The following is a 225112-nucleotide window of genomic DNA, read 5'->3' as shown; positions in this document are numbered from 1 at the left end:
GCGCCTGCTCGGCAAGCACGATTTCACCACCTTTCGCGACACCGAGTGCCAGGCCAAATCGCCCGAGAAGACGCTCGACCAGCTCGACGTGCTGCGCGACGGCCGCGAGATCACGATTCTAACCTCGGCGCGCTCCTTCCTGCACAGCCAGGTGCGCTCGATGGTGGGTTCGCTGGTCTGGGTCGGCGAGGGGCGCTGGACTGCCGACGATCTCTCTGCCGCCCTCGCAGCCCGCAACCGAGCCGCCTGCGGCGTCGTCGCTCCGCCGGAGGGACTGTACTTGATGAAGGTGGATTATTAGCGCCTGATGCGGCCACAGGCGTCGTGGCCGGGCTTGTCCCGGCCATCCACGTGCGTCAACATGCAACCATGCATGGCGGATGGGTCTACATCCTGGCGAGCGCGCCGAATGGCATTCTGTATGTCGGTGTGACCAGCGACCTCATTCGTCGCATCTACGAGCATCGAAATGGACTCGTGCCTGGCTTCACCAAGAAGTACGGCGTCAAGCTGCTCGTTTATTTCGAGCGCTATGACGACATTCAAACCGCAATCCAGCGCGAGCACAACATCAAGCATTGGTCGCGGACGTGGAAGGTCAGGCTGATCTTGAAGGATAATCCGGAATGGCAGGATCTCTACGACACGATTGTCCAGTGAGGTGACCCAAGCTCTCACCACATCGTCATGGCCGGGCCTGTCCCGGCCATCCACGTTCTTTCTTGTCAGCGGGCGGCAAAGAACGTGGATGCCCGGGACAAGCCCGGGCATGACGGCGGTGGGTTGGGCAGCGATGAGCGCCTCACCCAAAATACCGCGTCAGGATCCCGCGATGCACCTTCGTGAGCTTCTCCAGATCCGTCACCGGCACGCGCTCGTCGACCTGGTGCATGGTCTGCCCCACCAGGCCGAACTCGATCACGGGGCAATAGCTGGAGATGAAGCGCGCATCCGAGGTCCCACCGCTCGTCGACAGCTCCGGCTTGCGCCCAGTCACCTCCTCGATCGCGGACACCGCAAGATCGGTGAAGGCACCCGGCTTGGTCACGAACACGTTGGAGTTGGACGGCTCCCAGACGATGCGGGCGCGGATGCGGTTGCCGCAGGCATTTGCCAGGCGCTGTTCGACCAGCTCGCGCAGGGATGCCTGGGTGTGGTTGTCGTTGTAGCGGATGTTGAATTTTGCGCGGGCCTGGCCGGGAATGACGTTGTAGGCGCTGTTGCCGACGTCGACCGAGGTGAATTCGAGATTGGAGGCTTGGAACTGCGCGCTGCCGTGGTCGAGCGGCTCGTCGGAGATCGCCACGATCAGCCGCGAAATGTCAGGCACAGGATTTGATGCGCGGTGCGGATAGGCGACATGGCCCTGCACGCCGTCGACATAGAGCGTGCCGGATTGCGAGCCGCGCCGGCCGACCTTGATGGTGTCGCCGAGCGTCTCGACATTGGAGGGCTCGCCCAGCACGCAATGATCGAATTTTTCGCCACGCTCGGCGACCCATTTCAGCAGCTTGATCGTGCCGTTGATGGAGACGTCTTCCTCGTCGCCCGTGATCAGGAACGAGATCGACCCCTTGCCGTCGCTGCGTGGCTTGCCGGCGTTGGCAGCGAGATGCTCCAGCACGGCAGCAACCGAGCAGGCGATGCCGCCCTTCATGTCGACGGCGCCGCGGCCGTGCAGGACACCGTCCTTCACCTCGCCGGAGAATGCGCCGACGCTCCAGGCACTCTCGTCACCCGGCGGCACCACGTCGGTGTGGCCGGCAAAGGTGATGTGCGGACCTTCCGTGCCGATCCGCGCGTAGAGATTTTCGACGTCGGCGGTGCCCGGCTCGCTGAAGGTTACGCGGTGGCAGGTGAATCCGGCCGCGTTGAGGGTCTTTTCGAGCACCCCCAGTGCGCCGGCATCGGCCGGGGTTACCGAGGGACAGCGGATGAGATCGCGGGCAATGGAGAGAGCGTCGGTCATGCGCGCCGGATCAATCCCGCAGCAGCTCGTTGATGCTGGTCTTGGACCGCGTGCGTTCGTCGACGCGCTTGACGATCACGGCGCAAGCGGTGCTCGGGCCGATCTGGCCGTTCTTCATTGGCTTGCCGGGCAGCGCGCCGGGCACCACGACGGAATACTCCGGCACTTCGCCCATGAAGATCTCGCCGGTCTCGCGGTCGACGATCTTGGTCGAGGCGCCCAGGAACACGCCCATCGCCAGCACTGCGCCCTTGCGCACGATCACGCCCTCGGCGACCTCCGAACGCGCGCCGATGAAGCAATCGTCCTCGATGATGACGGGCTCGGCCTGCAGCGGCTCGAGCACGCCGCCGATGCCGGCGCCGCCCGAAATGTGCACGCGCTTGCCGATCTGCGCGCAGGAGCCGACGGTGGCCCAGGTGTCGACCATGGTGCTCTCATCGACGTAAGCGCCGAGATTGACGAAGGACGGCATCAAGACGACGTTCTTGGCAATGAAGGCCGAGCGGCGGACGATGGCGCCCGGCACCGCGCGAAAACCGGCATCGCGAAAGCGGTTCTCGCCCCAGCCCTCGAACTTCGAGGGCACCTTGTCCCACCAGGTCGCCTTGCCGGGGCCGCCGGGAATGACGCCCATGTCGCTGAGGCGGAAGGACAGCAGCACGGCCTTCTTCAGCCATTGATTGACCTTCCACTTGCCGTCACTCCCGCGCTCGGCAACGCGCGCCTCGCCCTTGTCCAGGATCTCCAGCGACTGGTCCACGGCCTCGCGCACCTCGCCCTTGGTCGTGGTCGAGATGCCGTCGCGCCCCGCGAAGGCGCTGTTGATGGTGGATTCGAGGGCTGCAAGCGACATCGGAATTTCCTCTAGGGGCGGGAATTTTGATGGATTGGGGCGCTTTTTCGGGATTTGGAAAGGTCAAGTCAAGCGCGCATTCGCCTCTGCTGGGCTTGTTCCGGGCATCCTCCACCGTCATCCCGGGGCGATGTGAAACATCGAACCCGGAATCTCGAGATTTTCGGGTTCGCCCTTCGGGCGCCCGGAATGACGATGCATGGTTGACCGGCTATGGCCTCACCGCAGTGCCGCCAAGAAGCCCGTCAGATCGTCCGTGACGTGGTCGACATGGGCGGCGTCGCGGCCCTCCAGTTCCCAGTCCTCGCGCACCACCTCTTTCGTCCCATCCGGTACCACCAGCACCGTGGTCATGCCGAGCTGGTGCGGGACGGTGAGGTTGCGGGCGAGGTCCTCGAACATGGCGGCGCGGGTCGGATCGACCGCATGCTGGCTGAGGAATTTCTGGTAGGTCTGCGGCGCCGGCTTGGGCTCGAATTCGGCGGCGATGATGTCGAACACGCCGTCGAAATGCGAGGCGAAGCCGAGCCGCGCCAGCACCGCGTCGACATGGCTGACCGAGCCGTTGGTGAGGATCAGCTTGCGGCCCGGCAGCTTTGCGATGGCAGTGCCGAGCGCCGGGTTCGGCTCCAGCGGCGAGTGGTCGATCTTGTGGACATAGGCGAGATAGTCGTCGGCGGAGACGCCGTGCAGGGTCATCATGCCGCGCATCGTGGTGCCGAAGCGCCGGTAGTAGTCCTTCTGCATCGCCCGCGCTTCCTCCGGGCCGACGTTCAGCCAGTTGCAGACGAACTCCCCGATCCGCGCATCGACCTGCTGCCACAGATTGACGTGATGCGGATAGAGCGTGTTGTCGAGGTCGAACACCCAGGTGTCGACATGCGCGAAGGTGCGGGGTGGGGTCATCACAGCTCTCTCACTCACGGCATTGCAAAGCGCAGCGTCTTGCCGCCGCTCGACATGTCCACGGCGCCAAAGCCCGTCGGCGCAAATCCGCGCGCGCCGCAATCGGTCTGCTCGCTCGTCTCGAACTTGGTTTCGCGCGTGCAGAGCTGCCTGTCGCCGCCCCAGTTCAGCGGGCGGTCCTTCAGCTTGACGACGCGGTTGTCGGCGTCGACCGCTTCCGCGAAGCTGAAGATCTGCTTCGGCTGGCCGGTCACATCGGGGTGCAGGCAGGTCTTGGGATCGATGCGATACCAGCCGCGGCTCGTCACGGACTTGCCATCGTCGGTCGCGATCGCGGCCATCACCTTGTGCGGCGTGTCGTTGCACCAGGTGAGGCCGGTCGAAGAGGGTGTCTGCACGGCGTCGACCATGGTCTTGAACAAGTTCGGCGAGGCCACGATGTCCGACGGCAATCCGCGGCTCTTCAGGAACGCGGCCAGCGCGGCTTGCGTCTTCGGCCCGTCGACGCCATCGATCGGCGCCGCGTCGTAGCCTGCGATCACCAGCAGCCGCTGGATGCCGGCAAGGCGCGCCTGCTCGTCGTCATATTCGGAGTCCTCGGCGAGATAGGCAACGAGGTTGCCATCCGCTCCTTGCGTCGGCGTCACTTGCGTGAAGGCGGCCTGGGTCTGGCCGCTGCGGCATTGCCGCGCTGCGGCGATGACGAAATTGTCCTGCGCCACGCACAGCATGTCGCTGCCGCTTTGCGGGAGCGGGGAAGCGCCGTAGACGCCGAGCGCGCGGGCATTGAGCAGGATCCGGTCGGCCGTCAGCGTGCCCTGCACCACCACGCGGCAGGTGGCGGGATCGATCCTGAACCAGCCGCGCGTCGCGGTCGCCGCCTTGTCGTCGATGCCGATCGCGGCCTCCACGACATAGGACATGCGGTTGCAGATCTTGAGGTCGGCAAAGGCCGGCGCGGAGGAGAAGAGGAACGAGACGATCGCTGCCGGCAGCGTCATCAGGAAGCGCGCGAGAGGCGAGCGGCTGGCTCGTCGCTCTCTCCATTCGTCATGGCCGGGCTTGACCCGGCCATCCAGGGCTTGTTTCCGCAAAGAAAGAACGTGGATGCCCGGGACATCTGAGTGAAGACGCGCTTCGCGCTTTTGCCCGGGCATGAAGCCCTCGTTTCTTCGCCGCTCGTCTCTCACTTGTGGATCAGCGTGCCCGTGCCCTGGTTGGTGAAGAGCTCGAGCAGCACCGCGTGTGGCATCTTGCCGTCGATGATGACGACGCCCTGCACGCCCTGCTCCAGCGCGTAGATGCAGGTCTCGACCTTCGGGATCATGCCTCCCGAAATGGTGCCGTCGGCGATCAGTTTCCGCGCATCCTTGACCGAGAGCTGCGGGATCAGCTTCTTCGACTTGTCCAGCACGCCGGGCACGTCGGTGAGCAGCAGGAGGCGCTTGGCCTTCAGCGCGCCCGCGACGGCACCGGCAAAAGTGTCCGCGTTGACGTTGAAGGTATGGCCGTCCTTCGAGGTCGCGAGCGGCGCCAGCACCGGGATCAGCTCGTAGCCGATCAGCTGGTTCAGGAGTGTGAGATCCACCTTCTCGGGCTCGCCGACGAAGCCGAGATCGATCACCTTCTCGATATGCGAATCCGGATCGACCATGGTACGCGTCGCCTTCGACGCGGTGACCATGTTGCCGTCCTTGCCTGACAGCCCGACGGCCTTGCCGCCGGCTTCGTTGATGTAGCCGACGATCTGCTTGTTGACGGAGCCGGCCAGCACCATCTCGACGATCTCGATCGTCGCAGCATCGGTGATGCGCAGGCCGGCGGCGAATTCCGAGGTGATGCCGAGCCGCTTGAGCATGGTCGCGATCTGCGGCCCGCCGCCATGCACCACCACCGGATTGATCGCGGTCTGCTCGAGCAGCACGATGTCGCGGGCAAAGTTCTTCGCGGTCTCCTCGTCGCCCATGGCATGGCCGCCATATTTGATGACGATGGTTTCCTCGTCATACTGCTGCATGTGCGGCAGCGCTTCGGACAGGATGCGGGCCTGGTCGAGCGGAGAGATGTCGGTCATGTCGCGGTCTCGCTGGCGGGTCGGTTGGGCCGCGTTCTATCCGATTGGCGGGCAAGGCGCAAAGTGTGGTGTTCTTTCTTACCCTCCCCGCTTGCGGGCAGGGCTATCGCATATGACTTTTCGGACGGGCCTGAGCAAGCGCCTCGTCCTTCGAGACGACCGCTTTGCGGTCTCCTCAGGATGAGGCTCCGCTCAAGCGGTGTCCTTTGAAACTGCTGCTGCACACTCCGCCCCATCCTGAGGGCCCGCCGGAGGCGGGCGTCTCGAAGGATGGCCGCAGGCGAGTTTCCCGCCACGTTTCCTCATATGCGATTGCCCTCCAGGGGCAAGATGAAGCGTTACTTCCGCGCCACCACCGCGGCCACACTCACCGCCAGCCAGCTCGCAATCATCACCATTCCACCGGTCGGCGCCGCATACGGAAACAGCGAGTGACCGGCATATTGCCGCAAGGTGAGATCGCCCGCGAACAGCGCGGCGCCGATCACGAAGCCGAAGGCCGCCAGCAGTCCAATTCCGCCGTGCAGAAGGCCGCGCGTGAGCAATGCGACAGTCGCAAGTATGGCAGTTGCATGAAACAGCAGCATCGCGCTTGCCGATGCCAGCCGGCTTGCATCGGCACCATGGGCGGAGGCGGCGGCCAGCGCGACGCCGGCCGCGCCCATCAAGCCGGCAAGCCCAAGCAGCAGGCGGTACATAGGCATCACGAGGCCCGCTCTTCCAGGAGCTTCGCCATCGCGGCGCGCAGGCTCTCCATGCCGGTCGAGCTGCGTGACGACGTCGCGAGCACGGTCGGAAACGCGGCCGGATGCTTGGCCACCGCGGCCTCGGTCTCGGCGATGCGCGCTTGCAGCTCGGCCGCCTTCACCTGGTCGGCCTTGGTCAGCACGATCTGGTAGCTGACGGCGGAACGGTCGAGCGTCTTGAGCACTTCGAGGTCGACGTCCTTGAGGCCGTGCCGCGCGTCGATCAGCACGTAGACGCGCGCCAGCGAGGCGCGGCCGAGCAGGAATTTGTGGATCAGCTCGGTCCAGGACGCGACCTGGCTCTTCGGCGCCTTGGCATAGCCGTAGCCGGGCATGTCGACGAGGCGCAGGTCGCTTTTCCCGGGCACCTCGAAGAAGATCAGCTCCTGGGTGCGGCCCGGCGTATGCGAGGTGCGCGCCAGGCCGTTGCGCCCCGTCAGCGCGTTGATCAGGCTGGACTTGCCGACATTGGAGCGGCCGGCAAAGGCGATCTCCAGCCCCGCCATCGGCGGCAGCGTGGCGATCGAGGGCGAGGCCCAGATGAACTGCCAGTCGCGGGCAAACAGCTTTCGCCCGGCTTCGATCAGCTTGTCGTCTGACTTGTCTGTCATATGAAAGTCTATCCTCGCGTCATGGCCGGGCTTGTCCCGGCCATCCACGTCCGTCCGCATGGCACCCTCCAAAACGTGGATGCCCGGGACAAGCCCGGGCATGACGATGTGGAGGCCATTTGCGCCCGCATGACCGGGAACGCTCGCGTGAAGCTACGTCGCCTTCCGCGCGAACGTCGCCTTGAGATTGTCGAACAGCTCCACCTTCACGCCGTTGCGGCGCATGATGTAGCTCTGCTGGATCACCGAGAGCAGATTGTTCCAGGCCCAGTAGATCACGAGGCCCGCCGGGAAGCCCGCCAACATGAAGGTGAAGATCAGCGGCATCCAGTTGAAGATGAGCTGCTGCGTCGGATCCGGCGGCGTCGGGTTCAGCTTCATCTGGAACCACATCGTGATGCCCATGATGATCGGCCAGATGCCCAGCGCGAGGTAATGGCCGAACACCGGGATCGTGGTCGGATCGAACGGGATCAGCCCGAACAGGTTGAACAAATTGGTCGGATCCGGCGCGGAGAGGTCCTTGATCCAGCCGTAGAAAGGCGCGTGCCGCATCTCGATGGTGACGAACAGCACCTTGTAGAGCGAGAAGAACACGGGGATCTGGATCAGCACGGGAAGACAGCCGGCGACCGGATTGATCTTCTCCTTGCGGTAGATCTCCATCATCTCCTGCTGCTGCTTCACCTTGTCGTCGGGATAGCGCTCCTTCAGCGCCAGAAGCTGCGGCTGGATCGACTTCATCTTCGCCATCGAGGCGTAGGACTTGTTCGCCAGCGGGAAGAACAGCAGCTTCACGATCACGGTCACGAGCAGGATCGAGATGCCGAAATTGCCGAAGAAACGGAAGAAGAAGTCGAGGCCGAGGAACATCGGCTTGGTGAGGAAGTAGAACCAGCCCCAGTCGATCAACAGGTCGAAATGGTTGAGGCCGAGCTCCTTGTTGTAGCCGCCGAGGCCGGCGAACGGGAACACGCCGACGACGCCGGCTTCCTTGGCGCCGGCGAACAGCCGCGCGTTCGCGGTCGCGGTGCCGCCGATCGCGACGGTGACGGGATCGAGCAGATAGTCGGTCTGGTAGGTGTGGACGTTGCCGACCGGGTTCGACGAGAAGCGCGCCTGAAGCTGGGCATTGGTATCCGGCAGCAGCGCCGAGGCCCAGTACTTGTCGGTGATGCCGAGCCAGCCATTGGTGGTCTTGAAGTTCACCGCCTTGGCTTCGTCGATCTTCTTGTAGGCATATTCCTGCAAGCCGTGGTCGCCGAGATAGCCGATCAGGCCTTCATGCAGGATGTAGTAGCCCGAGACCTGCGGCGCGCCGTGGCGCGAGATCAGCGCGAACGGATAGAGCGTGACCGGCGCATTGCCGACATTGCTCACCTCGTCCTTGATGGTGAAGAGATAATGGTCGTCGATCGCAATGGTGCGGCGGAAGGTGAGGCCCTCGCCATTGTCCCATTTCAGCACCACCGGCGTCGACGGGGTCAGGCTGCCGCTGCCGTCCTGCTGCCAGACGGTCTGGGCATCGGGCATCTTCGCCGTTACGCCCGTCGCCGCCACCCAGCCGAATTCGGCGTAGTAGGGCTCCGCCGTGCCCGAGGGCGAATAGAGGATGATCGGCGGCGACTTCGGATCGACCGTTTCGCGGAATTGCACCAGCGCGATGTCGTCGATGCGGCCGCCCTTCAGCGAGATGCTGCCGGCGATCCGCGGCGTCTCGATCTTCACGCGCGGGCTGGCTGCGATTGCGGCATCGCGGGCGACGACCGGCTGGCCCTGCTGGCTCGCGCCCGGCGTTGCCGGCTGGGTCGCGGTGCCCGGCTGAGGCGCGGCACCGGGTGTCGCGGAGGCGGCCGGCTGCGGCGTGGTCTTCTGGAGATCGGTCTGCGCCTGCTGCTGGGCGCGCTGCTTCTCCATCTGCGGCATGTTGTAGAAATACTGCCAGGCGATCAGCACCAGGCCGGACAGAATGACGGCGAGGATGGTATTGCGATTATCGGTCATCTCGAATGTCTCGTCATCAATCCGGTTTGCGGCTGGCAGCGGGAGCGGGGCCGGGCCTCTGGCCGCGCGCTTTGGCCGTATGCCGCGCGGGCTTCGTGAACGCTATGCGCAGATCGTCGAGCATGCTGGCGAAGTCGCGCGAGAGCGCGTCCCTTCGTCCGACCAGCACATAATCATGATGAGGCTGCATCGACACCGGATCGAGCCGCTTCACCAATTCGCGAAGCCGGCGCCGGATGCGATTGCGCTCGGGGGCGTTGCCGTTCTTTTTGGTGACGGTGAAGCCGATCCGGATCGGGCCGAAATCATCGCGGCGACGGCTTTGCAGGACGAACGCGGGACTATTCACCCGCGCGCCATTGGCAACGGCGAGGAAATCCGCCCGCTGCCTCAGCCGATCCATGATGAAATCCCAAAAAGGGGGTCCGGCTCAGGCGCTCAGACGCTTGCGGCCGCGGGCGCGGCGGGCGGCGAGGACCTTGCGGCCGCCGGCAGTGGCGAGGCGGGCGCGGAAGCCGTGACGGCGCTTGCGCACCAGTTTGCTGGGTTGATAAGTCCGCTTCACGGGTTTTTCTCCGCTGACCGGGCAATTTGCCTGTAGAATTGATGGTAAAGTCCGGAAGATGCGGCCCAAAATGGGCCTTTTCCGGCCCCAAGAGAGCCGCTCCCGGTGTCGCACCGGGTCATCGCGGACAATTTGCGCGGCTTATAAGCGAGCGCCTTCTTTTCGTCAACGCCGCACAAGCGCGCGATTCCGGTGAATATCGCTGTTTGTGCGGGGTTTTTAACCCTTGAGGTGGCGACTCGCGATATCAGCGCTTACATCCCACCCTGGCAGATTAGCGATCCGTAATTTGACCGGTCTCCGGGCGGGCCGCATCCTCCATCAGCCAAGGCCAACAGGGGCGAATTTCGTGGTAGCCACAGATCGCCAGCCGATCCAGGATATGGATCAGCCGGACCAGCCGGCGATGCGGCCCCGCGGGTCGCGCGGGCTCGGGCTGTCTGGCAAGCTGCTGCTGCTTACCATTCCTCTGGTGATGATCGCAGCCGTGCTGCTCTACGTGCCCGCCATCGCCAACTTCTGGGTCAACCGGCTGAACGACCGCGTTGCGGCGGCCAACACGGCGGCGCTGGTGCTGGATGCCGCGCCGCTCGGCATGGTTCCCGATTCGTTGTCGCGCCAGATCCTGAAAAGCATCAATGCCCGCGCCGTCGCCATCAAGATGGGCCAGCAGCGCCGGCTGCTCGCCAGCGACAACATCCCGTCCGCCATCGAGCATGACATCGACCTGCGCGACATGACGGCCTGGGAGGCGATCACCGGCTCGTTCCGGATGATGCTGGAGACCGGCAACCAGGCCATCCGCATCGTCGGTCCCGGGGTCGGCAATGCCCAGTTCATCGAGATCGTCACCGACGAGCTGCCGCTGCGGCAGCAGATGTACCGCTTCTCCCGGAACCTCGTGGTGGTCGCGCTGATCATCGCGGTGCTGACCGCGGGCCTCGTCTATCTCGCCCTCCATTATCTCTTCGTGCGGCCGATGCGGCGGCTGACCGCGAGCCTGGTCGGCTTCCATGAGAATCCCGAGAGTTCGGCCGGGATCATCGTGCCGAGCCAGCGCAGCGATGAGATCGGGGTGGCCGAGCGCGAATTGTCGGACATGCAGCGCGACCTGATGTCGATGCTGCATCAGAAGAGCCGGCTCGCCGCCCTCGGCCTCGCTGTCTCCAAGATCAATCACGATCTGCGCAATCTGCTCGCCTCGGCCCAGCTCTTGTCGGACCAGCTCGCCAGCGTGCCGGATCCGCGGGTGCAGCGCTTTGCGCCCAAGCTCGTGCGTTCGCTCGAGCGCGCCATCGCCTTCTGCCAGTCGACATTGTCCTACGGCCGCGCCCAGGAGGCCGCGCCCGACCGCCGCATGATCCTGATCGAGCCGGTCGTGATGGAGGTGCGCGAGACCGCAGGGCTCGCCAACGATGCCTCGATCGCCTGGGTTGCCGCGGTCGAGCGCGGGCTTGCGGTCGATGCCGATCCCGACCAGCTGTTCCGCGTCTTGCTCAACCTCGTCCGCAACGCCGCCCAGGCGCTCGAAAGCCACGCGTCGGGTGAGGGCCGGGTGCAGCAGATCCGGATCACCGGAAAGCGTGAAGGCTCCGTCGCCATTATCGAGGTCTCCGACACCGGCCCCGGCGTTCCCCAGAAGACCCGGGAGCACCTGTTCGAGGCCTTCCAGACCTCCGGCCGCCCCGGCGGCAGCGGCCTTGGCCTCGCCATCGCCGCCGAGCTGGTCCGCGCCCATGGCGGCGACATCCACCTGGTCGAAGGCACCATCGGCGCCACCTTCCGGATCGTCATCCCCGATCGCCCCGTGGAACTGCTCTCCATCCGCAACGAACGGGCCAGGGCGTAGTCGGCCGGCGGCCGAGTGAACGAGCGGGGCGATCTCCATTCCTTCCGTCATTCCGGGACGACCCGAAGGGTCGGGCCCGGAATCCATAACCCCCGTTGGTGGTTATGGATTCCGGGCTCGCGACTTCGTCGCGCCCGGAATGACGATCAGAGGTGCGGAAATGCCCCAAAATACCGTCGAGGCAGATCTTGCCAATCGGGACAAGAGCGGTTAGTCAGAGCGCTCTTTCGCACCCCTCCCGGTCCTCCGGGAGCTGCGTCGCGGGTCATGCCCGCTAACGCTGTTTGCGAAAATGCGCCCGTAGCTCAGCTGGATAGAGCATCAGACTACGAATCTGAGGGTCGGACGTTCGAATCGTTCCGGGCGCGCCATTCTTCGACGCAGGTCAGGCAAGGCAGCATCTGGTCGCCAGACCGGGCCGAGACCGGATGGCCACGCCGTGTGAGGAGCTGGATGAGGATATCGCAGGCGTTCAAGTTCGAGGCGGCGCATCGGCTGCCAAACGTGCCCGAGACTCACCGGTGCAGCCGGCTGCATGGTCATTCCTATCGGGTCGAGGTCCAGCTGGATGGTCCGGTGGATCCGCACACCGGCTTCGTTGCGGACTTCTTCGATATCGAAAAATGCTTCGCCGACATCATGGGCACGCTGGACCACCAATGCCTGAACGAGGTCGAAGGACTCGAGAATCCAACCGCCGAGAACATCTCGGTCTGGATCTGGGATCGATTGCGGCCGAGCCTTCGGCAGCTATCGGCGATCCGGGTCTATGAGACGGCAGACTGCTGGGCCGAATATCAGGGGCGGTGACGACAGCTCTGCGCTGACCCGGCCCGGGCCTCACCGTCGCTCCATGAGCTGCAGCCGGTCATCGTGGAAATCGCGTCCATGGGCGCGGATGGACTGGCCGGCGCAGAGTGCGTGCTGCGGCTTCTTAGCGAGATAAGAACAATCCTCTTGCTAGCGATAAAGCCCTCAGGTGCCGACGCGCCCATCTTCGAGGCGGCCTCTGCGTCGCCGCTCACGAGAACACCGTCGGTTCTTCAGGCTGGGCTGTCATAGACGCCCCTGCGCAAAGCTACGCTCTGCGTTCAGATTCATGCGCCGCGCTCCTGTTATCTCCCTTCGCCGCTTCCAGCCGCGTCGCCTGCCCGCGCGATCTGCCAGGCGGAGGTTGCCTGCGACGCCCGTGGTGGCAGCAGTTTTCATTCCGTCAAATGCTTGGTTGCCCGTACTCCGTTTGGCTTGATGAGAGACTGTGTCCTTGTGGCGAGGCCGCCTTGGCCAGCCATTTATTTGACCTAGGTCAATGCGAGCGGCCTGGTTAGTGTCATACTCAACCATAGATTTATCAATCGAGGAGAGGGCTAATGCGCGTTGTATTGTTCAGCCTCGCAATTGTCGCAGCATCCAATGTTGTAGGACCCGTATCCGCTGCTGAGAATCTCAAAGGTACCTATCATGTCGTTGGGACTCAGGTCTGCCTCGTCGCCCCGGGTGGCTTCAAGCAGGACGCTAACGGCAATCTCACGATTCCTATCGGTGAGACGACCCTCAGCCAACTCACCACCGAAGGCCGCGTCATCTACCGTGGTGACGGGACGGGCGAGGCGAAGCAGACGTTCGTGACCATTGTTCCGCCACCCAATCCTCACGGAACGGCAGTGAGTGCGGGGACTATCTCCTATTCCTTCACCTATACGCGCGAGGGCGATCACGCCTATCGCATGAATATCAAGCCTGGCACATTCAAAGGAGTGCTGAATGCCGGGCCGAATGCGGGCCAACAATTCTCCATCGAGGGGGATAGTCGACTTTTCCGGGTTTCCGATGACGGTAAGCGGATTGGATCCGCAATAGACAAGCCATTCCTGCAAAAAATCAGATATTCGGGATGGGCTGAACCTGTCTCGCGCGTTTGCACTGCGATCAACAACCAGTCGATGATCAACGCAACCGTCGTGACGGAATAAAAGCGTGTAGCCAAACGATGGACTAGAAGTCCTCTCGGCTGAAGTCCGCGCATGCTCTTTCGGCTTGCGCCGACGCGCCACTTGCATGGCCGGCACGCTCATGTTCACCAAATTGGCTGGGAGGCCTCATCGCAAAGCTGGGAGGCCTCATCGCAAAGAGGGCTCGAGTGTCTTTCGAGTTGGGACTCCATTGCGGACTTGGCAGGATCCGGCAATACGGGACCGCTCGGCGGTCCCGTATCTCGTCCGACTAGTCCGTGAGCCCGCAAGCCTGCCGGATCGCGATCTGAACCGGCGAAGGCGGCAACACCGGATCGAACTCGCCCTTCGGCAGCAGCGGAGGCTGTGCCATGAAGCGCGGCCGTTTCCCGCGATGTGGTTGCGCGGCATGAACCAGGAACGGATGGCACAGATAGACGCTGCCTGCCGTGCCGGTCGCCAGTTCAACCTCGCAAGCCGCCGTCGAGGCGTAGTTCTCGGCAGAGAGCTGCCGCAGCGTCGCGCCTGCGTCGCCATGGGGCAGCAGCTCCCGCGCGATGGCAGCATGCGAGCCTTTCCGGATCCTCGTGGGTGCATCGTCCGGGCCAACATCCGAGAACAGGAAGAGCATCAGCAATGCGCGTCCGCTGCTCTTCACATTGGCACGCCACTCCATGAAATCCGGATCGGTGGTGCCAAAGCTCATGTCCACGTGCCAGCCATCATCACCAGGGGATTCCGCTGAGGGGAAGCGGATCGGAAAGGTCCCGAGGCCCCTGGGCGCAAGCCAGCGCCCTTCGCCCACGAGTTGATCGTAGGCTCTGTGCAGGGGCGGCGCATTCGCGGCTTCAATGAATGGGGGCGAAGCCTTGGAGCCCACCCGGACAACGGGTTGAGTCCAGTTTTCGGGTTGGTCCGGCGACAGGCCAATATCCGCCCACAGCTCGTCCCTGCATTGCTTTGCAAGCCGGGTGCTGAAGGCATCCTCGATCTTGACGAAACCGTGGTCGATGAAGTTCTGGACCTGACGGGGCGTCAGGCCAACCTGCTCGGTCTTGGGCATTGCACATTCTCCGCTCGGCTACCGCATCAAGCGCAGCCGGTTTGATCTGATCGGCGCAGATGCGCCGGAACGACTTTCTGCCGTTCAGATCAGCGGGAAGAATGTGGACATGAACATCATGGTGGGAACGTATACCGTCGCGGACCGTCGAATCAAGATGCGCTGGTCGCCCGTTGGAATTGCCCTCGAGCTCGGGCAGCCTCTCGCTGTGCAATGAGGCTGCCGCAAGCTCATGCGCGCGTCACGGGCAAGGGTGGCGCAGACCGTCGCGGCCCAGATAGGTTCCCGAGCCGGGATCGTAGGATCGAAAGCGCTGCGCACAGTAGGAGGCGGCATTGGATTGAGCCTGGCTGTTGGCGATTGCGCCGCCGATGATCGCGCCCGCTGCGAGGCCGCCGAGTACGGCTGCGCCGGTGCCGTAATGGTGCCTGTGGCCGTAACCATGCCCATGTCCGTACCTATGTCCGTACCCATGCCGGTACTGCACCTGCTGCACGCCTGAGTCGGGACCGGGATTGCCGATCGGCAGCGGCGCCGCGAGCGCCGGCGAAGCAGCCGCCGAGAGCATCGCTCCAGCGGCCGCGAGGACGGCGAAAGTTCTACACATTGTCATGTCGCGCTCCATGTTGTTGAGGATGCCGGAGCAACGGCGGGTTGCCCGCTCCGTTCCTTCAGCGCGGGGCAAAATGGTTGGTCTTAAGGATGCAGGCGGAACAATATGGAGCTCAGCCCTTCACCGCAGGCCCTGTTCATCGATCAGAATGCGGTGGATCTCGATGCGTTCCGGCAGCTCGATCAGGAATTCCGCATCGCGCGCGAGATGATGGACCTTGGTCGGCTCGCCCTTGGTGAAAGCCGTCATGGCCTCGATGTCCGGCCAATAGGAGATGGTCGTGAACCAGGTCTCCTCAGCACGGTCCTCGCGACGCAACTGCTGCACGCCGAGTGCGGTCTTCAACAGCGGCGGAATGCCCTCAGCCTGCAGATAGGCTTGGTAGGCGTCAGCGAGGTCGCGGCGGGTCCTGCCGCGCCAGATGCGGGCGATGGTCGGTTTGGTCGCCATGGTGGATTCCCTTGCGGCAACGACAAATGATCTTGCGTACGAGATCGGCAATCCTTCTCTCCAGCATGAACGCGATGTTCGCATTCTGGTTGCATGCGCATCTATGTCATGTTTTCCGTCGGTCGCGCCGGGAACTTGGTGCCGGTCGCCTCGATGTGCCGTAGCGTCTCCGTGTTCGGCGGCGGATCGGTGACACCGCCGCGGCACGATTCGCTGGTCATTGATCTGAAACAATGATGGCGCTCGGGCCAAATGCTAGGGCGAGTCGCAGTTCACGGCGCAAGGCTCCCCAGGCCAGTACAAGACAATCTCCGCGCGTGATGGAATCAGAGGGCTCGATGGGACGACTACTGAATATTGTGACGCCGCTGCATACGGCGACCAAGCGCGACTACATGGCCCGCATGAACGACGACAAGATCGCCTGCTCGCTGAAAGCGCGGGAATACGAGGCCGATTATTGGGATGGCGACCGCCGCTTCGGCTATGGCGGCTATCGCTTCATCGAGGGGCGCTGGGCGCCGGTCGCCAAGGCGCTGATCGAGACCTATGGCCTGAAGGATGGGTCCAGCGTGCTCGACGTCGGCTGCGGCAAGGGCTTTCTGCTCTACGAGATGCAGAAGATCCTGCCCGGCTTGAAGGTCGTCGGCTTCGACATCTCCAAGCACGGTCTCGCACATGCGCACGAGCAGGTGAAGCCGTACCTCTTCAACTATCGCGCCCAGGACGTCTATCCCTATGGCGACGACAGTTTCGATCTCGTCATCTCGCTCGGCACCTTGCACAATCTCAGGCTGTATGAGCTCGAGGCGGCGGTCAAGGAGATCGAGCGGGTCGGGAAGAACAAGTACCTCATGGTCGAGGGCTACCGGAACGTCGCCGAAATGCACAACCTCGAATGCTGGGCGCTGACGGCGGAGTCCATCCTGCATACGTCGGAATGGATCTGGCTGTACGGCAAGCTCGGCTACACCGGCGATTACGAATTCATCTATTTCGAGTGACCGGGCGCTGCTGATGGATATCAAGACTGCCAAGGCGGCAATCCTCGTCGAATCCGGCAAGCCGCTGGTCGTCGACGAGTTCACCCTGCCTGATACGCTCGAGCACGGCCAGGTGCTTGCGCATGTGCACACCTCGAGCATCTGCGGCGCGCAGATCAACGAGATCGACGCCGTCAAGGGCGTCGACAAGTTCCTGCCGCATCTGTTGGGGCACGAGGCGCTGGCAACCATCGTCGAAACCGGCCCCGGCGTCGTCTCCTGCAAACAGGGCGACACCGTCGTCATGCACTGGCGGCCGGGCAAGGGCATCCAGTCCAATACGCCGGTCTATTCCTGGCGCGGCAAGCGGCTCAATGCGGGCTGGGTCACCACCTTCAATGAATATGCCGTGGTCTCGGAGAATCGCGTCACGCCCGTTCCCGCCTCGATCGATCGCACCAGCGCGCCGCTGCTCGGCTGCGCGGTGACGACCGCGCTCGGCGTCGTCAACAACGATGCGCAGATCGCCATCGGCGAAGCTGTCGTGGTGTTCGGCGTCGGCGGCGTCGGATTGAACATCGTGCAATTTGCCGCGATGGTCGGCGCCTGGCCGGTCATTGCGATCGACCGCCTCGACAACAAGCTGGCGATGGCGAGGGATTTCGGCGCCACCCACGCCATCAACTCCGAGGCGGTGAAGGATGTGGCCGCCGAGGTTCGCTCCATCACGGGGGCCGACGGACCCGACAAGGTCGTCGAGACCACCGGCGTCAAGAACTTGATCGAGCTCGCCTACGAGATCACGGCGAAGAAAGGCCGCTGCATCCTCGTCGGCGTACCCCGCGAGAAGGCCGAGATCTATACGCTTCCGCTGCACTTCGAGAAGGTGCTGAAGGGCTCGGAGGGCGGGCAATGCCAGCCCGCGCGCGATATCCCGCGTCTGGTTCGCCTGAGCGACGCCGGCAAGGTGAGCTACCGCGGCATCGTGACTGACGAGTTCGCGCTCGATGACATCAACGACGCGCTGGACTTGATGCGCAGCGGCACATCGGGACGGATCCTTCTGAACATCAGCTGAGCGCTGCGTCCAGGTCGCAAGTTTCGTCCCGGACGGGATGAATCGTGATCGAATCGGTGCGATCCGGGGTGAGGGGGTTGCGGCCTCGCCGCTTGCCGCGGCCCTCGCGCAATCCGATCTCCTGCCAAGCACCAAGGCGCCGCTGCCGCCGGCATGGCCGAGCCGCGTGCCGCGATGACTTCGCGCCGCGCGCCGTAACCGCCGGTTAACCATGGATATTTACGGTGCAGCAAGCCTCTGAGCTATGACTGTCAGTTGATTTCGAGTCCAACCCCATGGCGTTCGGTAGCCGCGCATCTCCGCGAAGCATCGCCCCGACGGAGCAAGCGGCTTCGTGGGAAGCGCCGCGGGCTGCGAAGGTGAGGCCTGACGGTACCGGGTCGGCCCCGATCAAGGGATCGCTGACCGTCTTCGGTACACTCTCCTTTCTGCGAGAGAACGGCCGGCGTATTCTGACGCTGGCCGCGGCGCTGTTCGCCCTCGGCATCGTCGTCCTGGTGGTTCTTCCGGTCCGCTACGCCGCGACGGCCCTGGTCGTGCTCGATCCCCGCGAGCTGCGCGTGACCTCGGATCAGGAGGTGCTGCCGGGCATCGGCCAGGATGCCGCAGCGCTCCAGAGCCAGATCGAGATCGCAAAATCCGACGGTTTTCTCCGCCCCCTGATCGAGCAGCTCAAGATCGCGGACGACGAGGACATCGCCGGCGGTCATACCGACATGACGCGCCTGCTCGAAAGATTCCGCAAGCGCCTCGAAATCACCCGGCGCGGGCTCACCTACGTCATTGCGATCTCCTTCACCTCGAACCGGCCCGAACGGGCCGCTTACTACGCCAATGCGATCGCCGAGGCATTCGTTGCCAGCCAAGGCCGCGTGCGCACCGAGGCAACCGACGAGGCCGCCGACTGGCTCAAGGACCGGCTGAAGACGCTGAACGAACGCCTGCGCACGTCGGAAGATGCCGTCGCCGCCTTCCGGCTCGAGCACAACATCGTCAATGCGGGCAAGGAATCCACCACGCAGCAATTGCGGGTGACCGATTTGTCCCAACAGGTCTCCGCCGCCCGCGCGCGCACCGAGGAGGCCAAGGCGCGCTACGAGCAGGTGCAACGCGACCTCAAGGCCAATGTCGAAGGGCCGGTGAAGCAGGATCTGCTGAGCATGCTGCGCGCGCAGCGCTCGGCCTTGAATGACCAGATCGCGCAGAAGAAGGCGGTGTATGGCGATCGCCATCCCGACCTCGCGATCTCCTACAGCCAGCTCGCCGACATCAACCGGCAGATCGAGATCGAGCGGAAGAAGAACATCGACACGGCCAAATCCGAATATGAGGCCCAGCGCGAGCAGCAGAACGCGCTGGAGAAGCAGCTCAAGGCGGTCGAGACGAAGATACTGGTCGATGGCCAGGCATTGGTGAAGCTGCAGGAGCTGCAGCGCGACGCCGACGCCAACAGGAACATCTACGAGCAGTTCCTGTCGCGGTTCAAGACCACCAACGAGCAGCGTCAGCTGCAGGCATCCCAGACCAAGGTCGCCTCGATCGCCATTCCGCCGGTCCGCTCGACGCGTCCGCCGCTCGCCTTGCTGCTTGCGGCGCTGGCGATCGGCTCGCTGTTGACGTCAACAGGCGCCGTTGCGGTGATGACGAGCGTGTCCGCCGACGAGCCCGCGTCCGTTCAGGCGCCAGCATCTGTGGACGCGGAGGAGGCCCCTAGCCGGCAAGTCCCGCCGCCGCCCGCCGCCGTGCCTCGGCCCGAGCCGATGCCCAGCCTTGTCGTCTGGGCCCGTATCCCCGAGCTGGCGTCCGGAGCCGGGGCCAGCACCGTCTGGCAAAAGCCCGTCACCACTTCGGCCGAGCTCGATGTCGGCCCCCATCTGCGGCCGCTGCTCGAACGCATCGACCGTGTGCCGGTGCGCGGCTGCAAGGTCGCGCTGGTGTTGTCGGTCGGCAAGAGCGCCGGCGGCAACACGGTTGCACGCTCCCTCAATCGCGCTGCCGTGAATCGGGGCATGATGAGCGTGCTGATCCGGCTCCAGCCGGAATTCGCAAGTCACCAGCCGCCGGTGACGGAATGGCACGACGGTTCGACCACGGCGGGCCTTCAATCGATCGAGGAGCTGCTGAGCGCCGGCCGAAAGCCCGATGCGAGGCCCGAGGACGACATTCGTTCGGAGTTCGACCTGATCATCGTCCACGCCGGCAATCTCGCCTTGCAGCCCGACGCCATCGCCCTGGCCTCGCATGCGGACCTGATCGTCCTGGTGGCGCGCGCCGGCGAGCTCGGTTCGGCCGCGATGCGCAGGGTGACCGCGGCGCTGTCAAAACATGCGGCGGTGCCGACCGGCCTCGTCGTCAATCATGTGCCCGCCGGTTCAGTGGCGCCTCAGCCCGAGGGCGGCGCATTGGGTCTTGCGGTTTGACGACGACGACGCAGCGGCGGTGATGCTGCTGTCGCTCTGATGAGCAGGACCTGCTGCACGACATCCGCAACCTGCCTTACCCGATCCGGGCCGGCGATCCCGCCGATCGATGTGGGGCTCGCCTGCGAGCGGCCCAACGCGGAGCCGCCCGGCATTGGCTTGGCGATCATCGCATTGTCATGCTCCGGTCATCTTGGCTGCATCGTCCGTTGCTTTTTTCCCGGCGCGCCAGAGCCTCTTCGGTTCCGATGACATCGGAACGGAGCTCTGGATTGTTGCTTGACGCGTTCTCTTGACGCGAGCCGGACGTCACGTCGCTCGAGAACGCTCTGGGGAGAGCTGACATGCAACTGATCGAGACGATTTCGGCCGGCCGCCGGCTGGTCCTCAAGGGCATCGCGGCAGCAGCCGTGGCGCCGCTTGCGGCACCGGCGATGGCGGCTGAAAGCCTTCCGGCGCAGCCGACCGGTTCGGCGGTCGCTGTCGCCACCGACAAGGCCTATTGGGCGGCTGTGAAGGGGCTCTATGCCGTCACGCCTGATGTCGTCAATCTCGAGAACGGCTATTGGGGCATCATGGCCGAGCCCGTGAGGCGCGAGTTCATCCGCCAGTCCGACATGGTCAACTATCAGAACACCTATTACGCGCGGCTGCGCGCGGGTACGGATTTCGAGGCCGTCCGCGCCAAGGTGGCGGAGGCGGTCGGCGCGGCGCCCGAGGAAATCGCGCTCACCCGCGGCGCGACCGAAGCGCTTCAGCTCCTCATCGGCGGCTACAACAGGCTGAAGCCCGGCGACGGCGTGCTCTATGCCGACCTCGACTACGATTCGATGCAGTATGCGATGAACGCGCTGAAGGCGCGCCGCGGCGTCGACGTGGTCAAGTTCGATGTGCCGGAGCCCGCCACCCGCCAGGCGGTGCTCGACGCCTATGCCCGCGCCATCGAGGCGAACCCGAGGACGAGACTTCTCCTCCTGACCCATGTCGGCCACCGCACCGGCTTCGTCATGCCGGTCGCCGAGATCGCCCGCATGGCGAAGGCCAAGGGCATCGACGTCATCGTCGACGCCGCCCATTCCTGGGGACAGATCGACTTCCGGGTGAGCGAGCTCGAGGCCGATTTCGTCGGGTTCAATCTGCACAAGTGGATTGGCGCGCCGGTCGGCGTGGGCTTCCTCTACATCAGGAAGGACCGCCTCGCGGCCATCGATCGCGACATGGGCGACGAGGATTTTCCGGAGAGCGACATCCGCTCGCGGGTGCATACCGGCACGGTCAATTTCGCCACGGTGCTGACGGTGCCCACGGCCGTGGCGCTGCATCAGCAGATCGGCGCGGCGGCCAAGCAGGCCCGCCTGCGCTATTTGCGCGACTACTGGGTGAGCCGCGTCCGCGGATTCAAGGACATCGAGATTCTGACGCCCGACGAAGTCGGCTCATATGGCGCGATCACGTCCTTCCGCCTCGCCGGCAAGACCAGCAGGGCCGACAACGACGCGACGGTGGCGAAGCTCAGGGACGGCCACAAGATCCTGACGGTGCGCCGGGCCGGCATTGCCAAGGGCCAGTGCATCCGCGTGACGCCCGCCCTCTACACTGACGAGGCCGACCTCGACCGTCTCGTCGAGGCGCTGGCGGTCATAACGGGGACGAAGAGGGGGTGAAGGCTGGCAAACCAAATTTGAGAGCAGTCTCGTGCGGCCATTCGAGACGCCCGCTTAGGCGGGCTCCTCAGGAAACCGCAAAGCGCCTCAGATCAAGCCTTGCCACATGAGCTGTTGCTCTGATGCAAGCTGGCGACGTCGGTACGGCCCTGGCTCTCCGTGACCTGGATCAACGTGATTGCACCGGGGGTGACGATTCCCATCTGCGGTTGGGCGGAGAGGTAGGTGGTGCTGCCGGCACGCAGATCGAGGCTCACCTTCTCACTTCCTTGCCCGAACAGGTTGCTGCTCAGCGGAAGATTGTTGACTGCAACCTCGTGGCGGCCCGGAGGCAGCTCGCAGGCGACGAACCCCGCGGCCTGGCTGCCGCCAATGACGCGTCCATCGACCGCATAGCTTGGCTGGACTGCGAAGCCCAGGGCGGATGAGCGATAGACCACCAGCCGTGCGGTGTTTGCATTGACGTTATCTGTCAGAGCCGCGCTGCCCATCGGCCCTGATGCACACCCCGCAAGCAAGAAAGCCGCAACGAAGATCCCCAGACGCAAGCCCATCCCAACCCCCTGATTCAGTCCAACAGTCCCCAAGGGATCATTGGCGGGGGTGGTGCACGAAGTCAATCGCGACTTCTGGTCGTGCCGCGCCGGTCCATGTCACCGCCACCCCAACGCCGGCGCCACGTGCGTCAGGATCGCCTCGATCGCATGCGCGCAATAGGCGACGCCAAGCTGGTTCGGGATCGTCAGCAGCAAGGTATCGGCCTCGGCGATGGCCTCGTCCTGGCGGAGTTGCTCGATCAGCACATCCGGCTCGGCGGCATAGGAGCGGCCGAAGATGGCCCGGGTCTGCGGATCGATGAAGCCGATCTGGTCTTCGCCGCCGCGCTCTCCGCCGAAATAGGCGCGGTCGCGATCGTTCATCAGTGCGAAGATACTGCGGCTGACGGACACGCGCGGCTCGCGGCTGTGGCCCGCCTCCTTCCATGCCGCGCGAAAGCTTCGGATCTGCGCGGCCTGTTGCACATGGAAGGCTTCGCCGGTCTCGTCGCTCTTCAGCGTCGAGCTCTGTAGGTTCATGCCGAGCTTCGCCGCCCACACCGCGGTCGCGTTGGAGCCGGCGCCCCACCAGATGCGTTCGCGCAGGCCCTGCGCATGCGGCTCGAGACGCAACAGCCCCGGCGGGTTCGGAAACATCGGCTGCGGATTGGGCTCGGCAAAACCGTCGCCGCGGAGCAGGTCGAGAAAGACCTCCGCATGGCGCCGGCCCATGTCGGCATCGCTCTGGCCTTCGGCCGGCTGATAGCCGAAATAGCGCCAGCCGTCGATCACCTGCTCCGGCGAGCCGCGGCTGATGCCGAGCTGGAGCCGGCCGCCGGCGATGAGATCGGCGCTGCCTGCGTCCTCCACCATGTAGAGCGGGTTCTCGTAGCGCATGTCGATCACGGCCGTGCCGATCTCGATCCTGCTGGTCCTGGCGCCGACGGCCGCAAGCAGCGGGAAGGGCGAGGCCAGCTGCCGCGCAAAGTGATGGACGCGGAAATAGGCGCCGTCTGCGCCGAGCTGTTCCGCCGCAACGGCAAGCTCGATCGATTGCAGCAGCGTATCGCCGGCGGAGCGGGTCTGCGATTGCGGCGAGGGCGTCCAGTGCCCGAAGGAGAGGAATCCGATCTTTTTCATGGGCGTCATTTAATGACGCACGGGACGGCGTCAACCATCTGCACGGATGCCGGTGCTCTGCGGTTAGGACATTGCGAAATGTTCGGCGCGCTCCACGAGGAGATCCAGGAAGGTTCGCGCGCGTGGCGACATCCACTGCGTCTCCGGATAGACCGCGTGCAGCGGCAGCGCGGCGATCGTGTAGTCGGGCAGCACATGCTCGAGCTCGCCGCTGCGAAGGCCGTCCGCGGCATTCCAGTCGGGCAGGACCGCGATGCCGAGATGATGCATCGTCGCCTCCTGCATCGCGTCGGCATCGTCGACATGAATGGGTCCGTTGATGGACGCGACGTGACGGCCATGCTCGGATTCGAAGGCCCATTGATGCGCCGGCGACATCCTGGAATAGACGATGCACTGGTGCGAGCCGAGATCGTCGGGCGTCCGCGGCATCGGGCGGCCGTGCAGATAGGTGGGCGTCGCAACCAGGTAGCGCTGCACGGTGCCGAGCCGGCGGGCGACCAGCGTGCTCGCCTCCAGGTTACCGATCCTCAGGGCAATTTCGATGCCTTCCTCCACCAGATTGACGAACCGCTCGCTGAAGCGGATGTCGACCCGAACCTCCGGATAGTGACGCACATATTCGGCGATGACGGGCATCATGTAGCGCCGTCCGAACGACGACGGCACGCCGATCCGCAGCGTGCCTGTCGGGCGGGGCGCCGCCTGCTCGACGCTCGACCGTGCCATGTCGAAACTGTCGAGGATCTGCCGCGCGAGATCGTAGATCCGGTGCGCCTCGGCCGTCGGCTTGAGCGTGCGCGTCGTACGCGAGAACAGCTGTGTGCCGAACTCGCTCTCCAGCAGCGCGATGCGCTTGCTGATCGCGGGCTGGCCAATGCCGAGCTCCTTGGCCGCCGCCGAGAAGCTGCCGCCTTCGAGGGTGCGAACGAAAGCGCGCAGGCAATCGATCCGGTCCATAATTCATTCCAATCCGGAATAAATGATATCCCATATATTCCGTAGTGCGCAACATGTCGGGCCGCTAGGCTCCCTCAAAACAAGCAATCGGGAGGGAGTCACATGGCACGCCATATCGGAATTGTCGGCGCCGGCATCGCCGGCCTGCATCTCGCGCTCTACCTGCAAAAGCATGGCGTGGACGCCACTGTCATCACCGACCGGCCGCCCGAGGACTACCGCAACATCCGGCTGCTCAACACCGTCGCGCATCACCACGTCACGATCGCCCGCGAGGACTATCTCGGCGTCAATCACTGGATCGATCCGAAGGATCACTATTATTACCACGACCACGTCTTCAATTTCCCGCAGCCGCTGAGATTTCGCGGCGATTTCTCCAAACCAAGCCGCGCCGTCGATTATCGGATCTATCTTCCTGCCCTGATGCAGGATTTCAACAAGCGCGGCGGCAGGATCGAGTATCGCCGGATCGAGGAGCGCGACATCCGTCCGCTGGTCTCGCGCTTCGATCTGCTGGTCGTCTCCACCGGCAAGGGGCCGCTCGGCCAGCTCTTCACCTACCGTCCGGAGCACACGCCTTATTCGCAGCCGCAGCGGCGGCTGTGCGTCGGCCTCTACACCGGCGTGCGGCAGCCCGACCCCATGAACGTCACGCTTTCGGTCTCTCCCGGGCATGGCGAGATGATCGTGATCCCGACCATTACGTTCGGCGGGATTGCCAATGCGTTGCTGATGGAGAACGTCCCGGGTGGCGACATGGAGGAGCTGGCGACGCTCAGCTACGACGACAACCCGAAACACTTCCTGAAGGTATTGCTGGGCAAGCTGGAGAAGCATCACCCGACCACTTACGACCGCATCGATACCGCGCGCTTCGACCTCGCGCAGCCGCAGGATCTGCTGCAAGGCGGCGTGGTCCCGACCGTGCGCAGCACGGTGGTCGAATTCGACGACGGCAAATGCGCGATCGCGCTCGGCGACGTCCATGCGATCGTGGATCCCATGATGGGGCAGGGCGCCAATGTCGCCTCCTATGCGGCCTTCGTGCTCGGCGAGGAGATCGTCAACGCCGATGCGCTCGATTCGCGCCTCTGCGAGAAGATCGATCTGAAGCGGCAGGACCGCGTGCTGGCGGCCTCGCGCTGGACCAATGTGATGCTGCAGCCGCCGACGGAAGCGCTGGGCATGCTGATCGGTGCGATGAGCCAGACCCCCGCGCTGGCGAACGAGTTCACGGAGAATTTCAACTATCCGGACCGGCAGTGGGACCGCATCTCCACGCCGCAGCGCATCCAGGCCTGGATCGAACGCATGTCGGCGCCGCCTGAGCCCGTCAGGGCGATTGCGTGAAGTCGATGCGAAGCGGAGACTGAGATGTCGCGCGTCAATCCCGCCTCGTTCCGCGAGGCCGCGTCGCGCTTTGCGACCGGTGTCGCCGTGCTGACCGCGTTGGACGAGCACGGTTGTGTCTGTGGCATGACGGCGAACAGTTTCGTCACCGTCAGCCTTTCTCCACCAACCGTGCTGGTTTCCGTCATGCCCGGCCGTATGCTTCGGGCGATATCGGCGACGGGACGTTACTGCGTCAACGTCCTGCCGGATCACGGCCGGGATCTGTCGCGGCATTTTGCGAGCCAGCCGAACACCGGCGTGGCGCCGCATTACGACATCGTTGACGGCCTGCCGCGCCTGTCCGGCTGCATGGCCTGGTTCGCCTGCGAGGTCACACGGCACGTCGAGGTCAGCGACCACACGCTGATCATCGCTGAAGTCTCGGGCTGCGACCATCGTGACTCCACGCCGCTGGTGTTCTTTTCGAGTCGGTATCATCTCGGGCCGGGCGTGCCGGTTGATCGGTGACGGAGCCGTGACGTCTCAGGCGTCCTCTCCTCACCATCTGGGGCGTTCTCCGTCCTGAGAGCGGCATCGCCGGGGGCTTGATCTAGATCAAGCGTCACGCGCTTTGTGGCACCTAGCGTCAAGGTTGTGTGCAGAGGAGGGAAGGCAATGCGGATATCCCGTCGCCAGGCGACCATTGGCGGTCTAAGTCTCTTTGCAGGCTCATCATTCGGTACATTGGCCCGTGCAGAGTTCGGCGACATCTTGCGCGACTTCGGTGAAGGAGTGGAAGAGTTTGCCGTGGCCCAGGATGCCTACATCTACGGCTATCCGCTGGTGACCATGGAATATACGCGAAGAGTCATCACGAATGTCGCGAGCCCGGTGGGCAATCGCGCGCCGATGGGCCAGTTCATCAAGTTGCGCCAATATCCCGACGCTTCGTTCCGCGATGTGACCGCGCCCAATGCGGACACCCTCTACACGACGGCATTCATCGACGTCGAGAAGGAGCCGTGGGTCCTCAGTATCCCCGACATGAAGGACCGCTATTTTCTGTTTCCGATGCTGGACGGCTGGACCGACGTGTTTCAGGCGCCCGGAAAGCGAACCACGGGGACCGGCGCGCAGACCTACGCCATCACCGGGCCGGGCTGGAAGGGGGCGCTTCCCTCGGGCGTCAAGGAGTACAAGTCGCCGACCAGCCTCGTGTGGATACTCGGACGGATCTACTGCACGGGAACGCCGGAAGATTACGCTGCGGTCCATGCTGTCCAGGACCAGTGCAAGCTGGTCCCGTTGAGCAGCTACGGCAGGCCCTATACGCCGCCAGCCGGCGAGGTCGATCGATCCATCGACATGAAGACCGCCGTGCGCGATCAGGTGAATGGCTTGGATACCATCGCCTATTTCACACTCCTGGCGCGGCTCATGAAGGCGAATCCGCCGGCCGCGGCGGATGCCCCCGCGCTCGCCAGGTTTGCACGGATTGGCCTCGTCGCCGGACAGGAGTTCGATCCGAGCAGATTGCGCAATGCGGACTTCGCAAAACGTGTCCCGCAAATCGCCTTCGATCGCATCATGCTTCAGTTCAAGGTCAACAAGGAGATCAAGGATATCAACGGGTGGGGTTACACGACCAAAACCGGGATCTACGGGACCGACTATTTCATGCGGGCATTCGTCACGGCCGTCGGTCTCGGCGCGAACCGGCCGCAAGATGCCGTCTATCCCAGTTCGCAGAAAGATGGCGAAGGCAAAGCCTATGACGGAGCCGCCAAGTACGTCCTGCGCTTTGCAAATGGACAATTGCCGCCTGCGCGCGGCTTCTGGTCGCTGACGATGTATGACAGCAACTACTTCTTCGTGGCCAACCCGATCAACCGCTATTCGATCAGCGCCCGGCAGAATCTGAAATCGAACCCGGACGGCTCCATCGACATCTATATCCAGAAGGACTCGCCGGGAGCAGACAAGGAATCCAACTGGCTCCCGGCTCCATCCGGCAAATTCCAGCTGATGATGCGCTTGTACTGGCCGAATGAGAAGAGCCCCTCGATCATCAACGGCACGTGGAAGCCGCCACCGGTGAAGAAACTGGCTGCGGTCGTACAGCGCTAAAGTGGAATGGCTTTAGGTTGAATCGATTGCCGCGGCTCCTTCACCTCTCCCGCTTGCGGGAGAGGTCGGCGCGAAGCGCCGGGAGAGGGCTTTCTCCTCTTGGGGATTGTCCCGTTGGGGATACACCCTCTCCCCGACCCTCTCCCGCGCGCGGGAGAGGAGTGCACCTCCGTCGTTGCAGCGATCAAGCCTCATCTCATCACGCTCTAGACGGCGACGCCACGAGATTGCGATTGGTCTCCTGAGATCCGATCGAGGGGATCAATTGCTTGTCCAGCGTCTGGTACGCTCGTGCCCCCTTGCCGGCTCGCACCGGTGAACTGGCCATGTCGGGCATGAAGGCAGAACGGACACAGCCTGCGTCGCGGACCAGTCGATTGAAGCCCTGGCCCATCCGGCTTTGCATTGAGGCCCGGCCGCGTGGACCAGGCCGTGACACTTCAGGCGTAGGCCACCCAGCCGCGGAAGGCGAAGCCGGTGTAGAACAGCGTTGGATCCGAGAAGCCGGCCTCGCGCAAAACCGCTTCGTCCTGCGCGGGCGCGAGAATCTGAAGATGGTTGGTGACGGCGTCCCGTGCGGCCGCGGCCTGCTCCGGCTCGACGCCGGATGCGGCCAGGAATGCCGAGTACCGCGACAGCCACCGCGGGCGTTCCTCGTCGCCGTCAGGAGCGCTCAGATGGGCGACCACGAAGGGCGCGCGCGGCTTGAGGCGGCGGCGGACTTCGGCGGCGATGCGACGCCGTTCCGCGACGTCGACGAAGTGCAGGGTCAACAGGCAGGTGGCGCCATCGAACGGTCCTGCCGGGGCATCGTCGATATAGCCCTGATGAAGGTGTGCGCGCGACGCGAGCGACCCCAGCGTCTGGCCGGCGAGCGCCAGCATCGCCTCGGAGGGATCGACCCCGTCGAAGCTCCAGGCGGGATGCGCTTGCGCAAAGGCCTTTAGCTCCAGGCCGCCGCCGGCGCCGAGGACGAGCACCCGCGCATCGCTGGGGACGCGTTCGGCAAGCAAAATCGCCGCCATGGACTGCATGGCATCATAGCCCGGCACGAAGCGCCGCGGCCCCTCCGTGTATCTCGCCACGAACTGCGGATCGGAGAATGCGGCTTGAATGTCGGTCATGATGTTGTCCTGCGAATGGAGCCATTCACGCGCGATGCGCGCTCATGTCGTGGATCTTTCGAGACCCGAGCCGCTTGCGCAGGTCCTCGCCGAGCATCGCCAGCGTCACCTCGCCGAGGCGCGACAGCAGCAGCGCCTCCGCATCGTGGAAGGCCTGGTCGAGCGCGGCGTTGACCGCCTGCTCGACGAGGCAACCAGGCGCCTCCGTCCGGTTGCCCATGGCCAGCAGCGACGGGCTGCCGAGTGCAAAATAGACATCGCGCAGCGTCACCTTCGAAAGATCGCAAGCAAGCCGCCAGCCGCCGCCATGCCCCTTCTCGGAGCGGACATAACCGAGCTCGCGCAGGCCCGCCATGATGCGCCGGATCACCACCGGGTTGGTGTCCATCGCCTTCGCCAGGGTCTCGGAGGTGAACGGCCCAGGCTGCTGCGCCATGTGCAGCAGGACGTGGAGCACGCCGGATAGTCGGGAGTCGCGTTTCATGTAACTTTGTATGTTACATATATGGGCGAAGGTCAAGCGACCTGGGCACGTCGATCGTGCCATGGCGCCTCAGTCCGAAGTTATACGGTGAATTTGTGCCCCGAGCAGCCACCCCGAACAAATCTTCGAGGAAACCATGTCAGGGCTCAGATTTGCAGGGCGCGGACTCCCAAACCGGCGCCGCATCCAATGCGCGCAGCCGGGAACGGCCGAACCCTCGCCACTACTTTCCGTAATGATAGCGAGCGACTCCATCCTCTGGATATTTCGCAAGGAAAGCGCACAATTCGACTTCCGCGCATGCCGCGCCGTGCGATAGCGCTGTATAGACCAGTTCCCACCTGCGGCAATATTCCAGCTCCTCGGCGTCAGCTACAGTCCGTTCGCATCGCAATTCGTAGATTATAACTTCATCGGCAAAGCCCTTCGGCTTGATGCGATCGACGCTGCGGAAGCAAAACTGGGATTCTGCGCGCCGCTTCACCGCCGAGCTGACCAGGATCGAAGTTCCGTAGCTCTTGTTAAGCCTCTCGAGGCGCGACGCCAAATTAACAGTCGATCCAAATGCCGTGTAGTTCATGCGATCCTGGGAGCCCACATTCCCCACGACGGCATCACCCGTATGCAATCCGATTCGAGTTCGATAGGCAGGCCATCCGTCCCGCTCAAACTCCGCATTCAGCCGCGCGTTCGCACGTTGAAAGGCGAGCGCGGCGGCGCATGCATTTGCAGCGTGGTTGGGATCATCGCCCGGCGCGTTCCACATGGCCATTATGGCGTCGCCGATGAACTTGTCGACGGTGCCGAAGTGGCTCATGATCTCGTGCGACACGGCGGCGAAATAGCGCGACGTATACTGCATGACCTGAGTCGGATCGGCCCTTTCCGTGATCTCGGTAAAGCTCACGACGTCGGAAAACAGCAGGGTGACTTCCCTTCGCATGCCACCGAGTTGGAGTGGCGTCCCTGTCTCGATCAGCCGTTCAACCAGCCGCCGCGGCACGAAGCGTGAGAATGCCTCTGTCATGGTACGCATCGTCGAAACCGAACGGCCGAGTTCGTCGATCTCGCGGATCAGCGAGCGCACCCGCGGCGCACTGGAGGGCTCGAATTTCTGGATCCGATCGGTTTCGGCGGCCAGATCCCGCAGCGACTTGGAAAGCATCGAGCCTATGAAGAACACGATGGGAACCATCACCGCCACGAACGCGCCCGCAGTCATGAACAGCCGCCTGCGTTCGGATAGGATGCTCGCAAAGAACTCGTCGACCGGCGCCAGCACGGCAATATGAAGACTTGCCGGGCCTGCATTCGGAATTGGCTGGAACGCCGCTGCATAGCGCCGGCCCGCGGGATCGCTAAAGAACTGCTGCGAATTGGAATCGGCGCGCCAAGCCCTGATCGCCCGGAGCACGCCGGCCATATCCGTTTCGCGAAGGCGAGGAATGGTCTCCGAAGCCTCGCGTCTCAGCAGTTCCGACATTTGCGGATGGGCCAGGATACGATCCTCGTCGTCGAACAGAAAGGCGGCAGCCGATGGCGTCAATTGTTCGCGCTTCAACAGCTCTTGCGCGACGTCGAGCAGCAGATCGCCCGCGATCACCCCGCCTCTTCCCTGTTCCAGCAGCAGCCGTACGGTGTAGCCCTGCTTCCCGGTTGCATAGAAAACATAGGGCCCGGTTAGCATGCTGCCGTCGCGACGCTCTGCGTCCTTGTACCAAGGCCGCTCGCGCGGGTCGTAGTCAGGAGGCCCCGGCAATTCCAGCACGGTCTCGAGCCCCTCGTTCAGAAATCTCCGCTGCGATCTAGTGCTAGCTGGATCCGATCTGGAGATAACAACAAGTCGAAAGGCGGCCGCGGCGGGTGCTTCCAGCCGCGCGCGTGCCTCTACCCCGACGGTGTTGATCGCGTCCATCTCTATGAAGGACCCGTCGTTGTAACCGATATAGAGATTGAAGAGCTGGCCGTTGCTCTTGAGCATGGCTGCGAGCAATGCGTTGAGCTGAGGGTTGTCCTCAATATCGGCTGAAGCGACCGACGGCAAAGCCCTCAGCGTGGCAAGATTCTCCCGTACTAGCCTCAACTGCGAACCAATGCGATCCGCGGACAATTCGGACACTTTGCCGATGAACTTGCTGGCGGCCGAGTCCGTGGCGGCGGTGATCCGCGCAAAGCTCAGATATACAAGCGTCAGACCGATGGCGAGAACGACAACCACGAACAGCGAAATGATGGAGGCCTTGAATCCGACCTGAATGTTGCCGTTCTTCGAAGATGCCATCGGGTCTCCCTGAGAGGACGATGCGACCGGGCCACTGATTGAGGTTCAGGATCCTGGCGGCTCGTTCAGTACTTCCGCGCAATGGGCCTCGCCGACGCAGGCTCGGGCGGTGCAGCTGAAATCAGAAACGAGAGCCAGGTATTCCAGCCCTCGGGTCGGTTCTGCGCCGCAAACTCCTTGTAACCCTTCAGATTGATGTAGCCTTGCATGTTGCCGACCGGAAACAGGAAGCCGATTTGCGGGCCGACACCTGCCACACGAGACCGGAAGCCGCCCAATGAAGGCGGCGCGCCGAAATCGTCGGTAAGCTGCTGCAGATAATAGCCGGCGACGCCAATCTGCAATTGCTTGGTGAAGAAGTGAGACGCGCCCCAGTCGAAATGGTAGTCGATCCCATTCTGATACTGGGTGGACGTGTTCTTGAAGTTGTAGGTCGCTCCTGCGACCGCTGAGAATTCATTCCCGGTTTGCGGATTGAAGTAGGTGTACCCCGCCCCGAAATCGATCGCGCCATGGCCGAGGCCGAGGTTGGCAAGCCGGTTCGGATCGTAGTCGCCGACGGGGATGGCTCCTGTTCCGTAAACCATGAGATTGTGCACGCCCATATTCCATTTGAGCGCGATCTGCGGGATCAGATCAGCGTAGGATGTGAGCTCCTGGGTCCGGTTCAGGGCGAGCGTGTTGCCGAAGGGGCCCGTCAACGAAAGCGCAGCGGAAGCCTCACTTCGCCCGGCAACGCCGAGCAGAGTTGCGGACAGCTGGCCGCCGAGGACCGGAGTTGCAAAGACATAGGTTGGGCCAAACAGTCCGAGGTCGCCTGTCCCGGCGATGCCCACATCGACTCGACCGCCGCGCGGAAACGCGGCGCCCGCCCCCGAACTGACGTTCGTATGGTAGTAGATTGTCGCCCACGACCATCCGGGCACACTCGGTGTCGCGGCGAGACTGCCGAAAAAGCCCGGAATCCAGAAGCTGACGCCGCTTTCATCTGCGAATGAGGGCTCCGGTCGCGCCAGCAGAGCCGCACCCAGGCCAAACATCGACAGGGTGATGCTCGCGAGCCGTCGATTGCGTTTCATGCCTTCTTCCATCGAAGGATGGTTGTCGTTGCCGAAATCTACTTGTCGGGCTGGGCTTCCGGAAACTTCCACTTTCCGTTCAAGATCTCCGCCCGCGGCCTGTAAAGCCGGACCATATAGTTCCAGCCCTTCATGATGGGCAGGCAATTGGGAATCTTTCCGTCACAACCGCCGAATTGCACGGATACTGAATTGTCTTCGTTCTTTCGTGCCGTGATGTTGTTGAGCGAATAGGCGTTGTACTGGTTGGGCTCGAAATAGCCTTCCGCGTTGTACAGGCTTATCGACCAGAACCCGTCCACCGGCACGTCCTTCACGTTCAGCCTGTAGACGGTCGTGCCATCGTTACGGGCCGGGACGACGTTGAGGTAGAGCGCCTCCTTTGGAGGATTTGCCCCCCAGCCAAGGGCAGCGCCGATCACGAAGCGGAGCGGATCAACCTCCGCCTTGCGTCCATACATCCGGCTCGTATCGGGAAGTGTGGTTCCCAGCGCCAGCAATGCATCACGCACCTTCTTCTGGCTTGCTTGGTCCCAGTCGGGAATCTCGAACTTCCCGGCCTGCTTTTGGGACACCTTGATCGCGTCCTGCAGCGCGTGCACCTCCTTGAGGTCCTGAGGATCGGCCGGATCGACGAGCGTTCGAACGGCGGCCAAAGCATAGCGTGTGCCAACATCCTTTCGTGTAAGCGTGATGGAGCCGGGCTTGTAGAACACACCAAAGGTGTACTGGTCTTCGTCGATTACCTGTAGCGACATGAAGCGCTTGCCAGCGTTCGGCAGCGTTATCGTGACGGGCCCGGCATCGAGGTCGAACACGGCGGCCGAATAGAGCGTGTCTCGGTTGAGACGGATGATAGTCTGCTTGTCCAGCGGGGCGGGCGAACGGGTATGGTCGAATTTTCCAAAACCACCGTTCTTCACGACGCCCCCGAAATACAGATCCGATTCCGCGCGGGCAAAGTTCTCGGGCGTTACCAGAGCGGGCTTATGTTCTGCGGGGAATCCGCTTTGCGCCATACCAAACTGCATTGACGTGATCATTACTGCAAAAACAGAAACACGGCCGATGTTCATGCCAATCTCCCTACGCTCAGACGACGCGCTGCAACGGGGGCTGCTTCCATTGGCCGTTCAAGGCCTCTGCCTTGGGCCAGTATATGCGAAGCGTCGTCCAGAATGGTCCCTTGGGGCAAGGCAGCCAGTTCGACTCGCGATCCGGTCCGGGCGCTTCATTCTGAATGTGGAGTGTGTAACCGCCATCGGGATCGCGCTTGAGGCTATCGAGCATCGTCGAATTGATCAGATAACGGTTGATCTTGTTGGCGTAGAGCAGGCTCGACGGCAGCTCGTACATCGTGAGGGACCAGAAGGCATTGGCTGGCGGCAATTGTCCTGACTTGAAGCGAAGCACGTAGTGGTTTGCACCATTGAGCACGCCGCCGTCTGCATCCCGAAAATAGGCCGGGTACATCGCCTCGTCCTTGGTATTGCCGTAGATGCCCAGCACGGCGGATGCCATCCGGGTCATGTAGTCGTTCTTCAGCATTGCCCGCGTCCCGAATCCGTCCGCCGCAGTGCGCTTGCCGGTATCAACCTCCTTCGCCTTGAACTCGGCAAACGCCTTCCAGGCGTCTGCCATTCCGTCCGTCACGGCTTTGCGCATTTCGGGCGACAGGCTGCCTGGATCGAACTTCTTTCCGGCCCCGATGTTCAGCCTCGCAAAGCGAGCCATTAGAGATTTTTCGGATGGATGCGTCGGACAGAACTGCAGGAGGAAATTCAACAGAACGAAGAACGCGGGCGAGTTCTTTTGCTCGTCTTGCGCGAGTGGTGCTGGAAAATGGGTTGCGGACATAGGGGGCGGAGCCGGTTGCCCCAGGAAGCTGGATAGCGTCTGGACCTTGTAGCCAGCCTGAACTCGTTTGACACCATCGAGGTCGGCCGGGTCGAACAGCTGTGTCCGGTAAAGCACCAGATTGAGCTCGGTCTCGGAACGGATGATCGCCTTGATGCCTTTCGGCTTCTCGCCTCTCCATCGTGGGCCGGCCAGCAGGAAATTTCCGGGATCATTGCCCGTGGCGCGGCTCCCTACATAGGCGAAGTTGAACGTGTAGAGATCGATGAACTGCAGTGAATAATACCGCCTCTTCTCAACGGCGGGCACTGTCAGCACCAGTGGCTCGGCACGCAGGTCTGCGCCGAGCTGAGAGTATGGGGTATCGGAATTGGGTGTCTGGATCGCCTTGTCGTCCGGGGTAAAGACACGCGCTACGTTGTTGATTGCATTCCATGGCGCCTTGAACTCGGGATCGTCGCGATCGACGAAGTACGAGCTCATGATGCGATAGTTTTCCAGCATCGGTACGCCGTAGATTGTCGCTTCCCTAGCGATAACTCGCGCTTCGCTCGGTGCAAGCGATGTGGCCGCGGCGGCATTCGTGTTGGCGCCGACGGATATGGCCGCCGTCCCGAGTACAAAGTCGCGACGAGTTAAATGAGTTGTCATCACTCGAACCCCCCTCTTTCCGAGCTGCAGGCGCGCTTGAGTTTAACGATCTCAGAATGCAAGATTGTCCGAAATCGGACAAAGGGTGAGCGCTTATGCAAAAAATATCTAAGGTTGAGTCCGAAAAGATCGCAAGCTCGTCGGGCTGGCTCGTCCGGGTACCAAGCAAGTTCAGGGCAGACGTGCTGGATCATTCGGTATTGATTCAATTGAAAAAGGGAGAGGCGCTGTTTCACGTAGGCGATCCGCCCGGTGGAATTTACGGGCTCGTGGCTGGCACCATTAGCGTTAGTCTGGCGCCCCTCGATCACGCACCGCGCTTGATGCTGCTCGGTATACCTGGCCACTGGACGGGAGAGGCTTGTTTTCTAACAAGGAAGCCACGACGAGGAGAGGTGAGAGCTGCCCTTGATACGACGCTGTTGCACGTGCCGCTCGATGCGCTGGACCGAATGGCGGCGAAAGATCCCACGGTCTCGCACCACATCGCGCAAATCTTGATGATGAGCGTCGAAACTTTGCTGGAGGTCGTGCATGACTTGCAGAAGCCCCAGGCGGATCGTCGCATCGCCTCCGTCTTGCAGCGGACGATAAGAATTGGTGAAGCCCCTCTGCCCTTGACTCAAAGCGAGCTGGGCATCATGGCCAATGCATCACGCAAGCAGGTGAATGCCGCATTGAAGCAATTCAAGGAGGCTGGCTGGCTCACGCACACCTATCGCGCGATTATCGTGAATGACGTCAATGCGCTTCGCCGATATGCCGACGCGGAGAGGAATGATTGAGCTTCGCGGCTTGCGGCTGACTTCCGCACTGCCTTGGAAACCCGAGGTCTATCAGCACAGTGAACCCGGATAGGAAGGCACTTTGAGCGCGGTGCAGGCAAAGCAAAGCCTGCTGCGGTTATTTCGCAGATGTTGCTGGGCTGCCAGGTCAGCAGGCGATCGGAAACGCCATCTCCTGCTGACCGTGCCGCGCCGGCGGATCGATGAGGCTCGTGCGCGAGGAGATTGTGACGTCTTTCGGGCGGGCTCGCTAAAGAAGCGCCTTCGGCAACAACATGTGGATGCCCTTGTTGCCGTCGACAAGTTGCGTGACACGCAGATTGCCGGCGAGCGAACACAGCATGTAGGCCTCGTTGCGTGTGCGGTTGGTCCGGGCGCAGACATGCTTGACCATTTCCCGAACAGCCTGCTTGGCGGCGTCGTCGAGGTCCTCATCGAGGCCGATCGACATGAGGTGCGTGGCGCTCTCTGCAAAGGGCCACTTGATATCCATGTCCTTGCGTACGGTCAGACGGAAGGTTCCGGTGACGCCGGTCTCGAGCGCGGTAATGCAGACTTCGCCGTCGCCCTGCACGCCGTGGCCGTCGCCGGCGAAGAACAACGCTCCCTCGTTGAACACCGGGAGATACAACGTCGTGCCGGCCCGAAGCTCCTTGTTGTCCATGTTGCCGCCGAACGCGCGCGGAACGGGCGACCCGCAGCGGCCCCAGTTTGGTGGCGGCGCCGTTGCAATGATGCCGAAGAACGGGTCGAGCGGGATTTCCGTGCCCCATGGCATGATGCAGACCTCGCGCTTGCGGTCGATCACCGGGTGGATCGTCTCGTAGTCGGTGAACTCGTCCGGCAGCGTTCCAAGCAGCGGCAGGATCGAGACGAAACCCCAGTCCTGGCGAACTTTCACGTTGAGGATGTCGACCTGGAGCGTGTCGCCGACATTGGCGCCCCGTACGTGGACAGGTCCGGTAATGAAGTGAGGCCCTGGCCCGGGCTGCATGGTCTCGAGGGCAAGCCGATAGTCTTCCGGAACCAGCGAGAGGTCGTCTGGAAGCGTCTCCTTCCCTCCCGCCGGGAAGCTATGCAGCGTCACGCTGTCGCCGGAGTTGATTTCCAGCACAGGTGGTGTGTTGCAGTCCAGATACCCCCAAACCATGTTTTCGGGCGTGCTGGGTATTTCGTGGCGGCGCTGCATTGGACAACTCCAGGCGTAGCGTTTCAGGACACTCTTTTGTTCAAGGTCGGCGCCGGATCGCCACGGTGCGACCGGCAAAATCGCCCTTGGATGTTCTAGGCGGCGGCGATCCTTCGGCTATACTTGACCTCAGGCCCAGCGCGGCGCACGGCGGTTAAGCGCCGTGCAAATGGCGGGCCGATGGAGAGATCGATGAGGCGATCCCGGTTTACCGAGAATGAGATCATTCATCTCCTCGCCGAGGCGAGTTCCGGGGTGCCGATTGCAGAAATATGCAAGGCTGCCGGCATTACCGAGCGCACCTTCTATCGCTGGCGCCGCAGCCTCGGCGGGCTCGACGTCCACGCGGTTCAACAGATGAACGAGTTGAAATCGGAGAATCTGCGCTTGCGTGGGCTCGTGAGAAACCTCTTCGAGTTGCTGCGCAACACGGACACCGAAAAGAGACAGAGCGTGACGGCAGTCGCGCCGCAGCAAGGCACCCGCGCCAGCCGGATTGCGGCCGAGAAGTGCGGCGGCGCGCTGACTGGCCGCTTCTCCTCGGTGCGTGTCAATCCGTAACGCGCACGGCAGCGCGGCCTAGCGTACACGACAGCTTGCAGGCGAAGCGGTGCTTGACGAGTTCCCGTGCTGCCTCTGCAAAATCTTTGTGCAGCGATAATGTCAAAAATGACGAAATCGACGACAGCCGGATGTCCATTTCGGCAGCGCGATTGCGCAACGGGCAATAAAACAGCATTGGCAGGTCAGCCGCTTTCTCTCCGTGTCAATCGCGCGACATATTCGAACGGCGGTTTAAATCGCGCGCAAAATGCGTCGCTTATTTCGGCTTGATGAGCGGAGGTCGACACCTAGTCTTTGGGGCTGCCTGTCAGCAGTTCTGGAGAAATTCGTGCCATGACCGAAAATGCTCGTCCTCCGGCCACGCCGAGTGGTCGTGTGCTCAGCCGCCGCAGTTTCCTTGCAGCCTCATCCGCGCTTGCTGCCGGTGTCGGCGCCACACCGCTGCTCGGATCCCGCGTCGCGTCCGCGGCCACGCTCAAGACCGTTCGCTTCAGCGAGGCCGTGCACAATCTGGGTTACATCAATCTCTACGTTGGCATGCATGCCGGCATCTTCAAGAAGAACGGTCTCGACATGAAGGTGAGCGCCGCCGGCGGTGACACCCAGACTTTCGCGGCCGTGCTTGGCGGTTCCGCAGATTTCGCGATCGGCGATGCGACGATGGCGCAGATCTCGCGCGAGAACGGCGGCCCCGGCGTCGTCGTGGGGACGGTCGTGCAGCGCGCGCACTATTTCGGCGTCTCCAAGACGCTCAAGCCGATCACCGATCCGAAGGAGTTCAAGGGTCTCAAGATCGTCACCTCGCCGGAGCCCAACACCAATTTCAGCGTCACGAAGCGGATGCTGGAAAAAGCCGGCCTGAAACTGGGAACGGACGCGACGATCGTCCCGGTCAATCCCGGCACCGAGATCGCGGCGATGCTGGCGGGGCAGGCGGACATGGCGGTCGCGTATCAGCCGAGCGTCGCCGCCGCCGAGGCGCAAGGCGCAAAAGTCGTGTTCGACTTTTCGAACTATGTCGGGCCGTTCTGCAACACTGGAATCATGGTGCTGCCCTCGACCATCCAGAAGGATCCCGAGATGGTGCAGGCGCTCGTGACCTCCTTCGAGGAAGCGTCGCGCAAGACCTACGCCGATCCCGCCTTTGCCAAAGAGGTCGCACGGAAGGAATTCCCTGATCTACCCGGTGAGGTCGTCGACAAGGCGATCGACGCCGAGCTCAAATACCTCATTCCGGCGCAGTCCGTCATCACCAAGCCGGACCAGTGGAAGAACCTGATGGACATGCAGATCTACCTCGGCAACGCCAAGGGATCGATCCCGTTCGAGCAGATCATCGATAATTCCTTTGCCGACAAGGCGATTGCCAGCCTGAAATGATTGTTGGGGCCGCCAAGGACACGAGGCATGGCGGGGGCGAGGCCGTCAACGGCGCTGCCCTCCCGCTGGTGGTCGAGCACGTCGCCAAGGGCTACGACCTCGACGGTCGGATCGTGCCCGTCATCGCCGACCTCAGTCTCACCCTGCGCAAGGGAGAGATCGTCAGCATCGTCGGACCGTCCGGCTGCGGCAAGACCACGCTGCTCAATACGTTGTGTGGTCTGCTGGCACCGGATGCTGGCCGCATCCGTTGGCATGGCCGGCAAGTGTCCGGTCAGCCGCAGAACGTCGGTTACATGCTGCAAAAGGACTTGCTGCTGCCGTGGCGGACTGCGCTCGGCAACACCATGCTCGGCCTGGAGATTCGCGGCGTGGCCGCCGCGGAAGCGGAAGACCGCAGCCGGGCCATGCTCGATCAGCTTGGACTGCACGGGTTCGCAGATCATTACCCCTCGACGCTGTCTGGCGGCATGCGGCAGCGCGTGGCGCTGGCCCGGACCCTTGTCAACGACCCGGACGTGCTGCTGCTCGACGAGCCATTCGCCGCACTCGACTTCCAGACCAAGCTGTTGATCGAGAACGATATGGTGGACCTGGTGCGAAAGGGCGGCCGCTCGATGCTGCTCATCACCCATGATGTCGAGGAAGCGGTTTCGCTGGCGGATCGCGTCGTCGTGCTGACGCGGCGGCCGACCCGGGTGAAGGCAACCTACCACATCGAGTTCGGTGTTGCCCGATCCGACGTGATCTCGCTGCGCGAGCGACCGGACTTCAGCCAGTATGTTCGGCGCATCTGGGCCGATCTCGACGTCGCGATCCAATGACGACAGGTATCGAGACCAGCATGGCTGATGCGTCGAAGCCCATCGGAAGCGTATCCTCGCCGTTGGGCCGCGCAAGGTGGAAGAGACTGCGCAGCAGCATCGCAGTGCTGGCGACCCAGGTGCTCGTCCTGACCGCTCTCCTCGTCTTTTGGGAGTACGCAACGCCGAAGGGCAGCCCTGCGGCTTTCATGTTCGGATCGCCGTCGGCGATCGCCGGCTTTCTGGTGCAGATGGCGAAGGACGGGAGCCTGTGGCGCGATGCGGCAATCACAGGCATGGAGACATTGCTCGGGTTCTTCATGGGCAATCTGGTCGGCACCTTGATCGGCCTCTCGCTCTGGTATTCGCGATTCGTCTCCCGCGTCGTCCAGCCGTTCGTCATCGCGCTCGGATCGATTCCCATCATCGCGCTCGCACCCATCGTGATCATCTGGTTCGGCACCGGATTGATCTCGAAGGTCGCAATGTCGACCCTGTCGGTGGTGATCGTCGCGCTGGTGACGTCTTACAAGGGAGCGATCGGCGTCGATGGCGACCAGATCAACCTCATGCGAACGCTGGGCGCTTCGAAGTTTCAGATCTTCCGGAAGCTCGTGGTTCCGGCATCGCTCACCGACATCTTCGCGGGACTGAAGCTCACGGTCGGCTTCGCGCTGATCGGCGCTATCGTCGGCGAGTTCATGTCGTCGTCGGAAGGGTTGGGACACGCCATCTTCAAGGCCGGGTCGCTTTACATCATTCCCAAGGTCTTCGCGGCGCTCGTCGTGACGATCGTGCTGGCGCTCGTCCTGACGTACCTCGTCGGCAAGATAGAACGGCTGCTGATCCCGTGGCGGCGGCAGGCCTGACTTCAAGCCAGCATCACATCCGGAAAGGCTCACGGAGAGACCATGTCCAAGCGCATCAGCAAGGCCGGCAACATCAAATACGCGCTATCCGGCGACGACAAGTTCATCGCGAGCGTGGAACCCGGCGAGACGTTCGTGGTCGAATGCGCCATCAACGCCAATGACGGCACCATCCGCCATCTCGGACAGCAATTGACCGAGGCTGACGTGACGATGCCCTTCGTGAACGGCGCCACCGGTCCGATCGAGGTGCGCGGAGCAAAGCCAGGCGACATGTTGCGCCTCGACGTCGTGGACATGCAGCTCGACAAGCTCGGCTTCACCGCGCTCTGGCCGGGGATCGGCATGTTCCCGGATTGGGTCAGGCGCAAGGAGTTCGGCATCCAGACACGCGTCGTCGAAGTCAAGGAAGGCCACGTTCACTGGAACGAGCATCTCCGCCTTCCGGTCAAACCGATGATTGGCGTGGCCGGCGTCGCGCCGGTGCACGGGGCGGTCCTCACCGTCGACAACGGCCCGCATGGCGGCAACCTGGACGTCCAGGAGATCACCACGGGCAACAGCATCTTCTTCCGCGTCAACAGGGATGGCGCGCATCTTTTCTTGGGCGATTGCCATGCCATCCAGGGCGACGGCGAATGCAACGGAATGGGCGCGATCGAGATCGCTGCCAATCTCACGGTCAAGGTCTCCCTCGCGAAGGCCCCCGCCCGACTGAACCATCCGCGCATCGAGACGGCCACCCATATCTGCACGCTGGGATGCGCGCGCCCGCTGGAGGACGCGATGCGCATCGCGTTCGAGGAGATGGTCTACTGGATGGAGGACGACTGGAAGATTCCGGCTGCGGAGGGATACATGCTGCTCGGTCAGATTGCGGAAGCCCGGTGCACGCAGGTGGTCAATCCGAAGTACACCTACATTTGCAAGGTCGAAAGAAGCCTGCTCGAGCGGTACTTCGGCTGAGCGGTCATCAGCCGCTGTGCGCACCAGTGTCTGATGCTCTGAATCGGCCCCGACAACCGCCAGGGTCGACCTGGAAGACCAAAACGAATCTTGGCCTTGAATGCCGACTGCGAGCGGACATGGAGTTCGATCGTTGAGGCCCGGCCGAAGTGCGGAAATACGCCACCGGTCGCACACTGCGGTCGGCTCGAAAGGCATCCTGCGCTGCCGGCGTATCGTGTTCAGCGCGGCGGCGGGAGTGCTGCCGCCTTCGCAAGCTCGTCAGCGGGCACGGATCTGTTGGTCCGTACGAATACAATGCGGGAGATCGCTGCTATTTCTGCGTCAGGTCGGCCATCTTGACCAATGAGGATAAGTCCGGCCCCGCCATTAGCTACATTTAGAATGACTGGCTCGCCGCTCCACGTCTTGATTGGCTCCATTCCGATGATGAGAAATTCACCCATGGGTTGGTCTAGATACTGAAGCCTCAGTTGTGGACCGACTTCCGCAGCCGCAAGTTCAAAATCGAATAGCTGGGCACGCGCATAGATCGCAGCCAGAGTTACAACATCGGTTCTGAAGCCTAGCTCGACCGCCGATACAGCGACGAGCTCCACGTCTGTTTTCGTAGAACCAACGACAAAGGCCGGTCGAGCGAGAATTTCCGCAGCCAGCCCTCCGACGCCGCAGCCTTTCTTGTCCAGCGCGTTACGGAGAGCGAACGAGTCTAGAAAAGTCCCCAGCGCAATCGTTTTCCACGTTGGGACGTCGGTGGCGGATCTGACCGGCACCTGCGGCACGGCAGCCGAAGGAGCTTTCTTGAGCGTCAAATGGTTCTGCAAGACATCTCGTGCGGTGCATTGCGCCCGAGCTTCACTCGCGAGTTGGAATATGCACACCGCGCAGAGCATCGCGCAGACAAGACGGCGGCTACGCCCGCTTGTCGAACGATCATCTCGTACGCGGCAATCAACTTCCTTATGAAAAATTGCGCCCATGGCAGCCTCTCTTGTGCAAGGCGCGCGCTTATCGAGATCAGAAAATTGCTTCAGTATCGTTCCGCCAGAACAGCTTCGGCCAACAACGACTACCAAGCGTAGGACAGGCTTCGTTTGAAAACGCTATGTCGGTCACATCATGGCCCCGGGGAAGAAACAACGGATCTCGATCCGCAGCGCCTCGCCGAGCGTCCAACCGTAGAGGGGCCAGGCCACTGTGCGACCGGCGCGATTCGGCTCCCTGATCGCGGCCTCGTCCGGTACGTCCCACCATTGGCTCTTGATGCGCACGCGGTAGTGGCCCTCCTTCACCCCCAGTCGGCGTCGGATAGCGCCGTGCCGTCGGCGCCGGAACAGCATGGACCCCTGCCGCTTTCTAGGCTCTCGAACCAGCAATTGAGTTGGGGCGGCCCCGATCATGCGCGTGCGCCGCGAAGGACCATGCCAGCAGTACGATTGCCGCCCTGATAGCGGTCGTCGGAATTGTCTTCGTCACTGCAATCTCCTCAAGCAAACAAAGAGATTTGCGCCGCGACTTCCGCAATTAGAGTAATCGAACCATCGGGGGTCTGATATGAACCGCTTCACATGACGCGCCAACTCCAGACCAGCTGGGTGGCTCCTGGAATCTTCGGCTGCATCGAGACAGACCCGGCAACTGCGAACCGTTTGCTGAATCAAGCAGGCATCGGAAGGTCCGTTGGGGCACTTTAAGAAAAGCTCAACGCGAGCAATTCCAGCCCGCTAGACGCTGTGAGGCGGACCTCAAGGGGCGAGCCGCAGCTTCGCCTTAGGTCAGAAGCAGACTCAGGCAACATCAGCACACCACGCCCGCTCGCTTGGCGAGGATCCGCAAATCCAACGGCTTGGAAAGTTGGGATATCGTGCTGGCGGCAATGCGGCCGCATGCTGAACAACGATGGCGATAGGGGCTTCTATTATTTCTGCCGCAGCGCGCGGGCGAGCTGATCTTCCAGCGGCTTGCGCAGGTAGGCGATCGCCGTCCGCACGCCGTTCTGGATGAAGGCTTCAACCGGCATGCCGGGCACCAAAGCCTTGCCGTCGAGCTTGGCGAGTTCGCTCGCGTCGAGGCTGATGCGGGCGACGTAGTAAGCCGCGCCGGATTGCGGGTCTTTGGTCAGGTCTGCGGCGATCCGCGTCAGCGTGCCGTCGAGCTCGGGGGTCACGGCGGCGTCGAACGCGCTGAAGCGGAGCTTGGCGGATTGCCCGACCTTGAGCCGGTCGATCATTTGCGGATCGACCCGTGCCTCGACCACAAGCGAATCCTTCGGCACGATGAGCATCAGCTGTTCGCCCGCGGTGATCACGCCACCGACGGTGAAGACCGATTTCTGGTGGATCAGACCGTCCTGCGGCGCGCGCAGTACCACGCGATCGAGCTGGTCCATCGCGGCGATGCGGCGTTCGCCGAGATCGGCGAGCTTGGTCTCGACGTCGCGCAGTTCGGTCGCGACCTCGCGGCGCTGGTCCTGGATCAGCTGGATGATCTGCAGTTCGGTTTCGGTGATCCGGCCCTTGGCGCGCGCGATCTCGGCGATCAGCTGGCCTTCCTCGCCGGTCAGGCGGGAGGCCTCGCGCTCGAGCGCAGTGAGGCGCGCATAGGGCACCAGACGCTTTTCGTACAGCTGGCGGACGCCCTCCAGCTCGGTTTCGATCCAGCGGATCTGTTCGCGCTTCGACTCGATTTGCGCCTCCAGGCCGCGGATTTCGTCCGCGATCTGCGCCTTGCGTTCGCGCAGCTGCGATTGCTGGCCGCTGATCGCCTCGCGCCGCCGGGCGAACAGCGTGGTCTCGCCCTCGATCATCTCCGCGATCGCGGCGACGGCGCCGCGGGCGGCGATCTCGCCGGGCAGCACCACCGCGTCGCGGCCGTTCTGCTCCGACTGCAGCCGGGCACGACGCACCCCTAGCTGGTTGATCTGGTTTTCGATCAGCGCAAGGTTGGCGCGCGGCAGCGTCTCGTCGAGCCGGACCAGCACGTCGCCGGCTCGAACCTGATCGCCGTCGTTGACGTAGATTTCGGCGACCACGCCGCCGGTCGGGTGCTGAACCCTGCGGACGTTGCTGTCGACCACCACCTGCGCCGGCGCGATCACGGCGCTGGCGAGCGGCGCGGTCATCGCCCAAACGCCGGCGGTGGAAATCACGATCGCCAGCGTGCCGATTCCGAATACGGTGGCGCGCCGGATATCGCGAAACGGATCGCTGCGGCGAGCTTCGGCCGTGCGGGGTGCGGTCATATGGAGGTCCTCAACTGGCGGCGGCAGCCGGAACCGAGCGCGCATCGGGCACCGCCTGCAGCGCCGCGCCGCCCGGCGCCGGATGAGCGGCGAGCGATTTGCGCAGCACTTCGTCCTTCGGGCCGAATGCCTGCACCTGGCCGGTCGCCAGCGTCAGCACGAGATCGACCGCGGCGAGCGCCGCCGGTCGATGCGCGATGATGACGGCAATGCCGCCGCGAGCCCGGACACGCCGGATGGCGTCGGTCAGCGCGGCGTCCCCTTCGGCGTCCAGGCTGGCGTTCGGCTCGTCGAGCACCACCATGAACGGATCCTTGTAGAGCGCGCGCGCCAACGCGATCCGCTGCCGCTGGCCACCCGACAGGGTGGCGCCGGCTTCGCCGATCCGCATCTCGAACCCCTTCGGCAACTTCAGGATCATCTCGTAGGCGCCGGCGGCCTTCGCCGCTGCGATCACCGTCGTCTCGTCGATCTCCGGGTCGAAACGTGCGATGTTTTCCGCTACCGTTCCGTCGAACAATTCGACGTCCTGCGGCAGATAGCCGATCATGCCGCCACGAATTTCTGCCGGCCACTGGTCGAGGGTGGCGCCATCAAGGCGGATCTCGCCGCGTGCGATCGGCCAGATCCCGACCAGCGCCCGCGCCAGCGTCGATTTGCCGGCGGCTGACGGGCCAATGATGCCGACCGCCTGGCCGGCTTCAAGTGCGAACGAGGCGTTGTGCACGATCGCGGCGGTGCCGCCGGGGGCGGCGATCGTGACCTGCTCGACCGTGAGCCGATGGACGGCGCGTTCGGGTGCGACGTCGGGGTTCGGGGCATCGCCGTTGCGCAGAGCGGCGCGGAGCCGTTGGCCCGCCTGTCGCGCGCCGAGGAACGGACGCCAGATGGAGATCGCCAGTTCCACCGGCGCGAGCGCGCGGCTGCCCATGATCGACGCGGCGATCATCACGCCGCCGCTGGCCAGCCCCTCGATCACGAGATAGGCGCCGAGGCCGAGCAGTGCCGATTGCAGCATGAAGCGCAGCGCCTTCGACAACGCGCCGAGCGATCCGGCGATGTCCGCGTTGCGCTGCTGCGCGGCGACGAGATCGTCGTTGGCGGCGCCGATCCGGTCGATCAACCGCTGCTCCATCCCCAGCGCGGCCACGATTTCGGCGTTGCGCCGACCGGCTTCAAGCTGGACGCCGCGGATTGCGCCGGCACGCGAGGCGTCCCGGGTCGGCGCCCGCGTCAGCACCTCGGTGAGCAGCGCGATCCCGAACAGCAGCACCGCGCCCGCGACCAGCGTCCAGCCGAGATAAGGATGCAAGAGAAAGCAGCCGGCGAGATACAGCGGCATCCACGGCAAGTCGAACAAGGTCGTCGGGCCGAGCCCGGAAAGGAACGACCGGACCGAGTCCAGGTCATGGGACAATTGCAGGCCGCGATTTGCGCCGCCGCCGCGCAGCGGCCCGCGCAGGATGTTGCAGACGACCGGTTGCCACAGCGCCGCGTGCAGCGCCGATCCGATCCGGGTCAGAATGCGCTGACGCAGCAGATCGAACAGCCCTTGCATCGCATACGCCGCCGCCACCGCGATCGACAACGCGATCAAGGTCGGAATGCTGTGCGAAGGAATGACCCGGTCGTACACCTGCAGCATGTAGATCGAGCCGGTGAGCATCAGCAGATTGAGCACCGCCGAGAACAGTCCCACCGTCAGAAAGGCCGTTCTGCAGGAGGCGATCGCGGCCGACGCGAGATCGCCGGACGCGGGAGTCGACGCGGAGGACGTTGTTGCGGTCATGATACTCAATTCAAAACGACGTCGGACCGTCACGGTCGGATGCGGTCGGCGTTCGTTAGCGAGGTTCAACGTCAGGCGCATGACAAGCGCGGCGCGCGAAAACGCGGGCCGGCGGCAACGAGGCCGCGACATCCTGCGACGAAACGCCGCCTCGGTTCGGAAGTTCGGCGCGCAGGCCGGCACTCGAAACCTGGCGTGGTCGCCCCTCGCGGCGCGCTGATCGAGCTGTAGCGCGATGACTCATTGGCGATTGCTGCCGGCCGAGAGAGGTCGAGCGCGCCGCCTGTCGCAGGTCGAGTCGTTGGCTCGCACGGTCTTCGGCGCCTTTCGTGTCGCGACTTCACCGGCCCGTTAAGAAGCAGTCACCGATCTGTTGTCGTCGGCGTTCTATTAACACTCATTAACGATCCGTTAACAATCGGCCGTCTGGACCGCGCCCTTACGCATGCCGTGAGGCGGCGATCCGCGACGTCTTCTCTCAAGCGCTGGAGTGGCGATACATGTCGACGACCCCTCATGTCCTGGCGAACGGCGATTTCCTGCAGGACTGGTCCAATACCGGCCTTATCACGACCAACGATGACTGGTCGGGGGTCGCATCGATCGTCGGCTATCTCGGCAACGATGTCGTTTCGGCCGCCGGGGTGGACGCGCGTACGGCCACCGGATCGTCGTCGGGAGATGTCGACGTCGTCGCCAACCAGACCAACACCGCCATCACCAACGGCGGTGTGGCCGAATTCCAGATCGCCAACCCGACGGTGGCGCTGAACGGCTCAAACAGTGCGGATGCCCCCGGCCTCGTGATCCATCTCGACGCCACCGGCCGCAAAGATGTCCGGCTGAGCTTCAACGCACGCGACCTCGACGCCAGCACGGACGACTCCGCGCAGCAGATCAATGTGCAGTACCGGCTCGGTTCGAGCGGGGCGTGGACCAACGTTCCAAGCGGCTACGCCGCCGACGTCACCACCGGCGGTGCCGCGACCCAGGTGACGCCGTTCGATCTGCTGCTGCCTGCCGCCGTCGACGGCCGCAACGACATCCAGCTTCGCATTCTCACCACCAACGCCGTCGGCAATGACGAGTGGGTCGGTATCGACGACATCCGCGTCACCAGTTCGTCCGAATCGTCGATCGAAGCGCAGCACGTCGCCTTCGCGCCGGATTCGCTTACGGTGTCGCATGACGAGGGTAACAGCGGTCCGACCGTCTATCAGTTCACCGTCGAGCGCAGCGGCGGCACCACGGGCGACGTCGCGTTCTCGGGAACGATCGCTTCGGCGCAGACCGATGCGGCCGACTATGTCGGCGGCGAGCCGGTCAGCTTCAGCGGCAACATCGCGGCGGGAGAGATCTCCGCGGTCGTGACCGTCACCGTCGCCGGCGATACCGACAATGAGGCGAACGAGAGCTTCACGCTGACGCTGCAGAACGTTTCCAATTCGGTGGCCGTGACCACAACGATCGGCAGCGCCGCGACGGCGACCGGCACCATCGTCAACGACGAGGTCGGCATTACCAAGATCAGCGCGATTCAGGGCAGCGGAGCCAGCAGCGCCATGGTCGGCCAGACCGTGACCGTCGAAGCCATCGTGGTCGGCGACTTCCAGAACGGCGATGCCGACGCCAATCGCAATCTCAACGGCTTCTATCTCCAGGAGGAGACCACCGATTCCGACGGCAACGTGCTGACCTCCGAGGCGATATTCGTCTACGGCGGCGCCACCGACGTCCAGATCGGCGACCGGGTGCGCGTCACCGGCTCGATCAGCGAATATTTCGGCCTGACCGAGCTCACCGCCAGCAACATTTCGGTCGTCCAGGCCGGCGCGGTGGCCGACGTCGACACGATGGCGGTGCAGATCGACCTGCCGTCGATGGGCACCACGCTGAGCCAGGACGGCGACTACCAGCCCGATCTTGAAGCCTATGAAGGCATGCTGGTCACGATTCCGCAGACCCTGACCGTCACCGAGCAGTACAATCTCGACCGGTTCAACGAGATCAAGCTGGCGGCGGGCGAACGGCCCGAACAGTTCACGCAGGAGAACGCGCCCGACGCCGCCGCCTACCAGGCGTATCTGGCCGAGCTCGGTGCTCGCACCATCACCTATGACGATGGCCTCAACGTCCAGAACGCCGCGATCAACAACCTCGACGGTTTCGATCCGAACGACAACCCGTCCGCCACGCCGAACTACGGCACCGCCGATGCGGTCCGGATGGGTGACACCGTCACCGGCCTGACTGGCGTGCTCGACTATCAATGGGCCGGCAACTCCGCCTCGGGGGCGACCTGGCGGATCCGCTCGGTCGAAGATGGCGCCAACACCTTCGGAGCCGGCGACAATCCGCGCACCGATGCGCCGGAAGACGTCGGCGGCCGCCTGAAGGTGGCGAGCTTCAACGTGCTGAACTACTTCACCACGCTGGACAATGGCGGCACCACCGCGATCGGCGAAGCGCCGCGCGGCGCCGACAACGCCGCGGAGTTCGCGCGTCAGACCGAGAAGCTGGTCGCGACCATCCTCGACATGGACGTCGACGTGCTGGCGCTGACCGAGCTGGAGAACGACTTCTCCGCTGCATCGTCCGGCAACTCGATCAAGTATCTGGTCGAACAGCTCAATGCCGTGGCTGGGGCCGGTACCTATGCCTGGGTCGACCCCGGCCAGCAGTTCGTTGGCGGCGACGCCATCGCGGTCGGATTCATCTACGACACCACCGCGGTGAAGATCGCCGACGGTACGACCATCGAGATCCTCAACGACGCCGACCTGCCCGGCCTCGGCCTCGGCGGCCTGCTCGGGCAGAGCACGGTCGGCGCGGTGTTCGACGGCGAGAACACCAGCCGCAACGCGATCGCGGCGACCTTCGAGGAGCTTGCGACCGGCGAAACCTTCACGGCGATCGCCAACCATCTCAAGTCCAAGAGCGGTACCGGCTCCGGCGCCGATTCCGATCAGGGTGACGGTCAGGGCAATTGGCAGAACCAGCGCGAGCTGGCCGCCACCGCGCTGACCGCGTGGGCTGCGAGCGATCCGACCGGCTCGGGCGATCCGGACGTGATGCTGCTCGGCGACTTCAACGGCTACGCCAAGGAGCAGTCGACCGCGCTCATCGAGGGCGCGGGCTATGAGAATCTGCACGGCCGCGAGGACGACGCTTATTCCTATGTGTTCGACGGCCAGACCGGCACGCTCGACTATGCCTTCGCCAACGCCAGCCTCGGCGCGCAGGTGTCCGATGTGACCACCTGGCACATCAACGCCGACGAGGCCGACGCGCTCGACTACAACACCGACTACGGCCGCGACACCTCGATCTTCGACGGCGACTCCTCGATCCGGGTGTCCGACCACGATCCGGTGATCGTAGGCCTCGATCTCGGGGAGCAGGAGCCGACCCCGGCTTACACGCTGCAAATCCTGCATGCATCGGACTTCGAGGCGGGCCTGAACGCAGTCGATCGCGCCGGCAACTTCGCGGCGATCGTCGACTATCTCGAGGAGACCTACGAGAACTCGATCACGCTGTCGTCGGGCGACAATTTCATTCCCAGCCCGTTCTTCAGCGCCGGCAGCGACGGCTCGCTGAAGGAGGTCTACGAAACCGCGCTGGAGACCTACTACGGCCTCGCTGCCGGGACGCTGAACATCTCGCCCGGCTTCGGCACCGCCGACATGGCGATGCTGAACATCATCGGCGTGCAGGCCTCGGCGATCGGCAATCACGAATTCGACGCCGGCACCAAGGCGTTCGCCGACATCATCAAGCAGACCGCCGGCTATCCCGGCGCGCAGTTCCCGTACCTCGCGGCCAATCTGGACTTCTCGGCCGATGCCAATCTCGCCTCGGTCTACACCGGCACGATCCAGGATGCCGACGCCTACACCGGCTTCCCGCCGGAGGCCGGTATCGGCAAGAAGATCGCGCCAGCCACGGTCATCGAGGAGAACGGCGAAAAGATCGGCGTGATCGGCGCGACCACGCAGATCGTGCAGAGCATCTCCTCGACCGGCGGCGTCGAAGTGATCGGCGACAATGTCGATGACATGGCGGCGCTGGCGGCAATCCTGCAGCCGACTATCGACGGTCTGCTGGCTCAGGGCATCAACAAGATCATCCTGGTCAGCCATCTGCAGCAGCTCGCGCTTGAAAAGGCGCTGGCGCCCCTGCTGCACGGCGTCGACGTCATCGTCGCCGGCGGCTCGCACACGCTGCTGGCGGACGAGACCGACGCGCTCCGTGCCGGCGACACCGCTGCCGACACCTATCCGATCGTCACCGCGAACGCCGACGGCAAGACCACGCTGATCGTCAACACCTCCGGCGAGTACTCCTATGTCGGACGGTTGGTGGTCGATTTCGACGCTGACGGCAACGTGATCTCCACCGCCAGCACGGCGGTCAACGGCGCCTACGCCAGCACGGAAGAGGTGGTCGCCTCGCTGTACGACGGCAACACCACGGTCGACGTCGACGATGACGGCGACGTAGATGCCGACGACGCCGATCCGTTTGCCGACGGCGGCCGCGGCGATCTGGTCAACGACATCGCCCAGGCGGTGGGCGGCATCATCGACGTGCAGGACGGCAACACTTTCGGCAAGACGGACGTCTATCTCGAGGGCCGTCGCAGCGAGGCGCGCACCGAGGAGACCAACCTCGGCGACCTCTCCGCCGATGCGAACCTGTGGTACGCCCAGAAGGTCGACCCGACCGTGCTGGTTTCGATCAAGAACGGCGGCGGCATCCGCGACTCGATCGGCTACGTCTATGCGGTCGGCGGCGAAGCGGTGGAGAGCCCGCCGCTGGCGAACACCAGCGTCGGCAAGGAAGCGGGCGAGGTGTCGCAGCTCGATATCGCCAACTCGCTGCGCTTCAACAACGCGCTGTCGATGGTCACGGTGACCGCGGATCAGCTGCTCGAGGTGCTCGAGCACGCGGTGGCGGCGACCACCGCGACCGCGACGCCCGGCCAGTTCGCCCAGGTCGGCGGCATCGCGTTCTCGTTCGACAAGGATTTGCCGGCCGGCAACCGCGTGCAGTCGGCAGCGCTGATCGATGACAACGGCAATCCGGTGCTGGCGCTGGTCGCGAATGGCGAACTGGTGGTCGATCCGGAGATGGCGATCCGGGTCGTGACCTTGAGCTTCCTGCTCACCGGCGGCGACGGCTATCCGTTCGCGAGCTTCATCGCGGCCGATCCCGCCTTTGCCAACGTCGTCAACCTGTCGCCAGACCTGGTTCCGGACGCCGGGCAGGGGGCGAACTTCGCCGCCGAAGGCACCGAGCAGGATGCCTTCGCCGAATACATGGCGGCGAACTACTCCGACACGGCCTACGACGTCGCCGACACCGACCGGGCGCACGACGAGCGCATCCAGAATCTCGACTATCGTCAAGACACGGTGCTCGAAACCGAGGCGCTGGTGCTGGTCGGTGACGACGGTGACAACGAACTCACCGGCGCGCTCGGTGACGACGTCCTCAACGGCCTCGGGGGCGACGACGTCCTCGCCGGGCTCGGTGGCGACGACCAGCTCGATGGCGGCGAAGGCGATGATACCCTGTCCGGCGGCGACGGCGACGACACGCTGCTTGGCGGTGCAGGCGATGACACGCTCGACGGTGGCGCTGGCGACGACCGGCTGGCGGGCGGCGACGGTGACGACACCCTGACCGGCGGCGAAGGCGACGACGTCCTGGTCGGCGGCGAAGGCTACGACACCCTGCAAGGTGGCGACGGCAACGACGAGCTGGTGGCTGGCGCGGGCGACACTGCTGAAGCCGGTGAAGGCGACGACCTCATCATCGTCTCCACCGACGATCCCGCGCCGAGTTTGATCGACGGCGGCGCCGGCAACGACACCGTCAAGCTGATCGGCGGCGGCACGGCGGAACTGATCGCCACGCTCAATGTCGAAAACCTGCTGGTGGCCGCAGGCACTTGGTCGGTGGCCGGATCGGCATCGTACGACGACGTGACGATCCAGGGCGCCGCGACGCTGGCTTCGAGCCTCGTTGTGGACAACAACGACCACGTCGCCATCGAGGCCGGCGGCGCGCTCTCGGCGTCCGGCAACGCGATCGTCTGGCAGGGCGGTGGCGACGCGGTCATCGACAATGCCGGCGAGATCACGGGCTCGACCCGTGCGCTCACCACCACGGCGGGGGCGACCGGCTCGGTGACCCTCAACAACCAGGCCGGCGGCGTCGTCCGCGGCGCGCTGACCCCGGAACGGGCCGGTCACGCCGACGCGACCATCACCGTCAACAACGCCGGCGTGATCGAAGCGAGCGGCCGCGTCCTTGATTTCCGCACCTTCGACAACAACGGCGCGTCGGCGGTGATCAACAACCTTGCCGGGGGCGTCATCCGTCAGCACGGCAGCGATACCGACGTGATCCGCCCGGGCACCGACGGCGTCGTCAACAACTGGGGGACGATCACGACGGATCCGACCTTCGTGGGCGGAGGCGATCTGATCGACTTCCAGAGCGACACCGGCGGCAAGGTCACCAACTATGCCGGCGGCTGGATGGAAGCTTCGCGTCATGCCGTAACCGGTGACAATGCCGTCACCGTCGTCAACAGCGGCACGATGATCGGCCGCAACGGGTCCGCCGTGAACTTGGACACCGACGGGTCGCTCGCGCAGAAGGCCTTCATCACCAACCATGGGGTGATGGAAGGCCGCTCCGCCGAACTGGCCGACTCCGATGGCGACGCCATCGACGTCGACGGCTTGGTGCAGGTGCTGAACTACGGCCGAATTGCCGGCCTCGGTGCCGAGGGCTATCACGACGGCGAACCGAACGTGTCCGAAGCGATCGCGATCGGCGGCGGCGAGATCGTCAACAGCGCTACCGGCGAGATCTACGGCTACGGCCGGGCGATCCAGGTCGACAACTCCAGCAACAGCAACGCACTGGGGGCGACGACCATCGTCAATGACGGTCTGATCCAGGGCGACGGCCACGGACCGGAAGGGGTTTCGCCGGCGGACGCTGCCCGGTTCGACCTCCGCGGCAACGAGGCGATCAACCTCGTCGGCGACTACGAGGACTTCGTCGGCAACAACAGCACCGGCCGGATCGTCGGCGGCATCTCGATGGGCGGCGGCCGCGACACCCTGAACAACTCGGGGTCGATCGTTGCGACGGGCGGTTCGGCGATCGACATGGGCGCCGGTAACGACCAGGTCAACCTCTACGTCGGGGCCACGGTGACCGGCACGATCCTGCTCGGCATCGGCGACGACGTCGCGCTCTCGACATCCGCGGGCGGCTTCGTCATCGATGGTGGGGATGGCAGCGACACCATCGCCATGGACTACACTTACGGCGGCGATGACGTGTTGTTCGGCGGCGCCGGCAACGACTACATCTACGCCGGCGCCGGCAATGACCAGGTCGATGGCGGTGCCGACAACGACACGTTGTACGGCAATGACGGCGGCGACCTGATCGAGGGCGGAGCGGGTGACGACGTCATCGACGGCGGCGCCGGCACCGACACCGCGACCTTCTCCGGCGCGATTGCCGGATACGCGATGACGCTCAATGCCGACGGCTCGATCAACATCGCTGATCAGGTCGGCGCCGACGGCACCGACACGCTCAGCAACATCGAGGAACTCGGCCTCGCCGACGGTACCTGGAAGCTGCGCACCGGAACCGGCGGCAGCGATACGATCGTCGGCGGCCTCGGCAACGATCTGGTTTTCGGCGGCGCCGGCGACGACACCTTCATCGGCGGCCATGGTCTGGATCGTTACGACGGCGGCGACGGCGTCGACACCATCGACTACAGTCACATCCTGTTCGAGCTGACGATCGACCTCGACTCCGGGCTTGCCTACTATCCGGGCTATCTCGCGGGCGCCGACCATCTCGCCGGGATCGAGAACGCGGTTGGCACGGCGTTCGGCGACACGCTGATCGGCTCGGCAGGAGCCAACACCCTGAACGGTGGCCTCGGCGACGACCTGCTGATCGGCGGCGCCGGTAACGACGTGCTGCTCGGCGGCTTCGGCGACGACGTGCTCCGAGGCGGTGCCGGTGACGATACCATCGACGGCGGCTGCGGTCAGGATCTGTTGGATCTGTCCGACGCCACCGGTGCGGTCACGATCAACCTGGCGTCCGGCACCGCGACCGGCGCAGGCATCGGTACCGACCACTTCAGCGGCATCGAGGGCTTCGTGCTCGGCGCCGGTGCGGACCATCTTACAGGCGGCAACGGCGCCGATATGTTCGATGGCGGAGCCGGCAACGACGTCATTGCCGGTGGTGCCGGCAATGACACGCTGCGCGGCGGCGACGGCGACGACAGCGTCGACGGTGGCTCCGGCAACGACGTGATCGAGGGTGGCGCCGGCAAGGACACGTTGAGGGGCGGTTCGGGTGTCGACGCCATCTCCGGCGGCGACGGCGACGACACCATCGATGGCGGCTCCGAGAACGACATGCTGAATGGTGGTGCCGGCAACGACACCATCAAGGGTGGGTCGGGTGCCGACATCCTCGCGGGCGATGCCGGCAACGACATCCTGTCGGGCGGCTCGGGTGCCGACGTGTTCATGTTCGCCGCCGGCTTCGGCAAGGACACCGTCACCGACTTCGCCACCACCGGTGCCTCGGCCGACGTGCTGCAATTCTCAAGCAGCCTGTTCGCCGACTTCACCGAAGTGATGTCGCACACCACGCAGGTCGGCAACAACGTCGTCCTGACGCTCGATGCCGACAACACCGTGACGCTGGCCAATCTGCAGATGGCCTCGCTCGCGGCAGATGACTTCCGCTTCGTCTGATCCGTCGCGGACTGAACCGAACCACGGAACGCAAGAGCGTTCCGTGGTTCTTCGCAAAAGACGCCGGCGTCGATGCTGGTGAAACAAGACGATAGGACCAAACTCAAGAGACGGTTCTTGAACGTCCGCGATGGGTCTTGGTTGTGTGGAAACGGATAAGACGCCACGGTATCGCACCACATCGCGCAAATCTTGATGATGAGCGTCGAAACTTTGCTTGAAGTCGTGCATGACTTGCAGAAGCCCCAGGCAGATCGTCGCATCGCCTCCGTCTTGCAGCGGACGATAAGAATTGGTGGAGCCCCTCTGCCCTTGACTCAAATCGAGCTGGGCATCATGGCCAATGCATCACGCAAGCAAGTGAATGCCGCATTGAAGCAATTCAAGGACGCTGGCCGGCTCACACACACCTGTCGCTCGATCATAGTAAATGACGTCAATGCGCTTCGCCGATATGCCGAAGCGGAGATGAATGATTGAGCTTCGCGGCCTGCGCGTGATTTCACTCTTCGGTGCGTCAAATTTGCTGGGAGCCGCGAACTGGAGTCGCCGCCTGAGATTGCTTCATGCAGTGCACACGATGATGCATGCTGTCCGTCCTGCCAGAGCCTCGCTGCCAGCCTGCCCTTGTTGCGCGCAAACTCCGATGCGAATGTCTGAAATGATGAGTCATTGACGTCGTTTGGGCGATGCGTCCGTCATTTCCGGCGCGCCTAAAGGGTCGTTCTACTTTCACTTTCCGCGCGGCAAAGCACAGCTCGCAGAAGAGGCAATCGATCACTACGTTGCGAGTCGAGTCGCGGTATTGCGGAGTATCTCGGCGAACACGGCGGGTGATGCTCTGAATTTTGTTCATCAGATCTTTGGAGCGTTCGCGGCCGAATGGTTGCCTCTGATTTCCAGTATGGATGTTTAATGCAAAATCCGGCGAATGAGCTGCCCGCGCTCGACGCTGAGCTGACCAAACGGGTAGCGCGCGGGTTTATTGATTCGACCGAGATTGTTGCGGAGTATTTTAGGGGGTGCGGTTTCACTTCCGCGCGCGCATCCTCTACCGCAGCGGCGTTGGTCGCGGCTGTCGAAGGCGCGCGAACGATCGCTCGCCTGGAACGCACGCCGGCGATATTTCAGGGCGCTGGCGGATGTCAGTGTCCAGGGGTGGGCTGCCCCCAAAGCGTGATCCAGGTTCAGTGTTAGCGAATGGCAGCGCGGAAAGTAGCTGCGACCCTGGATCTTCTCGCCGCTGCAATTGCTGTCACCGGCCGTCGTAACGCCGACTCTCGATAGCGACGATGTCAGTCTTCATCAAAAGAGGTTGAGTTTGACCTCGATCAACACCTCCTCGTCTCATCCTCTCAGATTGGTGCCGAAAGATCGGAGGGTTTCATGCGCAAGACACTGATTTACGGCGTGACACTGGCGGCGATTGGGGCAGCCATCGCGACCGTTCCGTCGAAGACACATGCACAGCGCGGCTATGGCGGCATGATGGGCCCCGGCCAGGGTTACGGCATGATGGGAAACTACGGCCGGGGTATGATGGGTGGTTGTCCGATGATGGACGCTACGGCCGATGGCAAGACATCGACTTTCGCGGCGGGGCGTATTGCATTCCTCAAGGCGGAACTGGGCATCACCGATGCTCAAAAGACCGTATGGGATGCTTACGCAGAGACGATCAAGGGCAATCTGCAAAGCATGCAGGGCATGTGGCAGACCATGAAGACAGTGGCCGAAGCCAAGACCCCGGCTGATCGCCTTAGCGCGCAGATTGCCGCGATGGAAAGCCGGGTCGCTGCGCTCAAGGAAGTCAAGCCGGCCCTTGAGAAGCTCTACGCTGCACTGAGTGACGAACAGAAGAAGAAGGCAGATGAGGTGCTCACGGGCATGGGTTGCATGATGTGATGCGCAGAACGGTGTTGGCCTGTCCGTCTTGGTTCTTGCCGACATCGTTGGAGCAAAGGAAAACTTACCGGTCTGGCGGCTCTGCAGAAGAAGCAGGACATTTCTCCTGACCTCACGCGGAGCGCTCGGCACTGATGGTTTGTTGTCTCGATTGCGAAGGGAGTTTCCGATGAGCTATTATTTCAGCAAGACGCTGCCGGTCGGCTTTGATGAGGCCGTGCGTCGCAGTATTGAGGGCCTCAAGCAGGAGGGCTTTGGGGTCATCACCGAGATCGATCTGAAGGAGACCTTCAAGAAGAAAATCAATGTCGACTTCCGCAACTACCGCATCCTCGGCGCGTGCAATCCCGTGCTGGCCCATGAGGCACTAAAGCTGGAAGACAAAGTTGGTACAATGCTTCCTTGCAATGTTGTGGTCCAGGATGTTGGAGGCGGAAGGACCGAGGTAGCAGCAATCGATCCCGTCGCATCTATGCAGGCCATTGACAATGCAGGGCTGAAGCTGGCGGCGGATCGGGTCGGCGCCAAGCTCAAGAAGTTCATCGAGGCGCTCTGACACCCGGTGGTTCAGGTCTATTCTTTGTCGCGAGATGCCTACGACCCCTTCGGGCTCTTATCCATGGCGTGAATGGCCACGGCGTCTCGGTCGTCGCGCCCAGGCTCCGCTGCACACTTAGAGGTTTTAGCCGCAGAGACGGTGAGATTACCCGCCGAGTTAACATCCCAATGGGCTACCGGGCTTGATATCTGGCGCTCTGAAGCGGTTTGCGCTTCCGAGAGATGAGCCTCGGACAGATAAAGGTGAGTCTTCGGCAGCAGAAGAATAATTCCAAGAGCGATGAGCTTTAATCCCAGTCGCATGCTCGCCTCCACTCCTTGATAACCGATAGCAGGAGATGAAGCGTCAAAAAATTCAGGTCGGGACCCTAAGGGGATGTACGCAGGGTGCAGCCCAATTGTGCGTCCCGCGCCGACGTCGGCGAGGTCGCCTATGGGTCATAAGCCGCCTGTCCCGCTTGGGACGATTGACTTCCGCGTTGCCTCCGAAACCCGACATCTATGAGCACAATGAACCAAGATAGAAAGATTTGAGCGCGGTGCGGGCAAGGCAAGTCCTGCGGCGGTCGCAGACGTTGCTGGTCTGCCAGGTGAGCAGGCGATCAGGGACGCCGTCAGCGAGTCGAACAGGCGAGCAAACAGCTCGCGCGGGACGCGGCGTGAAGCGCGAGGCTGTCGATACGGAATAGCGGAAGGGGCTCGCCTTGTCCCACGTTCTGCGATGATGCCATCATGCGCCTGTTTTGCCCGACGGAGCAACAGTTTCGTAAAATCAGCAAAATGCGCAGCGGGTCTCGAAAAGATCGTGCTTGATCCGCAGGCCAGGGCGCGATGACGATCCAGCCCATCGTTACGCTCTAAGTCGTTGATGTTGCTGCCCCCGGCTACTGTGCATGGGGTTGTTTTCGACATTCTTGTCTTGGAGGTGCGAAGGCTGTCACGCAGAACCGGACCTGATCCGGCTCCCGTCCGCTATTTCATCACCCGCAGGCCCTTGGTCGTGAACCGCTGCGTCTTTCCGCCGGGACGCACCGGGCGCTTCGTGCCGGCGGCCTTGCCGGTGCCGGGCGGCTGGTGTGCGGGAACGAGCTGGTGCGGCTGCGAGCCGATCAGGTCGGCGCGGCCCATCTCCTTCAGCGCCTCGCGCAGCACCGGCCAGTTGTCGGGGTCGTGATAGCGCAGGAAGGCCTTGTGCAGGCGGCGCTGGCGCAGGCCCTTGATCGCCTCGACCTTGTCGCTGCCGCCGTGGCGCACGCCGCGCAACGGATTGACGCCGGTGTGGTACATCGCGGTTGCGGTCGCCATCGGCGAGGGCAGGAAGGTCTGCACCTGGTCGGCGCGATAGCGGTTCTTCTTGAGCCAGAGCGCAAGGTTCATCATGTCCTGGTCGGTCGTGCCCGGATGCGCCGCGATGAAATAGGGGATCAGGTAATATTTCTTGCCGGCCTGCTCGGCCGCGGCGTCGAACATCCGCTTGAAGCGGTCATAGGCGCCGATGCCCGGCTTCATCATCTTGTCGAGCGGGCCGCGCTCGGTATGCTCCGGGGCGATCTTCAGATAGCCGCCGACATGATGGGTGACGAGCTCCTTGATGTATTCGGGGCTCTCCACCGCGAGGTCGTAGCGCACGCCGGAGGCGACCATCACCTTCTTGATGCCCTTGGTCTCGCGCACCTTGCGATAGAGCCGGATCAGGTCGTCATGCGAGGTGTTGAGATTCGGGCAGATCTCGGGGAAGACGCAGGACGGCCGCCGGCACGCCGCCTCGACCTTCGGATCCTTGCACGCCATCCGGTACATGTTGGCGGTGGGGCCGCCGATGTCGGAGATGACGCCGGTGAAGCCCGGCGTCTTGTCGCGGATCTTCTCGATCTCGCGCAGGATCGAGCCCTCCGAGCGGTTCTGAATGATGCGGCCTTCGTGCTCGGTGATCGAGCAGAAGGTGCAGCCGCCGAAGCAGCCGCGCATGATCGTCACCGAGAATCGGATCATCTCCCAGGCGGGGATCTTCGCATCTCCGTAGGATGGATGAGGGGCGCGCGCGTAAGGAAGGTCGTAGACCGCATCCATCTCGTCGGTGGTGAGCGGGATCGGCGGCGGGTTGAGCCAGAGATCGCGATCGCCATGGCGCTGCACCAGCGGCCGGGCATTGCCGGGATTGCTCTCCCGGTGCAGCACGCGCGAGGCGCGCGCATAGGCCTCGCGGTCCTGCTCGACCTGCTCCAGCGCCGGCAGGCGGATCACGGTCGGCCCGCGTTGACGCGATGCGCCTTCGTCGGCGGAATCGAGATCGTCGGCGTGCAGCTCGGTGTAATCGGCGGGGACCTTGCGGAACAATGCGACGCCCCTGATGTCGTCGAGCTCGCGCGGCGCTTCGCCGGCGGCGAGGCGGTTGGCGACCTCGACGACGGCGCGCTCGGCATTGCCGTAGAGCAGCAAGTCCGCCTTGGCGTCGGCGAGCACCGAGCGGCGCACCTTGTCGGACCAGTAGTCGTAATGCGCGATCCGGCGCAGCGAGGCCTCGATGCCGCCGAGCACGATCAGAACGTCCTTGAACGCCTCGCGGCAGCGCTGGGCGTAGACGATGGTGCAGCGGTCCGGCCGCTTGCCGCCTTCGCCGCCGGCGGTGTAGGCGTCGTCGTGGCGCAGGCGACGGTCGGCGGTGTAGCGGTTCACCATGGAGTCCATGTTGCCGCCGGTGACGCCGAAGAACACGCGTGGCTTGCCCAGCGCCTTGAACGGCTCGGCCGAGTGCCAGTCGGGCTGCGCGATGATGCCGACCCGGAAACCCTGCGCCTCCAGCAGCCGGCCGATGATCGCCATGCCGAAGCTCGGATGGTCGACATAGGCATCCCCGGTCACCAGCACGATGTCGCAGGCGTCCCAGCCGAGCGCATTCATCTCGGCGCGGCTCATCGGGAGGAACGGCGCCGGCTTGCGCGGTTGCGCCCGGGCCATCAGCGGCTTTTCGGCGGCGATCATCTGGGTGTCCATGGCGCCTACGCATAGGACTCCGGGCGGGCGAATTCAACCGATCGGTGTGCCGCCACCGCCGATTGTGATGCCGTGCGGGACCGTGACGCGGTCCACAGGCCGATTGATCGATCCCGCGCCATCCTCGCATCGGTTTCGTGGGAGGAAAGGCGGGTTCCGTCCTCGCGACGGCGCCGATCGAATATCGGCCACAGGAACCAACTGCGCCCGCGAACATTCTGTTGAGGGTTCGGCGCGGGCCCGGCTCGCGCGCGTCCAGGTCATTCTGGCGTCCGGTGACGTCGCCTCTGGCGATGGGGGAGCTGTGAGCACGGTCATAGAGAACTTGCTGCTGCGGAAGCAGAAGCTCGTGGAACAGCTCGAACAGGCGCCGTCGGTGGAGGATCGTGACAAGATCGAGCACCAGCTCGAGCAGATCAATACCGCGCTGGACTTTCTGGACAGGCCGGGAGCGAAGGAAGAGCGTTAGACCCGCTCAATCCACCTTTAGCGCCTTAGCGTAGACGATTCCCGAATTGGTGATGTGCGTCGTCATCAGGTCTTCGAAGGCGGCGAGCTCGCCGCGCGCGAACAGATCGAGCAGCTTGCGATGCTCGTCGAAGGACGTGCGGGTGCGCACGTCGATCGGCGAGGTCAGGTTGGTGCGGAGCGCGGCGACGCGGCCGGAGACGAGCTGATAGGATTCGGCGAGGTAGTGGTTGCCGCAATGGGTAAACAGCGCCTCGTGGAATGCGGCGTCGGCGCGGCCATAGGCGATGTTGTCCTTCGCCGTGACCGCCGGCTCCATTGCCGCGATCGCTGCGCTCATTGCCGCAATCGCGCCGTCGCGATCGTAGCGGAAGGCGAGCTCGGCCGCCTTGGGCTCCAGCGCGATGCGGAAGGTGCAGAGCGCATTGATGTCCTCGGCGCTCGGCGTGAACACGAAGCTGCCGACCTGCGGCCGGATCACGACGAGGCCTTGCGCCTGCAACTGGCCCATGGCCTCGCGCACCGGCGTGCGGCTGACGCCGAAGGAACTGGCCACCATCTCCTCGGAGATGGCTGCACCGAGCGCGAACTCGCCGTCGATGATGGCCTGGCGCAGCCGCAGCATCACGCGCTGCGACAGCGATTTCGGCGTATCGAGCCTGAGCGATCGCATGGTGCTCTCAGATCACCTTTCCGGGATTGAGCAGGTGTTCGGGATCGAGCGCCGCCTTCAGCGTCCGCATCAGCGCGATCTCGGCCTCGCTCCTGGCATGACCCAGCCACTGCTTCTTCAGCGTGCCGATGCCGTGCTCGGCGGAGACGCTGCCGCCCATGTCGCGGACGAGACCGTAGATGATCGCGTCCATCGCGTCCTTCGGCTGCTGCGCGACGGAGAGGCCGGCGACCCAGGAGACGAGATGCAGATTGCCGTCGCCGATATGGCCGTAATAGACGCTCTCGCAGCCCTTGATGCCGGAAGCGAGCGCGGCCTTGCAGCGCGTGACGAACTCGTCCATCCGCGCCACCGCAAGGCCGATGTCGTAGGAGATGTGCGGGCCCAGCACCTGGCCGAACTCGGCGCAGATGTCGCGCACGCGCCAGAAGGCCTGCGTCTGCGCCAGCGACTGCGCGACAGCGGCGTCGGCGAGCAGCCCACGTTCCATCAGCTCTTCGAGCCAGTTCTGGAAGCGCGGCGCGTCTACGCTCTCGTCGGTGCCCTGCGCCTCGACCAGCACGTAAAGGCCGTGACCTGGCGCGACCGGCGGCTTTACCCCGGCGCGATTCGTGATCACGTCCCAATAGTCCGGCCACATTACCTCGAACGCCGACAACAACGGACCGAGCCCGCTGCGCGCGGCGTCGAGCAGCGCGACCACAGCGGCATAGTCCTTCAGCGCACAGAGCGCAGCCATGGTCGAGCGCGGCTTCGGAAACAGCTTCAGCACCACGCGGGTGATGATGCCCAGCGTGCCTTCCGAGCCGATGAACAGATGCTTCAGATCGTAGCCGGCATTGTTCTTCATCAGCTTGTTGAGGCTGGTGATGATGGTGCCGTCCGCCAGCACAACCTCCAGGCCAAGCACCAGCTCGCGCGTCATGCCGTAGCGGATCACGCGATTGCCGCCGGCATTGGTCGAAAGATTGCCGCCGATCGCGCAGGAGCCGCGCGAGCCGAGATCGAGCGGAAAGAAGAAGCCGGCTTCGTCGGCAGCCTTCTGGATCGTCTCCAGCGGCGTGCCCGCCTTCACCGTCATCGTCGCGGAGGCGCGATCGATCTCCTCGATGCCGGCCATGCGCTCCAGCGAGATCGCGACCCAGCCTGCTTCGGGCGAAGCGCCGCGGCACAGCCCGGTCAGTCCGCCCTGCGGCACGAAGGGCAGCCGCGCCTGCCGGCAGGTCGCAATCGCATCGGCCACGCCCTGCGCATCGAGCGGCCGGATCACCGCAAGCGGCGTCTGCGGCAGGCTCGCGCTCCAGTCGTTGCAGTTGCGGGCGGGCACCTCGCTGCCCGTCAGCATCGCGGCCGCGCCGAGCCTGTCGCGCAACGCGCCGAGCAGCTGGTCGGGTCGCCCGGCGGGGGTCACCACGTCCATGCGAGACCTCCTCGATATTTGGCGCGCTCCACGGCGCGGGGATTTGCGCCGCTCTTGTATGTAAGGTACAACACAAGAAGTAAAGCTAAAACTGGCCCCGGCAAGCGCAGAAGATCGTGGGAGATCAGCGGCTTAAGTTCGGAGCGGCAGAAGAGGGCAGTGTGATGACGGAGGCAATTCGCGGGTTCTGGGTGGCGTCGGCGACGCCGCTGGCGGCCGATGGCAGCGTGGATCACGCCCGGCTCACCGGCCATGCCAGGCAACTCTTCAGCAAGGGTGTCGACGGTGTCGTCCTGTTCGGCACCACTGGCGAAGGCACCTCGTTCAATGTCAGCGAACGCGTCGCGACCATCGAAGCCATGCTCAAGGCCGGCGTTGCGCCGGAACGCATCGCAATCGGCGGCGGCTTTCCGGCCATCACCGACAGCATCGCGCTGACGCGCGCCGTGCTCGGCCTCGGCCTGCGCCACGTGCTGCTGCTGCCGCCCTATTTCGACCGCAGCGTCACGCCCGAAGGCATCGAGGATGCCTTCGCCGCGATCATCGATGGTGTCGCCGATGATCGGCTGCGCGCCTCGCTCTATCACATCCCGCAGGTGTCGGGCGTTGCGATCCCGACAACGGTCGCCGCGAACTTGTGCAAGCGCTACGGCAAGCAGGTCGCCGGCTTGAAAGACTCCAGCGGCGACTTCAAGCAGTTCGAGGCATTCCGTGCGGCCGTGCCCGAGCTCGCCATCACCGTCGGCAACGAGCCCGACATCGCCCGCGCGATGGCCGCGGGCGGCGCCGGCACCATTTGCGGCATGGCCAACATCGTGCCGGAGCTGGTCAAGGGCATGATTGACGGCAAGGATGTCGAGGCGCGCATGCAGGCAGCGGCAGATGTCGTGGTGAAGACTCCGTCTCTGGTCGCGACGTTGAAGGCTATCCTCGCGGCGCAGACCGGCGATACAGGCTGGCTGCGCGTACGGCCCCCGCTCCGCGCGTTGTCCGACGGCACCGCCCTCAAGCGGAAGCTCGACGCGTTGATGGCGCCTGCCATCGCGTAAGCCCGCGCAAGATCGCGACGCGCCGCCGCGAATTCGCGCGCTGCGTGCCGCGCTCGGCAAGACGGCCATTTGAGATTGCCGTTCAGCGCCGATCCGTACTTAGAACCATTCAATACTAGAGCGATTCAAGTCCACTTACGGTTCCGCTCGTGCTCCGTGCCTGTTAGACGCGCCAGCTTCAATGCTGCGTCTGACCTGGAAGTGAATCGAACGTGCGTGCTTATCTGGATGGCCGCTACGCCAGCGGCCGTCGTCATCGTGCCGGCAAGAGCCGTGCCGGTCTTCTCATCGGAGCGGCTGTGCTGCTCGCCGAATGTCCCTCCAACATGACGATCGCGAAGGCGCAATCGGTGTTGCCGCCGGTGACGGTGGACGCGCCGGCGCAGCGGCCGAAACCGGCGCGGGCATCGGAGCAGTCTTCACGCCGCCCGCAAACCGCTGCGCGCCAGCGTATTCGCAACACCGCGCCCGCAGCGCCGACGCTCTCGGAGCGAGCGGCCGCGGAGGCCGCCGCACAGCAAGCCGCAAAGCTCGGCTACCGCGCGATGCCGAGCGCGACCACGCTGCGCAGCGGCGCCTCGCCGCTCGACACCTCGCAGGCCGTCAATGTGGTGCCCGAGCAGGTGCTGAAGGATCAGCTGCCGCGCAACATCGACGATGCGCTCGCCAACGTCTCGGGTATCACCCAGACCAATACGCTGGCCGGCACCCAGGACGCCGTGATCCGCCGCGGCTTTGGCGACAATCGCGACGGCTCGATCATGCGCAATGGCATGCCGCTGGTGCAGGGCCGCAGCCTCAATCCCGCCGTGGAAAGCGTCGAGGTGCTGAAGGGGCCGGCCTCGCTGCTCTACGGCATCATGGACCCCGGCGGCATCGTCAACACCATCAGCAAGCGGCCCGAGCTGTATCAGCACGGTTCGGTCACGCTGCTCGGCTCGGCCTACAATACGTCCAAGACGGGCGCCGACGGCCTGCTCGACGTCACCGGCCCGATCGGCGATCAGGGGCTTGCCTATCGCTTCATCGGCTACGGCGTCAGCGAGGATTACTGGCGCAATTTCGGCCGGCACCGCGAGATGCTGGTTGCGCCGTCACTGGCCTGGTACGGAAAGGACACGACGGTTCAGCTCAACTACGAGCACCGCGAGTTCATCTATCCGTTCGATCGCGGCACGGCGTTCATCAACGGTGCGCCGCTGGCGATCCCGAAGACGCGCCGGCTCGACGAGCCCTACAACAACATGTGGGGGACGTCCGACCTGATCCAGGCCTCGGTTGAGCACCGCATCAACCAGGACTGGAAGCTCTTTGCCGGCTACAGCTACAACACCGAGACCTTCAGCGCGAACCAGCTCCGCATCACCGGCGTCAACGCGAAGACCGGCGTCGAGACGCGCAGCAACGACGGCACGCAGGGTTCGCTGAGCAATTCGAGCTACGGGACGTCCTACATCTCGGGCGGATTCTGGCTCGGCAACATGCGCAACGAGGTGCTGTTCGGCGGCGACGGCCAGTATCGCACCATCTACCGTGACAATCTGATCCGGCAGGCGGCCCCGTCCTTCAATGTCTACAACCCCGTCTACGGCCTGATCGGGCCGGGCACGACGGTTTCGAATAGCGACAGCGCCCAGACCGACAAGCTCGGCCAGTGGTCGCTGTTCTTCCAGGACACGCTGCATCTGACCGAGCGTTTCGCGCTGGTCGGCGGGGTGCGCTACATGGACTACGATCAGCTGGCCGGACGCGGAAAGCCGTTCATCACCAACACCAACGTGTCCGCCGACGCCGTGCTGCCGCTCGGCGGCGCAATCCTCAAGCTCACCGACCAGCTTTCGCTTTATGCGAGCTACACCCAGTCGCTGAAGCCGAACTCGACCATTGCTCCGCTGAGCAATGGTGGCGGCGTCGTGCTCGGCTCGAACATCGCGCCGGAAGAAGGCACGCAGTACGAGACCGGGCTCAAGTTCGATCTCAACAAGCGCCTCTCCGGTACGCTCGCGGTTTACGACATCGAGAAGCAGAACGTACTGGTCAGCCAGCTCAACACTGCAACCGGTCTCAACGTATACACCGCGGCCGGCAAGGTCCGCTCGCGCGGCCTTGAGATCGACGTCACCGGCCGGCTCTCCGACAATTGGAGCATGATCGGAAGCTACGGTTACACCGATGCGCGTGTGACCGAGGATCCGACATATGCCGGCAAGCAGCTGCAGAACGTTGCGATGAACACGGCTTCGCTCTATCTGGTCTACGATTTTGGCACAGCGCTTCCCGGCCAGCTCAGGCTCGGCGGCGGCGCCCGCTATGTCGGCGACCGGCCTGGCGATGCGTTGAACACGTTTGTGCTGCCGTCCTATGTCGTCGCCGATGTCTTCGCGACCTATGAGACGAAGCACCAGACACTGCCGGTCATCTATCAGCTCAACGTCAAGAACCTGTTCGATACGCTCTATTACACCTCCGCCCAGAACAATTTGGGCGTCGCCATCGGCGACGCTCGCCGCGTGTCGCTGTCGGCAACAGTGAAGTTCTAGCGATGACGCTGCTGCGGGGGCACACGATCAAAGGGGTCCTGCTTCGGGTCCATTCCATCGTAGGCCTTGTGCTCGCGCTGTTGCTCGCCCTGATCGCGCTGACCGGCGCGATCATGAGTTTTGAGGACGAGATCGTCGATCATCTCAATGCCGGCATCATGCAGGTCGCGCCGCGTCAGGCGCCGATGCTGATGCCTGATGACCTGATCGCCCGGCTGAAGGCGGCGCAGGATCTCGGCAAGGTCTCGGCCGTCACGCTGTCGAGCGATCCGGCGGCGGCGGTCCATATCCGCTTCGCGCGCGACGACCAGGGCAGCCGGCCGGGCTCGCTCTATGTCGACCCCTACGACGCGCGCGTGCTGGGTTCGCCGCGTGGCGAGGCGTTCTTCGCGACCGTGCGCAGGCTGCACCGTTGGCTGCTGATCCCAGGCGACGCCAAGGGCTGGGGGCGTCCGATCACCGGCACCATTGCGCTCGGTCTGATCGTCATGCTGGCTTCGGGCCTCGTGTTGCGCTGGCCGCGCCGCGCCGGCAGCGTGAAGATGTGGCTGAAGCCGAATCTCGCGCTGAGCGGCCGCGGACTGCACCGGTCGTTGCATGCCGTGATCGGCACCTGGGTCCTGCCGGTCTATCTGGCGATGACGCTCACCGGGCTGTGGTTCTCCTTCGATTGGTACAGGGATGGAGTCACCTGGCTGCTGTCGCGTCCGCAGCTCGCTGCTGCGAAGATGCAGCCCAAGATGCCGTCAAAGCGCCCGCTCGCGGCCGAGACCGCGCAGCCGATCGGATTCGATCGGGCATGGACGACGTTCGAGCGCGAGGAGGGCGGCCGCTTCTCCAGGGCTCTGCTGACTCTGCCGGCCGGCCCGGGCACGGTGATTCGGATCCGGTCGTGGGAGAAGGGTCGGACACTCGAGACCACGCGCGACGAATTTCGTATCGAGGCGGTTACCGGGCAGCTGCTTTCCGCTGAACGCTATGCCGACAAGACGTTCGGCGAGAAGATCATCGCGGCCATTTACGACATCCATCGTGGCGCAATCCTGAGATGGCCGGGCAAGCTCGCGTTCATGATTGCCGCGGCCCTGATGCCGTTGTTCTCGGTCACGGGAATCCTGCTCTATCTGTCGCGCCGCAAGCTGCGCCGTCCGGCGCAGCCACCGCTCGGGCGGCTCGTTCCCGGCGAATGATAGCGATGCGCTAGCCGCCGCGCCACGCGCCGCCGATAGTTCATCCGCAGCCAGTGCAACCATGCCTGCCACACACAGCGGACCGGAGCGACTTGTCTGAAGTCTCCACAAATGGTTCGATTGGCGAAGTCCATGCGAAAGTTGGGGTGATCGATGGCGCGATCCGAGCAAGATGAAATCGAAGAGACGGCGCTGCCTGCGGTGCTGGTCAGACGCAGCGATCTGCCCGTGCCGCTCGCGCACCCGGCGCGGAGCTTTTTCGGCGGGCTTCCCAAGCTGCCCCCGAAATTTGATTGGCCGACGGCAGAGGTCACGGCCAATGAAAAACCGGAAACGGTTGCGCTTACATTCGTGGCTCAAATTGACCTGGCTGAAGTGCCTGGGGCCGGCTGGTCGCCGCTTCCGACGCGGGGCACCCTTTATTTCTTCTGTAGTTCTGTGTTTGTTGGCGAAGGACATCCACCTTGTCGCGTACTTTATAGCCCGACGGATGGTGGCGCGTATCCCGACCGCGCGCCACCGCCAGACCTGATGCCGCTGGCAGGCACCGACGGTGATTCCCAGGTCAGATGGCTCGACCCCAACCTCGATTTTCATTCCAAGGTCGAGTTCAAATATCCGGTCTCCTTCCGACCGTTCCGCGACTTCTACTTCCGGGAGGACGCCGTCGGAGGGGAGCTTATGGTCAAAGAATTGTGTAAGGCGCTGGGTCCGGGGGAGCCGCAGGAGAATGATCTGTTTCAATTCCGAGCTGCGTCCAAATACGAAAAGGACGAGGATTGGCCCTTTAACTGGCTCCTGATCACCTATGTGGTCCGGTCGGTATTGTCTCACGTCCAACGCGATCTGACGCGTGGATATTATGGCAAGCCGCTCACCGACGAAGCAACTGTTGAATTGAAGCGGCTACGCGGTGGTGCAATCGGGTGGCTCGAGCGCTGTCGGGCGCTCACCCCAATGGATGACGTTGATCCGGATACAAAGGCGAGCTTCAGATCCTGGTGGTTCAAGATTGTGCATGCCTACAAGAAGCTGGACGGGCAGGTGCCCACATATGCGAGTACAATCGCGGACGACCTCGGCAACGCCATCAACCATACGATCCGTTGCATGGCGACTCAGGACGTCGATATATCCGACCACGCCCCTTCCAGCTACGTCGCGAATCTGGCGCGGCAGAATCACTGGAAGACGCCAACCGTGGACGATGGCAAGCACCGCCACTTCAGAACTGCGCTTCATCAGATGCTTGGATACGGCAGCGGCCCGCAAGATGCGACCGAGGTGCACTTGGAGGACGTGCTGTTGCTTCAGATTCAGGGTGAGCTTGCTTTCTTCAATTGGCACTCCAACATCGGCGGTGTGCTTCATTTCTGGATCGGTCGGGATGCTCTTGATCAACGCGACTTCTCGCAGGTCGTCGCGACATTCGAGTGCGACTAGCCCGATCTCTGCGCGATTGTCCTGTTCTCCGATATAGCTGGCCAACTCCGCCGCAATGGTTCAAAAGCTCCTGGTTCTGTCCTCAAGGTCAATGCCATGAAGCTTCCGACCGTCACCCCTGCCGACATCCGCCGCGCGTTGCTGTTGCGCGAGGAGATCGCGTTGCTCGATCTCAGATTCGAGGCTGCCTTCGCGACCGGCCATCCGCTGTTCGCCGCCAACATGGCCGTGGATCGGATTGCAGTCGAGGCCGAGGTCAGGCTGCCGCGCAAGGATGTGGCGATCGTGCTCTATGATGGCGGTGATGGGCTGGTTGCGCCCGGCGCCGAACGTCTCGCCGCGCTCGGCTACACTAATATAGGCGCACTCGAGGGCGGGCTGACGGCCTGGCGCGCGGCGGGCTTTGAGGTTTTCGAGGACGTCAACTCCTACTCGAAGGCGTTCGGCGAACTGGTCGAGGCGCGCCGCCATACGCCTTCGCTCGGCGCCGACGAGGTGGCCAAACTCATCGCCGGCAAGGCCAACATCGCCATTCTCGACGTTCGCCGTTTCGACGAATATGCGACCATGAATATTCCGGGCTCGGTCAGCGTGCCGGGCGCGGAACTGGTGCTGCGGGCAGGGCAAGCCGCACCCGATCCCGAGACGACGATCATCGTCAACTGCGCCGGCCGCACCCGCTCGATCATCGGCACCCAGTCGCTGATCAATGCCGGCGTGCCCAACAAGGTGCGTGCGCTGCGCAACGGCACGATCGGCTGGACGCTGGCGCGGCACAATCTCGATCACGGCGCTGACAGGAGCGGAGCGATCGGGCCGTTCGAGGGCGGTCCGGCCAATGCCCGCGATGTCGCCTACCGCGCAGGTGTTCGCCATATCGGTGCGAACGAGATGTCGGCGCTTGCCGCGCAGACCCATCGTACGCTCTATCGCTTCGACGTGCGCGACGCCGAGGAATATGCGGCCGGCCATCTCCCCGGTTTCCGCCACTATCCCGGCGGCCAGCTCGTCCAGGAGACTGACATCGCCGCTCCCGTGCGCGGTGCGCGCATTCTCCTGACCGACGACAAGAGCGTTCGTGCCGACATGACGGCGTCCTGGCTGGCGCAGATGGGCTGGGAAGTCTATGTGCTCGAAGGCGGCTATGACGGTGCGCTCGAGGTCGGGCAGCCGCACGTCCTGCCGAAGCCGGATCCGGCACACCGCTACCGCCGCCCCTATGAAGGGACCGATGTGGCCGAAGCTGCGATGCAGGCCTATCTCGATTGGGAATATGGCCTCGTCGAGCAGCTCCGCCGCGACGGCACGCACGGGTTCTACGTGATTTGACGGCGAGCGAGCAGTGATCCTTGCCGCTCGCATTGATCTATCACCGTCACCCTGAGGTGGCCGCTCCTTCAGCGGACCTCGAAGGGCGACGGCCCGGCTGCATCGGGGTCGTTCATCCTTCGAGGCTCCCGGCGCGATGCCAAGCATCGCGCCACTTGCGCCTCAGGATGACGGGACGGCTGCTGTGAGCGCGGGAACGGCGGAGCTGGTGGGATGCCAAGCGCACGGGCTCCTGCCCATCTTCTCCCCGTATCCGACCCCTATTGTGCTGCACATCCTCGACGGTCTATGAGCTGCGGCAACGCTGCTACTTACGGAGATTCCATGCCAGCCCCAGGTCAAAGCCCTGAGCGAAGCGCCAAGGCGCTGCTGCTCGAGGGCGTCAATGACAGTGCCGTGGACCTGTTCAGGAGCGCGGGGTTCACCAATGTCGAGCGGCTGACCAAGGCGCTGGACGGCGAGGACCTGCGGCGCGCGCTCAAGGGCGTGTCGCTGCTCGGCATCCGCTCGCGGACCCAGATCACCGATGAGGTGCTCGGGGCGGCCGACCAGCTTCTCGCGGTCGGCTGCTTCAGCGTCGGCACCAACCAGGTCGAGCTTTTGGCGGCGCGCAAGCGCGGCATTCCCGTCTTCAACGCGCCTTTCTCCAACACGCGCAGCGTCGCCGAGCTCGTGATCGGCGAGATCGTGATGCTGCTGCGGCGGATCTTTCCGCGCTCGGTGTCGGCCCATGCGGGGGGCTGGGACAAGTCGGCGACCGGCAGCCGCGAGGTGCGCGGCCGCACGCTCGGCATTGTCGGCTACGGCAATATCGGCTCGCAGCTCTCGACCCTGGCCGAAGCCATGGGCATGCGCGTGATCTATTTCGACCGTACCGACAAGCTTCGCCACGGCAACACCGAGCCGGTCGAGAAGCTCGAAGAGCTGCTGGCGCAGAGCGACGTCGTCAGCCTGCACGTGCCGGAGACGCCGGAGACCGCGGGCATGATCGGCGAGAAGCAGCTGCGGGCGATGAAGCCGGGCTCGTTCCTGATCAACAACAGCCGCGGCACCGTGGTCGATCTCGACGCGCTTGCCGTCGCCCTGCGCGACGGTCACCTCGCCGGCGCGGCCGTCGACGTGTTTCCGGTCGAGCCGTCCTCGAATTCCGATCGCTTCAAGAGTCCCATTCAGGGCCTCGAGAACGTCATCCTCACCCCGCATATCGGCGGCTCGACCGAAGAGGCGCAGGAGCGCATCGGCGGCGAGGTCGCGCGCAAGCTGGTCGATTATTTCATCACCGGCTCGACCATGGGCGCGGTGAATTTCCCGGAAGTGCAATTGCATCTTCGCCCCTCCGGGGCGCGCTTCAGCCATGTCCATCGCAACGTGCCGGGCATGCTGCGGCGGCTGAATGAGGTCTTCCTCCAGCGCGACATCAACATCGCCGCGCAATATCTGGAGACCGCCGGTGACCTCGGCTATGTCGTGCTCGACGCCGATCTCGGCGGCCAGGACTCCGGCGAGTTGCTCCAGCAGATCCGCGCCCTCGACGGCACCATCGGCGCGCGGCTGGTGTTCGAGCACTAAAGCGTTTCAAGCGAAGTGGATAAAGAAAACGCGTCAACCAGAATCTAGAGCCATTTCCGTTCCGATCGCATCAGAACGGAAATAGCTCTAGACCACCCCACGTTCCGGTTGCAACTTGCAGCAACTGCTCCCACACTGTCGTCGAATTCGGCCCGGTCAAAAATCGCGTCGAATTTGAGCTTCAGTTGCGTGAGTGTCCGCCATGGAACGGGACGCCGTACTGATTGATCTCGCGCTTCAGGGCGGCGGTTCGCACGGCGCCTTCTCCTGGGGTGTGCTCGACCGTCTTCTGGAGGAGAAATGGCTGGAGATCGCCGCAATCTCCGGAACCTCCGCAGGCGCGATGAATGCGGCGGTTCTGGCGGACGGCTGGGCAGCCGGCGGCGCCGAGGGCGCGCGAGAGGCGCTCGACCGATACTGGCGCCGTGTCTCGAAGGCCGCGGCCTACAGCCCGCTACAACGCTCTCCGCTCGATCGCTTGATGGGGCGCTGGACCCTCGATACGTCGCCCTTCTACATCCTCACCGATTTGATGTCGCGTGTGTTGTCGCCCTACGACCTCAATCCGACCGGCTACAATCCGCTGCGCGCGGTGCTGGCCGAGAGTATCGATTTCGAACGCCTCGTGCGCTCGCCGATCCAGCTGTTCATCACCGCGACTCGGGTGCGCACCGGGCGCGGCCGTATCTTCCGCAACGCGGAGATCACGGCGGATGTGCTGCTGGCATCGGCCTGCCTGCCGACCATGTTCCGCGCGATCGAGATCGACGGCGAGCCCTATTGGGACGGCGGCTTTGCCGGCAACCCGACGATCACGCCGCTGGTGCGCGAGAGCGACGCGCATGACACCATTCTCGTCCAGATCAATCCGACCGAGCGGCTGGAGGATCCGCGGACGGCTGCGGAAATCCTCAACCGGCTCAACGAAATCTCATTCAACTCGCCGCTGATGAAGGAGCTGCGCATGATCGCGCTGCTGCGCCAGGCGGCCGATCCCGGCAGCGGCGAGGGCGCGCGCTGGGCGAAGATGCGCACACACCGGATCAAGAGCGACATGCTGGCGAAGTTCGGGGCCTCCTCGAAGCTCAACGCGGAGTGGGAGTTCGTCTCGATGCTGCGCGCCGAGGGACGCACGGCCGCGGACGTCTTCCTCGGCGAGCACGGCGCAGATATCGGCCGTCGTTCGACCGCCGATCTCGACGTCCTCCTGTCGGAGTGCTGAGGCATGGGTCTCCTCGGCCTCCTCGTCGGGCTCGGCCTGCTCGTCCTGTTCGCCTTCCGCGGCTGGAGCGTCCTGCTGCTCGCGCCGTTCGCCGCACTCATTGCCGCTTTGTTCGGCGGTGAGCCGCTGCTCGCGAACCTGACCCAGGTGTTCATGGTGAACGCGGCGGGATTTCTGGCGCAGTTCTTCCCGATCTTTCTGCTTGGCGCCGTCTTCGGCAAGTTGATGGATGACAGCGGCGCGGTGACGTCGGTCGCCGGCTTCATGGCGGAGCGCCTCGGCGAACGGCGCGTGATCCTGGCGGTCGTGCTCGCCGGCGCGCTGGTCACCTATGGCGGTGTCAGTCTGTTCGTTGCGTTCTTCGTCATTGTTCCCATGGCACGCTCGCTGTTTCGTGCCGCTTCGATTCCGCGTCGTCTGATCCCGGCCGCGATCGTGCTGGGAACGTCGACGTTCACCATGTCGGCCCTGCCTGGCACGCCGTCGATCCAGAATGCGATCCCGATGCCGTTCTTCGGCACGACGCCGTTTGCCGCGCCGGGCCTCGGCATCGTCGCCTCGCTCATCATGCTCGGCACCGGATTGTGGTGGCTGCATCGCGCTGAAGCTGCGGCGCACCGCGCTGGGGAAGGCTATGGCGACGATGCCGAGGGCGCGATCGAGCAGGCCGCTGCCGACGAGCTCGTGCGCGAGCGCGCGACGACTGCCCGCGAGTTCGATCCGGCGGAGCTACAGCACGGTCATCGCAGCGAGCGGCCATCGCCCGTGCTGAACGCCATGGCGCCGCTCGTCGTCGTCGTGACCGTCAATCTGGTGATGTCGCTGGTGGTGCTGCCGCGGCTCGATGTCAGCTATCTCGCTGAGCAACGCTTTGGTGACACGACGCTTGCAGCCGTTGCAGGCGTGTGGTCGGTCGCGGTGGCGCTGGCTGCCGCCATTGTCACGACCATCGCGCTGAACTGGGCGCGCCTGCCGGCGCTGCGCCGGACCATGGACGCCGGGGCCAATGCGTCGGTCCTGCCTGCGTTCAGCGTCGCCAGCCTCGTCGGCTTCGGCGCCGTCGTGGCCTCGCTGCCGGCGTTCGCGATCGTGCGCGACTGGGTGCTGGCGATCGAAGGGGGACCGCTGGTCTCGCTCGCCGTCGCGACCAACGTCCTGGCGGCACTGACAGGGTCGGCCTCGGGCGGCCTGACCATCGCCCTCGACGCCCTCGGCCCGACCTACGTCGAGCTTGCCGCGCGGACCGGCATCGACCTTGCGTTGATGCATCGCGTGGCGGTGATCGGTGGGGGTACCCTCGACATCCTGCCGCACAACGGCGCAGTGGTCAGCCTGCTCGCGATCTGCGGCCTGACACATCGTGACAGCTATTTCGACATCGTCATGGTGGGCATCGTGACCTCGCTCCTGGCGCTGGTGGCGGTGATCGCCCTGGGCACTGCGCTGGGCTCATTCTGACGGAAAGCCGGCGTCAGCGATTGACGGACGGGCGAAGGTTGCATTGAATGCGGCGAACTTCCGAACGCAACAGAACAAGCCGGGTGGAAACGATGCAGCGAAACAGAGCGAAGCTGTGTGCATGGCTCGTGGGCACTGCGGCCGCAATGAGCGCGAGTGGTGCGTTGGCGGTGACGCTGGCGGAGGATGCCGAGACGGTCTGCAAGGGGCTGGTCGGCGGCACCGATGCCGTGAAGATCGATGCCGCGACGTTTCAGTCGCCATCGACTCTCGCTGTTGCCGAGCGCGGCCCGACGCCGTCAGGGCGCGTCACGCCCGCCAATCCTGCCTTCTGCAAGGTGCTCGGCCATATCGATGCTGTCGACCCCCAAGCGCCGCCGATCAGATTCCAGGTCAATCTTCCCGTCGAATGGAACGGCCGTTCGCTGCAATATGGCGGCGGCGGTTTCAACGGCGTGCTGATCACCGGCCTTGCGCTGCCGCCGGCTTACCCTTTCGACAAGCCGTCGCCGCTCGCGCGCGGCTTCGTCACCTACGGCACCGATTCCGGGCACGAAGCCAAGCCGGGCGAGCCGCCGCAGTTGTTTGCGCTGAACGACGAGGCCTTCGAGAATTTCGCTCATCGTGCCTACAAGAAGGTGCGCGACGCGGCCGTCGCCCTGATGCAGCGCGCCTACGGCAGGAAGCCGGACAAGATGTACTTCATGGGCTCGTCCGAAGGTGGCCGCGAAGGCCTGACCATGGCGCAGCGCTATCCCGATGATTTCGACGGGATCTTCGCGCGGGTGCCCGTGATCAACTGGGTCGGCCTGCAGCATGCCGGAACCCGCTCGGGCCTGGTGACCATGGGTGAGGGCTGGATCAATCCGGCGCAGGTGAAGCTGGTCGGCGATGCCGTGCGGGCGGCTTGCGACAAGGCCGACGGCTCCGACGATGCGCTGGTGCAGGATCCCGTCGCCTGCAAGGCGACATTCAAGGTCGAGACGCTGCGCTGCGCGGCGGGCCAGCGCGGCGATCAGTGCCTCACCGATCGCCAGATCAAGGCGATCAACACGCTGCATGCGACCTACAAGTTCCCGTTCGCGCTCGCCAACGGCGTCGACGACTATCCAGGCTGGGGCGTCTCGGGCGAGGACACGCCGGCGATCGGGCCGACCGGTGGCTGGGTCGCGTGGTGGCTCGGCACCGCGCCGCCGGCGCAGCCGCCTGCCCGCAACAACGGCATCGCCTGGATCTACGGCGCCGGCGGCATTCAATATGTCTTCGCGCGCGATCCGAAGCTCGATGTCACCACCTACAAATTGGAGGACCACAAGGCACGGCTGCTCGAGGTGTCGAAGCTGATGGATTCGACCGATCCCGACCTCAGCCGCTTCCGGATGCGCGGCGGCCGGCTGATCATGCTCGAGCACATGGCCGACTATGCGCAGAGCCCCTATGCCGGCATCCGCTATTTCGAGAGCGTCGAACGCAAGATGGGCAAGGCCGAGACCGCGGAATTCGCGCGGCTCTACACCGCGCCCGGCGTCGACCATGTCGGCTCCGGCGCGCCGGCCAATGTCGACATGCTGAGCGTGCTGGTCGACTGGGTCGAGAAAGGCAAGGCGCCCGGCGATCTGGAGGTCACCGAGCAGAAGGTCGAGGCGCCGTCGTTCGCGGCGCTGCGCGCGCTGCCGCTGTGCCGCTGGCCGGCCTGGCCGCACTACAAGGCGGGTGCGGTGACGGAGGCGTCGAGCTTTACCTGTGCGCCGTGACGAAACGGCTCGTTTGACAATCGCCTCGTGCCCGGCTAGATGTTTCGCATGCGAAATAACGAGTCCGCGGCGAAGCATCATCGGCTGATCTACCTGCTGAGCGTCGCGCATCGCCGCTTGCAGCGCTGGATGGCGGCGCAGCCTCAGAGCACGGTGACGCCGGCGCAGGCGGGGTTGCTGTTCATCCTCGGCAAGCAGGACGGCGTCTTGATCGGCGAGGCGGGCGCGGCGCTCGATATGGGGCCGGCCGGCATTTCCGGCCTGGTCGACCGCACGGCGGCCGCAAAGTTGATCGAGCGGCGCGCCGATCGCGAGGACGGCCGCGCGTGGCGCATCTGGCTGACGCCCAAGGGGCGCACCGCGCTGGCGCAGGCGAAGACCTCGGCGGCGGAGGTCAACGCGGCGCTGACGGAAGGATTTACGGCTGCGGAGATCGACATCGTCGCGCGCTGGCTGACGAGCATTCAGGACAAGTTTCCAAGAGGAGCAGACGAATGACCGAGCACGTCCGGATCGAGAGCAACGGCGGAATTCTCACGCTGACATTGGCGCGCCCCGACAAGAAGAACGCGCTGACCGACGCGATGTACGGCAATCTGGCGGATGCAATCGAATCCGCCGAGTTCGACCCGTCCGCTCGCGTGATCCTGATTCGCGGCGAGGGCGACATGTTCACCGCCGGCAACGACGTCGGCGAATTCGCCGCGGTCGCAGCCGGCAAGTCCGAAGGCAGCCGCAACGTCGTGCGCTTCATCCAGTCGCTGGCGCGCTGCACCCGGCCGCTGGTCGCAGCCGTGCAGGGCCGTGCCGTCGGCGTCGGCACCACGATGCTGCTGCATTGCGATCTCGTCGTGCTCGCCGACAACGCGCAATTGTCGACGCCGTTCGTCAGCCTTGCGCTGGTGCCGGAGGCCGCCTCCAGCCTCTTGATGCCGGCGCGCATCGGCCATGCGCGCGCCTATGAAATGTTCGCGCTGGGCGAGACCGTGCCGGCCAAGTCGGCGCTGGAATGGGGCCTTGCCAACCGTGTGGTGCCGCTCGACAAGCTCGATGCCGAGGCGCTCGCGCTTGCGCAGCGTCTCGCCCGCCAGCCGGCCGGCGCCCTCGTCGCGACCAAGCGGCTGATGCGGAACGGAGAGGCGCTGGTCGCGCAGATGCAGGCCGAAGGCGAGCAGTTCGCGCAGCGTCTGCGCACCGCGGAGGCGCGCGAGGCGTTTACGGCGTTCGCCGAGCGCCGGCCGCCGGATTTCACGAAAGTGGCGTGAGCCGACTTCCCGACAGAGTGGCAGCTTCCGAGGTCCATATCATTTGAAATAACCTTAACGAAACTTTGGCATGTCACCGTGCAGGATGGCCGCTTGTGACGAGTAGGTCTTTTGGTCCATGTCAATTTTTAAGAAATCGGTAAGCACGCTGCTCCTGGTTCTGATGGCGCTACTGGCCGTCGGGGCGCTGACCAGCACGGCGATCCAGATGGTCGAGGCCTTCGGCCGCTACAGCGACAGCCTGGAGACCGAACGGCTCGCGAATGCCGACAAGGCGATCTTCCATGGCGTGCTGGCCTTGCGCAACAATCGCGGCGATGCCCAGAGTGCGCTGCTCGGCGAGGACGATCCGCGCGCCAAGCTCGGCGCCGTCGAGAAGGCGGAGCAGGCCGGCTACGATGCCATTGCCGCGGCGCTCCCCACCGTCGAATTTGCCCGGCGCGACGAGCTCGCAAACACGCTGAAGCAGCGCTGGAGCGAGGCCGCGCCGAAGTTCCAGCTGTTCTACGATGAGGCCAAGCTGCCGCGCGCCGAGCGCAAGGTGGAGCGCACAGCGGCCTGGTACGATGCCGTCACCAAGGTGATCGAAACCGCCAATCTGGCGTCCACCGCGGTGTCGAACCGCGCCTGGATGAACGATCCTTTCATCGCCCGTATGATCCAGGCCCGTCGCCTCGCCTGGCAGGTGCGCGATCGCTATGGCATTCAGTGCTCGACCCTGCGTCCGAACGTCAACGGCTCAAAGCCGCTCGACGAGACCCAGAAGCAGACCGTGGCCGGATGGAATGGCACGATCACTGCCGGCTGGGTCGGCATGCAGGAACTGCTGGCTGCGCCTGATGTGACGGCGGACCTCGTCAACACGGCCCGGGAGGCACGCGCCAAGACCGACGGCGTTCTCAAGCATATCGGCGATCTGACCAGGAACTTCGACGGCAGCGGCCGTCCCGCGATGCCCGCCTCGGAATGGAACGCACTGTGCCAGTCGCCCTTCGCGTCCATCGTGGCGGTCGCCAACAAGGCGCTCGACCTGTCGATCGCGCGCGCGGAGACGGTTCAGGCGAAAGCCCTGACCAATCTCATCGTGCAGTCGCTCGCGTTCCTGCTCGCGCTGGCCGTGACCCTGGCCGGCGTGTTCGTGGTACGCAATCGCCTCATGCGTCCGGTGCGCGCCATCCTCGATGCCATCGCGCGCATCGGTGGGCGCGATTATGCGACGCCGGTTCCGCAATCCCGCCATCCTGACGAGTTCGGCACCATGGCTGCGGCCCTCGAGAGCCTGCGCGAGAGCGCGGCGACCGCGGAACGGCTGGGCCGGGAACGCGAATCGCAACAGGCGCTTCAGCTCGCGCGGTCGGGCACTGTCGACGCCGCCTGCCGCAGTTTCGATGATACGGTGCAGGCGGTCATTCAGAGTGTTGTGGCCTCGACGCGGGAGCTCGACGCCACCGCAACCGGCGTACGCTCGCTGGTCTCGGACTCCAGCAGCCAGACCGCCGCGGTCTCGTCCGCCGCCGAGCAAGCCACCAACAATCTCGAGACCATCGCAGCCGCGACCGAAGAGCTCTCCGCATCCGTCGGCGAGATCTCCGCGCAGGTGCAGTCGAGCGCCCGCGAGGCCCGCGAGGCCGTGGCGCAGGCCGAGCAGACCAATGCGACGGTCGAGATCCTCGACCAGACCGCAAGCCGCATCGGCGAGGTCGTGAAGATGATCAACGCCATCGCCGGCCAGACCAATCTTCTGGCATTGAACGCCACCATCGAAGCCGCGCGCGCGGGTGAGGCCGGCCGCGGCTTCGCCGTCGTCGCGGGCGAGGTCAAGAGCCTCGCCGCCCAGACGGCGACAGCGACGGAAGAGATCTCGCGCCAGGTCGCGGAAATCCAGGGCGCCACCGGCCAGGCGGTTGCCGCGATCCGCTCGATCGGCGGCGCCATCGGCGGCATCGACGAGAAGATGACGGCGATTGCCGCCGCGGTCGAGCAGCAGCGCGCGGCGACCACGGAGATCTCGCGCAACTTCCAGCAGGCCGCTCAAGGCACCCGGGAGGTGACCGACACCATCGGCAGCGTCGCGAGGCTCAACCAGGAGACCGGCAACGCCGGCACGGTGCTGTCGGAGTCCGTCAAGAAGATGTCGGCCGACGCCGATCGTCTGCGCACCGCGGTCGAGGGCTTCTTGGGAGCCGTGAAGACCGCATAGCTTCCTCTGGTCTTTCCATCCGATGTCGCGCGGGCATTGCCGTCGGTCCGCGTGGCGGGTACATCTGTGGCGCCTCGTTCCGCGAGCGCTGAGACAGACGTAAGACATATCAGGGATGGAGAGTTCGATGCCGGTCGCGCCACAACACAAGGCCCAGCGTCCCTATCGCGGTGTGTTCCCGGTCGTGCCCACCATCTTCGACGAGCGCGGTGAGCTCGACCTCGAGGGCCAGCGCCGCTGCGTCGATTTCATGATCGACGCCGGCTCGCACGGTCTCTGCATCCTCGCCAATTTCTCCGAGCAGTTCGTGCTCACCGACGCCGAGCGCGAGACGGTGATGCATGCGGTGCTGGAACATGTTGCCGGCCGGGTTCCCGTGATCGTGACCACCACGCATTTCAGCTCGGCCGTGTGCGCGGCGCGCAGCAGGCAGGCCGAGGCGGCCGGCGCCGCCATGGTGATGGTGATGCCGCCCTATCACGGCGCGACCTTCCGGGTCCCCGAGAAGGGCATCGTCGAATTCTTCAAGGTGCTCTCGGGCGCGATCGACATTCCCATCATGATCCAGGACGCGCCTGTGGCCGGCACGCCGCTCTCGGTCGAGCTGCTGGCGCGGCTGGCGCGCGAATTCGCCAACATCCGCTATTTCAAGATCGAGGTTCCCTTCGCCGCCGCAAAGCTGCGCAGCCTGATCGAGGCGGGCGGCAGCGATATCGAAGGCCCCTGGGACGGCGAGGAGGCGATCACGCTGATGGCCGATCTCGACGCCGGCGCCACCGGCACCATGACCGGCGGCGGCTATCCCGACGGCATCCGCCAGATCATCGATCCGTATTTCGCCGGCAAGCGCGAGGAAGCGAAGGCCGCCTATGAGCGCTGGCTGCCGCTGATCAACTACGAGAACCGCCAATGCGGCCTGATCGCCTGCAAGGTCATGATGCAGGCCGGCGGCGTGATCAAGTCGGAAGCCGTGCGGCATCCGCTCCAGCCGCTGCATCCGGCAACGCGCGCGGGATTGCTGGAGCTCGCCAAGGAGCGCGACGCGCTGGCACTGCGGTGGGGGAGGTAACCTTCTCCCGCCGAAATTCGGTCTTTCCGTCGTCATTGCGAGGAGCGAAGCGACCAAGCAATCCAGACCGGTTCCGCGGAGACAATTTTTGCTGCGCTCCCAATGACGGGGCTGCCCATTCGGTTAGAGGTGTCGAATTGGCGCAATTCCGCCAGTTTCCCCGGACCCGGCGATCAAGTATCGTGCGCTGACCAACCAGACTCTGCGGAGCAGTCGAGACATCGCGCAATACCTCTTCACTATGCCGTTATCCCGAGTCAGGTTGGCGCAAACCGACAGAACAGGGAGGCAGTGCCATGACGATGAGGCCGGATCCCACCTTTCACGCATCGCCCAAGCTTGCGATGGAAGCACCTGCGGAGAACTTTGCCTACACGTTGCTGCTCAGTCCGGACTTCTCGAAGCCGGATGCTCTCGCGGTCATCGACGTCAAGCCGGGATCGCCGACCTATAGCCAAGTCGTCCACACCGTGACGATGCCCAACAAGGGCGATGAGTTTCATCACTTCGGCTGGAATGCCTGCTCCTCCGCCTTGTCGCCGCTCGCCGGACATGCCTTCGTCGAGCGGCGCTATCTCATCATTCCCGGGCTGCGCTCGTCGCGCATCTACATCATCGATACCAAGCCCGATCCGACCAAAGCCAAGATCCACAAGATCATCGAGCCAGAGGAAGTCTTCAAGAAGACCGGGTACTCGCGGCCACACACGATCCATTGCGGGCCGGACGGCATTTACGTGAGCACGCTGGGCGGCGGCGGCAAGGACGGTACCGACGGCCCTCCCGGCGTCTTCATCATGGATTGCGAGACCTTCGAGGTCCTCGGACGATGGGAGATCGACCGCGGTCCACAGACGCTGCATTATGATTTCTGGTGGAATCTGCCGCGCGACTACATGGTGACGAGCGAATGGGCGTTGCCGCCGCAATTCGAGAACGGGATCGTCCCGGAAGATCTGCTTGCGAACAAATATGGACATCGTCTCCACTTCTGGGATCTTCGCGCACGCCGCAACGTCCAGACCATCGACCTCGGCGCCAATCATCAAATGGCGCTGGAGGTACGACCGGCGCACGATCCGGTTCGCGAGTACGGCTTCGTAGGCGTCGTGGTCGACACCACGAATCTCGAAGCATCGATCTGGACCTGGTGGCGAGAAGGCGGGAAATTCCATGCGGAGAAGACGGCGACCATCCCGCCCGAGCCCGCGCCAAAGGAGAAGCTCCCGCCGCTGCTCCAGGGATTTGGCGCCGTGCCGCCGCTGGTGACCGACATCGACCTGTCGATGGATGACCGGTTTCTCTATGTCTCGTGCTGGGGCACGGGTGAAATGCGCCAGTACGACGTCAGTGATCCGCGCAAGCCGAAGCTTGCGGGCTCGGTCCACATCGGCGGTATCGCGCGCCGCACGCCTCACCCGAACGGCAAGGCATTTGCGGCGGGTCCGCAGATGGTCGAGATCAGCCGCGACGGCAGGCGCGTTTACTGGACCAACTCGCTCTATTCCACCTGGGATGACCAGTTCTATCCCGATGGGGTTCCGGGCGTGGAGGTCATGGCCAATGTCGATCGCAATGGCGGCCTCGAGCTCGACAAGGACTTTTTCGTGAGCTTCCCCGACGGATATCGTGCGCACCAGATCAGGCTCGAGGGCGGCGATTGTTCGACGGACTCCTTTTGCTATCCGTCGGTCTAGATTGGGGGCACGCGAGCCCGGCACTCGGCTGGCTGTGGCTCGCTCTCGTCGCGAGCGGTCTCTACCATGGGGTCAATCCGGGCATGGGATGGCCGCTCGCCGTTTCGGCCGGGCTCATGGACAAGAGCCCGCGCGCGCTTTTTCGCGCCTTGTGGGCCCTGTCCGCCGGGCATCTGCTCGCAACGCTTCTCGTGCTGCTGCCATTCGCGTTCCTGCTCGTGCTGGCGGAGTGGCAGCGTCCGATCCAGATCGGTGCGAGCCTTCTCGTCATCGGCTTCGGCGTCTATCGGTTGATCATTCGGCGCCATCCCCGCGCGCTGGCACGAATTCCGCCGGCGCAATTGGTGCTCTGGTCGTTTGCCGTCGCCATCGCTCACGGCGCCGCCCTGATGCTCGTGCCGATCTATCTTGGGCTCTGCCAGGCCTTCGAGCTCGATGCCGGACATGAGGCGGCGGGCGAGTTGATGAAGGCAAGTATCGGGATGGCGGTGCTCGTGGCCCTGGTGCACGTTGCCGCCATGGTCAGCGCCGGCGGATGTCTGGCTTGGCTGGTCTATCGTTATCTGGGGCTGAAGTTCGTCTCGCGAAGCTGGTTCAATCTGGATGCAGTCTGGGCGACCAGTCTCGTCCTGGTCGGCGCCGTGGCGCTCGCCTTCAATCTTGGGAGCTGAGAGTGAGGCGCTTACCGCGTCAACGCCCACTCGCCGATGATGCGGAAGCGAGCCTTCGCGTCGTCCTGCTTGAACAGTGCGAGGCGGTCGATCGCCAGCGCGCCGAGACGAAGCGACGCAAACCGGGCCCGTAACATCTCCAGTATCGGCCCGCGGCGCTCTGCATCCAGCCGGCCGGTGAGCGTCATGTGGAAGCGGAATTCCTCCATCACGTAAGGATAGCCCCAGCGGTCGAGATAGTCGCGCTGCCGCTCGGTGAGTTTTTCGGGCTTGCGCCGCGCACGATCTTCCGCGGTGAGGGCCGCGCGGATGGAGTCGAATTCATGAACGCAATCGGCGGCGAACTGCTGGAGAGCGTCGACTGGCGCGGCCGGAATGACGGCAATGAAGCCGCTGATGGTATCGACGACAGGGCGGATCACCGGAATTGTCCGCGATTGGCCGGCGAACGTCGCGCAGGCCGCCATGAGCTCGGCCTCGGTCCTGCCTGATACCAGCGTCATCGGCGCCCTCAGCGTCGCGTGAAAGCCGTATTTGCGGGGATCGGCGGTGATGTCGCGCCAGTCCGGCGCGACGCGCAACGCTTCTTGCGGAAACGAAACCTCATCGCCGGTGTAGGCGTCATAGCCGAGCAGTTCGGCGCCGAAGCAGGAGAGGGCGCTGTCGGCGCCGGCGGAAAAGTAGATCGCGTAGCGGGGGAAACCTGTCATTGCCTCAGCATAACCGGTTTAGGCCGCGACGACAGCTTCGCGCGGCGCCGTCACGGCAGTGAGCAGCCTTGTCGCGTCGGTGAGATGCACGAGCTTGCCGCCCGAGATCACTGCGATCAGCCGCGGCCGCAGCTTCACGCCGTCGTCGACGAGGAGAATGTCGGCGCGGCGTCCTTCCGCGAGCATGCCACGATCGGCAAGGCCGGTCGCGCGCGCCGGCCCGGCGGAGACCAGGTCCCAGGCCTGTGCCAGCGGCACCACGCCATCGGCGGCGAGGCGGAACGCGGCGAGCAGCTGTGCGGGATAATAATAGTCCGACGCCAGCACCGAGCAGAGCCCCTTGGCGATCATGTCGGAGGCCCTGGTCCAGCCGGTGTGGCTGCCGCCGCGCACGACGTTCGGCGCGCCATAGACGATGGCATCGCCGTGGCTCGCTGCCGCCAGCGCCGTCTCCTCGTTGACCGGAAACTCCGCGATGTCAGCGCCGAGTTCGCGAAACTCCCGGCGCATCGCCGGCGTTGCGTCATCATGCGAGAGCATCCGCACGCCCGCCGCGCGGGCAGAAGCGGCGAGGCGCGACACCGAAGCGGGCACCTTGTCCGCGCGCGAAACCACGCGCTCGACCAGCCGGTCGAATTCCTCGCTGGAAAGGCCAGTGCGCTCCACCATGCGGTTGCGCTTGCGCGGCTTGGCCAGGTCGGCGACGGTGCCGTCCATGTGGTCGTTGAAGGCGAACAGGTCGACGCGGCCCTCGGCCAGCCACTGGGCGATCTCGGCCTCGGCGTCGAGATTGTAGGTCTCGTGGCGCAGATGGAAGCGGGTGTCGGCGGCGAATTGCGGGCGCTGCCGCTCGATCGCCTCCATCAGGCCGCGCGCATTGTCGGCGCTGCGCAGGCCCGGCTCCCAGGAGCAGGTCGTGGCGTGAAAGACAGTGGTGATGCCGTTGCCGATCGCCTGGCGATCGCTGTCGGCGAGCGCGACATCGATCGGAAAATCGACGCCGGCGCGCGGCATCATCTGCCGCTCGAAGGCATCGCCATGCAGATCGACGATGCCGGGCAGCACCAGCAGGTCCCGGGCATCGATCGCCAGCCGCGCACGACCGCGAGAAGCATCGACCTGTGCAATGTCCGTTCCGGACACGAGAAGTGAGGTTTCGACGAGCTCGGCGCCGATCAGGGCGCGGCCGCCTTCGAGGAATATGTCTGTCACGCGATCGCGCTTCGTTTGCTGACCGGAGAATTGGTGAGAGAGCTCGCTCGTGCTTCGTATGTCGAAAGAAAATCTTCAATCCCGAGCTTGCGGAAATCGGGCAGCGCCGCGCGCAATTTGTCGTGATCCCAGTCCCACCAGGCGAGCTTCGCAAGGCGCCCGGCGATCTCCTCCGAGAACCGCCGCCGCACGACACGAGCCGGATTGCCCGCGACGATGGTGTAGGCCGGCACGTCCTTGGTGACGATGGCGCCGGCCGCGATCACCGCGCCGGTGCCGATGTTGCGACCCGGCAACACGATCGCGCCATGGCCGATCCAGACGTCGTGGCCGATATGGATGTGGTGCTGGCGCCGCCAGTCGAAGAACTCGGCATCGTCGCTCTCACCTTCGAAATACGCGCTGGAGCGGTAGGTGAAGTGCGCCTGCGTCGCGCGGTGCATCGGATGGTTGCCGGGATTGATGCGCGTCATCGCCGCGATCGAGCAGAACTTTCCGATGGTGGTGTAGGTGATCTGCGAATCGTTGACGACATAGGAGTAATCGCCCATCGCCACTTCATGCAGGATCGTGCGCGCGCCGACCTCGGTGTAGGCGCCGAGCCGAGTCTCATGCAGTTTGGCCGAGGGGTCGATGGTCGGCTGAACCGAAAGAGCTTTGGCGGCCATGTTGTATCCGAGGTGCGAGGGGCGGGCGTTCCTCTTCGAGCGGATTCATGACAATGTCATGACGTAGCGATGACAGGGGATGACGTGTGCAGGATCGCTGCGCTGCAACGATCGTGTCACACAAGTGTTAAGCATGGACGTTAGCGATTGGCTCCAGCTACTCTGGAGCCCTGCATGCTGGTGGTGGATGGTCTGACGTGTCGCTTCGGCGCAAAAGCCGCGGTGGACGATGCTTCGTTTCAAGTTTCTCCCGGCGGCTTCGTCGGTGTGATCGGGCGATCCGGCGCCGGCAAGTCGACATTGCTGCGGAGCATCAATCGTCTGGTGACGCCGAGCGAGGGACGCGTCCTGTTCGACGGCGTCGACGTCACCGCATTGCGCGGCAAGGATCTGCGCCAATGGCGGGCGCGGTCGGCGATGATCTTCCAGCAGTTCAATCTGGTCGGCCGACTCGATGTCCTCACCAACGTCCTGATGGGACGGCTCGCGACGATGCCGGCCTGGCGCTCGCTGTCGCAAATCTGGCCGGAGCAGGACAAGGCGCTGGCGATGTCCGCACTGGAACAGTTCGATATCGCTTCGCTCGCCGCCCAGCGCGCCGACCAGCTCTCCGGCGGTCAGCAGCAGCGCGTGGCGATCGCCCGCGCCCTGGTTCAGCAGCCCGACATCATTCTGGCCGACGAGCCGATCGCCTCGCTCGACCCGCGCAACACCAAGATCGTGATGGATGCCCTTTTGCGCATCAACAAGCATTTCGGCATCACCGTGCTCTGCAACCTGCATTCGCTCGATCTCGCCCGCAGCTATTGCGACCGCCTGATCGGCATGGCCGCAGGCCGCGTGGTGTTCGACGGCGCGCCGTCGATGCTGACAGATCGGATTGCGCGGGAGCTCTACGATCTCGAAGCCAACGAGGTCATGGGCGGCGCGCCGGCCGCCGCGCCCGAGGGTGTTCCGGCGCTCGGCAGCGCTGCCGCCGCCTGAGCGGCGGAAGCGCACGCTCAACGTTTCGCGTTAAACGAACTCCAGCTGAAGAAAAGGGGTATCATGATTACTCGTCGATTGATTCTTGCCGGTGCCGCGGCCCTGGCCTTCACCACCTCCGCCTCTGCCGAAGACTGGCGGAAGAAATATCCGGAGATCACTCTGGCGGTCGTTCCGGCGGAGAATGCCTCCGGTGTCACCGAGCGGTTTACGCCCTTCATCAACTATCTGTCGAAGGAGCTCGGCACGAAGGTCACGCTGCGCGTCGCAAACGACTATGCCGCCGTGATCGAAGGCCAGCGCGCCGGAAATATCCAAATCGGCTATTACGGCCCTGCAGCCTTTGCCCGCGCCCGGCTGACCGGTGTCAAGACCGATGCGTTCGCGATCGAGGTCAATGCTGACGGCTCAAAGGGCTACTACTCGGTCTTCTACGTGCTCGCGAAATCGCCCTACCAGAAGGTCGAGGACCTCAAGGGCAAGAACCTCGGGCTCGTCGACCCGAACTCGACGTCGGGCAACAACATGCCCCGCTTCAAGCTGAATCAGATGGGCGTCGATCCCGAGGCCTATTTCTCCAAGGTCGTCTTCACCGGCAGCCATGAAAACGCGGTGCTGGCGCTCGCGCAGGGCACAGTGGACGTCGCCGCCAACTGGTGGAACGCCGAGGATGATTCCAACCTGACCCGCATGCTCAACAAGGGCATGGTGAAGAGCGCCGACGGCACGCCGATGAAGAAGGAGGACTTCCGGGTCATCGTGAAGTCGGACATGATCATCAACTCGCCCGTCGCCTATCTCAGCGACCTTCCGGACGACATGAAGGCCGCGATCAAGAAGGCATTCCTGGATGCCGCACAGAAGGACCCCGAAGCCTTCAAGAAGCTCTCCGACGGCAAGAACAAGCCCTGGGATCCGGTCACGAACGAAGAGTACAACAAGACGATCGAGCTGATTAAGTTCGTCGACCATCTGCGCAAGAAGGCGTCCTGACCGTAAGGGACACGTCGCCCGAGCCGGGTCAATCGACCCGGCTCTTTCCATGATCGGCTGGCCTCCCACCGAATGACCATTGCGGTTTCGATCCTTCCCGAGCAGCAGCTGACTGCGCTGAATGCGGCCTATCGCAAGGCGGTCGCGCGCAAGCGGTTACGGCTGCTGCTTGGCGCTGTGCTGTTCATCGCCGCGCTGCTTGTCGCTGCGATCGGCGCCGAAGTGAACCTGCGCACCTTCTTCGCCCATTTCGGCAATTTCGTCAGCTACTTCGATCGCATTCTCACGCTCGAGACCGGCCAACGTGTCTGGACCGATCCCGGCGAGTGGTTCTGGGGCTGGCACAAATGGCTGAAGCTGCTCGGCGAAACGCTGCTGATCAGTTATGTCGGCACGCTGATTGGCGCGCTCTTCGCGGTTGCGTTGAACTTCTTCGCCGCCGAAAACACCGCGCCGGCGCGCTGGTTGCTCTTCGTGGTGCGCCGCCTGCTCGAGTTCGCCCGTACCGTGCCGAGCATCGTGTTCGCGTTGATCTTCGTCATCGCCTTCGGTCTGGGGCCGATGGCGGGCGTGCTGGCGATTGCCATCCATTCGACCGGCGCGCTCGGCAAACAGTTCTCCGAGATCGTCGAGAATGCCGACATGAGGCCGGTCGAAGGCGTGCGCTCGACCGGGGCAAGCTGGCTGTCCTGCATGCGTTTTGCCGTGCTGCCTCAGGTGATCGCGGGCTATGTCAGCTACGCGCTGCTGCGCTTCGAGATCAATGTGCGAGAAGCCTCGGTGATGGGCTTTGTCGGGGCCGGCGGCATCGGGATGGAGCTGATTGTTGCGATCCGCAAGTTCTACTATTCCGACGTCAGCGCGATCCTCCTGACCATCATCGTCACTGTCTTCCTCATCGACATCGGCACCGGCTGGCTGCGTGGCCGCCTGTTCGGCAGAGAGGCACGGACATGACCCACCATCCCGACGTCGATACGGCACAGCTTCGCGCGCGCTATCCTGATGTCTTCAGCCGGCCGGCGTCCGCGCGTCTCGCGACGCCGGCGATGATCGCCGCCGCGCTCGCACTTCTGGTGTTCGGGCTGGTCGACCTCGATTTTTCACCGTCGCGTCTCGTTGCCGGCGTCAGCCAGCTCGGCTGGATCACGATGATGATGATCCCGCCCGATCCCGGCGCATCGCTGCCGTTGTATCTCAAGGCGCTCGGCGAGACGTTGTCGATCGCGCTGCTCGGTACCACGCTCGCCGCACTGTTCGCGCTGCCGGTGAGCCTGCTTGCGGCGCGCAACATCGTGCCGTCGGGTTTCTTTCGCTTCCCGGTCCGGCGCTTCCTCGATTCGATTCGCGGCGTCGATACGCTGATCTGGGCGCTGGTGTGGATCAACGTGGTCGGGCTCGGCCCGTTTGCCGGCGTGCTGGCCATCGCGGTGTCGGATTTCGGTGCGTTCGGCAAGCTGTTCTCGGAGGCGATCGAGGGCGCCGACCAGAAGGAAGTCGAGGGCATCCGCGCCTCCGGCGGCAGTGCCCTGCACGAGATCCGCTTCGGCCTGATGCCGCAGGTGCTGCCCGTCATCGCCGGCCAGGTGCTCTACTACATCGAATCGAACACCCGCTCGGCCACCATCATCGGCATCGTCGGCGCCGGCGGCATCGGCCTCCAGCTCGCCGAGCAGATCCGCGTGCTGGAATGGCAGAAGGTGTCGTTCCTGATCCTGATGATCCTGGTTGCGGTGGCCGCGATCGATTTCATCTCGGGCAAGCTGCGGTTTGCGATCATCGGGCGCAGGGCGGTGGCCTAACTTTCTTCTCCCTTTGCGGGAGAAGGTGGCGCGAAGCGCCGGATGAGGGGTATCTGCCCGCGAACTCGCGCGCCGAGAGATACCCCTCACCCGTCTCGCCGCTATTGCGGCGAGCCACCCTCTCCCGCAAGGGGAGAGGGTGAAGCGTGGCGAAGCCTCACCCGTTCTCCACCAGAAATTCCACCCGTTCCGCCGCGAAGCGCGAGTGCTTCGTCAGCAGCGGCTTGCCCGTGAGATCGTTGTCGGTGGCATCGACCACCAGAATCGGCCGGCCCAGCGCCAGATCGAGCCGTACGGCATCGGTCGCGTCGACGATGCCGGCCGTGATTCGGGTCGCGCCGCGGCGATAGTCGCGCACGCCGTAATGCGCCAGCAGCTTCGTCATCGAGCGCGTCGCCGCGAACACGGCGCCGGCGTCCGGAAACCGCTCCGCCGACAGCCAGGTGGTGGACACGCAGATCGGCGTGCGGTCGGCGAGGCGAATCGCCTCGATCCGCACCAAGGGTGCGCCGGTCTTCAGTCCCAGCTCCCGTGCGAGCTCGCGCGTAGCGATATCGTCGGTCGCCTCGATCAGCCGTCCATGCGGTTCGCGGCCGCCCGCGCCGACGATCTCGGAAAAGCGCGTGCGCGAGCGCAGCGGATAGGCGAGCTTCTGCGCCTCGACATAGGTCCCGCTGCCGCGCTCGGCCCGCACGAGGCCACGCTCGGCAAGGGCTGCCAGCGCGCGCCGCACGGTGTGCCGGTTGACGCGATAGGTTTCGGCGATCTCCATCTCGCCCGGCAGCTTGTCGCCGGCCGCAAAGCGGCCGTCGGCGATGCCGCGCTCGATGCCGTCGGCAACGAGGCGCCATAGCGCGACGCCCGAGGAGGCTGTGTCCTGCATGCTCATGTCGCGGGAAGCCTACTCCAGAAATCACATCATTGTCACGAAACAGTCATGGCGCGTCCGTATGAAGTTGTCTATTATCATAGACAACTTCAATCCGGCAAGTTCGGTGGACCAGGTGACGCAGCACAACAACCAGCAAGCCCAGCGCAAGGCCGCGATGGCGGTGCTGGCGCACGCGGAGGCGGGCGAGATCGCCGCTCGCCTCCGCAACCTGGCCCTCCCGGCCCATCAGGACCTGCGCGCGCCCGAAAGCGGCCTCGTCATGCTGCGCGGCCGGGTCGGCGGCGACGGCGCACCGTTCAATCTCGGCGAAGCCACGGTCTCGCGCGCCGCGGTGCGGCTTGCGAGCGGTGAGGTCGGGTTCGGCTACACGCTCGGCCGTGACGGTGAGAAGGCGCGGCTGATCGCGCTGTGCGATGCGCTGATGCAGTCCCGTGATCACGGCGGCGCCGTGGAGCGGGACGTTGTCGCGCCGTTGCGCGAGCAACTGATGATCGAACGCAAGCAGGCGGCGGCTGAGACCGCTGCGACGAAGGTTGATTTCTACACCATGGTGCGCGGTGAGGGGTGAGATCATGACCACGATTGCGGAACTGCCGCCGGGTTTCGTCGACAAGGTGCTGTCGGCGCAATCGACCTTTCGCTCGGTCATGGACGCGATGGCGCGGCCGGGCTCGGTCCAGCGCATCGTGCCGATGGCGGGAGCGCCAGGGCCGATGATGCGCGGCACCGCCGCGATCGCGCTCACGCTGTTCGACCACGACACGCCGCTCTGGCTCGATACGCGGATGGCGGAGAGCTCCGACCTGGTGAAATGGCTGAAATTCCATACCGGCGCGCCGGTGGTGCAGGATTGCTCGATCGCGAGCTTCGCGCTGATCAGCGACGGCACGGCGCTTCCGCCGCTCGACCGGTTTGCGCTCGGGACGAGCGAATATCCGGATCGTTCGACGACGGTGATCATTCAGGTCGATAGCCTGGTTTCGGGGCGCGCCTTCGAGATGCGGGGCCCCGGCATCGACGGTGTCGCGTCCCTGCAGGCGTCGATCAAGCCTTTCGACCTGTTCGAGCGCCTGCGGGTCAACGAGGCGCTGTTTCCGCGCGGCATCGACGTGGTGCTGGTCGCCGATGACGCGGTGGTTGCGATCCCGCGCACCACGCGCGTCGTGAGTCAAGGAAGCTGAAGCATGTATGTCGCAGTCAAGGGCGGCGAACGCGCCATCGAGAACGCCCATCGCCTGCTCGCCAATGCGCGGCGCGGCGACCAGAACGTTCCGGAGGTCACGCTCGACCAGATCTCGGAGCAGCTCGGCCTCGCCGTCGACCGTGTCATGAGCGAGGGCTCGCTCTACGATCGCGAGCTCGCGTCGCTGGCGATCAAGCAGGCGCGCGGCGATCTGATCGAGGCGATCTTCCTGGTCCGCGCCTTCCGCGCCACCCTGCCGCGCTTCGGCGCCAGCGAGCCGGTCGACACCGGCGCCATGCGGGTGCAACGGCGGGTGTCCTCGACTTTCAAAGACATTCCCGGCGGGCAGATCCTCGGGCCGACCTTCGACTACACGCATCGCCTGCTCGACCCCTCGCTCGCCGAAGGCTTCGTTCCCGACGCGCCGGCGACGGCTGAAGCGCCCACCGCGCCAACGCCGCGCGTGACCGACATTCTCGGTCGCGACGGATTGATCGAACCCTCGCCCCGGGCCGAGGACGGCGCGCCGGTCGGCGATCTCACCCGCGAGCCGCTGAATTTTCCGGCGGATCGCGACCTGCGCCTGCAAAATCTGGCGCGTGGCGACGAAGGCTTCCTGCTGGCGATGGGCTATTCCACCCAGCGCGGCTATGGCCGCAACCATCCCTTCGCCGGCGAGATCCGCTTCGGCGAGGTCGAGGTCGAGTTCATCGCGGAAGACGCCGGCTTCGCCGTGCCGCTTGGTTCGATCGAGCTGACCGAGTGCCAGATGGTCAACCAGTTCAAGGGTTCGGCGACCGAAGCGCCGTGCTTCACCCGCGGCTATGGCCTTGCCTTCGGCCAGAGCGAGCGCAAGACCATGTCGATGGCCCTGGTCGATCGTGCGCTGCGTGCCCGCGAGCTCGGCGAGGAGGCACTCGCACCCGCGCAGGACGAGGAATTCGTGATGTCGCATTCGGACAACGTCCAGGCGACCGGTTTCGTCGAGCACCTGAAGCTGCCGCATTATGTCGACTTCCAGTCCGAGCTCGGCCTGCTGCGCAAGCTGCGGCAGGAGTTCGCGGATGCCAATGCGCCTGATGCCATGAAGGAGGCCGCGGAATGAACGCGCCCGCCTACAACTTCGCCTATCTCGACGAGCAGACCAAGCGGATGATCCGCCGCGCGATCCTGAAAGCGATCGCCATTCCCGGCTATCAGGTGCCGTTCGCCAGCCGCGAAATGCCGATGCCCTATGGCTGGGGCACTGGTGGCGTGCAGGTCACCGCCGCGATCCTCGGCCCCCAGGACGTGCTCAAGGTGATCGACCAGGGCTCCGACGATACCACCAACGCGATCTCGATCCGAAAGTTCTTCGCCAAGACCGCGGGCGTTGCGACCACGACCGCGACGGGGGAGGCGACGGTGATCCAGACCCGTCACCGCATTCCGGAGACGGCGCTGAACGAAAACCAGGTGCTGGTCTATCAGGTGCCAATCCCCGAGCCGTTGCGTTTCCTCGAGCCGCGCGAGACCGAGACGCGGCGCATGCACGCGCTCGCCGAGTACGGCCTGATGCACGTGAAGCTCTACGAGGACATCGCGCGCTTCGGCCATATCGCGACCGCCTACGCCTACCCGGTGAAGGTGAACGCGCGCTACGTGATGGATCCGTCCCCGACGCCGAAGTTCGACAATCCCAAGATGGACAATTGTCCCGCGCTGCAATTGTTCGGCGCCGGCCGCGAGAAGCGCATCTACGCGATCCCGCCCTATACCCAGGTGGTCTCGCTCGATTTCGAGGACCATCCGTTCGAGCCTTACCGCTTCAATGCACCCTGCGCGCTCTGTGGCGCGGAAGATTCCTATCTCGATGAGATCGTCACCGACGACAAGGGCGGGCGGATGTTCGTCTGCTCGGACACCGATTATTGTGAGGGCCGCCAGGCCGCCGGCCATCACGGCAGTCTCAGCGCTGCGCCCTACAGGGAAAAGGCGGGCTCACATGGTTGATCAAGGCTTGGCCAATCTCGATACGCTCGAAAACGACCAGCCGCTGCTGGTGGCGGAGTCCCTGAGCAAGTCCTTTGGTCGCATCGCCGCCTGCCGCGACGTCTTCTTCGCGCTCTATCCCGGCGAGGTGCTGGCGATCGTCGGCGAATCAGGCTCGGGCAAGTCGACGCTTCTGCAGATGCTGTCGGGCCAGCTCGCACCGAGCGCCGGCCATGTGTCCTACCGGATGCGCGACGGCGTCACGCGTGATCTCACGACGCTCGGTGAAGCCGAGCGGCGCTTCCTGTTCCGCACCGATTGGGGTTTTGTGCACCAGGACCCCGCGCAGGGCCTGCGCATGGCGGTTTCGGCCGGTGCCAATGTCGGCGAGCGGCTGATGGCCGTGGGCTGGAATCACTACGGCCGCATCCGCGAGACCGCGTCGGACTGGCTCACCCGCGTCGAGATCGACGTCGTGCGTATCGACGATGCGCCGCGTACCTATTCCGGCGGCATGCGGCAGCGTCTTCAGATCGCCCGCAACCTCGTTACCGAGCCGCGACTGGTGTTCATGGACGAGCCGACCGGCGGCCTCGACGTGTCGGTGCAGGCGCGCCTGCTCGATCTCGTGCGCAGTCTCGTTGCCGAGCTGCATCTCGCCGTCGTCATCGTCACCCACGATCTCGCGGTCGCGCGCCTGTTGTCGCATCGCGTGATGGTGATGAAGGGCGGCCGCGTCATCGAGACCGGCCTCACCGACCAGGTGCTCGACGATCCGCGTGAGCCCTATACGCAACTCCTCGTCTCCTCGATTCTCCCGCCATGAGCTTTTCGATGACCGCCATGATCGACGTTGCCGATGCCCGGAAGACCTTTACGATGCACCTGCAAGGCGGCATCGAGCTGCCGGTCGTGCGCGGCGTGACCTTCCACGTCGATCCCGGCGAATGCGTCGTGCTGTCGGGGCCATCAGGCGCCGGCAAATCGTCGATCCTGAAGATGATCTTCGGCAATTACCGCTGCGACAGCGGTCGCATCGGCATCCGCCATCGCGGCGTGCTGGTCGATCTCGCCGCCGCCGAGCCGCGGCAGGTGCTCAACGTCCGCCGCTCCACCATCGGCTATGTCAGCCAGTTCCTGAGGGCAGTGCCGCGCGTTGCCACCATCGACGTCGTCGCCGAGCCACTGATCGTGAACGGTATGGCACGTGCCGACGCGCGGGTGCGCGCCGGCGCGCTGCTGCATCGTCTCAACATCCCCGAGCGGCTCTGGCAGCTGCCGCCCGCGACCTTCTCCGGCGGCGAGCAGCAGCGCGTCAACATTGCGCGCGGCTTCATCTCGGACCTGCCGATCCTGCTGCTGGACGAGCCCACCGCCTCGCTAGATGCTGCCAATCGCGCCGTCGTGGTCGAGCTGGTCGCTGAAAAGAAGCGCCAGGGCGTCGCCATGGTCGCTATTGTCCATGACGACGAAATCCGTCATCTGATTGCGGACCGCATCGTCGACGTCGCCAGCTTTGCCGCCGCGGCCTGAAGGAAGAGGGAAATGAACGCCAAGCCGAAGGTAACGGTGATCGCCAACGCCAGGATCGTGCTGGCCGACCGGGTGATCGAGCAGGGCTGGCTCGCTTTTGCCGACGGACGCATCGTCGAGATCGGCGAGGGCAGGGCGCCGGCGGGCGCTGACGACGCAGCCGGCGATCTCATCATGCCCGGCCTGATCGAGCTCCACACCGACCATCTCGAAGCGCATTACGTGCCGCGGCCGAAGGTGTTCTGGAATCCGGTCGCGGCCGTCATTTCCTATGACGGCCAGCTCGCGACCTCGGGCATCACCACGGTTTTCGATTCGCTCCGGGTCTGGCGCGAGGACGGCGCCGAGGAAGTTGATGGCCGCGCCGGCGTGCTCGCCGCCGCGATCACCACCGCGCGCGAGGCCAGCCTGCTGCGCGCCGACCACTTCCTGCATCTGCGCTGCGAGATCCCGATGCCGAGCGTGGTCGAGGAGGCCAAGGAGCTGATCGACCGCCCCGACGTCAAGCTGATGTCGCTGATGGATCACACGCCCGGCCAGCGCCAGTTCCGCGACGAGGTCAAGCTGCGCGACTACTATCGCGGCAAGGGCGGCGGCAAGACCGATGCCGAGCTCGATGAGCTGTTCGCAAAGCGCTTCGAGTACCAGAAGCAATATGCGGCGACCAACATGCGCGAGATCGTGGCGCTGGCGCATCAGTACAAGATCCCGCTCGCGAGCCACGACGACACCACCGAGGAGAACGTCGCGGACGCCGTGCGCGATCGTGTCTCGGTGGCGGAATTCCCGACCACGCTGGAGGCCGCGCGCGGCCTGCACCAGGCTGGCATCGACATTCTCATGGGCGCGCCCAACGTTGTGCGCGGCGGCTCGCACTCCGGCAACATCGCCGCGGTCGATCTCGCCCGCGAAGGCCTGCTCGATATCCTGTCGTCGGACTACATCCCCTCGAGCCTCCTGATGGGCGCGCTGCAATTGCCGGAGCATGTGCCGGCAATCAGCCTCCCGGCGGCAGTTCGCACCGTGACGAAAGCGCCCGCCGAGGCGGTCGGCCTCACCGACCGCGGCGAGATCGCGACCGGCAAGCGCGCCGACCTGATCCGTGTGCACGTTGCCGGCAGCGTTCCCGTCGTCCGCAGCGTCTGGCGCGAAGGGAGCCGCGTCGCATGAGCGAGACCGTGACCACGGCGCAGAACGAGGCGGGTGCGATCGGCCCCGGGCGGCTTGTGCTCGTGGTCGGCCCCAGCGGCGCCGGCAAGGACACCTTGCTGCGACTTGCGCAAGCGGCCTGCGCCGACGATCCGGACATCATCTTCCCGCGCCGGGTCGTGACGCGGGAGTCCTCCGCCGACGAGGACAACATTGCGGTGAGCCAGGAAGAATTCCGCCGCGTGCGAGAGCACGGCGATTTTGCCGTGCATTGGGAGGCGCACGGGCATTCCTATGCCCTGCCGCTCGGCATAGACGACGACATCCGGGCCGGCCGAGCCGTCGTTGCCAACGTCTCGCGCACGGTGATCGCCGCGCTGCGCCGAGCCTATGTAAACGTCGTGGTCGTCGCGATCACGGCGCCGCCCGACGTGCTGGCGCAGCGGCTTGCCGCGCGGGCGCGGCACAGCGACGGCAATATCGCCGAGCGGCTGTCGCGCAGTGTTGACGACGCGTCGGCGCGGGCCGACGTCACCATCCTCAATGCCGGCAGCGCGGACTATCACGGCCGCCAGCTCGTTCGCGTGATCAGGAATGAAGGCTGGCAAGAATAGCTGCCGATGCAACGAGGAGAGAGTGGAATGTCGGTGATCGAAACGGTCGAACAGCTGGAAGCCATCTACGGCGCCACCAATGACGCCTCGACCGTGAAAGTCGCCGACCACGTCACGCCGCTCTACCGAATCTTCATCGAGAAGGCGCCGTTTGCCGCTCTCGCCACCATCGGGCCCGAAGGCATCGATTGCTCGCCACGTGGCGATCTCCCCGGCTTCGTCCGCATCCACGATCCCAAGACGCTGATGCTGCCGGACCGCCGCGGCAATAACCGGGTCGATTCCCTGCGCAACATCGTGCGCGATCCCAGGGTGTCGCTGATGTTCCTGATTCCCGGCTCCGGCAACGCCGTCCGCGCCAACGGTCGCGCCTATCTCTCGATCGATCCGGAGCTGCTGGTCTCGTTCAAGGTCGAAGGCAAGGCGCCACGCAGCGTCATGGTGATGAACGTCGAAGAGATCTACTTCCAGTGCGCTCGCGCCATCGTCCGTTCCGACCTCTGGAATCCCGACAAGCGCGTCGATCCGAAAACGCTGCCGACACCGGGCCAGATCCTCGCGGAAATGAGCGAGAACAAGGTCGGCGGCGCCGAGTACGATCGCATCTGGCCCGAGCGCGCGGCTGCGACGATGTGGTGAGTCGCTGCGCCTCGATCTGCAGCTGATCGTCATGCCCGGGCTTGTCCCGGGCATTCACGTTCTTCGCGCCACGGGTAAGGCGTGGGTGGCCGGGACAAGCCCGGCCATGACGGCGTGCGCTCAGTTAAACGCCATCCCGCCGCTGAGCGCCACGGTCTGCCCGGTCATGTATGCGTTGTCGACCAGCAGCATCACCGCTTTCGCCACCTCCTCGGCCGTGCCGAAGCGCCCGAGCGGGATGCGGCTGACGAGCTGGGGCTGGCCGCTCATCATGTCGGTCTCGATCAGCGACGGCGCCACTGCGTTGACGGTGATACCCTCCTTCACCAGCCGCGCGGCGTAACCTCGCGTGAGGCCTTCCATGCCGGCCTTGGACGCATTGTAGTGCGGGCCGATCGAGCCGGCGCCGCGCGCCGCTCCCGAGGAAATGTTGACGATGCGGCCCCATTTCCTTGACCGCATCGACGGCAACACGGCCTGCGTGCACAGGAAGGCGGATTTCAGGTTGACCAGGATGGTCCGGTCGAAATCGTCCTCGGTGAGATCGTCGATGCCGCGCGTGATGGCGATGCCGGCATTGTTGACGAGGATGTCGATCGGCCCTAGCCCGGCGGTCACGCGCTCGACCATTCCGGCCACGGCTTCGGCTTGCGAGACGTCGGCAGCGACGACGATGGCGCGGCCGCCTTGCTTGCCGATCTCGCCAGCGAGCTGCTCGGCCTGTGCGATCCGCTCTCGGCAATTGATCGCCACGGCAGCGCCTGCTTCGGCCAGCGCGCGACAGACCGCGGCGCCGATCCCGCGCGACCCGCCAGTCACGAGCGCGGTGCGCCCCTTGAGAGTCTCTGACATGAAAGCTCCGATCGATTCAATGGACGGCCGGATCGTCAGGCGGCAGCCGCTGGCATTCAACTCACAAGGTCGCTACGGGACATCAGTTCCTGCGGCGCGCCCGGGTGCGCGCCGCCTTCTTTGCTGCGGCGGAGCGGGCCTTGGCGCCCTTGGTGCGGCTCGCCTTGCGCGCAGCGGCAGAACGTGACGCCGCGGTTCGCCGGCTCGCGGCGCGCTTGCCCTGCTTCGACAGCGCACTGCGCGATGCGGTCGAGCGCGGCTCCTTTTTCAGGACGTTCTCGACCGCACGCGAGACGCGCGGGCGACGCTTGGGCGTGCGTTTACCCTGGCCGACCTCATAGGCATATTTGGCGCTGCGGCGCGTCGCCTTCTTGGTGCGCCCCTTGCGTGGCGGTGGCAGATCGACACCGGCGCGCCGTGCCTCGGAAAGGCCGATGGCGATGGCCTGCTTCGTCGAGCGCGCCCCGTGCTTGCCCTTCCTGATCCTGTCGATCTCGTCCTTGACGAACTCGCCGGCCTGCGTGCTCGGCGATTTGCCGGCGCGCTTGTCCTGCCTGGCTTTACGAATGACTTCCTGTCTTGGCATGATCGAGTTCCCCTTCTTGATTGAGAGGGATATCTGATCGCAACGCGCAAGACAGAAGATCGATCCGCTTAGTTCCTCAATGCTGCCAGCAACTCATCCGGGCGCTCGGCCATGATCATGTGGCCCGCACCGGGCACTATGACGGTCTTCGCATGCGGGATCGCAGCCGCGAGCGCCTTGCCCGCCTTCGCCGGCGTCATCATGTCCCGCTCGCCGAGAATGAGCGTCGTCGGCACCTTGATGCTCGCCGCGGCGGCGAGCGCATTCGCGTAGGCATTGCAGGCCGACAGATCCTTGAACAGCACGCCGGGTTCGCAAGCCTGAAGCACCGCCTGTGCGCCGCCATGCATCCACAGGCCCGGTGCGAGGCTGCCGCCGAGCTCGGCCTTGAATCCGAGGCCCCAGATCGAGACCATGTCGTTTGCATCCTGCGAGTTGGCTTCGGCCGCCTTCAGCAAATCGGGACCGACCGTCATGGTCGCGGCGGTGCCGATCAGGCTGAGCGCGGAGACCTTGTCCGGATGCCGCGCCGCCGTCTCCAGCGCGATCAGCGAGCCCATGGAATGGCCGATCAGATGAGCCTTCGCAGCTCCCGCCGCATCGAGCAGCGCCGCCGTCCAATCGGCCATCTCCGCGATGCTGCCGAGTGAAGGCCCGGCGGAGCGGCCGTGGCCGGGCAGGTCGGGCGCCAGCACGGCAAAACCGTGATGAGCGAACCAGCGCGTGTGCAGCGCCCAGGTGGAATGGTCGAAGCCGGCGCCGTGGATGAAGACGACTGCGGGCAGCGACTTGTCGAAGTCGCGGCCGCCGGTTGCGGCAAACACTTCAGTGCCGTTGACGGAGAGTTTCATGGCGTCAGACCTTCTGCGAGATGCGCAGCGCTTGGGCGAGATCGTCGATGATGTCGCTGGCCGTCTCGATGCCGACCGACAGCCGCACCAGCTCCTCGGCGATGCCGGCGGCCTTGAGCTGCTCGGCATCCATCTGCTGATGCGTGGTCGAAGCCGGGTGGATCACCAGCGTCTTGGCGTCGCCGACATTGGCGAGATGGCTGATCATGCGCAGCGATTCGATGAACTTGCGCCCCGCCGGTCGGCCGCCCTTGATGCCGAAGGAGACGATCGAGCCGGCACCGCGCGGCAGCAAGGTCTTTGCGAGCTGATAGTCGGGATGCGTCTCCAGCGAGGGGTGCAGCACCCAGTCGACGGCCTTGTTGGATTTCAGCGCCTCCAGCACGAGATGCGTGTTCTGCATGTGGCGGTCCATGCGCACGGGAAGCGTCTCCACGCCCTGCAGCAGCTGGAACGCATTGGTCGGCGACAGGCAGGCGCCGAAATCGCGCAGGCCCTCGGTGCGCGCGCGCATGATGAAGGCGGCGGTACCGAATTGCTCGTCGAAGACGATGCCGTGATAGCCGCCATAGGGCTCGGTCAGCACGCCGAACTTATCCGATGCGCGCCAGTCGAAGCGGCCGCCGTCGACGATGGCGCCGCCGATCGCGATGCCGTGGCCGCCGATCCATTTGGTCGCCGAATGCATGACGATGTCGGCGCCGAGCTCGATGGGGCGGCTGAGATAGGGCGTAGCGAAGGTGTTGTCGATCAGCAGCGGGATCTTGGCTTCATGCGCGATCGCCGCGACCTTGGGGATGTCGAGCACCTCGAGCCCGGGATTGCCGATGGTCTCGCCGATCACGAGCCTGGTGTTCGGCTTGATTGCCGCGCGGAATGCGTCGAGATCGCGCGGCTTGACGAAAGTGGTGGTGATGCCGAAGCGCGGCAGCGTATGCGCGAGCAGGTTGATGGTGCCGCCATAGAGCGAGTTCGACGCCACGATGTGGTCGCCGGCATTGAGCAGCGTCGCGATCGCCAGATGCAGCGCGGCCATGCCGCTGGCGGTGCAGATCGCGCCGACGCCGCCTTCCAGGGCCGCAAGCCGCTCCTCGAGCACGCCCGTGGTCGGATTGGAGATGCGGGTATAGATGTGGCCAGCGCGCTCCAGGTTGAACAGCGCCGCGGCGTGATCGGAATCCTGGAACACGTAGGACGTGGTTTGGTAGATCGGCACCGCGCGGGCGCCGGTCACGGGATCCGGATGCTGGCCCGCATGCAGGCTCAGGGTCTCGAAAGCAGGCGGTTTTGGCGCGGGCATGCGTGGCCTCGTTGCTCGGTCGACGATGGCGGCACTTGTGCCACAAAACGAAGGGCCGCGTCAGCCCATTGACAGCGCCGCCTAACCCCGGATTGCCTGCTCGATGACGCGCGCCTCCCGTAACAGAATCTCCGCAACCTCCTGCTCGCGGCGGGGACCAAGTCTGGTTCGGACGGCGGAGACCGTGATCGCAGCAGTCGGTTGTCCGTCCGGGGTCTTGATCCAGGTCGAGATCGATTTGGTGCCCTGCACGAGGCCGATCTCTCTCATATTGTAGCCCCGCCGCCGCGCTGCGGTGACCTGGCTCGTCACGGCACCCACGTCGGTCTGGTAGGCCTCGAATCGCGTCTCGTTCGCTGCGATGATCTTCCGCGCCTCCTGCGCCGGCATTGCGGCAAGGATGGCGACGCCCGCGCTGCTGACGCCGAGCGGCCGGCGCGCGCCGACCTCGATCGACAGCACCTGGATCGGATAGACGCCGATCCGGCGATCGACGCAGAGCGTGTCGTTGCCGGTGCGCACCGTCAGGAACAGCGTGTCGCCGATCTCGCTGGACGCGCGCTGCAGCGACGGATTGGCGGCGACCAGCAGGCGCGAGGGCCGCGGCCGTGCGAGCGCCAGCTCCGGCACCTGGTTGCCGATCGCGTAGCGGCCGCTCTTGCCATGCCGCTCGACGATGCCTTCCTCGATAAGCACGTGGACGATGCGATGCACGGTCGGACGGGTGAGGCCGGTCGCGCGCACCACCTCGGCCAATGGCACACCGTCTTCGCGGCCTGCGGCAAGGATGCGCAGCACCGCGAGCGCGCGCCGGATCGCCTGCGCGCCCTGTCGCGGCTCCATGGCGCCACGGGCGGATTTCGTCGAACGCCTTTTGTCCATAATATGGACAAGAACGCCACAATTCCCTCGACAGGGCAAGCGCGCATCTGGAGATTGCGCCCCAATCGGAATGCCTTTTGAGCCGTCTTGCGCGACTGTCAGGGCATTCGAAGTGAGTGAGTTGGAAACGCCGCCGGGAGGTTAACATGAGATTAATCTGGATTGCCATAGCTGCCGTCACTGCGATGCTGGCGGGGCCGGCGTCGGGCCAGCAATGGCCGGCGCGCAACGTCAAGCTGATCGTGCCCTATCCCGCCGGCGGCAATGTCGACAGCGCCGCACGCATCGTCGCCGACAAGCTCCAGGAAAAGCTCGGCCAACCCTTCGTCATCGAGAACAAGGCCGGCGCAGGCGGCATGATCGCGGGCGAGGCCTTCGCGAAGTCGGCACCCGACGGCTACACGCTGTTCGTCGGCGCCAACGGCCCGGTGCTGTTCGCGACCGAGATCAACAAGCGCGACGCCTATAACTGGAAGAAGGACTTCCTCCCGATCTCGACGATCTCGATGACGCCGCTGGTGCTCGAGGTGCATCCGTCGGTGCAGGCGACGAATTTCAAGGAGTTCATCGATCTCGCCAAGCGCGAGCCCGGCAAGCTGACCATGGCCTCGCCCGGTCCCGGCACCACCAACCATCTGCTCAGCGAGCTGATGCAGTCCAACCTCGGCCTGCAATGGGTCACCGCGCACTATCGCGGCAATGCGCCGGCGATCAACGATCTGCTCGGCGGCCAGGTGCAGTTCGCGTTCGACCAGCTCACGGTCAGCCTTCAGCACATCAAGGCCGGCCTGTTCCGCGCGCTGGCCGTGACCAGCCCGCACCGCCTGAAGTCGCTGCCTGACGTCCCGACCTTTGCCGAGCTCGGCTACAAGGATTTAGACGGCCAGACCTTTACCGGCCTGTTCGCGCCCGCCGGCACGCCGGCGCCAATCGTGGACAAGCTGCACGAGACGCTGGTCGCGATCCTGAAAGATCCCGCCGTGGTCGACAAGTTCGAGAAGCTCGGCGGCGAAGCTACGCCGATGACTCCGGAAGAATTCAAGGCCTATCTCGAACGCGAGGACGCCAAGTGGATTCCGGTGGTGCGCAAGGCCAACATCAGGGCGGATTGATCGATGCGGATCGATCCCGCCGAACTCGGCGCCGAGCGCATCTACCGGCTGATGACCGGCATCGTGGTGCCGCGTCCGATCGCCTGGGTGACGAGCCTGTCGCGGAGCGGGGTGCTCAATCTCGCTCCGTTCAGCGCCTTCACTTTCGTCTCGCAGAAGCCGCCGATGCTCGCCATCAGCGTCGGCCGCAAGGGCGCCGATTACAAGGACACCGCGCACAACATCCTCGATACCGAGGAATACGTCATCCACATCGCCGATACCCCGCTGATGTCCGCGGTGCACGACAGCTCGGTAGAGCATCCGCCTGAAATCAGCGAGGTCGAGCATCTCGGACTGGAAACGCTGCCCTGCGACCTCGTCAAGGTGCGACGGCTCGCTGCCGCGCCGGTCGCGATGGAGTGCCGCTTTCGGCAGTGCCTCGAGTTCGGCGAGGCCAAGAGCCGGCTGATCGTCGGCGAGGTCGTGATGTTTCATCTGCGCGACGGCCTCGTGAATGATGGCAAGGTCGAGACCAGGGCGCTCGACCCGATCGCGCGGATCGGCGGGCCGCGCTACGCCCGGCTCGGCGATATCGTGACGCTGAAGACCGTGTTCCAGACTCCCAAATCGACCGACTGAGCGCGCAGCCGCTCGCGCGGGCCAAGCGTCTCAAGATCATTGGAGAAAACGACAATGCGACTCCTGAGCTATCTCGTGGACGGAGAGCCGCGCTATGGTGCTGCCGTCGAAGGCGGTGTGATCGATCTGACCAGGCGGATCGGCCGCGACTTCTCCGATGTGAAGGCGTTGATCGCAGCGAATGCGCTGTCCGATGCGCAGGAAGCGGCGGCCGGGCAGAAGCCCGACTACCCGCTCGAAAAACTCGTCCTGCTGCCGCCGGTGCTGGCGCCGGAAAAGCTCTGGTGCATCGGCGTCAACTACGCCGAGCGCAACGCCGAATATAAAGACAGTTCGGATCTGCCCAAATATCCCAGCCTGTTCGTGCGCAGCATGTCCTCGATGACCGGCTCCGGCCAGGCGATCGAGAAGCCCAAGGTCTCGGACCAGCTCGACTATGAAGGCGAGCTCGTCATCGTGATCGGGCAGGGCGGCCGTCACATCCCGCGCGAACAGGCGTGGTCGCACATCTTCGGCATGACGCTGTGCAACGAGGGCACGATCCGCGACTGGCTGCGTCACGGCAAGTTCAACGTCACGCAGGGCAAGAATTTCGATCGCTCCGGCAGCATCGGACCCTGGATCGTCACCGCGGACGAGCTCGATCCGCGCGGTCCGCACGACATCATCACGCGCGTGAACGGCGAGGTGCGGCAGCAGGACACGACCGAGCGGCTGATGTTCCCGTTCGACTTCCTGATCTCCTATCTCTCCACCTTCGCGACGCTCAAGCCCGGCGACATGATCGTGACGGGCACGCCGACCGGCGCGGGTGCCCGCTTCGACCCGCCGCGCTGGCTGAAGGTCGGCGATGTCGTCGAAGTCGAGTCGAGCCGCATTGGCGTGCTGCGCAACACCGTCGCCGCGGAGAGCTGAGTCATGCTGGACACTGCCACGATCGAACGCCTTGCCGCGCGCCTGGACGAGGCCGAGCGCACCAAGGCGCTGATCCCGATGTTCTCCAAGGAATACCCTGATTTCAGCATCGAGGATGCCTACGCCGTCCAGCGCGCCTGGACCAGGCTCCAGCTCGGCCGCGGCCGCGTCATCAAGGGCCACAAGATCGGCCTGACCTCGAAAGCGATGCAGAACGCGGTCGGCATCTCCGAGCCCGATTACGGCGTGCTGTTCGCCGACATGTTCTATGCGGACGCCACGCCGATCCCGTTCGACCGCTTCCACGCGCCGCGCATCGAGGTCGAGCTCGCCTTCATGCTGAAGGCGCCGCTGCGCGGGCCCGATTGCACCATCTTCGACGTGCTCAACGCCACCGACTACGTCACGCCCGCGCTGGAAATCCTGGAGACGCGCATGCATCGCGTCGATCCGCAGACGGGCAGGACGCGAAAAGTCATGGACACGATCTCGGACAACGCGGCCAACGCCGCGCTGGTGCTCGGCGGCCGGCCGTTCCGCCCGCTGGATGCGGACCTGCGCTGGATCGGCGCGCTGTTGTTCCGCAACGGCGAGGTCGAGGAGACCGGGCTTGCCGCCGGCGTGCTCAATCATCCCGCCAACGGCATCGCCTGGCTTGCCAACCGCCTGGCGCCGCATGACGAATATCTCGCCGCCGGCGAGGTGGTGCTGGCGGGATCGTTCACGCGTCCCGTCGACATCCGCCGCGGCGACACGTTTCATGCCGACTACGGCGCGTTCGGCTCGGTCTCGTGCCAGTTCGTCTGAAGCAACAACAAGCAGGGAGCGCACCATGACTCGGCGCAAGAGCATCCACATCGGCGGCTTCAAGCACGTCAATCCGATTCCGAACGCCTGCCGCATCGGCAATCTCGTGATGTCGGGCGTCATCCTCGGCCGCGACCCCGCGACCAATACGATGCCGGAGAGTCTCGACGCCCAGTGCGCCAACATGTTCGCGCATATGAAGGCGACGGTGGAGGCCGCGGGCGGCACCACCGACGACATCATCAAGATGACGGTGTGGCTGAAGGACCGCGGCAATCGCGGCCCGGTCAATGTCGAGTGGCTCAAGATGTTTCCGGACGAGCATTCGCGCCCGGCGCGCCACGCGCTGCCGATGGACAACATGGATGGCGGCGCGCTGGTGCAGTGCGACTTCACCGCCGTGATCGACTGAGGAGCTTTGCGCATGCCGACCTATCTGCCGTTCGATCCGAACCCGCGCCGCCCGAGCAAGGCGCCGCCGCCGAAGACCGTCGACAGCCAGTTCCACGTGCTGGGGCCCATCGACAAATACCCGGAGCGCCCCGGCGCCGCCTATCGGATGCCGACCGCGACCTGGGAAGCGGCGCTGCGCATGCACAAGGCGCTCGGCATCGAGCGCGGCATCATCGTGCAGACCACGACCTATGGCGCCGACCATGCCGTCGTGCTCGACGGCCTCGCCGCGATGGGGCCGGACTATCGCGGCTGCGCCAATGCGCTGGTGTTTGCGGAGGCGAGCGACTCTTACCTCGGCAAGCTGCATGATGCCGGCGTGCGCGGCGCGCGCTTCAGCTTCCGCCAGGAGCTCGGCGCCGTGCTGTCCGATGCCGATTTCGCCCGCGCGATTGCGCGCATCCGCGAGCTCGGCTGGTACGTCAAGATCCAGCCGGAGAAGGACGGCATCATGTCCAGCGTCGCCAAGTACGAGAATCTCGACGTCCCCGTCCTGATCGACCACATGGCGCGCCCCGATCCCGAAGCCGGCAAGGCCGATCCGAACCTGCGCAAGATGCTGGCGCTGCTCGAGAAGGGCAATTTCTGGGTCATGCTCTCGCTCGGCGAAAAGACGTCGAAGGCCGGCGCTCCCTACGACGACGTGATCCCGATCGCGCGCGCCTATATCGAGGCCGCTCCCGATCGCTGCGTCTGGGCCAGCGACTGGCCGCATCCGGTCTCGGTGAAGCAGCCGCCGAACGATGCCGACCTGTTAGAGCTGATGTACCGCTACGCGCCGGATCAGACGGAGCTTGAGAATATCCTGGTGCACAATCCGGCCAAGCTGTTCGGCTTTCCGGACTAGTGGCTCTAGGCTCGCTCGGAAGACGGTGCGCTCCCTCTCCCGCGCGCGGGAGAGGGGCGGGGTGAGGGTTCTCTCCTCTTGGGGGTCTCGCCCGCGGAGACACCCTCTCCCCAACCCTCCCCCGCATGCGCAGGGCAATCGCATATGAGGAAATGCGGCGAGAAACTCGCCTGTGGCCATCCTTCGAGACGCCCGCCTCCGGCGGGCCCTCAGGATGAGGGCCGGAGTGTGCAGCAGCAGTTTCAACCGCTTTAGCGAGGCCTCATCCTGAGGAGACCGCAAAGCGGTCGTCTCGAAGGACGAGGCGCTTGCTCAGGGCCATCCGAAAAGTCATATGCGATATCCCTGCCCGCATGCGGGGGAGGGAGCGCACCTTTCGCTGCAACAATCGAGCCCGAACTCATTCTGCTTCGCGGCGGCGCCTCACGTCGCACTTACCTCGCCAGCCGGTCCCGCACCTCGGCTGCGATCTCGAACGAGTGCAGCCGGGCGGCGTGGTCGTAGATTTGCCCCGTCGTCATCAATTCGTCCGCGCCGGTTTCAGTGATCAGCGCCCTCAGCTTCTCTTCGACCACCTCAGGCGAGCCGACCGCGGAGCAGGACAGCGACTGGCCGACGCCGGCCTTCTCCGCCGGCGACCACAGCGCGTCCATGTCGTCGACCGGCGGCGGCAGCGGCCCCGGCGTGCCGCGGCGCAGGTTGATGAACTGCTGCTGCAGCGATGAGAACATCCGCTGCGCTTCCCTCTCGCTGTCGGCCGCGAACACGTTGACGCCGATCATCGCGTAGGGCTTGTCGAGCTGCGCCGAGGGCTCGAAGCGCGCGCGATATTCGCGTAGCGCCGGCATCATCATCTGCGGCGCGAAATGCGAGGCGAACGCAAAGGGCAGGCCGAGCATCGCGGCAAGCTGCGCGCCGAAGGTGCTCGATCCCAGGATCCAGAGCGGCACCTTGGTCCCCATGCCGGGCACCGCGCGGATCGTCTGGTTCGGCTGCACGTCGCCGAGCAGCGCCTGCAGCTCCAGCACGTCATGCGGAAAGTTCTCGGAGGTGGTGGCGAGGTCGCGCCGCAGCGCCCGCGCGGTGAACTGGTCGGTGCCGGGCGCCCGGCCAAGCCCGAGATCGATCCGCCCGGGATAGAGCGATTCCAGCGTGCCGAACTGCTCGGCGATGACGAGCGGCGAATGGTTCGGCAGCATGATCCCGCCGGAGCCGACGCGGATCGTCTTGGTCCCGCCCGCGACATGGCCGATCACCACTGATGTCGCCGCACTCGCGATCCCCGTCATGTTGTGATGCTCGGCGAGCCAGAACCGCTTGTAGCCCCATTTCTCCGCGTGCTGGGCGAGATCGAGCGAGTTGCGGAACGCCTGCGCGGCATCGCTGCCCTGGCGGATGGGTGCGAGGTCGAGCACGGAGAAGGGGATCATGTGAGGGCTGCCGGTGTGGAGGGCTGCGCGATCATGCGCGTCTTCGACAAAGACATGTAGTGGCAGCGTTGCAGGATGGGTAGGGCCGTCGCGAAACCCATCACGCTTCGTCACCAAGGCTGGTGGGGTCGCGGCCGCGCCACCCATCTTGCTCGCTGCGAGCTGTAAGTGCCCCGGTTCACAACACTGTTATTGCGACCTATGGCGCCCTTCGTCTGAACTGGGCGTTTTGCGCCTGGTGTTGTAGCTTGCCGAGCAACTGCACGGTTGTCAGGAGGAACTGACATGACCAGGGTCGTACTTAGCCGCCGTAACCTGCTCGCTGTTGGCGGCTCCTTTGTTGCAACCGGGGTTTTGGCAACCGGCGTTTCCGGGCTCCTGTTGCCAGCGCGCGCGGATGGCCTCGCACCGACCCAGTCGATGTCGGGCGGGGCGAACAACTACCGCAAGGGCGCGGCGGTCGTGGAGCGGATCGGCAAGGGCGGCTTCTGGATGAGCGGCACCGTCCGCCGCGCCGGTGACGGCGCTCCGCTCGCCGGGCAGCGCATCCAGATCTGGGCCCACACGGTCGAAGGGCAGGAGCACGAACCGCAGAGCCATGGCGCCACGCTCACCGACAAGGACGGCAAGTTCCGGCTCGAGATTCCGCAGATCATTCCGATCTTCGGCCAGCCGCATGGCCACCTCGCCTATGACAGCGGCGAGTTCAAGACCGTGTTCCTGCGGCCGGTGATGCGGAGCGCCAAGGAAACCAGCCTCGAGGCGCACTTCGTGCTTCAGCCGGCCTGAGCTGACTTGCAAATGAAGCGGTGGGGATCGGCCCGGACATCCCTGATCTGGGGTGCCCTTGCTCTGGCCATTGGCGTGCCGATTGCCGCTGCTGCGGCAAGCGAGCAGCTCGCATGGCGCAGCCCGGTCTACATTCTCGCCGGCTTCGCCGGGATCATCGCCCTCGGTCTCGTGCTCGTGCAGCCCCTGCTGATCGGCGGATATCTGCCGGGCCTGTCGGCCTATCGCCGACGGCGCGCCCATCACTGGATCGGCGGCACGCTTGCTGTGGCGATTGTGATTCATGTCGCCGGCCTCTGGTTCACCAGCCCGCCCGACATGATCGACGCCCTGACCTACTCATCGCCGACGCCGTTCTCCCCCTTCGGCGTGACCGCGATGTGGGCCATCTTCATCGTCGCGCTTCTGGCTCTGCTGCGCCGGCGGTTGGGGCTGCGGCTGCGAACCTGGCGCATCGTCCATATCCCCCTCGCGATCGTCATCGTCGCAGGCAGCGTGGTGCACTGCCTGCTGATCGAGGGGACGATGGAGACGATCTCGAAGGTCGCGCTGTGCGCGCTCGTCCTTGCGGCGGCTGCGAAGATCATGGCTGACCTCTGGAGACGGCGGACGTTGCGCGGCGAGAGCGTTGCGCGGCAGTAAGCCGCGCGAAGCGGATCGCGCGTCGCAGACCTCCCTGTTCGAATGGAGCCTCATTCATTGGGGGGCGCCAGCGCCGGTGTCCTCTGCTTGCCGCAGATGGCGAGGGGGCGTAACCTCGCGCAATGGCCGCCAGCGCTCCCGATCTGAAGGCGTTCCTGCTCGCCACACCGTTCTTCGGCGGTCTCCCGGAGCCGAGCCTCGACCTCCTGATTTCAATGCTGGTCGAGCGCCGCTTCGATGCCGGAGCAACCGTCGTCGCGGAGGGCGAGCCGGGACGCTCGATGTTCATCGTCAAATCCGGCCGGCTGGCGGTGAGCAAACGGGCGAATTCGGGGAGCGTCATCGCAATATCTCGATTGGAGCCAGGCGATTTCTTCGGTGAGATGACGCTGATCGAAATGCAAAACCGCTCCGCCACGGTGGTCGCGGAAAGCCCGACCGAACTGTACGAGCTGACGGCCCAAAAGCTCTACGCCTGCTACAAGGCCGATATCCACGCCTATGTGATCATCCTGCAGAACATCAACCGCGAACTCTGCCGACGGCTGCGACGGTCAGACGATCGGTTCGCGGCACTGCAGGTGGGTGGCTCAATTGATGGTGCGCAGGACGTGTAGAGCCGTTGCGAAACCACTATGTTTCGCCGCTGAGCAAGGCTCGATCGGTCTTGGAAATCACGACTTATCGTGCGCGTACTTCTCCAAGACCAGCCGATTATATTCATCTCGCACGGCTCTTCGCGAAATATGCCCTTTCCGGTCTTTGGCGATTTTCAGAAGGTCGGAATCAGCCGGTGCCCTCGACGTCCGCCTGAATCTCGCAAAGAGCCGGCTCGGAGGCGACGACGTCCTTCCAAACAGCCGGTCAAACCATTCCATGGTGTCCTCCCGGACGGACCGCAGGCTACAACATTATCACCATGAATTTGGCGGTCAAAAGGACAGGGTGACTGCATCTTTGCGCGCCACCGTAGGCGGATATCGACCGCAACGATTTTTGATCCGTCAGGCAAAACACCCGCCTCTCTCCCAAAATCACGTCAATCCCCTCTCGCAAAAATATTCCACTTTACCGAAATTCGGAATTGCGGCATATTTCCCGCCATCCCGGCCCAAGGAGAGGGGCGATCGTACGTCGTCACGAACGTGGGCCGGGGTGCGGTGGACGCGGCAGCGCCGGGCATGCGAGGTGGGACCAGGGCGAGATGAACCTCGTGAGGTCCCGACTGCGTGCGGACGGACGGCGCTCAAGTCCGGCGAAGCCGGGCCGGCTGCGTACGGCAAAACCGTGTGGTCCTGACCGTCGTTGCTACGGTCAAGCCTTGCGGAGATGGTTCGGGGCTCAACCGGGTCTCGGGGCATCGCCAATTCGCGAGGTGACGGAGGCCAGAAGGAACTCGGCTCCGGGGAGAGCAGGCATAAGCCGTCAAACCATCGCGCAGGGAAGGCCGGGTGTTTTCCGGCCCACCTGTCGTCCCGCCTGCGCATTTGCGTGTGCAAATTCTTCGCGCGGCGGATCATGGGTGCCAGCCGGCACCCGGCCTTCCCTGCGCCCTCTTCACTTGGAGAGGGTCAAGGAGGCAGCAAAACTCGGACGCTTCGCGCCGCGAGAACATTGCTCTATGTGTGAACACGGGAATGACCGAGCTTGTTCGCCTCGCCCGTGCCGCTTGAGGATCAGCGGCGGGCGGCGATCGCCGTCAGCTCCAGCTTGACGCCCGGGCCGAGATCCGCAACGCCGATGGCGGCACGCGCCGGCAGATGGTCCGCGGCGAAATAGCGCTTCCACACCTGGTTGAGCGCCGCCTTGTCGGTAAGATCAGCCACAAAGATCGTCACCTGCAGAACGCAGGAGAGATCGGAGCTGGCCCCATCAAGCAGGGTCTTCAACTGGCGCAGCACATCGTCGGCCTGGCCCGCCATATCGAGTCCCGCATCTTCAGGAACGATGCCGCCGAGATAGAGCACGCCATTATGCTCGACGATCTCGTGGAGCAGTCCTTCATAGGGTAGGGAACGTGTGATCACGATCGCATCCGTGGCTGTTGCGGGCTCGCTGCCAGGCGGAGGGCTCGCTTCAATGGGAAAAGCTGGTGCTGCCAGACAGGATTGAACTGTTGCAACAATCCCATCGAACCTTGATTTCATTAATATTTCCGGACCTGCGATCTGTCTTTGAGTGGCACCCTTGAGAGGCACCATAGCGTCCACGTTTAGCACATTCAGTACGAGCTCACCAAGGCGGAGATCGTGGGATCCCTTCCGATGGTCGCTGCGTTCGATCGCGGTGCTAACGATCCCTCTGGCGGAGAGAGTGGGACGCTCTTCCTCACGGCGCCGCTGCGGCGAAATCCGCCGGGAAAAGAATTTCTGAAAGGACCGGTCTGGATTCGTGACCGCCGGCGTGCACCACCATGCGGCAGTGCGAGCGCTTCAGTCATGAGGCAGATTCAGAACTGTGGTGTAGTTGGCGGGTATCCACGCGAAGTGCCCGTCGACTGATCGGATGTGCCCCAGGCCAGGGAAAGCGATGTGCGCCGCCGCGACCCAGCTACCGTCTTGGGCGGACTTCGCAAACGCTTTCGTTCGTTCGACCTCCGCGGACATTGGATCGCTGTCATACGTTACGGTGACGCTAGGATCGGGAAACTGGATCGGGGCGACATGAACCAGATCACCCCAGACCAGCAGCCGTTGTTCGCCGCTGACGACGGCGTACGACGTGTGACCTCGCGTGTGACCCGGGGTGGGGACAGCACGGATCCCAGGCGACAACTCCTGTCCATCCACGAACGGCCGGACGCGTCCGGAATCCATATATGGCTTCAGAGATGCTCGGTCGCCCTCGAACATGGGCCTCAGGAATTTCGGCGCCTCGTTTTCGTTCTTGGCATCGAGCCAGTAGTCGAGATCCTTCTGGTTGAGGCGAACGATTGCGTCGGCCCGAACGCTGCAATCTGCGAGGATGGTCCGTCCGGCTGTCGCGAGATCGGTAAAGAGTCCAAGACGAGCCGGATTTTTGACTGTTGTGTGTTCCGAAAGATCGCGATCGGCAGGATTAACTTGCCGAGTATGCCGTATTTCGGACCATAGCAAATGGGAAGTGGGAGCCCTGATTGGATGGTATCCACGTGAGCGCGCGGGGGCTACACCACGTCACGGCGATCATCGGTGACGTCCGTCGCTCGTCCGAATTTTATGGCAAAGTGCTCGGCTTGAAGCGCGTCAAGAAGACCGTCTGCTATGACGATCCTGGCAGCTATCATCTGTATTATGGAAATGACGCCGGCAGTCCTGGCGCGGTGATCAGCACGCTGGCCTGGAACTGCGTCACGCCTGGAATGGTCGGCGTCGGAGAAGTGGTGCAGACGGCCTTCCGCGTCCCTCCCGGGTCGCTCGAAGGCTGGTCGGAGAAGCTCAAGTCCCAGGATATTGCCTGCCGGACGGAAGTTTCGCCCTTCGGCGAGCGCATGGTCTGCACCTCCGATCCGGACGGCACGGCCATCGCGCTCGTGGAATCGGCCCATGGAACGGCCGGCGATGTTGGTGCTCTAACGCCGAGCGGCCTCCAGGGTGTCACACTCGACGTCAGGGAAGAGGATCTAACTGCTGACATCCTTGAGGATGTGTTTGGCTTCACACCGGTCGCGCGACGCGAGCGGTCGGTCCGTTTCGTCACGCACGACGGGGCCGGCGGTTCGCTCACGTTGAGGACCGTAGGCAAGTCCTCGCGGGGCAGGCTTGGCGGCGGTACCATCCGGCACGTCGCTTTCCGCGCCTTGGACGAAGCCGACCGGTCCCTGATGGTCGAGAAGCTCCGGTCTATTTACGATATCTCGGTCAGCGCGCCCATCGAGCGAACCTACCTCACCGCCGTGAGCTTCAGAGCCCCTTGCGGAGTGCTGTTCGAAATCGCAACCGATGGACCGGGCTTTGCGGTCGACGAGCCTGCCGAGAGCCTTGGTGAGCGTCTGATGCTGCCCGGCTTTCTCGAGGACCGTCGCCAGGAACTGCAGATGATCTTGCCGCCACTGGACTAGGGTGGCTCATTCGGGAGGTCCCGGCCTCCTTGGTGTGGCAGAGCAGAAAGGTCCAATTCGCCTTCCGAAGGCACAAGAAGACGGCATGATGCTCTCTTAGGTCTGACTCCTGTCGTTCACTTGGATCCAGAAGGAGCTCAGTCTTATGAATAGTGCCTCGTCGGTGGAACCCACCGTCGTTCTGGTTCACGGCGCCTGGGCGGACGCCTCGAGCTGGCGGCTCGTCATTCCGCGCCTCTTGGATCAAGGCATTGCGGTCGTAGCCGTGCAGAATCCGACGACGTCGCTTGCACAGGACGTCTCCGTCACGAAGCAGGCGCTCGCCGCGATCAAGGGACCGGTCGTCCTTGTCGGCCATAGCTGGGGCGGTGCAGTGATCACCGAGGCCGGAAACGATCCGAAGGTCAAAGCGCTGGTCTATGTCGCGGCGTTCGCCCCCAAAGCCGGCGAGTCGGTCGGTGATCAGGTCGGGGCACATGCGTCTCCGCCGGCACTGTCCAGAATCGTCGACAGCGGCGACGGCTTCCTCAAGCTGAGCGAGGAGGGTTGGATCAGCGACGTCGCCCAGGATCTTCCGGCGAAAGACGCGCGCGTCCTGTCGGTCGTCCAGGCGCCGCTGTCCAAGACGACGTTCGGTGAGAAGATCACCGCTGCTGCCTGGGGCTCGCGACCGAGCTGGTACATCGTATCCGCCGACGACCGGGCCGTGAGCGTCGAACTGCAGCGCAATCTCGCGGTGACGATGAAGGCGAAGACGACCGAACTGAAGGCAAGTCACATGTCCTTGCTGTCGATGCCTGAGGCGGTCGCGGCGGTCATCGTCGATGCGTTCAACGCCGCGAAGGCGTGAAACCTGGCCCGCCATCTGAAAACCGTCTCAGTCCACGCCTTGGCGGCGCGTGCTTGATCGATGTGACGGGCGATCGCTTCGATCGCCCGTGACAATCCTCCATCAGCCCTTGATGAACGCAAGCAGATCGGCGTTGATCGTTTCCGCCTGCGTTGTCGGCATCCCGTGCGGGAATCCCTTATAGGTCTTCAGCGCGCCGTTCCTGAGCAGCTTGGCGCTCAACGGCCCAGAGTCCTCGTAAGGGACGATTTGATCGTCCTCGCCGTGCATGACCAGCGTGGGCAGGGTGATTTTCTTCAGGTCCTCGGTGAAGTCCGTTTGAGAGAAGGCCACGATGCCGTCGTAGTGAGCCTTGGCGCTGCCCATCATGCCCTGACGCCACCAGTTCTGGATGATACCTTCGACCGCTTTCACGCCGGGCCTGTTAAAGCCATAGAACGGGCCTGCGGGCAGATCGCGGTAGAACTGCGCGCGATTGGTCGCGACCTGCTGCTGCAGGCCGTCGAAGACGTCCTTCGGCAACCCGCCCGGATTGGTCGCCGTCTTCACCATGATGGGCGGGACGGCAGAGATCAGCACGGCCTTTGCGGCGCGGCTCTCGCCATGGCGCGCCAAATAGTGAACCACCTCCCCTCCGCCGGTGGAGTGACCGACATGAATGGCATTCTTCAAGTCGAGATGCGCGGTCAGGGCGGCCAGGTCGTCGGCGTAGTGGTCCATATCGTGACCGTCGGCCACCTGTGCCGATCGGCCGTGACCGCGGCGATCGTGCGCGATCACGCGAAAGCCCTTCGCGACGAAGAACAGCATCTGCGCATCCCAATCGTCGGAGGATAGCGGCCAGCCATGGCTGAATACGATCGGTTGGCCGGAGCCCCAATCCTTGTAGAAGATCTCGACCCCATCTTTCGTCGTTATGGCAGGCATTGCTCTCTCCTGGTTCGCCGCCTCGGGCGGGTGTCTGTGGAGGATAGAGGGGGGCCCGGCGAAACTGCTTGGACGGTTTGATCACCCTTTGGACTGGCTTGCGATTCCGGAGCGGCGGCCGCCGAGGCCACTCCGTCAAATGGCCGCATCGCGCTGATCACCGCGCTGGAGTCCAAGCCACGGCAAAATCGTCCAAGCCGCGAAAAGGCGAGTTGCTCACCATGTGGGCGTTCGCAACCATTCCCGGTCGGCCCATCGCAGCTGCCGATCGCAAGGAGCCATCACGATGTCCAAGCTCGAAATGCTCACCCCTGAGAACAGCGCGATTGCATTGATCGATTATCAGCCGGCGATGTTCCAGGGCGTCCAGTCGCACGACCGCCTGGTCACGATGAACAACGTCCAGATCCTCGCCAAGGCCGCGAAGCTCTTCAAGATCCCGACCGTGCTGACCACTGTCGCAAGGGACTCCTTCTCGGGGCCGTTTATGCCCGAGGTCACCTCCCTTTTTCCCGGTCACGACATCATCGATCGGACCTCGATGAACTCCTGGCTCGATGCGAACTTCCGCAAGGCTGTGGCCGCGACCGGACGCAAGAAGTTCGTGCTGGCCGGCCTTTGGACCGAAGCGTGCGTGATTTTCCCGACGCTGGACATGATGCGCGAAGGGTTCGAGATCTACATCGCTGCCGATGCGTGCGGCGACCTGTCGCTCGAAGCGCACAATCGCGCCATGGAGCGCGCCATCCAGGCTGGCGCCGTCCCGATCACCTCGTCGCAGTACGCCTACGAACTCCAGCAGGACTGGGCGCGCAGCGAGACCTACGAAGGCATGATGGACATCCAGCGCGAGCACTCGCCGTACGGCATCCAGATTCGCTTCTCGAAGTGGGCGCTCGGCGAACACGCCTCTGAGGGCGGCACCAAGGCGGCCTGAGGCCGGTAGGCCGGGAGTGAGGCCATGAAGATATACCTGCTCTCCTTGGGCGCCGGTCTTCTGGTCGGCGTCATCTACAGCCTGCTCAACGTACGCTCCCCGGCGCCACCCCTCGTGGCGCTGGTCGGGCTTCTCGGCATCCTCGCCGGTGAGCAGATCGTGCCGGTCGCTCGTCAGCTGCTGGCCGGCAACGGTCTTGCCCGCGCCTGGCACCAAGCGAAATGCGCTCCGCACATGTTCGGCATGTTGCCGGGGCATCACAGCGACCAAGCGAAGGACGCCTCTTCGCCTGAAGGAACGGAGAAGCATTCATGAACTCGGCGCCTGATATCATCCTGCATCGCGGTCTGTTCACGACGCTCGACCGATCGAACCCCACAGCTTCGGCGGTTGCGATTGCTGACGGCCGTTTCGTTGCCGTCGGCCACGATCACGAAGTCATGAAGCTCGCAGGTCCGTCGACGAAGATCGTGGATCTCAAAGGCCGTCGCGTGCTGCCCGGATTGATCGATAATCATCTCCACATCATCCGGGGCGGTCTCAACTTCAACATGGAGCTTCGTTGGGACGGTGTGCGGTCGCTCGCTGACGCCATGGACATGCTGAAGCGGCAGGTCGCGGTTACGCCGCCGCCGCAATGGGTGCGAGTGGTCGGCGGATTTACCGAGCACCAATTCGTGGAGAAGCGCCTTCCGACGATCGACGAGCTCAACGCGGTCGCACCGGATACGCCGGTATTCCTGCTCCACCTCTACGATCGCGCGATCCTCAACGCCGCCGCGCTGCGCGCCGTCGGCTATGCCAAGGACACTCCGGAGCCGCCCGGCGGCGAGATCGTACGTGATGCGAATGGAAACCCGACTGGGCTACTGCTGGCCAAGCCGAACGCGAACATCCTCTACGCGACCCTCGCCAAGGGTCCCAAGCTGCCCTTCGACTACCAGGTCAATTCGACCCGGCATTTCATGCGAGAGCTCAACCGGCTCGGCGTGACCGGTGCGATCGATGCCGGCGGCGGCTTCCAGAACTATCCGGAGGACTATGCCGTCATCCAGAAGCTCAGCGACGAGGGCCAGCTGACGATCCGCCTTGCCTACAACCTCTTCACCCAGAAGCCCAAGGGTGAGAAGGAAGACTTCCTGAACTGGACGAGGACGTCGAAATACAAGCAGGGCAACGATTATTTCCGGCATAACGGCGCCGGTGAGATGCTGGTGTTCTCGGCAGCCGACTTCGAGGACTTCCGGGTCGCGCGCCCCGACATGCCCCCGGAAATGGAGGGCGAACTCGAAGAAGTCGTGCGTGTGCTCGTGCAGAACAAATGGCCATGGCGGCTGCACGCCACCTACGACGAGACGATCTCGCGGGCGCTCGACGTGTTCGAGCGCGTCAACCAGGACATGCCGCTCGAGGGCTTGCATTGGTTTTTCGATCATGCCGAGACGATCTCGGACCAGTCGATTGACCGGATCGCCGCGCTCGGCGGCGGCATCGCCGTGCAGCACCGGATGGCCTATCAGGGCGAATATTTTGTCGAGCGATACGGCGCTGGTGCCGCGGAGGCGACGCCGCCGGTCCGGAAGATCATCGACAAGGGCGTCAAGGTGTCGGCCGGCACCGATGCGACCCGGGTGGCGTCCTACAATCCCTGGGTTTCGCTGTCCTGGCTCGTGACCGGTCGAACCGTCGGCGGATTGCGGATTGCTCCGCAGCGCAACTGCCTGGACCGCGAGACCGCGCTGCGGATGTGGACCGAGAACGTCACCTGGTTCTCGAACGAGGAAGGCAAGAAGGGACGGATCCAGGTTGGTCAGCTCGCAGACCTAGTCGTCCCCGATCGCGACTACTTCTCCTGCAGCGAGGCCGAGATTGCCGACACGACGGCGCTGCTGACCATGGTCGGCGGCCGGATCGTGTACGGAGCCGGTGATTTCTCGAAGCTGGAGTCGATCACGCCGCCGCCGGCCATGCCGGACTGGTCGCCGGTTCGCCGCTTTGGCGGCTACGCGGCCTGGGCGGACGACGAGGCGAAGGGGAAGAACGGTCTCGCGATGCGCGCCATGCAGTCGTGTGGCTGCTCGAATTCCTGCGGCGTGCACGGGCACGACCACGCATCGGCCTATGCGAGCCGCTTGCCGGTCTCCGACCTCAGAAGCTTCTGGGGCGCCCTCGGTTGCGCCTGCTGGGCGGTTTGACGTGCCGAGCTCAGCGACTCCCAATTGGATCGCAGCGGTCCTCCGCTTGCCGCTGCTATGGCACGCCGCTCGCTTGGCGCTGGTGTCGGCCTACATTCTCGGCGGCTTCGCCAAACTGTTCGACTTCCCGGGCGCGGTCGCCGAACAGCAGCATTTCGGACTCAATCCTGCATGGCTGTGGGCCTCGGCCGCGATCGCCGTCGAACTCGGCGGCTCGCTTCTCGTGGTCGTCAACAGGCTGGTCTGGCTGGGAGCGGGCGGACTTGGAGTGCTGACTTTCGTGGCGATGCTCACGGCCAATGCGTTCTGGACCATGAGTGGTCACGAACGGTTCGTCGCCACCAACAGCTTCTTTGAACATCTGGGATTAATCGCAGGGCTGGTCCTCGTTGCGGTCGTTTCCGAGCAAACCTCTTGCCGCCCGGCGCTTGCTGGGCCATCCACCTTCGTCGAAGGAGCTTCGCGATGACATCATCGAAATCGGCTGTGTTGTGGGCGCTCGTGGCCGCCGTCGTGGCGACCGGGCCCGTCGTCGCCAAGGAGGCGGCGAGGAAAGATGCGCCGGTCGCCGTCGCCCCGCAATACGACACCACCCACGTCTATGTTGCGCCCGAGGACGTTGACAAGTTCGTCAGCAGCTTTCTCGCGACCTTCGGCGGCAAGAGCACCAAGCAGATCGTCGCCACGGTCACTCCGACGCCGAGCAGCACGACATCGCAACTGCTCCAGACACCGGTTGGCACCGTGTCTCTGTTCGGCTTCAAGACCCCAATCCCGTATCCGTTCGGTGCGGAACGCAACGGCTATCTGGTGACCGACATCGACGTTGCCATCAAGCAGGCGCGCGCCGCAGGCGCTGATGTGATCGTGTCAACCTTCCCCGACCCGATCGGACGCGACGCCGTCATCCAATGGCCGGGTGGCGTCAACCTGCAGATTTACTGGCACACCATCAAACCCGATTACGCCGCCTTCGAGCATGTCCCGGAAAACCGCGTCTACGTTTCGGCGGATCGGGCTTCCGCCTTCACGCGCAGCTTTCTTGCCTTCTCGCATGGCAAGGTGGTTTCTGACGAGGCCAAGGCGCCGGGGGTTGAGATCGGCCGGCCGGATGCGACCTTCCGCCGGATCAGGATCGAGTCCGCCTTTGGGAAGATGGCCGTTCTGGTCACCGACGGTCATCTGCCCTATCCGTATGGGCGGGAGACGACGGGCTATGAAGTCGCAGATTTGACCGCCACTCTTGCAAAGGCCAAGGCATCGGGCGCCACCGTGCTCGTCGAGCCCTACACATCGGCGGGCCGCTCCGCGGCTATCGTGATGTTCCCGGGGGGCTACATCGCCGAAGTCCATTCTCTGGCGCAGAAGAGCGCGGCGCAAGCCAGCGGCAAATGAGGTGACGTTGGTCGGGTCGCGTCGAGCCGTTTTGCGCAGCCTCCGGATCGGGCTTGCGCTTGCAAGCTTCGGTGTCGGCGCTGACTGCGTCCGCGCGGCCGAGGAGGATGTTGCATCTCCGAAGCGCCCCGCGATCCAGGCGAACCGGTGGACCGAGGACTGGTCGGTCCTCGCCGATCCGAGACTGCGCACCGAGCCGTTCGATGGTCTCAAGTACATTCCCCTGTGGGCCACGGATTCGAAGAGCTACATCTCGCTCGGCGCCACCCTGCGCGAGCGTTTCGAGATGAACGACGCGGCAGGCTTCGGTACAGGGAAGACGCCGCGCGACAGTTACCTTCTGCAACGCTTGCAGATCCATGCCGACGTCCACTTCAATGAGAACTGGCGGGCCTTCGTTCAACTCGAAGACGATCGCGCCTTCGACAAGAAGAGCATTTCTTCGGTGGATCAGGATCGCCTCGACTTGCGCCTGGCTTTCGTCGAATACGTCAATACGTTCGCAGGCGGAACTTTGAAAGCCCGTGCCGGACGCCAGGACTTCGCTTTCGACCTTCAACGCTTCGTCTCCTCGCGCGACGGTCCGAATGTCCGCCAGTCCTTCGATGCGCTGTGGGCCGACTGGGAGACCGGCGACTGGCGTTTCATTGGATTTGCGAGCCGTCCGGTCCAGTATTTCGATGTCCGCCCGTTCGACGACACCTCCAACGACCGCTTCCGCTTCAGCACGCTCAGGATCGAACGCAAGGTCTTTGGCGATGACGAACTGTCGGGCTATTATTCGTTGTATGAGCGAAGCGCCGCCAAATATCTGGATGCGTCGGGAGACGAGCAGCGTCACGTCTTCGATCTACGCTTTGCGGGCAAGAAGAGCGGGTTTGATTGGGATCTAGAGGCCATGGGGCAAGTGGGCCAGGTCGGCACCACGGACATCCGCGCCTGGGCCGTCGGCGCGCGTACAGGTTATACGATGGCAACGCTGCCCTGGCAGCCGCGCCTTGGGCTGCAGTTCGACGCCGGTTCGGGCGATCACCACGCGGGCGACGGAGCGCTCGGCACGTTCAACCCCCTGTTTCCGAACGGCTACTACTTCACGCTCGCCGGTTATGCGAGTTACGCCAACATTCTGCACCTGAAGCCCTCGATCACCGTGAGCCCGATTGAACGGCTGAAGATCATGGCCGCGATCGGGCTGCAATGGCGAGAAACCACGGCGGATGCGATCTACGTTCAGCCCAATGTACCAATCGCGGGCACCGCGGGCACAGGCAGCAACTGGAGCGGGGCCTACGGGCAACTGCGCCTCGACTACGCGTTCAACGACCACCTCACCGGTGCCCTCGAAGCGGTGCACTTCGATGTGGGTGACACGATCATTCGCGCTGGTGGACACACCAGCAACTATCTCGGCGTCCAGCTACAATATGGTTGGTGACCATGCCTCGGCAAATCCTCTTGCTCCCGCTGCTGATGAGCTTCAATGCCGGCTTCGTCGACACTGCGGGCTTCCTCGCCCTGCAGGGGTTGTTCACCGCGCACGTCACGGGAAATTTCGTGACTTTCGGCGCGGCCATGGTGCAGGGGACCTCGGGTGGACTTGCCAAGCTGCTCGCGCTTCCGGTGTTCTGCCTGGTCGTTGTCAGCACGCGAATCTTCAGCTTTTCCCTTCCCCGGATCGGCCTGCCCATATTTCGATCGATGCTGGCGCTGAAGGTGCTCCTGCTTGCGCTCGGTGGTGCGCTGGCGGTGCACTACGGCCCGTTCCCCCAAGGAGACAGCCTGCAGGCCATCTGCACGGGGATGGTACTCGTTTCTGCGATGGCGATCCAGAACGCGGCCCATCGTATCCACATGGGGACGGAGCCCCCGAGCACGCTGATGACAGGAACCACGACTCAGATCATGATCGATATCGCTGACGTCATCCGCGGAGCCCCCGCTCCCGTGCTGGACCTCGCCCGGCCCCGCCTTGCCAAGATGACTGCAAGCGTGGCCGCCTTCGCGCTGGGATGCGCCGGCGGTGCCGTGCTGTATGCCAGTCTTGGCGTCTGGTGCTTCGTTGTGCCGCCGCTGATTGCCTTGCCGGCGGTGTTCCTCGCGACCGAGCAGGCACCGAAGGTCGCGGCGTAATGACAAGAAAGGAATAGTCGATGATCAGATGCGTCCGGATTTGGACCAGCGAGGACGGCAACTCCATGTTCGAGGAGGGAATGATCGAGCTTGCGGGTGGTGAGCGCGGCGATATTCTGAGCAAGGCCGTCGCGGCGTCGAGCATCTCCTTTCGGGAAACCAGGTCGGGCGGTGCTTTTGCTCCCCATAATGCTCCGACACGACAGTTTGTCGTGACCCTTAGCGGGACCTTGCAGTTCGAGACGGCGGGCGGGGCGACTTTCGTGATTCGTCCAGGCGATGTGTTGCTGGCCGAGGATACCAGGGGAACGGGACATAGCTGGAAGCTGATGGATGATCAGCCCTGGCGCCGGGCCTATGTGATTGTCGGCCCCGAGGTTGAAGTCCCGTTCACGAAATCAGCGTGATCGTGAATGGGCGGTGTCATTCTAAATTATCGGAAAGTGTCATGACCAAAACCCAAGCAACGGATCGCCCCGATGTCGTGCTGATCGGCGCCGGCATTATGAGCGCGACGCTCGGAGTCTTTCTCAAGGAGCTTGAACCATCGCTCTCGGTCTTGATGTTCGAGACCTTGCACGATTGCGGATTGGAGAGTTCGGACGGTTGGAATAATGCCGGGACCGGACACGCGGCGAATTGCGAACTGAACTACACGCCGCAGCGCGCGGACGGTAGCGTTGATATCTCCAAGGCGCTCGAGGTCAACACCGAGTTCGATATCTCCCGCCAGCTCTGGTCATTCCTGGTCAGTAAGGGCGCGATACCGAATCCGCGGGCCTTTCTGCATCCATGTCCCCACATGAGCTTCGTCTGGGGCGATACAAACGTCGCGTTCCTTCGCGCGCGCTACGAGGAAATGTCCGCGCACCATTGCTATCATGGCATGGAATACAGTGAGGACCACGCGAATATCGCGGCCTGGGCTCCGTTGATCATGGAGGGTCGTGACACCGCTCAGCCAGTGGCGGCGACTCGGATGATTACCGGAACAGACGTCGATTACGGAGCGCTGACCAGGCTGCTCGTGCAGCATCTCGGCAAGCAGCCAGGCTTTTCGGTTCACTATAATCGCAAGGTGACGGGGTTGGAGCGCGACGGCGATGGCCGCTGGCTGGTGTCCGCCCAGAACACGAGCACGGGGAGCGTCGAGACGATCTCTGCAAAGTTCGTCTTCATCGGTGCAGGCGGCGGCGCGCTGCCGCTATTGCAAAAGTCCGGGATTCCAGAGGGCAGGGGCTTTGGCGGCTTCCCGGTGAGCGGGATCTGGCTGCGTTGCGATGTCGACGAGGTCAGCCAACGACACCACGCCAAGGTGTATGGCAAGGCCGCCTCCGGTTCTCCGCCGATGTCGGTTCCTCATCTCGATACCAGGATCATAGGTGGGAAACAATCGTTGCTGTTCGGCCCTTACGCCGGCTTCTCGACGCGCTTCTTGAAGCATGGATCCCTCGATGACTTGTTCGCCTCCTTGAGCGCCGATAACATCATTCCACTGCTGGACGTGGCACGCGACAATCTGCAATTGTCCGAATATCTCATCGGCCAGGTGATGCAGAGCGCAGACCATCAGTTTGCAACCTTGCAGCAGTTCTTCCCGAAGGCAGCCAAACAGGATTGGACAAGAGCCGTCGCGGGCCAGCGCGTGCAGACGATCAAGCCTCATATGAGCAGCGGATGGTTCAAGCATGAAGAAGGCGTACTCGAGTTCGGCACCGAAGTGGTGTCTGCCGCGGATAAGTCGATCGTGGCGTTGCTTGGCGCCTCGCCAGGCGCCTCCACCGCCGCATTCATCGCCCTCGAAGTCCTGCAACGCTGCTTTGATCGCGAACTGACCGAGGACGGTTGGCTGCCGCGTCTTCGAAGCATCATTCCGACGTTCGGGATCGACCTCACTCGCGATGCCGACGCCTGCCGTCGGACGCGGGCCGCGACGGCCGCCACGCTCAAGATCGAGAACGTCTGACGCGACAGCCGGGCCACGACAAAGCGTGCCTCCTACCAAAACTCTACCGTCACTGAAGGGAAAAATTGAATGCCTGGTTCTAGCGATCGAGACTTGCCGGTGATGACCGACGTTCCGATTGGCCTACCTGCGACAGGGACGCGCACCGAGTTCGACTCGATGGGCAGCGTCGACGTGCCGGCGTCGCGCTATTATGGCGCCCAAACCGCGAGGTCGTTGGTGCACTTCTCGATCGGAGACGATCGCATGCCCAAGGCCGTTTATCATGCCTACGGCATCGTCAAGAAAGCCTGCGCGTTGGTCAACCAGGCCGCCGGCCGCCTGCCACCATGGAAGGCCGCGGCGATCATTCGCGCGGCGGACGAGGCAATTGCGGGAAAGCTTGACGAGCATTTTCCCCTGTATGTCTGGCAGACTGGATCGGGTACCCAGTCCAACATGAACGTCAACGAGGTGCTGTCCAATCGCGCGATACAGCTTCTCGGCGGAACGTTGGGCACCCAGCAGCCCGTCGGTCCGAACGACGACGTCAACATGGGGCAGAGTTCCAACGACACGTTCCCCACCGCCATGCATATTGCGGCAATCACAGTGCTGGATGATCGCCTGCTCCCCGAACTGGATGCCCTTGCCGGCGTAATCGAGGCGAAGGCGAAGGGCTGGATGTCCATCGTCAAGGCTGGCCGCACCCACCTCGAGGACGCGACGCCGCTGACCGTCGGGCAGGAATGGTCGGGATACGCAGCTCAAATCCGAGCCTGCATCTCCGCCATTGCCGACTCCCGTGCCGGCCTCTACGAGCTCGCCGTCGGGGGAACCGCCGTCGGAACGGGATTGAATGCGCCAAAAGGGTTCAGCGTCGCGGTCGCAGCGAAAATCGCGGAGCTGACCGGAAAGCCGTTCGTCACCGCGCCGAACAAGTTCATGGCCCAGGGCTCGCTTGATGCCATGGTGCGGGCACACGCAGCGCTACGGGGCGCGGCCGTTGCATTGATGAAGATCGCGAACGACATGCGGTGGCTTGCCTCGGGCCCGCGCTGTGGGCTCGGCGAGCTGAAACTGCCACAAAACGAACCGGGCTCGTCAATCATGCCCGGCAAGGTCAATCCAACTCAATGCGAGGCAATCGTGATGATCGCGATCCAGGTTCTGGGCAACGATACCGCCGTCGCGTTGGCCGGATCGCAAGGCAATTTCGAGTTGAACGCCATGCGGCCGATCATCATCAACGCCTTTCTGCACTCGGCAACGATTCTGGCGGATGGCTGCGCAAAGTTCAGGACGTATTCGGTCGAAGGAACGGAGCTCGACGAAAAGAAGATCGCGAGCTATGTGGCCAACAGCCTCATGCTCGTGACGGCCCTGTCTCCCGTGATCGGCTACCAGAACGCGGCTCATATCGCTGAGAAGGCAGATTCAGAAGGCCTGACGTTGCGGGAAGCCGCGCTCGCGTCAGGACATGTCGATGAAAAGACGTTCGATGCGGTCGTCAATCCGCAGGCGATGGTGGGAGACGGGGTCGGCGGCGCGTAGCCGCCGAACTGACGAGCAAGATCCATGTCTGAACAATCTGATCGCCAATCTGAACGAAGGGAGGCGGACCCGCTCAGCGTGATCATTCGTGTCGCCGAGTTACTATTCGTGCACGGCGAAACCACAGAAGGGACTCGGCGTACCGTCGAGCGTCTTGGAGGGGGACTTGGAACGCGGGTGATTTTCGTCCCGCGCTGGGGAGATCTTAGGATTTTACCGGACCGATGCACGTTCGGCGCCGAGGTTGCTGCAGAGCCGTTAGGCGTCGATATGGCCAGGGTCAATGCCACCGAATTGCTCGTCGACAAGCTCTGCGATCACAAGACTTCACCGCGCGCTGCGCTCTCGGAGCTTGACGACATCGCTCGATTGCCTGCCGTTGAGCTATCGCGCTTTGTCGCAATGGCCGCCGCCGGTGCCGCAGCGTTGAGCGTGATTTTCGGTGCGACCGATTTCCTCACGGTCGGATGGACGGCGCTGAGTGCCGGCATCGGGGCGGGCGCTCGGCGTCTTTTGTCCCTTGTCAGCCGCAACCCCTTCGTGCAGCCGTTCGCCGCAGCTCTGGTCGCCGGAGCGATTGTGAGCCTTTTGAGCAGCGCACACTTGGCGATATCGCAACATCTCGTGGCGGCCTGTCCTTGCATGGTGCTGGTTCCTGGACCTCACTTTCTCAACGGCGCGATTGACCTCGTCAGGGCGCGCATTGCGCTTGGAGCGGCGCGCATCCTGTTCGCCAGCCTCGTTATCGTCGCGATCTGCGCTGGCCTCCTGATCGGCCTTTCCTTCGGCCCGACGCGTCTGGACGCGCCCGTGACGTCTGTCCAGGTTCCCTTTTTCTATGATCTCTGTGCGGCGGGTGTCGCGGTTGCCGCCTACGGGGCCTTCTTCAATATGCCATGGAGGATGCTGCCGGCGCCCATCGCGATTGGTGTCTCGGCACACGCCCTCCGCTGGCTCGTCCTTGATGCCGGTGCGAGCATGCAACTTGGGGCGCTGGCAGGCTGCACGCTCGCTGGACTCAGCAGTGCCTTGCTGTCGCGCCGTTTGCGCGTCCCTTTTGGCGCAATCGCGTTCGCAGCCGTGGTGTCGCTCATTCCGGGCATTTTCATGTTCCAGACAGCCGCTGACGCATTGTCCATCATCAGCTCCGGGCCCGGCATCCCAGGCTCGGACCTGTATGAGATCGCCAGCAACGTTGTGAAAGTATCAGTGACCCTGCTGGCCATGGCGACGGGCCTAATCGTCCCCAAGATGTTGCTCGACGGGTGGCTACTGCTTTCCAGGAACGGAGACCGTCGCCATGGAGCCCACAGCTAGCTGGGTGCCTCGACACGATCGCGGGTTGATTCAACCGATGTATTCACCCTTACCGACGTGACAAGCCATCCATACCTCCCGGGTCAAGGGCACGCACGGCTGGATCACTTGCCTCCTCCGACACCGCTCCTTGCAAACCCTCCAAAATGTGCTTGGCGCGCCGAAATGGGGGAGTCGCTTGTCCTTCGAGAAACAGGCCGAGTGTCTGGCCAAGCAGAGTGGACGCCTCTTCGATCCTCCCCCGGAGCCTCAGCATGTCGGCAAGGCATTCTGCTGCCTTGAGCTCCCAACCCAGCGCTCCCTGCTGGCGCGACATGGCAATCGCCTCACGGAAGTAGCTTTCGGCCGCTCGCGACTGACTTCCTTCCAGCGCTTGCAGCGCGGTGCCGTGTATGCGTAGCGCGTCCGGCAGCATTCCCAAGGCATCGATGGCTCTCGTCCGGTCCAACGATTCGGTCGAAGCAAGAACGGCCTCTTCCGGACGCCCGGTCGCTGCGAGCAGTTCGGCAAGCCGCCCCAGAAACGGGACGCGGGCGTTGTCGTATCGTGCATCGCTCAGATTGATGATTCCCTTCCGCAGGAGCTGCTCGGATCGCTCGAACTCCCGCCGGAGGAAGAGCAAGCGGCCTTCGAAGGCCATCGCCGAGAAGACATAGCTCTGGATATTGTTGGCCTCAGCCAATTGCCGCAGCCGGAGGATGGCGGCCTCGGCAAGATCAAGCTCTTCCATCCTGAGGTAGATTGTGCAGCACCAAACGAGCGCCTGGCAGATCGCAGTGGGGTGTCCGGTTCGTTCAGCCGCCGCCTGGGCGGCAAGAGACGTACGGCGTGCGCGATCCAAGCGACCTTCGCACCAATCGACGGACGCCATGACGCACTGGGCATTGATCGAATGATTTACGCCCCAGCGGCCAATCGTCGATGTGTCGGGATGCGTTTGAAAATAGGAGTGCGCCTGGACAGCAAGTTCAAAGGCGGCCGGATATCGGGCGCTGAAGTACAGGGCCTCGCTCTTGACGCTTTTGACCATAGCAACGGCGATCGGCTCATCGATGTCCGAAACGAGCCGATCCATCCGTTCTATTTCAGCTCGCGCAGCCTTCAGATCGCCGCGTCGATGCAGGAAGAGAGCCAAGGCAAGTCGAACCCTGAGCTCCCATTTGTGGTCTTCCAGACCGACCGCAATCTCGATCGCCCTGTTCAAGGCCTCGCGCGTGCGGCCGGTCATGCCTTCCGTGTACATCATGGCAAGACCTAGCGCGGCTTTCAGGATCATCTCATCCCGCTCGCATTCGGCGGTTGGATCGAGCCTGTCGACTGCTTTCGAGGTCCACGCAATGCATTCGGTGAGAAGTGAGTTTTCCAGCCAGACGGGCACGGCGGCTACGGCGAGGGCCACACCCGCGCTCTTTTCTCCGTCCCTTGCGAAGGCCCAATCCAGGACTCCGCGGACGTTGTCCAGCTCCTTGACCGCATCGCGGGCCATCTGCACCCGGTTCGGCCCGTCAGCGCACTTCCGCAGCATCGCCGTCACGCAAGACGCCAGGTTGACGGCAAGCATGTCGTGCTCGGATTGGTCGATCAATTTGCCGAGCGCGAAAGCCCGCACGATTTCCGGGAGTCGAAACCTTGTCCCGTTGTCGCCGACGTCGACCGAAAGCAAGGACTTGCAGACGAGATCCGCGACGATGAGCGCCGTGTCGTGGTCCCCGGGCGGAACGATCGCGACCGCGGCCTCGAGGCTGAAGCTTCCCGCAAAGATGCCAAGGCAGCGGAACACAAGCTGCTCGCGCTCGCTGAGCAATTGGTAGCTCCAGTCGATGGCCGCAGCAATTGTCCGGTGCCGCGCAGGCGTTCCGCGGCGAGCGTCTTCAAGAAGGCTGAGACGATTCTTTAGTATGCCGGCCAGACCTTTGACGCCGAACGCGCTCACGCGGGCCGCGGCGATCTCTATCGCGAGCGGATTCCCGTCCAGCCTTGTGCAGACCTGGGCGGCATCAGCGGCGGTGGTATCGTCGAGCTCGAAATCGCCGGTGACGGCGGCTGCTCGCTCGACGAACAGCTGTAACGCCGGGTAGGCCAGGGCGTCTTTGAGACCAAGATCCGCTTGCGGCGGCGGCACGGATAGGGGCGGAAGGGAGACTACCTGCTCGCCATTGATGCGGAGCGGCTCTCTGCTCGTGATCAGCACCTTCGTCCTGTCCGCTGCCAGCAATATCGTGCTGATGGCGACGGCTGCCCCCTCGATCAGGTGCTCGCAATTATCGAAAACCAAGAGCACGTTCTTGGATCGCACCGCGGAGACGACACCCGAAAGCGCGTCGTTGGAACGGACTTCGATCGGGAGAGCGGAAGCGATCACGCTCCATATGAGCGAGGGGTCCGTGATCGAGGCGAGCTCGACCAGCCATACACCATGCTCGAATTGCGGGAGCATCGTTTCCGCCAGCTGAAGCGCCAGGGCGGTCTTTCCCACGCCTGCCGAACCGATGATGCTGACGAGACGGTCGTCGGCCAGTTTCCGCCTGAGCGTCTGCACCGCTTCGTCGCGCCCGATCAAGCGGTTGAGTTGAGCCGGCAGGTTGTGATTCGCTGCCAAGGCCGAAGGCTCGCGTTGGCCGGGCTCGTCGAGCACCTTGATTGGAGCGACGAACCTGTACCCGCGGCCGGGGCTGTTGACGATGTACGGATTGGCGTTGTCGTCCTCGCCCAGAGTGCGGCGGAGCGCCGCCACCTGCACCGTAAGATTTGCCTCGATGACGACCGTGTCCGGCCAGGCGATCTCCAGAAGCTCGCGCTTGCTCACCAGCTCTCCGGCCCGTTCGACGAGCGCGATCAGGATCTCGATCGCCTTCGCGCCGAGACGGACGTCGCGGTCACCTTCGAAAAGAATCCGCTTGGACGTGGAAAGGCGAAAAGGTCCGAATAAAAACGTACGGTGTGCTCTATCGTCGCGATCGGGCATCCATCGATCAGCCGCTGGACCATGAAAGCGGCCTCATTAGCCCGGAGGGCCCGAGGTGTCCACCCACCGGCGGTAGACTCAGGGCTGGTCGTCCCCCTGCACCTGCACTGAGACCGCCTGCCGACGCGCCAGGATGGCGGTCATCGCGATGCTCTCAGCCTGGCCGGCGGACAGTTTCGCCAATTCCATGGCGGTCGCGGCCAGCAGCTCGATGGAATCGGCACGGGCGTGAAGTCGTGCGGTTTGTCGCCCCTCCACCCATCTGGGCAGCGTCTCTCTGGCCAGAACTGCATCGCGTGCGAGACCGGCTTCGAGCGTGTCGCGAAGCTTTCCAACGCGTTCGCAAGACTCGTTGGCGAGCGCGCGCAAGTCGTCGAGCTGCTTTGCGCATCGGGCTTCATCCGTCGGAGAGTAGCCCGCGAACAGACCGTTGATGCTGTTCAGGCTGGCCTGCAGATGGAGCAGATGAGGACGCAAGTCCTCGCCGAATTGGGTCAAATTGCCGCTCATGGATCTCCTGCCCTCATAATGAGCCATACTCCCTCCTGGCAGGCGCCACGACCAACAAAATTTTGCAAATTCTAACCAAGTCCCTCCGCGACGGCGAAGTGCTTCTGTGAGTCGCCGTGAGGTGATTTTTGGAATTTTTTACTGGTGAGCAGGTGCAGTAGAACCTAACCACGGCCACATCTACGTTATCCTGGGGACTGCGATGGCCGAAGAAGGCGACGGCTCATTCGAAGGTTTCTATGGCCGTCGACTTGCCGCCCATCTCGGCATGGACGGTGATTGTATCCGCAAGATCAACCGTCAAGGAAAGCTCGCGCTCGCCGTCACAAGACTGACATGCAACCGTCTATTGCGGGAGCGGACCGCCGCAATTCCCGCGGAGCAAGCATTCAGCATTCTTCATCAACTCGGTGACCTGGATCGCCATTCTTGCTGGCTCGCCGGGCGGCGGCGATATTCGGGCTCGTTCCAGGCTGGGACGGTGAGCGTCATTGACTTGCGTGACACTCCACAATGCGAGTTCAAAGGTCCGTTCGACGCCATCCAATATTACATCCCGCGGCGCGCGCTCGACGAGTTTGCCTACGAGAATGATGCGAAGCCAATTTCGACCCTGCGTTGGGATCGTGATCGGCGTGATCCCTATCTTTCCGCCCTATCCAGTGTGCTTTTGACGGCGCTGGAGGAAGAGAACGCCAACAATAGTCTGTTCATTGATCAGCTTGGCTTGAGCTTGCTGGCCCACTTTGCGCAGACATATGGCGCTTGCGCGCGCAAGGCTGGCCAGGAAAGCGGCCTTGCTCCATGGCAAGAGCGCCGCGCCAAAGAGATCATGCGCGTGCGCCTCTCGAGCAACTTGACGATCGCCGACGTCGCCGCCGAATGCAAGCTGACTCCGAGCCACTTCGCTCGCTCTTTTCGGCGCAGCACGGGGGTCGCTCCGCATGAGTACCTCTCACGGCTTCGTATCGAAGAGGCAAAGCGGCTGATGGCGGATACCAAGCTCTCCTTGGCGGACATCGCGCTCATCTGCGGGTTCGGCGACCAGAGCTATTTTACGCGAGTGTTTTCGCGCACCATCGGCACGAGCCCTGGCCTATGGCGCCGCGTTCGTTCGGCGGGATAAGGCTGGCGCGCTTCAGTGGACGTATCTCGCAAAGTACCCTGTCAGCCAAAGATGTCGGCAGGTGGAACTCGAGGCGTCCAACCGCAATCATGGTGTCAGCTCCGCATCCGCGATGGTCCTGTCCTCTGCCTCGAGGTTGAAGGCGATGTCATTTCCGATCGTCACCGTCTTCACACACGGGCGATGGTCTGGGCTTCCGATGCTGAGCTACACGCGCTTGCCGCGCAGTCGGTCGGCGATCTTGGCTCGGTGCGAATTCGGAGAACGCCGGAGCCGGCACGTTTGAGCATTGAAAACTTCAGAGAAACCCTGGTCTGTGTGGCACTCAGGATTAATGTCCCATCAGGATAGATGGTGCTGCCAGACAGGATTGAACTGTCGACCTCTCCATTACCAATGGAGTGCTCTACCACTGAGCTACGGCAGCATGTGCTGGTGAAAGAATCGGGCGCCCGAGGGGGCCTACCAAGCGGGCCGATATCTGCCACAAGCCCCCCTCCTGTGCAAGCTTGCAAGTCCCGCCAAAATGAGAAAATCGGGCCGATATCAGGGCCAGAATGCCCATTTTGGCTCGAAACTACTAGCTTTCCGTCCATTCGGGGTCCGATATCCCCGGCCAACTGGCCAGTTGCCGGGGACGCCGGGTTCGCTCCATTTCGCGTTTCGCACGATCGGATCGCGTCGGCCTCTTGAGCTGCCACACTTCGGTGGCATCCTGCTGCCGGTTGCTGTGATGGATCCGTGATGGCTGACGAGACTGACAAGAGCGCGAGGCAGGCGAGGGTGTCCCGGGACGACCGGCTGAAATCGGCGCTGCGCGAGAACCTGAAGCGGCGGAAGCTGCAGGCGCGCGAACGCGCCGCAACGACCGACCCCTCGCAGAACGAAGATGGTTCCCTAAATGAGGGGGCCGCCGGCAAGACCGGCAGTTGAAGGCGGGCGGCTAGAATTTTTGGAGTGCATGACGTGGCAATGGGGCAGGACGAACCGCAACGAACCGACCGTGATGCGCAGATGTCGCGGTTCACGCGCCCCGAGCAGACCTTTCCGGCGCTGACACCCGCCGAGATCGAACGGATCAGGCACTTCGGCGAAATTCGCACCTACGCGGATGGCGAGTTGCTGTTCGAGACCGGCAAGCCCGGCCCCGGCATGTTCGTCGTGCTGAAGGGCCATGTCGCCATCACCCAGCGCGACGGGCTCGGCCATGTCACCCCGGTGATCGACCAGGGGCCGGGGCAATTCCTGGCCGAGCTCAGCCAGCTCTCCGGCCGGCCGGCGCTGGTCGACGGCCGGGCCGAGGGCGATGTCGAGACGCTGCTGCTGCCGCCGGAGCGGCTGCGCGCGCTGCTGGTCGCCGAGGCCGAACTCGGCGAGCGCATCATGCGGGCACTGATCCTGCGCCGGGTCAATCTGATCCAGGGCGGCGCCGGCGGTCCCGTGCTGATCGGACCGTCGAACTCCGCCGGCGTGGTGCGGTTGCAGGGCTTCCTCACCCGCAACGGCCATCCGTTTCATCTGCTCGATCCCGGTCGCGATCGCGATGCGGCCGAATTGATCGCGCGGTATTTGCCGAAGCCCGAAGACTGGCCGCTGGTCGTCACCGCTGATGGCGCCGTGCTGCGCAACCCCAACGAGACCGAGCTCGCGCGCGCCATCGGCATGATCGGCGGCGCGAAGGGCGACCGCATCTACGACGTTGCGGTCGTCGGCTGTGGACCCGCAGGGCTCGCCACCGCCGTGTATGCCGCGTCCGAAGGGCTGTCGGTCGCCGTGCTCGACACCCGCGCCTTCGGCGGCCAGGCCGGCGCCAGCGCGCGCATCGAGAACTATCTGGGCTTTCCGACCGGCATCTCGGGCCAGGCCCTGACCGCGCGCGCCTTCACCCAGGCGCAGAAGTTCGGCGCCGACATCATGATTCCGGTGACGGTGAAGTCGCTCGACTGCACGCGCGAGAATGGCGCATTTTCGGTGGCGCTCGACGGCGCCGATCCCTTGCGCTCACGGGCGGTGGTGGTCGCGAGCGGTGCGCGCTATCGCCGGCCGGAGATCGAGAACCTCGACAAGTTCGAGGGACGCGGCGTCTGGTACTGGGCCTCGCCGGTCGAGGCGCGGCTCTGCGCCGGCGAGGAGGTGGCTCTCGTCGGTGCCGGCAATTCGGCAGGGCAGGCCGCCGTGTTCCTGTCGGGCCACGCCAGACGCGTGCTGATGATCATCCGCGGCGGCGGCCTGGGCGCCAGCATGTCGCGCTATCTCATCGAGCGCATCGAAGCGACGCCGAACATCGAATTGATGTTCAACACCGAGATCACCGCGCTCGAGGGCGACGAGGCCGCGCTGCTGCGGCGCATCCGCTGGAAGAGCCGGTTGTCGGACGACGAGGATTCTGCCGACATCCGCAATCTCTTCCTGTTCGTCGGCGCCGATCCCGCCACCTCCTGGCTCGACGGCTGCGGCGTGACGCTCGATCGCGGCGGCTTCGTCGTGACCGGCGCGCAGTCCGAGCAGAACCAGGGCAAGCTCGTGGCGCCGCTGGAAACCTCCGTGCCCGGCGTCTACGCCGTCGGCGACGTCCGCTCCGGCTCGGTCAAGCGCGTCGGCGGCGCCATCGGCGAGGGCGCGCAGGTCGTCGCCTCCCTGCACGGCTATCTCGGCGACGCCGCAAAACCGGCGCTTTAGGCAAGGAGAAGACAAGGAGATGGCAAGCCGAATCCGGCTTGCCATCTTGCCGCGTCCCACAGACTATCGCTCGTCGCGGGACCAACCGCGCGTAGAAAAACAAAGATTCCCAAGGGAGGACCAAATGGCTGAAATCGTCGTGCTGTACAAAACGCCCAAGGACGCTGCCGCCTTCGACAAGTACTATGCCGAGACGCACATCCCGCTCGCCAAGAAACTTCCCGGGCTGAAGAAATACGCCGTCAGCAAGGGACCGGTCGCATCTCCCGCAGGTCCTTCCGGGATCCATCTCGTCGCCATCCTCACCTTCGACAGCGTGGCCGACATTCAGGCGGCATTCGCCAGTCCGGAAGGCAAGGCGACCGGCGCCGACGTGCCGAAATTCGCCAGCGGCGGTGCCGACCTCTTGATCTTCGACACCAAGGACGTGTGAAGGATCGATTCGACTTTCGCCGGAAATGGTCGTCCTTCGTGACGGCTGCGCGAAAAAAAATCGGCCACGCGTTTGTCGATTCGCACGATGACGCATGGCCGCGCCTTTGCATGTGACGACAACGCAGGTGGCAATCCCATGAGGACCGTAATACTACTCTCAAGATCTCAATGCGGAGAATAGGAGAGATGTCATGGTCCTTGGGTTGAGTCTGCCCGCCCTTACGCTGATCCATGTCATCATCAGCCTGATCGCCATCGTCGCCGGCCTCGTCGTGATGTTCGGCCTGCTCGGCTCGAAGGCGATGCCGGCCCTCACCGCGATCTTCCTGCTGACCACGATCCTCACCAGCGCCACCGGTTTCCTGTTTCCGTTCAAGGAGCTGTTGCCCTCGCATATCATCGGCATCATCTCGCTGGTGCTGCTCGCGATCGCCTGCGTCGCGCTGTACGGCATGAAGCTCGCCGGAGTCTGGCGCCCGGTCTATATCGTGACCGCGATGATCTCGCTCTATTTCAACGTCTTCGTGCTGGTGATCCAGTCGTTCCTGAAGGTGCCGGCGCTCGCCGCCCTCGCACCGGCCGTGCCACCGGCGCCGCCGTCCGGTCCGGTGTTCGCCGTGGTGCAGGGCATCGTGCTGGTGTTCTTCGTGGTGTTGACCATCGGCGCCTGGCGCCGCTTCCGGCCGATGGCGTTTGCCTGATCACAGGATTCTCAACGTTCCCCGGTGATGCGAGCCATCGCATTCGGGATCCCGCGCAACTATCTGCGGATCGCCGGCGCGAGTTCGTTCGCGCCTCACGCAACTGATCTTCATCGAAAGAGAGCAATCCATGCCCACCATCACCACCAAAGACGGCGTCGAGATCTTCTACAAGGATTGGGGCGCGGGCCAGCCGATCGTGTTCAGCCATGGCTGGCCGCTGTCGTCGGACGACTGGGACGCGCAGATGCTGTACTTCGTCACGCGCGGCTACCGGGTCGTCGCCCATGATCGCCGCGGTCATGGCCGCTCGGCGCAGGTCGCGGACGGTCACGACATGGATCATTATGCCGACGATCTCGCCGCGCTCACCGCGCATCTCGACCTCAAGAACGCCATCCATGTCGGCCATTCCACCGGCGGCGGCGAGGTCGTGCACTACATTGCGCGCCACGGCGAGAGCCGGGTGGCGAAAGCCGCGATCCTCTCGGCCGTGCCGCCGCTGATGGTGCAGACCGCAGCCAATCCCGGCGGCCTGCCGAAGAGCGTGTTCGACGATCTCCAGAAGCAGCTCGCCGCCAGCCGCACGCAATTCTATCGCGACCTCCCCGCCGGGCCGTTCTACGGCTACAACCGCCCCGGCGCAAAACCGTCGGAAGCGGTGATCCAGAACTGGTGGCGCCAGGGCATGATGGGCGGCGCGAAAGCGCATTACGACGGCATCGTCGCGTTCTCGCAGACCGACTTCACCGAGGACCTCAAGAAGATCAACGTGCCGGTGCTGGTGATGCACGGCGACGACGACCAGATCGTGCCTTACGCCGATTCCGCGCCGCTCTCGGCCAAGCTGCTCAAGAAGGGCATCCTGAAGACCTACAAGGGTTTTCCGCACGGCATGCCGACCACGCACGCCGAAACCATCAACGCCGATCTCCTGGCGTTCTTCAGGGAGTGAGAGACCTCACTTCAATATCGCCCTGATCGCATCGAAGGTGCGCTTGACGAAAGCTTCCGGCTTCTCCCGCGCGCCCTCGCCGATCCAGCTCTCGCCGCCGACGCGCATGACGCCGGTGGCGATCATGGCGACGAGCCGCGCCTTCTGTCGGTCCGACTTGGTGCGGGCGCGCCGTGCCAGACCGTCGGCCAGCGCGCGCTCGAGCTTTTCATATTTGAGCTGGTCGCGCGCCTGGAGCGCGGGATTGTCGCGCTTGAGCCGCGACATCGCTGCGGCTTCCGCCGGATCGAGCCGTTTGACCGCCGCCGCGATCGCATTCTCCGCCGCCGTCAGCATGGATTCGTCCGCGGGCCGGGCGACGATCTCGGCGACCAGCGCGCCAGCTGCGCCCTCCTGCCAGGCGGCGACCACGTCCTCCTTCGACGCGAAATAGTGGAAGAAGCTGCGCCGCGACACGTCCGCTGCCGCCGCGATGTCGTCGATGGTGGTGGCCTCGAAGCCGCGCTCAAGGAACAAGCTCATCGCCGCGCGGGTCAACCGCTCGCGGGTCTCCTGCCGCTTGCGCTCGCGCAGGCCGGCGGCGGTCGGGGATTTTCCTTCCGCGGACAAAGACTTGACGCCTTTCCCGGCGACCTTCGAAGCCTTCAAATCATTTCACCTCTTGCAAACTTGCACTCAGTGCACATTTAGACCGGTCGCGGGCCCTTTTCCACCCCTGAAAGCCGCGGAGACATGGCATGACCGACTGGAGCACGGCAGGCATTCCCTCACTCAGCGGCAAGACCGTCGTCGTGACCGGCGCGACGGGCGGGCTCGGTTACGAGACGGCGATGGCGCTCGCGGGCGCCGGTGCCATTGTCATACTCACCGGCCGCGACGACGCAAAGGGCCTGCGGGCGATCGAAGGCATTTGCGAGCGGTTTCCCGACGCTCTGATCGCCTATGAGCATCTCGACCTCGCAAGCCTTGCCTCCGTCGCCGATTTCGCCGGGCGCTTTGCCGCCGACAACGAATGGCTCGATCTCCTCGTCAACAATGCCGGCGTGATGGCACTGCCGAAGCGGCAGCAGACGGAGGATGGTTTCGAGATGCAGCTCAGCACCAACTATCTCGGTCACTACGCCCTGACGGCGCGGCTGTTGCCGCAGCTTCGCCGTGCCAGGGCGCCTCGCATCGTCAATCTCTCGAGCCTTGCGCACCGCTCCGGTGCGATCAATTTCGACGATCTGCACAGCAAGCATTCCTATCGTCCGTGGCGCGCCTACTGCCAATCCAAGCTGGCGATGCTGATGTTTGCGCTGGAGCTGCAACGCCGCAGCGTCGCCGCCGGCTGGGGTCTGATGAGCCTTGCCGCCCATCCCGGCTATGCGCGGACCGATCTCATTGCGAACGGGCCGGGCGCCAGTACCGTCCAGTCGCGCCTCGGCCGGCTGCTCCAGCCGTTGATCAGCCAGTCCGCAGCCGAAGGCGCGCTGCCCACGCTGTTTGCGGCGACTTCTCCGGACGCCGAGCCCGGCGGCTATTACGGTCCCAACGGGTTCTACGAATTGAAGGGATCACCCGGGCCGGCGAGGATCATGCCGCAGGCGAAGGATCTCGCAGCGGCGGCCATGCTGTGGGATGCCTCGGCAACGCTGACCGGTGTATCCTTCGACGAGATCGCGGCCGCCGCATGAGCCGCGAGGCCGCTGGAGACACCCCGATGAAGGTCATCATCTTCGGCGCGACCGGCATGGTGGGGCAGGGTGTCTTGCGCGAATGCCTGGTCGACCCCGGTATCGACCGTGTGCTCGTGGTCGGCCGCAGCCCGACCGGCGTGCGCAACGCCAAGCTCACCGAGATCATCCACGACGATTTCATGGACTATTCGGCGATCGAGCCGCAGCTGACCGGCTTCGATGCCTGCTTCTTCTGCCTCGGCGTCTCCTCGATCGGCATGAGCGAGCAGAGCTACCGCCACCTCACCTATGATCTCACGCTCGCGGCTGCGACGATGCTGGCCCGGCTCAATCCGCAGATGGTCTTCACCTATGTCACCGGCGCCGGCACCGATTCGACCGAGCAGGGATCGCGGATGTGGGCGCGGATCAAGGGCAAGACCGAGAACGATCTGTTCAAGCTGCCGTTCAAGGCCGCCTACATGTTCCGGCCCGGCGCGATCCAGCCCCTGCACGGCGCTCGGTCCAAGACCGCCTGGGTGCAGGCTGTCTATGCCGTGAGCGGGCCGCTCTGGTCGGTGCTGCGCCGGATCTCGCCGCGGCTCGTGACCTCGACCGAGCAGATCGGCCGCGCCATGATTCGCGTTGTCCGGGAGGGGTATCCGCGCAGGGTGCTGGAGATGGAGGATATCAATAGCCTCTGACCTGCCGTCCGGTTAGTTTGTGCGGAAATTTCGGCGCTCGCGCGCGTTGAGCCCTGTCCCCTCCAAAGGAGAAGCGTCGGCAATGTCGCCCCAGCTCAAACTGATCGCGCTCGATGCCGACGACCTCGCCGTGATCTCGACCCATGTCCAGGACGCACGAGTCCAGACCTCCGACATCATCTGGCGGCAGGGCGAGAAGCGGCTTGTGGTCGGAATGAGCCGGCTGGACTGGGAGCAGACACTGGAGGGCGAGACCGAGCCACGCCGGCTCGTCGCCGCGCTCCGTTTCGACCGTGTGCTCGCCTGCAAGTCGCGCAATATCGATCTCGCCGCGCCGGACAACGTGCTGGACCTTGTCGGCATTGAATTTCACCCCCGGGACGGGCGCCACGAGGAGCCCGGCGGCAGCGCCCTGCTTCTGTTCGCCCAGGGCGGCGTGATCCGCCTGGACGTCGAGTGTCTGGAATGCGAGCTGACCGACCTCGGGGGCGACGCGCTGGGAACGGGCATCGAGGGGGAGGGGTGAAGTGGCCGGTATACCAGCCAAATGGGCTGAGGCCCTCGCCGGAACGGCATCTGCCGAGGGTTGACGCAGCTTCCCCGCCGCGCCATTGAGCAGGGGGCCCGGTGCGCCGATCCGCCCCCAAAATACCAGCCAGAAGCCAAGCGAAATATGCCCGTTCGCCTCGACCGCAGCAGCGCCGATTTTGACCAGCGATTCGCCGCCTTCCTTGCCGCCAAGCGCGAGGCCTCGGCCGATGTCGAGGCCGCCGCGCGCGCGATCGTCGACGACGTGGCCAAGCGTGGCGATACGGCCCTGCTCGAAGCCACGGCCAAGTTCGACCGGCTGACGCTGGATGCATCCTCCTTGCGCGTCTCCGCCGCCGAGATCGAAGACGCTGAGAAGGCCTGCGATGCCGCGACGCTGGATGCACTCAAGCTCGCGCGGGACCGCATCGAGACTTATCATCGCCGTCAGCTTCCGCAGGATGAGCGCTTCACCGACCCGCTCGGCGTCGAGCTCGGTTGGCGCTACACCGCGATCGAATCCGTCGGTCTCTACGTGCCCGGCGGCACTGCGGCCTATCCGTCCTCGGTGCTGATGAATGCAGTGCCTGCGAAAGTCGCCGGCGTTTCGCGCCTCGTGATGGTGGTGCCTTCGCCGGATGGCAAGCTCAATCCGCTGGTGCTGGCGGCCGCGCATCTCGGTGGCGTCACCGAGATCTACCGTGTCGGCGGCGCGCAGGCCGTCGCCGCGCTGGCGCACGGCACCGCGACGATCGCGCCGGTCGCAAAGATCGTCGGCCCCGGCAACGCCTACGTCGCCGCCGCAAAGCGGCTGGTGTTCGGCAAGGTCGGTATCGACATGATCGCCGGCCCGTCGGAGGTGCTGGTGATTGCCGACGATACCGGCAACGCCGACTGGATCGCCGCCGATCTGCTGGCGCAGGCCGAGCACGATGCCAGCGCGCAGTCGATCCTGATCACCGATTCTGCTCGCCTTGCTGCCGATGTCGAAAAGGCGGTCGAGGCGCAGTTGAAGACGCTGCCGCGCGCCGCGATCGCAGGCAGCTCCTGGGCCGATTTCGGCGCCATCATCCTGGTGAAGACTCTTGCCGACGCGATCCCGCTCGCGGACGCCATCGCTGCCGAGCATCTCGAGATCATGACCACAGATCCCGACGCGCTCGCCGCAAAGATCCGCAACGCCGGCGCGGTGTTCCTTGGGCCCCATACGCCCGAGGCGATCGGCGACTATGTCGGCGGCTCCAATCACGTGCTGCCGACGGCGCGCTCGGCGCGGTTTTCCTCGGGGCTCTCGGTGCACGACTTCATGAAGCGCACCTCGATCCTGAAATGCGGACCCGATCAATTGCGTGCGCTGGGTCCGGCCGCGATGACGCTGGGCAAGGCGGAGGGGCTGGACGCCCATTCGCGTTCGATTGGAATGCGCCTCAATCTGCCATGACAAAGCCGCCCGAACAGGACGACTCGGCCAATCGCATCGTCGCGGTCACGCTCGACGAGGAGTCGATCGGCCGTTCCGGGCCGGACATCGAGCATGAGCGGGCGATCGCGATCTACGATCTGATCGAGCAGAATTTGTTCGCGCCCGAGGGCGCGGAGGGGAAGGGCCCGTTCACGCTGCATATCGGCATCACCGGCAACCGGCTGATGTTCGACATCCGCCGCGAGGACGGCACGCCTGTCGTCGCGCATCTGCTGTCGCTGACGCCGTTCCGGCGGATCGTGAAGGACTATTTCATGATCTGCGACAGCTACTATCAGGCGATTCGTACCGCGACCCCCGACAAGATCGAGGCCATCGACATGGGCCGCCGCGGCATCCATGACGAGGGATCGCGCACGCTCCAGGAGCGGCTGAAGGGCAAGGTGCGGGTCGATTTCGAGACCTCGCGCCGGCTGTTCACCCTCATTACCGTCCTGCATTGGAAGGGGTAAGCGCGATGGCGGGTCCGCCACGCGCACGCGATCCACAATCGGTGCTGTTCGCCTGTGCGATGAACAGCGTCCGCTCGCCGATGGCCGAGAGCCTGTTGCTGCACATGTTTCCGCAGGGCCTCTACGTGAAGTCGGCCGGCACCAGGAAGGGCGAGCTCGATCCGTTCGCAGTCTCCGTGATGGCCGAGCTCGGCCAGGACATCTCGGCCCACAAGCCGCAGACCTTCGAGGAGCTGGAGGACTGGGAGGGGTTGAATTTCGACCTCATCATCACGCTCTCGCCCGAGGCGCATCACAAGGCGCTGGAGCTGACACGGACACTCGCGGCCGAGGTCGAATACTGGCCGACGCAGGATCCCACCACCATCGAAGGCAGCCGCGACCAGAAGCTCGCTGCCTACCGCGAAGTCTGCGATCAGCTCTTGATGCGCATCCGCCGGCGCTTCGCCAAGTCGGGCGCGGCATCAGAGTGATCTCGTGCCGGACGCAGCGCAGCGTGCAACGATGCACTGCGGAGGCGGGGGCCCATCTCATCGACAAGCGCAAGCACCTTGATCCCGCCTCAGCGTCGCAGCATTTCACGCTGCGCCGCGTCCGGGGACATGAGACCTCTCGTAACACCCGCGTCACAGAGTGCGGGCACAGGCATGTCGGCAACCTCGAATCACCAAACCTCCGGTTCCCGGTTGTGAAATCAGCCCCCTTCCGATAGGTTCCGCGCGCAATTCACCCCCTGCTTCATCCCGCAAATCACCTGATGCTCGGCCGCCCCAAATTCGTACTTGCCTCCGGTTCGCCGCGCCGCCTGTCGCTGCTCAACCAGGCCGGCATCGAGCCGGACACCCTCCGGCCGGCCGACGTCGACGAGACGCCGAAGCGGGGCGAGCTGCCGCGCGCCTGCGCCAACCGCCTCGCCCGTGCCAAGGCCGATGCGGCGCTGAAATCGGTGCAGCTCGACGACGAGCTGCGCGGCGCCTTCATCCTCGCCGCCGACACCGTGGTGGCGGTCGGTCGGCGCATCCTGCCCAAGGCCAATCTGGTCGACGAAGCCGCGCAATGCCTGCGGCTGCTGTCGGGCCGCAACCACCGCGTCTACACCGCGATCTGCCTCGTCACGCCGCGCGAGGCGTTCCGCCAGCGCCTGGTCGAGACCCGCGTGCGCTTCAAGCGTCTCTCGGAGGAGGACATCCAGGCCTATATCGGCTCCGGCGAATGGCGCGGCAAAGCCGGCGGCTACGCCGTGCAGGGCATCGCCGGCTCCTTCGTGGTGAAGATGGTGGGGTCCTACACCAACGTCGTCGGCCTGCCGCTGTACGAGACCACGACGCTGCTCGGCGGCGAAGGTTTTCCGATCCGCTTCGGCTGGCTCAACACCACGTCCGTGTGAGCGCCGATAAAAATCACGAAAACAACCCCATGCACAGTAGAATGGCCCGGCCGGGTCCGGGCGGCGGCGCATGTGCCGTTGCTCCAGGAACCCCTTTGCCGACAGGCGCTTGAACTTCCTCACCCCGTGTAAGCCGCCGCATCCCATGGACGACCAGATCGAAAAGCCCGCCGGACCGCTCAAAGCCTGCCTGATCTGCGGCAAGCCGCAGGCGCAGGCCACCCGCCCGTTCTGCTCCTCGCGCTGCCGCGACGTCGATTTGAACCGTTGGCTGAAAGGCTCCTACGTCATCCCCGGCCGCGACGACGATGTGGACGACGTCGAATAACTAAATAAAATCAATAAATTACAAGAATTGGCGATGCGCCGCGCACAAGCAATGCCGGGACGGACCCACCTTGTGCACAGCCAGGCCGAGCCTCGCGAAGCCATAGGCGAAGCGTGGGTGGACAGGCCGCCCTCGGCCCACTATAAACCGCCCGCTCGATGGGCTTTGGCCCCTCTCTTGGAGCACGCCCAGGTAGCTCAGTTGGTAGAGCATGCGACTGAAAATCGCAGTGTCGGTGGTTCGATTCCGCCCCTGGGCACCATTTCCCTGACATCCCCGAGATGCGGCCGCTGCTGAGCCACGACCCTCGTTCGCTATACGAGCCGGGCTGCCGCTGCTATGATCCTCGCCATTGGGACGGTAAACGGCAGTTTGCCACCAACTCTTCTGCGATGCCGGCCTTCTGATCGGACCTCGATCCCGCTCGCGCCTTTTCGCATTGCCTCGACAACAACGCTGAACAAATACGTCAACGGCTGCCGCGCCCCCGCTCACATTGGGAGATGTGTCATGGCTGCATCGGACTGGCGTCTCGAAGGCGAATGGATGAAGAACTGCAATTGCGCGTTTGGCTGCCCCTGCGATTTCAACGCTCTACCGACCCGCGGCTATTGCAAGGGCCTGGTCGGCATGCGGATCACGACGGGGCATTTTGAGGGCGTCAAGCTCGACGGCCTTTGTTTTGCGGTCGTGGTGGATTTCCCCGGCGCGCTGCATCAAGGCAACGGCAAGATGCAGCCCATCGTCGACGAACGCGCCACACCGGAGCAGCGACAGGCGCTGTTCAACATCCTGTCGGGCAAGTATTCGGCCGAGGGCACGCTGTTCCACATCTTCAGCCTGATCGTGACGACCATTCACGATCCGATTTTCGCGCCGTTCGAATTTTCCTTCGACAGGGATGGCCGTGTCGCAAAACTCGTCGCCGGCAACGTGCTCGAGACCGAGGTGGAGCCGATCAAGAATCCGGTGACCGGTGCGCCACATCGAATTCAAGTGGTCATGCCCGAGGGCTTCGAGCACAGGGCTGCCGAGATCGCGTCCGCCAACATTCGCTCGACCGGCGCGATCCAGTTCGAGACCCAGGGCACGCACAGCTCGCTCGCCAATGTCGTGCAGACGCCCGAGGGCGTTGCGGCGTGATACGGCGCTGACATCGGGTCCGCAGCTTCGGTGTCAGCTCGTCATTCTCCGGGAGCGCGACACGCGCGTCGCGACGGATGAAGGTCCGGCTCCCCCGATTCGTCACGGCGCCGGCGGATTAACCTATGCACGGGCGTGCGATACTGGAACATCTGCTCCACCGCGATCGCTTGATCGTCGCGATCGGGACCGCCGCCGTGGCGGCGCTTGCCTGGGCCTATCTCGCGGGCGGCGCGGGCATGGACACCGACATGATGGCCGAGATGCCGGACATGGCCCCGATGCCGTGGACGCTGCGCTCTGCCGCGCTGCTGTTCGCGATGTGGTGGGTGATGATGATCGCGATGATGGCGCCGAGCGCGGGGCCCACGGTCCTCTTGTATGCGACGATCAGGCACAAGGACGAGACTGCATCCCGCGCGGCAATCGATGCCTGGATATTCCTCGCCGGATACCTCGTGACATGGGCTGGGTTCAGCCTCGCTGCCGTCCTGGCACAATGGGCACTTGAACGCCTTGGCCTCCTGTCGATGGCGATGGCAAGCACCAGCGCGGTTCTGGGCGGCGTCATCTTGCTAGCCGCGGGGCTCTACCAGTTCACGCCGCTCAAACGCGCCTGCCTGCGGTATTGCGAGAGCCCGCTGTTGTTTCTCAGCCGGCATTGGCGACCCGGCACGCGCGGGGCATTCCGCATGGGGCTGCGCCACGGCGGCTACTGCGTCGGCTGCTGTTGGTTTCTGATGGCCTTGCTGTTTGTCGGCGGCGTGATGAACCTGGTCTGGATCATCGGCCTCATGCTCTATGTCGCCGGCGAGAAGCTGCTGCCGTTCGGCCGAAGATTGAGCTATGCGGCAGGCGGGATCCTCATCCTGTCCGGGGCGATCGTTATTGCGCGCGCGGTGTGAGGCCCGAAACTGCGGGGGACTGCTCGGATACCGCCTCCCAATATGCCGGAAAGCCGAACGACTGAGCCTTGCCCCAACCGGAACTTGACGTTGTCCTGCTTACGAATGCGATTGCCACCCTTCGGAACGCCATCAACTTGTCTCCCGGACCTCGCAAGTCTTCGCAGAAGCCGAGAGACGGCTGAAATCCGTGCGTTTCAGCCCTCGTCTACGTTCGGCTGTCCGCCGACTGCCGAAGCGCCGCGCCGCGCGGAGCTCGTTCCCGAGCCAGATCGCATCCCCCCATCCTGGCACTCCGCTTGCTCAGTCAGGAGCCAAGCCAAGGTCTCGGCAAGAGATCGTTTCAGGTTGAGGCAAGCGATGCAGAAAATGTCCCGTTCTGGTGCTGCCGGTGAACTCCGGCTCGATGCGTTGATCGCGGATCTGTGGTGGCGTGTTCGGCTCCTGAACACCGACATCCTCGAGGAGGAGGCTCGGGCCCGGGTGTCCGACGTGCACCAGCCGACATATTCGCTGCTCGCGCTCAACCTTCGCGCGCGACGCGACAACCTTGTGTCGACGATCGGCGTGCTCGAGCAGCGCGCGAAATCGATGTCGGAAGCAGCCTGAGAGCAGTCTGCGGACCGGCGGCCGCGCTCCGTCGCGGGCCGCCGGCGCGCGGGATGCAACGAGCGTCGTCGCATGGCTCGAATGCCTCCGGCGCTTGTCCGAGCATGAGTTGAATTCACGACAGGCCTGCCTGTGGTATTGATGGCCCCTGCAATCTCGCGAGGCCTCCATGCTCCCCATTCCCGCCGATATCTTCACCGAGCCCGAGGACGTCTCGCCCGACGGCCTTGCCAATCTCGGCCCGCTGCGGCGGCTCGCCGGCACCTGGCAGGCGGACAAAGGCATCGACATCAATCCGAAGGCGGAAGGGCCGGAGCGGCGAATCTTCATCGAGCGCATCCGCATGGACCCGATCGACCCGCAGGCCAACGGGCCGCAGCTGCTGTACGGTCTGCGCTATCACATCCACATCAACACGCCCGAGGAAGACATCACTTTCCACGACCAGGTCGGCTACTGGCTGTGGGAGCCCGCGACCGGGCTGATCATGCAGACGCTGGCGATCCCGCGCGGGCAGGTGCTGCTGGCCTCGGGCAAGGCCGGGCCGGATGACAGGACAATCACGGTCACGGCCAAACGCGGCGACACCGCTTACGGGATCTGCTCGACCGACTTCCTGGAACAGGCCTTCCGCACCGATGCTTACCGCTGCGACATCACCTACAACGATGACGGCAGCTGGACCTATCTGATCCAGACCGAGTTGTTCGTGCACGGCGCACCGTTCAATCATCGCGACACCAACACGCTCCAGCTCGTCGCGCCGCCAAAGCTCAATCCGCTGGCGGCGATCGTCAACGATCGCGCCAAAGAAAATGCAGCAGCTGGCGGTGGATCCGCGGCCTGAGCGCTGCCCGGAGAATTGCATGAAGCCGTATGTCGTCTGTCTGATGCACTCCAGCCTCGACGGCCGCACGCATCCCAGCCGCTGGCGTCCGAAGGGGGCAGGCACGGATTGGTTCGAGAAGATCCATGACGAGCTCGGCGGCGATGCCTGGGTGATCGGCCGCGTCACCGGGGCGGAGTTCGCCAAGGGCAAGCCCTATCCCACGACGGACGCAACGTTCCCGCGCGAGAACTGGTTCGCGCGGCGCGATGCGAAAACCTATGGCGTCGTGCTCGATGCACAGGGGAAGATCGGCTGGGGCCGCTCGGACATCGGCGGCGACCCGATCGTGGTCGTACTGACCGAGCGTGTGCCGGATTCGCATCTCGCCGGCCTTCGCGGCGAGGGCGTGTCCTACATCTTTGCCGGACGATCCGAGATTGACCTGGCGCTGACGCTGGACATCCTCGCCCGCGAGCTGGGCGTGAAGCGTCTGCTGGTGGAGGGCGGCGGCGTCGCCAACGGCGCGTTCCTGCGCGCCGGTCTCATCGACGAATTCAATCTGATCCTCAGCCCGGCAATCGACGGCGCAAAAGGCGCACCCTTCGTATTCGACTCGACAGAGGCGGACAGCGATCGGTGTGCGCCGATCACCGCGATGACGCTGGAGAGCACGCGCGAGCTCGGCGGCGGCGTCCTGCTGCTGCGATATCTGATCAAGAACGACCCTCAAGCCGCGAGCCGGTAAAGCGCGGCCATGTCCGATATATCCGAGCACATCGTCATTGTCGGCGCCGGCGCGGCCGGCCTGATGGCGGCGCGCGAGCTGGCGCGTGCCGGCCGGACGGTGACGATCCTGGAGGCACGCCAGCGCTGTGGCGGCCGCATTCATCCGCTGCCGGCTTCGGAGTTCGGCTATCCCGCCGATGGCGGCGCTGAGTTCGTTCATGGCGAGGCGCCGGTCACGCGCGCGCTGCTGTGCGAAGCCGGGCTGTCCCTTCAGGAGATCGAGGGCGAGCAGTGGAGCTTTGACGGGACGAAGCTCTCGCGCGAAGGGCGCCACGATCCCCATGATGCAGAGCTTCAAGCCACGCTACGGGGCTTGAAGGACGATCTCACGGTCGCCGACTTCCTGCGCCGGCATTTTGCCGGGGACGAGTATGCGCCGATGCGCCATTCGATCGAACGGATGGTCGAGGGTTATGATGCGGCCGACCCTGAGCGCGCGTCCACGCTGGCGCTGCGCGCGGAATGGATGGATGGCGGGCACGCTCCGCTGGCGCGCATCGATGGCGGGTACGGTGCGATGATCGACGTGCTGGCGGCCGACTGCCGCAGGCATGGCGTGACCATCCGCCTCGGTTGCGTCGTGTCGGCGATCGCGGAGGAGGGCGGCGCGGTGACCGTTCGCTGCGCCGGCGGCGATGTGCACGCCTGCGATCGCGCGATCCTCACCGTGCCGCTGCCGCTGCTGCGCGAGATCGCGCTGCCGGCGGGGGCGCGCGCGAAGCTTGCCGCTGCCGACGACATCGGCTTCGGCAATGTCATCAAGATCCTGCTGCGCTTCGCACGGCCATGGTGGCGCGAGCGCAAGGAAAATCTCGCGGACATGACTTTCCTCTTGTCCGACCAGGCGATCCCGGTGTGGTGGACGCGCTATCCGGACCAGCATCCCGTGCTCACGGGCTGGTTCGGCGGCCCGCGCACGGCGGAGCTGGAAAGCCTCGATCCGCAAGAATTGATCGATGCCGGGCTCGGCTCGCTCGCCGCCGTCTTCGGCCTGCCGCGCGATGACATCGCGCGCGAGCTCGTGGCGGCGGCTGCGATCAACTGGGTGCATGATCGCTTCGCGCGCGGTGCCTATTCGTGGGCGACGCCGCGGACGCGGGAGGCACAAGCGATCCTCGCACGTGCGGATGGGCGCGTGCTGTTTTCCGGCGAAGCACTCTATCGCGGCCGCGATATGGGCACGGTCGAGGCGGCGCTCGCGAGTGGCCTTGAGACGGCGGGGACAATCTTGCGCGGATAGCAAGTCTTGCGCGGATACAAGAAAGGCCCGCATCTCTGCGGGCCTCTTGTCTTACCAGCTCCTACCAGCGTCCGCCGCCGAAGCTGAACGACACGCCGGGACCGCCGCCGTAATAGCCGTACGGTCCGCGGCCGTAATAGCCGTGGTGCCGCGGGTAATAGCCGTAGCTTCTGTAATAGGGCCGGTGGTGGCCGTGATGCCGCCAATGATGACGGTGACCGTGCCAGCGATGGTGCCTGCGGTGCGCGCTGATGTCGGTGGACTGGCTTTCCTGCGCGGTCTGCTTGGCGCTTACGCTGCCAGCCGCGTTGGCCGCTGATCCGCCGGCAAACGCCGCAGCACCGAGGGCGATCGCGGCAATGAGATACTTCATGTCGTCACTCCAGTTGAACGTCGCGTGACAACACATGAGTGCCGGCTGCGTTCCGGCCAGTGCGGGCGTCGAAACGACGCAGCGTGCGATATGCGACGTCACGCGAGCGATCGTGCGTCGTGAGATGTATTGTCGCATCACCGGCGCTCATCGCGCCGCCGCCATCACTTCGCCGCGAATGATGCGATCGCCTCATCTGCAGTGACGATGCGCGCGAATTCGCCGTTGAGGTTCGACAGCGTCATTGCGTGGATCTGCTCGGCGGAATGCGCCTCGCCGTCGGGCCCGATGCGGTCGAACGTCCAGGTCGCATCGCGCACCAGGCACGCATCGAAGCCGAGATTTCCGGCCATCCGCGTCGTCGTCTCGACGCAATGATTTGTGGTGGCGCCGCAGATGACGAGCGTGGCGATGTTGCTTGCGCGCAGGCGCGTCTCGAGGTCCGTGCCGATGAAGGCGCTGTTGACGCGCTTGACGATCACGGGCTCTCCGTCCTGTTCGCGCGCCTCATCCTTGACTGCGTAACCGGAACGCGATGGCAGAAACGACGAGTTCGGCTTCGTGCCTTCGTGGCGGATGTGGAAGATCGGCGCGCGGTTCGCCCTGAAGGCCTTCAGCAGATCGACGATGCGCGCCACCGCATCCGGATTGTTGCGCCGCCTGCCCGCCGCCTCCCATTCGTCGAATGCCCGCTGGACGTCGATGACGATGAGGGCGGGGAGGGAGGCGGTCATGATCGGAGCTTTCGTGCGGGCCGTTGAAGCGAATATGCGAGCCGATCAGGGAAGCGCAATGCCAATCTTCCCTCGTTTCGCGACAGTTTCCGTGCCCCGGACGCAGCGCAGCGTCTCTTCGACGGCGCGCTGCAGAGCCGGCTACGCGGGCGGGAATTCTTTCTATGGATGCGGATCGGGAAAGCCGTGGCGCTCGGAGAGCGCGGCGAGGATCGCGTCCTTGTCGGCGATGAAGGCGCGGCCATGATGGCTGCCGGTCTGGTGCGGCGAAGTCGCCCCAGTCGCGAGCACGAGCAGCGGCAGCGATTGGTTCTCCTCGCCGACCAGCGCGACCACGGCTTGCCGCGGTCGTGGCCAGGGGATCCGCTCGACATCGAGCTTCTCGGCGAGCGCCGGAAACGAGGCCAGCACGCCCTCGATCAGCGCGCAATGCCAGCAATAGAATCGGCGCCCCGGGAAGTCCGGATTCTCGAAGCCGGGACGCAGCAGAAACAGGCGGTCGCGCGTCATGGGTCGCTCCGAAGCATGGCCGCCTTGCTGAGGATCAAGGCGGCACGGTCTGGCCGGCCTACTCTCGAGGCCCCAAATGGTTGGGGAATCGAGAAGGTTAAGAAAGAACGCCATGCCGGTGCCGAACAGTCAACCGCAGTCGCTCGCTGACGTGATGACACTGCCGGAGCTCTTGCGCTGGCGCGTCCATGCGACGCCGGCGGCGGAGGCCTATCGCCATTTTGACGGCGCTGCCGGACGCTGGGTCAGTCAGTCCTGGCAGGAAATCGATGCGGAATTCGAGCGCTGGCGGCGGGCGCTGGCTGCGGAGGGCTTTGCGGCCGGCGAGCGGGTCGCCATCCTGATGCCGAACGGCATTCCGCATGTCGCGATGGATCAGGCGGCGCTGTCGCGTGGGCTCGTTCCGGTGCCGATGCATGCCGTCGACAACCCCGACAGCATCGCCTACATCCTCGCCGATTCCGGTGCGCTGCTGCTGTTCGTGGATACGCTGTCGCGCTGGCAGGCGATCACCTCGACTGGCCAGCCGCTCGACCATCTCAAGCGCATCGTTTGCGCGGATGCGACGGGGCTCAGTGCTGCCGATACCCGCATCGTCGCGCTCGATCGCTGGCTTGCGGAGCCCCGCAGCGCCAGCGCGCCGCTGGTTGACGTCACGGTCGAGCCGGGCCATCTTGCCGCCATCGTCTACACTTCGGGCACGACGGGGCGGCCCAAGGGCGTTATGCTGTCGCATGGCAATATCGTCGCCAACGTGAAGGCCGTCGCGCAGCGCATCGCGGCCGTGCCGAACGATGTCTTCTTGTCCTTTCTGCCGCTCTCGCACACCTTCGAGCGTACCGGTGGCTACTATTATCCGATCGCGGCGGGGGCCTGCGTCGCCTATGCGCGCTCGGTGTCGCAGCTCGGGGAAGACCTGAAAATCGTACGGCCGACGGTGCTGGTCTCGGTGCCGCGCATCTATGAGCGCATCTACGCCCTGATCATGCAACATCGCGCGGCGGCCGGCGGCGCAGAACGCGCGCTGCTCAATCTCGCGCTTGCCGTCGGGGGCCGGCGCTTCGATGCGCGGCAGGGTCGCGGCTCGCAGGCGCTGTTCGACCGGCTCGCCTGGCCGCTCCTGAAGCGTTTCGTCGCCGACAAGGTGTTGGCCCAGTTCGGCGGACGCCTGCGCGTTGCGGTCTCCGGCGGGGCTCCGATTGCCGAGCCGGTCATCCGCCTGTTTCTCGCGCTCGGGCTCGACGTCCTTCAGGGCTACGGCATGACGGAGACCTCGCCAGTCGTTTCCGTCAATACGCCCGACGACAACGATCCGACCTCCGTCGGCCGCGTCCTGGACGGTCTAGAGGTCCGGCTCGGCGAGCTCGACGAGCTGCTCGTGCGCGGGCCGAGCGTGATGCTCGGCTACTGGCACAAGCCGGAGGAGACGCGCAGGGTCAAGCAGGCCGACGGCTGGCTGCACACAGGCGATCAGGCCCGCATCGAGAATGGGCGCATCACCATCACCGGCCGCATCAAGGACATCCTGGTCACTTCGACCGGCGAGAAGATCGCGCCGGTGGATCTGGAGACCGCGATCCTCGCCGATCCCCTGTTCGAGCAGGCACTGGTGATCGGCGAACAGCGGCCGTTCCTCGCCGCGTTGGTCGTGCTGAATGCAAAAGCCTGGGTGCAGGAGAAAGAAAGGCTCGCGGCGAGCGGCAATCAAGGCGCCGCGGCGGAGCGGGCCGCGCTGCTGGCCAGAATTGCGGCCGCCGTGAAGGCCTATCCGTCCTACGCGACGCCGCGCGCGGTATGGTGGACGCTGGATCCGTGGACCATTGCCGGCGGCCTGCTCACGCCGACGCTGAAGAACAAGCGCCCCGCGCTCGAGCGCCGCTTCGCCGCCGAGATCGAGCAGATCTACGCCAAGAAGCCGGTGGCGATAACGTCGACGTGATTTCGCCTCCGGCCGCCCTTGATCCAGCGCAACTTCGGCCGCCGCCGCCCGATGCAATGTGGCCGCGACATTCGAAATGCAATCGAGGCAGGTCATGAAGGCGTATTTCATCGGCGGTGGCATTGGATCGCTCGCGGGCGCGGCGTTCCTCGTTCGCGATGCGCAGCTGCTGGGGCGCGACATCGTGATCTACGAGGCGCAGCCGCTGGTCGGCGGCAGCCTCGACGGCGCGCAGCTCGCGAGCGGCGCCTATTCGCTGCGCGGCGGGCGCATGCTCACCACCGACCATTACGAATGCACCTGGGATCTGCTCTCGAGCATTCCCTCGCTCGAGCATCCCGGCCTCAGCGTGCGCGACGAGACGATCGCCTTCAACGAAGAGAACCCGGCGCATTCCCGCGCGCGGCTGGTCGACCGCAACCGCTTCAAGGTCGACGTTTCGCACATGGGCTTCTCCGCGCGCGACCGGATCGAGCTGCTGCGGCTCACCGAAGCTTCGGAAGAGACGCTCGGCAATAGCCGCATCACCGACTGGCTGTCGCCAGGATTCTTCGAGTCCAATTTCTGGTACATGTGGCAGACCACCTTCGCCTTCCAGCCCTGGCACAGCGCTGTCGAGCTGAAGCGCTATCTGCACCGCTTCATGAGCGAGTTTCCGCGCATCGAGACGCTCGGCGGGGTCAAGCGCACCATCTACAATCAGTATGACGCGATCGTGCGGCCGCTCGCCGACTGGCTCAAGCGCCAGGGCGTGCAGTTTGTGCGCGGCACGCGCGTCACCGACATTGCGTTCGAGGCCGACGGCGCGCGCCTGCGCGTGCGTCAGCTCACACTCGACCGCGACAGCCGCACCGCCAACGTCCGGGTCGATGACGGCGATCTCGTCTTCTTCCAGAACGGCTCGATGACGGATGCTTCGAGCCTGGGCACGATGACCGAGCCGCCGCCGCGCCTGACCAAGGCCGACAGTCAGGGCTGGGCGCTGTGGGAGACGATCGCGAAAGGACGTCCCGAATTCGGCAATCCGTCCGTGTTCAACAGCTCGATCCCCGAATCCTACTGGCTGTCCTTCACCGTCACCTGCCGCGATCCGCGGTTCTTCGACCGGATGGAGGCGTTCTCCGGCAACAGGGCCGGCACCGGCGGCCTCGTCACGTTCAAGGATTCCAACTGGCTGATGTCGGTCGTGCTCTATCACCAGCCGCATTTCACGGGCCAGCCGAAGAACGTGCAGGTGTTCTGGGGTTATGCGCTGCATCCCGACCGCATCGGCAATTTCGTGGCAAAGCCGATGTCGGATTGCGGCGGCGCCGACATCCTGAAGGAGCTCTGCGGCCACCTGAACTTCGATCCCGCCGTGTTCGAGGATGCGATCTGCATTCCCTGCCGCATGCCCTACATCACCAGCATGTTCATGCCGCGCAACGCCACCGACCGGCCGCTGCCGGTGCCCGAAAATTCCGTCAATCTCGCCTTCGTCAGCCAGTTCGTCGAGATCCCTGATGACGTCGTGTTCACCGTCGAATATTCGGTGCGTGCGGCGCAGACGGCGGTCTATCGGCTCATGAAGATCGATCGCCCGGTGCCACCGGTGACGCGGCACGACAAGTCGCTCGCCGTGATCTTCGCGACGCTGGAGAAGGCGTTCGCGTGATGGCTACTTGAATGGGTCCTGGATCGACGGCGCCGACTGGCGGATGCGGCGCACGCTGACCGGCGTACCGTCGGAGACGAACAAGAGCTCGTATTTGCGGCCCTCGTTGTCGGTCGCCGAGCAGGTGACGTCGTTCACCTTCTTGGCGGCGAAATTGCCGGTCTGGCGACAGACGCCAGTGGAGGTCTGCTCGACCGGTACCGGCAGGCCGTCGACCCTGGGGCGGTCCTTGGAGTTCAGCAGCATGCGGTCGATCGGCAGCTCGTAGGAATTGTCGTCGGCGCGCTTGCCGTTCTCGCCCGAGAACGACACGACGTGGTTCGCATCTGCGGGATCATCGACCGCGACCGCGAAATTGACCCGGCCCTTGTCGCCGTGGGCGTAGGCCACCGTCTTGCAGGCATAGGTGCGGCCCGCGACCTTGAACGTCTTGCAGTGGCCGGAGATCAGCGCCAGGAGATCGATAAAGGCGTTCTGCTGCGGCTGCGGATTGTTGACCGGAATGGGTCGGGAAGTCTCGGCAAAACAAGGACTTGCCAAGGACGTGATCAGGGCGGCGAGGACCGGTCGGCAGAGGCGCATCGTCGGGCTCGTGTGCCAGGGGGCCGTGGCGGCGGACAATGTCCGTCCAACAACCATCGAACCGTAAATTGGTTGCGATCCCGTTTGCTCCGCAATTCCCGCCTGGAATACCACTGCGTCACCCCCGACGGCGCCTTCGCCCAAATTGCCCAACCCGTCCGGTCGGCACATGGCATCAGGGCAGTGTTTTTTTCGTGGCGGAGCTAGCCTGTCGCCGCCTGCCAGCGCGCATCCCGAAGCGAGGGCCTGCGGTGCAGGCGGGCATCCAGCAAGGCGCGGGCGCGGGGCAGCTCACCGCTGCGCATGAGCGCGACGATAAAGGTGTCCTCGATCAGCTCGCGCTGGGCATGGCTGCCGCCGATGCGCGCGACCTCGCCGAGGACCGGCGCGAGCACCTGGACGCAAGTCCCGTAGTCCTCATCGGCGAAAGCCAGGAGCGCGCGGCAGATTGCCGGTACCACGGGACCGGCGGGCAGCTTGTCGTCAGCGAGCCGCTGCTCGATCGCCCCAAGGCGCGCGGCGAGCGCCTCGCGGTTTTGCGTTGCGGCCGCGAACAGCGCCATGTGGACGTCGGCAAAGGACAGGCTCGACTTCGGAAACAGCTTTTGCGCGGCGGCATCAGCCTCGCGCCACAGCGTCTTCGGAACGGCATGGCCGTAGGCCGACAGGCGCCAGAGCAGCGAGGCGCTGTCGGTGACGACGTTGAGCGGCGGCGCCTGCGTGGCGGAGGGCTGAAGCACGTCGGCATAGATCGACAGCGCCCGCGCCGCATCGCCATGCTCGAGCGCGCCGAGCGCCTGGTGCCAGCGGATATGGCTGTGCAGGATTCCGGCGCGGTCGTAAGTGGGGATCCATTCGTCGACGAGGCGGTCGGCCGCATCGATCGATCCATCCTCGAACATCGCATGCAGCACCGCGTGCGCGCCGTGGGCATTCGCCCGGCGCAGATTGAAGCCGCGCTCGGTGACGGCGCGGCCGCGCACGACGTCGCCATTCTCCGTCATCGCCCAGCCGGACATGGTGAGGAACCACCAGTCCTCACCATAGTGCTGCGCAACGCGTTCGCAGAGCTCGTGCCGCGCGCGATCGTGGTCGGCCATGCCGGAGAATGCGAACAGGCCGAACGCGCCGAGCGGCAGCGACAGCACCACGGCGTCGCGCGGCCATGCGTCGATGTGCTTCAGCGTCGATGCGATCGCCTCGGGCAGCCGGCCCTCGATCGCGAGCGCCAGCGTCTCGACATGCGAGCGCTCGCGCTCGGTGCCGCGCTTCGCCACCAGTTCGCGTGCCAGCGCCGCCTTGCTTCGCGCGAGATCGCCTTGCTGGTAGAAGGCATGCACGCGGCCGCGGGCGATATGGGCCAGCGCGAAATCCGGGTCAGTCGCAATCGCGCGTTCCAGCGTCTCCGCCGTGCCGGTCCAGCCCGCGAGCATGAGGTCGACGGCTTCGCGATAGGCGGCCGCCGCCTCATGCGAAGTGGTGGAGAGCGGCAGGCCGTAGCGGTCTTCAAGCGGCATCGTCGTCTCCCACCCTTACGCCGTCCGCGCGCGGCGGCCCTCGATCGGATAGGCCGGGTCGTTGTAGCCCGGCGTCGAGGGGTGGCCCGGCGTCACCAGCCGGTCGATCAGCGCCTCGTCCTCCGCGGTGAAACGATAGTCGAGCGCGCTGATGTAGCCGTCCCATTGCTCTTCGGTGCGGGGACCGGCGATCACCGACGAGACGAAGGCGGAGTTCAGCACCCAGGCGACCGCGAACTGGCCGGCGGTGATGCCCTTCTTCTCCGCGTGCGTCTTGATCTCCTGCGCGAGACGAAGCGATTCCGGCCGCCATTCGGTCTGCATCATGCGAGTGTCGTTGCGGCCCGCGCGTGTCTCCTTGTCGGGGGCTGCATCTGGCTTGTACTTGCCGGTGAGCACGCCGCGCGCCAGGGGACTATAGGGAACGATACCGAGACCGTAGTAGGAACAGGCCGGGAAGTGCTCGACCTCCGGCATGCGGTTCATGGCGTTGTAGTAAGGCTGGCTCACCGCGGGTCGATCGATGCCGAGCCGGTCGCAGATGTTGCAGATCTCGGCGACGCGCCAGGCGCGGTAGTTCGAAACGCCGAAATAGCGCACCTTGCCCGCGCGGATCAGGTCGCCCATTGCGCGCACCGTCTCCTCCAGCGGTGTGGCGTGATCTTCCTTGTGCAGATAGTAGATGTCGATGTGATCGGTGCCGAGCCGCGTCAGGCTTTCGTCGGCGGCCTGCAAGACCCAGCGTCGTGACAGCCCGCCGCGATTGGGGTCGCCGCCCATGGGATTTGCGAGCTTCGTGGCGAGCACCCAGGCGTGACGGTTGTTGCCGATCGCGCGCCCCACCACCTCTTCGGATGCGCCTTTCGAATAGGCGTCGGCGGTGTCGATGAAGTTGATCCCGGCATCGCGCGCCTTCGCGATGATCCGCCTTGACGCGGCTTCATCGGTCGGCCCACCGAACATCATGGTGCCCAGGCAGATCGGCGACACTTTCAGGCCGCTGCGGCCGAGTTGGCGATATTGCATGGGCGGGTCCTCAACGCTGCGATGGGGCGCAGCATAGCCATCCGGTTCAGTCATTGCGAGCGCGGCGAAGCAATCCAGTGCTGCGTCCGCGGAGAGATGCCGGGTTGTTTCGCTGCGCTCGCAATGACGCGGAGAGGGCGGTGGCAGCCTGACCGCTTCGCCTACGCCGGCCCCTTCAATATCTTGAACACGCCATTCGCCATCACGACGCAGCGATCGTCCACGCTGACTTCGGTGCTCATGAAAATCAGGGTGCGGGTCGAGCGCACCACGCGCGGGCGGGAGATCAGGATGTCGCCGATCTGGCCGGCCTCGACGAAGTGGGTGTCGAGCTGCACCGTCGCCAGATATTCCTTGCCAGAGACATAGCGGGCCGTCATGCCGCAGGTGCGGTCGGCAAAGGTCATCATCACGCCGCCCTGGACCATGCCGCGGCGGTTGTGATGCTTGTCTTCGGTCGCGAGGGCGAACTCGTAATGGCCGTCGACCTTGCGCTCCCACAAGGGACCGACGAGGTGGAGGAAACCCGTGGTCTCCAGGATGCTCCAGCCGTCTGATTTCAGCCTTGCGGCGGCCTTGGTGGTCATGTCGTCGTCCGTTCCTGTGCGGGCCTCGCGAGCGCATTTCATCGGGGCCGGACGTGGTGTAGTCAAGCATCATGAGACCGTTCGACGATGCCACACGACGGAATATCGCGGATGCCTGCGCAGCCTTCACGCGCCTGCAGGAGGATGATGCGCGGGCGGGGCTGAAGCGCGCCGCGGTGGCGGTTGCGTTGACCGCGAACGAGGGCGACGACACTGCGCTGCTGCTCACGCTGCGCGCATCGCATCTGCGCGCCCATCGCGGTCAATGGGCACTCCCGGGCGGCCGCTGCGATCCCGGCGAGACGCCGGTCGAGGCGGCGCTGCGCGAGCTCGACGAGGAGCTGGGCCTTCGCCTCACGAATGCGGATGTGCTCGGCACGCTCGACGATTATCCGACGCGTTCCGGCTATCTGATCACGCCGGTCGTGGTTTGGGCCGCCGGCAGCGCTGCGATCCGGCCGAACCCGGAGGAGGTCGCCTCCGTGCATCGCATCGCGCTGGCGACGATCGAGCGCGAGGACGCTTTCGATTTCGTCGCGATTCCCGAAAGCGCGCGCCGTGTGGTTCGTTTCCACCACCAGATGAGCCTGATCCACGCCCCGACGGCGGCGCTGATCTACCAGTTCCGCGAGGTGCTGGCGGGGCGGCAGACCCGCGTCACCGACCTGGAACAACCGGTGTTTGCTTGGAAGTGATGATGGTAAACGGCGCGTTAACGTGACGGTTACCGGATGCCTGCTAAGAGGGCAGCATGCATCGATCGATTCGAAAAAACCTGGCGCTGGTTCCACTCGCACTTGTCCTGATCTCACCCGCCGCGCGCGGCGGCGAGGCCGACGCGCTGCCGGCGGCCGTTCGCAATGCCAACGCCCAGCTGCTGTCGCAGTTCTTCGCGCAAGGTGCCTCGCCGGCCGTGCTCGAATATCGCCGCAAGCTCGCGGAATATCAGGCCGCGCGCGCCGCCTTCGATGCCGAGGCCGGCGCCTATTGGAGCCAGATCTACGAGAAGCGGAAGACGCGCAACGCCAAGCGGCGCAATCGGCAGCAGATCACGCTCGACGATTACGTCCTGGAGCATCCGCCGCTCTATACCGGGCCGAAACGCCCGGTGAATCCGGAGCCGGAGGAAACGCCGGAGCGCCCGCCCCGAAAGCCTATTCCGGTGGTCGCCGATCTGCTGCGCGCGGCGCGGGAGCTCTACCAGTTCACGCCGCAGCGCCCGTCCAGCGAGGTCGAGTTCAAGCGCGCCTATGCGCGCTATGCGCTCGCCTCGGGCCTGACGCGCGAGCAGGCGGTGCGGGTCTATTCGTTCGAGACCGGCGGCACCGGCAGCTACGATGTGCAGGCGGGCATCGAGCACGGCGGCAAGCGCGCGATCTCGACCGCGATGGGCTACAACCAGCTGCTGACCACGAACAGTGTCGAGCTGCTCGCCGAGCAGGGGCATGAACTGATTCGCGCGCTTTCCGAGAAGGTGGCGAGGACCTCGGGGCCGCCGCGCCAGGCGCTCGAGCACAAGCTCGCCGTGCTCAGGAAGATGGTGGCGCATGCGAAGTCGGTGCCCGACACCTGGTCGGAGCACGAGAAGATCGGCGGCACTCCGCAGGGTTGGGCCATGCATGCGATGGTGCTCGACGTCGACATCGGGCCGATGCTTCAGACCCACAAGCTGCTGACGTCGGTGCTGTTCGCCCGCGCCAAGGGCCATAGCCGTCCGCTCACCGCCGCCGAGCTCGAGATGATGAACCTCACCGGCGACGGCACCGGTCTCGACATGGTGACGATGCCGCAGGCGATGCGCGAGAAGGTGCCGACCTCGAACTTCTTCCAGCGCGGCGGCTACGAGCGCAATCCGGTCGCGATCCGCCACAACACGGTGGCCAAGCTGCTCGCCGTGACGGACGAGCGAATGGACTCGAACAGCAACAAGGCCGGCGCGCGGGAGCTCGCGGCGGCGTTTTAGCCCTTCATCTCACCGCATCTCCGCTGTCATGCCCCGGCTCGACCGGGGCATCCAGTACGCCGCGGCCCCTCGATTCGATCACAACGGCTTCTGGAATACTGGCTCACCCGCTTTCGCGGGTGATGACACCGAGAGTGTGGCGGGCTCTGTCGCCCCCGCCTGCTCGAGCCGTTACTGATCCGGCCCGAACTTGAACTTGCCGTCGCCCTCCAGGTAAGGGCCGCTACGCATGTAGAGCTGGCCGTTGTGGCCGATGAAGAACAGTGTGCCCTTCGGCACCTTCTTGGCGCCCTTCAGCAGTTCGCCGGCGTTGCTGGTGCCCATCTTGTAGGAAAAGGTCTTGCCGTCCTTGTCATAGGCATAGCCCATGTCGGATCTGAGCTCCCACGGCGTCGCCGCGGTCTGTGCCGATGCGGGCGCGGCAAAGGCGCCCAGCAGAGCTGCGATTGCAAATGCCTTGATTGAAAACGCCGTCATCCCATCCTCCCGCGGTCGGGACATTCCGAGTTTGAACAAATCACGAACGATCTGTCCGGGTCAATTTGCGAAAGCGCCGCAGCGCATCACGTCCTGCCCAGCAGCTTGTGATTTTCCCTCCGTCCCCTCGCGACTATGTTCCGCTTTCCGTCTAGAACGCAATTCGACAAAATTACTGGTAGGGATGATTCGGATGCGCCATGTGATCAAGCTTTGCTGGGCTGCTGCATTGTCGCTGACGGCGATGGCGCCGGCGGCCCGGGCCGATGATTACCAGCTCAGCCATAATCAGCGCATTTCGTGCAGCCGCGGCCTTGCCCCGGGCAAGCTGAACACGGCGACCTGCAAGTCCTACACCTATCTCTTCAACACCAAGACCTCCGAATATTTCCGCTGCCAGGTTTCCCTGGCGCTGACCCGCGACAACAAGGAGGTCATCAACGTCCAGACCGACGGCGGCTGCTCCAGGAAGCCGCGCATCTTCGAGACCGACGGCAAATATGATTTCGACGCGACCGAGACCGAGCCGCCGAACACCAACTCGTTCTTCGGCCCCGGCGGCTATTCGGTCTGGGCCGCCGACGTCACCGCGCAGAAAGTGCGCGGCTGCATCATCATCTCCTCCGGCCTCGGCTCCGACATCTCGAAGTGCCTGGACATGACGTTCCAGTGAGGGGTTGCCATTGACGGTGCGGTCCCTCCCCCGCTTGCGGAGGAGGGTTGGGGAGAGGGAATCTCCGCAACGGGACTCTCCCAGAGGAGAAAGCCCTCACCCGGCGCTACGCGCCGACCTCTCCCGCAAGCAAGCGGGAGAGGTGACCGAGCAAGCCGCTCCAACCATCGCACCCAATACAGCTCCGGACCACGGCTGCGCCATCTCGCCGCACCCGGGTTCCCCAAACATCGAGCCGGAACGGCCATTTGCCGCAGTCCTGTTTTGCCTTTTGGATGGGTTGACCCGCACCCTTCATCCGGCCAATTTCGCGGCCGGTTTGGGGAGTACAACAACCATGAAACGGACGATTTTCGGCGTGGCCGCGGCTCTTGCTCTGGCGGCATCGGCGCCTTGCGCGCATGCGCAATCCTTCATCAACGTGCTGACCGGCGGCACCTCTGGCGTCTATTATCCGCTTGGCGTCGCAATCGGTAAGATCTACGGCGAGAAGATTCCGAACGTGAAGACGCAGGTGCAGGCCACCAAGGCGTCGGTCGAGAATCTGATCCTGCTGCAGCAGGGACGCGGCGAGCTCGCGTTTACGCTGGGCGACTCGCTGAAAGCGGCCTGGGACGGCGAGGAGGAGGCGGGCTTCAAGTCCAAGCTCGACAAGCTCAGGACCATCGGCGCAATCTATCCGAACTACATCCAGATCGTCGCGACCGCCGACAGCGGCATCAAGACGCTGGCCGACCTCAAGGGCAAGAGCCTGTCGGTCGGCGCGCCGAAGTCCGGCACGGAGCTGAACTCGCGCGCGATCCTCGCGGCCGCCGGCATGAGCTACAAGGATCTCGGCAAGGTCGAGTATCTGCCCTTCGCCGAATCCGTCGATCTCATGAAGAACCGCCAGCTCGCCGCGACGCTGCAATCGGCCGGCCTTGGTGTCGCCTCGCTGAGGGACCTGTCGACCTCGAGCCCGATCACGGTGGTGTCGGTGCCGAAGGAGACCGTCGACAAGATCGGCCCGCCCTTCATCTCCGCGATCATTCCCGCCAACACCTATACCGGCCAGGACAAGGCCGTCCCGACGGCTGCTGTCGTGAACTACCTCGTGACCAGCTCGGCGGTGTCGGACGATCTCGCCTATCAGATGACCAAGCTGGTCTACGAGTCGCTGCCGGAACTCGTCAACGCGCACGCGGCCGGCAAGGAGATCAAGCTCGAGAACGCCGCCAATGGCAGCCCGGTTCCGCTGCACCCCGGCGCGATCCGCTATTACAAGGAAAAAGGGCTGATCAAGTAAGATCGGCTCTCGCTGTTGGACGTCATGGCCGGGCTTGTCCCGGCCATCCACGTTCTGACGCCAGGCGAGAAAGATCGTGGATGCCCGGGACAAGCCCCGGGCATGACGGTCTGGAGACGCTCTGCCAATGCTATAAGCGCTGACGGTTGGGAACGGATTGGATGCTGGAAAAGGCAGAGGGCACTGAAGCTGCCCCCATCAAGGTCGAGTTCGACAATTTCGAGCATGGCTTCCCGGAAGGCTTCGGTCCAGGCTGGTGGGGCCAGCTCGCCTACTGGATCGGCATCGCCTTTGCCACCTTCCAGCTCTATGTCGCCGCCTTCAACTATCTGCCGAGCCAGGTGGTCCGCGGCGTCCATGTCGGCTTCCTCGTTCTGCTCACCTTCGGCCTGATCGCCAACTTCACCGCGAAGAGCAATTTCGGCCGTGCGCTCGGCTGGGTGATCGGTGGTGCCGGCTTCTTCTGCGGCCTCTATCAGTGGATCTTCTACGCGGACCTGATCGCGCGCGACGGTGATCCGACCCGGCTCGATCTGGTGGTCGGCACGCTGCTGGCGGTGCTGATCTTCGAGGGCACGCGGCGCCTGATGGGCGCGGCGCTGCCGCTGATGTGCGGCGCGTGTCTGCTGTATTGGTTCTTCGGCCAGTACCTGCCGTCGCCGCTCAACCATCGCGGCTATGATTTCGACCAGATCGTCACGCATCTGTCGTTTGGCACCGAAGGCTTCTACGGCGTGCCGATCTACGTCTCGGCGACCTACATCTTCCTGTTCATCCTGTTCGGCTCGTTTCTGGAGCGCGCCGGCATGATCCAGCTCTTCACCGACGTCTCGCTCGGCCTGTTCGGCCGCACCCGTGGCGGGCCTGCCAAGGTCGCGGTGTTCGCCTCGGGCATGATGGGCACCATCTCCGGCTCGGGCGTTGCCAATGTCGTCACCGTCGGCCAGTTCACGATTCCCTTGATGATCAGGTTCGGTTACCGCCGCGCCTTCGCCGCCGGCGTCGAGGCGACGGCGTCGATGGGCGGCCAGATCATGCCGCCGGTGATGGGCGCGGTCGCCTTCATCATGGCGGAGACGCTGGGCGTTCAGTACTCGGAGATCGTCAAGGCCGCCGCGATCCCTGCGATTCTGTATTTCGCCTCAGCCTTCTGGATGGTGCATCTGGAGGCCGGCAAGCACGGTCTCGTCGGCATGAAGCGCTCGGAGATCCCGAGCGCCTGGAAGGCGCTGGTGACGCGCTGGTACCTCGTGCTGCCGCTCGCCGCGCTCGTCTACATGCTGTTCGAAGGCTTTACGCCGCTCTATGCCGGCAGCATGGGTCTCGCGCTGACAGTGGCGCTGATCCTCGGGACCAGCATCACCGCAGGCGTCTCGGCGACGGTCATCCGCTACATCTTCTGGATCGGGCTCGCGCTGGTCGTCGCCGCGCTGTCGCGCGACGGCCTCCAGATCGTGCCGGTCGCGTGCGTCGTGGTCGGGCTGATCGTGATCACCGCGTTCGTCCGCGGCGGTTTTGCAGCCTTGCGCGCCTGCCGCGATGCGCTGGCTGAAAGCGCAAAATCCGCCATCACGGTCGGCATGGCCTGCGCCATCGTCGGCGTCATCATCGGCATGATGTCGCAGACCGGTGTCGGCACCATCTTCGGCGGCTGGGTGATCGGTCTCGGCGAGAAGAGCCTGTTCCTGGCGCTGGTCATGACCATGCTGCTGTCGATCCTGCTCGGCACCGGCATTCCGACCATCCCGACCTACATCATCACCGCCGCGCTCGCCGCGCCTGCACTCGCCAAATTGGGCGTGCCGCTGATCGCGAGCCACATGTTCGCGTTCTACTACGGCATCATGGCCGACCTTTCGCCGCCGGTGGCGCTAGCCGCGCTTGCGGCGGCACCGATCGCAAAGGAGAACCCGGACAAGATCGGCTGGGAGGCGATGCGCATCGCGCTCGCCGGTTACGTCATCCCCTTTATCTTCGTCTCTTCGCCGGCTCTGATGCTCCAGGCCGGCGATCCCATGGCGGCCAAGCTCGGCTTCTATGGCGCCGTGGCGCTGGCTGCCACCAAGGCGCTGGTGGCGATCGGCCTGTTCGGCATGGTCGCGATCGGCTTCCTGTTCACGCGGCTGACGCTGATCGAGCGCCTCGTTGCGCTCGGCGCCGCGTTCTGCCTGCTCGGCGAATTCCCGTTCAGCGACACCGCGGGCTTCGTGCTCGCTGCTGCGCTCGTGCTGTGGCAATGGCGGCAGCGCCCGCCGGCGGCGGTCGAGGCGGCGTGAGCCTCTGCTTCGCAACGGCATCAGGCGTGAAGGCGCTGGCGCTGTCCGCGTTCACGCTGGCCTGGACGCATTCGATCGCGAAGGTCGAATGGCAGGAAGATTGGCGTGTCACGCCCGCCGGCCTCGAGCTGGTGCAGGCCCGCGTCAAGGGCACCGGCCCCGGCATGGAGCCGCCGCCCGAGGCGCGGCTCGTCGATGGCTGGTTTCAATGGCGGCCGCAGCGTCCGCCGATGCACGAGGTCGTGCTCGGTAATTCCGGTGCGGCCGGGGAGTGGCGATTGTGCCATGACGGGAAGTGCCGGACATTGTCGGAGATTGTCGGGCATCCGATCGGTGCTAACGTCACCACGATGAAGATTTGCAGCGATCCGGGCTACAAAAAACAGCAAGGGGAGACACACGATGGATCGGCTCAAGGGCAAGGTTGCGATGGTGGTGGGCGCCGGCTCGATTGGCCCCGGCTGGGGCAATGGCAAGGCGACCGCGGCGACGTTCGCGCGCGAGGGCGCGCAGGTGTTTTGCGTCGATCGCAATGGTGCTGCGGCCGAGGAGACCGCGAAGATCATCACCGAGGAAGGCGGCAAGGCAACGGCGTTCACCGCCGACGTGTCGCGCGCAAGTGAGATCGAGGCGATGGTCGCGGCGTGCCTGAAGGTCTATGGCCGCATCGACGTGCTCGACAACAATGTCGGCATCGCCGAGATGGGCAGCGTGGTCGAGGTGAGCGAGGAGAGCTGGGACCGCGTCTTCAGCGTCAACCTCAAGAGCGCCTATCTTTCCATGAAGCACGTCATCCCCGTCATGGTGAAGCAGGGCGGCGGCTCGATCATCAACATCTCCTCGATCGCCTCGATCCGCCACATGGGCATCTCCTACGTCACCTACGGCACCTCGAAGGCGGCGATGAACCAGATGACGCGCACCACGGCGATCGAGTTCGCGCGCCATCATGTGCGCGTCAACGCGATCCTGCCCGGCCTGATGAAGACGCCGATGGTCGAACATTCAGCGGGGCTTGCCGCCAGCTACGCCAAGGGCGACGTGGAAGCCATGTGGCGCGCGCGCGATGCGCAGGTGCCGATGGGCCACATGGGCGATGCCTTCGACGTCGCCAACGCCGCGCTGTTCCTGGCCTCTGACGAGTCGAAATACGTGACGGGAATCGAGCTCGTGGTCGACGGCGGGATCACGTGCAAGGCGGGGGCGTAAGCGCCTCATACTCCGCTGTCGTCCCGGATCGGCGCTCCGCTTCGCTGCGCTTGTCCGGGACGACAGCGGTGATTACTGCGCCAGCGCCAGGATGCCGCCGGCGAACGCATGCCACGCGGCGCTCTCGCTGACCGGCCAGTTCAGTACCTTCACCGCCAAAAGCGCGAGCGTGCCGTAGATGTAGACCGGATGTACGCGGCCTTCAGTGCGCCAGTCGCGCACCATGGCGGCGACGAGCAGAAGGGAAGCGACAACAGCCGGCGCAATCGTCGCCGGCACCGGCGGCGGGCCGGGCGGTCCCGGAGGCGCGAGGAAGGTCAGGAACCAGCGCGCAATCGCGGCATCGAGGATCGAGACCGCCGCGAGCAGCATCAGGCGCTTGTGGACCTCCGGTCTGCGCGTGTTCATGATCGCCAGCACGAACACCACGGCGAAGAACGCGATTCCGCTCATCGGCACGATCGAGAAGCCGATGCCGGCTTCCTTCTGCCCGAGCGCGGCGGAATGCTGCATCACGTGCACCGAGGCGAGGAAGCCGAAAATCGTCATCGCGGTCGCGAGCGATACGCCGGCGATGCCCAGCGAGCGGTGATTGACCACGCGGCCCGAGGCCGCGAGCCAGGTCTGGAGCACGAAATAGAGCGACCATGTGAAGAACAAGAGTCCGTGAAAGTGAATCACGGGACTTGCGGAGAGCGTCCGGTTGGCGAGCGGCACCCAATAGGTCGGTGCGAAGCCGAGAAAGGCGGTGGCCGCGCAGGCCAGGGCCATGTGGAGATAAAAATATCGTGCAGGCGACGCATCACGCGCGCGTACACGACGGTCGTCGATCAGAGTCGTCATGTGGGGTGAGTCTGGGGAAGCGGGGTTTGGTTCAAACCCCACTGTCGTCCCGGATCGGCGTGCGCTCTTGGCGCGCTCGTCCGGGACGACGGTGAATCGTCGATTTATCCGCCCGCGCTCAATTCTGCGCGGTCGAGCTCTTCCTCCAGCCGATGAAACGCGTCGTCGCCGATCACCTCAGTGGCGCGGAGATCGAAGATCGACTTGCGTGCGGCCTCGATGGCGCGGCGGCGCAGGGGATCGGCCGGCAATTCGCCGCTGGCGATGCCACCGTTCGGATCGGTCTCGGTCTGCATCAGGATGGCGCGATATTCGAGCCGCAGGATTTCCGCCTCCTCCGACGGATCGCTCTCGATCGCATCCAGCGCCGCGCGATAGGCGACCGCGCGACCGCGCGCGACCTCGATGCCGACGGGATCATCGTCCGTCAGGCCGAAGGCGAGGATCAGCGGCCGCAGCGTCAGGCCCTGGATGATGAGCGATCCCAGCACCACCGCAAAGGCGATGAAGACGATGAAGTCGCGATGGGGAAAACCCTCCGGCAGGGCAAAGGCGGTCGCGAGCGTAACGAGGCCGCGCATGCCGCACCAGGAGATGATGAGGCCGCCCTTGGGCGACGCGATCTGCTTCGGATCCTTCGGATGATAGAGCCCGTTTGCGATCAGCACGCGCAGGGTCGTGCGATAGAACGTCACCCAGCCGAGCCGCACCAGCATCACCGTGAGCAGGATCCAGGCGGCGGCCACGCAATATTCCCAGCGCACGTCCGCGTCGAGCCGCGTCCAGATCGGCCGCATCTGCATGCCGATCAGCATGAAGGCGAGCACGTTGAGCACGAACACCATCGTCTCCCAGACCGCATAGGACGGCACCCGCAGCCGCGCCGGCATGCGCGCCGGCGCCGTCCGCGCGACCGTGATGGCATAGACCACGATGGTGAGGATGCCGGAGAGGCCGAGATGCTCGGCCGCGATCCAGACCAGGAAAGTGGTGGCGAACTGCACGATGATGGCGCTCGGCGCTTCCCTCACCCGCTCCATGAACAGCGGAATGATGCGGCCTGCGGCGAGACCTGCGACGACGCTGCCGACGAGGGCCAGCGCCATGGTCGGTGCGACCTGGCTCCATGTCAGGTGCTCGGTGGCGACCGCGCCGACGGCAATGCGATAGATCAGAAGCGCGCTGGCGTCGTTGAGCAGGCTCTCGCCCTCCAGCACCTTCACCATGCGGTGAGGCAGCTTCACCTGGCTCAGGATCGCGACGGCAGCGGCCGCATCGGGCGGCGCCACGATCGCGCCGAGCGCGACCGCGGCGGCCCAGGGCATGTCGGGCATCAGCCGGTGCGCGACATAGGCCACGGCGGCCGTGGTCAGGCCGACCGCGGCGACCACCAGGGTCGAAACCGGAACCCAGTTGTTGCGCAGATCGCGCAGCGAGGTGTCGAAGGCGGCATCGAGCAGGACCGGTGCGACAAAAAGGGCCAACGCCAGGTCCGGCTCCAGCGCCCAGGACGGACTGGACGGCACGAAGGCGATCAGCGCGCCACCGATGGCGAGAAAGGTCGGGTAGGGGACCTTGATCCGCCGCGCAAGCGCCGATAAGGCAACAGCGCCGAGCAGAAGCGCGATGATCCATTCGAATGTCGACACGATGATCCCCGAGACCGATCTGAGCGGCGCCACAAGCTAGCACCAAACCGGCCGTATGGTGGATAGTACGGCGTCAAGGCAAGACCCCAAGACAAGACTCTCCGACAGCAACGAGCATGCGTTCTCTCATTCACCTGTTCGGCGCCGGGCTGCTCTACGCACTCTCGCTCGCCCCGGCCGATGCTGCGACCGGCGGCGAGTCGGTTGCGGTGACGCAGGTCGATGTCGAGCTCTGCCTTGCGGCGACCGCGGCCGACGACGTGGACAAGGCGGCCATCGCCTGCGCCGCCGTGATCGACGATGGGAGGACGGCGAAGGAAGACCTGATCAAGGTGCTGATCGCGCGCGGCGCACTGCTGGCGAGGCACGACCAGGTCGACCGTGCTATCGCCGACGATAGCCGTGCTCTTGAGCTCGATCCGGGCCTTGCGGATATCTTCAACGCGCGCGGCGAGCTCTGGCTGAAGAAGGGCGACAAGCCCAAGGCGGTGCAGGATTTCGGCGCAGCACTCAAGATCGATCCGAACCACGCGAAGGCCAAGGCCAATCACAAGGCGATGGCGCGCGAGCTCGAGCGAATCGGCGCGCAGATGGCGGTCGCCGGCAAGCCCAGCTTCAATTGCGCGCGAGCGCGCCGCGCGGTGGAAAGGGCGATCTGCGGCAACCGCGAGCTCGCCGATCTCGACCGGGAGATTTTTGCATCGAACGCCCGCGTGATCCGCGCGGCGCGCAATGCGGATGAAGCGAAGGCACTCCAGCGCGAGCAGGATGAATTCATCGCGCGCCGCAATGCCGGTTTCGGCCGGCCGGGCTATGATCTCAAAAAGGCGATGCAGGAGCGGTTGCAGAAGCTGAACGCGATGGAGAGCTAGGCTCCGCCACGCGTACACTGCGTTCTCTCCCCTCTTGCGGGGCCCACAGGGGGAGAGAGCCCACCCGTGCTGCGGCGCTGGTTTGCCCGATCTTCCACGGATCTCTCGTCGTTTCGACGAGGTCCGTCCTTTTCGGCTTGAACCGCGGCCCGTTCCCGCGAAAATAAGCCCACAACAAGGCCGGCAATTGATCCTGGTCATGGCGGGGCGCCCGTCCTGCCACAAGGGTCAAGGGCTGGCGAATAAAGGTACGGGAGTGCGGGAATGAACGTCCAGGGAAACGTCGACGGCAAAAGTCGTTATCATGAGGTCTACGCGCGCTCGCTGGCCGATCCCGAAGGTTTCTGGGCCGAGGCGGCGAAGGAGATCGACTGGATCGAGCCTCCGACGAGGATCTTCGATCCCTCGCAAGGAACCTACGGCCGCTGGTTTGCCGGCGGCGTCGTCAACACCTGCTACAATGCGCTCGACCGCCATGTCGAACGCGGCCGTGCCGACCAGGTCGCGCTGATCCATGATTCGCCGCTGACCAATTCGGTCACCAAACTCACCTATGCCGAACTGCTGAACGAGGTTCAGGCGCTCGCCGCCGTCATGCAGGACTTCGGCGTCGCCAAGGGCGACCGTGTCATCCTCTATATGCCGATGGTGCCGGAAGCGGTGGTCGCGATGCTCGCCTGCGCGCGCATCGGCGCGGTGCACTCCGTGGTGTTCGGCGGCTTTGCCGCGAAAGAGCTCGCCACCCGCATCGACGACGCGCAGCCGAAGCTGATCCTCTCCGCCAGCTGCGGCATCGAGCCCGGCCGTATCGTCCATTACAAGCCGCTGCTCGACGAGGCGATCAGGCTCGCCGGCAGCAAGCCGAAAGCCTGCATCGTGCTGCAGCGCCCGCAACTCACCTGCGAGATGACGCCAAGCCGCGACTACGACTGGGCCAGCCTGCGCCGAAAGGCGCTGAACGACGGCAAGAAGGCGCCCTGCGTGCCCGTCGCCGCGACCGATCCGCTCTACATCCTCTACACCTCGGGCACGACCGGCGTGCCCAAGGGCGTCGTGCGCGACAATGGCGGACACCTCGTCGCGGTGAAATGGTCGATGTTCAACCTCTATGGCGTCAAGCCGGGCGAGGTCTGGTGGTGCGGCTCCGACATCGGCTGGGTGGTCGGCCACAGCTACATCGTCTACGGCCCGCTGTTTCATGGCGCGACCTCGATCATGTACGAGGGCAAACCGGTCGGCACGCCCGATGCCGGCGCGTTCTGGCGCGTGATCTCCGAGCACAAGGCGGTGGCCTTCTTCACCGCTCCGACCGCATTCCGCGCCATCCGCAAGGACGATCCGGAAGGCAAGTTCATCCGGCAGTACGACCTCTCCAAATTCCGCACGCTGTTCCTCGCCGGCGAGCGCGCCGATCCGCCGACGGTGGAATGGGCGGAGCAGCAGCTGAAGGTGCCGGTGATCGACCATTGGTGGCAGACCGAGACCGGCTGGTGCATCGCCGGCAATCCGGTCGGCCTCGGCATGCTGCCCGTGAAGCACGGCTCGCCGACGGTGCCGATGCCGGGCTACCAGGTCGACGTCGTCGATGAAGCGGCAAAGGCGGTCGGCACCAACACCATGGGCTCGATCGTCATCAAGCTGCCGATGCCGCCGGGCTGTCTGCCGACGCTGTGGAATCAGGACGAGCGCTTCAAGGAGGCTTATCTCAGCGAATTCCCCGGCTACTACAAAACCTCCGATGCCGGCTACAAGGACGAGGACGGCTATGTCTTCGTCATGGGCCGCACCGACGACATCATCAACGTCGCCGGCCATCGGCTTTCCACCGGCGGCATGGAGGAGATTTTGGCTTCGCATCCCGATGTCGCCGAATGCGCCGTGCTCGGCGTCAAGGACGCGATCAAGGGCGAGGTGCCCTGCGGCTTCCTGGTGCTCAAGGCCGGCGTGAAGCGCCCGCCCGCCGAGATCGAGAAGGAGATCATCGCACTGGTGCGCGACAAGCTCGGCCCGGTCGCCGCCTTCAAGCTCGCCATCACCGTCGGCCGCCTGCCCAAGACGCGCTCCGGAAAGATCCTGCGCGGCACCATCAAGAAGATCGCCGACGGCGAATCCTGGACCATGCCGGCGACCATCGAGGATCCCAAGGCGCTCGAGGAGATCGGGGAGGCGCTGAAGGGAAGGGTGTGACGGTCTCCCGATGGGGCTTGAATAGGCCGCATTTTTCCGCTCAACCCTCATCCTGAGGAGCGCGCCCTGCGCGCGTCTCGAAGGATGAAAAGGCCCCGCTGCTGCATCCGGGCCTTTCATGGTTCGAGACGCCCGCTGCGCGGGCTCCTCACTATGAGGACGAAAGAGCTGCCATGAATTCGAAGTCGTTCCTTGCGATTGTGTTTGCGGGCCTCATGCTCTCCGCCTGCTCCGCGCGCTACCAGACGCCGGTGGCGATGGGCGGCGACGACGATGACGCGGTCTGCCTGAGCCGGGGCTATGCGCAGGGCTCGCCGGAATACGTGGCCTGCCGCAAGGATCGCGACGTCCAGCGCAATGCCGCCATCGCCCGCGCCGACCGCCGCCAGCGCGACCTCGGCGAGTACATGCTGAACCATCCCGAGCGGCCCTGATGTGAGCGCGGCATCATGGTGCCGCGCCACGCGCCTTGCATTCGCGCTTTTCGTGACACATCTGCAACGCCGCGACACAAATCCTGCCGCGTTTCGCCTGATTTGATCGGCATCAAATCCTTCACCATCCCCTTTCTGCTCTGACGCTGATGTCGCGCAACGATGCGCGAGAGATGGCTGAAGGGGATTGAAATGCACAGAACGACGAGAAACCTGGCGCGGCTCGCCACGATTGGCGCGATGCTCGTGGGCACCTTTGCCTCGGCGCAGGCTGCCGATTTGCCAGTCTACAAGAAGGCGCCGCCGCCGGTAGAGGCGTTCAATCCATGGATGATCCGCCTGCGCGCGCTCGGCGTGCTGCCTGATGGCGGCGGCAGCAGCGTGAACGTGGCGGGCGTGCCCTCGCTCTCGTCGCCGAATTCCGGCCTCTCGATCAGCGATCAGGTCGTCCCCGAGCTCGACATCAGCTATTTCTTCACCAGGAACATCGCGGCCGAGCTGATCCTCGGCGTGACCAGGCACTCGATCAGCGGCACCGGCTCGCTGGCAAACCTGCCGATCGGCAAGACCACGCTGCTGCCGCCGACGCTGACGCTGCAATATCACTTCGACAATTTCGGCGCGTTCAAGCCCTATATCGGCGCCGGCGTGAACTACACGGTGTTCTTCAACAACTCCGCCGCGAATGCGCCGGCTGCAATCGCCGGTCCGCCCGCGATCGTCGCCACCACCACCAACCTGCACGTCAGCAACGCCTGGGGCGGCGCCGTCCAGTTCGGCTTCGACTACATGATCGACCGGCACTGGGGTCTCAACGTCGACGTCAAGAAGCTCTGGCTGCGTCCGAATTACTCGGCGACCGTCTCCGGCCTGCCGGTCACCGGCACCGCGCATATCGATCCGTGGCTGGTCGGCGCGGGTGTGACGTACAAGTTCTGAGCGGCCTCAAGGAGGGCGCCGGCACGACATCGAGGGTGGGGCGCACAAATAAAACGCGGCGGGTTTTCCCGCCGCGTTTTATTGCATTCGGCCGCAGACAAAGAGCAGACCCTTACTCCTCCTCTTCGTCCTGCTTCTTGCCGCCGAGCGTCTTCAGCTTGGCGAACACGGCGTCGACATTGAGATCGTCGCTGGACTTCTCCGCGGGCTCGTACTCGTCCTTGCGGGTGGTCTCGGAGGCCGGCAGCAGGGTCGCGCCGCCATAGGTTGCGTCGATCGGCTTTTCCTTGGCGGCGCGCTGCACCTCGAAGTCGAGCTCGATCTGCGAGCACAGGCCGAGGGTGACGGGGTCGATCGGCGTCAGCGACGACGTGTTCCAGTGGGTACGGTCGCGCACGCTCGCGATCGTGCTCTTGGTGGTGCCGACCAGGCGCATGATCTGGGCGTCCTTGAGTTCCGGATGGTTGCGCAGCAGCCAGAGGATGGCGCTCGGCCGTTCGTGGCGGCGCGAGACAGGGGTGTAACGCGGTCCCTTGCGCTTGGGCTGCGGCGGCAGCACGACCTTGCTCTCCTGGAGCCGGAGCCGGTAATCCGGGTTCTTCTCGCCCTTCTCGATCTCCTCGCGGGTCAGCTGGCCGTTGGAAAGGGGATCCATGCCCTTGATGCCCTGGGCGGCGTCGCCGTCGGCGATCGCGCGGACCTCGAGGGGGTGCATCTTGGTGAAATCGGCGACCTGGTCGAAGGTCAGCGCGGTGTTGTCGAGCAGCCAGACGGCGGTCGCCTTGGGCATCAGAGGTGCGTTGCTCATGGCAAATCTCCTTTGTGCTTCGCCCACCCCTCTGGAGGCGAAACCGGTGGTCATCAGCGATGACAGGGAATTCGCGCTATATAAGCCGGGAGGGGGTAGCCACGCAATGGTTCTGCTATAGATAGTGCCTTGACACCGCCCGAAAGGGGGCCCAATTCCCTTTGAACCGCTGTAGGGTTCAAGCCGACGGTTCTAAGCCCCTATTCCATCCATCGACCGCCCCCGCCAGAAGGCGAAACGGGCGATTCGGTCCCGAGATCGCTCAATGTCAGCCAAACCAGACCTCAAGATCGTGCTTTGTTCTCCCCGCGGCTTTTGTGCCGGCGTGGTCCGGGCGATCGACACCGTGGAACGGGCGCTCGATAAGTACGGCGCCCCGGTCTATGTTCGCCACGAGATTGTGCACAACAGATACGTCGTCGACGGGTTGAAGAAGAAGGGCGCCATCTTCGTCGAGGAACTCGCTGAAATCCCGGAAAACACCACCGCCCCGGTGGTGTTCTCGGCCCACGGCGTTCCGAAGTCGGTTCCGGCCGACGCCCAGTCCCGTAATCTGTTCTCGCTGGATGCGACCTGTCCGCTGGTGACCAAGGTGCACCGCGAGGCGGCGATCCACTTCAAGCGCGGCCGTGAGATCTTCCTGATCGGCCACTCCCACCATCCCGAGGTGGTCGGCACGCTCGGCCAGCTTCCGCCCGGCGCCGTGACCCTGATCGAGACCGCCGAGGACGCCAAGACGATCACACCGAAGGACCCCAACAACCTTGCCTTCGTGACCCAGACCACGCTGTCGATCGACGACACCGCGGAGATCGTGGCGCTGCTCAAGGAGCGCTTCCCGAACATCAACGGCCCGCACAAGGAAGACATCTGCTACGCCACCACCAACCGCCAGCTCGCGGTGAAGAAGGTGGCGCCGGTGGTGGACGCCTTGATCGTGGTCGGTGCGCCGAACTCGTCGAACTCGCAGCGCCTGCGCGAGGTCGCCGAGCGCGAGGGATGCCCGATCGCCGTGCTGGCGCAGCGCGCCGCCGATCTCGATTGGAAGCGGTTCGAGAACATCACCAGCCTCGGCATCACCGCGGGCGCCTCGGCGCCGGAGGTGATCGTCGAGGAGATCATGGACGCGTTCGCCGAGCGCTTCACGCTGCATGTGGAGACGGTCTCGGCCGCCGAGGAGAACGAGTTCTTCCCGCTGCCGCGCTCGGTGCGCCCCGAAGCTGCCGCCGAGTAGACGTTTATGGCGGTCTACACCGACGTCGCCGCCGACGAGCTTGCGGATTTCCTGAAACAATACGATCTCGGCGAATTGCTCTCCTACAAGGGCATCGCCGAAGGTGTCGAGAATTCCAACTTCCTGCTGCACACGAGCAAGGGCTCGTTCATTCTCACGCTCTACGAGAAGCGCGTGGCAAGGAACGATCTGCCGTTCTTTCTCGCGCTGATGACACATCTGGCCGAGCACGGCGTCAATTGTCCGCTGCCTGTGAAGGCGAAAGACGGCGAGGCGCTGCGCGAGCTGGCAGGCCGGCCCGCGGCGATCATCACCTTTCTCGAAGGCGTCTGGCCGCGCAAGCCGAACGCGACCCATTGCGCCGGGGTCGGCGAGGGGCTGGCGAAGATGCATCTGGCAGGCGCGAATTTTGCGATCAAGCGCACCAATGCGCTCTCGGTTTCCGGCTGGCGGCCGCTGTTCGACGCAGCTTCACGCCGCGCCGACGAAGTGCAGCCGGGCCTGCGCGATTTTCTTGCCGCCGAGCTCGATTATCTCTCGAGCGGCGTCTGGCCGACCAATCTGCCGGAGGGCGTGATCCACGCAGACCTCTTCAACGACAACGTCTTCTTCCTCGGCGACAAGCTCTCTGGCATCATCGACTTCACCTTCGCCTGCAACGACATGCTGGCCTATGACGTCGCGATCTGCCTCAACGCCTGGTGCTTCGAGCCGGATCATTCCTTCAACGTCACCAAGGCGCGGGCTTTTCTCAATGCCTATGGCCGCGTGCGAAAGCTCTCCGAGACGGAAGAGGCGGCGCTGCCGCTGCTGGCGCGCGGCGCTGCGATCCGCTTCCTGCTGACGCGGCTGGTCGACTGGCTCAACGTGCCGCCCGGCGCGCTGGTCAAGCCGAAGGATCCGCTGGAATATGCCCGCAAGCTGCGCTTCCACCAGAGCGTGACGAGCGTGCGAGACTATGGGCTGACGCCGTCAGGGGTGGTGGCGTGAGCGAGCTTCCCAATGTCACGATCTATACCGACGGCGCCTGCTCGGGAAATCCCGGGCCCGGCGGCTGGGGCGCGATCCTGAGGTTCGGCGACAAGGAAAAGGAGCTGAACGGCGGCGAGCGGCACACCACCAACAACCAGATGGAGTTGATGGCGGCGATCTCGGCGCTCGAAGCGCTGAGGAAGCCGTGCACGGTCGATCTCTATACCGACAGTCAGTATGTCCGTCAGGGCATCACGGGCTGGATCTTCGGCTGGAAGCGCAACGGCTGGCGCACCGCCGACAAGAAGCCGGTGAAGAATGTCGAGCTATGGCAGCGCCTGGATGCTGCGCTGAAGCAGCACGAGGTCCGCTGGCACTGGGTCAAGGGCCACGCCGGCCATCCCGAGAACGAGCGCGCCGATCAGCTCGCGCGCGACGGCATTGCGATGGCGCGGTTGCAGCAGCGGGTGCGGGAGTAGGAGCGCCGTCGACGCTCCACCCTGAACTGTCATCGCCCGCGAAGGCGGGCGATCCAGTATCCCAGAGGCAGTTGTGATTCAGCCGAGAAGGTTCGGCGTACTGGATGCCCCGGTCGAGCCGGGGTATGACAGTGTCATTTGTGGCTAGGATCGGGCCGCCTTACAGCTGCCCCAGCAGCGTATCGCCGCCGGAGACCTCGACCTTGCCGGGCATCGCCTCGAGGTTCAGCTTCTTGACCACGCCGTCCTCGACCAGCATCGAATAGCGCTTGGAGCGGATGCCGAGGCCGTTGGCGGAGGCGTCCAGCTCCATGCCGATCGCCTTGGTGAAATCGGCATTGCCGTCGGCGAGGAAGACGGCCTCGTCGCGCTGGTCGGTGTCGCGCTTCCAGGCGTTCATGACGAAGGCGTCGTTGACGGAGACGATGGCTATCGTGTCGACGCCCTTGTCCTTCATCGCATAAGCATTGAGGAAGATGCTCGGCAGATGCATCTTGTGGCAGGTGCCGGTATAGGCGCCGGGCACCGCGAACAGGGCCACCTTCTTGCCCGTGAAGATATCGTCGGTGGTCTTCACCTGCGGACCTTCCGCCGTCATCACGCGGAATTTCGCATCGGGCAGCTTGTCGCCAATCTGGATCGCCATCATCAGTCTCCCTGAAAATCGATCCCGCTTTTTAGACCGGGCGGCGGACCTGCACAATATTGCCGGCGGCGGAAGCGGGGAGGGCGGCGGCCGTTCATCATGATGTCATCAGCCGGAAAAGCCGCCATTGTCGAGGAAGGCCTGCTCCTCCTCGGTCGTGTCGCGGTCGAGGAGGCGGTTGCGGTGTGGAAAGCGGCCAAACCGCCGGATGATGTCGGCATGCTCGCGGGCGTATCTCAGGTTCTCGGTGTTGTCGGTGTTCTCAAACAGCGTAACGCAGTGCAGCTGGTCGGGCAGGTGCTCGGAATGCATGAAGGGCAAATAGAGGAACTCGAGCAGGGCGGGATCGATCCTGCGATCCGTGCCCCGCGCGATGGCACGGCGGGCGACGTCGCGCGCCAGCGCGTCGCTGGCAAAGGCTTGCCGCGTGCCGCGGAACATGTTGCGGGGAAATTGATCGAGCACGATGACGAGCGCCAGCGCGCCGTCATCGTCATCTTCCCATGACGCCAGCTCGCCGGCCGCCGCCTTCCGCCACAGGGCAGCAAAGCGGCGCCTGATTTCCGCATCGAACGCGTCATCGCGCTCGTACCAACGGTCGCGACCGGCCTCGCGCCAGAAAGCGAGAATGCCTAGTGGCGTGATGTCGCCGACGTCGGTCATGGACCGGAGGCGCGGTTACGCCGCTTCGGCCTTCTTCTCGTCGCGGAGCTGCCGGCGCAGGATCTTGCCGACGTTCGTCTTCGGCAGGTCGTTGCGGAATTCGATGTGCTTGGGCACCTTGTAGCCGGTGAGCTGCTCGTGACAGAACGTGATCACCGCCTCGGCGGTGAGGTTCGGATCCTTCTTGACCACGAAGGCCTTCACCGCCTCACCAGACCTGGAATCGGGGATGCCGATCACGGCGCATTCGAGCACGCCCGGATGGCTCGCGATGACTTCCTCGACCTCGTTGGGATAGACGTTGAAGCCGGAGACCAGGATCATGTCCTTCTTGCGATCGACGATCTTGGTGTAGCCCCGCTCGTCCATGATGCCGATGTCGCCGGTGCGAAAATAGCCGTCCGCGGTCATGACCTTGGCGGTCTCGTCCGGCCTGTTCCAGTAGCCGGACATCACCTGCGGACCCTTGGCGCAGATCTCACCCGGCTGGCCGAGCGGGACTTCGTTGCCCTCGTCGTCACGGATCGAGATCCAGGTCGACGGCACGGGAATGCCGATCGATCCCGAAAACTCGGTTGCCGTCGCGGGATTGCAGGTCAGCGTCGGCGAGGTCTCCGACAGGCCGTAGCCCTCGGCGATGAAGCAGCCGGTGGTTGCCTTCCACTGGTCGGCGACCGGCCGCTGCACTGCCATGCCGCCGCCATTGGAGATCTTCAGCTTGGAGAAATCGAGCTTCTTGAAATCCGGATGCTGCATCAACCCGTTGTACAGCGTGTTCACGGCCGGGAAGCTATTGACCTGGTATTTCGCCAGTTCCTTGATGAATCCCGGAATGTCGCGCGGGTTGGGGATCAGGAGATTGCAGCCGCCGGCACGCACCGCGAGCAGGTAGCAGGCCGTCAGCGCGAAGATGTGGTAGAGCGGCAGCGCGCACACGACCATGAGCTGATCGACATGCGGCGGGGCGGCGAGCGCCGGCTGCAGCCAGGCGTCGTTCTGCAGGACGTTGGCGACGATGTTGCGGTGGAGCAGAGTGGCGCCCTTGGAGAGGCCGGTTGTGCCGCCGGTATATTGCAGGAATGCGACGTCGCCGGGCGAGAGCTTGGGCTTGTTGAAGGTCATGCCGCGGCCGGCCGAGAGCGCGTCGTTGAAGGACACGGAGCCCGGGAGCGACCAGGCCGGTACCATTTTCTTGACGCGGCGGACGACGAGGTTGACGATCACACCCTTGAAGCCGAGCAGGTCGCCCATGCTGGCGACGATGACATGCTTGACCGCGGTCTTCGCGATCACCTGCTCGACGGTGTGGGCAAAGTTCTCCAGCACGATGATGGCTTCGGCGCCGGAATCCTTGAGCTGATGCTCGAGCTCGCGCGGCGTGTAGAGGGGATTGACGTTGACCACGGCGAAGCCGGCGCGCAGCACGGCGGCGGTCGCGACCGGATACTGCAGCACGTTCGGCATCATGAGCGCGACGCGGGCGCCGCGCTGGAGACCGCGGCCCTGCAAATAGGCGGCGAGCGCGACCGACATCTGGTCCAGGTCGCGATAGCTGATCGACTTGTCCATGCAGATGAAGGCCTTGCGGTCGGCGAACTTGGTGAAGCTCTCCTCCAGAAGGTCGACCAGCGATGCGTATTGCGTCGGCTCGATATCGGCGGGCACGCCGGGCGGATATTGCTTGAGCCAGATGCGCTCCATGGAAAAACTCCCCTCATTGACCAGAGCCCGTTGTGTCTCGGGCTTGCCGCATTGCCGCCAGTATCCAGCCTGCCGGAACTGGTGGCAAGCCGTCGTGGCTTAGGGCAAAGGTCGGGGCGTCGCTACTGGAATCGTCGCAAACCACGCTGCCGCGGGTGCGAAGCGCGGGCTGCGGTTTAATTCCGAGGGACGTTAACTGTTGTTCGCCGGCTTGGCGGCAGCGGCGGGCTTGGTCGCGGCCTTGGGCTTGGCGGGCTTGGCTGCCTGATCGCCGCTTGCCGCAGGTTTCTCGGCGGGCTTCGCCGCCGCATCGTGCCTGGTCGTGGCATGCTTGGTCCCGGCCGGCTTGGCTGCGGTCTTGGTGTCACCCTTGGCGTCACCCTTGGCACCGGACTTGGTTTCAGGCTTGGCTCCAGGCTTGGTTTCGGACTTGGCCCCGGACTTGGCGTCCGGCTTCACCGCTGCCGTCTTGGTGTCCTTGCCTGCGTCCTTGTGTCCGTCCTTGTTTCCATCCTTGGGCTTGTCGGCGGTATCAGGCTTCCTGGCGATGCGCGACTTCTTGCCACGCGGCTTGGACGTGGCCTGCTGGTCGGCGTCGGCCGCGACCGCCGCGATCAGGGCCGCACCGGTGCGGGTCGGGCCGGTATAGACCGGCACGGGTTCGGCCGCCGCGGGGGCCGAGGCCATCAGCTCGGAAGCCTTCATCATCAGGGGCGGCTGCAGGCCCGCCGTGAAGAAGGTGACCTGGGCTTCTCCACCGGTGGCCGAGGCCGATCCGGTCGTGCCGCCATTGGCCGCAATCAGCGCATCGTCGTCGTCACTGGCCGGCCGCTTGCGGTGGGGCCCGCACATCTCGTCGCGCAGGTTCGGCGGCGAGGCGTCGACCGGCACGAGATTGTCGACGGTGCCGAGCGAGGGGCGCAGCCAGGTGAGATTGTCTTGAGCGAAGCCGCGCTCGAGCAACTGCGCCGCCTTCACCGCGCGCGCCGTGCCGGAACTGGCGCCGAGCACCACCGCGATCAGCCGGCGGCCGTTGCGCGTGGCCGAGGCGACGAGGTTGTAGCCGGAGGCGCAGATGAAGCCGGTCTTGAAACCGTCGGCGCCGGGATAGCGGCCGATCAGCTTGTTGAAATTACCGGTGACGCGCTTGCCGAAGCGGATCGCCGGAATGTGCACGAAGTACTCGTATTCCGGCAGGTCGCGCAGGAACGCGCGCGCCAGGATTCCGAGATCGCGCGCGGACGTGATCTGGCCGTCGGCGGGCAGGCCGTTCGGATTGACGTAGCTCGTCTGCGTCATGCCGAGCTTCTTCGCGGTGTCGTTCATCATCGCGGAGAAGCCGTCGATCGAGCCGCCGACGCCTTCGGCGAGCACCACGGCCATGTCGTTCGCCGACTTGACCATCATCATCTTCAGCGCATTGTCGACCGTGAGCTGCGTTCCTGGGCGGAATCCCATCTTCGAGGGCGACTGGGAGGCTGCCGTCGGCGACACCGTGAGCAGCGTGTCGAGCGTCAGCCTGCCGTCCTTGACCGCATTCAGCGTGACATAGGCGGTCATGATCTTGGTGACGGAGGCCGGATACCAGGGAATGGTCGCGTTGTCGGCCTGCAGCACCTTGCCGCTGTCGGCCTCGATCAGCAGCAGCGCTTCGGCGCTCGCCGCGCGCGGCGCGAGCAATGCGGCGCATGCGAGGCCCACGGCGAGCAGGTTGAACAGCGATTTGCGAAGCAGCGGGCGAAGGGCGTGCACTATCCGATTTCCGGTCCTTGGAGACCCGCCGGTTCCGGACGGCTCTCGTGATCTGATGGTCGGTTTCGAGATCCAGCGCCGCCGCTTGCGGCATCGCAAACCTATACCGGCTCGTGCGTCGAGAATAGGGGGATCGGCACGGTATTCCGCAATGAAGTAGGCCGAATTTCGACGGTGTCGTGGGGACTTGCTATGGGGATTTGGCAGTCGTCGCGGCAGTCTCGGCCGCCGTCACGCTGGCCCGTGCGTTCTCCTGAACCATGAACTGGGCCTTGGCGAGCTCGGCGAAATGGCCGCCTTTGGCCACGAGTTCATCGAAAGTTCCGCTTTCGATCACGCGCCCATTCTCGAACACCAGGATCCGCGTGGCATTGCGGATGGTCGACAGGCGGTGGGCGATCACGAAGGTGGTGCGGCCCTTCATCACTTCGTCGAGAGCGGCATTCACCCTGGCCTCGGTGACGGCGTCGAGCGCGCTGGTGGCTTCGTCCAGGATCAGGATCGGCGGGTCCTTCAGCAGCGCACGGGCGATGGACAGGCGCTGGCGCTCGCCGCCGGAGAGCATGCGGCCGCGTTCGCCGGCATTGGTCTCGAAGCCGCCGCTGCGCTCGATGAACTCGAGCGCCTGCGCGCGCTCCGCCGCCTTGCGCATCTCGGCCTCGGTCGCGTCCGGCTTGCCGACGCGCAAATTGTCGGCGATCGAGCGGTTGAACAGCAGCGCTTCCTGGAACACCACGCCGATGTTTCGCCGCAGCGAGGTCAGCGTGACGCCGCGCACGTCCATGCCGTCGATCTTGATGACGCCGGATTGCGGATCGAAGGCGCGATGCAACAGCGCAATCGCGGTCGACTTGCCGGCGCCGGTCGGGCCGACCAGCGCAATGGTCTGGCCGGGCAGCGCGGTGAAGGTGAGGTCCTCGATCGCCGGCCGCTTGCCGTCATAGGAGAACGTGACGTCGTTGAACTCGACGAGGCCCGACAGCCGGCCGGCGTCGATTGCGTCGGGCCGGTCGTGCACCGCGGGCACGGCGTCGAGCACATTGAAGAACTCGCGCAGGCGCGGCGCTTCCATGAACACGTTGTTGATGAAGCTCACGACCTGCTCGAGTTTCTGGATCAGCATCGTCGCGAAGCTCACGAACATCACGATATCGCCGACCGAGGTGAGCCCCTGGTCATGCAGGGCGATGCCGAAGGTGAAGATCGCGAGCACCGTGATGGTTGTGGAGGCGCGTGTGATCACGGTGACCAGCGCCCACCACGACAGCACCGGCATTTGCGCGGCCAGCAACTCGTCGGCGACGGAGCGCAGCCCTTTCACCTCGGATTCGACGCGCACGAAACTCTGCACCAGCGCGACGTTGCCGAGCGCGTCGGAGGCGCGCGCGGAGAGCTCGCTGTAGTGCTCCTCGACCGCCATCTGCATGCCGAAGGTCCTGCGCACCACGAAGGTGGTCAGCGCGGTGAAGACGATGCAGAGCACGAACAGCAGAACCGCCAGCCGCCAGTTCAGGTAGAGCGACAGCGGCAGCAGCACCACGACCGAGAGGATCGCGGCGAAGTGCTCGCGGAAGAAGCCGAGCCAGAGCCGCCACAGCGCGTCCGTGCCGTTGAGCATCACCTTCATCAGCCGGCCGGAATGGGTGCCGGAATGGAAGGTCAACGGCAGTTGCAGGATGTGCTCGAAATAGCTCGTCAGCACCGCCTGACGCTGGCGGTGCGAGAGCCGGTCGGCTTGCAAGGCCACGAGCGCGCTGCACGCGATGGTGAAGAGCCCGAACGCGACCCAGGCGGCCAGGAACGGCCAGGCCGAGTTCGACCCGGCCACAGACTTGCCCGAGAGCACGTCGACGATACGGCCGAACAGCACAGGCTCGGCGAATTGCGTGCCCGCGAGCAGGAGATTGGCGACCGCGAGCAGCCAGCCCAGCCGCGCTTCCTTGCCGAGCAGCTCGAGAACGCGGGTGTAGAGACGGAGGATCGACATGCGAGCGACGAACTCGAGTGGGTAACGGAGCCCGTATTTTAAGCAGGGATCGTGCGGGAGATATAGCGGAAGCTGTCAGTTTTGCTCAATTGATCAGCCGCCCGGCGACCGGTGGCAGGAACCGGTCGTCGAAGATGTCGCCCGCGGCGGGCCGCTTGCGGAATTTGAAGTCCTGCGCGATCTGGTCAATCGAACGATCGAAGCGCGCCGGGTCGACGCCGCCGAGGCCGTTGCGCCTGACCTCGTCCGTCAGGATGTTGTCGGCGAGGATGGTGCGCAGGCGCTCCAGCTCCAGGTTGCGGTCGCCGTCGCCGATGCGGCTCGCTGCCTCCTCCGCCGCTCGCTCCGGCTCCCTGACGGTCGCGGTGATGCCCGCCATCAAGGCGCGGACGAAGCCCTTCACCGCGTCCGGCTTTGCTGCGGCAAAGGCGGGATTGACCACCACGGCAAAGCCGTAGGCTTCGCAGCCGTAGTCAGCGTAGCGCAGCACGACGAGATCGGCTCCGGGCACGCCGCGGTCGCGCAGGTTCACCGCAGAGAGATAGCTGAAGCCGGCGACCGCATCGACCTGGCCCGCGGAGAGGATCGGCTCGCGAACCGCCGCGCTGATCTTGTGGAATTTGACGCGCGATGGATTGATTCCGTTCTGCCGCGCCAGCGCCGGCCACAGCCGCATCGACGGATCGCTGTCGGCGATGCCGACGGCCTTGCTGTCGAGATCGGGCAACAGCTGGATGCCGCGGCTCTTGCGCGCGACGATCGCGTAGGGCGTGCTGTTGAACAGCACGAACACCGCCTTGACCGGAGCCGCGTCGTCCTTGTCACGAAAGCGGATCAGCTCGTTGATGTCGACGAGCGCAAGCTCGCTGTCGCCCCTGGCGACGCGTGCGAGCGCCTCCGGCGATCCGTTTGCGCTCGTGAAGGACACATTGAGGCCCTCGGCGCCGAACCTGCCGTCCTTCGCCGCAAGGAAGAACGGCGCCATGCTTGCGTCCGGCGGGCGGTCGAAGGTGAGGCGGACCGCAACGGATGGCGCGGTGGTCTCGGTCGCGCTGACATCGCGTGCAATCAGCGTCGCAAGCAAGAGCGACAGAGCCAGCAGGCCGTGAAGTGCGGTCGTCTTGAATCCTGTCATCAGTTGCGCCGGTCCCGCATTGTTATGGTTTCGTGACGCTTGCAGCGCCGGCCCGCGACGACCGTGCGCGCGCCAACATGAACGGAGGATGAGCGACGTTGCGGCATCGTTACGCAACCCCGTTCAGCTTGTGTTGGGGTTGGGGAACCTAACTTAGATTATGCGGGTTTTGAGAGGCATGAGCCTGTCCGCAGGCGTCCATTCCAGGTCCCAAAGGAGGGCCCAAGACATGTTCGAGCGATTCTCCAGATTTGCGGGCCGAAAGGCCGTTCTTGCCACCGCCGCGGTGCTGGCGCTGACCACGATTGCCCCGACCGCGTCATATGCGGGCGGTCGCCACTGGCATGGCGGTGGGGGTGGCGCGGCCGCAGCTGCGGCTTTCGCCGCCATTGGCACGGGTCTCGCCATCGCGGCCAGCCGCAATGCCTACGCCTATGACTACGGTCCGGGCTACGGCTATTACGGCGGTCCGGCCTATTACAGCGCTCCGGCCTACGGTCCCTATTATGGTCCGGGCCCGAACTACCAGTATCAGCGCTATGGCGGCACGGCTCCGTCCGAGCTCTGCGGCCAGGGCTACTATCAGAACTGCTATTAGCCCGGCATTCATGGGTTGACCATGACGGGCCGTCGCGCTTGCCGCGCCGGCCCGTTCTCTGCTTTTATTGTCGCGCGTTAACGCGCTCGCCATTGGATTAGAGTAGTTTTGAGTACCATGAGTGATTCGCTTGAGCGGCTATATCTGGCTGTGCTCGCGGCCAGAGATCTTGATCCGGCAACATCGCGCACCGCCCGGCTGTTTCAGCGCGGCCCCTCCAAAATGGCGAAGAAGCTGGCCGAAGAGGCCATCGAAGTCGTGATCGATGCGGTCAACGGCGATAGCGAGGCCGTCATCCGGGAAAGTGCCGATCTGCTCTACAATCTCACCGTTCTGTGGGCCTCGGCCGGGGTACGTCCAGAGGACGTCTGGCGGGAGATGACGCGGCGTGAGGACATGCTCGGTATTGCCGAGAAGCTGCCGAAATCACCGATGAAACTGCCCAAAGTCGCGTCACCGCGGGTTGCGGCGAGGCGGCCAATTGTCGCGCTCGAGGGCCGCGCAGCGCGCAAGCGCCACTAGAAACCTCATTATTCGCCTCAATCTCGGCATGGACAAATCCGTCCCATGGTGCTTCATCGCGGCGCCATGCTGAAACGTATCTACGACTGGTGCATCGACGCCGCCCACAAGCCCTATGCGCTGTGGATCATGGGTGTCGTATCCTTCGCCGAAAGCTCCTTCTTTCCGGTCCCGCCGGATGTGATGCTGATTCCGATGTCACTGGCGCGCCCGCAGCGCGCCTGGCTCTACGCGGCGGTCTGTACCGCGACCTCGGTGCTTGGCGGCATCGTCGGCTACGCCATCGGAGCGCTGCTGTTCGACAGCGTCGGCCAATGGCTGATCCAGGTCTACGGTCTCGGCGGCAAGGTCGATGCTTTCCGCGCCTCCTATGCGGAATGGGGCGCGGTGATCATCCTGCTCAAGGGGCTGACGCCGATCCCCTACAAGCTCGTCACCATCACCTCGGGTTTTGCCGGCTACAACATCGTCCTGTTCATCCTCTGCTCGATCGTCGCGCGAGGCGGACGCTTCTTCGTCGTCGCGATCCTGCTCAACCGCTACGGCGACTGGATCCGGGTCAGGATCGAACGGCATCTCGGATTGTGGGTCGCGATCGGCGCGATCGTGCTGGTGCTCGGCTTCGTGGTGGCGGTCAAGTTGATCTAGGGCCTGGCGGCTTTGCCGCCGGGCCGGCTTGGGCTACGGTTGCCGCCATGATGGTTCGATCCGGCAATCCGGCCGTGCAGCTCGGCACGCTGGTTTCAGCGGCGCTGCTGCTCCTCCTCAGTGGCGGCGGCATCGGGTGGACGCAATCTGCACCGCCATCACTCGGCCTCCAGCAGCAGGGGCCGCAGGCCGCGCCGCCGCCCTCGACGCCGGTCCCTTCCGCCCCGCCGGCGCGCGAGGAAAATCCCGGGCTGATCAATGAAATGGGCAAGCTGTTCGACAAGCTGCCCTCGCTCCTGCCGCCGATCAAAAGCCCGAGCGAGACCATGAACGACCTGTCGCGGCTGGCCAAGCCCTCGACCATGGTGTCGGGGCGCGTGGTCTGCCCGATCTCGTCGAACGGCGCGCCCGACTGCAAGCAGGCGGCCGACCAGCTCTGCCAGGGCAAGGGGTACAAGGAAGGCAAGAGCCTGAACGCCGACTCCGCGCAAAAATGCTCGGCCAAGGTCCTGATCCCCGGCAGGCAACGCAAACCGGACGACTGCCGCACCGATACGTTCGTGACCAGCGCGCTGTGCCAGAACTAGAGGACATCGCGCGAGCAACAAGGAGCGCCCATGAGCCGGACGGAGCAGGATTTCCTCGGGCAGCGTGAGATCGCCGACGACATCTATTACGGCGTCCAGACCATCCGCGGGAAGGAGAACTTCCACATCACCGGCATTCCGATGAGCCAGGAGCCTTACTTCGTGAAGGCACTTGGCTACGTCAAGAAGGCTGCCGCCATGGCCAATCGCGATCTCGGTGCGATCGACCCCAAGGTCGCGGACGCCATCATCCTGGGCTGCGACCGCGTCATCGCCGGCGACATGATGGATCAGTTCGTCACCGACTTCATCCAGGGCGGCGCCGGCACCTCCACCAACATGAACGCCAACGAGGTGATCGCGAACCTCGCACTGGAAGCGCTCGGCTTCAGCAAGGGCGACTACCAGCACGTCAGTCCCAACGATCACGTCAATTACGGCCAGTCGACCAACGACACCTATCCGACCGCCTTTCGGCTGGCGCTGATCTTGCGGCTCGAGAGTTACATGACGGCGCTGCGCCAGCTCCAGGAGGCCTTCTTCACCAAGGGCCGCGAGTTCGAGCGCGTGCTGAAGATGGGCCGCACGCATCTCCAGGACGCGGTGCCGATGTCGCTCGGGGCCGAATTCCGCGGCTGGGGCACCACCATCGGCGAGGAGGTCGACCGCATCTCGGAAGCGCGCGCGCTGTTGCGCGAGATCAATCTTGGCGCCACCGCGATCGGCACCTCCGTCACGGCCGCGGTCGGCTATCCCAAGCTCGCCGTCCGGCATCTCAGCGCGCTCACCGGCGTCGACTTCGTGCTTGCCGGCGATCTCGTCGAGGCGACCTCCGACACCGGCGCCTATGTGCAGCTCTCCGGCGTCCTGAAGCGCACGGCGAGCAAGCTGACGAAAATCTGCAACGACATCCGCCTGCTCGCCTCGGGCCCGCGCGCCGGCTTCAACGAGATCAACCTGCCGCAGCTGCAGCCGGGCTCCTCGATCATGCCCGGCAAGATCAATCCCGTGATTCCCGAGGTCGTCAACCAGACCAGCTTCCTGGTCATCGGCCTCGATACGACGGTGACGCTCGCAGCTTCCGCCGGCCAGCTCCAGCTCAACGTGATGGAGCCGGTGATCTCGTTCGCGCTGTTCTTCTCGATCCGCACCATGGAGCGCGCGGTCAACAGCCTGCGCGAGAATTGCGTCGTCGGCATCACCGCCAACGAGGAGCACACCCGCAACATGGTGCTGAACTCTCTCGGTATCGTCACCGTGCTGAAGCCGCTGCTCGGCTACAAGCAATGCGCCGAGATCGCGCGCGAGGGTTACAAAAGCGGCAAGTCGCTGCACCAGATCGTCGTGGTCGAGCGCAAACTGCTCACGCAGGAGAAGTGGGACGAGATGTTCTCGTTCGAGCGGCTGATCAATCCGGATTTGATCGGGTGAGGGCCGGACTCTCCTCGTCATTCCGGGGCGCGCAAAGCGCGAACCCGGAATCCATTTCGCCGTGCGTACTGACGCCCGATGGATTCCGGGCTCGCGCCTTTCGGCGCGCCCCGGAATGACGGAAGCAGGAATTCCGCTGCTTGGAATTGCAGCAGCCGCATCCGGTCCGGCGTCAAAACGCAATACTTGACAGTGGAAAGATTGCCTTGTTGGTATGACCCCAACCTTCGATTGACCGTCAACAGAGGATCGTTTCGCAATGTCCATGCCTGCCTTGTTCAAAGGGCGCCTGTCGATCCCGGTGATCGGCTCGCCGCTCTTCATCATCTCGGTGCCCGATCTCGTGATCGCGCAGTGCAAGGCGGGTGTGGTCGGCTCGTTTCCGGCGCTGAACGCGCGGCCGCCGGAGCTGCTCGACGAATGGCTGGCGCGGATCACCGAAGAGCTCGCGGCGTATGACCGCGCCCATCCCGACAAGCCGTCGGCGCCGTTCGCAGTCAACCAGATCGTGCACAAGTCGAACAACCGGCTCGACCATGACATGCAGCTCTGCGCCAAGTACAAGGTGCCGATGATCATCTCCTCGCTCGGCGCGCGCGAGGAGCTGAACCAGGCCGTGCACGGCTGGGGCGGCATTGTCTTCCACGACGTGATCAACCAGAAATTCGCCCACAAGGCGATCGAGAAGGGCGCCGACGGCCTGATCCTGGTCGCAGCCGGCGCCGGCGGCCATGCCGGCACCATCTCGCCGCTGGCTTTCGTTGCCGAAACGCGAAAATGGTTCGACGGTCCGATCGCGCTGTCGGGAGCGATCGGCAACGGCAAGGCCATCCGCGCTGCACGCATTCTCGGCGCCGACTTCGCCTATATCGGCTCGGCCTTCATCGCGACCAAGGAGGCCAATGCGGTCGAGCGCTACAAGGAGATGATCGCCGGCTCGAGCGCCGACGACATCGTCTATTCCAACCTCTTCACCGGCGTGCACGGCAATTATCTGAAGCCCTCGATCCTCGCGGCCGGCATGGATCCCGACAATCTGCCGACCTCCGATCCTTCCAAGATGAATTTCGGCACCGACGCCTCCGGCGAGCGCGCTAAGCCGAAGGCCTGGAAGGAGATCTGGGGAAGCGGACAAGGCATCGGCAGCATCGACAAGGTCGTTCCCGCCGCCGAGCTGATCGCGCGTTTCAAGAAGGAATACGAGGAAGCGATCGATCCGCCGTTGTGAAACGCTGTCGTCTCGGCGCTCTCACCTGTCGTCCCGGACAAGCGCGCCTAAGCGCGCGCCGATCCGGGGACCCATAGCCACAGGGAGGAGTTTGACGAAGACTCGTGGTTGTCAGTCTTGCGTCACGACTTCCTTCTGTGGTTATGGGTCCCCGCCTTCGCGGGGACGACACCGTTTGCTGAGCTCCGAATGTGCTCCATGGAGAATCCATGACCCCCATCTACCGCGTAGACGGCAATAGCGTCGTCACCAGTCCGGATGCAGCCGGCCCCTGGGACCGGCGCATGCAGCACGGCTCGGCGCCGGCGTCGCTGGTGACATGGGCGGCCGAACGCATTCCGACGCCTGTTGCGATGGACATCGCGCGCGTCACCATCGATCTGATGCGCCCGGTCCCGGTCGCGCCACTCACGATCGTGACTGAAGTCTTGCGCGAGGGCCGCAAGATCCAGCTCTGCGGCATCAAGCTGCTCGCGGACGGCGTACAGGTCGTCGGCGCCACCGTGCTGAAGGTCAGGCGCCAGGTGCTGAACCTGCCCGACGACGTCGAGGAGCTGCCGGTCACGCTGCCGCCGCCGGAGGATTCGTTGATCGAGGACGGTCACGCCGCCACCAGCCCGTTCGTGCGATCGGTCTCGATGCGCGCCGCGCGCGGCCGTTTCGGCCAGGCCGGCGCCGGTGCGATCTGGTTTCGCGTCGACCATCCGCTGATCGCCGGTGAAGCGGTGTCGCAGGCGATGCGCGCCGTGGTCGCCGCCGACTTCTCCAACGGCACTGCCTCGACGCTCGACTTCCGCGCCTGGACCTACATCAACGCCGATCTCACCGTGAGCTTTTCGCGCCAGCCGGTCGGCGAGTGGATTCTGCTCGACGGCGACTCCTGGATCGGTCCTGACGGCGCCGGGCTCGCGATGTCGCGCCTGGCGGATAGGCAGGGCTATTTCGGCCGGGCGGTGCAGAGCCTGGTGATCGAGAAAAGATCGTAGCTGCGCGAAGCCCTGCCGCAATTTCGGTGTCATGCTTCGCGGAAGCGGGGCGCCCAGTATTCCAGAGGCGGCTCTGATCAAATCGAGAGGCCGCGGCGTACTGTGTCGTCCGCTCAAGCCGGGCGATGACACCAGTTGAGTGGACGCAGCGTCATATATCGCGACGTTCGCTCATCCCACCATCCGGTCCCGTCCGCTCCAGAAGCCCGCCCGCAGCACCTTCTTGTCGACCTTGCCGACGCCGGTCATCGGCAATTGCTCGACGAACTGGATCTGCTTCGGCGCATGCGCCGAGCCCTTTCGCGTCTTGACCAGGTTGATCAGCTCGTCCGGATCGGGCTTTGCCCCCGCGCGCGGTACGACGATGGCGGTGACGGCTTCGCCCCATTTCTCGTCGGGGATGCCGACGACCGCGACCATGGCGACGTCCGCGTGCTGCGACAGCACGTCCTCGACCTCGCGCGGGAATATGTTGAAGCCGCCGGTGACGATCATGTCCTTCTTGCGGTCGAGGATGAACATGTAGCCGCGCTCGTCCCTGCGCGCGATATCGCCGGTATGGACCCAGCCGTTCTTCAGCGTCGCGGCCGTGATGTCCGGCCGCTTCCAGTACTCCGCCATGACATGCGGGGCACGCACGCAGATCTCGCCGGGCTCGCCCGTCTTCACTTCCTGGTCGTTGTCGTCGAGGATCCTGACCTCGCACGCCGCGATCGGGAAACCGCAGGACAGGAACAGCTCCGGGTTCTTGGGATCGTGGTCGGCCTTGCGCAGCACCGAGACGGGATAGCATTCGGTCTGGCCGTAAAGCTGCGAGAATACGGGCCCGATGCGTTCGATACCCTCGAGCAACCGGCTCGGCGACATCGCGGAAGCGCCATAGAGCACGAGCTCGAGCGAGGAGAGGTCGGTCTTGCCGAGCGCGGGCTGATCGAGCAGCACATAGATCATGGTCGGAACGAACAGCGTGAAGTTGATGCGTTCGCGTGCGATCGTCGTCAGCACCGCCTCGGGATCGAAACCTTTCAGCATGTGCACGGTGCCGCCGCGCATCAGGGTCGGCAGCACCTTTGTGCCGGCGACATGACTGATCGGCGCGACCGTGAGATAACGCGCAGCCTCCGGAATCTCGAAGTCGGCGAGGATCGCGCCGGCGGCGCCAGCGTTTTCGCGATGATGGCGCAGCGCGCCCTTGGATTTGCCGGTGGTGCCGCCGGTGTAGTTCAGCGTGGCGAGATCGTCGGGGCCGGCGAGGCACAGCGGGCTCGCGTGTCCGGCATTTTCGATGGCGGCCAGCAGATCGACGCCGTAGCCGGCCGGCCCCGTGGTGAGGACCGCCTTCAGCCGGCCGGCCTTGGCAGCAAGCTCGCCACCGCGGTCGCGGAAGGCGGCTGCATCGACCACCAGCATCTCGGCCTCGGAGTCCTCGAGCTGGAACAGCTGGTCCTCCAGCGATCCCAGCGGATGCAGCCAGGTGATGCAGAGCCGGGCCAGTTGCGCGGCGACGCCGGCACACCAGGTATCGGCGCGGTTCGCGGTGAGGAAGGCGACGCGCGCGCCGGGCTGTAATCCAAGCCGCATGAACACGCCCTGGATGCGTCCGATCAGGTCGATGGTGCCCTGATAGCTCAGCGATCCGCCGGGCCAGGCGAAAGCGGTGCGGTCGGGATAGCGCGACAACGCCTGTAGCGTCTGCGCACAAGCTGGAGGCGATGCGTGGAGCGGATCAGACATATGTTTCCTCGTTGCTTTGTCACCGGCTTCTGGCGTGCCAATGTTGCCGATGACGCTAGCACAGGGACTGCGGGAGGGAACGGCAAAGCCCGCACAGGGAGGCATGCATGCCATCGGATCGACTGCAACGCTTCCGCGATCGTCTCGCGCTGCCGCTGATCGCGGCGCCGATGTTTCTGGTGTCGGGCGTCGAGCTCATGGTCGCGACTTGCCGCAATGGGGTGATCGGCAGCTTTCCCACCGCGAATTGCCGTGACACGGAACAACTCGACGCATGGCTCACCGAGATCGGCACGCGGCTGCGGCAGCATGAAGATCAAACCGGGCGCAAGGTCGCGCCGCTCTGTCCCAACCTGATCGTGCACCGCTCCAATGCGCGGCTCGCACAGGATCTCGCCGTGCTGCTGCGGCACGGGCCGGAGATCGTCATCACCTCGGTCGGATCGCCCGCGCAGGTGTTGAGGCCGCTCCATGATGCCGGGACGTTGGTGCTGGCGGATGTCGCCTCGATCCGCCACGCCGAGCGTGCGGCGGAAGCCGGCGCGGACGGGCTGGTGCTGCTCACGGCGGGCGCGGGCGGGCAGACCGGCTGGCTCAACCCGTTCGCCTTCGTCCGCGCGGTGCGCGCATTCTACGACGGCATCATCGTGCTGGCGGGCGGCATCAGTGACGGCTACGCGTTGCGGGCCGCCGAAGTGCTGGGCTGCGATCTCGCCTATATGGGCACGAAGTTCATTGCGACGCGGGAGAGCATGGCGGACGACCGCTACAAGCGGATGCTGGTCGAGAGCCGCGCCGACGACATCCTGCTCACCACCGCGTTCACGGGCCTGCAGACCAGCATGCTGCGGCCGTCGATCGTCGCTGCCGGACTTGATCCGGACGACCTGCCGGCGCGCGGCGCGATTGACATCGCCAAGGACATCGACGTCGCCGCGCGCGAGAACCGGCCGAAGCGCTGGCGCGACATCTGGAGCGCCGGGCACTCCGCATCCGGGGTGACGGAGGTGCTCGCGGTCGACGATCTCGTCGCGCGGACGCGTGCGGAATATCGAGAGGCGGGTGGGCGGTAGCGGCCCTCCTGCCGAGACATCGATGTTCTCCCGGCCCCGATCACAGTTAATCGAGCGCGCCTCTGCGCGCCCGGACTTAACGGCAGATTAACCATCGCCCGCCAAGAATCCCCTTCACGGCCGCCAACCAGGACCGAGAGGGGACAGGCGATGGACTTCGATTTTCTCAACAGCAAGTCAGCCGCGACGATGGACGAAATCCGCGTCCGCGTCGCCCATGCCCTGGCCCGCCACCCGCTGTGCCGCAACGTCCGTTTCGACATCGTCAGCGTCCCTCGCACCCGCCGCGGCGGCAATTGGACGGTGACGCTGCAATCGGTCGAGCCGCGTGCGGTCTGGGAGGCCTCGGAGATCGTGGCCGACATCCAGGACGCCTATGATCTGGCAGCAGCCGCCTGATTTCCTTGAGCTTTTCGGGTGATGTCGCCGCAGTCCGCGCGATTGCCGCTGCAATGGCACGGTTAAGCCTTATTTATCGCCCAGTTTTTGGGGCAGTGATCACGTGGACTTGAAGTCGGACGCGGAGAGACGTTTGTCCAAAGCCATCACCATCGTCGCGCTGACCTGTTTCCTCGTCCTCGGCGCCGCCACCACCGCCATTCTCGGCCGCGACAGCGTGCCCAGCGTCAGCGCCGAGATGATCGCCCAGACGCCTCCGCCCAAGCCGCTGGCAACCAACCGCGCCGCCAAGGCCGACCGTCTGGTCCCGACGCTTGCGCTGGCCTCGGCCGCGATCGAGCCGGTCCAGGTGTCCGCCGACAAGCTCTCGCAGACGCCTGTTCTGACCGAGCCGCTGCGTCAGGCCTTCGCCGCCGCCACGCCCTCTGATTTCGCAATGCCGAACGCAAGCGCGCACGAGGCGCCCGCCGCGACAGAGGTTCCAACAGTCGAAGTTCCAGCCAAGCCGAAGGTTGTGGCGAAGCCGCAGAGGGCCTATTCGCTGCTGTCCGACGGGCAGATTGCAGGCATCAGGGATCGCCTGAAACTGTCGTCGTCGCAGGAATATTACTGGCCCTCGGTCGAGACCGCGCTGCGCAACGTCGCCCGCAAGATCCAGGCGAACAAGCTGTCGAATCCGAACGCGCCGCCCGGTTCGCAGATCGATCCGAATTGCGACGAGGTGCAGCAGTTGAAGTCGGCCGCGATGCCGCTGTTGTTCCAGCTTCGTGACGACCAGAAGGAAGAAGTGCGCAAGCTCGCTCGCCTCATCGGGCTCGAGAAGGTCGCGCAGCAAATCTGAAACACGCGGTTTCCTCCTTGAGGAGCCGCGGTCATCAGGAACATCTGGCAATCCCCACGCGTTGCCCGCTCCAAAGAGGGAGTGGATGAATGCGCGCCTCGACCGCCTATTTTGTCGGTGCCGGAACCATCATCGCGGCCATCGCCATTGGTCTCGGCGGCGGTATCGTTGCCGGCAACATCATGAATCCGGTCGCGTCCAAGCAGGGCCCGGACACCAGCAAGATGGCACAGCGCACCGAGGGCGCCACGCCGGCGACCACGAACGCGCCGTCCGAGCGCGTGAACTATCTCACCGGCTCGCAGGCCTTCGGCGCGATGATCGCAGCGCCTGCGCGGGCCGAAGCAAAGCCTGAAGCCGCAAAGCCTGACACGCAAACCACGCAGGCGAATGCTGAGCCACCGGCGCCCCAGCCTTCGCAAGCCGCTGCAGTCGAGCCGCCCAGGCCGGCCCCGCCATCGTCACCACAGGCAGCAAAACCTGCCGAGCAGCAGGCCTCGACCGAGCCGTCATCCTCCTCGAACAACGCCTATGCCAAGGCGAGGGATTCCGACGTCAAGCGTGCCGCGACCGAACGGCGCCGCGCCGAGCGTCGCGAGCGATGGGCCGAGCGCCGGCACTATGACTTGCGCGAACCGCGCGGCATGCGCGACCGCACCGATTGGGATGACGTCGCGCGCAACGTCCGCGAAGATTCCGATGCGCGCGACTATGCCGGCCGACCGCCCAGCGGCTTTCCGCAGATCAGGCTGTTCGGGCCTGATGACGACTAAAGCGCGATGAGACCAGGATGTATCGTCATCGCGCTCCGGGTCAGTGTTTGAGCACGATGTTCTCGGAAAACCGCCGCACACTTTTCCGGATCATGCTTCGGCGCTCGAGCGAGGATCGCGCTGCAAGGGACAAAGTGCGCCGTCACGTCGCGCCCCTGTCATTTCATGCCCGCGCGCCGCAGGCCTTCGAGATAATGCGCACGATCCTCTTCCCGCAGCATCGGCAGCTCGCGCGTGATCCACGCAAGCGAGACCTCGGGCTGGGCGCGGCGCAGGCCTTCCAGGGCGGACGCCGCGAGCGCCGGATCTCCTGACATCCCGGCGGCGGCCGTCAGCACGCGGTGCGCGCCGACGAAATCTCCGCGCTGGCGCATCGATTCCCGTGCCATCTGGACGGCTCCCTCATAGTCGCGGCCGACGAACCGGGCATAGGCCGCAACCCCGCAATAGATCGACGCGAGCGGGTCGCGCGGACTCAGCCGCAGCGCGCGACGGGCGGCGGCATCGCCGTCCTGCCATCGTCCGGCATAGCAAAGCGTCACGCCGTGGAAGGCATGCGCCATTGCGAAATTCGGATTGAGCCTCAAGGCCAATTCGAACTCTGCCAGCGCGTCGTCGAAGCGGCGGCGGAACAGATAGGTGTAGGCGAGGCCGTGATGGGCCCAGGCATCCTCGCGATCGGCCTCCACCGCCGCGAGCGCTGCACGTTCGGCGACCGGCAAGGTCGCGGCCATGTCGGCCCAGCCCATATGCGCGCCGAAGATATGGCTGGTCGCGAGCAGGCCCAGCGCCTTGCCATAGGCGGGATCGATCGCGACGGCCTGTTCCAGCAGCCCTTGCGCGGCGGCGTTGTCCTCGCGGGTGATGCGCCAGTAATGCGACAGGGCGCGCATCACGAGGTCCCATGCATCCAGGCTGCCCGGCGGCTTCTGCTGGGCTCGGAAGCTTTCGGCGGCATAGAGCTGCGGCTCGATCGCGGCCACGATCGCGTCGGTGATCTCGTCCTGCACGGCGAAGATGTCGGCGAGCTCTCGGTCGTAACGTTCGGCCCAGAGATGGCTGCCGGTCGAGACGTCGTTGAGCTGGGCCGAGATGCGCACCCGCTCGCCGCTCCGCCGCACGCTGCCTTCGACCACGTAGCGCACTCCGAGTTCCCGCGCGACCTCGTGAATGTGCACGGCGCGGCCCTTGTAGACGAAGGAGGAATTGCGCGCGACGACGAAGAACCATCGCAGCTTCGACAGCGCGGTGATGATGTCCTCGCTGATGCCGTCGGAGAAATAATCCTGTTCGGCCTCGCCGCTCATATTGGTGAAGGGCAGCACGGCGATCGCGGGCCGCTCGGGCAGCGCGAAGGTTGCCTGAGCCTGGGCGACACGGACCGGCTCCGGCGCGACCGCGCCGAGTTGTGTCTGGACATCACCGACGAAGCGAAAACCCTTGCGGGTGATGGTGCGGATCAGCGCCTGGCTCGCGCCATTGTCGCCGATCGCCTTGCGCGCCGCGTTGATCCGGCTGGTCAGGGTGGATTCGGAGACGCTGCGCCCGTGCCAGATCTTGTCGATCAACTCGTCCTTGCTGACCACCCGGTCGCGGTTTTGCATGAGGTGGACGACGAGGTCGAAAACCTGCGGCTCCACGGCAATGGGAACCTGCTCGCGGCTCAGCTCGCGCCGGTCGGTATCGAGAAGGTGATCCCGGAACAGAAACTGCACGTCGAAAACTCAGGCCTCATTGTGAAATCGGGCAAGCGAAATGACAAAATGAAATTTGGGTCGAAAATCATGTGTCTTTCGAAGGGGGCGCTTGGTTCATCGCGATTGCGTGATGGCAGCCATGCCCTCTCCGGAGGGGAATACAACCGCAGCTGGAATGTTGTGGTCGGCGGATCGCCGCGGGGGCGGGACCATGCTCGCCGACCCAGCACCGTTATCCTTCGAGGCTCTCGTGCGCTGCTCCGCATCGCACGGTTCGCACCTCGGGGTGACGGAGTAACAGGCTGACGTGCCATCATAACATCGTGGCGCGGTAGATGTGGTGAACGATGAATGTCCATTGCCGAAAAGCGCGGCCTGCGTAAGCTGCCCCCCACATAAAACACACCCAACCCACGAAGAAGTGCCCATGCCAGCTTTCCCCGCCTCCACCACCGTGCTCGACTCCATGCTGTTTCGCGACGCCTTCGGCACGCCTGAGATGCGCGAGGTGTTCTCCGACGTCGCGACGGTCGCGCGCTATGCCGAGGTCGAGGTGGCGCTGGCGACGGCGGAAGCGAAGTGCGGTGTGATCCCGCAAGAGGCGGCCGCGGCGATCGCGGCGCGGACCGACGTCGCCGCGCTCGATTTCGATCTGCTCGGGCAGGAGACCGATGTCGTCGGCTATCCGATCCTCCCTTTGGTGCATCAGATGGTGAAGCAATGCGGCGAGGCCGGCCGCTACGTGCATTGGGGCGCGACCACGCAGGACATCATGGACACGGCTGTTGTGCTGCAACTGCGCGCCGCGATCGAGATCGTCGAACGCGACATCGCCGTGCTGCGCAAGATCCTTGCCGACCTCTCGAAGCGCCATCGCGACACGGCGATGGCGGGCCGAACCCATCTCCAGCAGGCACTGCCGGTGACCTTCGGCTACAAGACCGCGATCTGGCTCGCGATGTTCGATCGCCATGCCGAGCGTCTGGCGCAAATGAAGCCGCGCGTGCTGGTCGGCCAGTTCGCCGGCGCTGCCGGCACGCTGGCCTCGCTTGGCGACAGGGGATTCGAGGTGCAGGCGGCGCTCTGTGCCGAGCTGAAGCTCGGCGTTCCGGCCTCGACCTGGCACGTCGCGCGCGACGGATTCGCCGAAGCCGTGAACTTCCTTGCCCTCGTCACCGGCTCGCTCGGCAAGATCGCGCTGGACATCATGATCATGGCCTCGACCGAGTTCGCCGAGGTCTACGAGCCCTTCGTCAAGGGGCGCGGCGCCTCCTCGACCATGCCGCAGAAGCGCAACCCGATTTCGTCGGAACTGATGCTTGCGGCGTCCAAGGCGGTGCGCCAGCACGCCGGCCTGATGCTCGACGCCATGGTGCAGGATTTCGAGCGTGCCACCGGTCCCTGGCACGCCGAATGGATGGCGATCCCCGAGAGCTTCGTGCTGACCGCGGGCGCGCTGCACCAGGCGAAGTTCGCGCTCGCAGGCCTCATCGTGGACGAGGCGAAGATGAGCGACAATCTCGCCATCAGCCGCGGCCTGATTGTGGCCGAGGCGGTCATGATGGGGCTGGCGCCGCAGATCGGGCGGCAGGAGGCGCATGACGTGGTCTATGATGCCTGCCGTCAGGCCAACGAGAAGGGAATCAGCCTTGCCGATGCGCTGTCCGCAGATTCGCGGATATCGAGCCGCATCGATCGCGCCACAATCGAGGCGCTCACCTCACCGAAAAATTACCTCGGGCTCGCGCCCGCCATGGTCGACCGGGTGCTGAAATCGGCAACGCGTTGAAAACCAAAATGCGTGAAACCGCGTATCTTTCGTGCGTTGCAAGACGCTCGCACACTTGTGCCTTGCGATGTTAGACTTAGATTGAGTGACAGACTTTCGGCAGAGGGCCCGGCATGACCGATCAACGCAACACCCCCACTCCCATCGATCCCGTCAAGCTCGACCGGCTGGCCGAGGTGGCGGTGAAGGTGGGCCTGGGCTTGCGGCCGGGACAGGATCTGCTACTGACGGCGCCCGCGATCGCGCTGCCGCTGGTGCGGCGGATCGCCGTGCATGCCTACAAGGCCGGCGCCGGCCTCGTGACGCCGATCCTGTCGGACGAGGAGATGACGCTGGCGCGCTATCGCCATGGCCACGATGCCAGTTTCGATCGTGCCGCCGGCTGGCTCTACGAGGGCATGGCCAAGGCGTTTTCGGACAACACCGCACGGCTCGCCATCGTCGGCGACAACCCGATGCTGCTGTCCGGCGAGGATCCTTCCAAGGTGGCGCGCGCGAGCAAGGCGAATTCGATGGCCTATCAGCCCGCGCTGGAGAAGATCGTCAACTTCGACACCAACTGGAACATCATCGCCTATCCGAGCCCGTCCTGGGCGAAGCTGGTGTTCCCTGATGATCCCGAGGACGTCGCGGTCGGCAAGCTCGCGGATGCGATTTTCGCAGCGTCCCGCGTCGATCGCGAGGACGCCATGGGCAATTGGGCGAACCACAATGCGGTGCTGCGCGAGCGCACCAACTGGCTCAACGGCCAGCGCTTTCGCGCGCTGCAATATTCGGGTCCCGGCACCGACCTCACCATCGGACTTGCCGACGGCCACGAATGGGAAGGCGGCGCCTCGCTGTCCAAGAACGGCATCAGCTGCAACGCCAATATCCCGACCGAAGAGGTCTTCACCACGCCGCATTGCCGCCGGGTCTACGGCCATGTCGTGAGCTCGAAGCCTCTGTCCTATCAGGGCACGCTGATCGACAACATCGCGGTGCGCTTCGAGGACGGAAAGATCGTCGACGCAAAAGCCTCGCGCGGCGCGGAGGTGCTGAACAAGGTGCTCGACACCGACGAGGGCGCGCGGCGCCTCGGCGAAGTGGCGCTGGTGCCGCATTCCTCGCCGATCTCCCAGAGCGGCCTGTTGTTCTACAACACGTTGTTCGACGAGAACGCAGCGTCTCACATCGCGCTCGGCCAGTGCTATTCGAAATGCTTCGTCAACGGCGCCCAGCTCACGCCGCAGCAGATCGCGGCCCAAGGCGGCAACCAGAGCCTGATCCATATCGACTGGATGATCGGTTCGGCCGAGACCGACATCGACGGCATTTTGGCCGACGGCAGCAAGGTGCCCGTGTTCCGCAAGGGTGAATGGGCGAAATAGCCTGCGTGACTCTCCCTCGATGGGAGAGGTGAGCGCGACGGCGACAGGTTCTCGCTGCACCCATTGCCGGTCATCATTCCTGCGCGGTTCGTTCGAAGAGGCCTGGTGCGCATCCTGCGGCGGAAGCAACATGAGCGCGCCGCCCGGAGCCGGCTACCGGAGCCGCGGGCGTAAAGGCATTGGTGAGCTCCATCCCAGTGCCTTCGCGCATTTTGTCGCACCCGGGAAAGGACCGGGGCATCTGCGCGGATTTGCAAGGGAATCGCGACGTTAACCGGTTTGCGCTTGCTGCTTCCGGCTGATTCTCGAAGCCGGCGTAAGAAAGAATTAAAAACGGACTACTAGCGTCCGGGCATCTTTCGAAACAATCCGGGCCGGGATCCGGCCGCAAATATCATTTCCCGAGGAAGCAGATGTCGCGCGCGTTGATTGAAGTCGGTAGTTGCAATGTGGACCTCGAGCTGCGGCCGATCGAGCCGTCCTGGATCATCGAGGGCAATCCGGTATCCCGCTCGCGTGTCCTGTCGACCAGCGCCGACGGCACCGCCCAGACGATCATCTGGTCCTGCACCGAAGGGCGCTTCAACTGGTACTACGACATCGACGAGACGATCATGATCATGGAAGGATCGATCGTGCTCGAAAGCGACGGCATGCCGCCCAAGCGCTACGGCCCCGGCGATGTCATCTTCTTCCGCGACGGCGCGCATGCGAAATGGCATGTCGAAGGGCACGTCAAGAAGATCGCGTTCTGCCGCAAGACCAATCCGGTGGTGATCGGCTTCCTGATCCGCGTCGTCAACAAGCTGAAGAAGATGTTCGCCTCCACCGGTGAGCGGCGTCCGGCCTCGCTGATGGGTGCCGGCTAAGGCGGACAATAGCGCTTCAAGGACGCTTCCCAGCGGCCACGACGAAGAGGGGGCGGGATCAGCATTCCGGCCCCTCTTTTCGTCATGACGGCAGCTCGAGCCGGTAGACGTCGGTCGCTGTCTGCGAGAACAGCGCCGTTTTCTCGGCTTCGCTCAAGGACGAGGCGATGCGCTTGAACGCGTTGAAGATCACCTGGTAGCTGCACTGGCCCTTGTCCGGCGGGAAATTGCTCTCGAACATCGCGCGCTTCACGCCGAATGCCTCGATGCAGGTCTCGATATAGGGGCGCCATGCCGCGGCAAGCTCCTCGGATGACGGCGGTCTCTCGCGCAGATGGAAATCGTAGCCGAGCAGGCACATTGCGAGCCCGCCGAGCTTCACCGCCACGTTCTCGCAGGTCGCGATCTCCTGGATCGACGCGCGCCATTGCGGAAACACCTCCTCGCGCCGGCCCGCAAAGCGACCGACGCCGGCTGGGCCGCCGCAATGATCGAGCACGATCCTGGTATCGGGGAAGGCGCGCGCCAGCTCGGTCAGTTCGCCGATCTGCGGATGGAATAGCCAGGCATCGAAGCTGAGGTTCAGCGGCGCCAGACAGGCAAATCCCTTGCGGAAGCTCGCGTCCTGCAACAGCCCCTTCGGCCTGTTCGCATACATGCCGGCGACGGTGGGGTCTTCGTCCCAGGCCGAGGAATGCCTGATGCCGCGGAAGCGTCCATTGCCCGCCGCGATCTCGGCTTCCAGCACCGGCCTGGCGGCGTCTCCCAGCAGAAGATTGGCGTGGCTGACGATACCGGCGCAGATCGCGGCCTTGCCGTAACCTCCGCTGGCGCTCATCGCCGCGACGCCATTGGCGAACTCGACCTCGCCGATCGGCCGGAATGCCTCAGGCCCATGCGCGCGGTACATCGAGCGGCAATCGACATAGACGGTGGCGATGATGTTGTGGCCGGACGCGATGTCGGCCGCCATCTCCTCGATCAGATAGCGATGGCCGCGATTCCAGAGATGGTGGTGGGGATCGACGATCGGCCGCGCCGGATCGATGATTTCCTCCTGGTGCAGCGCGAGCCAGTCCTCGCGCGGCTCGACGAATAGCCCGCTCGTGTTGGCAGGCAGACCGCTTGCGGCCATCGGCGTTCGCTCCCTCTATGTTTTTGTGGAAGGAGCCTAGCATCTGATCTCTTCACGCAGCAGCGCGCGTTCTGCAACCGCGTCCGTCGCCGCGAGCACAGCGGCGCTTTCGTCAGCCCTTGCGCCGCTTCGCCCTCACATCGACCACGAGCCGCCAGTCGGTCGCGGCGGCCGGTCTGGATTCGCCGAGCCAGTGAAAGGAGGCGTCCGTGATCTCGGTAAAGCTCCACCGCGTCAGCTCGCCGGCTTCGGTCGTGCCTTCCTGCACGATGTCCTCACCACGCGGACGGCCGATCTGCTGGCGGAACACGCTGCGGCCGGGATCGAACCAGGAAATCCGCCACGCATCGATGGTTGGATCGTAAACGCGCAGCGTCGTGCCGTACCAATTGCCGGCGATCGGGAAGGCCGGCGCGCCCGTCGGCCGGGGTATGATCCAGACGTCCTGGACGGCGCGCCCTTCCAGCACCCAGCCAAAATCGATCTCGCCGGGCGCTACATGTTTCGTTCCGCCGGGTCCATGGGCCGTGATCTCGGCATCCCAGTCGCCGACGAAGCGGCCGTAAAGCTGAAGCGCCGCCGCGTGCTCGGGATTCGGTCCGTTCGCGTGCAACAATCTCGCAAAGTCGGTCATGTCGATCTCCTGTCGCGGGGAGATCAGCACCTAGGGCCGGCAGCCGGCTTGGAGAAAATTGCGCCTCAGACTCCGTCGAGGATGATCACGGTCGGCTTTGGCGGCAGCGTATCCCGCGACATCCGGAACGAGCGCTCGATGCGCCGGTCGATCTCGAACTGCTGGCCGATCCGGCGCATGAAGTCGTCGAGCGGGGTGGCGAAGCGGTGCATCGGCAGCACCACCGAGGCACGCAGCCGCCTAGTGATCTCGGAGATGCCGTCCAGCGACATGGTGTAGGTGCCGTCGATCGGCACCATCACGATGTCGATCCGCCCGATCTGGGCGAAATGGCTGTCGTCGAGCTTGTGGTGAAGGTGGCCGAGATGGCCGATGCAGAGGCCGGCCGCCTCGAAGATGAAGATGGAATTGCCGTCGCGGATCATGTCGGTCCCGGCATCGTCGCCGAAATAGCGGCGGATGTCGGTCGTGACGTTGCGGATGAAGGTGTCGTTGATGCGCTCCGACACGATCGCCGGCTTGCCGTCCTCACTCCAGCCATGCAGCACATGGGGAATTCGTTTGTCGGGATACAAGGAATAGTGCGTGCTGTGCGCCCGGTTCATGGTGACGACGTCGGGCAACCGTCCCACCTGGTATGCGCCGCTATAGTCGGTCGCGATGCGCAAGCCGGCGGGCGTGTCGATGAAATAGGTGGAATGGCCGGCATAGGTGATCTCGACCTCGGCCGCAGCTGCCGCCTGTCGGAACGCAGCCGGCATCACGCGGGGCGCCGCGTTCGCCATCGCCAGGCATTCGCTGCGTTGAGGAGGCTGCTGGGCAAGGGCAGGAGCGAAGGATATGCCGAACAGCGCCAGAGTCGCCGAAACCAGTCGCCACATGCATCCGTCCCCGATGACTTCGGGGGAAAGTCTAGCGTGCTATGCTGCACGTCGCCAATGGCCTGTGATCAACAGCGCGTCAGTGTCGCACCTTCACCCTCGCCTGGGGCTGAACCTCCAGGTAGCGGCGACGAGGCTGGCTGTGATCAGGCCGCTGATCAGGCCGGCAAGCGGCAGGGCGAGCAGCAGAGCGGCGGTCGCGGCCCATCCGATTGAGGAGAAGGCTTCGGCGAAGGTCGCAAGCCGCGAAGACGTCTGGCGGCGGCGGAATTGGCTGCGCCGGGCCTGCACCCGGAACCAGAGCTGGATCGCCGTCGCCGAGGCCGCGGCGATGACGATCGCGCCGGCGCTGATGGCCGCCTGGAATGGCGAGGCGAAGGCCAGCGCCGCGACCAGCGGACTGAAGATCACGGCGCTTGCGATCAGCACCACCTCGATCTTGGCGCGGATGACGCTGGATGACATCAGCGGCGCGGTGGCGACGAGGTCGGGGGCGTCCTCGCCCGAGATCGTCAGCCAGGCCAGCCCGCCGGCAAGCTGTCCGGCCGCCATCACGATGACAGGCGTGATCAGCGTCAGCGCCGCGGAGCTGTCGGCAAAGCTGCGCCAGAGCAGGAGCGCCGGCGGGACCAGATAGAGCAGCTGCATCAATGTCTGCGAGATCAGCCAGGGATCGCGCCAAAGGAGCATGAATTCCTTGCGCCGCAGCGCCTGCTGGCGCGATCCGCCGCGGAACGGGCGCTCCTTCGCGCGGGCATGGGCGGACGTGCCGTACGCCGCCGCATCGATCGCGGTGTCGGCGAAGCGGTGCGAGAAGATCGCCATCACGCTGCCGAGCAGCACCAGGGCGAGCGCGAGAAGCAGCAGCAGCGCCTCGCTGTCGCCCATGGTCGCCCGCGCCGGCCACCACCAGATGCTGTCGATGTCGGGCGCGTAGGCGGCAAGGCTCCCCGAGGTCAGAATGGTGAAGCGCGACAGCGTGCCGTAGGACATGATGGCCGCGACCTGGACCGCGATCACGAAGCCCGCACCGATGATCGCGGCGAGGATCTGGGCGATCAGGCGCGTTCGCGCCGGGCCGATCAGGCGGAACAAGAGAATGGTGACGGCGATCGCGATCGCCGCGGCCGACAGGCCCATCGCAACGACGACGCCGAAGGCGGCAAGCCAGCGCGCGCCGCCGCCGATCACCAGCACGTCGATGAAGGGCGTCGAGAACAGCAGCGCGAGCACGGTGACGGTCAGCGCAATGGCGGCGATGCGGACCGAGAACAGATTGGCCAGCGTCGCCGGCGAGGACATGATCAGGTCGAGATCGGCGCGGGCGTAGAACACCCGCGTCACCGATTCGATCGCCTGCGACAGCATCAAGGTCCAGGCGAGAAAGATCGTCGCCGAAATCATGATCAGCGAGGACTTGTCGAGCGGCAGCTGCAGGTCGGCGAAACGGCCGATCACCGCCCAGGCCGGCAGGTGCAGCAGCGCGGCGAAGCAGAGCAGGCCGATGACGGCAGCGCGCGCCCGCTTGCGCCGCCCGCCGGTCATCATGGCGAACCATTCGCGCCAGGCGAGCCGCAGCTCGTGGCGGGCAAACCACGACAGCGCCGTCGCCGAGCTCATGCTGCGGCCTGAAGCGTCACCAGCGCGATGAAGAGATCCTCCAGGCTGGTGTCGGCATGGCCGTTTTGTTGACGCAGCTCCGCCAGCGTGCCTTCGGCGACCAGGCGCCCGGACGCGATCACGCCGATGCGGTCGGCCATGCGCTCGGCGACCTCGAGAATATGCGTGGTCATGATGACGGTGCAGCCGGTGCGGACGCGCTCGCTGAGCAGGCCCTTCACGTGGCGTGCGGAGACGGCATCGAGCCCCGTCAGCGGCTCATCGAGAATGATGAGGCGGGGATCGTGCACCAGTGCCCCTGCGAGAGCGACCTTCTGGCGCATGCCCTTGGAAAATCCCTCGCAGCGCTCGCGCCGGTGCGCCTCGAGCCCGAGCGAGCCGAGCAGCTCTTGCGCGACCGGTTCCGAGGCCGATGGGGCGATGCCCCAGAGCCCGGCGACGAACTCGAGATATTCGAGCGGGGTCAGCTTGTCGTAGATCATGGGCTCGTCGGAGACCCACGCCATCACCTGCTTGGCGGCGGTTGGGTATTGGAGTGCGTCGATGCCGAAGATCGAGACCGTGCCGGCATCGGGGCGCAGCAGGCCCGCAACCATGCGCAAGCTGGTGGTCTTGCCGGCGCCGTTGGGGCCGACCAGCGCATAGAATTCGCCGGCATGAACGGTGAGATCGAGGCTGTCGACCGCCGGACGGTCAAAACGCTTCGTTAACCCTCGGACTTCCAGCGCCGAGTTGTCCGGCTTCATGACGGCCACACCATCCGGTTTTGCATGCCCCGAGACCATGACCCGAAGATATTTCGGCACGGTGAATCGTTTTGACGCAAATTCCTCATCCGGGATCGACCAAAGGCAAGTCACCGTTTGTTGACAGCGCGCGGGCGTTCAGGCTGAATTGGTACCGGGACAAATGGCGCTAACGCAGCGAAACGACTGCGTAGCGACTGGACACAAGATGCGGCAAGGCGGTCAGGAAGAGCCGCCGGTTGCATCGGGAGGACACGCGTCGATGCTGGATTTTGTTCAGCAGCTGGTCAGCGGTGTTGCGCTCGGCTGCGTTTACGGCCTGATCGCGCTCGGCTTCGTGCTCGTCTACAAGGCCACCGAGGTCGTCAACTTCGCCCAGGGCGACCTGATGATGCTGGGCGGCTTCTTCGCCTTCACCTTCATCGGCATGATGGGCCTGAACTACTGGATCGGCTTTGCCGGTGCGGTGGCCGCGATGGCTCTGTTCGGCATGCTGGCGGAGCGCGTGGTGGTACGGCCGATCCTCGGCTATCCGCAGTTTTCGATCATCATGGCGACGATCGGGCTGGGCTATTTCCTGCGCTCGGTCGCCGGCATGATCTGGGGCACCGACGACCTGAAGATCGAGACGCCGTTCAGCCAGGGCGTGCTGCGCATGGGCTCGCTGGTGCTCGCCTACGACAAGCTCTCGGTGATCGCGGCGACGATGATCCTCTGTACGCTGCTGTGGCTGTTCTTCAACAAGACCACGCTCGGCACCGCAATGCGCGCCAGCTCCGAGAACATGCTCGCGGCCTATTACATGGGCATTCCGGTCAAGCGCGTGGTGTCGGTCGTCTGGGCGATCAGCGCGGCGGTCGCGACCTGCGCCGGCGTGCTGCTGGCGCCGATCACCTTCATCCACTCCAATGTCGGCCTCGTGCTCGGCCTCAAGGCGTTTCCCGCCGCCGTGCTCGGCGGCTTCGGCTCGATCCCGGGCGCAGTGGTCGGCGGGGTCTTGATCGGCGTGATCGAGAGCATGGCCGGCTTCTACCTGCCCGAAGGCTGGAAGGATGTCGCGCCCTATGTCGTGCTGCTGACCGTGCTGCTCTTGAAGCCCGAGGGCCTGTTCGGCCTCCACGTCCGCAAGAAGGTCTGAACGCCATGCGCTTCCTGTTCAAGACCGACTACGAAGACGACATCAAGCTGGTCCCGCATTCGGGCTACGTCGTCTCCTACGGCATCCTGCTCGCGCTGCTGCTGATCGCGCCCCATGTGCTCTCCAGCTATCTGATGAGCCAGCTCGTCTTCGTCTGCATCTATGCAATCGTCGGCGTGGCGCTCTTGATCCTGACCGGCTTCACCGGCCAGGCTTCGCTCGGGCACGCCGCGTTCCTCGCGATCGGGGCCTATACGGCTGCCTATCTGCAGACATACAACGTGCCGTTCCCGGTCTACTTCCTCGCCGCCGGGCTCTTGACCGGCATCATCGGCGCGATGGTCGGCTTTCCCGCCCTCCGGCTCACCGGCATCTACCTCGTCATCGCCACGATCTCCTTTGCCTTGATCGTCGAGGAAATTCTGGCGCGCTGGGAGAGCGTCACCAATGGCAACGAGGGCATGCGGGTCAAGACGCTGTCGCTGCTCGGCGTCGCCGTGCCGCGCGATAGTCCGACCTTCTATTACCTCTGTCTCGCCGTGCTGGTGCTGACCATCGTCGGCACGCTCAACCTCCTGCGCTCCCCGACGGGGCGCGCCTTCGTCGCGATCCGCGACTCCGAGACGGCGGCGCGCAGCATGGGCGTCAACGTCGCGATCTACAAGGTGAAGTCCTTTGCGATCTCGGCGGCGATCACCGGCTTTGCCGGCGTGCTGTTCGCGCACAAGCTCTCCTTCATTTCGCCGGAGATGTTCACGCTCCAGCTCTCGATCGAGTTCATCATCGTGATCCTGATCGGCGGAACCTTCAGCCTGCACGGTGCGGTGCTGGGCGCGATCTTCATCGTGATGATCGATCCGTTCCTGACGTATCTGAAGGACGACATGCCCGGCATGATCGCCGGGATCGCTGCGACATTCGGCGCCGGCCCGGCCACCGCGGGAAGCATCCAGTCGAGCGTCGCGGCCTTCGCCTCGCTCAACGGCCTGAAGGGAGCGATCTACGGCATCATCATCGTGCTGTTCGTGCTGTTCGAGCCGCTCGGGCTCTACGGCCGCTGGCTGAAGATCAAGCTCTTCTTCCAGCTGTTCCCGCTCTACAAGCGCGCCACCTTCAAGCGGCAGAAGATCTACGTGAAGTCGGAGCGCAATCGATGAGCTATTTCCGTGCCGAGAACCTGTCGCTGCATTTCGGCGGCCTCAAGGCCGTCGATGCGGTCTCGTTCGCGGTCGAGAAGGGCGAGATCCTCTCGATCATCGGACCCAACGGCGCCGGCAAGAGCTCGATCTTCAACCTGATCTCGCGGATCTACCGGCCGACCTCGGGCCGCATCTTCTTCGAAGACCAGGACATTACCGAAGAGCCGCCCTACGACATCGCCAGGCTCGGCATCGCCCGCACCTTCCAGAACATCGAGCTGTTCGAGAATGCGACCGTGCTGTCGAATCTCCTGGTTGGCCGCCACCGGCACTCGACCACGCAGCTCTGGCAGGAGCTGCTGTTCCTGCCGAGCGTGCGGGCCAACGAGAAGGTGCATCGACGCCGGGTCGAGCAGGTCATCGAGTTCCTCGATCTCGAACCCTTTCGCGACAAGCTGATCTCCGGCCTGCCCTACGGCGTGCGCAAGGTGATCGAGCTGGCACGCGCGCTGTGCTCGGAGCCGAAACTGATCCTGCTCGACGAACCGTCCTCCGGCCTCAATGTCGAGGAGACCGACGACATGTCGTTCTGGATCCGCGACCTGAAGAACGAGCTCGGCGTCACCGTGCTGATGGTCGAACACGACATGTCGCTGGTCAATCGCGTCTCCGATCGGGTCATCGCGCTGAACTACGGCCGGGTGCTGGCGATGGGCTCGCCTGCCGAGGTGCAGCAGCACCCAGATGTCGTCGCCGCGTATCTGGGAGCCTGACCGATGGATGCCGCTGTGAGCCCGGATATCATCCTGAAGCTCTCCAACGTCGAGAGCTATTACGGGCCGATCATGGCGATCCGGGGCATCTCGCTGGAGGTGCCGCGCGGCCGCATCGTCACGCTGCTCGGCGCGAACGGGGCCGGAAAGACCACGGTGCTGAAGACCATCTCGGGCATCCTCGATCCGCAGAAGGGCGCGATCGAGTTTCTGGGCAGGCCGATCCAGCGCATGGAGGCTGACCGGATCGTGCGGCTTGGTCTCAGTCACGTGCCGGAGGGGCGCGAGGTGTTCCCGTTCCTCTCGGTGCGCGAGAACCTGATGATGGGCGCGTATCCCCGCAAGGACCGGGACGGCGTCGCGGAGGATCTGGAGCGCGTCTACGGCTATTTCCCGCGGCTGAAAGAGCGCATCAACCAGCCGGCCGGACAGCTCTCCGGCGGCGAGCAGCAGATGCTCGCGATCGGACGTGCGCTGATGAACCGGCCGACGCTGCTGCTGCTCGACGAGCCCTCGCTCGGCCTGTCGCCGCTGCTGGTGAAGGAGATCTTCGCCATCATCCGCAGGGTCAACGAGGAGCAGGGCATGTCGATCCTTTTGGTCGAGCAGAACGCCAAGGTGGCGCTGGAGACCGCACATTACGGCTATGTACTGGAGATCGGCCGAATCGTGATGAACGACAGCTGCGACCGCTTGATGCATTCCCAGGACATCCAGGAGTTCTACCTTGGCGCCAAGGAGGCGGGCGCGCGAGGCGAGCGGCGCTGGAAAAAGAAGAAGACGTGGCGGTGAGGAAGAGCTGGCAGTAAGATGAGCTTGCCATCCGCAACATAGACCGCCGGCAAGGCAGGCAGCGGAGGCAGGCGACGAGGAGGGAGGAGAGGCGCATGGCCCGACCGGCGGTGCTGACGGTCGCTGATACGATCGCGAAGAGCTTCTTGCGCGCCGCCGAGACGCGGGGCGACAGGCCGGCGATCCGCGAGAAGAAATTCGGCATCTGGCAGCCGACGAGCTGGCGCGAATGGCTGGAAATCTCGAAGGAGATTGCCTACGCGCTTCGTGCGATCGGATTCATGCCCGGCGAGGTCGCCTCCATCGTCGCCAATGCGGTTCCGGAATGGGTCCACGCCGACATGGGCATCCTGTGCGCCGGCGGCGTCTCCTCCGGAATCTATCCGACCGATTCCTCGTCCCAGGTCGAGTATCTCGTCAACGATTCCCGCACCAAGGTGATCTTCGCCGAGGACGAGGAGCAACTCGACAAGATCCTCGCCTGCCGCGCACGTTGCCCGTCCCTGCAGAAAATCATCGTGTTCGACATGGAAGGCCTCAGCGGCTTCTCCGACGACATGGTGATGTCGATCGACGAGTTTCGCGCGCTCGGCCGCAACCACATGGTCGGCCGCGAAGCGCTGTGGCAGGAGATGATCGACAGCCGCGGCGCCGGCGATCTCGCGATCCTCGTCTATACGTCCGGCACGACCGGCCCGCCCAAGGGGGCGATGCACGCCAACCGCAGCGTCACGCACCAGATGCGGCACGCCAACGACTTCATCCCGGCGCAAGAGGACGAAGACCGGCTGATCTTCCTGCCGCTCTGCCATGTCGCCGAGCGCATCGGCGGCTACTACATCTCGGTCGCGCTTGGCTCAGTGATGAATTTCGCCGAGAGCCCGGAAACCGTGCCGGACAATTTGCGCGAGGTGCAGCCGACCGTCTTCCTCGCGGTGCCGCGCATCTGGGAAAAGTTCTATTCCGCCATCACCATCGCGCTGAAGGATGCGACGCCGCTGCAGCAATGGGTCTATCGGCGCGCGATCGGCATCGGCTACCGCATGGTCGAGTGCAGGCTCGAGGGCAGGGCGCCACCGCTGTCGCTGCGCCTCGCCAACCGCATCGCCTACCAGGTCGCGTTCCGCAACATTCGCCGCATGATCGGGCTCGACCGCTGCCGCATCGCATTCACCGGCGCGGCGCCGATCGCGCCGGAGCTGATCCGCTGGTATCTGGCGCTCGGCATCGACGTGCACGAGGTCTACGGCCAGACCGAGAATTGCGGGGTCGCCACCATGATGCCGGCGGAAAGGATCAAGCTCGGCTCGGTCGGCACCGCGGTGCCCTGGGGCGAGGTCGCGCTGTCGCCCGACGGCGAGATCCTGATCAAGGGCGACTTCCTGTTCATGGGCTATCTGAACCAGCCGGAGAAGACCGCCGAGACCATCGATTCGCGCGGCTGGCTGCACACCGGCGACGTCGGCGCCATCGACAATGAAGGCTTCGTCCGCATCACCGACCGGATGAAGGACATCATCATCACCTCCGGCGGCAAGAACATCACGCCGTCCGAGATCGAGAACCAGCTCAAGTTCTCGCCTTACATTTCCGACGCCGTGGTGATCGGCGACAAGCGGCCGTATCTCACCTGCCTCGTGATGATCGACCAGGAGAACGTCGAGAAGTTCGCCCAGGATCACGATATCCCCTTCACCAATTACGCCAGCCTGTGCCGGGCGAGGGAGATCCAGGACCTGATCGGGCGCGAGATCGAACAGGTCAACGGCAATTTTGCCCGCGTCGAGACCATCAAGAAGTTCTATCTGATCGAGCGCCAGCTCACCCCGGAGGACGAGGAGCTGACGCCGACCATGAAGCTGAAGCGCGGCTTCGTGAACAAGCGCTACGCTGCCGAGATCGAGGCGATGTATCGCGAACGTGCGGTGGCGTGACGATCTGGGTCGATTCGAGAAAGCGAAGGAGCCGTGGCCCTCGCCCTTCGTCCAACACGGGCCTTTAGGAGAGGAGACGTCAATGTCGAAATCGTTCAGCGCATTCGGCCTTGCTGTGGGTGCCGTGGTGCTCACCTGTCTGCCGGCCGCAGCGCAAACCAAGGTCACCAACCAGGGCATCTCGGCAACCGAGATCGTCGTCGGCACTCACCAGGACCTGTCGGGTCCGATCAAGGGCTGGGGCGTCCCGGTCGCAAACGGCATGAAGATGGCGGCCGAGGAGATCAATGCGTCCGGCGGGATCAACGGCCGAAAGATTCGGCTGGTCGTCGAGGACAGCGGCTATGATCCGAAAAAGGCCGTGCTGGCTTCGCAGAAGCTGATCGAGCGCGACAAGATCTTCGCGATGGTCGGACCGATGGGATCGCCGACAGTGCTCGCCGCGCAGGACATCCTCTTCGATGCCGGCGTTCTGCAGCTGTTCCCGCTGACGGCGGCCGAGTTCACCTTCAAGTTCGATCCGGCCAAGCCGCAGGAGCGATTGAAGTTCAACAACCTGCTGCCATACGTCGAGAGCACGCGGGCCGCGCTGAAATACATGATGGAGTGGAAGGGCTTCAAGAAGCCCTGCATCATGCATCAGGATGACGAGTATGGGAAGAACGTGCTCGACGGCTTCAATCAGCAGCTCACCGCCATGAAGGCGCAGCCGGCTTCGATCACGAGCTACAAGCGCGGTGCCTCCGATTTCAGCGCGCAGATCGCCAAGATGAAGTCCGACGGCTGCGACCTCGTCGTGCTCGGCACCGTGCTCCGCGAGACCATAGGGGCGATGTCCGAAGCCAAGAAGCTCGGCTGGGACGTCACCTTCCTCGGTGCCACTCCCACCAACGTGATGGAGGTTCCGGCGCTGGGCAAGGAAGCCGTCGAGGGTCTTTATGCCGCCAGCGGCTTCGAGATTCCCTATGAGGACACCGCCAAGGGCAAGGTGAAGGATTGGCTCGTGAACTACAAGAAGATGTTCAACGCAGACGCCAACACGCAGGCGATCATCGGCTACAACGCAATGATGACCTTCGCCTTCTACGCGAACAAGGCGGGCAAGGATCTGACGGGCCAGAAGATGCTGGACTCGCTCGAGTCGGGCGAGAAATTCCTCGACATCTTCAACTCGCCGCCGACCAAGTTCTCCAAGACCGACCACCTCGCCAACACCATCACCCAGGTGCAGCAGGTCAAGGGCGGCCGCTGGGTGCTGGTGAAGGACAATCTGATGTTCTGATGTTTGCTTTCCCCCTCCCCTGGAGGGCAGGGCAATCGCATATGAGGAAATGCGGCGGGAAACTCGCTGCGGCCATCCTTCGAGACGCCCGCCTCCGGCGGGCCCTCAGGATGAGGCCGGAGTGTGCAGCGGCAGTTTCAAGGGTACCGCTTTAGCGAAGCCTCATCCTGAGGAGACCGCAAAGCGGTCGTCTCGAAGGACGAGGCGCTTGCTCAGGCCCGTCCGAAAAGTCATATGCGATAGCCCTGCCCTGGAGGGGGAGGGTCGATCGCGAAGCGCGAGCGGGGGGTGATCTCTCAACACGGGCACTGTTCGTTGGGGAGGGACCTTCACCCCACCCCGTCTCACATCTCGCTGCGCTCAATGTGAGCCGACCCTCCCCCTCCAGGGAGGGTTAAGGGTTCATGATCCCCCACCCGCGGTGCCCGAGTTCACCGGCGCCAGCTCGTCTTCCCGGCAGCGCCAGCCATCGGCGGCCTTCACGAAGGCGAACGTCCGCTGGATCCTCAGGCGGCGCGTGACGCTGAAGGCCTCGGTGGAACGTCCGTTGTTGCCGGCTTCCGGCTGCGGACGACCCGTCCTGGCGTCCCAGCACGTGCCGGTGCAGGCGGAGGCAACCTTGCTGCACATGGTGAAAGGCGCCAGCACGGCCATTTCGATTTCGCCGGTGACCTGCGCCTCCTGCTCGGTCACCTGGCTATCGATGGCATAGACGCGGTTGATGCGCAGGAAGCTGCCGCAGGAATTGGCCGCATGGATGCGCGCGGCGCAGAAATCGACCGCGTCGGTGTCGGGTGAGCGTGCCGCGACCTGCCGGCCGAACACCTTCTTGGGGTCGCCCTTCGCCGCGCGGACTTCATCGGTCTTGCGCTTCAAATGGTCGGCGAGACAATCCTCCGCGGATTCGAGCTCTTGCAGCGGCACGTTCTCCTTGCCGACCAGATTGCATTTGCGGTCGCGCTCTCGCGTCCACCTTCCATATTCGGCGAAGGCAAAGCGGGCCGCAGTCGGGGCCAGCTTGCCGATCAGGCCGAGCGCCTGGCCGTTGAGCTCGGTTTCGGCAAGCGCCAGCGACGGGTCGGCGCAGATCAGCGCGCCCGCTGCGGTGTTGGCCGCGAGGCAGTCGAAATCAGGATCGCGTACGATCGCGGCGCGCTCCTCGGTCACCTTGAGCAGGCACGCCTTCACCCGGTCGAAATCGTCGGGGCGGATTGCGGTCCGGCCGACGATGTCGCAGCCGAGATTGCGCTGGCGGATCCAGATCGCATTCTCCTCGATTGCAGGCAGGCGATCGGGCAGGCGGGCGAGCCGCGCCTCGATCGCCGTGCTCAGCTTCTCGGCGGCGGCGGCAAGCTCGGCGTCACCGCAGAATAGTTGGTTGGAGAGATCGCGAATCTGCTGGCATTTGTTCTTGGCAAACAGCGGCAGCCTGTCGGCGATCGAGCGTTCGGATTGCGCGGAGGCGGGCGTTGCCGGCAATGCCAGCAGCGCAAGCACAGACAGCACGATGAATCGCATTTCCGCCGCCCCGCATGGAAAACAGCATGCTAGCGTCTGGGATCGAGCGGCGAAATGGCTTTGTGGTGGGGGGGAATCCGGCCTGCAGGGAGGATCAACGCGCCTCTGCGGCCGCGATCGAGACTCGCACCGGTTCGTCGACATACTTCATCACGGCCGATTGGTAGAGCACGAACAGCGGCTGATAGCTCCGCTCGGCGTCGTCCTCGACCATCGCCATGCGGCGATTGTCGAGCATCAGCCAGTGGCCGTCGAGCCGTGCAGCAGCAATCGCGTGCTCCTCGCCGGCGCGGATGTCGCGCACCACGAGGATGCGGAGGTCTTCGGGAGGAACGCCCGCCAGCCGCAGCGCGGCGAGCTTGGCGATGGCATAGTCTTCGCAATCGCCGGCGCCGCGCGCGAAGGTCGCAAGCGGCGAGCTCCAGACGTCGTCGTTGTCGTCATTGGCGGCGTGGATGGCGAGATTGATGGCGCGGTTGGTCTCGCCGAGGCGCGCACGGCCGTCGCGGGCGCGGGCCTGGTCGACGATGGCGAGCAGCTTCAGGGCAGCGGGCGAAACGCAATTGTCCCGGTCGCCGTCGCACAGCGCGAGCTGCACCATGTCGTCGTCGAGCTTGTCCTTCAGCGTCGACCATTTGTGCTGGAGGCCGCCGGACGAGATGGCGAAGGCGAACACGCCGAACGGTTCGGCGGATTTGCGCACGAGGACGCCGGCGCCCGGCGACAGCAGCGTGCCGGCGCGAAGCTCGGCGGCCGATCCGAGCAGGATCAAGCCGCATAAGATCAGGGTTGCGCGCCAGGCGCGCGAGCGAGCAGCGGTCTCCATCTGACATCCCCTTCCCAGGCTTCGCGAGATCCCCCTCGATCTCGACGTGCCGGGCTTTGTTGCTTTCCTGGAGATAGTGCGAGGCGGGCCGTTTTGTTCTGCTTAACGCGCCCGGCAGGGGTCCCAAAACCGTGGGACAGGCTGAAACAGGCTTGCCCAAATTGCCTAAAATTTTACGATCCCGAAGCTACGAGGGGCCCCGCTGCCGCGAAATGGATCCAGTTGCAGGCAGAAGTTGCGAGGTCACTGATTCTGCGCCTTAGGCTAACGGCCCGCTATTTCACGGGTTCTGTTAGTTAGGTCACAGATTTAGCGCCGTATTTGCCGCAGGATGATGCAGGGCATCATGCAAGAAAGATGACGCGAGTATCTCTTCGACCAACTTTACGATGAACAACTTGGGATGATGGGAAATGCGTGCATCTAAGCTCATTTCGACTTCAGAATGCTTGGAACGTTACTTCAGCTTCTCTGGGGTGGCACCGCCCTGCGGAGGCTGTTACGGCCAGGTGACGCGAAATCACACAAGCAATAGATGGTTTCGCTAAGGACTTGGTAATGCTAAGCAAGCTTAGGTAGTTGATACTTACTTAAATTTTAACCCTTTTCACGGTGCCCGGTTGAATTACGCTGGCAAATTCGACGCCGCGACGTCCTTGGACGGCCAGGGTTCCGGTTCGCCCGGCCATGTCCATGCCGATTCCTTTGCGGCCAAGCCTTTCATCGCAAAGGCGCATGGCCATGTGCCTGATGGCGCGTTCGTTGTTCCCGACCCTAACCTGATCTTCAACGGCGAGTTCAAGCGCGCCGGCCTCGATCTCGTGCTGTCCCACGAAGGTCAGGAGTTCGTGGTTCACGACTATTTCAGGGGCGACAAGCGCGCCGCGGTCGCCTCGCCCGACGGCGCCCACCTCACCGGCGACATCGTCAACGCTCTCACCGGCCACGTCCAGGTCGCCCAGGCCGCGCCCGGAGCCGCTGCGGCCCAGGTCATCGGCCACGTCACAAAACTCTCGGGCAGCGCGACCGCCATCCGCAACGGCGTCTCGGTCATCCTGAACAACGGCGACAATGTCGAGAAGGGCGACGTGGTCTCGACCGGCGCCGATTCGACGCTCGGCATCACCTTCATCGACGGCACCGTGTTCGGCCTGTCCTCCAATGCGCGGATGGTGCTGAACGAGATGGTCTACGACCCCAATGGGTCGAGCAACTCCTCGCTGCTCAGCCTGGTTGCGGGCACCATCACCTTCGTCGCCGGCGAGACCGCCAAGCACGGCGACATGAAGGTCGACACGCCGGTCGCGACCATGGGCATCCGCGGCACGGCGGTGCTGACCCAGATCAACTTCGTCGTTCCCGCCGGTGGCGGCGATCCGCAGCCGCAGGCGAGCTTCCAGGTGTTGGTCGAGCCGAACGGCACGACCGGCTCCTACATCCTGTTCGACAAGATCACGCTGCTGCCGATCGCGACGGTCAACCAGGCCGGCCAGATGATCCAGATCAGCGGCGGCAACGTCTCGATCACCAATGCGCTGATGTCGCCGGAGGTGCAGAAGCTGATCACGGACGTGTTCACGCTGAAGTTCACCGACAACAACACCAACACCAAGCTGACCACGAACTTCACCGACACGATCACGCCGATCAGCTTGGACTTCGTGTTCAAGTCGGGGTCCGGCCCTGTCGCGATCGCGACATTCGTCAATCTCGGTTCGCAGGAACGCAGCGGCCCCGGCAATTCCACGCCGCAGGCCACCCGTGTTCCCGGCCAGCCGATCGTGCAAAGCTTCGACGCCGGCGGCAATGTAAAGACGGCCTTCTCGCTGAGCGAGCGCACGGACACCACCGGCGACACGCATGCCGATACGGTCACCGGCCTGATCAGATTCCTCGATCAAAATCTCGGCGACCGGCCGACGGTGTCGGTGAGCCTCGCCGAGGCGCCGAACTACGTCTACAAGAGCGCCGGCCAGCAGGACGTTACCACCTCGCTCACCGAGCTCCAGAAGCAGGGCATCGCAGCGACGCAGATCCAGATCAGCGTCGTTGCCGACCCCGCCAACGAGAACAACGGCTCGGCGGTCTGGACCTACACGATCCCCGACAAGGTCTTCGACTTCCTCGCGGCCGGCGAAACCCTGACGCTGACCTACATGGTCCGCGTCGACACCAATTTCTCGGTGAACCCCGAGTCCAGGTTCATCCCGATCACCATCACGATCACGGGAACGAACGACAAGCCCACCGTGGCGACGTCGGGCGGGATCGTCATCGAGAAGGTCGGGACCGGTAACGAGGCTCTGGACACCATCACGGGCACCGTCACCTTCACCGACGTCGATCTGACGGACCGGCCGATCGTGAGCGCGGCGCTCTCGTCGACCCAGCCGTTCAAATATCTCGATGCCGAAGGCAACGACATCACCGCGACGTTGACGCCGCAGCAACTCGCCGCGATCGCGGCCGTCAAGGTGCCGCTGACGGTGGTGCAGGGCGCGGGCAACGGCAACAACGGCTCGGCCACCTGGACCTACAGCGTTTCCGACCATCTCTTCGACTTCCTTGCCGAGGACGAGAAGCTGATCCTCAATTACGTGGTGCAGGTCGATGACGGGCACGGCGGCATCGTCAGCACGCCGCTCACGGTTTCCATCAATGGTGCCGACGTCAATGTCGAGGGCACCAACGACGTACCGACGATCGTCGAGGACGACACGATCCCGACCGGCGCGGTAACCGAGGATGCGGCAACCCTGACGGCGAACGGCACCATCGCCTTCAACGACCCTGATCTCACGGATACCCACACCGCGAGTTATGTCCTGAAGACGACGACGTCGAGCGCGCATTTGCCCGGCTTCACCGACGGGACCTCGCATATCGGCACGTTCACGCTGACGGCGGTGAGCGAGAGTCCCGGCGTCAGCTCGCGAGGGTCGGTCGGCTGGACCCTTGCGATCGACAATAACGATCCGGTGTTGCAGTCGCTGGCCGAAGGCCAGACCGTCACGCAGGTTTATACCGTTACGGTCGACGACCATCACGGGGGGACGGTCACCAAGGACGTCACGGTCACCATCACCGGTACCAATGACGCGCCGACCATCACGAGCGACGCAGACGCTGCAACGGGGAGCGTCACTGAGGACGCCTGCGCAACGTTGTCGATCGACGGTACGCTGGCGATCCAGGATCTCGACTTGATCGATACCCACACGGCGGAAGCCGTGTTCAAATCGTCCACGTCAAACGTTCAGCTCCCGGGCTTCGCCGCGGGCACCCCGCTCGGCACCTTCTCGATCGATTGCGCGGTCGACGAGTTCAATACCGACACCGACAATGGCGCGACGCTGGGCTGGCATTTCACGCTCGACAACAGCAATGCGGTGCTGCAATCGCTGGCCGAAGGGCAGACCGTCACGCAGGTCTACACCGTCACCTTCACTGACAATCACAATGCGACGGTCACGCAGGACGTGACCGTCACGATCAACGGCGTCAACGACGCGCCGACCGTCACCAGCAGCGCCGCAGATGCCACTGGAGCGGTGACCGAGGATGCCAGTGCGACGTTGTCGATCGGCGGTACGCTGGCGATCCAGGATCTCGACCTGATCGATACCCACACGGCGGAAGCCGTGTTCAAGTCGTCGTCCGTCAGTTCGGCTCTGCCGGGATTCGGCGCCAACTCGAACATTGGCACCTTCACGATCGATCCGTCGGTGCTCGAATCCAGCACCGATACCAGCAATGGCGCGACGCTGGGCTGGCACTTCAGCCTCAACAACAGCAATGCGGTGCTGCAATCGCTGGCGCAGGGCCAGACCATCACTCAGGTCTATACCGTCACGTTCGACGACCAGCATGGCGGCAAGGTGAGCCAGGATGTCACCGTCACGATTACCGGCACGAACGACGCGCCGACGCTCGCCGATCTCGACATTGGCCCGCTCACGGACACTGCCGCGGCCGACACCTTCGCCAATCTCGCCGGCCATTTGTCCGGAACGGATGTCGACAGCGGCGAGACGGCGACGCTGACCTATGCCGTTCTGAACGCAGATCACCATGCGGTGACGACGGTTGCAGGACTGTACGGCTCGCTGACGGTCAACCCCGACGGCAGCTACAGTTACGTTCCCAACGCGACGGCGATCAACGCGCTGCCGGAGGGATTTTATACGGATACGTTCACCGTCCAGACCAAGGACGCTCATGGTGCGACCGGCACGGCAACGCTCACGGTGGACGTGACAGGCGCGAATGACACGACCAATGCGCCCGTGATCGACGTCGCCGAGATCAGCGTCACGCAGGAAGGCGACCAGGTCTTCGTCCACGGTATCTCCGTCAGCGACGCCGACTCTGCCGTCGATGAAACCTTCACGCTCGCCGCGACCGCGGATTCGGGCACCTCTGTGGACCCCGCATCGACCTCCGACACATTGGCCAACCTCAATTCGGCGCTCCAAACGCTGGCATACACCGATCCGGGCCAGAGCGCGGCTGCGACGGACAAGGTCGTGATTACGGTGACCGACAGCCACGGTGCGACCGATACGGTCAATCTGATCTTCAACCTGAACGAACAAGGCCCGGTGACCCTCGCCAGCACCAACGGCAAGGATGTGCTGTTCGGGACCGGCTATCAGGATCAATTCGTATTCGCCGCCGACTCTAACCACGACACGATCCTCGATTTCGAGCACGGTCAGGACCACATCAATCTGACGGCGGTTGTGACGACCGATATCGACTCGGCATGGATAGCCCAGCACGCGGCGGCCTCAGGAGCTGACACCCTGATCACGATCAATGCGACGGACACCATCCTCCTGAAGGGCGTCGCCCAGGTCCAGGCGAGCGACTTCATCGTCCATGCCTGATCGCTGGGCGATGGGCCGCGATCGTCTGCAAGCCGATCGGAGCTGCCGCCCGCCGCCAAAGCGTGATATCCACCCCCTATGAAACGTCTCAAGATCCTGCGGCGGTGGTTTGCGCGGAAGTTCGGCCTTGCGCGACTGATGTGCCTCGTGCTGCTGGTTCTGTTTGCCGGTGCCCGCCTCTGGGATCCGCCGCCGATCCAGGAATTGCGGCTGCGCACCTTCGACATGTTTCAATTGATCGATCCGCGCCACAAGACGGCGCGGCCGGTCACCATCGTCGACATCGACGACAAGAGCCTCGCCAAGCTTGGCCAGTGGCCGTGGCCGCGCACGCGGATCGCCGACCTGATCCAGAACCTCACCCAGAACGGCGCGGTGGCGATCGGCTTCGACGTGGTGTTCTCTGAGCCCGACCGGCTCAATCCGGATCTGTTCGCGGACCAGATGCGCTATCTCGACGATAGCACCCGTGCCAAGCTGCGGGAGCTGCCGACCAACGACCAGATTCTCGCCGATGCGATCAAGCGCTCGCGCGTGGTGCTGGGCGAGACCGGGCAGCGGGCGATCCCGTCAGAGATCGACAAGACGCTGCCTTTCACCGGCGTCGCGACGGTTGGCGAGGAGGGCGCCGAACGCTTCCTGTTCGAATTCCCCGGCCTGCTCCGCAACGTGCCCGTCATCGAGAAGGTCGCGGCGGGCCGCGGCCTGTTCACCATCAAGACCGAGCGCGACGGCCTGATCCGCCGCGTGCCGATGGTGATGCGCGCCCAGGGCCACATCATGCCCTCGCTCAGCCTCGAGATCCTGCGCGTCGCCACGGGCACGCCGACGCTGCTGATCCGGACCGACAAGACCGGCGTGCGGGCCGTTCGCCTCAAGGGCGTCGAGATTCCGACCGACAAGAACGGTCAGCTCTGGGTGCATTATGCGCGTCAGGACCCTTCGATCTACGTCTCGGCGGCCGACGTCCTCGACAACACCGTGCCGCCCGCCAGGCTCGCCGGCAAGCTGGTGCTGGTCGGCACCTCCGCGGTCGGGCTCAACGACATCAAGACCACGCCGGTGTCCTCGACCATGCCGGGTGTCGAGATCCATGCGCAGGTGCTGGAGAGCCTGCTGAGCGGCGCGGTGATCTCGCAGCCGAACTACGCACTCGGAGTCGAATTGCTGGCCGCGCTCATCATCGGCCTGCTCGTCATCATCTTCACGCCGAATCTCGGTCCCGTGCGCCTCGTGCTCGCGGGTGCGACCTTCGCCGCCATCCTGGTCGGCACGTCCTGGTTCTTCTACGCGCAGTACCGCTACCTCATCGACTTCACCTACCCGCTGCTCTCGACCACGGCGATCTATCTGACGCTGATCTTCGCCAGCTTCGTGCGCGAGCAGCGCCAGCGCGTGCAGATCCGCGGCATGTTCGCGCAATACATGTCGCCGGTGCTGGTCGAGCAGTTGGCCCAGTCGCCGGAAAAGCTCGTGCTCGGCGGCGAGGAGCGCGAGATGACGATCATGTTCTCCGACGTGCGCGGCTTCACCACGATTTCCGAGAGCTACAAGCACGATCCGCAAGGGCTGATCGCACTGATGAACCGCTTCCTGACGCCGCTGACCGACGTGATCATCGAGCGCAAGGGCTACATCGACAAATACATGGGCGACGCCATCATGGCGTTCTGGAACGCGCCGCTCGACGATCCCCAGCACGAGGTCAATGCCTGCGAGGCCGCGATCCAGATGCTGGAACAGATCGACGTGGTCAACAAGGAGCGCGAGCAGGAGGCCGCCGACGGCGGCCACGTCTACATCCCGCTCAATGTCGGCATCGGTCTCAACACTGGTATCGGCGTCGTCGGCAACATGGGCTCCGACCTGAAGAAGAACTATTCCGTGCTCGGCGACAGCGTGAACCTGGCCTCGCGCCTGGAAGGGCAGACCAAGGAATACGGCTTTCCGATCATCGTCGGATCCAGGACCGCGCTCGCGGCCAAGGAGAAGTTCGCGATCCTCGAGCTCGACTTCATCATGGTCAAGGGCAAGACCGAGCCGGAAGTCATCTATGCCATCGCGGGCCGCGAGGACGTGATGCATTCGGGCGCGTTCCAGCGCCTGCGCAACGTCACCATCGAGATGCTCGGCTGCTACCGCAGCCGCAACTGGCAGGGTGCACTGGACGCGATCGAGCGCGGCCGCCGCAGCGAAGACGCCGACACGCTTGAGAAGCTGTTCCGGCTCTACGAAGCAAGGATCAAGGATTTCCAGCTCAATCCACCGCCGGAGGGCTGGACCGGCGCGTATACGCTGCTGACGAAGTAGAGGACGTCAGGTGTGGTTTGAAGGCAGCCACATAAATGGTGTCATCCCCGCGCAGGTGGGGATCCATAACCACAGGGAGAGGTTATGGCGCGAGCTGGTATCTCCAAGTCTTCGCAAAATTACGGTCTGTGGCTATGGATCCCGGGCTCGCGACTATGTCGCGCCCCGGGACGACAGTGGTGTTTGCGGAAGCAGGGCGTCCCTCACTCCACCCCGATCGTCGTCAGATCCTGGAACCAGTGCTGCGCCTGCACGAATTGCTTGATCTTCGGCGACAGCGCGTGCGGGTTGGTGTCGTGGACGACCCAGACCAGTGCGGCATCGTCCACGATCAGCGCATGCGCCTGCGCCAGCAGCTCGTCCTGCTTGGTGGCATCGAAGGTCTGCTTGGCCTCGTCGATCAGCGCATCCACCTTCGGGTTCTTGTAGCCGCCCCAGTTGACGCCGACAGGCGCGATCTGCCCGGAATGGAAGAAGCGGACGATGGCGTAGAGCGGGTCCGAGGTGACATAGGCGATGTTGTTGGCGGTGATGCCGGCGTTCATCTCGTCGGCCGCGCCCTTGCGCCAATGGGTATAGAGCGTCTCGAGCTCGACGACCTTGAAATCGATGTCGATGCCGATCTCCTTGAAGCTCTGCTGCAGGAATTCGTTCATCGGCAGCGACAGCATCTGTCCGGTGCCGCCCTGCGCGATGATGAATGTGGTCTTCAGCGGCTTGGCCTTGGAGTAGCCGGCTTCCTCGACCAGCTTCTTGGCTGCTGCGAGATCATATTTCAGCTCGAAGGTCGGTTTGCCGAACCATGGGCTTGACGGATCGACCTGGCCTTTGGCCGGCTTGGCGAGGCCATTCATCAGGCCGACCACCGCCTCGCGATCGATCGCAAGGTTGAGCGCCTTGCGCAGGCGGATGTCGGTCCAGGGCGAGCCGGGCAGCACGCTGAGATGATAGTTCCAGACATGCGGCGTGACGTTGTCGACGAGCTTCATGCCGGCCGCTTTCAGCTGCGGCACGGCATCCGGCGCCGGCGTCTCGATCAGGTCGACCTGGCCGGCAAGCAACGCATTGGTGCGCGTCAACGCTTCCGGCATCGGCACCAGCACGATCTTGTCGACCTTCGGAATCCGCTTCTTGTTCCAGTAGTCAGGGTTCTTGGTCAGCTCGGCGAGCTCGCGCGGCACCAGCTTGGTCAATTTGAAAGGGCCGGTGCCCGAGGGCTGGCTGGCGAACTTGTCCCAATCCTTGCCGAGCTTTTCATATTGCGCCGGGCTCGACACCAGGAACCACAGCATCTGATACGGGAAGAAGGAATCGACCGTCTTGGTGGTGATTTCCACGGTAAAGTCGTCGACCTTGGCGTAGCTCGCGACGGAGGGCAGGCGGGTCTTCACCTGCGCGCTCTGCCGCTTGTCGAACTGCGGTGCCTTGTCGTTGAGCACCTTGTCCAGATTCCAGATCACCGCATCGGCGTTGAACTCGCTGCCATCGTGAAACTTCACGCCCTTGCGAAGCGTAAAGCGCCACTTGGTCTTGTCGGCATCGTCGACTTTCCATTCGGTGGCGAGCCCCGGCACCAGCTTGCCGGGGCGATCGGCGACGTCCATCTCCCAGGCGACCAGGGGATCGTAGATCGTGTAGGCCGTGAATTGGTAAGCGCCGGCGCCGCGATCGGGCTGGCCTGTCGTCAGCGGGATGTCCGCCATCGAGATGCCGTAACGCACCACCGTTTCGGCGCGCGCCGAGATTGCGGAAACTGCCAGCGCAAGCACGGCGAGACAGGTCGACAGGCGAATACACATAAGTCAAAGCTCCAGGGAGGATCTGGGGCCGAACTTGCAATCTTGATGCCAGAATAGGCAGCGCCCCGATTTCGCCCGTGCGTCATCACAAAGACTTGTCGTCCCGGGGGCAATCTGCAGAATAAGTTTCTCCTTGGCATAGCCATTGCATACCGCTGCATCAAAATTAATCATCGAAAGCCGGAAAAGGATTGAGGCGATGCTTATCAAGAAGAACAAGACCCGCGCGGCGCTGATCGCGCTGTTGGCGCTCGGCAGCGTGGCCGCATGGCCGCGTGCGGTCAGCGCCGAGACCGTGCTGCGCATCGGCATGACCGCTGCCGATATTCCGCGCACCCTGGGTCAGCCCGATCAGGGTTTTGAAGGCAATCGCTTCACCGGTCTCACCATGTACGACGCGCTGACCGGCTGGGACCTGTCCTCCGCCGACAAGGCGAGCGTGGTGATCCCTGGTCTTGCCACCGAGTGGAAGGTCGACGATGCCGACAAGACCAAGTGGGTGTTCAAGCTGCGCCCCGGTGTCACTTTCCATGACGGCTCGCCGTTCAACGCCGATGCCGTCGTGTGGAACGTCGAGAAGGTGCTGAAGCAGGATGCGCCGCAGTTCGACGCCAGTCAGGTCGGCGTCACGGCCTCG

At 64.4% G+C, this 225112-nt stretch carries 206 protein-coding genes, 3 tRNA genes and 2 pseudogenes (2 of these 211 running past the window's edge); 137 read left to right on the top strand and 74 right to left on the bottom strand.

What is annotated here, in order from left to right:
• Together truA and ACSHT2_RS18250 are read left to right on the top strand one after the other, a co-directional pair.
• On the top strand, window positions 1-301 hold the 3' end of the coding sequence (truA, locus tag ACSHT2_RS18255) for a tRNA pseudouridine(38-40) synthase TruA (RefSeq protein WP_440642871.1). It extends 437 nt beyond the left edge of the window; 301 of the gene's 738 nt are visible here — the last part of the coding sequence; the start codon falls outside the window, past its left edge; it ends in the stop codon at window positions 299-301.
• 68 nt (window positions 302-369) lie between these two features.
• On the top strand, window positions 370-660 hold the full coding sequence (locus ACSHT2_RS18250; RefSeq protein WP_440642870.1) for a GIY-YIG nuclease family protein: 291 nt from the start codon (window positions 370-372) through the stop codon (window positions 658-660).
• A gap of 142 nt (window positions 661-802) precedes the next feature.
• Here ACSHT2_RS18250 and dapE read toward each other — a convergent pair whose 3' ends face one another.
• The 10 genes from dapE to rpmH all read right to left on the bottom strand — a co-directional run bounded on the left by dapE (window position 803) and on the right by rpmH (window position 9731).
• A complete protein-coding gene (dapE, locus tag ACSHT2_RS18245) occupies window positions 803-1969 on the bottom strand; it encodes a succinyl-diaminopimelate desuccinylase (protein WP_440635531.1) in 1167 nt (388 codons plus the stop codon).
• Window positions 1970-1979: 10 nt separating this feature from the next.
• A complete protein-coding gene (dapD, locus tag ACSHT2_RS18240) occupies window positions 1980-2825 on the bottom strand; it encodes a 2,3,4,5-tetrahydropyridine-2,6-dicarboxylate N-succinyltransferase (RefSeq protein WP_440635530.1) in 846 nt (281 codons plus the stop codon).
• Between the two features lie 219 nt (window positions 2826-3044).
• The gene (locus tag ACSHT2_RS18235; RefSeq protein WP_440635528.1) at window positions 3045-3731 is read right to left on the bottom strand and encodes a pyrimidine 5'-nucleotidase; all 687 of its coding nucleotides are present in this window, start codon (window positions 3729-3731) and stop codon (window positions 3045-3047) included.
• Between the two features lie 14 nt (window positions 3732-3745).
• Entirely contained in the window at window positions 3746-4732 is a 987-nt protein-coding gene (locus tag ACSHT2_RS18230) for a DUF1036 domain-containing protein (RefSeq protein WP_440635527.1), read from the bottom strand.
• Between the two features lie 185 nt (window positions 4733-4917).
• Window positions 4918-5805 (bottom strand): acetylglutamate kinase, encoded by an 888-nt coding sequence (argB, locus tag ACSHT2_RS18225; RefSeq protein ID WP_440635526.1) that lies wholly within the window; start codon window positions 5803-5805, stop codon window positions 4918-4920.
• A gap of 338 nt (window positions 5806-6143) precedes the next feature.
• Window positions 6144-6509: a DUF423 domain-containing protein gene (locus tag ACSHT2_RS18220; protein ID WP_440635525.1), complete on the bottom strand. Its 366-nt coding sequence runs from the start codon at window positions 6507-6509 to the stop codon at window positions 6144-6146.
• Window positions 6509-7162: a ribosome biogenesis GTP-binding protein YihA/YsxC gene (gene yihA / locus ACSHT2_RS18215; protein WP_440635523.1), complete on the bottom strand. Its 654-nt coding sequence runs from the start codon at window positions 7160-7162 to the stop codon at window positions 6509-6511. The genes ACSHT2_RS18220 and yihA overlap by 1 nt, the downstream gene beginning before the upstream one ends.
• Before the next feature lie 153 nt (window positions 7163-7315).
• Window positions 7316-9166, bottom strand: a complete 1851-nt coding sequence (gene yidC, locus ACSHT2_RS18210) for a membrane protein insertase YidC (RefSeq protein WP_440635522.1) — start codon at window positions 9164-9166, stop codon at window positions 7316-7318.
• Between the two features lie 16 nt (window positions 9167-9182).
• Complete coding sequence (gene rnpA, locus ACSHT2_RS18205; protein WP_319326542.1) at window positions 9183-9569, bottom strand: ribonuclease P protein component; 387 nt, start codon at window positions 9567-9569, stop codon at window positions 9183-9185.
• A 27-nt stretch (window positions 9570-9596) separates the two neighbouring features.
• Window positions 9597-9731, bottom strand: coding sequence for a 50S ribosomal protein L34 (gene rpmH / locus ACSHT2_RS18200; RefSeq protein ID WP_008542748.1), 135 nt, complete (start codon window positions 9729-9731; stop codon window positions 9597-9599).
• Between the two features lie 382 nt (window positions 9732-10113).
• On the opposite strand from rpmH, the gene ACSHT2_RS18195 reads away from it, so the two are divergent.
• The 4 genes from ACSHT2_RS18195 to ACSHT2_RS18180 all read left to right on the top strand — a co-directional run bounded on the left by ACSHT2_RS18195 (window position 10114) and on the right by ACSHT2_RS18180 (window position 13553).
• On the top strand, window positions 10114-11580 hold the full coding sequence (locus tag ACSHT2_RS18195; protein WP_440642869.1) for an ATP-binding protein: 1467 nt from the start codon (window positions 10114-10116) through the stop codon (window positions 11578-11580).
• A 294-nt stretch (window positions 11581-11874) separates the two neighbouring features.
• Window positions 11875-11951, top strand: a tRNA-Arg gene (locus ACSHT2_RS18190).
• A gap of 82 nt (window positions 11952-12033) precedes the next feature.
• Window positions 12034-12390, top strand: coding sequence for a 6-carboxytetrahydropterin synthase QueD (queD, locus tag ACSHT2_RS18185; RefSeq protein ID WP_440642765.1), 357 nt, complete (start codon window positions 12034-12036; stop codon window positions 12388-12390).
• A 560-nt stretch (window positions 12391-12950) separates the two neighbouring features.
• Window positions 12951-13553, top strand: coding sequence for a hypothetical protein (locus ACSHT2_RS18180; protein WP_440642764.1), 603 nt, complete (start codon window positions 12951-12953; stop codon window positions 13551-13553).
• Between the two features lie 250 nt (window positions 13554-13803).
• Here the strand turns inward: ACSHT2_RS18180 and ACSHT2_RS18175 are convergent, their stop codons facing one another.
• From ACSHT2_RS18175 to ACSHT2_RS18165, 3 genes are all read right to left on the bottom strand, one after another.
• A complete protein-coding gene (locus tag ACSHT2_RS18175; protein ID WP_440642763.1) occupies window positions 13804-14595 on the bottom strand; it encodes a phytanoyl-CoA dioxygenase family protein in 792 nt (263 codons plus the stop codon).
• A 241-nt stretch (window positions 14596-14836) separates the two neighbouring features.
• Window positions 14837-15208, bottom strand: coding sequence for a BA14K family protein (locus tag ACSHT2_RS18170; protein WP_440642762.1), 372 nt, complete (start codon window positions 15206-15208; stop codon window positions 14837-14839).
• Between the two features lie 120 nt (window positions 15209-15328).
• Window positions 15329-15658, bottom strand: a complete 330-nt coding sequence (locus ACSHT2_RS18165; RefSeq protein ID WP_440642761.1) for a hypothetical protein — start codon at window positions 15656-15658, stop codon at window positions 15329-15331.
• A 93-nt stretch (window positions 15659-15751) separates the two neighbouring features.
• Here ACSHT2_RS18165 and ACSHT2_RS18160 point away from each other — a divergent pair, with 93 nt between their 5' ends.
• The 5 genes from ACSHT2_RS18160 to ACSHT2_RS18140 all read left to right on the top strand — a co-directional run bounded on the left by ACSHT2_RS18160 (window position 15752) and on the right by ACSHT2_RS18140 (window position 21803).
• Window positions 15752-15895, top strand: coding sequence for a hypothetical protein (locus tag ACSHT2_RS18160; RefSeq protein WP_440642760.1), 144 nt, complete (start codon window positions 15752-15754; stop codon window positions 15893-15895).
• Window positions 15896-15996: 101 nt separating this feature from the next.
• Entirely contained in the window at window positions 15997-16662 is a 666-nt protein-coding gene (locus ACSHT2_RS18155; protein ID WP_319338277.1) for a class I SAM-dependent methyltransferase, read from the top strand.
• 13 nt (window positions 16663-16675) lie between these two features.
• The gene (locus ACSHT2_RS18150) at window positions 16676-17719 is read left to right on the top strand and encodes a zinc-binding dehydrogenase (RefSeq protein ID WP_440642759.1); all 1044 of its coding nucleotides are present in this window, start codon (window positions 16676-16678) and stop codon (window positions 17717-17719) included.
• Window positions 17720-17994: 275 nt separating this feature from the next.
• A complete protein-coding gene (locus ACSHT2_RS18145) occupies window positions 17995-20139 on the top strand; it encodes a GumC family protein (RefSeq protein WP_440642758.1) in 2145 nt (714 codons plus the stop codon).
• A gap of 344 nt (window positions 20140-20483) precedes the next feature.
• Window positions 20484-21803 (top strand): aminotransferase class V-fold PLP-dependent enzyme, encoded by a 1320-nt coding sequence (locus ACSHT2_RS18140; RefSeq protein WP_440642757.1) that lies wholly within the window; start codon window positions 20484-20486, stop codon window positions 21801-21803.
• A gap of 92 nt (window positions 21804-21895) precedes the next feature.
• Here ACSHT2_RS18140 and ACSHT2_RS18135 read toward each other — a convergent pair whose 3' ends face one another.
• The 3 genes from ACSHT2_RS18135 to ACSHT2_RS18125 form a co-directional block, all read right to left on the bottom strand.
• Window positions 21896-22357, bottom strand: a complete 462-nt coding sequence (locus ACSHT2_RS18135; protein WP_440642756.1) for a DUF2846 domain-containing protein — start codon at window positions 22355-22357, stop codon at window positions 21896-21898.
• Between the two features lie 99 nt (window positions 22358-22456).
• Entirely contained in the window at window positions 22457-23479 is a 1023-nt protein-coding gene (locus ACSHT2_RS18130) for an LLM class flavin-dependent oxidoreductase (RefSeq protein ID WP_440642755.1), read from the bottom strand.
• A gap of 63 nt (window positions 23480-23542) precedes the next feature.
• On the bottom strand, window positions 23543-24439 hold the full coding sequence (locus tag ACSHT2_RS18125; RefSeq protein ID WP_440642754.1) for a LysR substrate-binding domain-containing protein: 897 nt from the start codon (window positions 24437-24439) through the stop codon (window positions 23543-23545).
• Between the two features lie 102 nt (window positions 24440-24541).
• On the opposite strand from ACSHT2_RS18125, the gene styA reads away from it, so the two are divergent.
• The 3 genes from styA (at window position 24542) to ACSHT2_RS18110 (ending at window position 27901) form a co-directional block, all read left to right on the top strand.
• Window positions 24542-25792, top strand: a complete 1251-nt coding sequence (styA, locus tag ACSHT2_RS18120) for a styrene monooxygenase subunit StyA (RefSeq protein ID WP_440642753.1) — start codon at window positions 24542-24544, stop codon at window positions 25790-25792.
• 24 nt (window positions 25793-25816) lie between these two features.
• On the top strand, window positions 25817-26302 hold the full coding sequence (gene styB, locus ACSHT2_RS18115) for a styrene monooxygenase NADH-dependent flavin reductase subunit StyB (RefSeq protein ID WP_440642752.1): 486 nt from the start codon (window positions 25817-25819) through the stop codon (window positions 26300-26302).
• A gap of 147 nt (window positions 26303-26449) precedes the next feature.
• Window positions 26450-27901 (top strand): DUF1254 domain-containing protein, encoded by a 1452-nt coding sequence (locus ACSHT2_RS18110; protein WP_440642751.1) that lies wholly within the window; start codon window positions 26450-26452, stop codon window positions 27899-27901.
• Window positions 27902-28341: 440 nt separating this feature from the next.
• Here the strand turns inward: ACSHT2_RS18110 and ACSHT2_RS18105 are convergent, their stop codons facing one another.
• From ACSHT2_RS18105 to ACSHT2_RS18080, 6 genes are all read right to left on the bottom strand, one after another.
• Window positions 28342-29025, bottom strand: coding sequence for a class I SAM-dependent methyltransferase (locus ACSHT2_RS18105; protein WP_440642750.1), 684 nt, complete (start codon window positions 29023-29025; stop codon window positions 28342-28344).
• A 25-nt stretch (window positions 29026-29050) separates the two neighbouring features.
• Window positions 29051-29509 carry an Rrf2 family transcriptional regulator gene (locus ACSHT2_RS18100; RefSeq protein ID WP_440642749.1) on the bottom strand — a complete coding sequence of 153 codons (459 nt, stop codon included), beginning with the start codon at window positions 29507-29509 and terminating at the stop codon, window positions 29051-29053.
• 223 nt (window positions 29510-29732) lie between these two features.
• Window positions 29733-31790 carry an adenylate/guanylate cyclase domain-containing protein gene (locus ACSHT2_RS18095; RefSeq protein WP_440642748.1) on the bottom strand — a complete coding sequence of 686 codons (2058 nt, stop codon included), beginning with the start codon at window positions 31788-31790 and terminating at the stop codon, window positions 29733-29735.
• 65 nt (window positions 31791-31855) lie between these two features.
• Window positions 31856-32869: a SphA family protein gene (locus tag ACSHT2_RS18090; protein WP_440642747.1), complete on the bottom strand. Its 1014-nt coding sequence runs from the start codon at window positions 32867-32869 to the stop codon at window positions 31856-31858.
• Window positions 32870-32907: 38 nt separating this feature from the next.
• Window positions 32908-33900 carry a DUF1254 domain-containing protein gene (locus ACSHT2_RS18085; protein WP_440642868.1) on the bottom strand — a complete coding sequence of 331 codons (993 nt, stop codon included), beginning with the start codon at window positions 33898-33900 and terminating at the stop codon, window positions 32908-32910.
• A 61-nt stretch (window positions 33901-33961) separates the two neighbouring features.
• The gene (locus ACSHT2_RS18080) at window positions 33962-35377 is read right to left on the bottom strand and encodes a DUF1254 domain-containing protein (protein ID WP_440642746.1); all 1416 of its coding nucleotides are present in this window, start codon (window positions 35375-35377) and stop codon (window positions 33962-33964) included.
• A gap of 95 nt (window positions 35378-35472) precedes the next feature.
• Here ACSHT2_RS18080 and ACSHT2_RS18075 point away from each other — a divergent pair, with 95 nt between their 5' ends.
• Window positions 35473-36162, top strand: a complete 690-nt coding sequence (locus ACSHT2_RS18075) for a Crp/Fnr family transcriptional regulator (RefSeq protein WP_440642745.1) — start codon at window positions 35473-35475, stop codon at window positions 36160-36162.
• A 250-nt stretch (window positions 36163-36412) separates the two neighbouring features.
• Here the strand turns inward: ACSHT2_RS18075 and ACSHT2_RS18070 are convergent, their stop codons facing one another.
• Window positions 36413-37351 (bottom strand): acetamidase/formamidase family protein, encoded by a 939-nt coding sequence (locus tag ACSHT2_RS18070; RefSeq protein ID WP_440642744.1) that lies wholly within the window; start codon window positions 37349-37351, stop codon window positions 36413-36415.
• A gap of 192 nt (window positions 37352-37543) precedes the next feature.
• On the opposite strand from ACSHT2_RS18070, the gene ACSHT2_RS18065 reads away from it, so the two are divergent.
• The 5 genes from ACSHT2_RS18065 to ACSHT2_RS18045 all read left to right on the top strand — a co-directional run bounded on the left by ACSHT2_RS18065 (window position 37544) and on the right by ACSHT2_RS18045 (window position 41933).
• Window positions 37544-37912 (top strand): transposase, encoded by a 369-nt coding sequence (locus ACSHT2_RS18065; RefSeq protein WP_440642743.1) that lies wholly within the window; start codon window positions 37544-37546, stop codon window positions 37910-37912.
• Between the two features lie 336 nt (window positions 37913-38248).
• Window positions 38249-39295, top strand: a complete 1047-nt coding sequence (locus ACSHT2_RS18060; RefSeq protein WP_440642742.1) for an ABC transporter substrate-binding protein — start codon at window positions 38249-38251, stop codon at window positions 39293-39295.
• Window positions 39292-40119 carry an ABC transporter ATP-binding protein gene (locus ACSHT2_RS18055; RefSeq protein ID WP_440642741.1) on the top strand — a complete coding sequence of 276 codons (828 nt, stop codon included), beginning with the start codon at window positions 39292-39294 and terminating at the stop codon, window positions 40117-40119. The genes ACSHT2_RS18060 and ACSHT2_RS18055 overlap by 4 nt, the downstream gene beginning before the upstream one ends.
• 20 nt (window positions 40120-40139) lie before the next feature.
• Window positions 40140-40967 carry an ABC transporter permease gene (locus ACSHT2_RS18050; protein WP_440642740.1) on the top strand — a complete coding sequence of 276 codons (828 nt, stop codon included), beginning with the start codon at window positions 40140-40142 and terminating at the stop codon, window positions 40965-40967.
• 42 nt (window positions 40968-41009) lie between these two features.
• Window positions 41010-41933 carry an acetamidase/formamidase family protein gene (locus tag ACSHT2_RS18045; RefSeq protein ID WP_440642739.1) on the top strand — a complete coding sequence of 308 codons (924 nt, stop codon included), beginning with the start codon at window positions 41010-41012 and terminating at the stop codon, window positions 41931-41933.
• Window positions 41934-42154: 221 nt separating this feature from the next.
• Here ACSHT2_RS18045 and ACSHT2_RS18040 read toward each other — a convergent pair whose 3' ends face one another.
• The 4 genes from ACSHT2_RS18040 to ACSHT2_RS18025 form a co-directional block, all read right to left on the bottom strand.
• Entirely contained in the window at window positions 42155-42757 is a 603-nt protein-coding gene (locus ACSHT2_RS18040; RefSeq protein WP_440642738.1) for a hypothetical protein, read from the bottom strand.
• Between the two features lie 288 nt (window positions 42758-43045).
• The gene (locus ACSHT2_RS18035; RefSeq protein ID WP_440642737.1) at window positions 43046-43273 is read right to left on the bottom strand and encodes a hypothetical protein; all 228 of its coding nucleotides are present in this window, start codon (window positions 43271-43273) and stop codon (window positions 43046-43048) included.
• A 578-nt stretch (window positions 43274-43851) separates the two neighbouring features.
• A complete protein-coding gene (locus ACSHT2_RS18030; RefSeq protein WP_440642736.1) occupies window positions 43852-45174 on the bottom strand; it encodes an HlyD family type I secretion periplasmic adaptor subunit in 1323 nt (440 codons plus the stop codon).
• A gap of 10 nt (window positions 45175-45184) precedes the next feature.
• Window positions 45185-46963: a type I secretion system permease/ATPase gene (locus ACSHT2_RS18025; protein ID WP_440642867.1), complete on the bottom strand. Its 1779-nt coding sequence runs from the start codon at window positions 46961-46963 to the stop codon at window positions 45185-45187.
• Window positions 46964-47463: 500 nt separating this feature from the next.
• Here ACSHT2_RS18025 and ACSHT2_RS18020 point away from each other — a divergent pair, with 500 nt between their 5' ends.
• The 5 genes from ACSHT2_RS18020 to ACSHT2_RS18000 all read left to right on the top strand — a co-directional run bounded on the left by ACSHT2_RS18020 (window position 47464) and on the right by ACSHT2_RS18000 (window position 58246).
• Entirely contained in the window at window positions 47464-55785 is an 8322-nt protein-coding gene (locus ACSHT2_RS18020) for an ExeM/NucH family extracellular endonuclease (protein WP_440642735.1), read from the top strand.
• 195 nt (window positions 55786-55980) lie between these two features.
• Entirely contained in the window at window positions 55981-56265 is a 285-nt protein-coding gene (locus ACSHT2_RS18015) for a helix-turn-helix domain-containing protein (RefSeq protein WP_440642734.1), read from the top strand.
• Between the two features lie 402 nt (window positions 56266-56667).
• On the top strand, window positions 56668-56982 hold the full coding sequence (locus tag ACSHT2_RS18010; RefSeq protein ID WP_440642733.1) for an LmrA/YxaF family transcription factor: 315 nt from the start codon (window positions 56668-56670) through the stop codon (window positions 56980-56982).
• Window positions 56983-57171: 189 nt separating this feature from the next.
• Complete coding sequence (locus ACSHT2_RS18005) at window positions 57172-57690, top strand: Spy/CpxP family protein refolding chaperone (RefSeq protein WP_440642732.1); 519 nt, start codon at window positions 57172-57174, stop codon at window positions 57688-57690.
• Window positions 57691-57859: 169 nt separating this feature from the next.
• Complete coding sequence (locus ACSHT2_RS18000) at window positions 57860-58246, top strand: DUF302 domain-containing protein (RefSeq protein WP_440642731.1); 387 nt, start codon at window positions 57860-57862, stop codon at window positions 58244-58246.
• 974 nt (window positions 58247-59220) lie between these two features.
• Here the strand turns inward: ACSHT2_RS18000 and ACSHT2_RS17995 are convergent.
• Window positions 59221-61242 carry a YgiQ family radical SAM protein gene (locus ACSHT2_RS17995; protein ID WP_440642730.1) on the bottom strand — a complete coding sequence of 674 codons (2022 nt, stop codon included), beginning with the start codon at window positions 61240-61242 and terminating at the stop codon, window positions 59221-59223.
• Between the two features lie 304 nt (window positions 61243-61546).
• On the opposite strand from ACSHT2_RS17995, the gene ACSHT2_RS17990 reads away from it, so the two are divergent.
• The gene (locus ACSHT2_RS17990) at window positions 61547-61711 is read left to right on the top strand and encodes a hypothetical protein (protein ID WP_440642729.1); all 165 of its coding nucleotides are present in this window, start codon (window positions 61547-61549) and stop codon (window positions 61709-61711) included.
• A gap of 6 nt (window positions 61712-61717) precedes the next feature.
• On the opposite strand, the gene ACSHT2_RS17985 is transcribed toward ACSHT2_RS17990, so the two are convergent.
• The gene (locus tag ACSHT2_RS17985) at window positions 61718-62383 is read right to left on the bottom strand and encodes a GntR family transcriptional regulator (protein WP_440642728.1); all 666 of its coding nucleotides are present in this window, start codon (window positions 62381-62383) and stop codon (window positions 61718-61720) included.
• Window positions 62384-62390: 7 nt separating this feature from the next.
• Entirely contained in the window at window positions 62391-63803 is a 1413-nt protein-coding gene (locus ACSHT2_RS17980) for an FAD-binding oxidoreductase (RefSeq protein WP_440642726.1), read from the bottom strand.
• A 164-nt stretch (window positions 63804-63967) separates the two neighbouring features.
• Here ACSHT2_RS17980 and ACSHT2_RS17975 point away from each other — a divergent pair, with 164 nt between their 5' ends.
• The 15 genes from ACSHT2_RS17975 to ACSHT2_RS17905 all read left to right on the top strand — a co-directional run bounded on the left by ACSHT2_RS17975 (window position 63968) and on the right by ACSHT2_RS17905 (window position 84259).
• Complete coding sequence (locus tag ACSHT2_RS17975; RefSeq protein WP_440642725.1) at window positions 63968-64852, top strand: dihydrodipicolinate synthase family protein; 885 nt, start codon at window positions 63968-63970, stop codon at window positions 64850-64852.
• Between the two features lie 212 nt (window positions 64853-65064).
• A complete protein-coding gene (locus ACSHT2_RS17970; protein WP_440642724.1) occupies window positions 65065-67392 on the top strand; it encodes a TonB-dependent siderophore receptor in 2328 nt (775 codons plus the stop codon).
• 2 nt (window positions 67393-67394) lie between these two features.
• Complete coding sequence (locus ACSHT2_RS17965) at window positions 67395-68582, top strand: PepSY-associated TM helix domain-containing protein (protein ID WP_440642723.1); 1188 nt, start codon at window positions 67395-67397, stop codon at window positions 68580-68582.
• A gap of 153 nt (window positions 68583-68735) precedes the next feature.
• Window positions 68736-70025 carry a DUF1963 domain-containing protein gene (locus ACSHT2_RS17960; RefSeq protein WP_440642722.1) on the top strand — a complete coding sequence of 430 codons (1290 nt, stop codon included), beginning with the start codon at window positions 68736-68738 and terminating at the stop codon, window positions 70023-70025.
• 96 nt (window positions 70026-70121) lie between these two features.
• Window positions 70122-71354 (top strand): rhodanese-like domain-containing protein, encoded by a 1233-nt coding sequence (locus ACSHT2_RS17955; protein WP_440642721.1) that lies wholly within the window; start codon window positions 70122-70124, stop codon window positions 71352-71354.
• A gap of 324 nt (window positions 71355-71678) precedes the next feature.
• Window positions 71679-72923: a phosphoglycerate dehydrogenase gene (gene serA / locus ACSHT2_RS17950; protein ID WP_440642720.1), complete on the top strand. Its 1245-nt coding sequence runs from the start codon at window positions 71679-71681 to the stop codon at window positions 72921-72923.
• A 202-nt stretch (window positions 72924-73125) separates the two neighbouring features.
• On the top strand, window positions 73126-74145 hold the full coding sequence (locus tag ACSHT2_RS17945) for a patatin-like phospholipase family protein (protein WP_440642719.1): 1020 nt from the start codon (window positions 73126-73128) through the stop codon (window positions 74143-74145).
• Window positions 74146-74148: 3 nt separating this feature from the next.
• Entirely contained in the window at window positions 74149-75603 is a 1455-nt protein-coding gene (locus ACSHT2_RS17940) for a GntP family permease (RefSeq protein WP_440642718.1), read from the top strand.
• 92 nt (window positions 75604-75695) lie between these two features.
• A complete protein-coding gene (locus ACSHT2_RS17935) occupies window positions 75696-77357 on the top strand; it encodes a tannase/feruloyl esterase family alpha/beta hydrolase (RefSeq protein ID WP_440642717.1) in 1662 nt (553 codons plus the stop codon).
• Window positions 77358-77405: 48 nt separating this feature from the next.
• A complete protein-coding gene (locus ACSHT2_RS17930; RefSeq protein WP_440642716.1) occupies window positions 77406-77855 on the top strand; it encodes a MarR family winged helix-turn-helix transcriptional regulator in 450 nt (149 codons plus the stop codon).
• A complete protein-coding gene (locus tag ACSHT2_RS17925) occupies window positions 77852-78622 on the top strand; it encodes an enoyl-CoA hydratase (protein WP_440642715.1) in 771 nt (256 codons plus the stop codon). The genes ACSHT2_RS17930 and ACSHT2_RS17925 overlap by 4 nt, the downstream gene beginning before the upstream one ends.
• Window positions 78623-78740: 118 nt before the next feature.
• Window positions 78741-80822 carry a methyl-accepting chemotaxis protein gene (locus ACSHT2_RS17920; RefSeq protein ID WP_440642714.1) on the top strand — a complete coding sequence of 694 codons (2082 nt, stop codon included), beginning with the start codon at window positions 78741-78743 and terminating at the stop codon, window positions 80820-80822.
• 127 nt (window positions 80823-80949) lie between these two features.
• On the top strand, window positions 80950-81891 hold the full coding sequence (locus tag ACSHT2_RS17915) for a dihydrodipicolinate synthase family protein (protein ID WP_440642713.1): 942 nt from the start codon (window positions 80950-80952) through the stop codon (window positions 81889-81891).
• A 296-nt stretch (window positions 81892-82187) separates the two neighbouring features.
• Window positions 82188-83588 carry a selenium-binding protein SBP56-related protein gene (locus tag ACSHT2_RS17910; RefSeq protein ID WP_440642712.1) on the top strand — a complete coding sequence of 467 codons (1401 nt, stop codon included), beginning with the start codon at window positions 82188-82190 and terminating at the stop codon, window positions 83586-83588.
• An 83-nt stretch (window positions 83589-83671) separates the two neighbouring features.
• Window positions 83672-84259 carry a hypothetical protein gene (locus ACSHT2_RS17905; RefSeq protein ID WP_271527457.1) on the top strand — a complete coding sequence of 196 codons (588 nt, stop codon included), beginning with the start codon at window positions 83672-83674 and terminating at the stop codon, window positions 84257-84259.
• An 11-nt stretch (window positions 84260-84270) separates the two neighbouring features.
• On the opposite strand, the gene ACSHT2_RS17900 is transcribed toward ACSHT2_RS17905, so the two are convergent.
• The 3 genes from ACSHT2_RS17900 to ACSHT2_RS17890 are packed head-to-tail and all read right to left on the bottom strand — an operon-like array spanning window position 84271 to window position 86849.
• Window positions 84271-84969: a DUF1045 domain-containing protein gene (locus tag ACSHT2_RS17900; protein WP_440642710.1), complete on the bottom strand. Its 699-nt coding sequence runs from the start codon at window positions 84967-84969 to the stop codon at window positions 84271-84273.
• A gap of 18 nt (window positions 84970-84987) precedes the next feature.
• Entirely contained in the window at window positions 84988-86181 is a 1194-nt protein-coding gene (locus ACSHT2_RS17895) for an alpha-D-ribose 1-methylphosphonate 5-triphosphate diphosphatase (protein ID WP_440642709.1), read from the bottom strand.
• Window positions 86178-86849 (bottom strand): transferase hexapeptide repeat family protein, encoded by a 672-nt coding sequence (locus tag ACSHT2_RS17890; protein WP_440642708.1) that lies wholly within the window; start codon window positions 86847-86849, stop codon window positions 86178-86180. Before ACSHT2_RS17890 ends, ACSHT2_RS17895 begins: the two co-directional genes overlap by 4 nt.
• A 174-nt stretch (window positions 86850-87023) precedes the next feature.
• On the opposite strand from ACSHT2_RS17890, the gene phnC reads away from it, so the two are divergent.
• From phnC to phnE (ACSHT2_RS17870), 4 genes are all read left to right on the top strand, one after another.
• Window positions 87024-87833, top strand: a complete 810-nt coding sequence (gene phnC, locus ACSHT2_RS17885) for a phosphonate ABC transporter ATP-binding protein (RefSeq protein ID WP_440642707.1) — start codon at window positions 87024-87026, stop codon at window positions 87831-87833.
• Between the two features lie 63 nt (window positions 87834-87896).
• The gene (gene phnD, locus ACSHT2_RS17880; protein ID WP_440642706.1) at window positions 87897-88826 is read left to right on the top strand and encodes a phosphonate ABC transporter substrate-binding protein; all 930 of its coding nucleotides are present in this window, start codon (window positions 87897-87899) and stop codon (window positions 88824-88826) included.
• Between the two features lie 72 nt (window positions 88827-88898).
• Window positions 88899-89783 carry a phosphonate ABC transporter, permease protein PhnE gene (gene phnE / locus ACSHT2_RS17875; protein ID WP_440642705.1) on the top strand — a complete coding sequence of 295 codons (885 nt, stop codon included), beginning with the start codon at window positions 88899-88901 and terminating at the stop codon, window positions 89781-89783.
• A complete protein-coding gene (phnE, locus tag ACSHT2_RS17870; protein ID WP_440642704.1) occupies window positions 89780-90628 on the top strand; it encodes a phosphonate ABC transporter, permease protein PhnE in 849 nt (282 codons plus the stop codon). Before phnE (ACSHT2_RS17875) ends, phnE (ACSHT2_RS17870) begins: the two co-directional genes overlap by 4 nt.
• 157 nt (window positions 90629-90785) lie before the next feature.
• On the opposite strand, the gene phnF is transcribed toward phnE (ACSHT2_RS17870), so the two are convergent.
• Entirely contained in the window at window positions 90786-91517 is a 732-nt protein-coding gene (gene phnF / locus ACSHT2_RS17865; protein WP_440642703.1) for a phosphonate metabolism transcriptional regulator PhnF, read from the bottom strand.
• A gap of 106 nt (window positions 91518-91623) precedes the next feature.
• Here phnF and phnG point away from each other — a divergent pair, with 106 nt between their 5' ends.
• From phnG to ACSHT2_RS17820, 9 genes are read left to right on the top strand one after another with little or no spacing between them, the layout of a single operon-like run.
• Complete coding sequence (phnG, locus tag ACSHT2_RS17860; protein WP_440642866.1) at window positions 91624-92088, top strand: phosphonate C-P lyase system protein PhnG; 465 nt, start codon at window positions 91624-91626, stop codon at window positions 92086-92088.
• Between the two features lie 4 nt (window positions 92089-92092).
• Window positions 92093-92701, top strand: a complete 609-nt coding sequence (gene phnH, locus ACSHT2_RS17855) for a phosphonate C-P lyase system protein PhnH (protein ID WP_440642702.1) — start codon at window positions 92093-92095, stop codon at window positions 92699-92701.
• Between the two features lie 3 nt (window positions 92702-92704).
• Window positions 92705-93808: a carbon-phosphorus lyase complex subunit PhnI gene (locus ACSHT2_RS17850; RefSeq protein ID WP_440642701.1), complete on the top strand. Its 1104-nt coding sequence runs from the start codon at window positions 92705-92707 to the stop codon at window positions 93806-93808.
• Window positions 93805-94695, top strand: a complete 891-nt coding sequence (locus tag ACSHT2_RS17845) for an alpha-D-ribose 1-methylphosphonate 5-phosphate C-P-lyase PhnJ (RefSeq protein WP_440642700.1) — start codon at window positions 93805-93807, stop codon at window positions 94693-94695. Before ACSHT2_RS17850 ends, ACSHT2_RS17845 begins: the two co-directional genes overlap by 4 nt.
• Entirely contained in the window at window positions 94688-95500 is an 813-nt protein-coding gene (gene phnK / locus ACSHT2_RS17840) for a phosphonate C-P lyase system protein PhnK (protein ID WP_440642699.1), read from the top strand. Before ACSHT2_RS17845 ends, phnK begins: the two co-directional genes overlap by 8 nt.
• Before the next feature lie 8 nt (window positions 95501-95508).
• On the top strand, window positions 95509-96207 hold the full coding sequence (gene phnL, locus ACSHT2_RS17835; protein ID WP_440642698.1) for a phosphonate C-P lyase system protein PhnL: 699 nt from the start codon (window positions 95509-95511) through the stop codon (window positions 96205-96207).
• A 12-nt stretch (window positions 96208-96219) separates the two neighbouring features.
• Window positions 96220-97377 carry an alpha-D-ribose 1-methylphosphonate 5-triphosphate diphosphatase gene (locus tag ACSHT2_RS17830; protein ID WP_440642697.1) on the top strand — a complete coding sequence of 386 codons (1158 nt, stop codon included), beginning with the start codon at window positions 96220-96222 and terminating at the stop codon, window positions 97375-97377.
• A complete protein-coding gene (gene phnN, locus ACSHT2_RS17825; RefSeq protein WP_440642696.1) occupies window positions 97374-97970 on the top strand; it encodes a phosphonate metabolism protein/1,5-bisphosphokinase (PRPP-forming) PhnN in 597 nt (198 codons plus the stop codon). The genes ACSHT2_RS17830 and phnN overlap by 4 nt, the downstream gene beginning before the upstream one ends.
• A gap of 27 nt (window positions 97971-97997) precedes the next feature.
• Complete coding sequence (locus ACSHT2_RS17820) at window positions 97998-98609, top strand: pyridoxamine 5'-phosphate oxidase family protein (RefSeq protein ID WP_440642695.1); 612 nt, start codon at window positions 97998-98000, stop codon at window positions 98607-98609.
• Between the two features lie 120 nt (window positions 98610-98729).
• Here ACSHT2_RS17820 and ACSHT2_RS17815 read toward each other — a convergent pair whose 3' ends face one another.
• The 5 genes from ACSHT2_RS17815 to ACSHT2_RS17795 all read right to left on the bottom strand — a co-directional run bounded on the left by ACSHT2_RS17815 (window position 98730) and on the right by ACSHT2_RS17795 (window position 103080).
• The gene (locus ACSHT2_RS17815; protein WP_440642694.1) at window positions 98730-99461 is read right to left on the bottom strand and encodes an SDR family NAD(P)-dependent oxidoreductase; all 732 of its coding nucleotides are present in this window, start codon (window positions 99459-99461) and stop codon (window positions 98730-98732) included.
• A gap of 82 nt (window positions 99462-99543) precedes the next feature.
• Window positions 99544-100047: a DUF6496 domain-containing protein gene (locus tag ACSHT2_RS17810; protein WP_440642693.1), complete on the bottom strand. Its 504-nt coding sequence runs from the start codon at window positions 100045-100047 to the stop codon at window positions 99544-99546.
• Between the two features lie 68 nt (window positions 100048-100115).
• The gene (locus ACSHT2_RS17805; RefSeq protein WP_440642692.1) at window positions 100116-100898 is read right to left on the bottom strand and encodes an alpha/beta fold hydrolase; all 783 of its coding nucleotides are present in this window, start codon (window positions 100896-100898) and stop codon (window positions 100116-100118) included.
• Window positions 100899-100902: 4 nt separating this feature from the next.
• On the bottom strand, window positions 100903-102198 hold the full coding sequence (locus ACSHT2_RS17800) for an O-acetylhomoserine aminocarboxypropyltransferase (RefSeq protein ID WP_440642691.1): 1296 nt from the start codon (window positions 102196-102198) through the stop codon (window positions 100903-100905).
• Window positions 102199-102279: 81 nt separating this feature from the next.
• Window positions 102280-103080, bottom strand: a complete 801-nt coding sequence (locus ACSHT2_RS17795; protein ID WP_440642690.1) for an IclR family transcriptional regulator — start codon at window positions 103078-103080, stop codon at window positions 102280-102282.
• A 146-nt stretch (window positions 103081-103226) separates the two neighbouring features.
• Here ACSHT2_RS17795 and ACSHT2_RS17790 point away from each other — a divergent pair, with 146 nt between their 5' ends.
• From ACSHT2_RS17790 to ACSHT2_RS17765, 6 genes are read left to right on the top strand one after another with little or no spacing between them, the layout of a single operon-like run.
• Window positions 103227-104192 carry a Bug family tripartite tricarboxylate transporter substrate binding protein gene (locus ACSHT2_RS17790; protein WP_319338384.1) on the top strand — a complete coding sequence of 322 codons (966 nt, stop codon included), beginning with the start codon at window positions 103227-103229 and terminating at the stop codon, window positions 104190-104192.
• A 3-nt stretch (window positions 104193-104195) separates the two neighbouring features.
• On the top strand, window positions 104196-104813 hold the full coding sequence (locus ACSHT2_RS17785; RefSeq protein WP_440642689.1) for a flavin reductase family protein: 618 nt from the start codon (window positions 104196-104198) through the stop codon (window positions 104811-104813).
• Between the two features lie 54 nt (window positions 104814-104867).
• Entirely contained in the window at window positions 104868-105728 is an 861-nt protein-coding gene (locus ACSHT2_RS17780) for a fumarylacetoacetate hydrolase family protein (protein WP_440642688.1), read from the top strand.
• A gap of 3 nt (window positions 105729-105731) precedes the next feature.
• Window positions 105732-106535, top strand: coding sequence for a 2-oxo-hept-4-ene-1,7-dioate hydratase (gene hpaH, locus ACSHT2_RS17775; RefSeq protein ID WP_440642687.1), 804 nt, complete (start codon window positions 105732-105734; stop codon window positions 106533-106535).
• Window positions 106536-106560: 25 nt separating this feature from the next.
• Entirely contained in the window at window positions 106561-106947 is a 387-nt protein-coding gene (locus tag ACSHT2_RS17770; RefSeq protein ID WP_440642686.1) for a RidA family protein, read from the top strand.
• A gap of 12 nt (window positions 106948-106959) precedes the next feature.
• A complete protein-coding gene (locus ACSHT2_RS17765; RefSeq protein ID WP_440642685.1) occupies window positions 106960-107835 on the top strand; it encodes an amidohydrolase family protein in 876 nt (291 codons plus the stop codon).
• A 434-nt stretch (window positions 107836-108269) separates the two neighbouring features.
• On the opposite strand, the gene ACSHT2_RS17760 is transcribed toward ACSHT2_RS17765, so the two are convergent.
• Entirely contained in the window at window positions 108270-109265 is a 996-nt protein-coding gene (locus ACSHT2_RS17760; protein ID WP_440642684.1) for a luciferase-like monooxygenase, read from the bottom strand.
• Between the two features lie 285 nt (window positions 109266-109550).
• Between ACSHT2_RS17760 and ACSHT2_RS17755 the strand changes: the two genes are divergently transcribed.
• The 3 genes from ACSHT2_RS17755 (at window position 109551) to ACSHT2_RS17745 (ending at window position 111313) form a co-directional block, all read left to right on the top strand.
• A complete protein-coding gene (locus tag ACSHT2_RS17755; protein ID WP_440642683.1) occupies window positions 109551-110054 on the top strand; it encodes a Twin-arginine translocation pathway signal in 504 nt (167 codons plus the stop codon).
• A 12-nt stretch (window positions 110055-110066) separates the two neighbouring features.
• Window positions 110067-110696: a ferric reductase-like transmembrane domain-containing protein gene (locus ACSHT2_RS17750; protein WP_440642682.1), complete on the top strand. Its 630-nt coding sequence runs from the start codon at window positions 110067-110069 to the stop codon at window positions 110694-110696.
• A gap of 122 nt (window positions 110697-110818) precedes the next feature.
• The gene (locus tag ACSHT2_RS17745) at window positions 110819-111313 is read left to right on the top strand and encodes a Crp/Fnr family transcriptional regulator (protein WP_440642681.1); all 495 of its coding nucleotides are present in this window, start codon (window positions 110819-110821) and stop codon (window positions 111311-111313) included.
• A gap of 1059 nt (window positions 111314-112372) precedes the next feature.
• On the opposite strand, the gene ACSHT2_RS17740 is transcribed toward ACSHT2_RS17745, so the two are convergent.
• Window positions 112373-112843: a RidA family protein gene (locus ACSHT2_RS17740; protein ID WP_440642680.1), complete on the bottom strand. Its 471-nt coding sequence runs from the start codon at window positions 112841-112843 to the stop codon at window positions 112373-112375.
• A 285-nt stretch (window positions 112844-113128) separates the two neighbouring features.
• Window positions 113129-113791 carry an MBL fold metallo-hydrolase gene (locus tag ACSHT2_RS17735; protein WP_440642679.1) on the bottom strand — a complete coding sequence of 221 codons (663 nt, stop codon included), beginning with the start codon at window positions 113789-113791 and terminating at the stop codon, window positions 113129-113131.
• A 20-nt stretch (window positions 113792-113811) separates the two neighbouring features.
• Here ACSHT2_RS17735 and ACSHT2_RS17730 point away from each other — a divergent pair, with 20 nt between their 5' ends.
• Both ACSHT2_RS17730 and ACSHT2_RS17725 read left to right on the top strand, forming a co-directional pair.
• Window positions 113812-114735: a ring-cleaving dioxygenase gene (locus ACSHT2_RS17730; RefSeq protein ID WP_440642678.1), complete on the top strand. Its 924-nt coding sequence runs from the start codon at window positions 113812-113814 to the stop codon at window positions 114733-114735.
• 145 nt (window positions 114736-114880) lie between these two features.
• Window positions 114881-115585 carry an alpha/beta fold hydrolase gene (locus tag ACSHT2_RS17725; RefSeq protein WP_440642677.1) on the top strand — a complete coding sequence of 235 codons (705 nt, stop codon included), beginning with the start codon at window positions 114881-114883 and terminating at the stop codon, window positions 115583-115585.
• Window positions 115586-115687: 102 nt separating this feature from the next.
• Here the strand turns inward: ACSHT2_RS17725 and ACSHT2_RS17720 are convergent, their stop codons facing one another.
• The gene (locus ACSHT2_RS17720; protein WP_440642676.1) at window positions 115688-116512 is read right to left on the bottom strand and encodes an alpha/beta fold hydrolase; all 825 of its coding nucleotides are present in this window, start codon (window positions 116510-116512) and stop codon (window positions 115688-115690) included.
• A gap of 286 nt (window positions 116513-116798) precedes the next feature.
• Here ACSHT2_RS17720 and ACSHT2_RS17715 point away from each other — a divergent pair, with 286 nt between their 5' ends.
• The 11 genes from ACSHT2_RS17715 to ACSHT2_RS17665 all read left to right on the top strand — a co-directional run bounded on the left by ACSHT2_RS17715 (window position 116799) and on the right by ACSHT2_RS17665 (window position 127985).
• On the top strand, window positions 116799-117449 hold the full coding sequence (locus ACSHT2_RS17715) for a hydrolase (protein ID WP_440642675.1): 651 nt from the start codon (window positions 116799-116801) through the stop codon (window positions 117447-117449).
• Between the two features lie 24 nt (window positions 117450-117473).
• Window positions 117474-117764, top strand: coding sequence for a XapX domain-containing protein (locus tag ACSHT2_RS17710; protein ID WP_440642674.1), 291 nt, complete (start codon window positions 117474-117476; stop codon window positions 117762-117764).
• Window positions 117761-119644 (top strand): amidohydrolase, encoded by a 1884-nt coding sequence (locus ACSHT2_RS17705; protein ID WP_440642673.1) that lies wholly within the window; start codon window positions 117761-117763, stop codon window positions 119642-119644. The genes ACSHT2_RS17710 and ACSHT2_RS17705 overlap by 4 nt, the downstream gene beginning before the upstream one ends.
• Window position 119645: 1 nt before the next feature.
• Complete coding sequence (locus ACSHT2_RS17700) at window positions 119646-120113, top strand: DoxX family protein (RefSeq protein ID WP_440642672.1); 468 nt, start codon at window positions 119646-119648, stop codon at window positions 120111-120113.
• Window positions 120110-121039, top strand: a complete 930-nt coding sequence (locus ACSHT2_RS17695; RefSeq protein WP_440642671.1) for a glyoxalase — start codon at window positions 120110-120112, stop codon at window positions 121037-121039. Before ACSHT2_RS17700 ends, ACSHT2_RS17695 begins: the two co-directional genes overlap by 4 nt.
• A gap of 46 nt (window positions 121040-121085) precedes the next feature.
• Window positions 121086-122474: an alginate export family protein gene (locus ACSHT2_RS17690; RefSeq protein ID WP_440642865.1), complete on the top strand. Its 1389-nt coding sequence runs from the start codon at window positions 121086-121088 to the stop codon at window positions 122472-122474.
• Between the two features lie 2 nt (window positions 122475-122476).
• Window positions 122477-123169: a YoaK family protein gene (locus ACSHT2_RS17685; protein ID WP_440642670.1), complete on the top strand. Its 693-nt coding sequence runs from the start codon at window positions 122477-122479 to the stop codon at window positions 123167-123169.
• An 80-nt stretch (window positions 123170-123249) separates the two neighbouring features.
• Window positions 123250-123576: an AraC family ligand binding domain-containing protein gene (locus ACSHT2_RS17680; protein WP_440642669.1), complete on the top strand. Its 327-nt coding sequence runs from the start codon at window positions 123250-123252 to the stop codon at window positions 123574-123576.
• Window positions 123577-123578: 2 nt separating this feature from the next.
• Window positions 123579-125135 carry a malate dehydrogenase (quinone) gene (gene mqo / locus ACSHT2_RS17675; RefSeq protein WP_440642864.1) on the top strand — a complete coding sequence of 519 codons (1557 nt, stop codon included), beginning with the start codon at window positions 123579-123581 and terminating at the stop codon, window positions 125133-125135.
• A gap of 102 nt (window positions 125136-125237) precedes the next feature.
• Window positions 125238-126668, top strand: a complete 1431-nt coding sequence (fumC, locus tag ACSHT2_RS17670; protein WP_440642668.1) for a class II fumarate hydratase — start codon at window positions 125238-125240, stop codon at window positions 126666-126668.
• Window positions 126669-126692: 24 nt separating this feature from the next.
• The gene (locus tag ACSHT2_RS17665; RefSeq protein WP_440642667.1) at window positions 126693-127985 is read left to right on the top strand and encodes a threonine/serine ThrE exporter family protein; all 1293 of its coding nucleotides are present in this window, start codon (window positions 126693-126695) and stop codon (window positions 127983-127985) included.
• Between the two features lie 49 nt (window positions 127986-128034).
• Here ACSHT2_RS17665 and ACSHT2_RS17660 read toward each other — a convergent pair whose 3' ends face one another.
• Both ACSHT2_RS17660 and ACSHT2_RS17655 read right to left on the bottom strand, forming a co-directional pair.
• Complete coding sequence (locus ACSHT2_RS17660; protein ID WP_440642666.1) at window positions 128035-130950, bottom strand: ATP-binding protein; 2916 nt, start codon at window positions 130948-130950, stop codon at window positions 128035-128037.
• Between the two features lie 78 nt (window positions 130951-131028).
• Window positions 131029-131460: a hypothetical protein gene (locus tag ACSHT2_RS17655; protein ID WP_440642665.1), complete on the bottom strand. Its 432-nt coding sequence runs from the start codon at window positions 131458-131460 to the stop codon at window positions 131029-131031.
• A 202-nt stretch (window positions 131461-131662) separates the two neighbouring features.
• Here ACSHT2_RS17655 and ACSHT2_RS17650 point away from each other — a divergent pair, with 202 nt between their 5' ends.
• Complete coding sequence (locus ACSHT2_RS17650) at window positions 131663-132586, top strand: helix-turn-helix domain-containing protein (RefSeq protein WP_440642664.1); 924 nt, start codon at window positions 131663-131665, stop codon at window positions 132584-132586.
• Between the two features lie 352 nt (window positions 132587-132938).
• Here ACSHT2_RS17650 and ACSHT2_RS17645 read toward each other — a convergent pair.
• Window positions 132939-133013 (bottom strand) — tRNA-Thr (locus tag ACSHT2_RS17645).
• 317 nt (window positions 133014-133330) lie between these two features.
• On the opposite strand from ACSHT2_RS17645, the gene ACSHT2_RS17640 reads away from it, so the two are divergent.
• From ACSHT2_RS17640 to ACSHT2_RS17620, 5 genes are all read left to right on the top strand, one after another.
• Window positions 133331-133519, top strand: coding sequence for a hypothetical protein (locus ACSHT2_RS17640; RefSeq protein WP_271527136.1), 189 nt, complete (start codon window positions 133331-133333; stop codon window positions 133517-133519).
• A gap of 39 nt (window positions 133520-133558) precedes the next feature.
• Window positions 133559-135265, top strand: coding sequence for an FAD-dependent oxidoreductase (locus tag ACSHT2_RS17635; protein WP_440642863.1), 1707 nt, complete (start codon window positions 133559-133561; stop codon window positions 135263-135265).
• A gap of 124 nt (window positions 135266-135389) precedes the next feature.
• Window positions 135390-135698 (top strand): EthD family reductase, encoded by a 309-nt coding sequence (locus ACSHT2_RS17630; protein ID WP_035706504.1) that lies wholly within the window; start codon window positions 135390-135392, stop codon window positions 135696-135698.
• A 193-nt stretch (window positions 135699-135891) separates the two neighbouring features.
• Window positions 135892-136401: a hypothetical protein gene (locus tag ACSHT2_RS17625; protein ID WP_440642663.1), complete on the top strand. Its 510-nt coding sequence runs from the start codon at window positions 135892-135894 to the stop codon at window positions 136399-136401.
• A 130-nt stretch (window positions 136402-136531) separates the two neighbouring features.
• Window positions 136532-137356: an alpha/beta fold hydrolase gene (locus ACSHT2_RS17620; RefSeq protein WP_319338412.1), complete on the top strand. Its 825-nt coding sequence runs from the start codon at window positions 136532-136534 to the stop codon at window positions 137354-137356.
• A gap of 6 nt (window positions 137357-137362) precedes the next feature.
• On the opposite strand, the gene ACSHT2_RS17615 is transcribed toward ACSHT2_RS17620, so the two are convergent.
• Window positions 137363-138004 (bottom strand): TetR/AcrR family transcriptional regulator, encoded by a 642-nt coding sequence (locus ACSHT2_RS17615; protein ID WP_440642662.1) that lies wholly within the window; start codon window positions 138002-138004, stop codon window positions 137363-137365.
• Between the two features lie 89 nt (window positions 138005-138093).
• On the opposite strand from ACSHT2_RS17615, the gene ACSHT2_RS17610 reads away from it, so the two are divergent.
• The 15 genes from ACSHT2_RS17610 to ACSHT2_RS17540 all read left to right on the top strand — a co-directional run bounded on the left by ACSHT2_RS17610 (window position 138094) and on the right by ACSHT2_RS17540 (window position 149408).
• Window positions 138094-139032, top strand: a complete 939-nt coding sequence (locus ACSHT2_RS17610) for an SDR family oxidoreductase (RefSeq protein WP_440642661.1) — start codon at window positions 138094-138096, stop codon at window positions 139030-139032.
• Between the two features lie 26 nt (window positions 139033-139058).
• A complete protein-coding gene (locus tag ACSHT2_RS17605; RefSeq protein ID WP_440642660.1) occupies window positions 139059-139718 on the top strand; it encodes an NAD-dependent epimerase/dehydratase family protein in 660 nt (219 codons plus the stop codon).
• Window positions 139719-139800: 82 nt separating this feature from the next.
• Window positions 139801-140244 carry a DUF2948 family protein gene (locus tag ACSHT2_RS17600; RefSeq protein WP_440642659.1) on the top strand — a complete coding sequence of 148 codons (444 nt, stop codon included), beginning with the start codon at window positions 139801-139803 and terminating at the stop codon, window positions 140242-140244.
• A 147-nt stretch (window positions 140245-140391) separates the two neighbouring features.
• Window positions 140392-141687 (top strand): histidinol dehydrogenase, encoded by a 1296-nt coding sequence (hisD, locus tag ACSHT2_RS17595; RefSeq protein ID WP_440642658.1) that lies wholly within the window; start codon window positions 140392-140394, stop codon window positions 141685-141687.
• Window positions 141684-142181, top strand: a complete 498-nt coding sequence (locus ACSHT2_RS17590) for a UPF0262 family protein (RefSeq protein WP_124159439.1) — start codon at window positions 141684-141686, stop codon at window positions 142179-142181. Before hisD ends, ACSHT2_RS17590 begins: the two co-directional genes overlap by 4 nt.
• A 5-nt stretch (window positions 142182-142186) precedes the next feature.
• Window positions 142187-142654 carry an arsenate-mycothiol transferase ArsC gene (locus ACSHT2_RS17585; RefSeq protein ID WP_319338424.1) on the top strand — a complete coding sequence of 156 codons (468 nt, stop codon included), beginning with the start codon at window positions 142187-142189 and terminating at the stop codon, window positions 142652-142654.
• A gap of 284 nt (window positions 142655-142938) precedes the next feature.
• Window positions 142939-143568, top strand: coding sequence for a Maf-like protein (locus ACSHT2_RS17580; RefSeq protein WP_124159437.1), 630 nt, complete (start codon window positions 142939-142941; stop codon window positions 143566-143568).
• Window positions 143569-143713: 145 nt separating this feature from the next.
• Window positions 143714-143896, top strand: a complete 183-nt coding sequence (gene yacG, locus ACSHT2_RS17575) for a DNA gyrase inhibitor YacG (RefSeq protein WP_440642657.1) — start codon at window positions 143714-143716, stop codon at window positions 143894-143896.
• A gap of 186 nt (window positions 143897-144082) precedes the next feature.
• A tRNA-Phe gene (locus ACSHT2_RS17570) sits at window positions 144083-144158 on the top strand.
• 77 nt (window positions 144159-144235) lie between these two features.
• On the top strand, window positions 144236-145039 hold the full coding sequence (locus tag ACSHT2_RS17565) for a DUF1326 domain-containing protein (protein ID WP_440642656.1): 804 nt from the start codon (window positions 144236-144238) through the stop codon (window positions 145037-145039).
• Window positions 145040-145209: 170 nt separating this feature from the next.
• Complete coding sequence (locus tag ACSHT2_RS17560) at window positions 145210-145944, top strand: DUF2182 domain-containing protein (protein WP_440642655.1); 735 nt, start codon at window positions 145210-145212, stop codon at window positions 145942-145944.
• Window positions 145945-146304: 360 nt separating this feature from the next.
• Window positions 146305-146553: a hypothetical protein gene (locus ACSHT2_RS17555; RefSeq protein WP_319337470.1), complete on the top strand. Its 249-nt coding sequence runs from the start codon at window positions 146305-146307 to the stop codon at window positions 146551-146553.
• 169 nt (window positions 146554-146722) lie between these two features.
• Entirely contained in the window at window positions 146723-147400 is a 678-nt protein-coding gene (locus ACSHT2_RS17550; protein ID WP_440642654.1) for an FABP family protein, read from the top strand.
• A gap of 19 nt (window positions 147401-147419) precedes the next feature.
• Window positions 147420-148127 carry a RibD family protein gene (locus tag ACSHT2_RS17545; protein WP_440642653.1) on the top strand — a complete coding sequence of 236 codons (708 nt, stop codon included), beginning with the start codon at window positions 147420-147422 and terminating at the stop codon, window positions 148125-148127.
• A 9-nt stretch (window positions 148128-148136) separates the two neighbouring features.
• Window positions 148137-149408 carry a flavin monoamine oxidase family protein gene (locus tag ACSHT2_RS17540; RefSeq protein WP_440642652.1) on the top strand — a complete coding sequence of 424 codons (1272 nt, stop codon included), beginning with the start codon at window positions 148137-148139 and terminating at the stop codon, window positions 149406-149408.
• 61 nt (window positions 149409-149469) lie between these two features.
• Here ACSHT2_RS17540 and ACSHT2_RS17535 read toward each other — a convergent pair whose 3' ends face one another.
• The 3 genes from ACSHT2_RS17535 to ACSHT2_RS17525 form a co-directional block, all read right to left on the bottom strand.
• On the bottom strand, window positions 149470-149781 hold the full coding sequence (locus tag ACSHT2_RS17535; RefSeq protein WP_440642651.1) for a hypothetical protein: 312 nt from the start codon (window positions 149779-149781) through the stop codon (window positions 149470-149472).
• Between the two features lie 164 nt (window positions 149782-149945).
• Complete coding sequence (locus ACSHT2_RS17530; protein WP_440642650.1) at window positions 149946-150515, bottom strand: cysteine hydrolase family protein; 570 nt, start codon at window positions 150513-150515, stop codon at window positions 149946-149948.
• Between the two features lie 162 nt (window positions 150516-150677).
• On the bottom strand, window positions 150678-151025 hold the full coding sequence (locus tag ACSHT2_RS17525; RefSeq protein WP_440642649.1) for a DUF3088 domain-containing protein: 348 nt from the start codon (window positions 151023-151025) through the stop codon (window positions 150678-150680).
• Between the two features lie 112 nt (window positions 151026-151137).
• Between ACSHT2_RS17525 and ACSHT2_RS17520 the strand changes: the two genes are divergently transcribed.
• Together ACSHT2_RS17520 and ACSHT2_RS17515 are read left to right on the top strand one after the other, a co-directional pair.
• The gene (locus tag ACSHT2_RS17520) at window positions 151138-152964 is read left to right on the top strand and encodes an AMP-dependent synthetase/ligase (RefSeq protein WP_440642648.1); all 1827 of its coding nucleotides are present in this window, start codon (window positions 151138-151140) and stop codon (window positions 152962-152964) included.
• 76 nt (window positions 152965-153040) lie between these two features.
• The gene (locus ACSHT2_RS17515) at window positions 153041-154618 is read left to right on the top strand and encodes an oleate hydratase (RefSeq protein WP_440642647.1); all 1578 of its coding nucleotides are present in this window, start codon (window positions 153041-153043) and stop codon (window positions 154616-154618) included.
• A 3-nt stretch (window positions 154619-154621) separates the two neighbouring features.
• Here the strand turns inward: ACSHT2_RS17515 and ACSHT2_RS17510 are convergent, their stop codons facing one another.
• From ACSHT2_RS17510 to ACSHT2_RS17495, 4 genes are all read right to left on the bottom strand, one after another.
• Entirely contained in the window at window positions 154622-155200 is a 579-nt protein-coding gene (locus ACSHT2_RS17510; RefSeq protein WP_440642646.1) for a hypothetical protein, read from the bottom strand.
• A 203-nt stretch (window positions 155201-155403) separates the two neighbouring features.
• Entirely contained in the window at window positions 155404-156717 is a 1314-nt protein-coding gene (locus ACSHT2_RS17505) for a tetratricopeptide repeat protein (protein ID WP_440642645.1), read from the bottom strand.
• 15 nt (window positions 156718-156732) lie between these two features.
• Window positions 156733-157743, bottom strand: a complete 1011-nt coding sequence (locus ACSHT2_RS17500) for an aldo/keto reductase (RefSeq protein ID WP_440642644.1) — start codon at window positions 157741-157743, stop codon at window positions 156733-156735.
• A gap of 161 nt (window positions 157744-157904) precedes the next feature.
• Window positions 157905-158330 carry a PaaI family thioesterase gene (locus ACSHT2_RS17495; protein WP_028182163.1) on the bottom strand — a complete coding sequence of 142 codons (426 nt, stop codon included), beginning with the start codon at window positions 158328-158330 and terminating at the stop codon, window positions 157905-157907.
• A gap of 68 nt (window positions 158331-158398) precedes the next feature.
• Between ACSHT2_RS17495 and ACSHT2_RS17490 the strand changes: the two genes are divergently transcribed.
• Window positions 158399-159025: an NUDIX hydrolase gene (locus tag ACSHT2_RS17490; RefSeq protein WP_440642862.1), complete on the top strand. Its 627-nt coding sequence runs from the start codon at window positions 158399-158401 to the stop codon at window positions 159023-159025.
• A gap of 56 nt (window positions 159026-159081) precedes the next feature.
• On the top strand, window positions 159082-160293 hold the full coding sequence (locus ACSHT2_RS17485; protein ID WP_440642643.1) for a hypothetical protein: 1212 nt from the start codon (window positions 159082-159084) through the stop codon (window positions 160291-160293).
• Window positions 160294-160464: 171 nt separating this feature from the next.
• On the opposite strand, the gene ACSHT2_RS17480 is transcribed toward ACSHT2_RS17485, so the two are convergent.
• Window positions 160465-160770 carry a hypothetical protein gene (locus ACSHT2_RS17480; protein WP_440642642.1) on the bottom strand — a complete coding sequence of 102 codons (306 nt, stop codon included), beginning with the start codon at window positions 160768-160770 and terminating at the stop codon, window positions 160465-160467.
• Window positions 160771-160963: 193 nt separating this feature from the next.
• Here ACSHT2_RS17480 and ACSHT2_RS17475 point away from each other — a divergent pair, with 193 nt between their 5' ends.
• The 5 genes and pseudogenes from ACSHT2_RS17475 (at window position 160964) to ACSHT2_RS17455 (ending at window position 166213) form a co-directional block, all read left to right on the top strand.
• Window positions 160964-161443: a hypothetical protein gene (locus tag ACSHT2_RS17475; RefSeq protein WP_440642641.1), complete on the top strand. Its 480-nt coding sequence runs from the start codon at window positions 160964-160966 to the stop codon at window positions 161441-161443.
• Window positions 161444-161780: 337 nt separating this feature from the next.
• Window positions 161781-162728 carry a TAXI family TRAP transporter solute-binding subunit gene (locus ACSHT2_RS17470; RefSeq protein ID WP_440642640.1) on the top strand — a complete coding sequence of 316 codons (948 nt, stop codon included), beginning with the start codon at window positions 161781-161783 and terminating at the stop codon, window positions 162726-162728.
• A 161-nt stretch (window positions 162729-162889) separates the two neighbouring features.
• The gene (locus ACSHT2_RS17465) at window positions 162890-165004 is read left to right on the top strand and encodes a TRAP transporter permease (RefSeq protein WP_440642639.1); all 2115 of its coding nucleotides are present in this window, start codon (window positions 162890-162892) and stop codon (window positions 165002-165004) included.
• Window positions 164965-165375 (top strand): annotated as a pseudogene (locus ACSHT2_RS17460) (DUF1850 domain-containing protein); the annotation flags it as partial. The gene ACSHT2_RS17465 and the pseudogene ACSHT2_RS17460, both read left to right, overlap by 40 nt.
• Window positions 165376-165406: 31 nt before the next feature.
• Window positions 165407-166213, top strand: coding sequence for an SDR family NAD(P)-dependent oxidoreductase (locus tag ACSHT2_RS17455; RefSeq protein ID WP_440642638.1), 807 nt, complete (start codon window positions 165407-165409; stop codon window positions 166211-166213).
• Window positions 166214-166285: 72 nt separating this feature from the next.
• Here ACSHT2_RS17455 and ACSHT2_RS17450 read toward each other — a convergent pair whose 3' ends face one another.
• Together ACSHT2_RS17450 and ACSHT2_RS17445 are read right to left on the bottom strand one after the other, a co-directional pair.
• Complete coding sequence (locus tag ACSHT2_RS17450; RefSeq protein WP_440642637.1) at window positions 166286-167056, bottom strand: hypothetical protein; 771 nt, start codon at window positions 167054-167056, stop codon at window positions 166286-166288.
• Between the two features lie 104 nt (window positions 167057-167160).
• Window positions 167161-168738, bottom strand: coding sequence for a cation:proton antiporter (locus tag ACSHT2_RS17445; protein ID WP_440642636.1), 1578 nt, complete (start codon window positions 168736-168738; stop codon window positions 167161-167163).
• 83 nt (window positions 168739-168821) lie between these two features.
• Between ACSHT2_RS17445 and ACSHT2_RS17440 the strand changes: the two genes are divergently transcribed.
• The 4 genes from ACSHT2_RS17440 to ACSHT2_RS17425 all read left to right on the top strand — a co-directional run bounded on the left by ACSHT2_RS17440 (window position 168822) and on the right by ACSHT2_RS17425 (window position 173137).
• On the top strand, window positions 168822-169577 hold the full coding sequence (locus tag ACSHT2_RS17440) for a tetratricopeptide repeat protein (RefSeq protein WP_440642635.1): 756 nt from the start codon (window positions 168822-168824) through the stop codon (window positions 169575-169577).
• A 264-nt stretch (window positions 169578-169841) separates the two neighbouring features.
• Entirely contained in the window at window positions 169842-171764 is a 1923-nt protein-coding gene (locus ACSHT2_RS17435) for a propionyl-CoA synthetase (protein ID WP_440642634.1), read from the top strand.
• Between the two features lie 173 nt (window positions 171765-171937).
• On the top strand, window positions 171938-172198 hold the full coding sequence (locus ACSHT2_RS17430; protein ID WP_271527075.1) for a hypothetical protein: 261 nt from the start codon (window positions 171938-171940) through the stop codon (window positions 172196-172198).
• Window positions 172199-172390: 192 nt separating this feature from the next.
• Window positions 172391-173137 carry an OmpW/AlkL family protein gene (locus ACSHT2_RS17425; protein ID WP_440642633.1) on the top strand — a complete coding sequence of 249 codons (747 nt, stop codon included), beginning with the start codon at window positions 172391-172393 and terminating at the stop codon, window positions 173135-173137.
• A gap of 112 nt (window positions 173138-173249) precedes the next feature.
• Here the strand turns inward: ACSHT2_RS17425 and ACSHT2_RS17420 are convergent, their stop codons facing one another.
• The gene (locus ACSHT2_RS17420) at window positions 173250-173945 is read right to left on the bottom strand and encodes a DUF1013 domain-containing protein (protein ID WP_440642632.1); all 696 of its coding nucleotides are present in this window, start codon (window positions 173943-173945) and stop codon (window positions 173250-173252) included.
• A gap of 265 nt (window positions 173946-174210) precedes the next feature.
• Between ACSHT2_RS17420 and ispH the strand changes: the two genes are divergently transcribed.
• Genes ispH through rnhA form a run of 3 tightly spaced genes read left to right on the top strand, consistent with a single transcriptional unit; the run spans window position 174211 to window position 176630 of the window.
• Window positions 174211-175179 carry a 4-hydroxy-3-methylbut-2-enyl diphosphate reductase gene (gene ispH, locus ACSHT2_RS17415; RefSeq protein WP_440642631.1) on the top strand — a complete coding sequence of 323 codons (969 nt, stop codon included), beginning with the start codon at window positions 174211-174213 and terminating at the stop codon, window positions 175177-175179.
• Between the two features lie 6 nt (window positions 175180-175185).
• Complete coding sequence (locus ACSHT2_RS17410) at window positions 175186-176169, top strand: homoserine kinase (protein ID WP_440642630.1); 984 nt, start codon at window positions 175186-175188, stop codon at window positions 176167-176169.
• A complete protein-coding gene (gene rnhA, locus ACSHT2_RS17405) occupies window positions 176166-176630 on the top strand; it encodes a ribonuclease HI (RefSeq protein WP_440642629.1) in 465 nt (154 codons plus the stop codon). Before ACSHT2_RS17410 ends, rnhA begins: the two co-directional genes overlap by 4 nt.
• Window positions 176631-176790: 160 nt before the next feature.
• Here rnhA and ACSHT2_RS17400 read toward each other — a convergent pair whose 3' ends face one another.
• The 6 genes from ACSHT2_RS17400 to ACSHT2_RS17375 form a co-directional block, all read right to left on the bottom strand.
• Window positions 176791-177276: a peroxiredoxin gene (locus ACSHT2_RS17400; RefSeq protein ID WP_440642628.1), complete on the bottom strand. Its 486-nt coding sequence runs from the start codon at window positions 177274-177276 to the stop codon at window positions 176791-176793.
• A gap of 108 nt (window positions 177277-177384) precedes the next feature.
• Window positions 177385-177939 (bottom strand): DUF924 family protein, encoded by a 555-nt coding sequence (locus ACSHT2_RS17395; protein WP_440642627.1) that lies wholly within the window; start codon window positions 177937-177939, stop codon window positions 177385-177387.
• Window positions 177940-177954: 15 nt separating this feature from the next.
• On the bottom strand, window positions 177955-179640 hold the full coding sequence (locus tag ACSHT2_RS17390) for a long-chain fatty acid--CoA ligase (RefSeq protein ID WP_440642626.1): 1686 nt from the start codon (window positions 179638-179640) through the stop codon (window positions 177955-177957).
• Between the two features lie 192 nt (window positions 179641-179832).
• Complete coding sequence (locus tag ACSHT2_RS17385; RefSeq protein WP_440642625.1) at window positions 179833-181392, bottom strand: D-alanyl-D-alanine carboxypeptidase family protein; 1560 nt, start codon at window positions 181390-181392, stop codon at window positions 179833-179835.
• Between the two features lie 190 nt (window positions 181393-181582).
• A complete protein-coding gene (locus ACSHT2_RS17380; RefSeq protein WP_440642624.1) occupies window positions 181583-183379 on the bottom strand; it encodes a glucan ABC transporter ATP-binding protein/ permease in 1797 nt (598 codons plus the stop codon).
• An 85-nt stretch (window positions 183380-183464) separates the two neighbouring features.
• Window positions 183465-184514 carry an ABC transporter substrate-binding protein gene (locus tag ACSHT2_RS17375; protein ID WP_440642623.1) on the bottom strand — a complete coding sequence of 350 codons (1050 nt, stop codon included), beginning with the start codon at window positions 184512-184514 and terminating at the stop codon, window positions 183465-183467.
• Window positions 184515-184743: 229 nt separating this feature from the next.
• Between ACSHT2_RS17375 and ACSHT2_RS17370 the strand changes: the two genes are divergently transcribed.
• The 7 genes from ACSHT2_RS17370 (at window position 184744) to ACSHT2_RS17340 (ending at window position 190514) form a co-directional block, all read left to right on the top strand.
• Window positions 184744-185112, top strand: a complete 369-nt coding sequence (locus tag ACSHT2_RS17370; RefSeq protein WP_440642622.1) for a hypothetical protein — start codon at window positions 184744-184746, stop codon at window positions 185110-185112.
• A gap of 117 nt (window positions 185113-185229) precedes the next feature.
• The gene (gene hisE / locus ACSHT2_RS17365; RefSeq protein WP_035671782.1) at window positions 185230-185634 is read left to right on the top strand and encodes a phosphoribosyl-ATP diphosphatase; all 405 of its coding nucleotides are present in this window, start codon (window positions 185230-185232) and stop codon (window positions 185632-185634) included.
• Window positions 185635-185679: 45 nt separating this feature from the next.
• Entirely contained in the window at window positions 185680-186282 is a 603-nt protein-coding gene (locus ACSHT2_RS17360; protein WP_440642621.1) for a YqaA family protein, read from the top strand.
• Between the two features lie 47 nt (window positions 186283-186329).
• Window positions 186330-186869 (top strand): hypothetical protein, encoded by a 540-nt coding sequence (locus ACSHT2_RS17355; protein ID WP_440642620.1) that lies wholly within the window; start codon window positions 186330-186332, stop codon window positions 186867-186869.
• 30 nt (window positions 186870-186899) lie between these two features.
• Window positions 186900-188300: an aspartate ammonia-lyase gene (locus ACSHT2_RS17350; protein WP_440642619.1), complete on the top strand. Its 1401-nt coding sequence runs from the start codon at window positions 186900-186902 to the stop codon at window positions 188298-188300.
• Between the two features lie 259 nt (window positions 188301-188559).
• The gene (locus ACSHT2_RS17345; RefSeq protein WP_271527062.1) at window positions 188560-189528 is read left to right on the top strand and encodes an NAD(P)H-dependent flavin oxidoreductase; all 969 of its coding nucleotides are present in this window, start codon (window positions 188560-188562) and stop codon (window positions 189526-189528) included.
• A 209-nt stretch (window positions 189529-189737) separates the two neighbouring features.
• A complete protein-coding gene (locus ACSHT2_RS17340; protein WP_440642618.1) occupies window positions 189738-190514 on the top strand; it encodes a thioesterase family protein in 777 nt (258 codons plus the stop codon).
• 171 nt (window positions 190515-190685) lie between these two features.
• Here the strand turns inward: ACSHT2_RS17340 and ACSHT2_RS17335 are convergent, their stop codons facing one another.
• The gene (locus ACSHT2_RS17335) at window positions 190686-192248 is read right to left on the bottom strand and encodes an AMP-binding protein (protein ID WP_440642617.1); all 1563 of its coding nucleotides are present in this window, start codon (window positions 192246-192248) and stop codon (window positions 190686-190688) included.
• Between the two features lie 107 nt (window positions 192249-192355).
• Here ACSHT2_RS17335 and ACSHT2_RS17330 point away from each other — a divergent pair, with 107 nt between their 5' ends.
• The 4 genes from ACSHT2_RS17330 to ACSHT2_RS17315 all read left to right on the top strand — a co-directional run bounded on the left by ACSHT2_RS17330 (window position 192356) and on the right by ACSHT2_RS17315 (window position 195334).
• Window positions 192356-193321: an NAD(P)H-dependent flavin oxidoreductase gene (locus ACSHT2_RS17330; RefSeq protein ID WP_440642616.1), complete on the top strand. Its 966-nt coding sequence runs from the start codon at window positions 192356-192358 to the stop codon at window positions 193319-193321.
• A gap of 150 nt (window positions 193322-193471) precedes the next feature.
• A complete protein-coding gene (locus ACSHT2_RS17325) occupies window positions 193472-193720 on the top strand; it encodes a hypothetical protein (protein WP_124159385.1) in 249 nt (82 codons plus the stop codon).
• Between the two features lie 133 nt (window positions 193721-193853).
• Window positions 193854-194561, top strand: coding sequence for a hypothetical protein (locus tag ACSHT2_RS17320; RefSeq protein WP_440642615.1), 708 nt, complete (start codon window positions 193854-193856; stop codon window positions 194559-194561).
• A gap of 89 nt (window positions 194562-194650) precedes the next feature.
• Complete coding sequence (locus ACSHT2_RS17315; protein ID WP_440642614.1) at window positions 194651-195334, top strand: hypothetical protein; 684 nt, start codon at window positions 194651-194653, stop codon at window positions 195332-195334.
• Window positions 195335-195492: 158 nt separating this feature from the next.
• Here ACSHT2_RS17315 and ACSHT2_RS17310 read toward each other — a convergent pair whose 3' ends face one another.
• Complete coding sequence (locus ACSHT2_RS17310; RefSeq protein ID WP_440642613.1) at window positions 195493-197049, bottom strand: winged helix-turn-helix domain-containing tetratricopeptide repeat protein; 1557 nt, start codon at window positions 197047-197049, stop codon at window positions 195493-195495.
• Window positions 197050-197458: 409 nt separating this feature from the next.
• Here ACSHT2_RS17310 and ACSHT2_RS17305 point away from each other — a divergent pair, with 409 nt between their 5' ends.
• The 3 genes from ACSHT2_RS17305 (at window position 197459) to ACSHT2_RS17295 (ending at window position 201059) form a co-directional block, all read left to right on the top strand.
• Window positions 197459-198820 (top strand): class-II fumarase/aspartase family protein, encoded by a 1362-nt coding sequence (locus ACSHT2_RS17305; RefSeq protein ID WP_440642612.1) that lies wholly within the window; start codon window positions 197459-197461, stop codon window positions 198818-198820.
• Window positions 198821-198933: 113 nt separating this feature from the next.
• The gene (locus ACSHT2_RS17300; protein ID WP_440642611.1) at window positions 198934-200190 is read left to right on the top strand and encodes an aminopeptidase; all 1257 of its coding nucleotides are present in this window, start codon (window positions 198934-198936) and stop codon (window positions 200188-200190) included.
• A 413-nt stretch (window positions 200191-200603) separates the two neighbouring features.
• Window positions 200604-201059 carry a cupin domain-containing protein gene (locus ACSHT2_RS17295; protein ID WP_440642610.1) on the top strand — a complete coding sequence of 152 codons (456 nt, stop codon included), beginning with the start codon at window positions 200604-200606 and terminating at the stop codon, window positions 201057-201059.
• Window positions 201060-201141: 82 nt separating this feature from the next.
• Here ACSHT2_RS17295 and ACSHT2_RS17290 read toward each other — a convergent pair whose 3' ends face one another.
• The 5 genes from ACSHT2_RS17290 to ACSHT2_RS17270 all read right to left on the bottom strand — a co-directional run bounded on the left by ACSHT2_RS17290 (window position 201142) and on the right by ACSHT2_RS17270 (window position 206075).
• Window positions 201142-202194, bottom strand: coding sequence for an amidohydrolase family protein (locus tag ACSHT2_RS17290; RefSeq protein WP_440642609.1), 1053 nt, complete (start codon window positions 202192-202194; stop codon window positions 201142-201144).
• 112 nt (window positions 202195-202306) lie between these two features.
• A complete protein-coding gene (locus ACSHT2_RS17285) occupies window positions 202307-202828 on the bottom strand; it encodes a hypothetical protein (RefSeq protein ID WP_440642608.1) in 522 nt (173 codons plus the stop codon).
• 65 nt (window positions 202829-202893) lie between these two features.
• A complete protein-coding gene (locus ACSHT2_RS17280; protein WP_440642607.1) occupies window positions 202894-203709 on the bottom strand; it encodes an MBL fold metallo-hydrolase in 816 nt (271 codons plus the stop codon).
• Between the two features lie 93 nt (window positions 203710-203802).
• A complete protein-coding gene (locus ACSHT2_RS17275; protein ID WP_440642606.1) occupies window positions 203803-205329 on the bottom strand; it encodes a permease in 1527 nt (508 codons plus the stop codon).
• Window positions 205326-206075, bottom strand: coding sequence for an ABC transporter ATP-binding protein (locus ACSHT2_RS17270; RefSeq protein ID WP_440642861.1), 750 nt, complete (start codon window positions 206073-206075; stop codon window positions 205326-205328). The genes ACSHT2_RS17275 and ACSHT2_RS17270 overlap by 4 nt, the downstream gene beginning before the upstream one ends.
• Before the next feature lie 262 nt (window positions 206076-206337).
• Here ACSHT2_RS17270 and ACSHT2_RS17265 point away from each other — a divergent pair, with 262 nt between their 5' ends.
• The 6 genes from ACSHT2_RS17265 to ACSHT2_RS17240 all read left to right on the top strand — a co-directional run bounded on the left by ACSHT2_RS17265 (window position 206338) and on the right by ACSHT2_RS17240 (window position 213133).
• Window positions 206338-207213, top strand: coding sequence for a branched-chain amino acid ABC transporter permease (locus ACSHT2_RS17265; RefSeq protein WP_035706754.1), 876 nt, complete (start codon window positions 206338-206340; stop codon window positions 207211-207213).
• A gap of 5 nt (window positions 207214-207218) precedes the next feature.
• The gene (locus tag ACSHT2_RS17260; protein WP_440642605.1) at window positions 207219-208370 is read left to right on the top strand and encodes a branched-chain amino acid ABC transporter permease; all 1152 of its coding nucleotides are present in this window, start codon (window positions 207219-207221) and stop codon (window positions 208368-208370) included.
• Window positions 208367-209125, top strand: a complete 759-nt coding sequence (locus ACSHT2_RS17255; protein ID WP_440642604.1) for an ABC transporter ATP-binding protein — start codon at window positions 208367-208369, stop codon at window positions 209123-209125. Before ACSHT2_RS17260 ends, ACSHT2_RS17255 begins: the two co-directional genes overlap by 4 nt.
• 3 nt (window positions 209126-209128) lie before the next feature.
• On the top strand, window positions 209129-209917 hold the full coding sequence (locus ACSHT2_RS17250; RefSeq protein WP_440642603.1) for an ABC transporter ATP-binding protein: 789 nt from the start codon (window positions 209129-209131) through the stop codon (window positions 209915-209917).
• A gap of 95 nt (window positions 209918-210012) precedes the next feature.
• Window positions 210013-211851: an AMP-dependent synthetase/ligase gene (locus tag ACSHT2_RS17245; protein WP_440642602.1), complete on the top strand. Its 1839-nt coding sequence runs from the start codon at window positions 210013-210015 to the stop codon at window positions 211849-211851.
• Between the two features lie 82 nt (window positions 211852-211933).
• Window positions 211934-213133: an ABC transporter substrate-binding protein gene (locus ACSHT2_RS17240; protein WP_440642601.1), complete on the top strand. Its 1200-nt coding sequence runs from the start codon at window positions 211934-211936 to the stop codon at window positions 213131-213133.
• Between the two features lie 402 nt (window positions 213134-213535).
• On the opposite strand, the gene ACSHT2_RS17235 is transcribed toward ACSHT2_RS17240, so the two are convergent.
• Together ACSHT2_RS17235 and ACSHT2_RS17230 are read right to left on the bottom strand one after the other, a co-directional pair.
• Window positions 213536-214651: a lysozyme inhibitor LprI family protein gene (locus ACSHT2_RS17235; RefSeq protein WP_440642600.1), complete on the bottom strand. Its 1116-nt coding sequence runs from the start codon at window positions 214649-214651 to the stop codon at window positions 213536-213538.
• Window positions 214652-214745: 94 nt separating this feature from the next.
• On the bottom strand, window positions 214746-215477 hold the full coding sequence (locus ACSHT2_RS17230) for a transglutaminase-like cysteine peptidase (protein WP_440642599.1): 732 nt from the start codon (window positions 215475-215477) through the stop codon (window positions 214746-214748).
• Between the two features lie 620 nt (window positions 215478-216097).
• Between ACSHT2_RS17230 and ACSHT2_RS17225 the strand changes: the two are divergent.
• The 3 genes and pseudogenes from ACSHT2_RS17225 to ACSHT2_RS17215 all read left to right on the top strand — a co-directional run.
• Window positions 216098-217861: pseudogene (locus ACSHT2_RS17225) on the top strand (FecR family protein); the annotation flags it as partial.
• Window positions 217841-220366 (top strand): VCBS domain-containing protein, encoded by a 2526-nt coding sequence (locus ACSHT2_RS17220; RefSeq protein WP_440642860.1) that lies wholly within the window; start codon window positions 217841-217843, stop codon window positions 220364-220366. The pseudogene ACSHT2_RS17225 and the gene ACSHT2_RS17220, both read left to right, overlap by 21 nt.
• 78 nt (window positions 220367-220444) lie before the next feature.
• Window positions 220445-222676 carry a CHASE2 domain-containing protein gene (locus tag ACSHT2_RS17215; RefSeq protein WP_440642598.1) on the top strand — a complete coding sequence of 744 codons (2232 nt, stop codon included), beginning with the start codon at window positions 220445-220447 and terminating at the stop codon, window positions 222674-222676.
• Window positions 222677-222879: 203 nt separating this feature from the next.
• On the opposite strand, the gene ACSHT2_RS17210 is transcribed toward ACSHT2_RS17215, so the two are convergent.
• Window positions 222880-224475 (bottom strand): ABC transporter substrate-binding protein, encoded by a 1596-nt coding sequence (locus ACSHT2_RS17210; protein ID WP_440642597.1) that lies wholly within the window; start codon window positions 224473-224475, stop codon window positions 222880-222882.
• A gap of 199 nt (window positions 224476-224674) precedes the next feature.
• Between ACSHT2_RS17210 and ACSHT2_RS17205 the strand changes: the two genes are divergently transcribed.
• Window positions 224675-225112, top strand: the start of a protein-coding gene (locus tag ACSHT2_RS17205; RefSeq protein ID WP_440642596.1) for an ABC transporter substrate-binding protein. Its footprint extends 1224 nt past the window's final position; 438 of the gene's 1662 nt are visible here — the first part of the coding sequence; its start codon is at window positions 224675-224677; its stop codon lies beyond the right edge, outside the window.

Origin of the sequence: Bradyrhizobium sp. PUT101, assembly GCF_052043945.1 — a bacterium.
In the GTDB taxonomy this organism is placed as follows: Bacteria; Pseudomonadota; Alphaproteobacteria; order Rhizobiales; family Xanthobacteraceae; genus Bradyrhizobium.
The sequence above is the reverse complement of the archived record's forward strand: the minus strand, read 5'-3'. Positions and strand labels throughout refer to the sequence as shown.

What these genes read in the sequence shown, in the direction of transcription:
- ACSHT2_RS17440 (WP_440642635.1), top strand. Translation starts at nt 168,822, where the DNA reads ATGCGTTCTCTCATTCACCTGTTCGGCGCCGGGCTGCTCTACGCACTC.
- ACSHT2_RS18170 (WP_440642762.1), bottom strand. Translation starts at nt 15,208, where the DNA reads ATGACAATGTGTAGAACTTTCGCCGTCCTCGCGGCCGCTGGAGCGATG.
- ACSHT2_RS17340 (WP_440642618.1), top strand. Translation starts at nt 189,738, where the DNA reads ATGACCCCCATCTACCGCGTAGACGGCAATAGCGTCGTCACCAGTCCG.
- ACSHT2_RS17495 (WP_028182163.1), bottom strand. Translation starts at nt 158,330, where the DNA reads ATGACCACCAAGGCCGCCGCAAGGCTGAAATCAGACGGCTGGAGCATC.
- ACSHT2_RS17905 (WP_271527457.1), top strand. Translation starts at nt 83,672, where the DNA reads ATGGGATGGCCGCTCGCCGTTTCGGCCGGGCTCATGGACAAGAGCCCG.
- ACSHT2_RS18070 (WP_440642744.1), bottom strand. Translation starts at nt 37,351, where the DNA reads ATGCAGCGCCGCCACGAAATACCCAGCACGCCCGAAAACATGGTTTGG.
- dapE (WP_440635531.1), bottom strand. Translation starts at nt 1,969, where the DNA reads ATGACCGACGCTCTCTCCATTGCCCGCGATCTCATCCGCTGTCCCTCG.
- ACSHT2_RS18035 (WP_440642737.1), bottom strand. Translation starts at nt 43,273, where the DNA reads ATGCTGTTCCGGCGCCGACGGCACGGCGCTATCCGACGCCGACTGGGG.
- ACSHT2_RS17510 (WP_440642646.1), bottom strand. Translation starts at nt 155,200, where the DNA reads ATGCGCCTCTGCCGACCGGTCCTCGCCGCCCTGATCACGTCCTTGGCA.
- ACSHT2_RS17535 (WP_440642651.1), bottom strand. Translation starts at nt 149,781, where the DNA reads ATGAAGTATCTCATTGCCGCGATCGCCCTCGGTGCTGCGGCGTTTGCC.
- ACSHT2_RS17705 (WP_440642673.1), top strand. Translation starts at nt 117,761, where the DNA reads ATGAACTCGGCGCCTGATATCATCCTGCATCGCGGTCTGTTCACGACG.
- ACSHT2_RS17750 (WP_440642682.1), top strand. Translation starts at nt 110,067, where the DNA reads ATGAAGCGGTGGGGATCGGCCCGGACATCCCTGATCTGGGGTGCCCTT.
- ACSHT2_RS18075 (WP_440642745.1), top strand. Translation starts at nt 35,473, where the DNA reads ATGCAAAAAATATCTAAGGTTGAGTCCGAAAAGATCGCAAGCTCGTCG.
- ACSHT2_RS17765 (WP_440642685.1), top strand. Translation starts at nt 106,960, where the DNA reads ATGCCGACCTATCTGCCGTTCGATCCGAACCCGCGCCGCCCGAGCAAG.
- ACSHT2_RS18250 (WP_440642870.1), top strand. Translation starts at nt 370, where the DNA reads ATGCATGGCGGATGGGTCTACATCCTGGCGAGCGCGCCGAATGGCATT.
- ACSHT2_RS17390 (WP_440642626.1), bottom strand. Translation starts at nt 179,640, where the DNA reads ATGGAGCGCATCTGGCTCAAGCAATATCCGCCCGGCGTGCCCGCCGAT.
- ACSHT2_RS18230 (WP_440635527.1), bottom strand. Translation starts at nt 4,732, where the DNA reads ATGACGCTGCCGGCAGCGATCGTCTCGTTCCTCTTCTCCTCCGCGCCG.
- ACSHT2_RS17580 (WP_124159437.1), top strand. Translation starts at nt 142,939, where the DNA reads ATGCTCGGCCGCCCCAAATTCGTACTTGCCTCCGGTTCGCCGCGCCGC.
- ACSHT2_RS17525 (WP_440642649.1), bottom strand. Translation starts at nt 151,025, where the DNA reads ATGACGCGCGACCGCCTGTTTCTGCTGCGTCCCGGCTTCGAGAATCCG.
- ACSHT2_RS17780 (WP_440642688.1), top strand. Translation starts at nt 104,868, where the DNA reads ATGCGACTCCTGAGCTATCTCGTGGACGGAGAGCCGCGCTATGGTGCT.
- ACSHT2_RS17325 (WP_124159385.1), top strand. Translation starts at nt 193,472, where the DNA reads ATGGACTTCGATTTTCTCAACAGCAAGTCAGCCGCGACGATGGACGAA.
- ACSHT2_RS17530 (WP_440642650.1), bottom strand. Translation starts at nt 150,515, where the DNA reads ATGACCGCCTCCCTCCCCGCCCTCATCGTCATCGACGTCCAGCGGGCA.
- phnC (WP_440642707.1), top strand. Translation starts at nt 87,024, where the DNA reads ATGCTGGTGGTGGATGGTCTGACGTGTCGCTTCGGCGCAAAAGCCGCG.
- ACSHT2_RS17350 (WP_440642619.1), top strand. Translation starts at nt 186,900, where the DNA reads ATGAGCCGGACGGAGCAGGATTTCCTCGGGCAGCGTGAGATCGCCGAC.
- phnK (WP_440642699.1), top strand. Translation starts at nt 94,688, where the DNA reads ATGGTTGATCAAGGCTTGGCCAATCTCGATACGCTCGAAAACGACCAG.
- ACSHT2_RS17265 (WP_035706754.1), top strand. Translation starts at nt 206,338, where the DNA reads ATGCTGGATTTTGTTCAGCAGCTGGTCAGCGGTGTTGCGCTCGGCTGC.
- ACSHT2_RS17520 (WP_440642648.1), top strand. Translation starts at nt 151,138, where the DNA reads ATGCCGGTGCCGAACAGTCAACCGCAGTCGCTCGCTGACGTGATGACA.
- ACSHT2_RS17395 (WP_440642627.1), bottom strand. Translation starts at nt 177,939, where the DNA reads ATGACCGACGTCGGCGACATCACGCCACTAGGCATTCTCGCTTTCTGG.
- ACSHT2_RS18030 (WP_440642736.1), bottom strand. Translation starts at nt 45,174, where the DNA reads ATGACCGCACCCCGCACGGCCGAAGCTCGCCGCAGCGATCCGTTTCGC.
- ACSHT2_RS17940 (WP_440642718.1), top strand. Translation starts at nt 74,149, where the DNA reads ATGGGTCTCCTCGGCCTCCTCGTCGGGCTCGGCCTGCTCGTCCTGTTC.
- ACSHT2_RS17475 (WP_440642641.1), top strand. Translation starts at nt 160,964, where the DNA reads ATGCGCCATGTGATCAAGCTTTGCTGGGCTGCTGCATTGTCGCTGACG.
- ACSHT2_RS17400 (WP_440642628.1), bottom strand. Translation starts at nt 177,276, where the DNA reads ATGGCGATCCAGATTGGCGACAAGCTGCCCGATGCGAAATTCCGCGTG.
- hisE (WP_035671782.1), top strand. Translation starts at nt 185,230, where the DNA reads ATGAGTGATTCGCTTGAGCGGCTATATCTGGCTGTGCTCGCGGCCAGA.
- ACSHT2_RS17255 (WP_440642604.1), top strand. Translation starts at nt 208,367, where the DNA reads ATGAGCTATTTCCGTGCCGAGAACCTGTCGCTGCATTTCGGCGGCCTC.
- ACSHT2_RS17540 (WP_440642652.1), top strand. Translation starts at nt 148,137, where the DNA reads ATGTCCGATATATCCGAGCACATCGTCATTGTCGGCGCCGGCGCGGCC.
- ACSHT2_RS17455 (WP_440642638.1), top strand. Translation starts at nt 165,407, where the DNA reads ATGGATCGGCTCAAGGGCAAGGTTGCGATGGTGGTGGGCGCCGGCTCG.
- ACSHT2_RS17260 (WP_440642605.1), top strand. Translation starts at nt 207,219, where the DNA reads ATGCGCTTCCTGTTCAAGACCGACTACGAAGACGACATCAAGCTGGTC.
- ACSHT2_RS17995 (WP_440642730.1), bottom strand. Translation starts at nt 61,242, where the DNA reads ATGGACACCCAGATGATCGCCGCCGAAAAGCCGCTGATGGCCCGGGCG.
- ACSHT2_RS17330 (WP_440642616.1), top strand. Translation starts at nt 192,356, where the DNA reads ATGCCATCGGATCGACTGCAACGCTTCCGCGATCGTCTCGCGCTGCCG.
- ACSHT2_RS17625 (WP_440642663.1), top strand. Translation starts at nt 135,892, where the DNA reads ATGGTCCTTGGGTTGAGTCTGCCCGCCCTTACGCTGATCCATGTCATC.
- ACSHT2_RS17755 (WP_440642683.1), top strand. Translation starts at nt 109,551, where the DNA reads ATGACCAGGGTCGTACTTAGCCGCCGTAACCTGCTCGCTGTTGGCGGC.
- ACSHT2_RS17810 (WP_440642693.1), bottom strand. Translation starts at nt 100,047, where the DNA reads ATGCCAAGACAGGAAGTCATTCGTAAAGCCAGGCAGGACAAGCGCGCC.
- ACSHT2_RS18015 (WP_440642734.1), top strand. Translation starts at nt 55,981, where the DNA reads ATGATGAGCGTCGAAACTTTGCTTGAAGTCGTGCATGACTTGCAGAAG.
- ACSHT2_RS18220 (WP_440635525.1), bottom strand. Translation starts at nt 6,509, where the DNA reads ATGCCTATGTACCGCCTGCTGCTTGGGCTTGCCGGCTTGATGGGCGCG.
- ACSHT2_RS18100 (WP_440642749.1), bottom strand. Translation starts at nt 29,509, where the DNA reads ATGAAACGCGACTCCCGACTATCCGGCGTGCTCCACGTCCTGCTGCAC.
- dapD (WP_440635530.1), bottom strand. Translation starts at nt 2,825, where the DNA reads ATGTCGCTTGCAGCCCTCGAATCCACCATCAACAGCGCCTTCGCGGGG.
- ACSHT2_RS17790 (WP_319338384.1), top strand. Translation starts at nt 103,227, where the DNA reads ATGAGATTAATCTGGATTGCCATAGCTGCCGTCACTGCGATGCTGGCG.
- ACSHT2_RS18010 (WP_440642733.1), top strand. Translation starts at nt 56,668, where the DNA reads ATGGTTGCCTCTGATTTCCAGTATGGATGTTTAATGCAAAATCCGGCG.
- ACSHT2_RS17465 (WP_440642639.1), top strand. Translation starts at nt 162,890, where the DNA reads ATGCTGGAAAAGGCAGAGGGCACTGAAGCTGCCCCCATCAAGGTCGAG.
- ACSHT2_RS17450 (WP_440642637.1), bottom strand. Translation starts at nt 167,056, where the DNA reads ATGACGACTCTGATCGACGACCGTCGTGTACGCGCGCGTGATGCGTCG.
- phnN (WP_440642696.1), top strand. Translation starts at nt 97,374, where the DNA reads ATGAGCGAGACCGTGACCACGGCGCAGAACGAGGCGGGTGCGATCGGC.
- ACSHT2_RS17275 (WP_440642606.1), bottom strand. Translation starts at nt 205,329, where the DNA reads ATGAGCTCGGCGACGGCGCTGTCGTGGTTTGCCCGCCACGAGCTGCGG.
- ACSHT2_RS17435 (WP_440642634.1), top strand. Translation starts at nt 169,842, where the DNA reads ATGAACGTCCAGGGAAACGTCGACGGCAAAAGTCGTTATCATGAGGTC.
- ACSHT2_RS17715 (WP_440642675.1), top strand. Translation starts at nt 116,799, where the DNA reads ATGTCCAAGCTCGAAATGCTCACCCCTGAGAACAGCGCGATTGCATTG.
- ACSHT2_RS17480 (WP_440642642.1), bottom strand. Translation starts at nt 160,770, where the DNA reads ATGACGGCGTTTTCAATCAAGGCATTTGCAATCGCAGCTCTGCTGGGC.
- ACSHT2_RS17240 (WP_440642601.1), top strand. Translation starts at nt 211,934, where the DNA reads ATGTCGAAATCGTTCAGCGCATTCGGCCTTGCTGTGGGTGCCGTGGTG.
- ACSHT2_RS17300 (WP_440642611.1), top strand. Translation starts at nt 198,934, where the DNA reads ATGACCGATCAACGCAACACCCCCACTCCCATCGATCCCGTCAAGCTC.
- ACSHT2_RS17955 (WP_440642721.1), top strand. Translation starts at nt 70,122, where the DNA reads ATGAAGCTTCCGACCGTCACCCCTGCCGACATCCGCCGCGCGTTGCTG.
- ACSHT2_RS17420 (WP_440642632.1), bottom strand. Translation starts at nt 173,945, where the DNA reads ATGAGCAACGCACCTCTGATGCCCAAGGCGACCGCCGTCTGGCTGCTC.
- yidC (WP_440635522.1), bottom strand. Translation starts at nt 9,166, where the DNA reads ATGACCGATAATCGCAATACCATCCTCGCCGTCATTCTGTCCGGCCTG.
- phnH (WP_440642702.1), top strand. Translation starts at nt 92,093, where the DNA reads ATGACCACGATTGCGGAACTGCCGCCGGGTTTCGTCGACAAGGTGCTG.
- ACSHT2_RS17710 (WP_440642674.1), top strand. Translation starts at nt 117,474, where the DNA reads ATGAAGATATACCTGCTCTCCTTGGGCGCCGGTCTTCTGGTCGGCGTC.
- ACSHT2_RS18080 (WP_440642746.1), bottom strand. Translation starts at nt 35,377, where the DNA reads ATGACAACTCATTTAACTCGTCGCGACTTTGTACTCGGGACGGCGGCC.
- ACSHT2_RS17410 (WP_440642630.1), top strand. Translation starts at nt 175,186, where the DNA reads ATGGCGGTCTACACCGACGTCGCCGCCGACGAGCTTGCGGATTTCCTG.
- ACSHT2_RS17745 (WP_440642681.1), top strand. Translation starts at nt 110,819, where the DNA reads ATGGCCGCCAGCGCTCCCGATCTGAAGGCGTTCCTGCTCGCCACACCG.
- ACSHT2_RS18055 (WP_440642741.1), top strand. Translation starts at nt 39,292, where the DNA reads ATGATTGTTGGGGCCGCCAAGGACACGAGGCATGGCGGGGGCGAGGCC.
- ACSHT2_RS17820 (WP_440642695.1), top strand. Translation starts at nt 97,998, where the DNA reads ATGTCGGTGATCGAAACGGTCGAACAGCTGGAAGCCATCTACGGCGCC.
- hisD (WP_440642658.1), top strand. Translation starts at nt 140,392, where the DNA reads ATGCCCGTTCGCCTCGACCGCAGCAGCGCCGATTTTGACCAGCGATTC.
- ACSHT2_RS17920 (WP_440642714.1), top strand. Translation starts at nt 78,741, where the DNA reads ATGTCAATTTTTAAGAAATCGGTAAGCACGCTGCTCCTGGTTCTGATG.
- ACSHT2_RS17600 (WP_440642659.1), top strand. Translation starts at nt 139,801, where the DNA reads ATGTCGCCCCAGCTCAAACTGATCGCGCTCGATGCCGACGACCTCGCC.
- ACSHT2_RS17505 (WP_440642645.1), bottom strand. Translation starts at nt 156,717, where the DNA reads ATGCCGCTTGAAGACCGCTACGGCCTGCCGCTCTCCACCACTTCGCAT.
- ACSHT2_RS17845 (WP_440642700.1), top strand. Translation starts at nt 93,805, where the DNA reads ATGAACGCGCCCGCCTACAACTTCGCCTATCTCGACGAGCAGACCAAG.
- ACSHT2_RS17425 (WP_440642633.1), top strand. Translation starts at nt 172,391, where the DNA reads ATGCACAGAACGACGAGAAACCTGGCGCGGCTCGCCACGATTGGCGCG.
- ispH (WP_440642631.1), top strand. Translation starts at nt 174,211, where the DNA reads ATGTCAGCCAAACCAGACCTCAAGATCGTGCTTTGTTCTCCCCGCGGC.
- ACSHT2_RS17965 (WP_440642723.1), top strand. Translation starts at nt 67,395, where the DNA reads ATGACGCTGCTGCGGGGGCACACGATCAAAGGGGTCCTGCTTCGGGTC.
- phnE (WP_440642704.1), top strand. Translation starts at nt 89,780, where the DNA reads ATGACCCACCATCCCGACGTCGATACGGCACAGCTTCGCGCGCGCTAT.
- ACSHT2_RS17635 (WP_440642863.1), top strand. Translation starts at nt 133,559, where the DNA reads ATGGGGCAGGACGAACCGCAACGAACCGACCGTGATGCGCAGATGTCG.
- ACSHT2_RS18150 (WP_440642759.1), top strand. Translation starts at nt 16,676, where the DNA reads ATGGATATCAAGACTGCCAAGGCGGCAATCCTCGTCGAATCCGGCAAG.
- ACSHT2_RS18050 (WP_440642740.1), top strand. Translation starts at nt 40,140, where the DNA reads ATGGCTGATGCGTCGAAGCCCATCGGAAGCGTATCCTCGCCGTTGGGC.
- ACSHT2_RS17960 (WP_440642722.1), top strand. Translation starts at nt 68,736, where the DNA reads ATGGCGCGATCCGAGCAAGATGAAATCGAAGAGACGGCGCTGCCTGCG.
- ACSHT2_RS17235 (WP_440642600.1), bottom strand. Translation starts at nt 214,651, where the DNA reads ATGCGATTCATCGTGCTGTCTGTGCTTGCGCTGCTGGCATTGCCGGCA.
- ACSHT2_RS17430 (WP_271527075.1), top strand. Translation starts at nt 171,938, where the DNA reads ATGAATTCGAAGTCGTTCCTTGCGATTGTGTTTGCGGGCCTCATGCTC.
- ACSHT2_RS18195 (WP_440642869.1), top strand. Translation starts at nt 10,114, where the DNA reads ATGGATCAGCCGGACCAGCCGGCGATGCGGCCCCGCGGGTCGCGCGGG.
- ACSHT2_RS17945 (WP_440642719.1), top strand. Translation starts at nt 73,126, where the DNA reads ATGGAACGGGACGCCGTACTGATTGATCTCGCGCTTCAGGGCGGCGGT.
- ACSHT2_RS17470 (WP_440642640.1), top strand. Translation starts at nt 161,781, where the DNA reads ATGAAACGGACGATTTTCGGCGTGGCCGCGGCTCTTGCTCTGGCGGCA.
- ACSHT2_RS17500 (WP_440642644.1), bottom strand. Translation starts at nt 157,743, where the DNA reads ATGCAATATCGCCAACTCGGCCGCAGCGGCCTGAAAGTGTCGCCGATC.
- ACSHT2_RS17760 (WP_440642684.1), bottom strand. Translation starts at nt 109,265, where the DNA reads ATGATCCCCTTCTCCGTGCTCGACCTCGCACCCATCCGCCAGGGCAGC.
- ACSHT2_RS17565 (WP_440642656.1), top strand. Translation starts at nt 144,236, where the DNA reads ATGATCCTCGCCATTGGGACGGTAAACGGCAGTTTGCCACCAACTCTT.
- ACSHT2_RS17795 (WP_440642690.1), bottom strand. Translation starts at nt 103,080, where the DNA reads ATGGACAAAAGGCGTTCGACGAAATCCGCCCGTGGCGCCATGGAGCCG.
- ACSHT2_RS18085 (WP_440642868.1), bottom strand. Translation starts at nt 33,900, where the DNA reads ATGCAGTTTGGTATGGCGCAAAGCGGATTCCCCGCAGAACATAAGCCC.
- ACSHT2_RS17370 (WP_440642622.1), top strand. Translation starts at nt 184,744, where the DNA reads ATGTTCGAGCGATTCTCCAGATTTGCGGGCCGAAAGGCCGTTCTTGCC.
- ACSHT2_RS18165 (WP_440642761.1), bottom strand. Translation starts at nt 15,658, where the DNA reads ATGGCGACCAAACCGACCATCGCCCGCATCTGGCGCGGCAGGACCCGC.
- ACSHT2_RS17695 (WP_440642671.1), top strand. Translation starts at nt 120,110, where the DNA reads ATGACATCATCGAAATCGGCTGTGTTGTGGGCGCTCGTGGCCGCCGTC.
- ACSHT2_RS17315 (WP_440642614.1), top strand. Translation starts at nt 194,651, where the DNA reads ATGCGCGCCTCGACCGCCTATTTTGTCGGTGCCGGAACCATCATCGCG.
- phnF (WP_440642703.1), bottom strand. Translation starts at nt 91,517, where the DNA reads ATGAGCATGCAGGACACAGCCTCCTCGGGCGTCGCGCTATGGCGCCTC.
- ACSHT2_RS18135 (WP_440642756.1), bottom strand. Translation starts at nt 22,357, where the DNA reads ATGGGCTTGCGTCTGGGGATCTTCGTTGCGGCTTTCTTGCTTGCGGGG.
- ACSHT2_RS17485 (WP_440642643.1), top strand. Translation starts at nt 159,082, where the DNA reads ATGCATCGATCGATTCGAAAAAACCTGGCGCTGGTTCCACTCGCACTT.
- ACSHT2_RS17925 (WP_440642715.1), top strand. Translation starts at nt 77,852, where the DNA reads ATGACCGAGCACGTCCGGATCGAGAGCAACGGCGGAATTCTCACGCTG.
- ACSHT2_RS17610 (WP_440642661.1), top strand. Translation starts at nt 138,094, where the DNA reads ATGACCGACTGGAGCACGGCAGGCATTCCCTCACTCAGCGGCAAGACC.
- phnL (WP_440642698.1), top strand. Translation starts at nt 95,509, where the DNA reads ATGACCGCCATGATCGACGTTGCCGATGCCCGGAAGACCTTTACGATG.
- ACSHT2_RS17290 (WP_440642609.1), bottom strand. Translation starts at nt 202,194, where the DNA reads ATGGCCGCAAGCGGTCTGCCTGCCAACACGAGCGGGCTATTCGTCGAG.
- ACSHT2_RS18020 (WP_440642735.1), top strand. Translation starts at nt 47,464, where the DNA reads ATGTCGACGACCCCTCATGTCCTGGCGAACGGCGATTTCCTGCAGGAC.
- ACSHT2_RS17650 (WP_440642664.1), top strand. Translation starts at nt 131,663, where the DNA reads ATGGCCGAAGAAGGCGACGGCTCATTCGAAGGTTTCTATGGCCGTCGA.
- ACSHT2_RS17245 (WP_440642602.1), top strand. Translation starts at nt 210,013, where the DNA reads ATGGCCCGACCGGCGGTGCTGACGGTCGCTGATACGATCGCGAAGAGC.
- ACSHT2_RS17815 (WP_440642694.1), bottom strand. Translation starts at nt 99,461, where the DNA reads ATGTCAGAGACTCTCAAGGGGCGCACCGCGCTCGTGACTGGCGGGTCG.
- ACSHT2_RS17665 (WP_440642667.1), top strand. Translation starts at nt 126,693, where the DNA reads ATGTCTGAACAATCTGATCGCCAATCTGAACGAAGGGAGGCGGACCCG.
- ACSHT2_RS17980 (WP_440642726.1), bottom strand. Translation starts at nt 63,803, where the DNA reads ATGGACGTGGTGACCCCCGCCGGGCGACCCGACCAGCTGCTCGGCGCG.
- ACSHT2_RS17890 (WP_440642708.1), bottom strand. Translation starts at nt 86,849, where the DNA reads ATGGCCGCCAAAGCTCTTTCGGTTCAGCCGACCATCGACCCCTCGGCC.
- ACSHT2_RS17550 (WP_440642654.1), top strand. Translation starts at nt 146,723, where the DNA reads ATGCTCCCCATTCCCGCCGATATCTTCACCGAGCCCGAGGACGTCTCG.
- ACSHT2_RS17660 (WP_440642666.1), bottom strand. Translation starts at nt 130,950, where the DNA reads ATGCCCGATCGCGACGATAGAGCACACCGTACGTTTTTATTCGGACCT.
- hpaH (WP_440642687.1), top strand. Translation starts at nt 105,732, where the DNA reads ATGCTGGACACTGCCACGATCGAACGCCTTGCCGCGCGCCTGGACGAG.
- ACSHT2_RS18175 (WP_440642763.1), bottom strand. Translation starts at nt 14,595, where the DNA reads ATGCCCAAGACCGAGCAGGTTGGCCTGACGCCCCGTCAGGTCCAGAAC.
- ACSHT2_RS18235 (WP_440635528.1), bottom strand. Translation starts at nt 3,731, where the DNA reads ATGACCCCACCCCGCACCTTCGCGCATGTCGACACCTGGGTGTTCGAC.
- ACSHT2_RS18000 (WP_440642731.1), top strand. Translation starts at nt 57,860, where the DNA reads ATGAGCTATTATTTCAGCAAGACGCTGCCGGTCGGCTTTGATGAGGCC.
- ACSHT2_RS17545 (WP_440642653.1), top strand. Translation starts at nt 147,420, where the DNA reads ATGAAGCCGTATGTCGTCTGTCTGATGCACTCCAGCCTCGACGGCCGC.
- ACSHT2_RS17380 (WP_440642624.1), bottom strand. Translation starts at nt 183,379, where the DNA reads ATGTCGATCCTCCGTCTCTACACCCGCGTTCTCGAGCTGCTCGGCAAG.
- ACSHT2_RS17375 (WP_440642623.1), bottom strand. Translation starts at nt 184,514, where the DNA reads ATGACAGGATTCAAGACGACCGCACTTCACGGCCTGCTGGCTCTGTCG.
- ACSHT2_RS17280 (WP_440642607.1), bottom strand. Translation starts at nt 203,709, where the DNA reads ATGTGGCGACTGGTTTCGGCGACTCTGGCGCTGTTCGGCATATCCTTC.
- ACSHT2_RS18155 (WP_319338277.1), top strand. Translation starts at nt 15,997, where the DNA reads ATGGGACGACTACTGAATATTGTGACGCCGCTGCATACGGCGACCAAG.
- ACSHT2_RS17630 (WP_035706504.1), top strand. Translation starts at nt 135,390, where the DNA reads ATGGCTGAAATCGTCGTGCTGTACAAAACGCCCAAGGACGCTGCCGCC.
- ACSHT2_RS18125 (WP_440642754.1), bottom strand. Translation starts at nt 24,439, where the DNA reads ATGGACCGGATCGATTGCCTGCGCGCTTTCGTTCGCACCCTCGAAGGC.
- ACSHT2_RS17785 (WP_440642689.1), top strand. Translation starts at nt 104,196, where the DNA reads ATGCGGATCGATCCCGCCGAACTCGGCGCCGAGCGCATCTACCGGCTG.
- ACSHT2_RS17770 (WP_440642686.1), top strand. Translation starts at nt 106,561, where the DNA reads ATGACTCGGCGCAAGAGCATCCACATCGGCGGCTTCAAGCACGTCAAT.
- ACSHT2_RS17250 (WP_440642603.1), top strand. Translation starts at nt 209,129, where the DNA reads ATGGATGCCGCTGTGAGCCCGGATATCATCCTGAAGCTCTCCAACGTC.
- ACSHT2_RS17285 (WP_440642608.1), bottom strand. Translation starts at nt 202,828, where the DNA reads ATGACCGACTTTGCGAGATTGTTGCACGCGAACGGACCGAATCCCGAG.
- ACSHT2_RS18060 (WP_440642742.1), top strand. Translation starts at nt 38,249, where the DNA reads ATGACCGAAAATGCTCGTCCTCCGGCCACGCCGAGTGGTCGTGTGCTC.
- ACSHT2_RS17605 (WP_440642660.1), top strand. Translation starts at nt 139,059, where the DNA reads ATGAAGGTCATCATCTTCGGCGCGACCGGCATGGTGGGGCAGGGTGTC.
- ACSHT2_RS17655 (WP_440642665.1), bottom strand. Translation starts at nt 131,460, where the DNA reads ATGAGCGGCAATTTGACCCAATTCGGCGAGGACTTGCGTCCTCATCTG.
- ACSHT2_RS17305 (WP_440642612.1), top strand. Translation starts at nt 197,459, where the DNA reads ATGCCAGCTTTCCCCGCCTCCACCACCGTGCTCGACTCCATGCTGTTT.
- ACSHT2_RS17830 (WP_440642697.1), top strand. Translation starts at nt 96,220, where the DNA reads ATGAACGCCAAGCCGAAGGTAACGGTGATCGCCAACGCCAGGATCGTG.
- ACSHT2_RS17800 (WP_440642691.1), bottom strand. Translation starts at nt 102,198, where the DNA reads ATGCCCGCGCCAAAACCGCCTGCTTTCGAGACCCTGAGCCTGCATGCG.
- ACSHT2_RS17850 (WP_440642701.1), top strand. Translation starts at nt 92,705, where the DNA reads ATGTATGTCGCAGTCAAGGGCGGCGAACGCGCCATCGAGAACGCCCAT.
- ACSHT2_RS18045 (WP_440642739.1), top strand. Translation starts at nt 41,010, where the DNA reads ATGTCCAAGCGCATCAGCAAGGCCGGCAACATCAAATACGCGCTATCC.
- styB (WP_440642752.1), top strand. Translation starts at nt 25,817, where the DNA reads ATGTCGCGCGTCAATCCCGCCTCGTTCCGCGAGGCCGCGTCGCGCTTT.
- fumC (WP_440642668.1), top strand. Translation starts at nt 125,238, where the DNA reads ATGACCGACGTTCCGATTGGCCTACCTGCGACAGGGACGCGCACCGAG.
- ACSHT2_RS17685 (WP_440642670.1), top strand. Translation starts at nt 122,477, where the DNA reads ATGCCTCGGCAAATCCTCTTGCTCCCGCTGCTGATGAGCTTCAATGCC.
- ACSHT2_RS17930 (WP_440642716.1), top strand. Translation starts at nt 77,406, where the DNA reads ATGCGAAATAACGAGTCCGCGGCGAAGCATCATCGGCTGATCTACCTG.
- ACSHT2_RS18140 (WP_440642757.1), top strand. Translation starts at nt 20,484, where the DNA reads ATGCAACTGATCGAGACGATTTCGGCCGGCCGCCGGCTGGTCCTCAAG.
- ACSHT2_RS17740 (WP_440642680.1), bottom strand. Translation starts at nt 112,843, where the DNA reads ATGAAATCAAGGTTCGATGGGATTGTTGCAACAGTTCAATCCTGTCTG.
- ACSHT2_RS17295 (WP_440642610.1), top strand. Translation starts at nt 200,604, where the DNA reads ATGTCGCGCGCGTTGATTGAAGTCGGTAGTTGCAATGTGGACCTCGAG.
- ACSHT2_RS17935 (WP_440642717.1), top strand. Translation starts at nt 75,696, where the DNA reads ATGCAGCGAAACAGAGCGAAGCTGTGTGCATGGCTCGTGGGCACTGCG.
- ACSHT2_RS17985 (WP_440642728.1), bottom strand. Translation starts at nt 62,383, where the DNA reads ATGCGATCGCTCAGGCTCGATACGCCGAAATCGCTGTCGCAGCGCGTG.
- ACSHT2_RS17975 (WP_440642725.1), top strand. Translation starts at nt 63,968, where the DNA reads ATGACGGAGGCAATTCGCGGGTTCTGGGTGGCGTCGGCGACGCCGCTG.
- yacG (WP_440642657.1), top strand. Translation starts at nt 143,714, where the DNA reads ATGGACGACCAGATCGAAAAGCCCGCCGGACCGCTCAAAGCCTGCCTG.
- ACSHT2_RS17910 (WP_440642712.1), top strand. Translation starts at nt 82,188, where the DNA reads ATGACGATGAGGCCGGATCCCACCTTTCACGCATCGCCCAAGCTTGCG.
- argB (WP_440635526.1), bottom strand. Translation starts at nt 5,805, where the DNA reads ATGACCGACATCTCTCCGCTCGACCAGGCCCGCATCCTGTCCGAAGCG.
- ACSHT2_RS17215 (WP_440642598.1), top strand. Translation starts at nt 220,445, where the DNA reads ATGAAACGTCTCAAGATCCTGCGGCGGTGGTTTGCGCGGAAGTTCGGC.
- ACSHT2_RS18065 (WP_440642743.1), top strand. Translation starts at nt 37,544, where the DNA reads ATGAGGCGATCCCGGTTTACCGAGAATGAGATCATTCATCTCCTCGCC.
- ACSHT2_RS17590 (WP_124159439.1), top strand. Translation starts at nt 141,684, where the DNA reads ATGACAAAGCCGCCCGAACAGGACGACTCGGCCAATCGCATCGTCGCG.
- ACSHT2_RS17720 (WP_440642676.1), bottom strand. Translation starts at nt 116,512, where the DNA reads ATGCCTGCCATAACGACGAAAGATGGGGTCGAGATCTTCTACAAGGAT.
- queD (WP_440642765.1), top strand. Translation starts at nt 12,034, where the DNA reads ATGAGGATATCGCAGGCGTTCAAGTTCGAGGCGGCGCATCGGCTGCCA.
- ACSHT2_RS17335 (WP_440642617.1), bottom strand. Translation starts at nt 192,248, where the DNA reads ATGTCTGATCCGCTCCACGCATCGCCTCCAGCTTGTGCGCAGACGCTA.
- ACSHT2_RS18090 (WP_440642747.1), bottom strand. Translation starts at nt 32,869, where the DNA reads ATGAAACGCAATCGACGGCTCGCGAGCATCACCCTGTCGATGTTTGGC.
- ACSHT2_RS17515 (WP_440642647.1), top strand. Translation starts at nt 153,041, where the DNA reads ATGCAATCGAGGCAGGTCATGAAGGCGTATTTCATCGGCGGTGGCATT.
- ACSHT2_RS17555 (WP_319337470.1), top strand. Translation starts at nt 146,305, where the DNA reads ATGCAGAAAATGTCCCGTTCTGGTGCTGCCGGTGAACTCCGGCTCGAT.
- ACSHT2_RS17900 (WP_440642710.1), bottom strand. Translation starts at nt 84,969, where the DNA reads ATGACAGGTTTCCCCCGCTACGCGATCTACTTTTCCGCCGGCGCCGAC.
- ACSHT2_RS17210 (WP_440642597.1), bottom strand. Translation starts at nt 224,475, where the DNA reads ATGTGTATTCGCCTGTCGACCTGTCTCGCCGTGCTTGCGCTGGCAGTT.
- ACSHT2_RS17620 (WP_319338412.1), top strand. Translation starts at nt 136,532, where the DNA reads ATGCCCACCATCACCACCAAAGACGGCGTCGAGATCTTCTACAAGGAT.
- ACSHT2_RS17805 (WP_440642692.1), bottom strand. Translation starts at nt 100,898, where the DNA reads ATGAAACTCTCCGTCAACGGCACTGAAGTGTTTGCCGCAACCGGCGGC.
- ACSHT2_RS18160 (WP_440642760.1), top strand. Translation starts at nt 15,752, where the DNA reads ATGCGCATCTATGTCATGTTTTCCGTCGGTCGCGCCGGGAACTTGGTG.
- ACSHT2_RS17345 (WP_271527062.1), top strand. Translation starts at nt 188,560, where the DNA reads ATGTCCATGCCTGCCTTGTTCAAAGGGCGCCTGTCGATCCCGGTGATC.
- serA (WP_440642720.1), top strand. Translation starts at nt 71,679, where the DNA reads ATGCCAGCCCCAGGTCAAAGCCCTGAGCGAAGCGCCAAGGCGCTGCTG.
- ACSHT2_RS18130 (WP_440642755.1), bottom strand. Translation starts at nt 23,479, where the DNA reads ATGAAAAAGATCGGATTCCTCTCCTTCGGGCACTGGACGCCCTCGCCG.
- phnE (WP_440642705.1), top strand. Translation starts at nt 88,899, where the DNA reads ATGACCATTGCGGTTTCGATCCTTCCCGAGCAGCAGCTGACTGCGCTG.
- ACSHT2_RS18145 (WP_440642758.1), top strand. Translation starts at nt 17,995, where the DNA reads ATGGCGTTCGGTAGCCGCGCATCTCCGCGAAGCATCGCCCCGACGGAG.
- ACSHT2_RS17680 (WP_440642669.1), top strand. Translation starts at nt 123,250, where the DNA reads ATGATCGAGCTTGCGGGTGGTGAGCGCGGCGATATTCTGAGCAAGGCC.
- yihA (WP_440635523.1), bottom strand. Translation starts at nt 7,162, where the DNA reads ATGACAGACAAGTCAGACGACAAGCTGATCGAAGCCGGGCGAAAGCTG.
- ACSHT2_RS17270 (WP_440642861.1), bottom strand. Translation starts at nt 206,075, where the DNA reads ATGAAGCCGGACAACTCGGCGCTGGAAGTCCGAGGGTTAACGAAGCGT.
- rnpA (WP_319326542.1), bottom strand. Translation starts at nt 9,569, where the DNA reads ATGGATCGGCTGAGGCAGCGGGCGGATTTCCTCGCCGTTGCCAATGGC.
- ACSHT2_RS18095 (WP_440642748.1), bottom strand. Translation starts at nt 31,790, where the DNA reads ATGGCATCTTCGAAGAACGGCAACATTCAGGTCGGATTCAAGGCCTCC.
- ACSHT2_RS18180 (WP_440642764.1), top strand. Translation starts at nt 12,951, where the DNA reads ATGCGCGTTGTATTGTTCAGCCTCGCAATTGTCGCAGCATCCAATGTT.
- phnD (WP_440642706.1), top strand. Translation starts at nt 87,897, where the DNA reads ATGATTACTCGTCGATTGATTCTTGCCGGTGCCGCGGCCCTGGCCTTC.
- ACSHT2_RS17355 (WP_440642620.1), top strand. Translation starts at nt 186,330, where the DNA reads ATGATGGTTCGATCCGGCAATCCGGCCGTGCAGCTCGGCACGCTGGTT.
- ACSHT2_RS17230 (WP_440642599.1), bottom strand. Translation starts at nt 215,477, where the DNA reads ATGGAGACCGCTGCTCGCTCGCGCGCCTGGCGCGCAACCCTGATCTTA.
- ACSHT2_RS17915 (WP_440642713.1), top strand. Translation starts at nt 80,950, where the DNA reads ATGCCGGTCGCGCCACAACACAAGGCCCAGCGTCCCTATCGCGGTGTG.
- ACSHT2_RS18005 (WP_440642732.1), top strand. Translation starts at nt 57,172, where the DNA reads ATGCGCAAGACACTGATTTACGGCGTGACACTGGCGGCGATTGGGGCA.
- ACSHT2_RS17725 (WP_440642677.1), top strand. Translation starts at nt 114,881, where the DNA reads ATGAATAGTGCCTCGTCGGTGGAACCCACCGTCGTTCTGGTTCACGGC.
- ACSHT2_RS17360 (WP_440642621.1), top strand. Translation starts at nt 185,680, where the DNA reads ATGGTGCTTCATCGCGGCGCCATGCTGAAACGTATCTACGACTGGTGC.
- ACSHT2_RS18110 (WP_440642751.1), top strand. Translation starts at nt 26,450, where the DNA reads ATGCGGATATCCCGTCGCCAGGCGACCATTGGCGGTCTAAGTCTCTTT.
- ACSHT2_RS18025 (WP_440642867.1), bottom strand. Translation starts at nt 46,963, where the DNA reads ATGACCGCAACAACGTCCTCCGCGTCGACTCCCGCGTCCGGCGATCTC.
- ACSHT2_RS17640 (WP_271527136.1), top strand. Translation starts at nt 133,331, where the DNA reads ATGGCTGACGAGACTGACAAGAGCGCGAGGCAGGCGAGGGTGTCCCGG.
- styA (WP_440642753.1), top strand. Translation starts at nt 24,542, where the DNA reads ATGGCACGCCATATCGGAATTGTCGGCGCCGGCATCGCCGGCCTGCAT.
- ACSHT2_RS17585 (WP_319338424.1), top strand. Translation starts at nt 142,187, where the DNA reads ATGGCGGGTCCGCCACGCGCACGCGATCCACAATCGGTGCTGTTCGCC.
- ACSHT2_RS18105 (WP_440642750.1), bottom strand. Translation starts at nt 29,025, where the DNA reads ATGACCGACATTCAAGCCGCATTCTCCGATCCGCAGTTCGTGGCGAGA.